General features: G+C 55.9%; 195 protein-coding genes, 4 tRNA genes and 5 pseudogenes (2 of these 204 cut by a window edge). 105 read left to right on the top strand and 99 right to left on the bottom strand.

Translation table 11 applies throughout. From position 1 onward, the window contains the following. On the top strand, positions 1 to 426 hold the 3' portion of the coding sequence (locus AC559G_RS09700; RefSeq protein ID WP_498912393.1) for a TfoX/Sxy family protein. 234 nt of this gene lie to the left of the window's left edge; only the last 426 of its 660 coding nucleotides appear in the window; the start codon falls outside the window, past its left edge; it ends in the stop codon at positions 424 to 426. On the opposite strand, the gene yccS is transcribed toward AC559G_RS09700, so the two are convergent. Then, positions 427 to 2562: a YccS family putative transporter gene (gene yccS, locus AC559G_RS09695; protein ID WP_498912392.1), complete on the bottom strand. Its 2136-nt coding sequence runs from the start codon at positions 2560 to 2562 to the stop codon at positions 427 to 429. It lies immediately after the preceding gene. 23 nt (positions 2563 to 2585) lie between these two features. After that, complete coding sequence (locus AC559G_RS09690; RefSeq protein ID WP_279026929.1) at positions 2586 to 3038, bottom strand: YccF domain-containing protein; 453 nt, start codon at positions 3036 to 3038, stop codon at positions 2586 to 2588. A 159-nt stretch (positions 3039 to 3197) separates the two neighbouring features. Between AC559G_RS09690 and helD the strand changes: the two genes are divergently transcribed. Beyond that, complete coding sequence (helD, locus tag AC559G_RS09685; RefSeq protein WP_498912391.1) at positions 3198 to 5252, top strand: DNA helicase IV; 2055 nt, start codon at positions 3198 to 3200, stop codon at positions 5250 to 5252. A 39-nt stretch (positions 5253 to 5291) separates the two neighbouring features. Here the strand turns inward: helD and AC559G_RS09680 are convergent, their stop codons facing one another. Continuing rightward, complete coding sequence (locus tag AC559G_RS09680; protein WP_438599139.1) at positions 5292 to 5750, bottom strand: methylglyoxal synthase; 459 nt, start codon at positions 5748 to 5750, stop codon at positions 5292 to 5294. 109 nt (positions 5751 to 5859) lie between these two features. Continuing rightward, complete coding sequence (locus AC559G_RS09675) at positions 5860 to 6531, bottom strand: DUF2057 domain-containing protein (RefSeq protein WP_498912390.1); 672 nt, start codon at positions 6529 to 6531, stop codon at positions 5860 to 5862. Between the two features lie 217 nt (positions 6532 to 6748). Here AC559G_RS09675 and AC559G_RS09670 point away from each other — a divergent pair, with 217 nt between their 5' ends. Continuing rightward, a complete protein-coding gene (locus AC559G_RS09670) occupies positions 6749 to 7165 on the top strand; it encodes a CoA-binding protein (RefSeq protein ID WP_498912389.1) in 417 nt (138 codons plus the stop codon). Positions 7166 to 7254: 89 nt separating this feature from the next. Here the strand turns inward: AC559G_RS09670 and hspQ are convergent, their stop codons facing one another. After that, positions 7255 to 7572, bottom strand: a complete 318-nt coding sequence (gene hspQ / locus AC559G_RS09665) for a heat shock protein HspQ (RefSeq protein ID WP_095848103.1) — start codon at positions 7570 to 7572, stop codon at positions 7255 to 7257. 60 nt (positions 7573 to 7632) lie between these two features. Further along, complete coding sequence (rlmI, locus tag AC559G_RS09660) at positions 7633 to 8823, bottom strand: 23S rRNA (cytosine(1962)-C(5))-methyltransferase RlmI (protein ID WP_438599136.1); 1191 nt, start codon at positions 8821 to 8823, stop codon at positions 7633 to 7635. A gap of 96 nt (positions 8824 to 8919) precedes the next feature. Here rlmI and yccX point away from each other — a divergent pair, with 96 nt between their 5' ends. Then, positions 8920 to 9198: an acylphosphatase gene (gene yccX / locus AC559G_RS09655; RefSeq protein ID WP_498912388.1), complete on the top strand. Its 279-nt coding sequence runs from the start codon at positions 8920 to 8922 to the stop codon at positions 9196 to 9198. Position 9199: 1 nt separating this feature from the next. On the opposite strand, the gene tusE is transcribed toward yccX, so the two are convergent. Together tusE and yccA are read right to left on the bottom strand one after the other, a co-directional pair. Then, a complete protein-coding gene (gene tusE / locus AC559G_RS09650) occupies positions 9200 to 9529 on the bottom strand; it encodes a sulfurtransferase TusE (RefSeq protein ID WP_279026924.1) in 330 nt (109 codons plus the stop codon). Between the two features lie 112 nt (positions 9530 to 9641). Beyond that, a complete protein-coding gene (gene yccA / locus AC559G_RS09645) occupies positions 9642 to 10301 on the bottom strand; it encodes a Bax inhibitor 1 family protein (protein ID WP_498912387.1) in 660 nt (219 codons plus the stop codon). Between the two features lie 276 nt (positions 10302 to 10577). On the opposite strand from yccA, the gene AC559G_RS09640 reads away from it, so the two are divergent. Next, a tRNA-Ser gene (locus AC559G_RS09640) sits at positions 10578 to 10665 on the top strand. Positions 10666 to 10735: 70 nt separating this feature from the next. Here the strand turns inward: AC559G_RS09640 and AC559G_RS09635 are convergent. After that, complete coding sequence (locus AC559G_RS09635) at positions 10736 to 11200, bottom strand: helix-turn-helix domain-containing protein (RefSeq protein WP_498912386.1); 465 nt, start codon at positions 11198 to 11200, stop codon at positions 10736 to 10738. 126 nt (positions 11201 to 11326) lie between these two features. Further along, the gene (locus AC559G_RS09630; protein ID WP_498912385.1) at positions 11327 to 11902 is read right to left on the bottom strand and encodes a helix-turn-helix domain-containing protein; all 576 of its coding nucleotides are present in this window, start codon (positions 11900 to 11902) and stop codon (positions 11327 to 11329) included. Positions 11903 to 11969: 67 nt separating this feature from the next. Between AC559G_RS09630 and AC559G_RS09625 the strand changes: the two genes are divergently transcribed. Beyond that, positions 11970 to 12887 carry a DMT family transporter gene (locus AC559G_RS09625; RefSeq protein ID WP_498912429.1) on the top strand — a complete coding sequence of 306 codons (918 nt, stop codon included), beginning with the start codon at positions 11970 to 11972 and terminating at the stop codon, positions 12885 to 12887. A gap of 32 nt (positions 12888 to 12919) precedes the next feature. Here AC559G_RS09625 and rutG read toward each other — a convergent pair whose 3' ends face one another. The 6 genes from rutG to rutA all read right to left on the bottom strand — a co-directional run bounded on the left by rutG (position 12920) and on the right by rutA (position 18279). Continuing rightward, complete coding sequence (rutG, locus tag AC559G_RS09620) at positions 12920 to 14239, bottom strand: permease family protein (protein WP_498912384.1); 1320 nt, start codon at positions 14237 to 14239, stop codon at positions 12920 to 12922. A gap of 393 nt (positions 14240 to 14632) precedes the next feature. Further along, a complete protein-coding gene (gene rutF, locus AC559G_RS09615; protein ID WP_279029597.1) occupies positions 14633 to 15160 on the bottom strand; it encodes an NADH-dependent FMN reductase RutF in 528 nt (175 codons plus the stop codon). A gap of 17 nt (positions 15161 to 15177) precedes the next feature. Beyond that, positions 15178 to 16005 (bottom strand): pyrimidine utilization protein D, encoded by an 828-nt coding sequence (rutD, locus tag AC559G_RS09610; protein WP_498912383.1) that lies wholly within the window; start codon positions 16003 to 16005, stop codon positions 15178 to 15180. A gap of 10 nt (positions 16006 to 16015) precedes the next feature. Then, a complete protein-coding gene (gene rutC / locus AC559G_RS09605) occupies positions 16016 to 16402 on the bottom strand; it encodes a pyrimidine utilization protein C (RefSeq protein ID WP_095848112.1) in 387 nt (128 codons plus the stop codon). Between the two features lie 39 nt (positions 16403 to 16441). Continuing rightward, the gene (gene rutB / locus AC559G_RS09600; RefSeq protein ID WP_498912382.1) at positions 16442 to 17188 is read right to left on the bottom strand and encodes a cysteine hydrolase family protein; all 747 of its coding nucleotides are present in this window, start codon (positions 17186 to 17188) and stop codon (positions 16442 to 16444) included. After that, complete coding sequence (gene rutA, locus AC559G_RS09595; RefSeq protein WP_498912381.1) at positions 17188 to 18279, bottom strand: pyrimidine utilization protein A; 1092 nt, start codon at positions 18277 to 18279, stop codon at positions 17188 to 17190. Before rutA ends, rutB begins: the two co-directional genes overlap by 1 nt. 332 nt (positions 18280 to 18611) lie before the next feature. Between rutA and rutR the strand changes: the two genes are divergently transcribed. Continuing rightward, a complete protein-coding gene (rutR, locus tag AC559G_RS09590) occupies positions 18612 to 19262 on the top strand; it encodes an HTH-type transcriptional regulator RutR (RefSeq protein WP_438596676.1) in 651 nt (216 codons plus the stop codon). A gap of 73 nt (positions 19263 to 19335) precedes the next feature. On the opposite strand, the gene cycA is transcribed toward rutR, so the two are convergent. Then, positions 19336 to 20736, bottom strand: coding sequence for a D-serine/D-alanine/glycine transporter (cycA, locus tag AC559G_RS09585; RefSeq protein ID WP_438596677.1), 1401 nt, complete (start codon positions 20734 to 20736; stop codon positions 19336 to 19338). Positions 20737 to 21083: 347 nt separating this feature from the next. Between cycA and AC559G_RS09580 the strand changes: the two genes are divergently transcribed. From AC559G_RS09580 to AC559G_RS09570, 3 genes are all read left to right on the top strand, one after another. Beyond that, positions 21084 to 21159 (top strand) — tRNA-Lys (locus tag AC559G_RS09580). 450 nt (positions 21160 to 21609) lie between these two features. After that, positions 21610 to 22038, top strand: coding sequence for an adenine nucleotide alpha hydrolase family protein (locus tag AC559G_RS09575; RefSeq protein ID WP_498912380.1), 429 nt, complete (start codon positions 21610 to 21612; stop codon positions 22036 to 22038). Positions 22039 to 22449: 411 nt separating this feature from the next. Further along, positions 22450 to 22890 carry a hypothetical protein gene (locus tag AC559G_RS09570; RefSeq protein WP_498912379.1) on the top strand — a complete coding sequence of 147 codons (441 nt, stop codon included), beginning with the start codon at positions 22450 to 22452 and terminating at the stop codon, positions 22888 to 22890. A gap of 412 nt (positions 22891 to 23302) precedes the next feature. On the opposite strand, the gene AC559G_RS09565 is transcribed toward AC559G_RS09570, so the two are convergent. Beyond that, positions 23303 to 23644: a GlpM family protein gene (locus AC559G_RS09565; protein ID WP_095848118.1), complete on the bottom strand. Its 342-nt coding sequence runs from the start codon at positions 23642 to 23644 to the stop codon at positions 23303 to 23305. A gap of 217 nt (positions 23645 to 23861) precedes the next feature. After that, complete coding sequence (locus AC559G_RS09560) at positions 23862 to 24086, bottom strand: DUF2594 family protein (protein ID WP_498912378.1); 225 nt, start codon at positions 24084 to 24086, stop codon at positions 23862 to 23864. Positions 24087 to 24768: 682 nt separating this feature from the next. Between AC559G_RS09560 and uvrY the strand changes: the two genes are divergently transcribed. The 4 genes from uvrY (at position 24769) to AC559G_RS09540 (ending at position 28075) form a co-directional block, all read left to right on the top strand. Further along, entirely contained in the window at positions 24769 to 25425 is a 657-nt protein-coding gene (uvrY, locus tag AC559G_RS09555; protein WP_498912377.1) for a response regulator transcription factor UvrY, read from the top strand. Next, a complete protein-coding gene (gene uvrC, locus AC559G_RS09550) occupies positions 25418 to 27250 on the top strand; it encodes an excinuclease ABC subunit UvrC (RefSeq protein ID WP_498912376.1) in 1833 nt (610 codons plus the stop codon). The genes uvrY and uvrC overlap by 8 nt, the downstream gene beginning before the upstream one ends. A gap of 57 nt (positions 27251 to 27307) precedes the next feature. Further along, complete coding sequence (gene pgsA, locus AC559G_RS09545) at positions 27308 to 27856, top strand: CDP-diacylglycerol--glycerol-3-phosphate 3-phosphatidyltransferase (RefSeq protein WP_438596685.1); 549 nt, start codon at positions 27308 to 27310, stop codon at positions 27854 to 27856. Positions 27857 to 27999: 143 nt separating this feature from the next. Then, positions 28000 to 28075 (top strand) — tRNA-Gly (locus AC559G_RS09540). Between the two features lie 307 nt (positions 28076 to 28382). Here the strand turns inward: AC559G_RS09540 and AC559G_RS09535 are convergent. Continuing rightward, on the bottom strand, positions 28383 to 29648 hold the full coding sequence (locus tag AC559G_RS09535; RefSeq protein ID WP_498912375.1) for an MFS transporter: 1266 nt from the start codon (positions 29646 to 29648) through the stop codon (positions 28383 to 28385). Between the two features lie 29 nt (positions 29649 to 29677). Between AC559G_RS09535 and AC559G_RS09530 the strand changes: the two genes are divergently transcribed. The 18 genes from AC559G_RS09530 (at position 29678) to AC559G_RS09445 (ending at position 47294) form a co-directional block, all read left to right on the top strand. Then, positions 29678 to 29920: a hypothetical protein gene (locus tag AC559G_RS09530; RefSeq protein WP_498912374.1), complete on the top strand. Its 243-nt coding sequence runs from the start codon at positions 29678 to 29680 to the stop codon at positions 29918 to 29920. Positions 29921 to 30532: 612 nt separating this feature from the next. Further along, on the top strand, positions 30533 to 31453 hold the full coding sequence (locus AC559G_RS09525) for a LysR family transcriptional regulator (protein ID WP_498912373.1): 921 nt from the start codon (positions 30533 to 30535) through the stop codon (positions 31451 to 31453). 134 nt (positions 31454 to 31587) lie between these two features. After that, on the top strand, positions 31588 to 32748 hold the full coding sequence (locus tag AC559G_RS09520) for an NAD-dependent formate dehydrogenase (RefSeq protein WP_498912372.1): 1161 nt from the start codon (positions 31588 to 31590) through the stop codon (positions 32746 to 32748). Between the two features lie 153 nt (positions 32749 to 32901). Then, complete coding sequence (locus AC559G_RS09515; protein WP_438599321.1) at positions 32902 to 33519, top strand: ATP-dependent Clp protease proteolytic subunit; 618 nt, start codon at positions 32902 to 32904, stop codon at positions 33517 to 33519. Between the two features lie 257 nt (positions 33520 to 33776). Continuing rightward, positions 33777 to 34895: a 1-propanol dehydrogenase PduQ gene (locus AC559G_RS09510; RefSeq protein ID WP_498912371.1), complete on the top strand. Its 1119-nt coding sequence runs from the start codon at positions 33777 to 33779 to the stop codon at positions 34893 to 34895. A 140-nt stretch (positions 34896 to 35035) separates the two neighbouring features. Next, a complete protein-coding gene (gene pduL / locus AC559G_RS09505) occupies positions 35036 to 35716 on the top strand; it encodes a phosphate propanoyltransferase (protein ID WP_498912370.1) in 681 nt (226 codons plus the stop codon). A 55-nt stretch (positions 35717 to 35771) separates the two neighbouring features. After that, the gene (locus tag AC559G_RS09500) at positions 35772 to 36524 is read left to right on the top strand and encodes a hypothetical protein (RefSeq protein WP_498912369.1); all 753 of its coding nucleotides are present in this window, start codon (positions 35772 to 35774) and stop codon (positions 36522 to 36524) included. A 13-nt stretch (positions 36525 to 36537) separates the two neighbouring features. Then, positions 36538 to 36810 (top strand): EutN/CcmL family microcompartment protein, encoded by a 273-nt coding sequence (locus AC559G_RS09495; RefSeq protein ID WP_438599324.1) that lies wholly within the window; start codon positions 36538 to 36540, stop codon positions 36808 to 36810. Between the two features lie 28 nt (positions 36811 to 36838). Continuing rightward, positions 36839 to 37342 carry a GlcG/HbpS family heme-binding protein gene (locus AC559G_RS09490; RefSeq protein WP_498912368.1) on the top strand — a complete coding sequence of 168 codons (504 nt, stop codon included), beginning with the start codon at positions 36839 to 36841 and terminating at the stop codon, positions 37340 to 37342. A gap of 79 nt (positions 37343 to 37421) precedes the next feature. Continuing rightward, positions 37422 to 38633 (top strand): propionate kinase, encoded by a 1212-nt coding sequence (tdcD, locus tag AC559G_RS09485; protein WP_498912367.1) that lies wholly within the window; start codon positions 37422 to 37424, stop codon positions 38631 to 38633. A gap of 365 nt (positions 38634 to 38998) precedes the next feature. After that, positions 38999 to 39280: a propanediol utilization system shell hexameric protein GrpH gene (gene grpH / locus AC559G_RS09480; protein WP_002438304.1), complete on the top strand. Its 282-nt coding sequence runs from the start codon at positions 38999 to 39001 to the stop codon at positions 39278 to 39280. A 21-nt stretch (positions 39281 to 39301) separates the two neighbouring features. Next, a complete protein-coding gene (gene pduB, locus AC559G_RS09475; protein ID WP_438599327.1) occupies positions 39302 to 40087 on the top strand; it encodes a propanediol utilization microcompartment protein PduB in 786 nt (261 codons plus the stop codon). 50 nt (positions 40088 to 40137) lie between these two features. Continuing rightward, complete coding sequence (locus AC559G_RS09470) at positions 40138 to 41640, top strand: aldehyde dehydrogenase family protein (protein ID WP_498912366.1); 1503 nt, start codon at positions 40138 to 40140, stop codon at positions 41638 to 41640. Positions 41641 to 41661: 21 nt separating this feature from the next. Beyond that, positions 41662 to 41961 carry a BMC domain-containing protein gene (locus AC559G_RS09465; RefSeq protein WP_438599329.1) on the top strand — a complete coding sequence of 100 codons (300 nt, stop codon included), beginning with the start codon at positions 41662 to 41664 and terminating at the stop codon, positions 41959 to 41961. Positions 41962 to 41971: 10 nt separating this feature from the next. Then, positions 41972 to 42571, top strand: a complete 600-nt coding sequence (locus AC559G_RS09460) for a DJ-1/PfpI family protein (RefSeq protein WP_498912428.1) — start codon at positions 41972 to 41974, stop codon at positions 42569 to 42571. Between the two features lie 26 nt (positions 42572 to 42597). Next, positions 42598 to 45147 carry a glycyl radical protein gene (gene grpM / locus AC559G_RS09455; protein WP_498912365.1) on the top strand — a complete coding sequence of 850 codons (2550 nt, stop codon included), beginning with the start codon at positions 42598 to 42600 and terminating at the stop codon, positions 45145 to 45147. Between the two features lie 229 nt (positions 45148 to 45376). Continuing rightward, positions 45377 to 46294, top strand: coding sequence for a glycyl-radical enzyme activating protein (locus AC559G_RS09450; protein ID WP_498912427.1), 918 nt, complete (start codon positions 45377 to 45379; stop codon positions 46292 to 46294). 94 nt (positions 46295 to 46388) lie between these two features. After that, a complete protein-coding gene (locus tag AC559G_RS09445) occupies positions 46389 to 47294 on the top strand; it encodes a DUF7973 family transport facilitator (protein WP_121553294.1) in 906 nt (301 codons plus the stop codon). Positions 47295 to 47417: 123 nt separating this feature from the next. Here the strand turns inward: AC559G_RS09445 and AC559G_RS09440 are convergent, their stop codons facing one another. The 4 genes from AC559G_RS09440 to AC559G_RS09425 form a co-directional block, all read right to left on the bottom strand. Next, the gene (locus AC559G_RS09440) at positions 47418 to 47930 is read right to left on the bottom strand and encodes a BMC domain-containing protein (RefSeq protein ID WP_498912364.1); all 513 of its coding nucleotides are present in this window, start codon (positions 47928 to 47930) and stop codon (positions 47418 to 47420) included. Positions 47931 to 48000: 70 nt separating this feature from the next. Next, positions 48001 to 49152, bottom strand: coding sequence for a methionine adenosyltransferase (gene metK, locus AC559G_RS09435; protein WP_498912363.1), 1152 nt, complete (start codon positions 49150 to 49152; stop codon positions 48001 to 48003). A 120-nt stretch (positions 49153 to 49272) separates the two neighbouring features. Then, positions 49273 to 50349 (bottom strand): response regulator transcription factor, encoded by a 1077-nt coding sequence (locus AC559G_RS09430; protein ID WP_498912362.1) that lies wholly within the window; start codon positions 50347 to 50349, stop codon positions 49273 to 49275. 17 nt (positions 50350 to 50366) lie between these two features. Further along, a complete protein-coding gene (locus tag AC559G_RS09425; RefSeq protein WP_498912361.1) occupies positions 50367 to 51596 on the bottom strand; it encodes a sensor histidine kinase in 1230 nt (409 codons plus the stop codon). A 702-nt stretch (positions 51597 to 52298) separates the two neighbouring features. Between AC559G_RS09425 and AC559G_RS09420 the strand changes: the two genes are divergently transcribed. The 5 genes from AC559G_RS09420 to yghX all read left to right on the top strand — a co-directional run bounded on the left by AC559G_RS09420 (position 52299) and on the right by yghX (position 61775). Then, on the top strand, positions 52299 to 54482 hold the full coding sequence (locus AC559G_RS09420; protein ID WP_498912360.1) for a TonB-dependent siderophore receptor: 2184 nt from the start codon (positions 52299 to 52301) through the stop codon (positions 54480 to 54482). A gap of 395 nt (positions 54483 to 54877) precedes the next feature. Beyond that, positions 54878 to 56641, top strand: coding sequence for a tannase/feruloyl esterase family alpha/beta hydrolase (locus tag AC559G_RS09415; protein WP_498912359.1), 1764 nt, complete (start codon positions 54878 to 54880; stop codon positions 56639 to 56641). A 451-nt stretch (positions 56642 to 57092) separates the two neighbouring features. Continuing rightward, positions 57093 to 58799 carry an alpha-L-rhamnosidase-related protein gene (locus AC559G_RS09410; RefSeq protein WP_498912358.1) on the top strand — a complete coding sequence of 569 codons (1707 nt, stop codon included), beginning with the start codon at positions 57093 to 57095 and terminating at the stop codon, positions 58797 to 58799. A 144-nt stretch (positions 58800 to 58943) separates the two neighbouring features. Next, a complete protein-coding gene (locus AC559G_RS09405; RefSeq protein ID WP_498912357.1) occupies positions 58944 to 60533 on the top strand; it encodes a carbohydrate porin in 1590 nt (529 codons plus the stop codon). Between the two features lie 354 nt (positions 60534 to 60887). Then, entirely contained in the window at positions 60888 to 61775 is an 888-nt protein-coding gene (gene yghX / locus AC559G_RS09400) for a YghX family hydrolase (protein WP_095848157.1), read from the top strand. Positions 61776 to 61828: 53 nt separating this feature from the next. On the opposite strand, the gene AC559G_RS09395 is transcribed toward yghX, so the two are convergent. Continuing rightward, positions 61829 to 62299, bottom strand: coding sequence for a VOC family protein (locus AC559G_RS09395; RefSeq protein ID WP_498912356.1), 471 nt, complete (start codon positions 62297 to 62299; stop codon positions 61829 to 61831). Positions 62300 to 62385: 86 nt separating this feature from the next. Beyond that, the gene (locus AC559G_RS09390; RefSeq protein ID WP_498912355.1) at positions 62386 to 63816 is read right to left on the bottom strand and encodes an MATE family efflux transporter; all 1431 of its coding nucleotides are present in this window, start codon (positions 63814 to 63816) and stop codon (positions 62386 to 62388) included. Between the two features lie 527 nt (positions 63817 to 64343). Between AC559G_RS09390 and sfnG the strand changes: the two genes are divergently transcribed. The 7 genes from sfnG to AC559G_RS09355 are packed head-to-tail and all read left to right on the top strand — an operon-like array spanning position 64344 to position 71749. After that, a complete protein-coding gene (sfnG, locus tag AC559G_RS09385) occupies positions 64344 to 65453 on the top strand; it encodes a dimethylsulfone monooxygenase SfnG (RefSeq protein ID WP_438598257.1) in 1110 nt (369 codons plus the stop codon). A gap of 28 nt (positions 65454 to 65481) precedes the next feature. Next, positions 65482 to 66369, top strand: a complete 888-nt coding sequence (locus tag AC559G_RS09380; RefSeq protein ID WP_498912354.1) for an ABC transporter ATP-binding protein — start codon at positions 65482 to 65484, stop codon at positions 66367 to 66369. Then, positions 66369 to 67262 carry a branched-chain amino acid ABC transporter permease gene (locus AC559G_RS09375; protein WP_095848163.1) on the top strand — a complete coding sequence of 298 codons (894 nt, stop codon included), beginning with the start codon at positions 66369 to 66371 and terminating at the stop codon, positions 67260 to 67262. The genes AC559G_RS09380 and AC559G_RS09375 overlap by 1 nt, the downstream gene beginning before the upstream one ends. 2 nt (positions 67263 to 67264) lie before the next feature. Further along, complete coding sequence (locus AC559G_RS09370; RefSeq protein ID WP_498912353.1) at positions 67265 to 68308, top strand: branched-chain amino acid ABC transporter permease; 1044 nt, start codon at positions 67265 to 67267, stop codon at positions 68306 to 68308. Then, positions 68301 to 69053, top strand: a complete 753-nt coding sequence (locus tag AC559G_RS09365; protein WP_498912352.1) for an ABC transporter ATP-binding protein — start codon at positions 68301 to 68303, stop codon at positions 69051 to 69053. Before AC559G_RS09370 ends, AC559G_RS09365 begins: the two co-directional genes overlap by 8 nt. A gap of 23 nt (positions 69054 to 69076) precedes the next feature. Continuing rightward, positions 69077 to 70351 carry an SfnB family sulfur acquisition oxidoreductase gene (locus AC559G_RS09360; RefSeq protein WP_498912351.1) on the top strand — a complete coding sequence of 425 codons (1275 nt, stop codon included), beginning with the start codon at positions 69077 to 69079 and terminating at the stop codon, positions 70349 to 70351. A gap of 51 nt (positions 70352 to 70402) precedes the next feature. After that, positions 70403 to 71749 (top strand): ABC transporter substrate-binding protein, encoded by a 1347-nt coding sequence (locus tag AC559G_RS09355; RefSeq protein ID WP_498912350.1) that lies wholly within the window; start codon positions 70403 to 70405, stop codon positions 71747 to 71749. A gap of 88 nt (positions 71750 to 71837) precedes the next feature. Here the strand turns inward: AC559G_RS09355 and AC559G_RS09350 are convergent, their stop codons facing one another. From AC559G_RS09350 to AC559G_RS09335, 4 genes are all read right to left on the bottom strand, one after another. Continuing rightward, the gene (locus AC559G_RS09350) at positions 71838 to 72617 is read right to left on the bottom strand and encodes an ABC transporter ATP-binding protein (protein WP_498912349.1); all 780 of its coding nucleotides are present in this window, start codon (positions 72615 to 72617) and stop codon (positions 71838 to 71840) included. After that, on the bottom strand, positions 72617 to 73387 hold the full coding sequence (locus AC559G_RS09345) for an ABC transporter permease (protein ID WP_438598007.1): 771 nt from the start codon (positions 73385 to 73387) through the stop codon (positions 72617 to 72619). The genes AC559G_RS09350 and AC559G_RS09345 overlap by 1 nt, the downstream gene beginning before the upstream one ends. Further along, positions 73384 to 74394, bottom strand: a complete 1011-nt coding sequence (locus AC559G_RS09340) for a taurine ABC transporter substrate-binding protein (protein ID WP_498912348.1) — start codon at positions 74392 to 74394, stop codon at positions 73384 to 73386. The genes AC559G_RS09345 and AC559G_RS09340 overlap by 4 nt, the downstream gene beginning before the upstream one ends. Before the next feature lie 733 nt (positions 74395 to 75127). Continuing rightward, on the bottom strand, positions 75128 to 76318 hold the full coding sequence (locus tag AC559G_RS09335; RefSeq protein WP_498912347.1) for an MFS transporter: 1191 nt from the start codon (positions 76316 to 76318) through the stop codon (positions 75128 to 75130). A 79-nt stretch (positions 76319 to 76397) separates the two neighbouring features. Here AC559G_RS09335 and AC559G_RS09330 point away from each other — a divergent pair, with 79 nt between their 5' ends. From AC559G_RS09330 to AC559G_RS09305, 6 genes are all read left to right on the top strand, one after another. After that, positions 76398 to 76787 carry an ArsR/SmtB family transcription factor gene (locus tag AC559G_RS09330; protein WP_498912346.1) on the top strand — a complete coding sequence of 130 codons (390 nt, stop codon included), beginning with the start codon at positions 76398 to 76400 and terminating at the stop codon, positions 76785 to 76787. A 166-nt stretch (positions 76788 to 76953) separates the two neighbouring features. Next, the gene (locus tag AC559G_RS09325) at positions 76954 to 77571 is read left to right on the top strand and encodes a TetR/AcrR family transcriptional regulator (protein ID WP_498912345.1); all 618 of its coding nucleotides are present in this window, start codon (positions 76954 to 76956) and stop codon (positions 77569 to 77571) included. Positions 77572 to 77865: 294 nt separating this feature from the next. Beyond that, positions 77866 to 79479, top strand: a complete 1614-nt coding sequence (locus tag AC559G_RS09320) for an alpha/beta hydrolase family protein (protein WP_498912344.1) — start codon at positions 77866 to 77868, stop codon at positions 79477 to 79479. Between the two features lie 77 nt (positions 79480 to 79556). Beyond that, entirely contained in the window at positions 79557 to 80636 is a 1080-nt protein-coding gene (locus AC559G_RS09315) for a porin family protein (protein ID WP_498912343.1), read from the top strand. 38 nt (positions 80637 to 80674) lie between these two features. Further along, on the top strand, positions 80675 to 81982 hold the full coding sequence (locus tag AC559G_RS09310) for a neutral/alkaline non-lysosomal ceramidase N-terminal domain-containing protein (protein ID WP_498912342.1): 1308 nt from the start codon (positions 80675 to 80677) through the stop codon (positions 81980 to 81982). 275 nt (positions 81983 to 82257) lie between these two features. After that, positions 82258 to 83853 carry a putative bifunctional diguanylate cyclase/phosphodiesterase gene (locus AC559G_RS09305; protein ID WP_498912341.1) on the top strand — a complete coding sequence of 532 codons (1596 nt, stop codon included), beginning with the start codon at positions 82258 to 82260 and terminating at the stop codon, positions 83851 to 83853. 8 nt (positions 83854 to 83861) lie between these two features. Here AC559G_RS09305 and AC559G_RS09300 read toward each other — a convergent pair whose 3' ends face one another. Then, positions 83862 to 85166 carry an NTP/NDP exchange transporter gene (locus tag AC559G_RS09300; RefSeq protein ID WP_498912340.1) on the bottom strand — a complete coding sequence of 435 codons (1305 nt, stop codon included), beginning with the start codon at positions 85164 to 85166 and terminating at the stop codon, positions 83862 to 83864. Positions 85167 to 85436: 270 nt separating this feature from the next. Here AC559G_RS09300 and AC559G_RS09295 point away from each other — a divergent pair, with 270 nt between their 5' ends. Beyond that, on the top strand, positions 85437 to 86408 hold the full coding sequence (locus AC559G_RS09295; RefSeq protein WP_498912339.1) for a type 2 periplasmic-binding domain-containing protein: 972 nt from the start codon (positions 85437 to 85439) through the stop codon (positions 86406 to 86408). Positions 86409 to 86410: 2 nt separating this feature from the next. On the opposite strand, the gene AC559G_RS09290 is transcribed toward AC559G_RS09295, so the two are convergent. Continuing rightward, complete coding sequence (locus tag AC559G_RS09290) at positions 86411 to 87565, bottom strand: MFS transporter (protein WP_498912338.1); 1155 nt, start codon at positions 87563 to 87565, stop codon at positions 86411 to 86413. Positions 87566 to 87743: 178 nt separating this feature from the next. Here AC559G_RS09290 and AC559G_RS09285 point away from each other — a divergent pair, with 178 nt between their 5' ends. Beyond that, positions 87744 to 88625 carry a LysR family transcriptional regulator gene (locus AC559G_RS09285; RefSeq protein ID WP_498912337.1) on the top strand — a complete coding sequence of 294 codons (882 nt, stop codon included), beginning with the start codon at positions 87744 to 87746 and terminating at the stop codon, positions 88623 to 88625. 5 nt (positions 88626 to 88630) lie between these two features. On the opposite strand, the gene AC559G_RS09280 is transcribed toward AC559G_RS09285, so the two are convergent. From AC559G_RS09280 to AC559G_RS09265, 4 genes are all read right to left on the bottom strand, one after another. Then, a complete protein-coding gene (locus AC559G_RS09280; RefSeq protein ID WP_121525956.1) occupies positions 88631 to 89512 on the bottom strand; it encodes a D-amino-acid transaminase in 882 nt (293 codons plus the stop codon). 39 nt (positions 89513 to 89551) lie between these two features. Further along, complete coding sequence (gene dgcA / locus AC559G_RS09275) at positions 89552 to 90532, bottom strand: dipeptide epimerase (protein WP_498912336.1); 981 nt, start codon at positions 90530 to 90532, stop codon at positions 89552 to 89554. Next, a complete protein-coding gene (gene dgcN, locus AC559G_RS09270) occupies positions 90529 to 91530 on the bottom strand; it encodes an N-acetyltransferase DgcN family protein (protein ID WP_498912335.1) in 1002 nt (333 codons plus the stop codon). Before dgcN ends, dgcA begins: the two co-directional genes overlap by 4 nt. Before the next feature lie 717 nt (positions 91531 to 92247). After that, positions 92248 to 93195 carry a LysR family transcriptional regulator gene (locus AC559G_RS09265; protein WP_498912334.1) on the bottom strand — a complete coding sequence of 316 codons (948 nt, stop codon included), beginning with the start codon at positions 93193 to 93195 and terminating at the stop codon, positions 92248 to 92250. 159 nt (positions 93196 to 93354) lie between these two features. Here AC559G_RS09265 and AC559G_RS09260 point away from each other — a divergent pair, with 159 nt between their 5' ends. The 3 genes and pseudogenes from AC559G_RS09260 to AC559G_RS09250 form a co-directional block, all read left to right on the top strand. Continuing rightward, positions 93355 to 94509 carry an MFS transporter gene (locus tag AC559G_RS09260; RefSeq protein ID WP_498912426.1) on the top strand — a complete coding sequence of 385 codons (1155 nt, stop codon included), beginning with the start codon at positions 93355 to 93357 and terminating at the stop codon, positions 94507 to 94509. Positions 94510 to 94613: 104 nt separating this feature from the next. Next, a tRNA-Asn gene (locus AC559G_RS09255) sits at positions 94614 to 94689 on the top strand. Between the two features lie 60 nt (positions 94690 to 94749). Next, positions 94750 to 95059, top strand: a pseudogene (locus AC559G_RS09250) (Arm DNA-binding domain-containing protein); the annotation flags it as partial. Positions 95060 to 95112: 53 nt separating this feature from the next. Here AC559G_RS09250 and proR read toward each other — a convergent pair. The 6 genes from proR to AC559G_RS09220 all read right to left on the bottom strand — a co-directional run bounded on the left by proR (position 95113) and on the right by AC559G_RS09220 (position 102285). Further along, on the bottom strand, positions 95113 to 95415 hold the full coding sequence (gene proR, locus AC559G_RS09245) for a helix-turn-helix domain-containing protein (RefSeq protein ID WP_498912333.1): 303 nt from the start codon (positions 95413 to 95415) through the stop codon (positions 95113 to 95115). 4 nt (positions 95416 to 95419) lie between these two features. Further along, positions 95420 to 95773, bottom strand: coding sequence for a type II toxin-antitoxin system RelE/ParE family toxin (locus AC559G_RS09240; RefSeq protein ID WP_498912332.1), 354 nt, complete (start codon positions 95771 to 95773; stop codon positions 95420 to 95422). Between the two features lie 445 nt (positions 95774 to 96218). Further along, positions 96219 to 97256, bottom strand: coding sequence for a transcriptional regulator FtrA (gene ftrA, locus AC559G_RS09235; protein ID WP_498912331.1), 1038 nt, complete (start codon positions 97254 to 97256; stop codon positions 96219 to 96221). 309 nt (positions 97257 to 97565) lie between these two features. Beyond that, positions 97566 to 98462, bottom strand: a complete 897-nt coding sequence (locus AC559G_RS09230; protein WP_498912330.1) for a DMT family transporter — start codon at positions 98460 to 98462, stop codon at positions 97566 to 97568. 413 nt (positions 98463 to 98875) lie between these two features. After that, a complete protein-coding gene (fhuE, locus tag AC559G_RS09225) occupies positions 98876 to 101086 on the bottom strand; it encodes a porin family protein (protein ID WP_498912425.1) in 2211 nt (736 codons plus the stop codon). Positions 101087 to 101190: 104 nt separating this feature from the next. Next, positions 101191 to 102285: a YncE family protein gene (locus tag AC559G_RS09220; RefSeq protein ID WP_498912329.1), complete on the bottom strand. Its 1095-nt coding sequence runs from the start codon at positions 102283 to 102285 to the stop codon at positions 101191 to 101193. Between the two features lie 442 nt (positions 102286 to 102727). Here AC559G_RS09220 and fhuE (AC559G_RS09215) point away from each other — a divergent pair, with 442 nt between their 5' ends. Then, on the top strand, positions 102728 to 104962 hold the full coding sequence (gene fhuE, locus AC559G_RS09215; RefSeq protein WP_498912328.1) for a ferric-rhodotorulic acid/ferric-coprogen receptor FhuE: 2235 nt from the start codon (positions 102728 to 102730) through the stop codon (positions 104960 to 104962). 186 nt (positions 104963 to 105148) lie between these two features. Here the strand turns inward: fhuE (AC559G_RS09215) and AC559G_RS09210 are convergent, their stop codons facing one another. Next, positions 105149 to 105961, bottom strand: a complete 813-nt coding sequence (locus AC559G_RS09210) for a helix-turn-helix domain-containing protein (protein ID WP_095848190.1) — start codon at positions 105959 to 105961, stop codon at positions 105149 to 105151. Positions 105962 to 106179: 218 nt separating this feature from the next. On the opposite strand from AC559G_RS09210, the gene AC559G_RS09205 reads away from it, so the two are divergent. From AC559G_RS09205 to AC559G_RS09190, 4 genes are all read left to right on the top strand, one after another. Continuing rightward, a complete protein-coding gene (locus AC559G_RS09205; protein ID WP_498912327.1) occupies positions 106180 to 107754 on the top strand; it encodes an alpha-L-rhamnosidase-related protein in 1575 nt (524 codons plus the stop codon). Positions 107755 to 107794: 40 nt separating this feature from the next. After that, positions 107795 to 109168 (top strand): MFS transporter, encoded by a 1374-nt coding sequence (locus tag AC559G_RS09200; protein WP_498912326.1) that lies wholly within the window; start codon positions 107795 to 107797, stop codon positions 109166 to 109168. 71 nt (positions 109169 to 109239) lie between these two features. Beyond that, positions 109240 to 110883, top strand: coding sequence for a carbohydrate porin (locus tag AC559G_RS09195; protein WP_498912325.1), 1644 nt, complete (start codon positions 109240 to 109242; stop codon positions 110881 to 110883). 315 nt (positions 110884 to 111198) lie between these two features. After that, a complete protein-coding gene (locus AC559G_RS09190) occupies positions 111199 to 111654 on the top strand; it encodes a hypothetical protein (RefSeq protein ID WP_498912324.1) in 456 nt (151 codons plus the stop codon). Between the two features lie 69 nt (positions 111655 to 111723). Here AC559G_RS09190 and AC559G_RS09185 read toward each other — a convergent pair whose 3' ends face one another. The 3 genes from AC559G_RS09185 to AC559G_RS09175 all read right to left on the bottom strand — a co-directional run bounded on the left by AC559G_RS09185 (position 111724) and on the right by AC559G_RS09175 (position 115720). Then, positions 111724 to 113064 carry an anaerobic C4-dicarboxylate transporter gene (locus tag AC559G_RS09185; RefSeq protein WP_498912323.1) on the bottom strand — a complete coding sequence of 447 codons (1341 nt, stop codon included), beginning with the start codon at positions 113062 to 113064 and terminating at the stop codon, positions 111724 to 111726. Positions 113065 to 113544: 480 nt separating this feature from the next. Further along, on the bottom strand, positions 113545 to 114894 hold the full coding sequence (locus AC559G_RS09180; protein ID WP_498912322.1) for a cation:proton antiporter: 1350 nt from the start codon (positions 114892 to 114894) through the stop codon (positions 113545 to 113547). Positions 114895 to 115033: 139 nt separating this feature from the next. Continuing rightward, the gene (locus AC559G_RS09175) at positions 115034 to 115720 is read right to left on the bottom strand and encodes an aspartyl/asparaginyl beta-hydroxylase domain-containing protein (protein ID WP_498912321.1); all 687 of its coding nucleotides are present in this window, start codon (positions 115718 to 115720) and stop codon (positions 115034 to 115036) included. 224 nt (positions 115721 to 115944) lie between these two features. On the opposite strand from AC559G_RS09175, the gene AC559G_RS09170 reads away from it, so the two are divergent. Further along, a complete protein-coding gene (locus tag AC559G_RS09170) occupies positions 115945 to 117135 on the top strand; it encodes a sugar efflux transporter (protein WP_498912320.1) in 1191 nt (396 codons plus the stop codon). 46 nt (positions 117136 to 117181) lie between these two features. Here the strand turns inward: AC559G_RS09170 and AC559G_RS09165 are convergent, their stop codons facing one another. The 8 genes from AC559G_RS09165 to AC559G_RS09130 form a co-directional block, all read right to left on the bottom strand. Beyond that, entirely contained in the window at positions 117182 to 118531 is a 1350-nt protein-coding gene (locus tag AC559G_RS09165; protein ID WP_498912319.1) for a TolC family protein, read from the bottom strand. 2 nt (positions 118532 to 118533) lie between these two features. After that, positions 118534 to 119931 carry an HlyD family type I secretion periplasmic adaptor subunit gene (locus AC559G_RS09160; RefSeq protein ID WP_498912318.1) on the bottom strand — a complete coding sequence of 466 codons (1398 nt, stop codon included), beginning with the start codon at positions 119929 to 119931 and terminating at the stop codon, positions 118534 to 118536. 85 nt (positions 119932 to 120016) lie between these two features. Continuing rightward, positions 120017 to 121822, bottom strand: coding sequence for a type I secretion system permease/ATPase (locus AC559G_RS09155; RefSeq protein WP_498912317.1), 1806 nt, complete (start codon positions 121820 to 121822; stop codon positions 120017 to 120019). 201 nt (positions 121823 to 122023) lie between these two features. After that, a complete protein-coding gene (locus tag AC559G_RS09150; RefSeq protein ID WP_498912316.1) occupies positions 122024 to 122587 on the bottom strand; it encodes a heme acquisition protein HasA in 564 nt (187 codons plus the stop codon). A gap of 117 nt (positions 122588 to 122704) precedes the next feature. Continuing rightward, positions 122705 to 125413: a TonB-dependent receptor gene (locus tag AC559G_RS09145; RefSeq protein WP_498912315.1), complete on the bottom strand. Its 2709-nt coding sequence runs from the start codon at positions 125411 to 125413 to the stop codon at positions 122705 to 122707. A gap of 303 nt (positions 125414 to 125716) precedes the next feature. After that, positions 125717 to 126667 carry a FecR family protein gene (locus AC559G_RS09140; RefSeq protein ID WP_498912314.1) on the bottom strand — a complete coding sequence of 317 codons (951 nt, stop codon included), beginning with the start codon at positions 126665 to 126667 and terminating at the stop codon, positions 125717 to 125719. A 79-nt stretch (positions 126668 to 126746) separates the two neighbouring features. Beyond that, complete coding sequence (locus AC559G_RS09135) at positions 126747 to 127250, bottom strand: RNA polymerase sigma factor (protein ID WP_121553253.1); 504 nt, start codon at positions 127248 to 127250, stop codon at positions 126747 to 126749. Between the two features lie 157 nt (positions 127251 to 127407). Next, a complete protein-coding gene (locus AC559G_RS09130; RefSeq protein WP_498912313.1) occupies positions 127408 to 128868 on the bottom strand; it encodes an AMP nucleosidase in 1461 nt (486 codons plus the stop codon). A gap of 281 nt (positions 128869 to 129149) precedes the next feature. Here AC559G_RS09130 and AC559G_RS09125 point away from each other — a divergent pair, with 281 nt between their 5' ends. The 3 genes from AC559G_RS09125 to AC559G_RS09115 all read left to right on the top strand — a co-directional run bounded on the left by AC559G_RS09125 (position 129150) and on the right by AC559G_RS09115 (position 133343). Then, complete coding sequence (locus AC559G_RS09125; RefSeq protein ID WP_498912312.1) at positions 129150 to 130049, top strand: glycyl-radical enzyme activating protein; 900 nt, start codon at positions 129150 to 129152, stop codon at positions 130047 to 130049. A gap of 4 nt (positions 130050 to 130053) precedes the next feature. Beyond that, positions 130054 to 132486 (top strand): formate C-acetyltransferase/glycerol dehydratase family glycyl radical enzyme, encoded by a 2433-nt coding sequence (locus AC559G_RS09120; protein WP_498912311.1) that lies wholly within the window; start codon positions 130054 to 130056, stop codon positions 132484 to 132486. 107 nt (positions 132487 to 132593) lie between these two features. Then, positions 132594 to 133343 carry a DeoR family transcriptional regulator gene (locus tag AC559G_RS09115; protein WP_498912310.1) on the top strand — a complete coding sequence of 250 codons (750 nt, stop codon included), beginning with the start codon at positions 132594 to 132596 and terminating at the stop codon, positions 133341 to 133343. A gap of 24 nt (positions 133344 to 133367) precedes the next feature. Here the strand turns inward: AC559G_RS09115 and AC559G_RS09110 are convergent, their stop codons facing one another. After that, positions 133368 to 134063 carry an alpha/beta fold hydrolase gene (locus AC559G_RS09110; protein WP_498912309.1) on the bottom strand — a complete coding sequence of 232 codons (696 nt, stop codon included), beginning with the start codon at positions 134061 to 134063 and terminating at the stop codon, positions 133368 to 133370. A gap of 276 nt (positions 134064 to 134339) precedes the next feature. On the opposite strand from AC559G_RS09110, the gene AC559G_RS09105 reads away from it, so the two are divergent. Beyond that, on the top strand, positions 134340 to 134831 hold the full coding sequence (locus tag AC559G_RS09105) for a GNAT family protein (protein WP_498912308.1): 492 nt from the start codon (positions 134340 to 134342) through the stop codon (positions 134829 to 134831). Positions 134832 to 134867: 36 nt separating this feature from the next. Here AC559G_RS09105 and AC559G_RS09100 read toward each other — a convergent pair whose 3' ends face one another. From AC559G_RS09100 to AC559G_RS09090, 3 genes are all read right to left on the bottom strand, one after another. Next, the gene (locus tag AC559G_RS09100; RefSeq protein ID WP_498912307.1) at positions 134868 to 136391 is read right to left on the bottom strand and encodes an EAL domain-containing protein; all 1524 of its coding nucleotides are present in this window, start codon (positions 136389 to 136391) and stop codon (positions 134868 to 134870) included. Positions 136392 to 137410: 1019 nt separating this feature from the next. Continuing rightward, positions 137411 to 137824 (bottom strand): hypothetical protein, encoded by a 414-nt coding sequence (locus AC559G_RS09095; protein WP_498912306.1) that lies wholly within the window; start codon positions 137822 to 137824, stop codon positions 137411 to 137413. A 178-nt stretch (positions 137825 to 138002) separates the two neighbouring features. After that, positions 138003 to 139271 (bottom strand): SfnB family sulfur acquisition oxidoreductase, encoded by a 1269-nt coding sequence (locus AC559G_RS09090; protein WP_498912305.1) that lies wholly within the window; start codon positions 139269 to 139271, stop codon positions 138003 to 138005. A gap of 677 nt (positions 139272 to 139948) precedes the next feature. Between AC559G_RS09090 and AC559G_RS09085 the strand changes: the two genes are divergently transcribed. The 11 genes and pseudogenes from AC559G_RS09085 to AC559G_RS09035 all read left to right on the top strand — a co-directional run bounded on the left by AC559G_RS09085 (position 139949) and on the right by AC559G_RS09035 (position 152581). Next, positions 139949 to 141322 carry an MATE family efflux transporter gene (locus AC559G_RS09085; RefSeq protein ID WP_498912304.1) on the top strand — a complete coding sequence of 458 codons (1374 nt, stop codon included), beginning with the start codon at positions 139949 to 139951 and terminating at the stop codon, positions 141320 to 141322. Positions 141323 to 141407: 85 nt separating this feature from the next. Beyond that, positions 141408 to 141837: pseudogene (locus tag AC559G_RS09080) on the top strand (LysE family translocator). Positions 141838 to 142366: 529 nt separating this feature from the next. Then, a complete protein-coding gene (gene gltP, locus AC559G_RS09075; RefSeq protein WP_498912303.1) occupies positions 142367 to 143686 on the top strand; it encodes a proton/glutamate symporter in 1320 nt (439 codons plus the stop codon). Positions 143687 to 143745: 59 nt separating this feature from the next. Then, positions 143746 to 145173 (top strand): aspartate ammonia-lyase, encoded by a 1428-nt coding sequence (gene aspA / locus AC559G_RS09070; RefSeq protein WP_498912302.1) that lies wholly within the window; start codon positions 143746 to 143748, stop codon positions 145171 to 145173. A gap of 329 nt (positions 145174 to 145502) precedes the next feature. Beyond that, the gene (locus tag AC559G_RS09065; RefSeq protein WP_498912301.1) at positions 145503 to 146507 is read left to right on the top strand and encodes an ABC transporter substrate-binding protein; all 1005 of its coding nucleotides are present in this window, start codon (positions 145503 to 145505) and stop codon (positions 146505 to 146507) included. A gap of 52 nt (positions 146508 to 146559) precedes the next feature. Beyond that, the gene (locus tag AC559G_RS09060; RefSeq protein WP_498912300.1) at positions 146560 to 147522 is read left to right on the top strand and encodes an ABC transporter permease; all 963 of its coding nucleotides are present in this window, start codon (positions 146560 to 146562) and stop codon (positions 147520 to 147522) included. Positions 147523 to 147546: 24 nt separating this feature from the next. Then, a complete protein-coding gene (locus AC559G_RS09055; protein WP_498912299.1) occupies positions 147547 to 148449 on the top strand; it encodes an ABC transporter ATP-binding protein in 903 nt (300 codons plus the stop codon). 16 nt (positions 148450 to 148465) lie between these two features. After that, a complete protein-coding gene (locus tag AC559G_RS09050; protein ID WP_498912298.1) occupies positions 148466 to 149224 on the top strand; it encodes a creatininase family protein in 759 nt (252 codons plus the stop codon). A gap of 52 nt (positions 149225 to 149276) precedes the next feature. Beyond that, positions 149277 to 150638 (top strand): glutamine synthetase, encoded by a 1362-nt coding sequence (glnT, locus tag AC559G_RS09045; protein WP_498912297.1) that lies wholly within the window; start codon positions 149277 to 149279, stop codon positions 150636 to 150638. A 20-nt stretch (positions 150639 to 150658) separates the two neighbouring features. Then, complete coding sequence (gene nikR, locus AC559G_RS09040; protein WP_498912296.1) at positions 150659 to 151129, top strand: CopG family ribbon-helix-helix protein; 471 nt, start codon at positions 150659 to 150661, stop codon at positions 151127 to 151129. Between the two features lie 162 nt (positions 151130 to 151291). Beyond that, positions 151292 to 152581, top strand: a complete 1290-nt coding sequence (locus AC559G_RS09035; RefSeq protein ID WP_498912295.1) for an acid phosphatase — start codon at positions 151292 to 151294, stop codon at positions 152579 to 152581. Between the two features lie 53 nt (positions 152582 to 152634). On the opposite strand, the gene AC559G_RS09030 is transcribed toward AC559G_RS09035, so the two are convergent. The 5 genes from AC559G_RS09030 to AC559G_RS09010 form a co-directional block, all read right to left on the bottom strand. After that, positions 152635 to 154047: a c-type cytochrome gene (locus tag AC559G_RS09030; RefSeq protein WP_498912294.1), complete on the bottom strand. Its 1413-nt coding sequence runs from the start codon at positions 154045 to 154047 to the stop codon at positions 152635 to 152637. Between the two features lie 3 nt (positions 154048 to 154050). Further along, the gene (locus tag AC559G_RS09025) at positions 154051 to 155643 is read right to left on the bottom strand and encodes a GMC family oxidoreductase (RefSeq protein WP_279026453.1); all 1593 of its coding nucleotides are present in this window, start codon (positions 155641 to 155643) and stop codon (positions 154051 to 154053) included. Positions 155644 to 155654: 11 nt separating this feature from the next. Beyond that, complete coding sequence (locus AC559G_RS09020) at positions 155655 to 156302, bottom strand: sugar dehydrogenase complex small subunit (protein ID WP_498912293.1); 648 nt, start codon at positions 156300 to 156302, stop codon at positions 155655 to 155657. Between the two features lie 326 nt (positions 156303 to 156628). Then, on the bottom strand, positions 156629 to 157102 hold the full coding sequence (locus AC559G_RS09015; RefSeq protein WP_095848225.1) for a GlcG/HbpS family heme-binding protein: 474 nt from the start codon (positions 157100 to 157102) through the stop codon (positions 156629 to 156631). Positions 157103 to 157430: 328 nt separating this feature from the next. After that, on the bottom strand, positions 157431 to 158345 hold the full coding sequence (locus AC559G_RS09010; RefSeq protein WP_498912292.1) for a LysR family transcriptional regulator: 915 nt from the start codon (positions 158343 to 158345) through the stop codon (positions 157431 to 157433). A 107-nt stretch (positions 158346 to 158452) separates the two neighbouring features. On the opposite strand from AC559G_RS09010, the gene AC559G_RS09005 reads away from it, so the two are divergent. From AC559G_RS09005 to AC559G_RS08975, 7 genes are all read left to right on the top strand, one after another. Next, positions 158453 to 159439: a hydroxyacid dehydrogenase gene (locus AC559G_RS09005; protein ID WP_498912291.1), complete on the top strand. Its 987-nt coding sequence runs from the start codon at positions 158453 to 158455 to the stop codon at positions 159437 to 159439. After that, entirely contained in the window at positions 159436 to 160128 is a 693-nt protein-coding gene (locus AC559G_RS09000; RefSeq protein WP_498912290.1) for an RraA family protein, read from the top strand. The genes AC559G_RS09005 and AC559G_RS09000 overlap by 4 nt, the downstream gene beginning before the upstream one ends. Before the next feature lie 68 nt (positions 160129 to 160196). Beyond that, positions 160197 to 161657 (top strand): MFS transporter, encoded by a 1461-nt coding sequence (locus AC559G_RS08995; RefSeq protein ID WP_498912289.1) that lies wholly within the window; start codon positions 160197 to 160199, stop codon positions 161655 to 161657. 40 nt (positions 161658 to 161697) lie between these two features. Continuing rightward, a complete protein-coding gene (locus AC559G_RS08990) occupies positions 161698 to 162834 on the top strand; it encodes an NHL repeat-containing protein (RefSeq protein ID WP_498912288.1) in 1137 nt (378 codons plus the stop codon). A gap of 188 nt (positions 162835 to 163022) precedes the next feature. Then, a complete protein-coding gene (locus tag AC559G_RS08985) occupies positions 163023 to 163622 on the top strand; it encodes a TetR/AcrR family transcriptional regulator (RefSeq protein WP_498912287.1) in 600 nt (199 codons plus the stop codon). A gap of 44 nt (positions 163623 to 163666) precedes the next feature. Next, positions 163667 to 164344, top strand: coding sequence for a type 1 glutamine amidotransferase domain-containing protein (locus AC559G_RS08980; protein ID WP_498912286.1), 678 nt, complete (start codon positions 163667 to 163669; stop codon positions 164342 to 164344). Positions 164345 to 164464: 120 nt separating this feature from the next. Continuing rightward, on the top strand, positions 164465 to 165886 hold the full coding sequence (locus AC559G_RS08975) for a coniferyl aldehyde dehydrogenase (protein ID WP_498912285.1): 1422 nt from the start codon (positions 164465 to 164467) through the stop codon (positions 165884 to 165886). 273 nt (positions 165887 to 166159) lie between these two features. Here the strand turns inward: AC559G_RS08975 and AC559G_RS08970 are convergent, their stop codons facing one another. Then, positions 166160 to 166549 carry a winged helix-turn-helix transcriptional regulator gene (locus AC559G_RS08970; protein WP_498912284.1) on the bottom strand — a complete coding sequence of 130 codons (390 nt, stop codon included), beginning with the start codon at positions 166547 to 166549 and terminating at the stop codon, positions 166160 to 166162. 160 nt (positions 166550 to 166709) lie between these two features. Between AC559G_RS08970 and AC559G_RS08965 the strand changes: the two genes are divergently transcribed. Next, positions 166710 to 167567 (top strand): SDR family oxidoreductase, encoded by an 858-nt coding sequence (locus AC559G_RS08965; protein ID WP_498912283.1) that lies wholly within the window; start codon positions 166710 to 166712, stop codon positions 167565 to 167567. A 32-nt stretch (positions 167568 to 167599) separates the two neighbouring features. On the opposite strand, the gene AC559G_RS08960 is transcribed toward AC559G_RS08965, so the two are convergent. Genes AC559G_RS08960 through AC559G_RS08940 form a run of 5 tightly spaced genes read right to left on the bottom strand, consistent with a single transcriptional unit; the run spans position 167600 to position 171878 of the window. Then, positions 167600 to 168358 (bottom strand): ABC transporter ATP-binding protein, encoded by a 759-nt coding sequence (locus AC559G_RS08960; RefSeq protein WP_498912282.1) that lies wholly within the window; start codon positions 168356 to 168358, stop codon positions 167600 to 167602. An 18-nt stretch (positions 168359 to 168376) separates the two neighbouring features. Then, on the bottom strand, positions 168377 to 169954 hold the full coding sequence (locus tag AC559G_RS08955; RefSeq protein ID WP_498912281.1) for an ABC transporter permease: 1578 nt from the start codon (positions 169952 to 169954) through the stop codon (positions 168377 to 168379). A 12-nt stretch (positions 169955 to 169966) separates the two neighbouring features. Next, the gene (locus AC559G_RS08950; protein WP_438599012.1) at positions 169967 to 170368 is read right to left on the bottom strand and encodes an ExbD/TolR family protein; all 402 of its coding nucleotides are present in this window, start codon (positions 170366 to 170368) and stop codon (positions 169967 to 169969) included. After that, on the bottom strand, positions 170369 to 171061 hold the full coding sequence (locus tag AC559G_RS08945) for a MotA/TolQ/ExbB proton channel family protein (protein ID WP_498912280.1): 693 nt from the start codon (positions 171059 to 171061) through the stop codon (positions 170369 to 170371). It abuts the gene before it with no gap. Between the two features lie 10 nt (positions 171062 to 171071). After that, on the bottom strand, positions 171072 to 171878 hold the full coding sequence (locus tag AC559G_RS08940) for an energy transducer TonB (protein ID WP_498912279.1): 807 nt from the start codon (positions 171876 to 171878) through the stop codon (positions 171072 to 171074). 584 nt (positions 171879 to 172462) lie between these two features. Between AC559G_RS08940 and AC559G_RS08935 the strand changes: the two genes are divergently transcribed. The 4 genes from AC559G_RS08935 (at position 172463) to AC559G_RS08920 (ending at position 179319) form a co-directional block, all read left to right on the top strand. Continuing rightward, entirely contained in the window at positions 172463 to 173464 is a 1002-nt protein-coding gene (locus AC559G_RS08935) for an ABC transporter substrate-binding protein (protein ID WP_498912278.1), read from the top strand. Between the two features lie 88 nt (positions 173465 to 173552). Further along, positions 173553 to 175832 (top strand): TonB-dependent receptor, encoded by a 2280-nt coding sequence (locus AC559G_RS08930; protein WP_498912277.1) that lies wholly within the window; start codon positions 173553 to 173555, stop codon positions 175830 to 175832. A gap of 4 nt (positions 175833 to 175836) precedes the next feature. Continuing rightward, the gene (locus AC559G_RS08925; protein WP_498912276.1) at positions 175837 to 178593 is read left to right on the top strand and encodes an exo-rhamnogalacturonan lyase family protein; all 2757 of its coding nucleotides are present in this window, start codon (positions 175837 to 175839) and stop codon (positions 178591 to 178593) included. A gap of 24 nt (positions 178594 to 178617) precedes the next feature. Then, positions 178618 to 179319 (top strand): DUF6250 domain-containing protein, encoded by a 702-nt coding sequence (locus AC559G_RS08920; RefSeq protein ID WP_498912275.1) that lies wholly within the window; start codon positions 178618 to 178620, stop codon positions 179317 to 179319. Here the strand turns inward: AC559G_RS08920 and AC559G_RS08915 are convergent. From AC559G_RS08915 to AC559G_RS08875, 9 genes are all read right to left on the bottom strand, one after another. Further along, positions 179306 to 180235: a LysR family transcriptional regulator gene (locus AC559G_RS08915; protein WP_498912424.1), complete on the bottom strand. Its 930-nt coding sequence runs from the start codon at positions 180233 to 180235 to the stop codon at positions 179306 to 179308. The genes AC559G_RS08920 and AC559G_RS08915 overlap by 14 nt on opposite strands. Before the next feature lie 874 nt (positions 180236 to 181109). Continuing rightward, entirely contained in the window at positions 181110 to 181907 is a 798-nt protein-coding gene (locus tag AC559G_RS08910) for a class II aldolase/adducin family protein (RefSeq protein ID WP_121555381.1), read from the bottom strand. A gap of 53 nt (positions 181908 to 181960) precedes the next feature. After that, positions 181961 to 182749, bottom strand: a complete 789-nt coding sequence (locus AC559G_RS08905) for an ABC transporter ATP-binding protein (protein WP_498912274.1) — start codon at positions 182747 to 182749, stop codon at positions 181961 to 181963. After that, positions 182743 to 183741: an ABC transporter permease gene (locus AC559G_RS08900; protein WP_498912273.1), complete on the bottom strand. Its 999-nt coding sequence runs from the start codon at positions 183739 to 183741 to the stop codon at positions 182743 to 182745. Before AC559G_RS08900 ends, AC559G_RS08905 begins: the two co-directional genes overlap by 7 nt. Beyond that, the gene (locus AC559G_RS08895; protein WP_498912272.1) at positions 183722 to 184771 is read right to left on the bottom strand and encodes an ABC transporter substrate-binding protein; all 1050 of its coding nucleotides are present in this window, start codon (positions 184769 to 184771) and stop codon (positions 183722 to 183724) included. The genes AC559G_RS08900 and AC559G_RS08895 overlap by 20 nt, the downstream gene beginning before the upstream one ends. Continuing rightward, positions 184768 to 185742 (bottom strand): ABC transporter substrate-binding protein, encoded by a 975-nt coding sequence (locus AC559G_RS08890; RefSeq protein ID WP_498912271.1) that lies wholly within the window; start codon positions 185740 to 185742, stop codon positions 184768 to 184770. The genes AC559G_RS08895 and AC559G_RS08890 overlap by 4 nt, the downstream gene beginning before the upstream one ends. Before the next feature lie 64 nt (positions 185743 to 185806). After that, on the bottom strand, positions 185807 to 186985 hold the full coding sequence (locus AC559G_RS08885; protein ID WP_498912270.1) for an acyl-CoA dehydrogenase family protein: 1179 nt from the start codon (positions 186983 to 186985) through the stop codon (positions 185807 to 185809). A 24-nt stretch (positions 186986 to 187009) separates the two neighbouring features. Beyond that, positions 187010 to 188092 carry an LLM class flavin-dependent oxidoreductase gene (locus AC559G_RS08880; protein ID WP_498912269.1) on the bottom strand — a complete coding sequence of 361 codons (1083 nt, stop codon included), beginning with the start codon at positions 188090 to 188092 and terminating at the stop codon, positions 187010 to 187012. 173 nt (positions 188093 to 188265) lie between these two features. Further along, positions 188266 to 189153, bottom strand: a complete 888-nt coding sequence (locus AC559G_RS08875) for a LysR family transcriptional regulator (RefSeq protein ID WP_498912268.1) — start codon at positions 189151 to 189153, stop codon at positions 188266 to 188268. A gap of 110 nt (positions 189154 to 189263) precedes the next feature. On the opposite strand from AC559G_RS08875, the gene AC559G_RS08870 reads away from it, so the two are divergent. From AC559G_RS08870 to AC559G_RS08855, 4 genes are all read left to right on the top strand, one after another. After that, positions 189264 to 189863 (top strand): cysteine dioxygenase family protein, encoded by a 600-nt coding sequence (locus AC559G_RS08870; protein ID WP_498912267.1) that lies wholly within the window; start codon positions 189264 to 189266, stop codon positions 189861 to 189863. A gap of 2 nt (positions 189864 to 189865) precedes the next feature. Next, complete coding sequence (locus tag AC559G_RS08865) at positions 189866 to 191446, top strand: rhodanese homology domain-containing protein (protein ID WP_498912266.1); 1581 nt, start codon at positions 189866 to 189868, stop codon at positions 191444 to 191446. Between the two features lie 45 nt (positions 191447 to 191491). Continuing rightward, positions 191492 to 192448, top strand: a complete 957-nt coding sequence (locus AC559G_RS08860; RefSeq protein ID WP_498912265.1) for an ABC transporter substrate-binding protein — start codon at positions 191492 to 191494, stop codon at positions 192446 to 192448. Between the two features lie 787 nt (positions 192449 to 193235). Next, positions 193236 to 194321 carry an AraC family transcriptional regulator gene (locus AC559G_RS08855; protein WP_498912264.1) on the top strand — a complete coding sequence of 362 codons (1086 nt, stop codon included), beginning with the start codon at positions 193236 to 193238 and terminating at the stop codon, positions 194319 to 194321. On the opposite strand, the gene AC559G_RS08850 is transcribed toward AC559G_RS08855, so the two are convergent. Next, entirely contained in the window at positions 194316 to 195215 is a 900-nt protein-coding gene (locus tag AC559G_RS08850) for an AEC family transporter (protein WP_498912263.1), read from the bottom strand. The two genes, AC559G_RS08855 and AC559G_RS08850, sit on opposite strands and share 6 nt — an antisense overlap. A 177-nt stretch (positions 195216 to 195392) precedes the next feature. Between AC559G_RS08850 and AC559G_RS08845 the strand changes: the two genes are divergently transcribed. The 7 genes from AC559G_RS08845 (at position 195393) to AC559G_RS08815 (ending at position 203434) form a co-directional block, all read left to right on the top strand. Beyond that, positions 195393 to 196313: a LysR family transcriptional regulator gene (locus AC559G_RS08845; RefSeq protein WP_498912262.1), complete on the top strand. Its 921-nt coding sequence runs from the start codon at positions 195393 to 195395 to the stop codon at positions 196311 to 196313. Between the two features lie 120 nt (positions 196314 to 196433). Then, positions 196434 to 197357 carry an N-carbamoyl-D-amino-acid hydrolase gene (locus AC559G_RS08840; RefSeq protein ID WP_498912261.1) on the top strand — a complete coding sequence of 308 codons (924 nt, stop codon included), beginning with the start codon at positions 196434 to 196436 and terminating at the stop codon, positions 197355 to 197357. 17 nt (positions 197358 to 197374) lie between these two features. Then, positions 197375 to 198229, top strand: a complete 855-nt coding sequence (locus AC559G_RS08835) for an aminotransferase class IV (RefSeq protein WP_498912260.1) — start codon at positions 197375 to 197377, stop codon at positions 198227 to 198229. A 99-nt stretch (positions 198230 to 198328) separates the two neighbouring features. Then, entirely contained in the window at positions 198329 to 199924 is a 1596-nt protein-coding gene (locus AC559G_RS08830; RefSeq protein WP_498912259.1) for an ABC transporter substrate-binding protein, read from the top strand. A 32-nt stretch (positions 199925 to 199956) separates the two neighbouring features. Continuing rightward, positions 199957 to 200898 carry an ABC transporter permease gene (locus AC559G_RS08825; protein WP_498912258.1) on the top strand — a complete coding sequence of 314 codons (942 nt, stop codon included), beginning with the start codon at positions 199957 to 199959 and terminating at the stop codon, positions 200896 to 200898. A gap of 11 nt (positions 200899 to 200909) precedes the next feature. Next, the gene (locus AC559G_RS08820; protein ID WP_498912257.1) at positions 200910 to 201785 is read left to right on the top strand and encodes an ABC transporter permease; all 876 of its coding nucleotides are present in this window, start codon (positions 200910 to 200912) and stop codon (positions 201783 to 201785) included. Continuing rightward, entirely contained in the window at positions 201782 to 203434 is a 1653-nt protein-coding gene (locus tag AC559G_RS08815) for an ABC transporter ATP-binding protein (RefSeq protein ID WP_498912256.1), read from the top strand. Before AC559G_RS08820 ends, AC559G_RS08815 begins: the two co-directional genes overlap by 4 nt. Positions 203435 to 203530: 96 nt before the next feature. Here AC559G_RS08815 and AC559G_RS08810 read toward each other — a convergent pair whose 3' ends face one another. From AC559G_RS08810 to AC559G_RS08800, 3 genes are all read right to left on the bottom strand, one after another. After that, complete coding sequence (locus AC559G_RS08810) at positions 203531 to 204223, bottom strand: cyclase family protein (RefSeq protein WP_498912255.1); 693 nt, start codon at positions 204221 to 204223, stop codon at positions 203531 to 203533. A 1-nt stretch (position 204224) separates the two neighbouring features. Continuing rightward, positions 204225 to 205589, bottom strand: a complete 1365-nt coding sequence (locus AC559G_RS08805) for an MFS transporter (RefSeq protein ID WP_498912254.1) — start codon at positions 205587 to 205589, stop codon at positions 204225 to 204227. A gap of 441 nt (positions 205590 to 206030) precedes the next feature. Beyond that, positions 206031 to 206648 (bottom strand): LysE family translocator, encoded by a 618-nt coding sequence (locus tag AC559G_RS08800; protein ID WP_498912253.1) that lies wholly within the window; start codon positions 206646 to 206648, stop codon positions 206031 to 206033. A 140-nt stretch (positions 206649 to 206788) separates the two neighbouring features. Between AC559G_RS08800 and AC559G_RS08795 the strand changes: the two genes are divergently transcribed. Beyond that, positions 206789 to 207667 carry a LysR substrate-binding domain-containing protein gene (locus tag AC559G_RS08795; protein WP_498912252.1) on the top strand — a complete coding sequence of 293 codons (879 nt, stop codon included), beginning with the start codon at positions 206789 to 206791 and terminating at the stop codon, positions 207665 to 207667. A 76-nt stretch (positions 207668 to 207743) separates the two neighbouring features. On the opposite strand, the gene AC559G_RS08790 is transcribed toward AC559G_RS08795, so the two are convergent. Genes AC559G_RS08790 through AC559G_RS08770 form a run of 5 tightly spaced genes read right to left on the bottom strand, consistent with a single transcriptional unit; the run spans position 207744 to position 215710 of the window. Then, positions 207744 to 209933, bottom strand: coding sequence for a porin family protein (locus tag AC559G_RS08790; protein WP_498912251.1), 2190 nt, complete (start codon positions 209931 to 209933; stop codon positions 207744 to 207746). A gap of 23 nt (positions 209934 to 209956) precedes the next feature. Continuing rightward, a complete protein-coding gene (locus AC559G_RS08785) occupies positions 209957 to 211282 on the bottom strand; it encodes a lysine N(6)-hydroxylase/L-ornithine N(5)-oxygenase family protein (RefSeq protein ID WP_498912250.1) in 1326 nt (441 codons plus the stop codon). Beyond that, positions 211279 to 213021: an IucA/IucC family protein gene (gene iucC, locus AC559G_RS08780; RefSeq protein WP_498912423.1), complete on the bottom strand. Its 1743-nt coding sequence runs from the start codon at positions 213019 to 213021 to the stop codon at positions 211279 to 211281. Before iucC ends, AC559G_RS08785 begins: the two co-directional genes overlap by 4 nt. Further along, positions 213021 to 213968 (bottom strand): GNAT family N-acetyltransferase, encoded by a 948-nt coding sequence (locus tag AC559G_RS08775; protein ID WP_498912249.1) that lies wholly within the window; start codon positions 213966 to 213968, stop codon positions 213021 to 213023. The genes iucC and AC559G_RS08775 overlap by 1 nt, the downstream gene beginning before the upstream one ends. Next, a complete protein-coding gene (locus tag AC559G_RS08770) occupies positions 213968 to 215710 on the bottom strand; it encodes an IucA/IucC family protein (RefSeq protein ID WP_498912248.1) in 1743 nt (580 codons plus the stop codon). The genes AC559G_RS08775 and AC559G_RS08770 overlap by 1 nt, the downstream gene beginning before the upstream one ends. Before the next feature lie 140 nt (positions 215711 to 215850). On the opposite strand from AC559G_RS08770, the gene AC559G_RS08765 reads away from it, so the two are divergent. Continuing rightward, on the top strand, positions 215851 to 217041 hold the full coding sequence (locus AC559G_RS08765; protein ID WP_498912247.1) for an MFS transporter: 1191 nt from the start codon (positions 215851 to 215853) through the stop codon (positions 217039 to 217041). A gap of 105 nt (positions 217042 to 217146) precedes the next feature. Here AC559G_RS08765 and ctlX read toward each other — a convergent pair whose 3' ends face one another. The 10 genes and pseudogenes from ctlX to AC559G_RS08715 form a co-directional block, all read right to left on the bottom strand. After that, a complete protein-coding gene (ctlX, locus tag AC559G_RS08760; RefSeq protein WP_498912246.1) occupies positions 217147 to 218073 on the bottom strand; it encodes an arginine deiminase-related protein in 927 nt (308 codons plus the stop codon). Positions 218074 to 218196: 123 nt separating this feature from the next. Continuing rightward, complete coding sequence (locus AC559G_RS08755) at positions 218197 to 219084, bottom strand: arginase family protein (protein ID WP_498912245.1); 888 nt, start codon at positions 219082 to 219084, stop codon at positions 218197 to 218199. 20 nt (positions 219085 to 219104) lie between these two features. Further along, complete coding sequence (locus AC559G_RS08750) at positions 219105 to 219797, bottom strand: ABC transporter permease (protein ID WP_498912244.1); 693 nt, start codon at positions 219795 to 219797, stop codon at positions 219105 to 219107. Beyond that, the gene (locus AC559G_RS08745) at positions 219794 to 220462 is read right to left on the bottom strand and encodes an ABC transporter permease (protein ID WP_498912243.1); all 669 of its coding nucleotides are present in this window, start codon (positions 220460 to 220462) and stop codon (positions 219794 to 219796) included. The genes AC559G_RS08750 and AC559G_RS08745 overlap by 4 nt, the downstream gene beginning before the upstream one ends. A 26-nt stretch (positions 220463 to 220488) precedes the next feature. Beyond that, a complete protein-coding gene (locus tag AC559G_RS08740) occupies positions 220489 to 221253 on the bottom strand; it encodes a transporter substrate-binding domain-containing protein (protein WP_498912242.1) in 765 nt (254 codons plus the stop codon). A gap of 82 nt (positions 221254 to 221335) precedes the next feature. After that, positions 221336 to 221456: pseudogene (locus AC559G_RS08735) on the bottom strand (histidine/lysine/arginine/ornithine ABC transporter ATP-binding protein); the annotation flags it as partial. Further along, positions 221443 to 222066 carry a helix-turn-helix domain-containing protein gene (locus AC559G_RS08730; protein ID WP_498912241.1) on the bottom strand — a complete coding sequence of 208 codons (624 nt, stop codon included), beginning with the start codon at positions 222064 to 222066 and terminating at the stop codon, positions 221443 to 221445. The gene AC559G_RS08730 and the pseudogene AC559G_RS08735, both read right to left, overlap by 14 nt. Before the next feature lie 412 nt (positions 222067 to 222478). Further along, the gene (locus AC559G_RS08725; RefSeq protein ID WP_498912240.1) at positions 222479 to 223555 is read right to left on the bottom strand and encodes a porin; all 1077 of its coding nucleotides are present in this window, start codon (positions 223553 to 223555) and stop codon (positions 222479 to 222481) included. 66 nt (positions 223556 to 223621) lie between these two features. Beyond that, positions 223622 to 225016: a M20 family metallopeptidase gene (locus AC559G_RS08720; protein ID WP_498912239.1), complete on the bottom strand. Its 1395-nt coding sequence runs from the start codon at positions 225014 to 225016 to the stop codon at positions 223622 to 223624. Between the two features lie 12 nt (positions 225017 to 225028). Beyond that, complete coding sequence (locus tag AC559G_RS08715; protein WP_498912422.1) at positions 225029 to 226279, bottom strand: MFS transporter; 1251 nt, start codon at positions 226277 to 226279, stop codon at positions 225029 to 225031. Between the two features lie 135 nt (positions 226280 to 226414). Between AC559G_RS08715 and AC559G_RS08710 the strand changes: the two genes are divergently transcribed. Continuing rightward, positions 226415 to 228436, top strand: a complete 2022-nt coding sequence (locus AC559G_RS08710) for a helix-turn-helix domain-containing protein (protein ID WP_498912238.1) — start codon at positions 226415 to 226417, stop codon at positions 228434 to 228436. A gap of 26 nt (positions 228437 to 228462) precedes the next feature. Here AC559G_RS08710 and AC559G_RS08705 read toward each other — a convergent pair. Then, positions 228463 to 228717, bottom strand: a pseudogene (locus tag AC559G_RS08705) (IS66 family transposase); the annotation flags it as partial. Positions 228718 to 228743: 26 nt separating this feature from the next. On the opposite strand from AC559G_RS08705, the pseudogene AC559G_RS08700 reads away from it, so the two are divergent. After that, positions 228744 to 228944: pseudogene (locus AC559G_RS08700) on the top strand (ATP-binding protein); the annotation flags it as partial. Here AC559G_RS08700 and AC559G_RS08695 read toward each other — a convergent pair. Next, positions 228898 to 229080: a hypothetical protein gene (locus AC559G_RS08695; protein WP_498912237.1), complete on the bottom strand. Its 183-nt coding sequence runs from the start codon at positions 229078 to 229080 to the stop codon at positions 228898 to 228900. The pseudogene AC559G_RS08700 and the gene AC559G_RS08695 sit on opposite strands and share 47 nt — an antisense overlap. Before the next feature lie 484 nt (positions 229081 to 229564). Here AC559G_RS08695 and AC559G_RS08690 point away from each other — a divergent pair, with 484 nt between their 5' ends. Together AC559G_RS08690 and AC559G_RS08685 are read left to right on the top strand one after the other, a co-directional pair. After that, positions 229565 to 230479 carry a Fe(II)-2OG oxygenase family protein gene (locus tag AC559G_RS08690; RefSeq protein WP_498912236.1) on the top strand — a complete coding sequence of 305 codons (915 nt, stop codon included), beginning with the start codon at positions 229565 to 229567 and terminating at the stop codon, positions 230477 to 230479. A 12-nt stretch (positions 230480 to 230491) separates the two neighbouring features. Beyond that, positions 230492 to 230686, top strand: partial view of a sulfite exporter TauE/SafE family protein gene (locus tag AC559G_RS08685; RefSeq protein ID WP_498912235.1) — the 5' portion only. The gene runs 618 nt beyond the window's last position; 195 of the gene's 813 nt are visible here — the first part of the coding sequence; its start codon is at positions 230492 to 230494; the stop codon falls past the right edge of the window.

The raw sequence follows: 230686 nt of genomic DNA, 5'->3' as shown, positions 1-230686 counted from the left end.
ATGCGTTACTACTGGGTGGACGATGCGCTTTGGCAACGGGAGCGGGAACTTCTGGCGTTTGCCAACCGGGCGATCGGGGCCGTTAGAAAAAATCTGCAGCCGCCAAATCACGCTTTGGGGCGGTTAAAGGATTTGCCGAATATTGATATTTCCATGGAGCGCGCTCTGTGGCGAGCTGGCATCCGCACCGTATATCAACTGCGTCTGATTGGGGCGCAAGAGGGTTATTTGTTGCTGCAACAGCAGCAACAAAATCTGGGGCTGAAAGCGCTGCTGTCACTGGCTGGCGCCATTGCCGGCTATCATCATGCCGCATTGCCCGCTTCGATCCGCCGCGACATGCTCAGTTGGTTTGACAACATTTCTGCAAGGCCGGCAGTGCTGCGTGCGGCGGCCGTCCGTGGCACCTTGCCGCGCCATGAATAATTATTGAGCTTTGCCTATCTGCGCATTCAACGCCGTTAATTCGGGCAACAGTTCAATCACTAAGCCTATTTGCTGCAATACCAACTGCTCCTTGCTTTCCGGCTCGGGCGACAATGCCTGGATGCGGTTGGAAAGCGCACTCAACGCCTGGGCGACACGTTGGTTATCCTGCGGCGCCTGGTGCAGAGCGTCATCGACATAACACACGGCATCGTTAAGCAGATCCAAAACGGCCGTGTTCTCCAGGCGTTCACGGTGCGCGCCCAGCGCTGAGATGTAGCTTAACAGCGTGTGGTTCAGGCACAGCAAGCGAAAGGCCGCCTCCTGCAGCGTTTTGTCCGCTTTGGGATCCGCAGCCATATTGGATATCACCGAAGCCAGTTCCGCGTCGCTATTATGGGCATCGCGGCGTGCGATACGGTAGGGCAGGCTATTGTCTTTCCCCTGGTGGTATTGCACCAGAATAGCATCCAGGTAGCGGCAGTCGGCGTTCAGCGTTTTGCTGACCACCATTGGCAGTTGGCGGAACTTCCAGTCCGGCCAGATAAAGCTGACGGCGGCCCAGGCAATGGCGCAGCCTAAAAGCGTGTCATAGACCCGCGGGGCGGCCACTTCATATCCCTCACCCAACAGATTGAAGCACAGCAGCACCAGCAGCGTAATAAACATGGTGGCGTGCGCGTACTGCACGGTGCGGAAAGCAAAAAACAGCACGCCGCTGATGACGATAAGGATCAACTGGCCCTCAAGGGAGGGCACAAAATACAGTATTGGCAAGCCAAGCAGAATACCGGCCAGGGTGCCGATAATACGCAGCGCCAGCCTGCGCCGGGTGGCATTGTAGTTGGGTTGGCAGACGAACAGGCTGGTCAGTAGGATCCAGTAGCCGTGGTGCATCCCGGTAAACTGAATAAAAGCGTAACCTGCGCACAATACCACCGACATCCGGATAGCATGGCGAAACAGCGCCGATTGGGGCGTCAGGTGGCGGCTGATGCGCAGGCGAATATTGCTCCAGCCGGTGATGCGGTCGTCTGAAAGGCTGTTTTCTTCCGTCTGGCCGTTCGCCAGCACCTGTTCGGATTCGATGTTGGCCAACTGCGCATCAATCGCGCGCAGGTTTTTCAACAGGTGGGACAGCGCCTTGGCCAGTTCGCGATTTTCCTGCGTGATGGTTATGCGCGCCAATGCTTCTTCAATACGGGTAAACGCCGGTTCAAAACGCACGTTATGCTGGTATTTCTGCCGCAGCAGTATCGACTGCGCCAACTGGCGGCAAGCCGCGGCCTGTAGGGTCAGCAGCCGCTGAAAGCGGAACAGAATGTCGCTATGGCGGAACTGCTGGCTAAGCGCCTGGTAAAGCACGTGGGAAGAACTGGCGCGCTCGTGGATATCCTGGGCGACAAAGTAATAATGCAGCGTCCGGCGGGTGCCGCGTTGGCCGCGGTCGCCCTTTAGCCGCGTCAGCAGAGAGGCTTTGGTCTGGTTGAGCGTGGCGACAAGGGAACTGTTGGCCATCGCCAGCTCCATCCACGGCAAATCTGCGTCGCGTTCGGCGTCGGGATCGAACAGGTTGGCTTTGGCCTCCAGGTAGTTGGCCAGTTGATCATAGCAGCGTGCCAGGTTTTCCTGCAGCGGCCGGATCGGGAACAGCAGGTGGCCTATCAGCGTCAGCAGGTTATACCAGACGGCGCCAATCACCAGCAGCAGCGGCTGCAGATACCAGGTGCCGTACATTGAGGTGCCCAGCATGGTGTAAACCGCGATCAACAGCGCGCCAAAGGCGATGGTCGCATAGCGCTGCCCAAGCGCCCCCAGCAGGATAAAACCGCAGGTTGAGATGGCTAACCCCAGCGCAAACAGCCAAGGGTAAGGAAACAACAGTTCAATAGACGCCGAGGCAACAAAGAAACAGAACAGGGTGATGGCCAGGTTCAACAGCCTGCCGGCCAGGCGATCGTCCAGATCGGTTAACGCGGCGGCAACCACACCGAGCGTCAACGGGATGGTCAGCGTCGGGATGCCCAACCACCATGGCACAGCCGCCGCCCCCGCCAGTGAAAGAAAAATTCGCAGGTTATAAAGCAAATTGCTGTTGTACGTGTAGCGGCGCATCACGGGTGCTAAAGCGAGCACAAAAAACCCCTGGCAGAGAAAAGTTAACGTTGTTGATACTGGCGGCGGGCATTTTCATTTCTTGCCTGCTGGGCCATTTCTACAGAGACTACGCGGCGCCCAACCGGCCAAAGCGCAATCGCGGCAATTTTGAAGTTGGCGATCCCGACCGGGATACCGATGATGGTCAGGCATTGGGCGATGCCTGCGGCAATATGCGAAAGGCACAGCCACCAGCCAAACAGAATCAGCCAGATGATATTTAACAGGGAACCGCCCGCGCTGAGCAGCGCGTTGCTTTTTTCAGGGTATAATTCGTTGACGTGAATGGCTTCATTTCCATAAGGCAGAAACGAAAGCTTGGTGATCTCCCAGCAAGAACGGGTGAGGGGCAGGGTGATGATCAGCACGATGCTGAAGAAAGTGGCAACCAGCCAGCCCAGGGTGGTAAAGAAACCACCTAATACAAAATTAAGAATGTTCAGTACAGTACGCATAATCGTCATTCTGCTCTAATGATAGCCAAACCGCAGGGCGGGTGCGTTGTGATGGTAACATCGAGCCTATTCTACCCTTTTTTTAGCGCTAGAGCGCCACTGCTTAACGCAGGTAAACTGGTAAATATCTAATTCTCAACTGAGTCATGGCGCGACGATATGGAACTTAAAGCGACATCGCTGGGCAAGCATCTTGCTCAGCACCCTTACAACCGTGTGCGGTTGCTGCATGCCGGCGTTGAGGTAAGTGGTGAAAAACACGAATACCTGATCCCGTTTAATCAGTTGATCAACATCCGCTGCAAAAGAGGGATTGTCTGGGGCGAGCTGGAGTTTGAACTCCCTGATGAAAAAGTGGTGCGTTTGCACGGCACCGAATGGCAGGAGACACAGCGCTTCTATCACTACCTGTTGCAATCCTGGCAACAGTGGAGCAGCGAGATGAGCGCCGTTTGCGCCAAGGTACTGCGGGAACAGGTGGCGCAAATTACGCGCATTGAGCAACAGGACCGCTGGTTTAACGGTGCGGAGCTTGACAAGCTGCAACAGCAAATCCGCCAGGCTTTCGGCGCGTTGCCCATGCCGGTCGCCAGGTTGGAAGCCTTTGATAACTGCCGGCAAGACTACCAAACATGCCTGCAGTGGCTACAGCATGGCCCGCAAAGCGTTGCCCACCGCAATCAGCAGTGGGTCGAACGCATGCTGGTGGAACATCAGGATTTCTTCCAGCACGTAGAGGCTTCGCCACTGAATGCCTCGCAGAGCCGTGCGGTGGTTAACGGTGAAGAGTCGGTGTTGGTGTTGGCCGGCGCCGGGAGCGGTAAAACCTCGGTACTGGTTGCGCGTGCCGGCTGGCTACTGCGCCGCCAGGAAGCGGCGCCGGAACAAATCCTGCTGCTGGCCTTCGGTCGCCAGGCGGCGCAGGAAATGAATGAACGCATCAAACAACGCTTGGGGGAAACGGCGATCCAGGCGAAAACCTTCCATGCGTTGGCGCTGCAGATTATTCAGCAGGGCAGCCGCAAAGCCCCGGCGATCAGCAAATTGGAAACCGACAGTAAGGCTCGCCGGGCGCTGTTGATCTCGCACTGGCAGCAGAACTGTGCCGAAAAAAAGGCCCAGGCCAAAGGGTGGCGGCAGTGGTTGGTCGATGAGCTTGAATGGGACGTGCCGGAAGGGGACTTCTGGCAAGATAAACGCCTGGCCGAACGGTTGGCTGGGCGCCTGGAGCGCTGGCTGGGGCTGATGCGGATGCACGGCGGCAGCCAGGCCGAGATGATCGAACAGGCGAATGAGGAAGTCCGCGATCTGTTCGCCAAGCGCATTCGCCTGATGGCGCCGCTGCTCAAAGCATGGAAAGGCGCGTTGAAGGAAGAAGGGACGGTGGACTTTTCCGGGCTGATACACCAGGCGGTGAACATCCTGGATAAGGGGCGTTTCATCAGCCCCTGGAAGCATATTCTGGTCGATGAGTTCCAGGATATTTCTCCACAGCGGGCGTTGTTGCTGGCGGCATTGCGTAAACAGAACAAACAGACTTGCCTGTTTGCCGTTGGCGATGACTGGCAGGCCATTTACCGTTTCAGCGGCGCGGAATTAGCGTTGACGACGGCCTTTTCCCACAACTTCGGCGAGGGGGCGCAGTGCGCGCTTGATACCACCTACCGTTTTAACGAGCGCATCGGTGAAGTGGCGAATCGTTTCGTACAACAGAACCCGCATCAGCTGAAAAAGCCGCTTAACAGCCTGAGCAAAGGCAATAAAAAGTCGGTGGTGATCCTGCCGCAGGAGCAGTTGGAAAACCTGCTGGATAAGCTGAGCGGCTATGCCAAACCGGACGAACGCATCCTGATTTTAGCGCGTTACCACCACCTCAAGCCGGACGTGCTGCAGAAGGCAGCGACGCGGTGGCCGAAGCTGAACATCGAGTTTATGACCATCCATGCCAGCAAGGGGCAACAGGCGGAGTATGTGATCATCACCGGGCTGCATGAGGGGCATGACGGTTTTCCTGCGGCGGCGCGGGAGTCGGTGCTGGAAGATGTCTTGTTGCCGCAGCCGGAAGATTTTCCGCATGCGGAAGAGCGGCGCCTGCTGTACGTGGCGCTGACCCGAGCAAAACATCAGGTGTGGTTATTGCAGAGTCGTGAGCGCCCGTCGGTTTTTGTTGAGCAATTGCATAACATTGGCGTGCCACTGCAGAAAAAACCGTAACCGGCCGGCCTGGTGGAGTACCAGGCCGCCGGGCGCCGGTTATTGCAGGCGGTTTTGCAGATAACGCTGGTAGTCGGGGATGGCGATTTCCACTTCGCGGGTAAACAGCGTAGAGGCGATCAGGAAATCCGCCGTGGAACGGTTGGTCGCCACCGGAATATTCCAAACCGTCGCCAGGCGTAGTAGCGCTTTCACATCAGGATCGTGCGGGACAGCGTTCAGCGGGTCCCAAAAGAAAATCAACATATCGATTTGCCCTTCCGCGATCAGCGCGCCAACCTGCTGATCGCCCCCCATCGGGCCACTCATCATACTCTTGACCGCCACCCCCGTGGCGCGCTGAACCAGGTTGCCGGTAGTGCCGGTGGCATACAGTTGGTGTTGCGCCAATGTCGCTTGGTTGTCTTCAACCCACTGAAGCAGTGCCTGTTTACAGTGATCGTGCGCCACCAGCGCAATGTGCTTGCGAACGGCGATGGTGCGGGTGGTCATTTCCATGTTGATGTCCTTTGCTGAGCGGAGATGAGCGACAGGTTACTGAAACTGTTTTTCTCTGCCTAGCATTTAGCACTGAAAATATGAAGAGAGCACGGATTCAGATAAGAAGTCAGGGCGTTTCGCGGTTTTCAGTATACTGATTGGCCCAACGCAGAAAGTGCTTTTGGGTATCCCGATCGGCCTGCTGAAACCAGTATTGCAACATTTGCTCTGAAACATAGGCTTCTTTCAATGTGATGGATTTCTGCCCCGGTGGCGTTACGCCTGGCGGGGGGATAGGCGTGCTGGCGCGCAGGTGGGCGAAAGCCGGCACCGAGGCGGTATGCTTCTGGCCATTGTATGCGATCATGGTTTTTTCCAGATCGGTACCCATGGTGGCCAGCTTATCGTTTTTGGTTGCCAATTTTTTGCCGCTGTCGTCGACGAGCTGATAGTTTAATGCGTGATTGAACTGCAGGCCGTCGCGCGTGCTGTCAATGCGCGGCAGTTCAAAGCTGACCATGCGGGTGTTGTGTGCATTAAACGTCACGATCAAGGGCTGTGAGGTGTAGGTGATCGGCCCGTGCGAGTTTGACGTGACCGTTTTGACCACTTTGAATAGGAGTTGGTGCTCCCCGCTGTCCAATTCCAGGCTATCGGCGCCTTTCAGCAGCGAGCCGGTCATTTGTCTGCCGTCAACCACCAGCAGATCGATATCCGGGGAAAGTTTTAGGGTCGTCGCTACGGCAGGCGCACTGAGCCATAGGCTAAGCAGCCCCGCAACCACCAGACCAAATTTCATTATCATCTCCTTGTGTAAGGGAACATGGCATAGTGTCGGGCACAAGGGATAGTGTGTCAAAGTATTTCATTTATATTACAATTTTCACACTTTTACATAACTATCGCCCTCGGGCATCGGATCGGCAGGGGGCAGCAAAGCCAACGCAGCTGTCGCTTGCGCGCTGAAGGGTTACACTTGGCTTATGGGGATTTCTTTATTCAATCAGGAGTCGATCATGCAAGATCATGAAATTTCAGCACTGTTGCAAGAAACCAACACCATTGCTCTGGTTGGCGCCAGCGATAACCCGGCGCGGCCAAGCTACGGGGTGATGGGCTATCTGTTGCAGCAAGGCTACCAGGTTATCCCTGTCAGCCCGAAGCTGGCGGGGCAAACGCTACTGGGGCAACCGGTTTATGCCACACTGGCGGCGATCCCTCAACCGGTGGATATGGTGGATGTGTTTCGCAATGCCGAGGCGGCCTATGGGGTGGCGCAGGAAGCTATCGCCATCGGTGCCAAAGCGCTGTGGTTACAAATTGGTGTTATCAATGAGGCGGCCGCGGTGCTGGCAAAAGAGGCCGGCCTTGCGGTAGTGATGGATCGCTGCCCGAAAATTGAAATTCCGCGCCTAGGGTTAGCGCGTGCGTAAAGGGCCGGCCCCCGTGACGGATAAATAATGAGGGCCCGGCGAGTGGCCGAGCCCTGGTGGTTTGTGTGCGATGAAGCGGTGCAACGCGCTCAGTTGCGCAGGCGCGGCGCTTGCAACTGGTGGCGGATCGACTCGGCCAGCTCATCCAATGAAGGTTGTTCCGGGTGGGCATCCGGGTATTCGCCCGAGAGCTGCGCCTCGGCCAGATAGGTGTGCACCGGCTGCCCCTCTTCATCCTCAATCACGACGTGGTACCAGGGGGCTAAACGCAATTGGTCGTTTACCGCGATCTCACCGGCTTTCGGCTGAGCCAGTGAGTATTCCGGGTCGACATCAATTATGACCCCTAGGCAGCCCAGCAGCTTGTGCCGAACCTGTTGCCCGATGCCAAATTTACTGGTAATCATGACGTCCTCCTGAAAAAGTGCTTTGCTCTATATATGTGGGCAAAAGCAGGCGATTTCAAGTTACATCACACGGCAGGCAAACCCTTTCAGATACAGGCCTTCCGGATAGGTGGCAATCACCGGGTGATCGGCCGCCTGGCGGAACTGTTCGATAAACTGCATATCACAACCGGCATCCAGCGCGGCGTCGGCCAGGATTTTCTGGAACAGCTCGGTCGGCATCAGGCCGGAACAAGAGAAGCTCAGCAAAATGCCCCCCGGGTTCAGCAATTGCATGGCCAGCATGTTGATGTCTTTGTAGCCGCGGCATGCGCTCGCCAACTGATTCTTGTTTTCGACAAATTTGGGGGGATCCATAATGATCAGATCGAATTTTTCCCCTTGGGCGCGGTAGTTGCGCAGCAGTTGGAACACATCGTCGCGCACAAACTGAGCACGCTGCAGATCCAGGCCGTTCAACTCGACGTTTTGTCTGGCGATATCCAGCGCTGCCTGTGAAGTGTCAACGCTGATCACCTGTTCGCAACCGCCCATCAGCGCAGAAACGGCGAAGGCGCCAGTATACGAGAAGCAGTTCAGCACGCGGCGCCCGGCGGAATAGTTACGCGCGGCCAGGCGGCTGTCCCGCTGATCGAGATAAAAGCCGGTTTTATGCCCTTGCTGAATATCCACCAGCAGTTTCATACCGTGTTCCGTAATCGGCAGCAGCGCTGGCGGCAGATCGCCCAGCACGGGGCCCTGTGCCAGCGGCAATCCCTCTTTTTTGCGCACGGCCACGTCGGAACGATCGTAAATAGCGCAATCGGGGTAGCAGTGCTGCAACGCGGCAACCAGCGCGCTGCGCTGATATTCGGCGCCGGCGGACAGCAGTTGCAGCACCAGGAAGTTCTGGAAACGATCGATGGTGATGCCCGGCATACCATCGGATTCGCCGGCGATCAGCCGGTAGCCGTCCAAGCCATCGCGTTTCGCCACCCAGTCACGCCAGCCTTGCGCTTGTTGCAGGCGGCGGATAAAAAAACCGGTGTCGATGGCTTCATCTTGCTTGAATGTCCAGACTCGGGCGCGGATTTGCGATTGCGGCGAATAGGCGCCACGCGCCAGCCATTTGCCCTGATGATCGCAAATATCAATGGTTTCGCCAGAAACGGCTTTTCCTTCAATACGTTGCACCGCACCTGAGAAGATCCACGGGTGACGGCGGAGTAGGGATTTTTCACGGCCTTTGGCGAGAAACAGACGTACGGTCATAATTAAGTATGCAGCCAACTAGGTAAAAAGAACGGCATACCTGTGGTAAAACATAGGCATGCCATAAAAAGTACGATTACAGCAAAGGAGCCAATTATGACACAAATTTGTATTGCCGCGTACGCCTATGGCGTTGTGCAAGGGGTGGGGTTCCGCTATAGCGTCCAGCAACAGGCTATGGAACTGGGGCTGACCGGCTATGCCCGTAATTTGGACGACGGTAGCGTAGAGATGGTGGTGTGTGGCGACGCGGAGCAGGTGGACCAACTGACGATCTGGTTGAAAAACGGTGGGCCGCGCAACGCCAAAATCGAACGTCTGTTAGTAGAGCCGCGCGGCATAACGGCGTATTCAGGGTTTAGCATTCGCTATTAGGCTAAATGCATTTGACCGGTTTGGGCAGGCCGGCGATTTTCGTCGCCTGTTTGGCCGGGCCTTTCGGGAACAGACGATAAAGGTAACGGCTATTGCCTTTTTCCTCACCGTATTTTTGCGCCATCGCCTTCACCAACATCCGGATCGCCGGCGAAGTGTTAAACTGCTGGTAGAAATCGCGCACGAATCTGACGACTTCCCAATGGGCTTCCGTCAGCACGATGTCTTCCTGGGCGGCCAATATCGGCGCCAGCTCCTCGTGCCAGTCGGCGCTGTTCTTCAGGTAGCCTTGCGCATCGGTAGCGATAATCCGGCCTTCAAACTCCAACATACTGCCTCGTTTACGGGTAATTCATCACGCCCGGCAGTCTAGCAAATTTTGCCGCCGCCAAAAACAAAGCCCCGCTCGGGTGAGCGGGGCTTTATGCCGTACAAGCCGGTTATCAGTTGCTGCGGGCAAAGCCCAAGATGCTCAACAGGCTGATAAACATGTTGTACAGCGAAACATACAGGCTAACGGTAGCGCGAATGTAATTGGTTTCGCCGCCGTGAATAATGTTGCTGGTTTCCCACAGGATGGCGCCGGCGGAGAACAGGATAAACAGCGCGCTGATCGCCAGGTGCAGCGCCGGGATTTGCAGGAACAGGTTGGCAATCACAGCAACCAACAGCACAACAAAGCCAGCCATCAGCATCCCAGACAGGAAAGACATATCTTTGCGCGTCGTCAGCACGTAGGCAGAGCAGCAGACGAACACCAGCGCGGTACCGCCCAGCGCCAGCATGATCAGATCGCCTGCGCCGCTGCCGATAAATGAACTGAGGATTGGCCCCAGCGTATAACCCATAAAGCCGGTCAGGGCGAAAGCCGCCAGAATGCCCGCTGGGCTGTTAGCCAGTTTGTGGGTCAGGAACATCAGGCCATAAAAGCCCACCAGCATCAGCAGCAACCCTGGCGCAGGCAGGCCAAGCACGGTGCTGGCGGTGGCGGTCAATGCGGAAAAGGCCAGCGTCAGCGAAAGCAGGAAATAGGTATTACGCAAGACTTTATGCGTACTAAGCAGCGAGCCACGCGAGGAGGATGAGACGATAGTACGGTCCATAATGATCTCTCTTATCAGGTCATCACAAAATTAATCACGATGATAGGCAGTGCAAGCATTTGATTAAAGTTTGTTTACCAATCTTTACCGTTAGTTATCATTGCGTCAACCCAACGGAAAAGTACCTTGATGTTCGTCTGTTCGGGGTTCCCGGCTGGTAGCCGCGATCATCATGGCAAAATGGCGTTATTGCGCCGGGTGTGCTGGTTTTTCGTGCGGTTGAACGAGGGCAGTCTTTACAAGTGGATCCGCTATGTTTATAGTGCGCTTCGTTACGGAGGGGTGGCCGAGTGGCTGAAGGCAACGGTCTTGAAAACCGTCGACGGGAAACCGTTCCAGAGTTCGAATCTCTGCTCCTCCGCCATATTTTAGCCCCAGGCTTATCGCAAGCCTGGGGCTTTTTGCATCTGCCGGTTAACGCCGGGGCGCTTGCGTCATAGCTGTTTGAGCTTTTGCGCCAGGCGCTGCGTTTGCCAGCGTTGCAACGTATCGCGCAGCACCAGCGTGCGGGCGGCGCGCATGACTAACCCCAGACCGATGGCGCCGATCGCCCACAGCGACCACCAGTATTGCGGCTGGGTAACGCCGTTAATGGCCAGCAGGATCAGGCTCAAGACCACAAAACGCACCAGCTTGCGCAATAGCAGGCCTTCGTCTTCTACCCGGCGCCGGGCTGCCAATTCCGCTGTGCTGCAGGCCGTTTGTTCTGGCGCCTGGCGGGTAAGATCGCACACCTGCATCCCGAGTGCTGCCGCAATGGCGCCGAGGGTTTCCAGGCTGGCCTGGTGGTCATTTTCAATGCGCTGGATAGTTCGGGTGCTGAGCCCTGCGATAGTGGCCAACTGTTCCTGCGACCACCCTTTGGCTAAGCGCAATTCCCTTATGTTGTAGTGTTGCATGGCATACTCCTGACTGAATAACGGCGGCGAACCGTTGCCGTATGTGCTGGTTGAAAATAACCATGAGTGTAACCACGGGTGATTAATCGGCCACGACAGCAAGGCGACACCCAGGCGACAGGCCGCTCAGAACGTGACGTTGCGGATAAACCGCAGCAATTGGCCGCTGTTGTTGCAGTAGGCATATTGCTGATTGCTGTTGAATACGTGGGTTTCGCCACTGCGTAGCGTCAGAGTGCGGTTTTCCAACTGCAGCGTCAATGTGCCTTCCAGGACGTAGAGGATTTCATGCCATCCTTCGGCATCGGGAACGGAATCATAGCGCTCGCCCGGCATCAAGGACCATTCCCACAACTCCACCCGGTGATGTGCCGGTACGCTGGCACTGAGCTGTGCCTGGCTTTGCGCCGCTTGACCTTGCCAAGCCAACTCACCGACCAAAAAATCGCCGCGTGCTTCCGGCGCCTGGATTAAGTGGCTGAAAGAAACGCCCAGCGCTTCCGCCAGTTTATCCAGCACCGCCAGGCTAACGTTGCGATCCCCGGCTTCGATACCGGCCAGCATGCGGCGGCTAACGCCGGAAAGCTCTGCCAACGCCACCTGGCTTAACCCCGCCTGGCGGCGATAGCTGCGCAAATTACTGCTTAGATATTGTAGAACCTTGGGCGGTTCGTGATTACCATTGTGCATTATATTGCTCATTTGCAGGCTATGCCCCATACTGGCAAGGTTTGTGCATTATATTGCACTCTGTATGAAGGGCAATACTGTGGCGGTGGTAAAAAAATCCTCTATTCCAAACCTGTTTCTGACTATCCGGCCTCAAGAAGCGATACTGATCTTCATTACGATGATCTGGGGCGGGACTTTTCTGGTGGTTCAGCATGCCATGCTGGTGAGCGGCCCCTTCTTTTTTGTCGGTTTGCGCTTTGGCGCCGCGGCGCTGGCGTTGCTTTTGTTCTCGTTAAAGGCGCTGCGTGGGCTGACGTGGTATGAACTTCGAGCCGGTGTGTTTATCGGCATTGCCATCATGTGCGGCTACGGCCTGCAAACCGTGGGTTTGCAAACCATAAGTAGCAGCCAGTCGGCCTTTATGACGGCGATGTACGTGCCTATTGTTCCGCTGTTGCAGTGGCTGGTGCTCGGCCGCTTCCCCGGCATTATGGCATGGCTGGGGATCTTGCTGGCGTTTACCGGGCTAATCTTGTTGGCCGGGCCGGATGGATCTTCCATTACCCTGAGCTTTGGCGAAATAGCCACTTTAGTCAGCGCGCTGGCCGTGGCGGCGGAAATTATTCTAATTGGCGCTTTTGCCGGCAAGGTTAACATCCGGCGGGTCACCATTGTGCAATTGGCCACCGCATCGTTGCTGTCATTTCTAATGATGGTCCCTACCGGCGAACGCCTGCCAGCGTATTCCAACTATCTGCTGTATAGCTCGGTGGGCCTGGGCATCGCCACTGCGCTTATTCAGTTGACCATGAACTGGGCGCAGCGCAGCGTTTCGCCAACCCGCGCCACGGTGATTTATGCCGGCGAACCGGTATGGGCGGGGATCGTTGGCCGCATTGCCGGTGAACGCCTGCCGGGCGTGGCGCTGCTGGGCGGCGCGCTGATTGTGCTGGGGGTGATCGTCAGCGAACTGCGCCTGCGCCGCAAGGCCAAAAAGGCGATTGCGGCAGAGTAGGGCGGCGGCAAGCGCACGCCCTGGCCCCTCTTTTAACGTGTTGAGCTATCGGCCAACGGCAATATTTTACGGTTGCGCAACAGCGCATTGAGCAGAATGGCGCCGAAGGTCGCGGTGCCGATCCCACCCATGGTGAACCCGCCGATGCTCAGCGCAAAGTCGCCAGCGCCCAGCACCAGCGTGACCGCCACCATAATCAGGTTGCCGTTATCGCTTAAATCCACCTTGTTTTGCACCCAGATGCGGGCGCCCGCAACGGCGATCAGCCCGAAGACCACCACGGAGGCACCGCCCAGCACTGGGCCGGGGATGGTGTGGATCAATGCGCCGAATTTGGGCGAGAAGCCGAGCACGATAGCCACCGCCGCGGCGGCGACGAAAACCAGCGTGGAATAGATTTTTGTGACCGCCATCACGCCGATATTTTCCGCATAGGTGGTGACGCCGGTGCCGCCGACCGAGCCCGACAGCATGGTCGCCAGCCCGTCGCCCACGAAGGCCCGGCCGATGTAGGGATCCAGGTTTTGCCCCGTCATACCGGCGACGGCTTTAACATGGCCAAGGTTCTCCGCCACTAAGATCACGGCGACGGGAGCCAGCAACAGCATGGCATGGGCGTCGAACGCCGGTGCGGTAAAGGTTGGCAGGCCAAACCAGGCCGCCTGGCTCAGCGCACTGTAATCAATGGGCTTGCCGAGCCCCAGGCCGTTAGTGACGACGACATACAGCAGGTAGGCGACGATCAGCCCAACCAGAATCAGCAGCCGCTGCATCAACCCGCGGGTAAACACCGCCACTGAACCAATGCACAAGATGGTGGCGACCGCCATCCAACTGTCAAAGCTCGACGCGGAGACGCTGCGCACGGCGATTGGCGCCAGGTTAAGGCCAATCGCCATCACCACGGCGCCAGTGACGACCGGTGGCATCAGGTGCTCAATCCAGCGTGTTCCAACGCTCAAGACGATAAAGCCAATCACGGTATAAAGCAGGCCGCAGGCGATAATACCCCCCAACGCCAGCGCGATATTGGGGTTGGCGCCCTGGCCACTGTAGCCGGTAAGGGCGATCACCAGCCCGACAAACGCCGCGCTGGAGCCCAAATAGCTGGGCACCCGGCCACCGACGATCAGGAAGAACAGCAGGGTGCCGATGCCCGACATCAGGATGGCCAAGTTGGCATCGAAGCCCATCAGCAATGGCATCAGTACCGTAGCGCCAAACATCGCGACGGCATGCTGCAGCCCCATCACCAGCGTGGGGCCGAGCGGCAGCCGTTCGTCAGGTGCGACCACCGTGCCATCGAGATTACCTTGCTTGATACGCCATGTGGGGAACCAGGTATTCGCCATTGTCATCTCCAGTGTGTGTGGTTTGCATGAAATGCGGTTTGACTGCCCCTCACCCCAACCCTCTCCCGCGGGGGAGAGGGGGAGTATCGTGCCAGCATGAAACTCCGCCTGTTACCCTTATCGCCGCACTGCTCCCTCTCCCGCGGGTAGATTGCTGGGGTTAGGGGCGGTATGAAACTCCGCCTGTTACCCTTATCACCGCACTACTCCCTCTCCCATGGGGAGAGGGTTGGGGTGAGGGACGGAATGATACTCCGCCTGTTACCCTTATCATCGCACTGCTCCCTCGCCCATAGGGAGAGGGCTGGGGTAAGGGGCGGCATGAAACTCCGCCTGTTACCCTTATCGCTACACTGCTCCCTCTCCCATTGGGAGAGGGTTGGGGTGAGGGCATTAAACGGGTGCTTTCAGCGCGTGATAACGGCGATCGAAATAGGCCAGCCCATGCCCTTCGTCATTGCGCACCACATCGACGACTTGGCAAAACAGCACGTCGTGGGTACCTACGCTAACCGTTTGGGTTATTTGGCAATCGAAGGAGACTAACGCGCCAAGCAGGATCGGCGAGCCGGTCGCCAGGGTTGCCCAACGCGCGGCTGAAAAACGCATCTCCATCGGCGTTTTGCCGCCAAACAGGTTGGACAGCGACTGATGCTCCGCCGCCAGCGTATTGACACACAGCCGTTGGTTTTGCTGGAACACGGAATATACCGAGGCCGAACGATTCAGGCACACCAGCAGCGTTGGCGGCGTATCCGTCACGCTACAAACGGCCGATGCGGTAAACCCGGCGCGTCCGGCCGGGCCGTCGGTGGTAATGATATTGACCGCTGAGCCAAGGCGCGCCATGGCATCGCGGAAATCCTGTTTTTCCACACAGGGCGGCAGCGCCGCCGTGGTGAAAAGGGCCGTTGACTGCATCGTGCTTCTCCTGTTGCTTACCGTACTTGTTCGGGCCGCTGCGCGGGTTGCTGTGGCAAGGGCTGCATGTGTGTCTTCAGCAGCCAGCCCAGCAGAATCTGGTTAAAGTTTTCGCTGTCGGTTATGCTCATGGCGTGGCCGCCATAGGGCATTTGCACCAACTCGCCCTGGGGCAACTCTTCCGCCAACTGGTGTGAGCAGTGGTAGGGCACCAGGAGATCGTCGCGGGAACACAGCGCCAGGGTTGGCGTGGTGATACTGGCCAGGTGCGGGCGGAAATCCACGGCCATCAGCGCGTGCAGGCGGCGCAGCAGGGTTTCCGTTCCCTGGAAATGCGCGGTCTGATGCGCTTGTTCTGCGGCTAACTGCTGCTCATGAGCGGAAAGCCAATCGGCCGGGAATAGGAAAAGCGGTTGGGCGCGCACGTAGGCGGCTACGCCGCTGTTAAGCAACAGATCCTGCCGGACGTTAAAGCAGCGCCGTGTTTGGCTGTCCAGCACCGGCCAGCCGTTTACCACCACCAGTTTTTCCACCCGCTGTGGGTAAGTGAGCGCCAGTTGCAGGCCAATCATGCCGCCTAACGCGTGGCCGACGAAAAAATAACTTTCGATGCCGATCGCATGCAGCAACTGCGCCACTTCCTCCGCCATGTCGGCGATGCTATAACCTTCCGTCACCGTGCCCTGGCTGCGCCCGGTGCCTTGATGATCGTAAATGATCACCCGGAAATGCTCGCCGAGCGCGGCGAGCTGCGGCTGCCAGAAGCTGCCACTGCCGCCCAGGCCGGCGGAAAGCACCACTGTTTGCGCCAGCGGGGTATCTTTCCCCAGGATCTCAAAATACATCGTCTCTCCTTTAACGGCCGATATGGGCGATGCTGGCGATTTCGATCAGCGCGTCCGGTTTTACCAGCCCGCACTGGATGCAGTAACGCGCCGGTTTGTCGCCGGGGAAGAATTCGGCGTAAACTTGGTTGATCGCCGCATAGTTTTGCCAGTCGGTAAGAAAGATCGAATTGAAGGTGACGTCGTCCATCGTGCCCCCGGCGGCTTCCACCACGCTTTTAATAGTTTCCAGCACGTGCCGGGTTTGTGCCGCGGCATCGCCCACATGCACCACGTTATTGTCTTTATCGAAAGCCAACGTGCCAGAGACATACAGCACGCCGTCGGCCAGGGTGCCGGGTACGAAAGGCGCCAGTGGTTTGCCGGTGCCTGCTGGGGTGATGATGGTTTTTGGCATAGTGATTTCCTTAATAAAAAGTTGATTAACGGGCAGCCGTCAGGCCGTACGGCTGAGCGGTGCTGCAACGGTCTGGCAAAAACTGTCTACGTCTGATACCCAACCAAAGAATGTCTCGATGTTGTAGAGCGCCGCCTGCTGGGCGAATGCCGGGCCGGCCTGGTGGGTAGCGTCTTCCAGTACCACACCGAAATACTCAAGGAAAAAGCCGTCTCGCAGCGTGGATTCCACGCAGACGTTGGTGGCGATGCCGGTGAACACCAGGTGGTGAATGCCGTAGGAGCGCAGCAGGCTGTCGAGCTGGGTATTGAAGAAGCCGCTGTAGCGCGGTTTAGGGATGACGATGTCGCCGGGCAGCGGCTGCAGTTCATCCACCAGATCGTAATCCCAGTCGCCCTTGGCCAGCAGCTTACCCATCAGTTCAGGGCGCTTGCGCATGGTTTTTAGGGCGTTGGATTTGTGCCAATTGGGCGATCCCTGGCCGCCGGCCTCCACATAATGTTTATCCCAGCCGTTTTGGAAAAAGATCACTTTGATGCCGGCGGCGCGGGCGGCGGCAATGGCACGTTTGATATTGGCGATCACCGGTGCGGTGGTCGAGACATCAAACCCGGCCAAATCGAGATAGCCGCCCTGCGAGGCGTAGGCATTTTGCATGTCAACGACGATCAGCGCGGTTTCCTGCGGCGCGAAGGCAATCGCCTCTGGGCGCGCTGGCAGGGTAACGGTTTTCCCGGTTTCCGGCGCCTGGCGGCGCACTACGGTATGATTTTCGACAACTTTCATCAGGCGACCTCACGGTTGGGGGAAACGACATCGGCACGGCTTTTCATTAGCGGTTGGATACGTTCGCCAAAGTCCTCGACCCCTTTGATAAAATCGTCGAAGGTCAACAGCACGCCTTCGGTACCGGGAACGGTGGCAATTTCATCCATCATGCGCGCAACGTTGGCGTAAGAGCCCACCAGCGTGCCCATATTGATATTCACGGCGGAGGTGGGATCGGCCATTTGGCGGACGTTGGTGTCGGCGCCGGAGGTGGTGTCTTTGCCGCTTTGCTCGGTCAGCCAGGCCAGCGCTTCGGTATCGGCGCCGGCCTTGTAGCTTTCCCATTTGGCGCGCGCCGCCTCGTCTGTTTCATCGGCGATAATCATAAACAGCACATAGCAGGCTACGTTGCGGCCTTCGGTATCCGCGGCCTTTTTCAGGCGTGCGGCGGTCGGCGCAAAGGCGGCTGGGGTGTTGATGCCTTTGCCAAAACAGAAGTTGTAGTCGGCGTATTTGGCCGAGAACGCCATGCCGGCATCGCTTTGCCCGGCGCAGATCACTTTGATGCCGGATTGAGGCTGCGGGCTGACGCGGCAATCGTTCATCTGAAAGAACTCGCCCTTGAAATCTGACTTGCCGGTGCCCCACAGATCGCGCAGCACGTGGACATATTCGGCCAGATAGTCGTAGCGGCGGCCGAAGTAGTCATCGCCGGGCCACATGCCCATTTGCTCGTATTCGGGCTTTTGCCAGCCGGTCACCACATTCAGGCCAAAGCGCCCGTTTGAAATGGAATCGATGGTGGATGCCATTCGTGCCACGATGGCCGGCGGCATGGTTAGCGTCGCCGCGGTGGCATAAATTTTAATGCGCGACGTTACGGCGGCCAGCCCGGCCATCAAGGTGAATGATTCCAGGTTATGGTCCCAGAATTCGGTTTTACCGCCGAAGCCGCGCAGTTTGATCATGGAGAGCGCGAAGTCGAAGTTGTAGTGCTCCGCCTTCTGAACAATGGTTTTATTCAGTTCAAACGTGGGTTTGTACTGTGGCGCGTTACTGGAAATCAGCCAGCCATTGTTGCCGATCGGGATGAATACACCAATTTTCATTTGAACACCTCGGGTCTGCAAATGGGACGATTCAGGCGCTGCTTGAGTGCTTCCTGCGGGTTCCGAATTGCGCGGCGCTGATTTCGCTGTTGCAAAGGCGATGCCAGTTTTAGAAAAGCGAGTGGAATCAAATGGCTGTTAATTTGATCTAAGTCAATAATTGAGTGAATGGTCTAAAACAGACCATTTGGTAAAAATCATCTGCACAAAAAATAGGCGTGATTGCCCATAAACGGTGCATCTGAATACCTGGCGGGGGAGGGTAAAAGCGTGGGTTTCGCCGATCGGCTTTGTTATGCTGATAAAAATCACGGTTGCGCCAAGGAGATGCTGTGAAGCAACAATCGGTAAAGCCGGCGACGCGCCGTTCGCGCGCGGTAGCCGCCAAACGCAGTACCATAATGGATGCCGCACTGGAGTTTTTTTCCCTGTACGGTATTCATGGCACCAGTCTTGATCAGGTGGCGGAGCGGGCGGACGTCTCCAAAACCAACCTGCTGTACTATTTCCCGTCAAAAGAAGATCTGTACGTTGCCGTGCTCACAGGCATCCTTGATGTGTGGTTGGCGCCGTTGAAAGCGCTGCGCCCCGATCAAGAGCCGCTGCAGGCGATCCGTGAATATATCCGGCTGAAGCTGGAGGTTTCACGCCACCATCCGCAGGCATCGCGCTTGTTCTGCCTGGAAATGATCCAGGGGGCGCCGTTGCTTAAGGAACAGTTGAAGGGGGGATTGAAAACCCTGGTGGATGAGAAATCCGCCATGATTGAGCGTTGGGTTGCGCAGGGGCATCTGGCGCCGGTGGAGCCGCATCATCTGATTTTCATGCTGTGGGCCACCACGCAGCATTACGCGGATTTCTGGGTGCAGGTCGAGGCGGTGACCGGGAAGAGCTTGCAGGACGATGATTTTTTCCAGCAGACGGTTGAGAATGTGCAGCAGGTGATCATCAACGGCATCGTGCCGCGCCAGCAGGGGAAGTAACAGCCGCTCCCGCAGTGGATGAGATAAGAAAAAACCCGGGCAGCTGCCGGGTTTTTTTATGAAGCGCTGGGGATTAGGCCGCTTTTTTGTTGCGGACCAGCAGATAACCCACGCCCAGTATGACAAACCACAGCGGGGTAACCATCAGCGCCTGACGGGTATCATTCTGCAGCGACAGCAGGCACAACACGAATGCAAAGAACGCGAGACAAACCCAGCACATCAGTTTACCCGCCGGCATTTTATAGCGCGATTTCTGGTGCAGTAGTGGCCGTTTTTTACGATAAACCAGGTAAGAGCACAGGATAATGCTCCAAACGAACATAAACAGAATGGCCGATACTGTGGTGACCAGCGTAAACACCGTCACGACATTGGGGATCAGGTAAATCAGCACCACGCCGCCCAGCAGACAGATGCAGGAGAAGGTCAGACCGTTGGCCGGTACGGCGCGTTTAGACAGATTGGCGAAAGATTTTGGCGCATCGCCTTCCTGTGCCAGGCCGTACAGCATGCGGCTGGTGGAGAACACGCCGCTGTTGGCGGAAGAGGCCGCAGAGGTCAGTACCACGAAATTGATCACGCTGGCGGCGGCAGGCAGGCCGATTAAGACGAACAATTCGACAAACGGGCTCTTATCGGCAACGACGGAACTCCATGGCGTCACTGACATGATGATAATCAGCGAGAACACATAGAACATAATGATGCGTAGCGGGATCGAGTTAATCGCGCGTGGCAGTACGTTCTCGGGATCCTTGGTTTCAGCCGCCGTGGTACCGACTAACTCGATACCGACGAACGCAAACACTGCAATCTGGAAGCCGGCGAAGAAGCCGCTTATCCCTTTCGGGAACATGCCGCCATTATCCCACAGGTGTGAGAACGACGCGGTAGTGCCGGTAGGCGATTGAAAATGCATGGCGATCATCACCAGGCCAGCGACGATCAGGGCGATGATGGCCACGATTTTGATCATGGCAAACCAGAACTCCATCTCACCGAACATTTTCACCGTCGCCAGGTTAAGGCCAAGCAGCAACAGCACGCACAGCAGCGAAGCGAGCCATTGCGAAAGCTCCGGGAACCAGAACTGGGCATAGGCCGTGATAGCCACGACGTCGGCAATGCCGGTGACAACCCAGCAGAACCAGTAGGTCCAGCCGGTGAAGAAGCCGGCCCAGGGGCCGAGCAGGTCGGCGGCAAAATCGCTGAAGGATTTGTATTGCAGGTTGGAGAGTAAAATCTCGCCCATCGCCCGCATCACAAAGAACAGCATGAAGCCGATGATCATATATACGAAAATGATGGATGGCCCGGCAAGGCTGATGGTCTTGCCCGATCCCATAAACAACCCAGTCCCGATAGCGCCGCCGATAGCGATCAGTTGAATATGCCGGTTAGATAGGTTCCTTCGGAGATTATCTTCTGATGCGGTGGCTGCATCGGTGGTTATTTTAGATTGATCTACCATCTGATGATGTCCTGTATTACCTGTCATGAGTGAAATAATAAGCTCTAAAATGGCTCTTTTAGTACATTTAATCCGGTTATTCCGGCTTTAGTAAGGTAGTGCAATAACGCCATTCTTGTGTAACATTAATTTAACGATATGATTTTCGTCACATTGATTAATGATTACACGGTTGTGGCCAATTGGAGGTCTTGGGGCCGGAAGATTACTCCTCGCCATAGCAAATGAACAGCCTTTGTGATCAGTATCTCGTTGATTAAATTAGCGGTTAAAAAACTCGCATGAGAAAAACTAATGAATAAAAGTATTTGACACCGGCCGTCCAGAAGCGAATAATCCACGCCAACGGGTCGTTAGCTCAGTTGGTAGAGCAGTTGACTCTTAATCAATTGGTCATAGGTTCGAGCCCTATACGACCCACCATTTTGAAACAAGCACTTAGGTGCTGTTCCTCGTGTGGCCCCGTTCTTGGCACGCCGCAGGTGGGTAAATCGGCAGCGGTTCTGCCGGTTTTGCCGACAGGCTTAATCAATAGGTTAAGCAAAAAAGAGGCATCTTTGATGCCTCTTTTTTTATGCCCAGCGGGTGGGGCGGGCGGCGGGTTTTGCCATGGCTGCGGTTGCGTTTGCCCTAGTATGTCTCAAGTCATTAATGTGGCTGATTGCTGAATTTTCGGTCTTTACTGCGCCAGTGTGACGCCTGGTTGCCAACGGGATAACCCCATCTGGCGCTCAATTTCTCCCCCGGTTTTCTGCGGCGTTTTAATTGCACTGCAGTTTAATCCCGATCACAAAAAGTGGCACAAAGCGGTTCACGCCGCCAGCCTGCGGCAGTAATCTATACCCATCGCTGTTGTGATAGAAGGGATTGATTATGTACAAGACCATTTTAGTGCCGGTTGATATTGAAGAGGACTTTTTGACCGAGCATACTCTAAAGCATGTGGAGTATCTGGCTAAGCTGTCGAATGCAAAGGTGCATTTCTGTCACGTGCTGCCGGATGCCTCGGCGTTTGTTACCGCGTATTCTTTTGGCATCAAGGAGTTTGAAAACCAAGCGGAGGTGAGAGCCGCGGACAAATTGAAAAAGATCATGTCGGAAATTGATCTGCCGTTGGAGCGTTTGTCTTATACCATCAGCTTTGGCTCACCACGCGATGAGGTGATTGAGTTGGCAGAAGAAATCGAGGCCGATCTGATCGTGATTGGCTCACGCCGGCCAAATGTAAAAACCTATCTGCTGGGCTCTAATGCTGCGGCCATAGTGCGCCATGCCAAAACTTCGGTAATGGTCATCCGTTAATCCCCTGGCCCGCAAAGCGGCGCGGGCCTATTACTTTTTTCGCCGAGCTTTCCGTTCTGCCCCCACGGCTTTCCCCAACCGGCATAGACCGTTTACAAAGCTCGTCAGACAGTTTTCAACCATATTATTAACCCTTTCATTTGTGAAGTGTCGGTTAAGAATTTTCGCATAAAAATAATATAATAGCTTAATAAACATTGGGAATTTATATGCGTCTATTTTTCTCACAATAAATAAACGGTCTGAAGTGCGGGTTTAATTAAATTCGATCTCACTATCATTATGTTGCCGCTCACTCTTGATGTAGTAAGCAATAATCGTTATTGCCATGCTTTCTGTAGGGAAAATATACAGTTTGTCTTTTTTCACAACAGTAGATGAGGCGCCTACGCAATCTAGGCGAGCGTGAGAATGCTGCTTAACGATAATAAAATTGTTGATAATAGATTGCAATTATCTTGTAATTTTTCTAAATTACAAGTTCGGATAATTCTCATGTTAATTTCTGTTTTTTGCATGGAGCTTGGATTGAAAAGAAAACTTGGTGTTGCAGACAATGATTGTAATGCAACATTATCGTTGCACCCGAATCATAATGAAATAAAGAGTCTCTCTGAGGTAGGCGGGGCCCTAGGGTACGGCCGCACCCGGTTTTACCAGTGGTGTAGAGGGCGTGGCCTGCTGACGCGGATGAATACCCCAACGCAGGAAATGACCTGTGCCGGCTATATGATAGTGACGCAGTCGGAATCCGGTTACCCCCGCGTTTATGTAACAAAAATGGGGTTGGATTATGTTGGCGGTATGTTCCGTGATGATTTGGAAAAAGGGATGGTGAAATTGAATAAATAGTGAAAATCATTATTGTATGTAATACCTAACGTTGGTTTTCTCCTACCCTTTAGGGTGATCGTCGTCATTTCTTCTTGCTATTTACGATAGAGATATCAGTTGGTATGCCAACGGGTGTTTTCCGTGCCTGAGTTTTGGCCGGGATGAACCGTTAAAAAACCATTGATCTTATCTGGCTATTCCTCAGGGCCACGTGTAATGACAAAATCGTAAACGGCGAGTGGACAATAACATGCCGCTGAAATAAGGCATGTTATCGGTGCTGTCGCAGGACCGCTATTAATGATAAACAATCGTGATTATCTCATCATGCTAATGATCGACGATACAAATTCAACTTGATCTATGGCGAGAATATCTTATGTGGTGCGTGTGTCGGTTGTGCTAAGCCGCCCGGCCAGGGCGGATGTGATTAACGCCCCTGCCATAGGCCCCAGGCGGTTATCAGCAACCAGGCAGCCACGACCCAACATCCCACTGCGGCACCCAGTGCCAGTGGCAAACGCATACTGGTAATGAAAAAGTACAACGAGATTAAGTAGACCAGATAAGGCAGCACTGCCCAGATGCCGAACACGATGGTGGTTCGCAGTGCTTCAACAGAGCGTTCGCTGCCAACAATGTAGTGCGCAATCAATGCAAACGTGGGGAAGAGTGGCACCAGGCCGGCAATGTAGTAATTGCGGGTTTTGGACAGCAGCCCAATCAGAACGACAACCAGCGCGCCAATCAGCGCTTTGATAACAATACCCATAATGACTCGCAGCTAAATAAAAAATACACTGCCTGAAACGTCGTGAGAGATCAATCTATTAGAAGATAGCTAAAATAATTCGAATTACAGGACAATAGTGCAGCAGTATTTTGAACAGCGCTGGCGCAGGCCCCTTTGAGCCGAGTAACCAACCCAACTGGAAGTATGAGCGAAGGGAATTAAAACAGGCCTGCGCGTTGGCAGGCCGGGAAGGGGGCTACTGGCGGTAGGCGTGTTTGATTTGCAGCACGCTGTTTTTGAAGACTTCCGCTTGGGCAGGATCTTCAAGCTGCGTGATGAAGCGCTCCAGGTTGACAATAACTTTCCCCGCATCGGCCTGGCCAATCGACTTCAGGATTAAAGTCAGCGTGGCTTTCAGGCAGGCTACTTCGGCTGCCAGGGCTTCTGGATCGGCTGATGTTGTGAAATCAACGTTACTCATACTTTCTCCTGATTTTTCCTTCAACTGTGGGGCACTGATGTTCGGCTATGCCATGTGCCACCGTGCCCGGTTTGGCGTGAAGTATAGCATAGCAGGTTGGTGGGAACAGGGGCGCCGCGCCGCCGGCAACATGCCGCCGCAAGTAATTACCTATAATTAGGTGGTCGTTGCTTTTTTGAAAAATGATTGTTGCCGGAAATTTTGCGGTTATTACGCAAGGGAACTAATGGTTTATGATGAAAATTATTCTTTTGCCGGATATTAAATATTATTTAGCCCGCCGGTGATTTCATGCGCCATTGCCGAGCAGGGAAATAATAGTGCGGCGGCGAACGCAACGTTCCCGAGGGTTACCTGAGAAAATCATTTGCTTACCAAATTTCTTGTATGGTGTTAATATCAAAAAGTTATACTCGCTATGATTGTCAAGCGTAGTTTTAAACGGTGAGTGGATGCGCTACGGGTATCGATAAGCGCATTGTGTTAATTGATATGGCGATTTTTTGCCCGTCGCATACCGTTAGCTAACTTGATAGGGCCAAAAAATTAAAAATTAGGCCTGTTTCGCAAAAGTTTACTGAGAGTACGTATTCATCTGTATTCATTCCTTGATAAAAAACAAGTAATATTGGTTAATAAGCAGAGGTTGATTGCGTTACTCCCTTTTTTTTGGAGAATTTCCTTGATTAGCGTTCTTCTTGTTGATGACCACGAACTGGTGCGCGCAGGGATACGACGCATTCTTGACGATATCAAAGGCATAAAGGTTGTCGGCGAAGCTCAATGCGGCGAAGACGCCGTAAAATGGTGCCGGGCAAATACCGCAGATATCATCCTGATGGATATGAATATGCCTGGCATCGGTGGGCTGGAAGCCACCCGCAAAATTGTGCGTTATTCGCCTGATACCAAGGTCATTATGTTGACTATTCACACTGAGAATCCTTTGCCGGCCAAGGTGATGCAGGCAGGTGCTGCTGGTTACCTAAGCAAAGGCGCTGCGCCACAGGAAGTGGTCAATGCCATTCGTATGGTGCATACGGGGCAGCGTTATATTGCCTCCGACATCGCTCAACAGATGGCGTTAAGCCAGCTTGAGCCGCAAACGGAAACCCCGTTCAACTGCCTGTCTGACCGTGAATTGCAGATCATGCTGATGATCACCAAAGGGAAAAAGGTGAACGAGATTTCGGAACAGTTGAACCTCAGCCCGAAGACGGTCAACAGCTATCGCTATCGTATGTTTAGCAAGCTGAACATCAGTGGCGATGTCGAACTGACCCATTTGGCGATCCGTCACGGCTTGTTCAACGCGGAGACGTTGTTAAGCAGTGACTGAACGTTTTGATGCCAAAGCATTCCTAAAAACCGTCACCAGCCAGCCTGGCGTCTATCGCATGTATGACGCCAGCGCTGAGGTTATCTACGTCGGTAAAGCCAAAGACCTGAAAAAACGTCTTTCCAGCTACTTCCGCGCCCAGGTTGGCAGCCGGAAAACCGAGACGCTGGTCAAAAACATTGCGCAGATAGACGTTACGGTTACGCACAGCGAAACAGAAGCGCTGTTGCTGGAACATAACTACATCAAGCTGTACCAGCCACGCTACAACGTGCTGTTGCGCGATGATAAATCGTATCCCCTGATCTTCCTGAGTGCTGATACGCATCCGCGGTTGGCTATCCATCGTGGTGCTAAACACGAAAAGGGCGAATATTTCGGGCCGTTTCCCAATTCCTATGCCGTGCGCGAGACGCTGGCGCTGTTGCAAAAGCTGTTCCCGGTGCGCCAATGTGAAAACAGCGTTTACCGCAACCGCTCCCGTCCCTGCCTGCAGTACCAGATTGGCCGTTGCCTGGGCCCCTGTGTCGCCGGGCTGGTCAGCGAAGAGGATTACCGCCAGCAGGTGGAATATGTGCGCCTGTTCCTTTCCGGCAAAGATCAACAGGTGTTGCACCAGTTGATCGCACGGATGGAAGCGGCCAGCAAAGCGCTCCACTTTGAGGAGGCGGCGCGTATTCGCGATCAAATTCAGGCGGTGCGCAGCGTGACCGAGCGGCAGTTTGTTTCTGGTTCCGGGGACGATCTGGACGTGATTGGCGTGGCATTCGAAGCAGGGATGGCGTGCCTGCACGTGCTGTTTATCCGCCAGGGCAAAGTGCTGGGCAGCCGTAGCTATTTCCCGAAGGTGCCGGGTGATACCGATCTGGGCGAAGTGGTGCAGACCTTTGTCGGCCAGTTTTACCTGCAAGGCAGCCAGATGCGCACATTGCCGGCGGAGATCCTGCTGGATTTCAGTTTGGCGGAAAAAGATCTGTTGGCGCATTCGCTTTCTGATATTGCGGGCCGCAAGATCCAGATCCAGAGCAAGCCGCGTGGCGATCGCGCCCGCTACCTGAAGCTGGCGCGTACCAATGCGGCAACGGCGCTGACGACCAAACTTTCCCAACAATCAACGATCCATCAACGCTTGGCGGAATTGGCCAGGGTGTTGAAGCTGCCGGAAATCAACCGTATGGAGTGTTTCGATATCAGCCATACCATGGGGGAGCAAACGGTGGCTTCCTGCGTCGTGTTCGACGGCAATGGCCCATTGCGTTCGGAATACCGCCGTTACAATATCAGCGATATTACGCCGGGCGATGACTACGCGGCGATGGCGCAAGTGTTGAAACGGCGCTACGGCAAGGCGTTGGAAGAGAAGAAAATCCCCGACGTCATTTTTATCGACGGCGGCAAAGGCCAACTGGGGATGGCGAAAGACGTGTTCGCTGCGCTCAATGTGCCCTGGGATAAAACCAAACCGCTGCTGATTGGCATTGCCAAGGGCAGCGATCGTCGTGCGGGGTTGGAAACGCTGTTTTTCGAACCGGAAGGCGAGGGGTTTTCTTTACCGCCGGACTCTCTGGCGCTGCATGTGATTCAGCATATTCGCGATGATTCGCATAATCATGCAATCACCGGGCACCGCCAGCGCCGGGCAAAGGTCAGGAACACCAGCGCGCTGGAACAGATCGAAGGCGTTGGGCCAAAACGGCGGCAGGTACTGTTGAAGTATATGGGCGGACTTCAACCTTTATTGAATGCCAGCATTGAGGAAATTGCAAAAGTGCCGGGTATTTCACATGCATTGGCAGAAAAGATACACAATGCATTGAAACACTGAGGGTAATGTAGCAACATACTCTTAATTTCCACTCCAGCCAGATAGTTACCGTAGCATATGCAATTAAATATACCGACTTGGCTTACCCTGTTTCGCGTAGTGCTGATCCCGTTTTTTGTTCTGGCTTTTTACCTGCCGTTCAAATGGGCTTCCATGGTGTGCGCGATTATTTTTGTGTTTGCTGCCGTAACCGATTGGTTTGATGGGTTTCTCGCGCGCCGTTGGAAACAAACAACCCGCTTTGGCGCCTTTCTTGATCCGGTTGCCGATAAGGTGATGGTGGCTATCGCGCTGGTGCTGGTGGCGGAACACTACCACACCTGGTGGATCACGCTGCCGGCCGCCACAATGATCGCCCGTGAAATTATCATTTCTTCGCTGCGTGAATGGATGGCGGAAATTGGCAAGCGCAGCAGCGTTGCGGTTTCATGGATCGGCAAGGTGAAAACCACCGCCCAGATGATGTCGCTGGTCGGCTTGCTCTGGCGGCCGGATCGCACCGTGGAATATGTGGCGTTTATCCTGCTGTATATCGCCGCCGTGCTGACGTTCTGGTCAATGTTCCAATACCTGAATGCGGCACGCAAAGATCTGCTGGAACCCTGATCAAAACGCTGTAAAAATCGGCAAACGGCTGCGGCGGCGCAATAATTCTATTGACTCAATGCATCAGGTAAGTAGAATGCACCGCATCAGGCAGCTGCGGTGGTTTGCAAAAAGTTAGCAACGAATCAAAGCGTTATGATAATGCGGGAATAGCTCAGTTGGTAGAGCGCAACCTTGCCAAGGTTGAGGTCGCGAGTTCGAGCCTCGTTTCCCGCTCCAATTTATGGTTTGTAGATTTTCTGCAGACTGCAAAAAAGGACCTTCGGGTCCTTTTTTCGTTTCATCGAACTCCACAGCGATCCCCCCAACATCCGAAACTTTTCCACTTACCTGTTAAGAAGGCAGAGGCAAGCCTAGCCGGTTAGATATTGGGGTACCAGCCAGACAGGCGACGGGAAGGCGACGCGGAGAGGCTACCACCACGGGCAATGCGAATGCATTTTCATGGCTTCGCTTAGTGTCCGGCTAAGGCGTAGATATTCACCGACGAGTCGGGCTGCTCACTCGGCGAAAAAACAATCCCTCGTTATTGCTCTGCGTGCCTTGTTGCGTTTCTGATGGGAAAAAGTAAAGGCAATATGCACAGAACCAGCAGCGCTACCAAAACTAAAGTTTGCTTTACGCCGATAAGGTCGCCTGCCATGCCATAAATCAGCGGCATCAGGGCGCCGCATCCCAATGATGCCGTATAGAAAATGGCAAACGATCGGGTTTGCTGTTGAGGTTTAGAGAGCTCGGCGACGGTGCCATAAAGGACGGAGGATGTCCCGTTTAATGCTATGCCTAACGGAATCAATAGGAGATATATGGCCTGTAAGGGGGCGAAAGCCATCCCTAATATGATGACGGAAGTGATGATCTCGCTGGCGGCTACCGTTTTTAGAATGCCGAGCCTGGTGGCCAGTATGCCGCAAACCAGTTTGCCGAATGCACCGCCAATGAATATAACCGTCAATGAAAAGCCAATTTGAGTGGCTGACGCACCTTTGATGGCCATTAAAAACGGGAGAAAAGTCAGCGTGCCGGTACGGGTTGCGTTATCGATGCTGCCAATCACGCACAGCGAGGTGAAAGCGCGTTTTCGAAGTGAATCAGGAAGTATCGACGCAAGCGTATTATGCAGTCCCTGATGCGTCTCTTCGTTGATCATCTTAGCATTCGATTGCTGCATGTTTGCGGGCTTCCTGCGATCACCGGGTAGTAAAATATACAAACTAATGGTGATGAGGAGGCCGAGTATGGCAATTAATTGCAGTGCGGTTCCCCAAGAGATAATGAGTAGACTAGCAGAGAGAATGCTCGGGATGATCCCTTTGCCAACATCACCAAAGAAGTTGTATGTGCTTAGCGCAATGCGGGCGCGTTTAGTGGAATAGTATTGTGTAATAAAGCTAGATGACAGTGGATGCTGCACACTGGCTCCCAGACCTCCGATTACGATCAGTATCATCAGCTGTAAATGCGTTTCTGAAACACCGTACAGAAGCAAAGCGACCGTTAACAGTAACGAGCCGCCAATTAAGATTTTTCGCTCGCCATATTTTCTGCCTAATTCCCCTGCAGGAATTTGAAAAGCCGACATTGCGCCGGAGAACAGCATCTTAAGTAACCCGATTTGAGCCAGGGATAGTCCGAACTGCTGCTGCCAGAGGGCAAAAAGAACATAGTGCATGTCGGTGGCACCGTCATGGAAAAGGTGTGCCAGACCGGTTGCTCCCAGGATCTTACGGCTCTCCGGTTTTTCGGGTGTTACCGAATTCGATTTATGAATGGAACTGGCGTTCGGGCTCATTAGTCTGCCCCCACGGCGTTAGCTTGTTCATGATGAGCGTGCCGATGCGATCTTGGACAGCGAAGGTGGGCACATCCAAGCGTTTCTTTGGCGTTTTTCTGGCGGCTATGGAACATGGTGCAGATGCCCTGTTTTTTATTAAAAAGACCTTTGAGGGATGTGCGGTGTGGGGTGGCCGTTACCCCATTCAGAACAAGGAATGGGCTCATTGGGTAATCCTCATGGCGTGGGGTGTTGTGAAAGATGCAATTTATAGATTGTCATTAAATTGAAATATTACAAATGCATTACTATTCGTTTTTTATACTAATTTTACATAAATAATATTGATTAATGAATATGGATGTAATTTGATTGTTATTATTTTTATCGGTAACCATTTATTTTTAATAATTTGAAATTAATGCTTGTTGGGCGGCGATGATTTTTTAGTGTTGCGGGTTTGCCTTTTTATATGATTAATATATCTTAAGTAAATTAGATGTCAGATCCATGCTGAGAGCGACTTCTTGACGTTGCTTGCGGCAAGGTTTACGGCTAAGCCGAGCGATGTCGCGCCAGGTAGCAATACCCGCAGCGGGTGCAATGATGCCGGCGGTGTTAGATAAATTCTCTAGAGGCAAATGGCCACAGGCATGAGCGAGGCCTTCGCACGGTGGTATAGGAAACCGGCCACCCCGGTTCTGAACCATCGGCTGTCACGTTTAACCAAGCCGCCCACAAAACCTGCACGAATTATTGCTATCGCTATGGTTTTGTTGTTTTTCTAGCTGCGGAGCTGCACCGTCATCCCCGCGGTTTTTTCCTTCTGCCGCCGTTCTCTTCGCGGCTGCCTTCATTCATCGGCTTTTAATGGAATTTCCTTATTTTAAAAGGGGCTAACTGTGTTCCTGCGACAACTTCACTACCTGCTTGCATTGGCGGAACATCAACATTTTGCGCAGGCCGCAGAGAGTTGTTGGGTTTCGCAACCGTCTTTATCCGTGGCTATCCGCCAGTTGGAGCGTGAGTTGGGTATTACTATCATTAAGCGCGATCGCCGTTTTCAAGGCTTTACGCCGGAGGGTGAGCGGGTGCTGGCCTGGGCCAGGCAGACCTTGTCCTCGTTGGATGGGCTAAAACAAGAAGCGGCTCTGGCGCAGGCCGTCGCCGGGGGGCATCTGGTCATTGGGGTGGTGCCCTCAGCCATGCACGCGGTTTCCATGCTGATCAGGGAATATCGGCGCGCCATTCCGCGGTTGAGCCTTAAAGTTTTTTCCCTCAGTACCCGGGAAATTCTTAACCGGCTGAAAAAGCAGGATTTGCATTTGGGCATAGCATATGCCGAACGGCACCCGGAAGCGATCTATGAAACCCTACCGTTGTATGCCGAGCGCTTCGTGCTGTTGTCTAATGGTGAAGTGGCACCGCCGGCCGGAGCTGCTTTCAACTGGGCCGAAGTCGGGGTGTTGCCGTTGTGCCTGTTTAATCACGAAATGCAAAACCGCCGGGTTATCGAACAGGCTTTTCAGCAGGCCGGGGTGGTTCCCCAGGTCGTGGTCGAAACCAACGCGCTTAGCGTGCTGTATGAAATGGTGAGCAGCGGCCAGGCCTGCAGTATTGCGCCGATCAGCGCGATCCCCGACTACTTGATTACTAATGGCATCGTTGCTCACCCGATAGCATCTCCGCCGTTGCCGCAGATGAGCCTGCTGCGCCTGCGTAAGGAAAGCCAGCCGGCGGTATTGGACCGGGTTTGGGGGATGACCAGCCAACTCGATTTGCCGTGCAAAATCGATCAGGCGATTGCCGGCATGCGCAGATAGGTACGGGCTATCTGCTGATATTTTCAAACAATTGGACGGGGTAATAGCCAACGCCCAGACTGGGCTGCGTTACAAGGCATATGGCTGGGAACTACAGCTATGTAACCATCCTAAAAGGCTAAATGGAGATAACGATGTCCAAGATTTTGTGCGTATTGTATCCCGATCCTGTTACCGGCTTTCCGCCGGTTTATGCCCGCGACAGCATCCCGGATATCCGTTGCTATCCGAATGGACAGACGGCGCCGACGCCGGCCGGTGAATTGGGCTTTACTCCCGGCGAGCTGGTCGGCAGCGTATCTGGGGAACTGGGATTACGTCGCTATCTGGAAAGTCAGGGCCATGAGCTGATTGTGACCAGTGACAAAGAAGGCGCGGATTCGGTATTTGAACGCCATTTGCCGGATGCCGATGTGGTGATCTCCCAGCCGTTTTGGCCGGCTTACTTGACCGCTGAACGCATTGCCAAAGCGAAGAAGCTCAAACTGGCGCTAACCGCCGGCATCGGTTCCGACCATGTTGATCTCAAAGCCGCCGCCGAACGCGGTATCACAGTGGCCGAGGTGACGTTCTCCAACTCCATCAGCGTGGCGGAACATGTGGTGATGACGGTATTGGCTCTGGTGCGCAACTATCTGCCGGCGCATCAAATCGCCAGCAACGGCGGTTGGAACATTGCGGACTGCGTGGCGCGCAGCTATGACGTGGAAGGGATGCATTTCGGCACGCTGGGAGCCGGGCGCATCGGGCTGGCGGTGCTGCGCCGTTTAAAACCCTTCGATATGCCACTGCATTATTACGATCCCCACCGTTTGTCGGCGGAGTGTGAGAACGAACTGGGTTTAATCTACCACGATACGCCAGAGTCGCTGGTCGGCGTCTGCGATGTGGTCAACCTGCAGACGCCGCTGTACCCGGCAACTCAGGGGTTCGTCAATGCGGCCTTCCTGGCGAAGTTCAAACGTGGCGCCTACCTGATCAATACCGCTCGCGGCGCGCTGTGTGAGCGCGATGCGATCGTCCATGCACTGGAAAACGGGCAGTTGGCGGGCTATGGCGGCGACGTGTGGTTTCCCCAACCGGCGCCGATCGACCATCCATGGCGGCGCATGCCGCACCAGGGCATGACGCCGCACATTTCCGGCACGTCACTGTCGGGGCAGGCGCGCTATGCCGCCGGGACGCTGGAAATCCTGCAGAACTTCCTGGAAGGCAAGCCGATTCGCCAAGAATATCTGATTGTCGATGGCGGCAATTTGGCGGGCGCCGGTGCCAACGCCTATCAATTGGCCTAACGGCAGCGCTGAACGGCGGCCAGCGGCCGCCGTTATTATTTGCGCGGCTCGTAAAGCCAGCAATTCCCTTGGGCTTTCCGTCATGTCTATGTTTATCAGGCGAATAAAGCGTATACTTGTCCCGTCGTTTACTCTAATGGAAAGGAGACCCCCATGATATTCGCTACTCAGAAAGATGATGATGAAAGCAAAGACACCGAACAAAACGAACAAAACGCGCCCTCCGCGCTGATTCAGCAAAAAATGCTGGATTCACGTTCCATCATTATTTCCGGTGAAATCAATCAGGCATTGACCGAGCGGGTGGTATCCAAGCTCCTGCTGTTGCAGGGGATCAGCAATGCGCCAATCAAAATCTACATTAACAGCCAGGGGGGGCACGTTGAGGCCGCCGATACCATCCACGACATGATCAAGTTCATCAAGCCGGAAGTGCATATTATCGGCACCGGCTGGGTCGCCAGCGCCGGGATCACCATTTTTCTGGCGGTGCCCAAAGAGCGCCGCTACTCACTGCCTAACACGCGCTTTATGATCCATCAGCCGCTTGGTGGCGTGCGCGGCCAGGCCAGCGATATTGAAATCGAAGCGAAAGAGATCGTGCGCATGCTGGACAGGGTGAACAGATTAATTGCCGATGCCACCGGGCAACCGGTAGAGAAGGTAAAAAAAGATACCGATCGCAACTATTGGATGAACCCGCAGGAAGCGATTGATTACGGCATCGTCGGGCGCATGGTCACCCGCTATGACGAATTAAATCTGGCCTAGGCTGTATTCCGGCAACGTGGGGCGCAAGCCCTGCGTTGTTCAAATGCATTATCCCGCGCTTTTCACCGCCTTGCCCGGTAATCGGCATTGCGCTGCTGTTCAGGATTATTTTGCCGCCCTTAAAGGGAGCTACGCAAAATAATCCTCTACCTGCACAAGCATGCAAATCCCCAATAAACTCACGCCATGTTAGCTTAACCCATACATTTTGACCTTCTGTTTACCGTGCCGGTAACCGAATAAAGGTAGTTAAAATAATGGGCAGCTATTTTTTCTCCAGTCCGCGGATTTATTTTGGCGAAGACGCTATTTCTTCATTAAGTGGTTTGAAGAATAAACGCGTTGGTATTGTTACCGATGATTTTATGGCGAAATCCGGCAAGACAGACTATTTGATGAGCTTCATGCCCGGCGCCGAGGTCACTATTTTCAGCGCAGTTAAGCCCGATCCCGACATTGATATTCTCAAGGCCGGTGCGGCGTTATTCGAACCCTTCAAACCGGATACCATCGTGGCCTTGGGCGGCGGCTCATCGCTGGATGCCGCCAAGGGGATTAAGGTGACGCTGGAAGAGTGCTATCGCGGTCAGCCGATTGAATTAATCGCCATCCCAACCACCAGCGGTTCGGGATCGGAAGTGACGGCCTACGCGGTCATTTCCGATCTGCAAAATGGCCGGAAACATCCCTTGATCGCCGAACAACTGGTGCCGGACTGCGCGATTCTCGATCCGCACCTGGTGCTGACGGTGCCGCGCCAGGTGGCGGTGGATACCGGTATGGATGTGTTGACGCACGCGATTGAAGCGCTGGTTTCCCGCGGGGCGAACGATTTTAGCGATGCGCTGGCGGAAAAAGCCATTGCGCTGACCTGGGCGTATTTGCCCAAGGTATTTAACGACGAAACCGATATTCAGGCGCGCACGCATATGCACAATGCCTCCTGCATGGCGGGGATGGCATTCAATTGCGCCGGTTTAGGCCTGGTGCACGGCATGGCGCATGCGATCGGCGGTATGTTGCATATCCCCCATGGGAAAATTAATGCCATGTTATTGCCGCTGCTGATTGAATTTAATAGCGAAGCGGAAACGGAAATAACCATCGAACGCTATGCCCGCTGCGCCCAACTTATTGGAATAACGGATACTCCGCCGCGCCAACGCATTACATCATTGGCGGAAAGCATCCGTGGATTAAATCAGCAGTTTGGCATTCCCACGACGTTACGCGAGCTGGGCACGGATCTCGCGCTGTTCGCGCGTTTACGCCAGGCGTTGATTGATGCCGCACTGGCGGATGGCTGCACGGCATCCAACCCGCGCATACCGTCGGCGCAAGATATTGATAGGTTGCTCACCCGGATTGCCGGGTAGCCAGGCAAGGGCGGTCTGTTTGCCCTCAAAGGGTAAAAAAGGCCGGTTGAAAGATAAAACACCATCGCGTTGCTGAATAGCCAGAAAAGGCAGCGGGCGACAGTGCCACTATCCCATTTATTCATCAGGTCGATAATTTTATGCAAGATAGCCAACAGCAAGCCGAATGGATCACCCGGCAGATATTGGAAGAGCTGGCAACCGGGGAACGCCCGGCGCAGGTGCCGCATATGGGCGGTGTCCCGGTATTGGACATTCCGATCGGCATTTCAAACCGCCACGTTCACTTGTGCCGGCAGGATATGGATGTGTTATTCGGCTACGGCTCCTCGCTGACGCGGTTAAAAGCGGTGAAACAACCCGGCCAGTTTGCCGCCGAACAGACGGTGACACTGCGGGGCCCCAAGGGGGACATCGCCAATGTGCGGGTGCTGGGCCCGCTTCGCAGCGCAACACAGATTGAAATCTCGGTCGCCGACGGTTTCGCCCTGGGGGTGAAGGCGCCGGTCAGAATGTCTGGCGATATTGACGGCTCGCCGGGGATCGAAATCATCGGCCCATTGGGGCGCGTCATCAAACCCAACGGCATGATTGTCGCCTGGCGCCATATTCATATTTCACCACAGGAAGCGGAAAAATACGGCTTGCGCGATGGGATGGAGATCGCTGTGCAGGCCGAAGGGCAACGTGGCGGCATCTTGCGCCATGTTGTGGTGCGCGTCAGCGCCGATGCGGTGCTGGAACTGCATATCGATGTGGAAGAAGCCAACGGCTTCGGGCTGCGTAATGGCGATCGGGTGCGCCAGGTTCGGATCGCCTAAGCCGCCGTTGCCGCGAGGTATGGCCCGATATATATGTATTAATACGAGAGGGATTATGGACAGCCAGGCATTATCCCAACTGCTGGATACCATCATCGCTGAACTGGTGGCGCAAAAAAGGCCTGCCGCGCCGGCCGGGGATAAAGACGTGCGGGTGTTGATCACCGGTGACGATATGTCTGCCTTGCCCGCCACCCTGGATTGCCTGGCTGCGCTGGCGAGCCGTGGGTATCCGCTGCGGGTGTATTTTTCCCACAGTGCCGGCCGTTCGCCGTTGAAAACCCAGTATATACAGGCGATCGCGCGTCAGTGCCCCGGCGCGGTCTGCCATGCGCTGCCGCCAGGCGATATGCAGGATACCCCTTATGGCAGCCTTTTTTTGCCGGCCTTGTCTGACAACAGCATGAGCAAAATTGCGTTGGGTATCTGCGATAACATCGCCGGCGAATGGGTGTTCGATGCGCTACGCCGGCAAAAACAGGTGATTGTCACATTGAATAACGAATGTTTGGCCACGCCCGGGGGGGCCGGCATGGCCGCACCGTGGCTGGCCAGATTGGCATCCTATGCGCAGGTGCTGGCGAGCTATGGCATCGTTATTTCAGGGCGCAAACCCGCCGGCCCACGCCCTACCGCCGGGCAGCCCGGTGCGCACCGGCCACTGCGGGGGAAAAAAACGCTGATTACCCTGCGTGATATTCGGCTGCATCCCACCGGGGAACCGCTTGCCGCCGACAGTAATACGCTGATTACCCCTGCCGCACTGGATGAAATCAGGCGGCGGAATATCCCCGTTACGCAACGCTGATAAAGGAGAGAACATGTACCTGGCAAAAGTGACCGGTGCGCTGGTTTCTACCACCAAGCATGCCTCACTCAACGGTTCGAAACTGCTCATCGTCGCCCGCCTTGATGAACATTTTTTGCCCACCGGCAATGTGCAGGTGGCGGTGGATATTGTTGGCGCAGGTAACGGCGAAATCGTCATCGTCTCCACCGGCAGCTCGGCGCGCTTTAGCAACGGGCGGGAGCATTCGGTGATTGATGCAGCCGTGGTCGGCATTGTGGATTCCCTTGAGTTGAATGGGAAATAACGCAGCTTATCGTCATGAGGAAACGCTTATGTCAGCGCCAGATCCTGCCCGGTATTCACCGATTGAACGCTGGGTTGATGCCGCCATTGCCCGGCAAATGCCGGAACCGGGGGCTGCGTTCAGCCTGCAGGATGCGGCGCATCTAGCCCTGTTCGCCCAACAAGAGGCCGATGCCTGCGGTGTGCCCATCGTGTTTAGCCTGGTGGATAGCAGCGGGCGCCAGCGCTATTTCTTCAGCATGGATCACGCGCTGTTGGTCAGCCACACCCTGGCCTTTCAAAAAGCCTATAGCGCGGTCGCGTTGAAAATGCCGACCCATGAGCTTGCCGCATTGGTGCAGCCCGGCGCCGTGCTCTATGGCTTGCCGCATCTGGCCGATATTTGCTGCATTGGCGGTGGGCTTCCTTTGTGGGCGCAAGGGCGCCTAATCGGCGGCATCGGCATCAGCGGCGGCACGGTTGAACAGGATTTGACGATTGCCCGTAACGTACTGCGGCACTTTAGCACCGCCTATTTTTCACTTATCGCTTAGGCCGCGCATCGCCATCGCGCTCATCGGCTGCAGGCCGGCTAAATTCGTGGGTTTCTTTTCATTTTTCTTAGGGGGCAGTATGTCCTTAACGTCGTTGGTGTTGGTGATTAACTGCGGTTCTTCCTCCATTAAGTTTTCGCTGATCCCGCTGGGGGAAGACGTGCCGGTTTTATCCGGCATTGCGGAAAGGCTGGGGCTGGATAATGCCGTGATGACATTTAAGGATCGCGCCGGGAATAAAACGGCCGTGGTATTGGCGGCGGCCAATCACCGTGCGGCACTAAAAGCGTTATTTGATAAATTAGCGCAGCAACGTCTACTACCGGCTATCCACGCCATTGGTCACCGTGTCGCCCACGGCGGCAACGGTTTTAAACATTCGGTGTTGCTGAATGCCGGAGTGATTGAGAAGATCAGGGCGCTTTCGGTATTGGCGCCGCTGCATAACCCCGCCAACCTGCTGGGGATCGAGGCCGCTATCGCACTGTTCCCGGCGTTGCCGCAGGTGGCGGTTTTCGACACTGCGTTCCATCAGACATTGCCGCCGGAAGCCTATACCTATGCCATCCCATTGGAATATCAACAGCGCTATCAGGTACGGCGCTACGGTTTTCACGGCACCTCGCATCGCTATATCGCCGGCGTTGCCGCCGCCACCTTTAATTTGGATCCGAACGATCATGGCATTCTCATTGCCCACTTGGGGAATGGCTCGTCGGTGTGCGCGGTAAAAGATGGTAAAAGCGTGGATACCTCAATGGGGATGACGCCGCTGGAAGGGCTAGTGATGGGAACCCGCAGCGGCGATCTGGACTTTGGCGCTGCCGCCTACATTGCCAAGTGCACCCGGCAATCGATGGAATCGTTGTACCACATGGTCAATACGCAGTCTGGCCTGTATGGGATTTCCGGCATTTCCAGCGACTGCCGTACGCTGCAGGAAGCACGCAGCCAGGGCAACCCACGTGCCGCGTTGGCGATTGATGTGATGGTGCATCGCCTGGCCAGGCACATCGGTGCGCACCTTACCTCGCTCAAGCAGCTCAACGCGTTGGTGTTCACCGGCGGCATTGGCGAAAATTCGGCGTTGATTCGCGCGCTGACCGTCAGAAAGCTAGCCGTGCTGGGGTTGCGGCTTGATGCGGAAAAAAATGAACAAACCTGCGGCGGGCGCAGCGGGGTGATTTCTCCTCCGGGCACACCGATTGTCGCGGTCATTCCTACCAATGAAGAAAAAATGATTGCCCATGATGCAGCGGCGCTGTCCCAGACCGTTTTGTTAAAAGCCTGAATATATATCGCTATACTCGTCATAGTTAAAGTTGCAGGTGTGTTGGCTTTTCTGCCGCTCGAATTATTTAGAGTATAAAATTTAATAAGAAATGCGAGGGAGATAACAAAAATAACCGCTAAATTCACCGTGTTGAACAATTTATTTAGGTGTCTAATAACGCGTTATTATTGCCGGCCACGTTTTTAACTACAGGTGGATTTTGTTGTCCGGTTTACGGGCGATATAACAAGAAAGTCCCGCTGGCGGGCAAAACATTTCCGTTAAATAGCCATAACATTAACTTGTATGAATATATTACGCACATCGGCGATGCGTTATTGCTTTGTGCACCTTTACTCTCTATCGGAATTATCGAGGTCGTTATGCAACAAGAAGCATTAGGAATGGTTGAAACAAAAGGTTTGGTCTCCGCAATTGAAGCCGCTGACACCATGGTGAAATCCGCCAATGTGACCTTGGTTGGCTATGAAAAAATCGGTTCCGGCCTGGTAACGGTAATGGTGCGCGGTGATGTGGGCGCGGTGAAGGCGGCCACTGACGCGGGTTCTGCGGCGGCGGGGAAAGTGGGCGAACTGGTCTCCGTACACGTTATTCCGCGCCCGCATATCGAAGTGGAAAAAATTCTGCCAAAAGCCGTCGGTTAATGACTACAGAGGATACTGACCATGAGAGATAATCTTGTTGAGCAGATTATATCTGAAGTGATGACAAAACAGACCGACGCGCCTACCAAAGGTTCGACCGCAGCTTCGTTCATGGGCTGCGGCCTGACTGAATTTGTCGGTACCGCAATCGGCCATACCATTGGTTTGGTCATTGCGAACGTCGATCATCAACTGCATGAAATTATGAATATCGACAAGAAATATCGCTCTATCGGTATTCTTGGTGCTCGCACCGGCGCCGGGCCGCATATTTTTGCCGCCGATGAAGCGATTAAAGCGACCAACAGTGAAATCTTGGTCATCGAACTGGCCCGCGATACGGAAGGGGGCGGTGGGCATGGTTGTTTGATTATCTTCGGGGCGGAAGATGTTTCCGACGTTCGGCGCGCCATTGAAGTTGCGCTGTCCGAAATTGAACGCACGATGGGCGACGTTTACGGTTCGCCCGCCGGTCACCTTGAGTTTCAATACACCGCCCGCGCCAGCTACGCGTTGAATAAAGCCTTTGGCGCGCCGGTCGGTAAGTCTTTCGGCATGACCTGCGCCTCCCCGGCGGCGATTGGCGTGGTGATTGCGGATACGGCGGCAAAATCCGCGGTGATAGAGCCGATTGGCTACGCCAGCCCAGCTAAAGGCACCAGTTTCAGCAACGAAGTGATTTTTACCTTTGCCGGGGATTCCGGCGCCGTTCGCCAAGCGGTGATTGCGGCCCGCGACGTTGGGATGCAGCTCCTGGGCACGTTAGATCCGGCAGAAATCAAATCCACCACAACGCCCTATATCTGAAACCCTCGGATGGCGAAGCGTGCGTGCAGTGTGGGTAAGGAATCGAAAAGATGAATGATATTGAAATAGCTCAAGCGGTATCGAATGTGCTGAGCAAATACACGAAAGCGGCGCCCGTCGCTGCCGTGGCGCCAACCGCGGCACCGGCGAGCTCCCAGCCGGCGGCGTTGGCCGGCCTGGATGATATCGTGGCCCAGGCGCTGGCGCAGCAGGTGCGGCCGGCGCCTGCTGCGGGCAACGGGGTGTTCGCCAGCATGGATCAGGCTATTGCCGCAGCGGTTGCCGCGCAGGTCCAGTATCGTTACTGCTCAATGCAGGATCGCACTGTGTTTATCAACGGCATTCGCAGCGTTTTTCTTCAGGATGAGGTGCTGCAAACCATCTCTCGCATGGCGGTGGAAGAAACCGGCATGGGGAATTACCAGGATAAGCTGATCAAAAACCGCATGGCTGCGTTGAAGACGCCCGGGCTGGAGGATTTGGCCACCAGCGCCTGCAGCGGGGACAGCGGGTTAACCCTGGTGGAATATTCCGCCTATGGCGTGATTGGGTCGATCACCCCGACGACCAACCCGACGGAAACCATCATCAATAACAGTATCGGTATGCTGGCGGCGGGAAATACCGTGATATTCAGCCCCCATCCGCGTTCAAGAAAAGTGTCTTTATATGCGGTGGAACTGATCAACGACAAACTGGCGCAACTGGGCGCGCCGGCCAATTTGGTCGTCACGGTGGCGCAGCCTTCGATTGACAACACCAATGCGCTGATTAGCGATCCACGCATCAATATGCTGGTGGCGACCGGCGGCCCGGCGATCGTAAAAACGGTGATGTCGTCGGGCAAAAAAGCTATCGGCGCCGGCGCCGGCAATCCACCGGTGGTGGTGGATGAAACGGCCGATATTGAAAAAGCCGCCCGGGACATCATCAAGGGCTGCAGCTTTGATAACAACCTGCCGTGCGTAGCGGAAAAAGAAGTGATTGTCGTAAACCAGGTCGCCGATTACCTGATCCATTGCATGAAAAAGAGCGGCGGTTATTTGTTGTGCGATAAAGCGCTGATTCAGCAACTGCAACGCCTGGTGATGAATGAAAAGGGCAATGGGCCGAATACCGCGTTTGTCGGGAAAGATGCCGGCTATCTACTCCAGCAGATCGGCATCGCCGCGCCGCCGGAGGTTAAGGTGATTGTCATCGAAACCGAGAAAACGCATCCCTTCGTGGTGCATGAACTCATGATGCCGGTGCTACCGGTGGTGCGCGTGGAGAACGTGGATGAGGCGATCGAACTGGCGGTGCAGGTTGAGCACGGCAATCGCCATACCGCCATTATGCACTCTACCAACGTCGACAAACTGACCAAAATGGCGCGGCAGATCCAAACCACCATTTTCGTCAAGAATGGCCCTTCGTATGCGGGGCTGGGGGTAGGGGGCGAAGGGCATACCACGTTTACCATTGCTGGCCCCACCGGCGAAGGGCTAACGTCGGCGCGCAATTTTGCCAGAAAACGGCACTGCATCATGGTTGAAGCGCTGAATATTCGCTAACGCTCGGCGGGGGCATGCCAGATGAAAAAACGCATCATTAATGCGCCGGCGCCGGAAGTGTTGGCCATGTTAAAACGCCGGATGCCGGGGGAATTTCGTTCGCGGCTTGATTTGATTCGAATTGATGCGATTGGCCTGATTATGTTGCCGGTGCCTGACCTGTATTTCTATGCCGATATGGCCAGTAAAAGCGCGCACGTTGTGGTGTCGGAGATCTTCGGCAGTTGCCCGCAGCATGTGACCACCCTGGCTATTTTCGGCGAAGTCGCCGCCGTCAATGAAGCCATGCGAACCATTGAGGATGATGATAACCACTTCTGAGAATCTCATGATGAAAAGAATCTTATTGCTCGCAGGTGACTTTTCTGAGGACTACGAAGTCATGGTGCCGTGGCAGGCATTAAGCATATTGGGTTTCAGAGTGGATGTGGTGTGCCCGGGGAAAAGAGTCGGGGAGTTTATTAAAACCGCCGTGCATGATTTTGAAGGCGACCAGACTTACAGCGAAAAACCCGGCCACTTATTCCGGCTAACGGCCTCTTTTGATGAAATAAAATTACAAGATTACTGTGGGGTTTATATTTCGGGCGGGCGCTCGTCGGAATATCTTCGGCTGAATAAATCCGTCTTGAATATCGTCCACTATGCAATGAACTTCTCATTACCTTTAGCCGTAATATGCCACGGGCCGCAAATATTAGCCGCTGCCGGCGTGCTGCAAGGAAAAACCTTAACGGGATTTTTCACAGTAAAGCCTGAAATAGAGTTGGCGGGTGGCATCTGGATGAATGCGGCTGATGATGAAGCGGTTATTGACGGTAATTTAATTACCGCAACCACCTGGATGGGGCACCCGGCAATACTGCGCCAGTTTATTACTATGCTTGGCGTGAACATTATCCATAAGCACCCTGCACTGCCGCAAGGTTAACAAAATTAATTTTCGGGAGTTATTGTATGTTAGAGAAAGGTTTTACTCATCCGACCGATCGTGTTGTAAAGCTCAAGAATATGATCCTGCATGCTAAACCGTATGTTGAATCAGAGCGCGCAGTGCTGGCGACGGAGGCTTATAAGGCATCTGAAGCACTACCGGCAATTATGCGCCGGGCGAAAGTGGTCGAAAAGATCTTCAGCGAATTGCCGGTGACTATTCGGCCAGACGAACTTATCGTCGGCGCGGTTACCATTAACCCACGCTCAACAGAAATCTGCCCGGAGTTCTCCTTCGAGTGGGTGGCGAAAGAGTTTGGCACCATGGGCTCGCGCGTGGCCGATCCGTTCATTATTCCGGAGAAAACGGCGCAGGAACTGCAGGAGGCATTTAACTACTGGCCGGGTAAAACCACCAGTTCGTTGGCCGCATCGTATATGTCTGAAGGCACCAAAGAGAGTATGGCCAACGGTGTGTTTACCGTAGGCAACTACTTCTATGGCGGTGTCGGCCACGTCAGCGTGGATTACGGTAAGGTGCTGAAAATCGGCTTCCGCGGCATTATCAATGCCGCCACCAAAGCGCTGGAGCAGCTTGATAAAAGTTCCCCCGGCTATATCAAAAAAGAGCAGTTCTATCACGCCGTTATCATCAGCTATAACGCCGCCATCAAATTTGCACAGCGTTATGCCCAACAGGCGGCGCAGTTGGCCCAGCAAGAAAGTAACCCGGCGCGCAAACGCGAGCTGGAGCAAATCGCGCAAAACTGCAGCCGCGTGCCGGAGTTTGGCGCTACCACCTTCTGGGAAGCCTGCCAGGCATTCTGGTTTGTGCAGTGCATGCTGCAAATTGAATCCAGCGGCCATTCCATCTCGCCCGGGCGCTTCGACCAATATATGTATCCTTATCTGGCAGCGGATAAATCCATCTCGAAAGAGTTCGCACAGGAACTGGTGGACTGCTGCTGGATCAAACTCAACGACATTAACAAAACGCGTGATGAAATTTCGGCCCAGGCGTTTGCCGGCTATGCCGTATTCCAGAACCTGTGCGTTGGCGGGCAGACGGAAGATGGCCTCGATGCCACCAACGATCTGAGCTACATGTGCATGGAGGCGACGGCGCACGTGCGCCTGCCGCAGCCTTCATTCTCTATTCGCGTCTGGCAGGGCACGCCGGATGAATTCCTGTATCGCGCCTGCGAACTGGTGCGTTTGGGGCTGGGCGTGCCGGCGATGTATAACGACGAAGTGATTATTCCGGCGCTGCAAAACCGCGGCGTATCGCTGCATGACGCCCGTGATTACTGCATTATCGGCTGCGTGGAGCCGCAGGCGCCGCATCGCACTGAGGGCTGGCATGACGCCGCGTTCTTTAATGTGGCTAAGGTGCTGGAGATTACGCTGAACAACGGCAAGGCGGGGAATAAACAGATCGGCCCGGCCACCGGCGATATGACGCAGTACACCAGTATGGATGATTTCTATACGGCCTTCCGTCAACAAATGGCGCATTTCGTGCACCAACTGGTCGAAGCCTGTAACAGCGTCGACATTGCCCACGGCGAACGTTGCCCGCTGCCGTTTCTCTCGGCCCTGGTGGATGATTGTATCGGCCGCGGTAAATCGTTGCAGGAAGGGGGCGCGATTTATAACTTCACCGGCCCGCAGGCGTTTGGCGTCGCTGACACGGGCGATTCGGTGTATGCGATACAAAAACAGGTGTTTGAAGACCGCAAAGTGACGCTTGATGAGCTGAAAAGTGCGCTGGATACCAATTATGGCTATCCGATCGGTGGCGCGCCGCATGCGGCGGCAGGCAAAGCCGCGCTGGGCGAACAGGATATTTATGCGGTAGTGAAACGCATCATCGATCAGCACGGCGCGTTGGATCCTGCCGCGATTAAAAAAGAGGTCTACCGCCAGCTTTCTGTTGATGATGCACCTTCATCAACGGCGGGTAACGGCACGCGTTACGCAGAGATTCGTCGCATCATGGAAGACACGCCGTGCTTCGGTAACGATATTGACGATGTCGATTTTGTTGCCCGCCAATGTGCGCTGATTTACTGCCAGGAAGTGGAGAAATACACCAACCCACGCGGGGGGCAGTTCCAGGCGGGGATTTATCCGGTATCCGCCAACGTGCTGTTCGGTAAAGATGTGGGGGCGCTGCCTGATGGCCGCCTGGCCAAAGCGCCGCTGGCGGATGGGGTTTCACCACGCCAGGGTAAGGATATTCTGGGGCCATCGGCTGCGGCAAACTCGGTAGCCAAGCTCGATCATTTTATCGCTTCGAACGGGACGCTGTATAACCAAAAATTCCTGCCTTCATCACTGGCCGGGGAGAGTGGTTTACGTAACTTTAGCGGCCTGGTACGCAGCTATTTTGATAAAAAGGGCATGCATGTGCAGTTCAACGTTATCGACCGTAATGCCCTGATCGAAGCGCAGAAAAACCCAGAGCAGCATCAGGATCTGGTGGTGCGTGTTGCGGGCTATAGCGCGCAGTTCGTGGTGCTGGCGAAAGAAGTACAGGACGACATTATCAGCCGCACTGAACATCACTTCTGATGCGTAGCCAGTAAAACGGCGCGTGTGCTGATGGATTCGCTAACCGGCCCAGGACGGGCCGAATACAACACGCTCTGCGGCTTGCCACCGTTAATCGCGGCGCTGTTACCCATATTAACTTCGTGCGTTCGCCGTCTTGGCTATTTTATTGGCGGCGAATCGGCATCTAAATATCTTGCGGGTAATTGGCGTGTATTCATTACCCGCAGTGTTTATTAAGAGCAATGTTATGAATAAAGTTCAGTACGATACTGAAGGCGTTTTATTTAATATTCAACGTTATTCTTTACACGATGGCCCGGGGATACGCACGATTCCTTTTCTAAAAGGCTGCCCGCTGGCCTGTAAATGGTGTAGTAATCCTGAATCGCAACGGCCGCAGCCTGAATTAATCTACAAGAAAAACGACTGTATCCACTGTGGCAAATGCATTGAGGTTTGCCCGCAGCAGGCGCTTTCGGTCAATAATCTTTTCTTTGTTGATCGTGAACGCTGTATTCAGTGCGGCAAATGCACCCAGGTTTGCCCGACGCATGCGCTGGAAATGAAAGGTAAACGCATGACGGTGGCAGAGGTGATGCGCGAACTGCAGAAAGAAGAGAATCTTTATCGCCGTTCCGGCGGCGGGGTGACGCTTTCCGGTGGTGAACCGCTGGCGCAGCCTGAATTTGCGCGTGAACTGCTGAAGGCCTGCAAAGAGAAGGGCTGGCATACCGCTATCGAAACCACTGGGTTCACTACCCGGGAGGTGATTGAAGATGTTTTCCCATATGTCGATCTTGCGCTGACGGATGTCAAGGCGATCAATCCCGCGGTGCACAAAGGCAATACCGGTGTGGATAATAGCCGGATTCTGGAAAACCTCATCCGCATTTCGTTGATCACCAAAGTGATTGTACGCATTCCGGTGGTGCCTGGGGTAAATGATAATCTCGAAGAAATTCACAGCATCGCTGAATTTGCGCGGTTAATGCAAAATGTCGACACCATCCATTTATTGCCGTATCACGTGTTTGGTGAAAATAAATATAGCCTGCTGGGGCGGGAATATCCCATGGGGGATGCACAGAAGACCGATGACAAAAAAATGGCGCTATTAAAAAAAGAAGTTGAGTCTTTAGGGTTTAAATGCCAGATCGGCGGCTGAGTCTATATCATAATAATATGCATTTCGGCCAGCGGTAACCCTATTTTCTTTCGTAGACATCTTATTTCTTCCAATAATTAAAGAGGTAAGCTATATGAATAGCTTCGATATATTAGTCGCATTTGGCGGCGGGGTTTTCGGCGCCGCCGTGGGGGCGCTGGCCGCGTTTGAATTTGTTGGGATATTGGTCATTGTGATGGCTATTGTTCAGATTATTACCGGCGCACCTTCGGACTTCATTCTATTTCCGTTCGGTTTTTTTGGCCCGCATACCGGCGGGTTTGCAGCCGGCGTTGCAGCGACGGCCTATGCGGCAAAGAAAGGGATGCTCAGTTCCGGGCGTGATATTACCGCGGGGCTAAGCGGTTTAGGCGCATACGACGTATTACTGATTGGCGGGATATTTGGCGTACTGGGTTATGCGGTTGCCTGGGGATTAAATCAGATCCCCGCCTTTGCGCCGGGCTACGCCTGGACGGATACCGTTGCATTAACCGTGGTGATCTCCGGTATGGTTGTTCGCCTGGCCTTTGGTAAAACGGGGCTGTTGGGCAAACCGGAGCTGGGGATCCGCCATTGCTACCCGCCGCAGGACAAATGCTGGATGCCGTACCACAGCCGTATTCCGCAGTTGTCGGTGCTCGGCGTGGGCATAGGGCTGATGGCGGGGTATCTCGGCCACAAGTTCGGCGGGGATGGGGCGCTGCTGGCGTTCGGCCTCTCGGCATTTTCGCTGATTTTTTTGCACTTTAATACGCAGGTGCCGGTATCACATCATATTGCGTTGCCTGCCGCCTTGGCCGCGATGTTCTCGCAAAGCCTGATTTGGGCCGCGATAGTCGGGCTGCTGTGCGCCCTGTTGGGGGAGTTCGTCTCGCGCGTATTTCTGGTGCATGGCGATACCCATATCGATCCGCCCGCGATGACCATTGCGATCATGACCACTCTGGTTAACCTGTTGGCGATGCTTGGGTTCTTCACGCTGTTGCCTTTGCTGTAACGGTATCGCCGGCCTCTCGCCTGTTTTGCTCCGCGCTTTTTCTGATAATCAAGAGCAAGAAAAACCCCGCCAGCCTGTGGTTGGCGGGGTGAAACGGTTAAATGTACCGGTTCTTGCCCTGGGTTATTTGTTACCGCCTTTTTTTGCCGCCGAGCGCGAGTTTTTCTTCGTACCATCCGGTTCTGGCTCGGTGGCTGGTGGTTCCACTGCCGGCGGCGCCTCTGGCGCAGTGGATTGCGGGGCTGGTTCCTCGCTGTCCAGGCAGGAGATTGCTGTGTCAGGCTCAACGTTGACCACGGGGATCTTATCGTTTGCGGGGGTTGCCGGTGCCTCTTGCGCAAGGGCCGGGCCGATCGTTTCGGCCGAGTGAACCAGGCCGGCAATATGTTGCGCCGTACGGGCAATGACTCTGTGCCCATAAACCTGGCCAATCTTGCCGGCGGCCACGATCGCCGCCGCCACGGCCGCGTTGATTGCGCCAACTTCACCTTCCAGTTTGACCGTCACCAGACCGCCGCCTTTGGTGAGTTCATAACCCACCAGGCTGACATTAGCGGATTTTACGGCAGCGTCGGCCGCTGCTATTGCCGCGGCCAGGCCGACGGTTTCAATCAAACCTAAACTTTGCCCGGTCATAACCTTCTCCTGTTGATGTATTCATGATGTGGCATCTTTGGCTGCCGCCAGCCTGGCGGCGTATAACCCGTTATCGTTGGGCATATTCACGTAATATTTCTGCTTTATCCGTCTTTTCCCAAGGAAAAATTTCCCGGCCAAAATGCCCGTAGCAAGCCGTTTGGCGATAGCGGGGCGCCAACAGATCCAGCATCTGAATTATGCCGAAAACGCTAAGATCAAAATGCCGATAGACCAACTGCTGCAATTTCTCTGCGGGCAGCTTACCGCTGCCGAAAGTCTCTACGCTCAGCGCCACCGGGTGCGGCATGCCAATTGCCCAGGCAAGCTGGATTTCACAGTGCGAAGCCAGCCCGGCGGCGACGATATTTTTTGCCACATAGCGGGCGGCGTAGGCGGCTGAACGATCAACCTTGGAAGGGTCTTTCCCTGAGAATGCGCCGCCGCCGTGGCGGGCGGCACCGCCGTATGTGTCTACGATAATTTTTCGCCCGGTCAGGCCGCAGTCTGCAACCGGGCCACCGATGATAAATTGCCCGGCGGGGTTAACCAGCAGGCGGGTGGCCGGGGTGAGCCAACGTGAGGGAATAACGGGCTTGATAATCTCTTCGACGACCGCCTCGCGCAGCGCTGCCAGCGAAATATCAGCGCAGTGCTGTGTGGAAACCACGATAGTATCGGCGTATTGCACGTGACGCTGCTGATAACGCAACGTCACCTGGCTTTTGGCATCGGGCAACAGAAACGGCAGGCGCCGGGATTTGCGCAGCAACGCCTGGCGTTCCATCAGGCGGTGAGCGTATATCAACGGCGCCGGCATATATTCCGCTGTTTCATTACAGGCGTAACCAAAGGTAATGCCCTGGTCGCCGGCGCCCAAGCGCTGCAGGGATTCGCCACGGGTGCCTTGCGCGATATCGCCAGATTGTTTGCCCAGGATATTCAACACACCGCAGGTGAGTGCATCAAAGCCCATGCCGCAACCTACGTAGCCAATCTCTCTGATCGTGTTGCGGACGATCTGTTCAATATCTACAGTGGCGTGGGTGGATATTTCACCGGCGACAATGGCGACGCCGGTTTTGAGCAGGCATTCACAGGCGACTTTGGCCCAGGGATCCTGCAACAGGATGGCGTCCAGTATCGCATCCGCAATCTGGTCGGCCATTTTGTCCGGGTGCCCTTCGGCAACCGATTCTGAGGTAAACAGAGAGTCATTCACGCCAACGCCGCTTGTTATAATGGTTTGATCCAATTATATAAATAAGCGTAAAGCGTTAGCGTGAACTATCTTGCCTGCATGGTGGACTTTTTTGTTTTCCCTCCTGGCATTGGTACAAAATTAACAGGCATGGCAAAGTTGCCCGTCCGCTGCGTGCGGCGCCGGTAAGCACGCCTTGCGGTAGTCTGAAGGCGCCATATCGATTTCTTTTTTAAATATCCGGCAGAAATAGTTGGCGTCCTGATAGGATAACTCTAATGCAATGGTGTTCACCTTAAGATCGCTAAAGCGCAATAGCGATTTGGCGATCGCCATTTTTCGGTTAGCGATATAGTTGGAAAACCCCGTGCCGGTCGCTTTTTTAAAAGCGCGGCTCAGATAGCATGAGCTGACGAACGCGTGGGTTGCGATATCGTCCAACGTGATGTTTTTCAATATATTCTTCTCAATATGAAATTTCGCCCGTTCGACAAAATCCATATTGGCGCTGAGGTGTTTAAAGCTGTAATCGAAGATCTCTTCGCTGATATTCAGCATCGCCAGCATAATGCGGTAATAATTGTGGCTGGCGAGCCCATGTAAGGCCACCTCATGGAGCACGTTATCCACTTTTTTGCCCAGCATGCTGATTTTTTCATCTTTTCCTGCAAGGTATTGATTAAGCACCTCAAGAAAATCGCTGAAGGCTTTATTCTGTTCGCTCTGCGTGGCGCCCTGCTTGCCATTGAGCGTCTCGAACAAATAATCATGCCACTGCCGGTAATTGCAGGCGTCAATGAGCGCGGCGGTTTTTTGCTTCATCTCACGGGAAATCGCGTTATCGTCATCGCTATGGTTAAGCGTTTTTTTGATGGTGGCGGTCAACGTACTTTGTTTAACCGGCTTGAGCAGATAGTCATCGACATTCAGATTCAACATGCTGCGTACAATATCAAAGTCATCATTGGCCGTTGTGACAATGACTTTGGTTTCGTTATTGTTTTTCCTTAGGTATTGGATCACCTGGCTGCCGTTGGGCAACGGGATATTGATGTCTACAAACATCATATCAATTCGGTTTAGCTGATCGATAAGCTGAATCGCTTTTTTACCGGTTGCAGCTTCGTGGATCACCGAATTTTCGACACAGCGCGAGATGATTCTGCGTAACGCTTCTGACTCAATATGTTCGTCTTCGACAATCACTATATTATACATAATCTATCCCCGGCATCTTAGGCCTGTAGCATTGGGAATCGTAATTTTATCGTGGTGCCCATTTGTGGTTTATGTGGACTTATTATTTCCAAACCATAGCTTTCACCGAACAATAGTTGGAGCCGGTTTTTTATATTATTAATACCGATCCCACCTTTCCGGCGGGTTTCATCGCCGGATAAAATATTATCAATGTCTTGTGCGGCAATACCATCGCCATTATCACTGACTTCGATAATTACATCATGGCCATCATCAGTAGCTCGGATAACTAATTGGCTACTTATTTCACGTGGTTCAACTACGTAATTGAAGAAGTTTTCAACCAGCGGTTGCAATATCAGGAAGGGGCAAACGACATCCAGATATTTTTCCGGTATATCGCAAAAATAATTGAACCGGTCATGCATTCTGACTTTTTGAATCGACATGTAGCTAGTGACATAATTTATTTCATTCCTGAGCGTTATTAACCCATGGTTATTTTTACGCAGTAAATAACGCATCATATCGGAGAAATCATGCACCATTGTTTCGGTGCGCTGCGCGTTTTCCAGAAAGGCCAGGCGGCCAATAGTATTTAGTACGTTAAATAAGAAATGTGGGCTGATCTGATAGGATAAGGCTTTAAATTCTGCTTCATGCAGTGAGCGTTCTATTTCAACCCGTTTCCGCAGCTCATCGGTTAATTCAAGATCCTTTTTATGAAGCTCCCGCTGAATATTATTGGCATGGGCCTGTTCAACCAGATAGGACGAAACATGCAGCAGGGTATAGGCTGTCGACTCAAAACGTTCATAGGGCATACGTTTCGTATTTTGATGCAAATTAACCAGTCTGGGGATTTCTTGCCAAATCGCTGTGTTATCGAGAATATAAGGTATCGTTTGTTCAATTTCTTGTTCGACCTTAACCTGTCCGGATATAAATGCGCCAAGATAATGATCGTTAATCATAATCGGCACGGCAAACTCGACAAAACCGCAATAACAGCGATAAACCACCGGCTTGCCCGCCAGCATTGCCGAGCGGCCACCTGCATCGTCACTTTCATAGCAATGGCTTGCCAGAGCAGGGGTCATGCGGGAGCGGGCGCAAAAATCAGAAAAGCCACTGGGTTTAGTGACCGGGACGCCGTTTTCATCGACAACGACAAGTGCAATCATCATCGATTTACTGAAATTATCCTGAAGTGTCTGCAGCCTTTTTACATCAAGGAATTCGTGCAGCTTATATTTATTATTCATATGATCCACCTGCAGGACAAATAAATAAAATTACCCATAAAATGTATACGATTTTTCCAGAGAAAATATTGAAACGGGTCACAGCAGCGAAATATAAAATCGGTAACGGGAGCTAGCGGTTATTTAATGTTTCTCGCATGTTATCAAAAAGTAAATTTAAGGATTGCCGCTGTCGGCGTAATTGGCAAGTGAAACTGCCCTAATGAGGCCGGCGCGAAAAGACGCTTTTTTATACACCGGGCCGTAATCAAAATTTGGCGCATACAAAGGGGGCTGGCCAGGGAATCAGCGATGTGGGCCGTACGCCCGGAGAAGAGAGAACACGTGTAAATTCGGCCTGTGTACCAAGCGTCCAGCGTGCGCCACTGTGGGCCATTTCTCGCCATTTTACCCTTGGGCGCAGCACCTCTCACGTTTGCCGGCTCCTATGCAGATTGTGAAGCCTTCGCAAAGAAAACCCATAAGTAAAAATTTGTTACCTATTACTCGGTATTTTGGCGCGTTATTAAGCGATTGGTGAAAAATTACGTTTGCAAAACTGAATTGTTCATTAATGAAATAAATCAAATATTCATCAATTTACACAATATGGAACATTGTGAGGAAAATATGGAGATTTATTTACATTGTTTACAATAATAATAGTAATCATTATCATGCGCATTTGCTTGCATATCTACACACAATATGGAGATTTGGTCTGTGAATGTAAAAATAGATTACAAAAAAACACCGCTCGCCTTGCTGCTGGCCGGTTTGCTCAGCGCCAATGCCTATGCTGCTGATGAAGATCAAACCGATACGGCTGATACTCTGGTTGTGCATGCCACCGCAGAACAAGAACTCAAACAGCAGCCGGGTGTTTCGATCATTACCGCTGAAGACATCCAAAAAGAACCTCCAGTAAACGATCTCTCCGATATTATTCGTAAAATGCCAGGCGTTAACCTGACTGGGAACAGCTCCAGCGGCAGCCGTGGCAACAACCGCCAAATCGACATTCGTGGTATGGGCCCGGAAAACACGCTGATCCTGATCGATGGCAAACCGGTGATGTCACGCAACTCCGTGCGTTACAGTTGGCGCGGCGAGCGTGATACGCGCGGCGACACCAACTGGGTACCGGCGGAAATGGTTGAGCGCATTGAAGTGCTGCGCGGGCCAGCGGCTGCCCGCTATGGCTCCGGTGCGGCGGGTGGGGTGGTCAACATCATCACCAAGCGCCCAACCAAAGACTGGCATGGCTCGCTTTCCCTGTATACCAACCAGCCGGAAGACAATAAAGAAGGGGCGACCAAAAGAGCCAACTTCAGTCTGAGCGGCCCACTGATTGACGATGTGCTGACCATGCGTCTGTACGGCAATATCAACAAAACCGACGCCGATGCCTATGACATCAATACGCTGCAGAACGGTTCCTACGCGGCCGGGCGTGAAGGGGTGCGTAACAGGGACATAAACACGCTGTTTTCGTGGAAAATCAACCCGCAGCAGATTATGGACTTCGAGTACGCCTACAGCCGCCAGGGCAATATCTATGCCGGCGATACCCAGTACAGTAACGGTAACCTTAGTTCACTGGTGCCAGCGCTGTATGGCGCGGAAACTAACCGTATGTATCGTCAGTCCTATGGCGTCACCCATAACGGCATCTGGGATTGGGGCCAGTCCCGCCTGGGCTTCTACTATGAAAAAACCAATAACACCCGCCTGAAGGAAGGTTCGACCGGGCGTGTTGAAGGGATGATCAACAGCGATGAATACGCGACCAGCCGCCTGGAGAACTACAAAGCCAACGGTGAAGTGAATATTCCGCTCAATTTACTGGTGGAGCAAACGGTAACGCTGGGTGCGGAATGGAACCGTGAACAACTGGACGATCCGGCCTCAATGACCGCGACCAGCGTGCCTAACGCGACGGTTGGCGGTGTTTCGGGCAACCCGGCTTATCGCAGTAGCAAAAACAGCGCGGAATTAAGCGCGGTTTATTTTGAGGATAATATCGAAGCCGTGCCGGGCACTATTATCATCCCTGGGTTGCGTTTCGACTACCACACCAAATTCGGCGGCAACTGGAGCCCAAGCCTGAACCTCTCCCAGGAACTGGGCGAATACTTCAAGGTGAAAGCGGGGATCGCCCGGGTGTTCAAAGCGCCTAACCTGTATCAATCCAGTATGGGATATTTGCTCCGTACTAATGGTAACGGTTGCCCTGTGAGTGTCTCAAGCGGCTCCTGTTATCTGATGGGTAATGACGATCTGGATCCGGAAGTCAGCATTAACAAAGAGATCGGTCTGGAGTTTACCGCGAACGGTTACAATGCCGGCATCACCTACTTCCGCAACGATTACAAAAATAAAATTGTGGCCGGTACGGAAATTTATGGCACAGCTTCTGACGGCGGCAACATCCTGCGTTGGGAAAACGGTGGTAAGGCGCTGGTGGAAGGGCTGGAAGCTAACCTGGTGGTGCCGGTGGTGCGCGATACGCTTAACTGGCGCACCAATGCCACCTACATGATCACGTCCAAGAATAAAGAGACGGGTAACCCGCTGTCGATTATTCCGAAATACACCATCAACACCATGCTGGATTGGCAGGTGACCGACAAACTGTCCACCAACGTTAACTGGACCATGTACGGCCGCCAAAAACCGCGGCAGTACGCAGACATCCGCACGGAAGTGGGGTCATTGTCAACCAACGAAGTCGGCGCTTATTCCCTCGTCGGCGTGGGGGTTAACTACGACGTGATGAAAAACCTGCGGGTAAGTGCAGGCATCAGCAACCTGCTGGATAAAAATATTTACCGTGAGAATGAAGGGGCTTTGACTTATAACGAGCCGGGCCGTGCTTATCATGCCGGGCTGACCATGTCATTCTAATCGGCATCGCCATGGCCGGGTTATCCTTGGTAGCGCAGGTACCGGCCAAGGCAATATGCTAAAAAAATATTTTTGATTTAGGGCTGAATGGGGCGCCTCTCATTCGGCCCTTTTTTCATAATCGACATGCGTGGAAGAACGATTTGCCACGCAGTTTTTTCTCTTCATCGCCAATAGATTTTTCCTGTGGCCTGCGCAGTTGAACACCCGCCACTGCCCGATCACGCGCCAACAATAATACGCGCCGGTATTACGGAAAATAATAACGCTTTCTTATCAGAAACCTGACGGATGATTGGTTTATATTAGGCTTCTCTCTGACTTTGTCGGCACGGCGCTGGGCGCGCGTTATGCGAACGCCGTGGCTATCAACAACAAGAAATGAGGTTTCATTCATGCTTACACCTAAAGTTCGTTCAGGCGGATCTGGCTCATCGTGGCTGGCATGCCTGGCTGCCGCACTGTTGCCGTGGGGCGCCTTATCGACTGTTATGGCGCAAACGCCGCCGGCCCCACAGTATGCCGCGCTTGAGATCGTTAAACCCGTTACGGCCTGCGCCAACCTGGCTACGTTCGATCTGACGGCTATCGGCGGCGCCGGCAGCCGTGTGACTTCAGCGAAAGAACAACGCTCCAGCCAGGGGGCGGCGGTTTGCGCCGTCGAGGGCGTGCTGGCGCCGTCAATTACGTTCTCGGTGGAACTGCCGACGGAAAGTTGGGCGCAGCGCTACCTGCAGATTGGCTGCGGCGGGCTGTGCGGCCGGGTAGCAAAAAACGTGGGGGCGGCGGATGGCTGCGTGCCGTTGAACGCCGGCGGCTTTGTTATTGCCGCCACGGATATGGGGCACCAGGATCAGGATGGCTCATTCGGGCGCGATCCACAAAAGCGAGCGGACTTTGCCCACCGTGCGCAACATCTAACGGCGGTAACCTCCAAAGCGCTGATTCAGGCATTTTACGGGCAGAAGGCCGCCTATGCTTACTTTAATGGTTGCTCGGACGGCGGCCGTGAGGCGTTGATTGAAGCACAACGTTATCCTGATGATTTTAATGGCATTATCGCCGGCGCCAGCGCGCTGAACTTCCAGGCGCAGAATGCGGTGTTCCATGCCTGGCAGGCACGCGCCAATACCGGGGCGGATGGCAAGCCGATTTTGCTGGCATCACGTTTACCGATCCTGCATCAAGCGGTGCTCGCGGCCTGTGACAAACTCGACGGCCTGGCTGATGGGCTGATCCAGAACCCGCTGGCCTGCCACTTTGATCCGGCCACCGTGCAGTGCCCGGCGGGCGCTAAAGACACGTCGGCTTGCCTGACGGCGGCGGAAGTGGGGGTGGTGCGTAAATTCTACGATGGCCCGCGCGATCCGGCGACAGGCACGCGCCTGACGGCCGGCGGCCCGCAATTCGGCTCTGAATTGGCCTGGGCCGGCGTTTACGTGCCAAGCTCCCACGATCAGAAAATCTTCAGCGAGATGGTTTCGCTGCAGGTGCTGCGCAATATGGCGTTTGAAACCAATCCGCCGGCCAGTTTTGGCCTGGCCGACATGAAGTTCGATCTGGCCACTTTCGATAAACTGCGCCCGCGCCACGCACTGTTTGATGCCACCAACCCGGATTTAAGCGCCTTTTCCGCTGCGGGCGGCAAGCTGATCCTCTGGCACGGCTGGGCCGATCAGCACATATCGCCGATTAACACCATTGCCTATTACACGGCGGTGGAAAAACAGATGGGCAAAACCCAGGCCGATGCCTTTACGCGTCTTTACCTGTTCCCGGGCATGTATCACTGCGGCAACGGGGAAGGGCCGTATCAGGTGGATCTGCTCACCCCGATGATGAGCTGGGTTGAAAAGGGCGCCGCGCCGGAAGTGGTCGTCGCCAGCCAGCCTGAACAAGCCGCCGCCAGCGACTTTGGCGCCCCGGTGGGCGATAAGCTGGGCAAAGCCGGTAAGCAAGCGCACCAACCTGCAGCGCCCCTGGCGGTGAAGATCCTGCGTACTCGCCCGGTTTACCCGTGGCCGTATACCGTAAGCTACGCAGGCAAAGGGGATGTGAACCAGGCTGCCAGTTTTGTACGCGGCCCGGCAATTGCCTTTGACATGCCGGCTTGGGCTGGTGCGGACTTCTTCACACCTTATACGCCGCTGCAGCGTTAAGGAGCTTACCGTGCCCGCACCTATACCCACCCACGCGCTCCGTCAACGGGGTTCACTGGCAGTCTGGGGCGGTATCAGGAGAGAAATCAGGCGGTGGCGTGCCAGCGCCTGATGGGGAGGTAGGGGGAATTGACGCGTATTTAACGCTGCGTCACCGATTAGGCTTAAAGTTTGCAGTTAGTCACAAAAGCAAACAGGTGTTTCAGCGGGCTGTTGCTTCATTGGCCAAATAACAACATACTCAAATTATTGCCAATGCCAGCTATTTTGGGGCGGTGGTATTCAGGATTGTTACTTTATGGGCGGCGAGTTTTCATCACCGCGCCATGAGGCAAAACCTAAATCTCTTTATCTGTGGTGTTTTACACCGCATTAAAGGGGTTTAGGTTTTTTTTTGCCTAAATTTTAGTGTTTGAACGATTGTTGAACGCCAATCAGGACAGGAATGACGATGAACCGAAGAGAGTTATTAATCAAAGCCGCCGTGGTCGCTGGTTGTGTAAAAGCACTACCGGCTGCGCAGGCTGCTAGCGCGGTTAGCGCAACGTCTGGAACGCCGGCAAACAATAAGCCGGCCCCGCTTACCCGGCAGCAGCATTGGCTTGAGATGGCTGAAATATTAAAACCGTCGTTGAAAGAAACGCCTTATCCCGCTATCGATGTGGTTGTGCCGCGTGAAGACAAAACCAATTTGCTGGGCGTGGTAATGGATAACCAATACGGCATTGCCGAACTTCCGGGAAAAAGCTTTAAGAGCGGCGAAAGTTTCATTATCGACTTCGGCGAGCACTATACCGGCTATCTGACCTTCACGCTGGGTTGGAAAGGGGTGTCGTGCGACGCGCCGGTGCGCCTGCGCCTGATCTTCGGTGAGGTCAGCACCGATGTCGCCCAGCCGTTGTATCCCTATAAAGGCTGGATCAGCGCTTCCTGGCTGCCGGACGAGGTGCTTAACGTGGACTTTTTGCCGCAGCAGGTGAGGATTGTGCGCCGCCACGCCTTTCGCTACGTCAAGATCGAGGTGATCTCTACGTCTTCAAATTTCAGCGCGACGTTCAGCAATCTTCAGGTGCAGGCAGTGTCTTCCGCCGGCGCCGATCGGCTGCGGCCCGCGAATTACCCCAGCCCAATGCTGCGCGATATCGATCGGGTCAGCATCCGAACCCTGCATGAATGCATGCAAACCTGTTTTGAAGATGGGCCAAAGCGGGATCGGCGTTTATGGGTGGGGGACTTGCGCCTGCAGGCCTTGGTCAACTATGCCAGTTTCAATAATACCGGGTTAGTTCGCCGCTGCCTGTATCTGTTTGCCGGCTTGCAACGTGAAGACGGCTACATTACCGCCTGCGTTTATGAAAAACCTCAACCCCGCATTGGCGAAGTGGTGCTGATTGACTATGCGGCCCTGTTCGGCAGCATCGTGCTTGACTATTTGCATGCGACCAAAGATACGCAAACCGCCGCGGAGCTGTGGCCGGTGGCGAAGCAACAGCTGGAACTGGCTCTGAAGAACGTTAACGCCCAGGGGCTGTTTGTGGCGCCGGAGAAAGATTATGTCTTTATTGACTGGAACCCGGGGCAGGATCAGAACGAAGCGTTGAAAGGGTTGGATAAGCAGGCTGCGATGCAAGGTCTGCTGATTTATAGCTGCCAGCAGGGGCTGGTGTTAGCGCGTGAAGTTGGCCGTCAGCAAGAAGCGGTGGATATCGAAAACAAAGTCGCGTTGATGAAACAGGCCGCTGTGCGTCAATTTTTCGATCAATCGCAGGGCGTATTCGTCAGTGGTGAAAAGCGCCAGATTTCCTGGGCATCCCAGGCCTGGATGGCGCTGGCCAATGTCTTGCCGCGTGAACAAATGGCGCAGGCGTTGCAGCGCGTCATGGCGATGCCCCAGGCCGTTCGCCCGATGACGCCGTATTTGTATCACCATATGGTGGATGCCCTGATACGTTGCGGGCTGAAGTTGCAGGCGCAATCTCTGGTAGAGACATATTGGGGGGCGATGGTGCGCACCGGCACAAATACGTTTTGGGAAGCGTTTGATCCCCAGAACCCGCTGTCTTCGCCCTATGGTAGTAAGCAAATCGATAGCTACTGTCATGCCTGGAGCTGCACCCCCAGTTACTTTATCCGTAATGGGTTTGCGCAAAGGGAATAATCGCGAAGGCGGCTTGCACCGATAAAACGGCGCCGTGCGAAAACAATATCGATAAACAGCACTGTTTAAGACAACGATAATCGGCCGGGGATAATCGGCGGGCATCCCCGTGCCTATTTATAATAATGACATGGGAATATGATGATGGCTAAGACTAACGCTTTGTCGGCAGGAGTTGTTCTGTCAACAATACTCTCTATTGGTTTTCCTCATAATGCAGTTGCCGTAAAATTAACCGTCGAGGAGCGGTTGGCATTATTGGAACAAGAGCTTATTGAAACCAAAAAAGAGTTAAAAGAATATAAGGCTGCAGCCGCAAAAGATCGTCAGGATAAATTATCCGGCAAAGAGCAGGTGTATATTCCGGTGGCGGAAAAAACGCGGGTGGCTGCCAAAGATAAACAAACTGGGGGGGATAAACCGGCGGCGGCTGCAACCGCCACTGCCGGCGTGGGCCAGCCGGCGCTCTCGTTGGACGATATCAGCAAGTACGTGAAAAATGATATCGGCTTTACTTACTCTGGCTATTTCCGTGCTGGCTGGGCCACGGCGTCGCACGGTGTTCCCAAGTCTTATGCCATTGGCTCGCTTGGCCGTTTCGGCAATGAGCACAGTGGCTGGTTTGATTTGATCCTTAATCAGCGAGTTTATGAACAGGACGGCAAATCTGTCCATGCAGTTGTTTGGCTGGATGGCAACGTAGGGCAGTCGTACAGTAATGGGATGTTTGATTCCAGCAGTGATAACCTGCTGCAGTTTTCTGATATGTACGTAACGACCACCGGTTTTATTCCCTTCCTGCCGGAGGCGTCTTTTTGGGTGGGTAAACACTATCTGCGCAGTTATGAAATCCAGATGTTGGACTGGAAAGCCCATAAAGCGGATTCTGCTGGGGCTGTTGGGTTAGAAAATATCGATGTGGCGGGGGGAAAACTGGACGTGGCCTTGTTGCGCCAGGATCTTGATCTTTACTCAAAGGATTATTCAACAACTACCCAGGTTAACACCAATGCACTGGACATTCGCTACCGCGAGATCCCGCTGTGGGATAACGCCACGCTGGAAATTGACGGTAAATATAATACGGCGAATAAAAGCAATAACCAAAAATCAAGCAACTATTTCGCGTTGAAAGACGCATGGTTGGCGACGGGGATTATCAGGCAAAAATTCACCAAAGGCGGGTTTAATGAACTTGCCGTACAGTTTGCCAATAACTCTATTGCCAGCGGGTTTATGCGTATTTCCGATGCTAACCCTGATTACGGCGACGGTAAATATTACTACGGTGAGCATACCGGCGGCACCGCCTTGCGCATTATCTCACAGGGTGAGGCATACCTGCGTCCGGACGTTATTGTAGCGAACGCGCTGGTTTATGGCCGCGGGAACGATCTCTACAGCTACGAGACCGGCCCTCACTCTGATTTTGAAACATTCCGCGCCGTGTTGCGCCCGGCCTATATCTGGGATCAGTACAACCAGAGCGGGGTGGAGTTAGCCTATTTTAATCAAAAAAATACGGCTAACGATGTCAACTACCGGGAATCAGGGTACAAAACCACGCTGTTCCATACCTTTAAAGTCAATACCAGTATGTTGACCTCTCGCCCGGAAATTCGCTTCTATGCCAGCTATTTGAAATCGCTGCAAAACGGCATTTCTCAATTTAGCTTCGCAGATGATAAAGACGACCAACTCAGCGTGGGCGTTCAGGCAGAAGTATGGTGGTAAATAACGGTTGTCATCTCATGGCGCCGTTAAGCTGTTGGCGGAAACGGCGTCATAAAGCTGAATATTCATTTTTGCCGGCATCTCTACACACAATATGGAGATTTGGCGTGTGAATGTATAAACGATGACAAAAAACGCCGCCCGCTATGGTTTCAGCACGCCAGTTTTGTCCGCGGCCCGGCGATTGCCTTTGACATGCCGGCTTGGGCTGGTGCAGACTTCTTTACGCCTTATACGCCGCTGCAGCGTTAAGGATCTTACCGTGCCCGCAGCGCCGGGCGCGGCCAACGCCATAGGTTGTTTTCGTGGCTCATGGGTAATACCACGTGCATGTCATAATGTAAGGAGGAATGGATGAGTCGTCTCACCGCGAAAGATTTCCCCCCTGAACTGCTTGAGCTTTACGATTACTATGCACACGGCAAGATTTCTCGCCGTGAATTCCTTGACCGCGCCGCCAAGTATACCGTCGGCGGTTTGACTGCCGCCGCGCTGTTGTCTTCGCTAAGCCCCAACTATGCGTTGGCGCAGCAGATTGAATTCACCGATCCGGATATCCTGCCGCAATACATTACCTATCCATCGCCTAACGGCCATGGGGAGGTGCGCGGCTATCTGGTGCGCCCGGCCAAAACCGAAGGGCCGCTAGCGGGCGTGGTGGTGGCGCATGAGAACCGTGGGTTGAACCCCTACATCGAAGATGTGGCGCGCCGGGTCGCGAAGGCTGGCTTTGTCGCATTGGCGCCGGATGGGCTGAGTTCGGTCGGCGGTTATCCGGGCAATGATGATAAAGGGCGTGAGCTGCAAAGCCAGGTTGATCCCACCAAGCTGATGAATGACTTTTTTGCCGCCGTTGAGTTTCTGATGGCCGATAAGTCGATCACCGGCAAGGTGGGCATTACCGGCTTTTGCTATGGTGGCGGCGTCGCCAATGCGGCGGCCGTCGCCTACCCGGAATTGGGGGCTGCGGTGCCGTTCTATGGCCGCCAGCCGCGCGCGGAAGACGTGCCGCGCATCCAGGCCCCGCTGTTGATCCACTACGCGGAGCTGGATACCCGGATCAACGAAGGCTGGCCAGCTTACGAGGCGGCGCTTAAAGCGGCCGGTAAAAACTACGAGGCGTATATCTACCCTGGCGTGAATCACGGCTTCCACAACGATTCCACGCCGCGTTACGACAAGGCGGCGGCAGAGTTGGCCTGGGGGCGGACCATCGACTGGTTCCGCCGCTACCTGGTGTAGTTGGCCACGCTCTTTCCCTATCAGCACGCCGGTGCATCGGCACCGGCAGTGCTTTACTGCGTTCTTGCGGCGCGGCGCTTTTGTTTTTCCAGGAAGAACATCACTTCGAGTTTCAGGCCATCCGGATCAAGAAAGTACACCGCGTAATAGCCCTCGCCATAGCTTGGATAGGCGGCGGGCGCGTCGACGATGGTGACGTTTTCTTTCAGCAACACGCCATAGAGCGCATCGACATCTTCATACCTGGCCACTTCAAACGCATAGTGATGGAACCCCACGTCGCCAGTGCGGTGGCGGTGCTTGCGGCCCTGTTCGTCGGCTTCGGTGATCCAGAACATGGTCTCGCCGTTCGTCCAACCGACTACGCGGTCAAATTCCCACTCGATGCTGAACCCCATAAAACCGAGCACGCGGTTGTAGAACTGCTTCGATCGCGCCAAATCGCTCACGCGGATGGCGAGGTGGTCAATACCGATGACTTTTACCATTTGGGTTACCTCCTGGGTAGGCTGAACCAAAGGCATGTTAGCGCCGGGCGGCAGGCGAAAGCGCTGGTTGCGTCACACTACCGTGCTTGAAACAGCCCGGTATGGGCAGCGCGCCTGGCGCCTTACGATGTCTTTTTGGTCTTCGGGTATTTCCAGAGCCAACGGCCGCTGGCCATTCGCCAGTAGAAAAGCAGGCCGCGCAGGATCCAGTCGAAGAACATCCCCAACCAAATGCCCACTACGCCGAAATTAAGCACGATCCCCAGGAAATACCCCACTAAAATGCGCCCGCCCCACATGCCCAGCATGGAAACCCACATGGTGAAGCGTGCATCGCGCGCGCCTTTCAGCCCCGCCGGCAACACCCACGAGGCGGCCCAGAACGGCATAAAGGCCGCATTCAGCCAGATTAAGGTTTTGACCACGTCGATAACGTCTTCTTCATTGGTATAGAAACGGGCCATCATGCCGGCGAACGGGGCCGAGAGCATCGCCAGCGCGCAAAGCCCCAGCGTGGATAACCAGAAAATATGCCGCAGTTGGCGTTCCGACTGGGCGATTTGCCCCTTGCCCAGCCGTGTGCCGACGATGATGGTTGAGGCGGAGCCCAGAGCATTGCCCGGCAGGTTGATTAACGAGGCGATCGAAAAGGCAATGAAGTTGCCGGCGATCACGTTGGTCCCCATCCCCGCGACGAAAACCTGCGTAAGCAATTTGCCGCCGTTGAACAGCACCGATTCGATACTGGCCGGAATACCGATGCCCAGCACTTCACGCAGGATATTGGTGTTCATCGGCAGGAAGTAGCTTTTCAGCGGGATTTTCAACGCCGGGTTGAAGCCGGTCATCAGTACAAAGATTACGGCGGCGGCACCGATATAGCGGGAAATGGTCAAGCCAAGGCCGGCGCCAATGAAACCCAGCCCTTCCCAGGAGAAACAGCCGTAGATCAGCAGGCTGCTGATCACTAGGTTCAGAATATTCATGCCGCCGTTGAGCAGCATCGGGATTTTGGTATTCCCCGCGCCGCGCAGCGCGCCTGAACCAATCAGCGCGATAGCCGCCGCCGGATAACTCCAACTGGTCATTTGCAGATAGGAAAGCGCCAACGCTTTGACTTCCGGCGCAGCGTTGCCGGCAATCATGTTGATGATTTGCTGCCCCGAAAACTCGATAACCAGCGCCAACAGAACCGCAAACACCGTCATGATCGCTAAAGACTGTCGCGCGGCGGCGCGGGCGCGCTCGTGATCCAGCTTGCCGAGGCTGAATGCCACCACCACCGTGGTGCCCAGATCGACCGCGGCGAAGAACGAAATCACCACCATATTGAAGCTGTCCGCCAGGCCCACGCCCGCCATCGCTTCCTTGCCCAGCCAACTCACCAGGAAGGTGCTGAGCACGCCCATTAACAGCACGCACAGATTCTCAAAGAAAATAGGTACGGCAAGGGGCGTTATTTCACGCCAGAACAGCACACGATAGGAACGCCGTTTGGGATACCAAGGCGTGCGCTCAATCGCTTTGCGCAAAGAGAGGATGACGTTTTGCAAGAGAGTCCAGATGCCAGGAAAAGTGGAACAGCGTTTTGAATCATGATGGTAAAAGATTCGGCATTATGCAAAGTCTTTTTTGCTACCGTTTTGCACAAAATTTTTCATGCGTTTCACCCGGCGAAAGCGCGTTAAAAACCGGGGGAAAACGCAGGGGATCAGCCACACCGTATCTCTGCGGCGCGCTGCGCGGGTTCCGCCAGATGCCGGCCGCCGCCGAGCGGCTGCTGCAAATGTAACATGGATGCAACATGGCTGGTTGGAAATGCAACAGCAACCAGGCGCTATGCTCCTTTCACTCAATTGATTTTCATCATTTATTTCCCCTCTTGAAGTTGGCACACATTCTGCTAACACCGTTATAACCAATGATTATCTTTTTATTTTCATAAAGCAGAAAACGTTATATAGAAAAACGATAATTCGCGGCGAAAGCGTTTTTCACCCTACGTCATATCAAGCCACTTCGCCTGCAACCTGATGTATGGCGGATATAAAAATTCATCAATAAAAGACGGGAGTGCCCTATGTCCATTTCAGAGCCAGGTAATCATCCGCTGCAGTTTGCCTATTGGGTGCCGAACGTGTCGGGCGGGTTAGTGATCAGCAATATTCCGCAGCGCACCAGTTGGGATATCGGCTACAACCGTAAACTGGCGCAAATCGCCGAACGCGCCGGTTTTGACTATGCGCTCACGCAGATCCGTTTTACCGCCGGCTATGGCGCCGACAACCAGCATGAATCGGTGTCTTTTTCCCAGGCGCTGCTGGCATCGACGGAAAAGCTGAAAGTGATCGCCGCCTTGCTTCCCGGCCCCTGGAACCCCACCCTGGCGGCAAAGCAAATCGCCACTATCAGCCACCTGTACGGCCCACGCATCGCGGTCAATATCGTCAGCGGCTGGTTCCGTGGGGAGTTTAAAGCCATCGGCGAGCCTTGGCTCGACCACGAAGAGCGTTACCTGCGTTCGGAGGAGTTCATTCGCTGCCTGCAAGGCATTTGGCGCGAAGCCAACTTTACCTTCGCCGGCGATTTCTATCGCTTTCGTGATTATTCCCTCAAGCCCAAGCCGCTGGCACCGTTGCCGGAAATTTTCCAGGGCGGCAGCTCGCGTGCCGCGCGGGATATGGCCGCGCGCGTTTCCGACTGGTATTTCACCAACGGCAACACGCCTGAAGGCATCAAAGCACAGGTGGATGACATCCAGCGCAAGGCGGCACAAAACCAGCATCAGGTGAAGATCGGGGTTAATGGCTTTGTCATCGCGCGTGAAAGCGAAAAAGAGGCGCAGGCGGTGCTGCGGGAAATTATCGATAACGCCAATCCAGAGGCGGTGAAAGGGTTCCAGCACGAAGTGAAAAACGCCGGCAGCGCATCGCCGGAGGGCGAGGGCAACTGGGCCAAATCCAGCTTTGAGGATCTGGTGCAATACAACGACGGCTTTAAAACCAACCTGATTGGCACGCCGCAGCAGATCGCGGAACGCATCATTGCGCTCAAACAGGCGGGCGTCAATCTGCTGCTGCTGGCTTTCCTGCATTTCCAGGAGGAAGTCGAGTTCTTCGGCAGGGAAGTGATCCCTCTGGTGCGCGAGCTGGAAAAGCAATCACGGCCCGCCATTGCCCCGGTTAACTGACAATAGCCCCACCGGCCTGGAGATCATTATGACGTTATCAGAAACATCGCCTTCCTCGCTGGCGGCATTCCAGCGGGCATTGGCGGCGGAGCGCGATGCAGAACCGATCGACGCCGAACATCGCGGCGCGTCTTTGGCGCTTTCCGGTATTTCCCTCTCTTTTGGCGGCGTCAGCGCGTTAACCGATGTTTCGCTGCAGGCCGGCCCATCGCAACTGCTGGCGATCATCGGCCCGAACGGCGCCGGCAAAAGCTCGCTGCTGAACGTGATTTCCGGGCTGTATCGGCCGGATAAAGGGGAGATTGTGCTCGATGGCCGGCGCTACCGCGCCATGAGCGCACAAAAGCTGGCCAGCGCCGGCGTCGCGCGCACGTTCCAGAACCTGGCGTTGTTCCATGGCTTGTCGGTGCGGGATAACGTGCTGCAAGGCCTGGCGCACCGGCGGCAAACGGCGCTGTTCAGTGAAGTGTTCGGTTTGCCGCGCGCACGGCACGAGACGGCCAGCCACCAGCAACAGGCCAATGCGGTGATCGATTTTTTTGGCCTGCAACAGGTTGCCGATAACCCGATAGGCAGCTTGTCCTACGGCCTGCAAAAGCGCGCTGAACTGGCGCGCGCGCTGGTGACGCGGCCGCGCCTGCTGCTGTTGGATGAGCCGATGGCGGGCATGACGCTGGCCGACAAACAGCGGCTTAGCGGGCTGATCCGTGACATTCGCGCGCATTTCGGCACCACGATCCTGCTGATTGAGCATGATATCGGCGTGGTGATGAACCTGTCGGACCGTATCGTGGTGCTGGAGTATGGGCGCAATATCGCGGCGGGTACGCCAGAGGTTATCCGGCAGGATCCGACGGTGATCGCCGCTTACCTGGGTACCGCCTCTGGGCCAGCGCCTTCTGAGGAGGCGGTGTGATGAATATCGACTGGCTGTTTTTAATCGAAGTGCTGGTCGGCGGGCTGTTATCCGGCGTGATGTATTCGCTGGTGGCGTTGGGTTTTGTGCTGGTTTACAAAAGCTCGGGCGTATTCAACTTCGCCCAGGGATCGATGCTGTTGTTTGCCGCGTTAACCTTCGTTTGCCTGGTTGAGCGCGGCTGGTCGGTCTGGGCGGTGCTGCCGATCACACTGGTGATCATCTCGCTGCTGGGCATGCTGATCGAATTCTCGGTGCTGCGGCCGCTGGTGAATCAGCCGCCGATTATTTTGTTCGTCGCCACGCTCGGCGTCTCCTACATCATCGAAGGTGCGGCGCAACTGCTGTGGGGCACCCAGGTGCATGCGTTGGATCTCGGCATCGACGACACCCCGTTTGAGGTGGGCGGGGTGCTGATCAGCCTGTTTGATCTGTTTGCCGCCGGCGTGGCCGGGCTGCTGGTGCTGTTGCTGAGCCTGTTCTTCCGCTATACACACACCGGGCTGGCGTTTCGCGCGGTCGCCGACGACACCTTCGCCGGGCTGGCAGTGGGCCTGAACATTGGCCGCCTGTGGGCGGTGGTCTGGGCGGCGGCGGGCGTGGTGGCGCTGGTGGCCGGCCTGCTGTGGGGGGCGCGGCTCGGGGTGCAGTTTTCGCTTTCTCTGGTGGTGCTCAAAGCGTTGCCGGTGCTGGTGCTTGGCGGCTTCGATTCGATCGCCGGGGTGATTGTCGCCGGCCTGCTGGTCGGCGCGATTGAGAAGCTCGGCTCGGTCTATCTCGGCCCATTATTGGGCGGTGGCATTGATAGCTGGATTGCCTATGCCGTTGCGCTGCTGTTCCTGTTGATCCGCCCGGCAGGGCTGTTCGGCTCCCACCGTTTGTCGAGGTTGTGAACATGTCGATATTGCCCCTCACTCTCCGCCGTTATCCACTGCGGAGCCTGCCCCTTGGGCTGGTTGCCCTGCTGGGCGTGGCGTTTGTTCTGTTGCCGTGGATTGGCGATGAATATCTTTTTGATGCGGTACTGACGCCGTTTCTGGCGCTGTCGCTGGCGGCATTGGGGCTGAATGTGCTGGCAGGCTATACCGGGCAGATATCGCTTGGCAGCGCCGCTTTTATGGCGGTGGGCGCCTATGCCGCGCTGAATCTGATCAGCCGGCTGCCTGTTCTGCCGTTGCCGATCGTACTGCTGCTGGCCGGCGCCATCAGTGCGCTGCTGGGGCTGATTTTCGGCTTGCCCAGCCTGCGGCTCAGCAGCTTTTATCTGGCGATTTCCACCTTGGCGACCCAGTTTTTCGTGCAGTGGGCGCTGAATAACTTCGGTTGGTTTTCCCTTAACAGCGCTTCTGGCGTGGTGTCGGTGGCGCCGTTGCACCTGGGGGCGTGGGCCATCGACAGTTCGGTGCGGCGTTATTTGTTCACCCTGGCGGTGGTCAGTTTGCTGACCTGGCTGGTAGTGCGGTTGGCGAATTCGTCCGCCGGCCGGAATTTTATTTCCGTGCGCGATAATCCGCTGGCGGCGCGGGTGATTGGCGTGCCGATTCTGCGCACCAAGATGATCGCCTTTGGCTTGTCCTCTTTCATCATCGGGATCGCCGGTGTGCTGTGGTCGTTTACCTATCTGCGCAACATTGAGCCGGCGGGTTTTAATCTGGAGCGGTCGTTCCAGTTGCTGTTCATCATCATTATCGGCGGGTTGGGCACCGTGCGCGGGGCGTTTCTCGGCGCGGCGCTGCTGACGCTGTTTCCGCTGCTGCTTGCGCGCGGCAGCGAATGGCTGTTCGGGCAACGGGTCGATTCCGGCGTGCTGGACCTGGTGCAGAACATCATTATCGGCGTGCTGCTGATCGGCTTTCTGATCGCCGAGCCCAAAGGGTTGGCGGCATTAACGCAGCGCCTGGCCGCCCACTTCACATCTGGGAGAAAACGCCATGTCTGACGGCACCCCTTTGCTCAGCGTCACTCACCTTAGCGCCCGTTATCAGCGGCACATTATTGCGCTGGAAGATGTTTCCCTCAGCGTGGGAGAAGGAGAGATTGTCGCCCTGCTCGGGCGCAACGGCGCCGGAAAGTCGACGGCGCTGCAGGCGATTTCGCACCTGTTGCCGGCGCGCCGTGGCGAAGTGAGCGCCGGCCGGGTGCTGTGGGCCGGCCAGGATATCACCGCCGAAGCGCCGCACAAGCTGGTGCGGCGCGGGATTGTGCCGGTGCTTGAAGGGCGGCACTGCTTTGTTTCCTTAACGCTGGAAGAGAACCTGATCACCGGCGCGCTGGCGCGTTCGGCGTCCCGCGGGCAGATACGCCAGGGGCTGGAGGAGGTTTATCAGATTTTCCCGCGTCTGAAAGATAAACGCCATCTGCCGGCCGGCCTGGCTTCCGGCGGCGAACAGCAGATGGCGGCGATTGGCCGGGCGCTGATGGCCAAGCCCAGGCTGTTATTGCTTGATGAACCTTCTATGGGCCTGGCGCCCAGGATCGTCGAGGAGATTTTTACCGTTTTAAGCCAGCTTAATCAGCGGCAAAAGCTGTCGATTCTGGTGGCGGAGCAGAATTCCACCGTCGCATTACGCCATGCCCACCGGGCTTACGTATTGGACAGTGGCAGCGTGGCGCTTTCCGGCAATGCGCAGGAACTGAGCCAGCAGGAAGATGTGCAGAGAATTTATCTCGGCTTTGCGGCATGACCTTTCTTACAGGAGAGTACAACATGAGCACTATTCAAACTCAAGACGCCGTTTCCGTTTCTCAAACACCGGCGGACAGCGCCTCGCGCGGCGTTCCGGGCTATCCCAAGCCGGCGGCGCCGGCCCATATCATCAAAAGCGATGAAGAAGCGATTCGCGTTGCGCAGGCGCTGGCCACGCAGTTTGCCGTGAACGCCGCTGAACGCGATCGACAGCGGATTTTGCCGATCGACGAGCTGGACGCCTTTTCACAAAGCGGGCTATGGTCGCTGAACGTACCCAAGCGCTTCGGCGGCCCGGAGGTATCCTATGCCACATTGGCGCGCGTCGTGCAGATCATCGCAGCGGCCGATCCATCCATCTCGCAGATTTCACAAAACCATTTAGGTGTAGTGGCGGCGATCCGCACCGTCAGCGACGAGCAGCAGCAAAAAACGCTGTTTGCCCAGGTGCTCAGCGGTGTGCGCTTTGGCAATGCGTTCTCCGAGTTCGGCAGTAAACGGGCGGCGGATTTTGAAACCCGCTTTGTGGATAACGGTGATCACGTATTGGTCAGCGGCAAAAAGTTCTATTCCAGCGGCGCGCTGCTGGCGCATTTGGTGCCGATTGTGGCGCTCGATGACCAGGGCCGGGCGTGGTATGCGATTGCCGAGCGCGATGCCCCAGGGCTGGTGGTGATCGACGATTGGTCTGCTTTTGGCCAGCGCACCACGGCCAGCGGCACCGTGTTGCTGAACAATGTGCGGGTCGAGAAAACCCATCTGGTGCCCGGCTATAAAGGCTATGAAACCCCCAGCGCCGATGGGGCGATCTTCCAGATTATTCAGGTTGCCGTGGATACCGGCATCGCCGAAGCGGCGATTAACGACACCATCGCCTTTGTGCGCGAAAAATCGCGAGCCTGGGTGGACAGCGGGCAAGAGCACGCCAGCCAGGATCCCTACACCATCCAACGCATTGGCGATTTAACGCTGCGGCTGCATGCCGCCGAAGCGCTGCAGGAAAAGGCCGGCCTGCAGATAGACCGTGCGGTGGCCGAACCCACTGCAGAAAACGTGGCGAAGGCGCAGATCGCCGTTGCCGAAGCCAAAGTGTTGAGCACGGAAATCGCGATTGAAGCCACCAACCGCCTGTTTGAGCTGGCGGGCACCCGCTCCACGCTGGCCGAGCACAACCTGGATCGCCATTGGCGCAACGCCCGCACCCATACCCTGCACGATCCGGTGCGCTGGAAGTATGCCATTTTGGGCAACTATGCCTTGAATGGCGTGAACCCACCGCTGCACGCCTGGAGCTGATGCCGCCGGCCAGATAACCAAAATAATAATGCTATATAACAGGGTATAAACATGGTCAAAATTAACATGACATCATCACCTGCAATTACATCGCTTGCCCGTTTTATCGTTGGATTGATGTTGCTGGCGGCGCAATTATCGCTAAGCGCCAGGGCGGATGAGCAGTACTTCCCATTGCAAAGCTACCGGGTTGGGCCGTATGCCGCGGCGGGCAGCGGCTTCTTCGGCGGTTTTATCGATTATCTGACGCTGATTAACCTGCGCGACGGCGGGGTGAATGGCGTGAAGCTCACCTGGGACGAATGCGAAACGCAATACGAAGTCGAACGTGGCGTGGAGTGTTACAAACGGCAGAAAAGCCGCCCCAACGTTGCGGCATGGAACCCGCTTTCCGTGGGCATTGCCTATGCCATGATTGACGACGTAACGCGTGATAAAACGCCGCTTATCACCATCGATCACGGCAGAACCGATTCCACCGACGGCCGGGTTTTCCCCTATGTCTTCCCGTTGCTGCTAAACCCGTACAGCGAAACTTCCGGTATCATCAAGTTTATCGGCAGCCGCGTGGGTGGGCTTGAGAAACTGCAGGGCAAAAAGATCATCGTGCTGTACCACGGTTCGCCATACGGTAAGGAAACCATCCCGATTTTTGAACTGCTGGCGAAAAAGTACGGCTTTGACCTGCAACAGATTGAAGTGCCGCACCCAGGTAATGAGCAGCAATCCCAGTGGCTGACTATCCGCCGGGCCAAGCCGGATTTTGTGGTGCTGCGCGGCTTTGGCGTGATGAACCCGGTGGCGTTGAAAACCGCCCAGAAAGTGGGCTACCCAGCCGATCATATTATCGGCAACGTGTGGTCCAACTCGGAAGAAGACGTGATCCCGGCCGGCAGCGCGGCCAAAGGCTACATTGCTTTGACCACGCAGGCTTCCGGTTCGGTGTATCCGGTGGTGAAAGAGATTGTGGATAAAGTTTACGGCGCCAATCAGGGCAACCTGCAGGACCGGAAGCGTATCGGCAGCGTGTATCATAACCTTGGCATCGTTAACGGCATTCTGAACGTTGAGGCCATTCGTATTGCGCAAGCCAAGTTCGGCCACCGAACCCTGACCGGCGATGAGATCCGCTGGGGGTTTGAGCACCTGCGCCTGGATCCGGCGCGGGTGGAGGAACTGGGTGCCAAGGGGCTGTTCCATTCGATCAACGTCACCTGTGAAGATCATGAAGGGCAGGGGCGGGTGACTTTCCAGCAATGGGACGGCAACCATTGGTCGGTGATAAGCAATTGGATTGCGCCGGACTGGGCGCTGCTACGGCCGATTATTGAAAAATCGGCCAGCGACTATGCCAAAGCCAACCAGATCACGCCGCGCCAGTGTAAGGATGACAGCTAGCGCTGCATAATCCCTCGCGCCAAGAGGAATAAAAAACGCCGGTCAGTGCGCTGCCGGCGTTTTTTTATGCGTCTGGCCTGCGCCGTATTTAGCCGAGATGCCGTTTGGCCTCCTGGCGCACACGGTGTAGCACGTGACGTTTGACTTCCCGGTATTGCGGCTGTTCAGCCAGCGTTTCGATATCGCGATCCTGGCCAAACGGCAGCACAATCTCATCGACGATCTTGCCCGGGCGGGCGGACATAATCAGGATCCTGTCCGCCAGAAACAGCGCTTCTTCAACATCGTGCGTGACGAACAACAGAGTGGTGCGGGTGCTTCGCCAGGCGTCGCGCAGCAGTTCCTGCATCATGATGCGGGTCTGCGCGTCCAGAGCGCCGAACGGTTCATCCAGCAGCAGCACTTCCGGCCCCGGCAGCCAGGCGCGTGCCAGCGCCACCCGCTGCTTCATGCCGCCGGAAAGCTGCCACGGCGCATGGTGCTCAAAGCCCTGCAGCCCGACGCGTTGCAGCCAGTCCATTGCGCGGGCGTTAACCTCCGCCTTATTGTATTTGTGCAGGCGCGGGCCAAAAGTGACGTTGTCCAGCACGGACAACCACGGGAACAGGTTCGGCTGCTGGAATATCATGCCGCGTGACGGCTCGGGTTTCTTGATGGCTTTCCCTGCGCACAGTATGCGGCCGCTATCCGGTTGGTTAAAACCGGCCACCAGATTCAAAATAGTGGATTTGCCGCAGCCGGAAGGGCCGAGCAGCACCACAAATTCCCCTTTCTCGATGGCCAGCGAGATATCTTCCAGCACGGTAAAAGGGCGGGGCTTTGCCGCAAACTGCAGCGACACGTTTTCCAGTAAAATATGTTCGGCCATTACTCTTTCCCCGTCCAGGGCACCAGCAGCCGTTGCAGCCCCAGAATGAATAAATCCAATAAATAGCCAATGCCGCCCAGCAGTAAAATCCCCAGCATGACAATATCGGTGCGCAGATAAGAGCTGGCGTTGATCACCATCCAGCCCAGGCCCGAACTGGCCGCCACCATCTCTGCGGCAATTAATGAGGTCCAGCCGATGCCAATCGACAGCCGGACGGTGGTAAATAATTCCGGCAGGGCGTCCGGCAGCACCACACGTAAAAATATCTGGTGGCGGGAAGCCCCCAGCGTTTGCGCCACCCGGATGCGGGATGCGCTTATCCGTTCGGCCGCCGCGCTGGCCCCCACCACCACGCTTAAAAACGTGGCGATGAAGATTAAAAAGAACTTGGACGCTTCACCGATGCCCAGCCACACTATCGCCAAAGGGATTAAGGCAATCTTGGGCAACGGACGCAAAAATTGCACAAACGGCCCCAGCACGGCGGTAAGGGCGGCAGAGCGGCCCATCATCAGCCCGAGCGGGATACCGATGACAATTGCGACGGCAAAGGCGCTGAGCGCCCGCGCCAGGCTGACGGCGATGTGCTGCCAAAGCGGCACTTGCCGGTAGCCGTCCGCCAGCAGTTCGCCGGTTGTCAGGCCGATATCGGTCAACGAGGGCAGTAATAGCGGATCAACCCATTGCCGGCTGGCGGCGATTTGCCACAGTGCCAGGAACAGCGCCACCGACAGAATACTGATGGCGACATGATGACCGAGCTTCATTTTGCCGCTGCCGCCGCATCGCGAATGTAGCGGGAATTGATCGCGCTATCCCAGTTATCCGGGATATCACGCTGGCGAATCTCACCGATATCCGCCAGGAAGTGCGCGGTTTTACTTAGCGCCTGGCCGATGCCGCTTTGCGTGGTCTGGGTGCCGTTGCCCAGCCAGGCCGCCGTTCCCTGTTCCGCCAGCGATGGGTACTCCAGGCCACCCAGGGTATTGGCTGCGGTAGCGACCGGTGCGCCGACCTCTTTGGCCACCAACGCCGCCGCGTGTTCCGGATCTTTACGGAACTCATCGACCTTCTGCTGGTGGACGCGCAGGAAGGCACTGACGGTTTGCGGGTATTTTTCAGCAAAACGCTTGCTGACCACATAGTTGTTGTAAATCAGGTAACCGTCTTTTTGCAGATCTTTGGTGGCGAACACCTGATGGCCGCCGGAGGATTCCAGCTCCTGTGCGAATGGCGCCCATACGTAGCCGGCATCGATATCCCCGCGTTTCCAGGCGGCCACCATATCGGCCGGGCGCAGCGGCAGCAGGGTGATTTTACGCCGATCGAGCTTATTGACGCTGATTGCGGCTTCCAGCGCATATTGGGCGGTGGAGTTTGGTGGATAGGCGACCCGTTTCCCTTCAATATCTTTAATATTGTTAATACCTTGTTTGCCGATCAGCCGCTCATAGGTAGCGATCACCCCGGAAACGCCGACAATTTCTACCGGCAGTTTACGCACTACCCCGGCGGTGGCCGGGCTGGAGCCAAAATTGGCGATATCAATGGCATCGCTGGCAAAATAGCTCAGCGCGTCTGCCCCAGAGGCGAACTGCACCCATTTCACTTTGCTGTTGAGCGCTTTATCCAGCGAGCCGTCGGCCTTCGCCAACATCAATACCTGTGAACCGCCGCTGTAGGCCACCCGCACTTCCGCCGGCGGCGTTTCTGCCTGGCTTGCCGTCGCCCACAGGCTGCCGGCGATCAATAACATGGAAAGATTTTTTTTCATTGCCGTTTCCTTTAACGCATGAGAAATACAGTCCCGCTTCGGGCTTATAGTTAAAATATTGGGTTTATTAGCGATGTTTAAATACGGTGAAAATGGCAGGTGGGGCTCCTGATGAAAGCACATTGAATACCAATACGCGCCAGCATAATAAAACCACCGTGGTTTTTGTCCGCGCTGGTTAATAAGTCCGATGCTAAAATGAATTAATTTTTTGTAACTTACTGAATGTATTATACCCTTCGGCCACAAGCCGCTAACCAAAAATATCGGCAATGCATTGTTGTAAAAGAGATAAAGAAAGGCGTGGCGTTGTGCTTTACAGCAAAAAAAACACTTTAGCCATCGGCGCTATACCCAAAATAATTCGAGTTGCAGGACAAAAACGCAAAAGCGTTTTTGAACAGCGCTAGCGCTGGCCCCGAAGGGGTGAGGCCGAATGGCCGAATCATGCGGCAACACAGCGACAAATTCGTCAGGAACGAATTTGCCTGGCCTCTGGCCAGCCTCCGGTGAGAGACAAGGATGTCTCTCATCAGTCCCTAGGAGCTTACTCCAGTAAGTGACTGGGGTGAGCAAGGAAGCCAACACACCTGCAACTTGAAGTATGAAGGGTATAAAGTGTTTAAGGGTGTTGATGATACTTTTTTATATAGCCGCTTGGTCAACACGGCCGTTATTTTATGCCCCCGAAGGGGACCTGGTGTGGCGTCATTAATCGGTAGCACGCGGTGATTTATGGCGTTTGGCGCCAGGCCCAAAGCCCGCCAATCAGGGCAATCGATGCCAGCACCACGGCGAAGAGGGTTGCGCCCTGGGCCAGCCCCACGGCGTCAATCAGGTAGCCGGTCGCCACCGGCAACAGGCCCGCCGGAATATAGCCGCCAATATTCAGCACGGCGTTTGACTGCGCGCGGTGGCTATCCGGCACGTGCAAGCCAATCAGCGTCAGCCCGCCCAACTGCCCCAGCCCCTGTGCCGCACCGGCAAATAAGGCGGCGGCCACGAATGCCGCAGCGGATGCGCCATAGATGCACAGCAGCAGGCCCAGCATTGCCAGCACCGTCGCCAGCGCGCTGGCCAGAAAGATTCGGGCAACCGGCCAACGCCGCACGGCGAACTGGACGCCAACCGCGGCGAAAAACATCGCGCAGGCCATGCCGCCGGCGAGGAGCGGGCTACGTTCGTGCAGCAAACGCGCCAGCAGCGAGGGGCCGAGCGACAGAACGAAGGATGTGGCGGTGATGCCGGGCCCGAACGTGGCGATGCCGCACAGCACCTGGCGCCGGTTCGGCGCCGGCACGTGCGGTAAGCGCAGGCGCAACGGCGGCCTTGCCTGTGTATTACGTGCAGGCAGGCACAAGGCGATAGTCAATGCGCTGAGCAGTATGGCGGCTTCAAGGGTGAAGATCGGCACCACGGGCTGCGCCAGCGCCTGGCTTAACCCACCGGCCAGCAGCGGACCCAAGCCCGCCCCCAGCACCATGGCGATAGACGCCAGCAGCGCCGCCCGGCGCCGGTGTTCATGGCCGCCGGCATCGACAACCGCGGCCATGCCGGCCGAAACGATCACACCGACGGCGATGCCGGTCAACAAGCGGCCTGCGGCGAGCATACCGATCGAACTCGCGCCGGCAAACAGCCCGCAGGCGGCCAGGGCGGCGAACAGGCCTGGCAGGAGCACCGGCTTACGGCCATAATGGTCTGACAGTTGCCCTGCCAGTAACAGTGTGCCCAGCAGGCCGGCGATATAAAGTGCGAATATCACGGTCAGCATGCCGGAGGAAAAGCCCAACTGCTCTTGCCAATGCACATACAATGGGGTGGGGGTGTTGGAGAGCATAAACACCCCGGTCACCATCCAGGCCGCTGACCACATGCGGGCGATAGAGGGGGCGGCATTGCTGGCCATGGAAGGATCTGACATAAACCGACTCCTTGTACGAGTTTTGTCGAACCACTATACAGTACGATAAAACTCGTACAAGAGCTATGATGATATGACGATGAAAAAACGAGCTGATGATAACGCACCTGCCGGCCAGGCAGAGATAGCGCAAGACCTTCCCCCACCGCTTCCGGAACCGGCGGCCGATGAGATGCGCCTGGAGGCCATTCTGGCGGCGCTGGCCGATCCGCTGCGGCTGACCATCGTGTATAAACTGATGCGGGATTCCGACGCGTACGACCACCCCTGCGGCTGGTTTGGCTTCGATCGGCCCAAGTCGACGTTGACGCACCATTTCAAAGCGCTACGTGCGGCCGGGGTGATCCGCCAACGGCAATATGGCCTGGAGCGGCGCAGCCGGCTGCGCCGTGAAGATCTGGATGCGCGCTTCCCCGGCTTGCTGGCGCTGGTGGCCAATTGGCAGCCGGCCGATATAAATCATGACTGATATCGGTTATTCTGTTGGATATACCCCAACGCATTCGCATTGCAGGGCAAAAATGCAAATGCGTTTTTGCACAGCGCTGGCGCTGCCCGCAGGGGCTGAGTAGCCCCTGCAATTTGCAGTATGTAGGGGAGAAATGTTGTGGCCTGATGGATAAGATAAATACGCGATGAAAAAAACACCAGAAATGGAAAGCACGAAAAAAGCGGCAATTGTACAAGGGGCATTCGAGCTATTTCTCAGCCACGGCTTCACCGCGACCACGACGAACATGATTGCCAGCAAGTGTATGATATCAAAACGGGATTTGTATAAGTATTTCCCTGATAAAAATGAACTGTATATTGCGGCGATCGCCAGTAATACGCATAAGGTATTATCTATCGCCGCAGGCGAAAATGCCGAAACAACGCTGGAAGGGCTGCTCGGTATATTTCATCTGAACACGGAAGATGAAGAAGAACCGCAACGGCATCAATTTCTGACGATGTTATTAAAAGACGCGATCGAGCACCCCGAACTTTATCAATTAATGTATGATTCCGGCGTGGTCAGGCACCGTGAGGAATTAATTGAGTGGCTAAGCCAACAACAGGAACAGGGTAAACTCGGCATCAAAGATCCAGCGAAAATAACTTTTCTGGCTTCGATGATCATGGATATTGTTTTTGGCGCTCTCGTGCCGAAAAGACCTGGCTTTGATGATTTGCCGTCACGAAAAACGCATATTATTGCTGCGTTACAGGTGGTGCTGTATGGGATAGAGCGCTATGCCGATAACCCATAAAAGCGCCTTTTTTTGCCGGTTCCTGTTACTGGTTCCGTGATGAGTGATGTCGATTTTCCCGCCTCTTTATCCCCACTTGCATTTTCCATTAAAGGAAAATGCAAACATATTCTTATATTTCAATAAGTTATTTTCTCTTTGATTTTTCGTTCTCGCTGATCACTTGCGCGTAGATTGTGATCGCCATCGGTTTCTGCATAAAAACAGATTGTAAAAAAAAGTAAAAGTGGTACTCATTGGTACCGATTTTTATGACGGGGGATCATCGGGGTGCCCCGCGAGGATGGTGTAAAAATGCAGATAAACAATATGCTAAGGGGAATATCCCCCCATGCGCTTTGCCGCCGCAAGGCGCTCTTATTTTTTGCCGCCTGTTTACAGATAGTTTCATGGCAATCGCTGGCGGCAACGCAAGCCGGCGCCGATGCGTGCGCCGCGTTAAGTCAAAAAGCGTTGTCGGGGCTGGAGGTCGTTTCTGCGGAAGTGGTGAAAAAAGGCGAATTCACCGTTCCGGCCGGGCCGGGGCCAATGGTGCTATTGCAAACCCTCACCGGTATTAACGCCGGTGGTCAAACAACATTAGCGCCCAACCCCGCGTTTTGCCGGGTAAAGGCCATTCAACGCCCGTCTGCCGATTCCGAAATACGCCTTGAGGTTTGGTTACCCATGGATAACTGGAACGGCAAGTTTATGGGAACCGGTAACTTTAGCTGGGGCGGCTACTTTATGTATCCGGTGATGCTAAGCGGCCTGGAGAAAGGGTACGCCACGGCCAGCACCGACACCGGGCATGATGAGGGCAACCCGCTGCAAAAAGGCGGTAAATTCATTACCGGCCACCCGGAAAAGCTGACCGACTACGCCTGGCGGGCCCACCATTTGATGGCGGTGGATGCCAAAACAATTATTCGGGCTTTCTTTGGCCTAGGGCCGGAGCGTTCTTATTGGATCGGCTGTTCACTCGGTGGGCTGGAAGGGTTGATTGAAGCGAAAAACTTCCCGGAAGACTATGACGGCATGGTGATTGGCGCACCGCCGAACCCTTTGCTGAACTTTAATGCGGCGCAGCTCTGGCCGATGTGGCTGGTTAATCAACACCCGGAAATGGATATACCACGTGAAAAGCTGGCGCTGCTGCATAACGCCGTTATTAAGCAGTGCGCGTCACCCGTTGGGCAGGCGCAAGGGTTTATCGAAGAACCGGATAAATGCCAGTTCGAACCGAAACAGCTGTTGTGTAAAAACGGGGATAGCGCCGATTGCCTGACGGCGGCCCAGGTTACGCTGATGGAAAATATCTACCGCGGCCCGGTTGATCCGCAAACCGGTGAGGTGATTTTCCAGGGGCCGGCGAAGGGCAGTGAGCTTGAAATCGACGACTATCTGCGCAAGCCGCACCAGACGGCGTTGGATCTGTTCCGCTATGCGGTTTATCAAAACCCGGACTGGGATTGGAAAAAGTTTGACTGGCGGAAAGACGTTGCGCATTCGCAAGCGGTGCTCAATGGTCGTTTGCAGGTGGATGCTAACCTGCGCCCGTTCTTCCAACGCGGCGGTAAAATGCTGATGTTTATCGGCTGGAATGATTTCCACAACCCTCTCGATCTGATTAATTATTATAACGACGTCGTTGCCAACGCAGGAAAAGCCAATAATGATTTTCTGCGGTTGTTTGTTATTCCCGGCATGGCGCACTGCCATAGCGGTGACGGCTGTGACACTTTTAATAAAATCGATGCGCTGGATGACTGGTTCGAGAAAAATAAAGCGCCGGATGTGATTAAGGCGCTGAGAGTGAAAAATAATCAAGTCGTGCGTAGCCGGCCGATTTGTGCTTACCCGCAAACCGCAAAATATAGTGGAACAGGAGATATTAATATCGCAGAAAATTTTGTCTGCTCTAAATAATTACTTATAAGAATAACTTCTCCGGGGTGGAATAACCGCCCCATACCTTCCCCTGTCTTTGATTTTGGTGTGATAGCATGAAAAAATATAATATGTGTTTTTACGCGCTGTGCCTGATGTCATGGAATGCGTGTTCCGCTGTTATTTATGATAAAGATGATAACCGGCTTGATTTATTCGGCGTGATGATTGGCGAATACAGCGATATTACCAGTGGCGCACGCGAAGGGCGGGGCGATTCAAGTTTCGCCCAGCTCGGCTTTAACGGCCAAACCCAGATTAATGATTATCTCAGCGGCTTTGGCTTTTTGAACTACCGCTTTTATGTCTCGGCGCCGGAAGATGAACAAACCACAGAGGTGCGCGAGGCTTATGCCGGCCTGCAATTGGGCCGCAATAACTTTATCAGCTACGGCCGCGCCTTTGGCGTGATGTACAACGTCGAAGCCTATGCGGACGTGGCGCCTTCGGTGACCGGGAAAACCTGGGCGAAAGACGACAACTACATGGTCAGCCGGACGAACAGCGTATTAACCTACCGTAATAACGATTTCCTGGGCCTTGATGGCAAATTACAGCTTACCGGCCAATTCCAGGCGGCTAACCAGGCATCAACGCTGGCCCGCTCCAACGGAAATGGCGCCGGGCTGTCGCTCTCTTACGACGTTGAGCCGTGGAGCATTATCGCCGGTTTCAGCCACTCGGAACGTACCGCGGAACAAAAGTTGGATCACCAGGGCGACAGCGCCGAAGCGTGGGCAATCGGCATGAAATGGGAACTGGGCAATTTTTATTTCGGCACCGTTTATGCAGAAACCCGCAATATGACCATGCAGGCTAACGATAACGTGGCGAATAAAACCCGAAACTTTGAGATTATCGGCCAGTACCAATTTCCTTTTGGGTTAAAACCTTCACTTTCCTGGGTTTATACTCAAGGGGTTGATTTGCCAGCCAGCGGCAGTTTTAAAGGCGGCAAGGCGCAAATGGCCAATTATATCGAAATGGGGGCGAGCTACGCGCTCAATTCCCATGCCGGCGTGTATGTAGACTTTCTTTATAACCTGCTGGAGAAAAATGACTACACCGACAACGTCGGTGGGTTGTTTGCGGGAACCGGGAATAAAATCGTTACCGGTGTCTATTATGGTTTTTAATCAACCACCTGTTTATTTAGCATGAACCAGGAGAAAACATGATGAAGTTACGTTTGATGAGTATGATTATTTCATCCTCATTACTTTTTGCCGCAGGGATGGGCACCGTTCAAGCCGCGGAAAGCGGCGCGCTTAAGGTGGGGGCGGTAAAAACGGATATCACGCCCAAAGATTTGCGCGATATGAACCCGATGGGTGGCGATTTTACCCGCGTACAAGATCCCATTTATATGCGCACCCTGTTGCTTGATAACGGCAAGGTTCGCGCGACGCTGATCGTGGTGGACGCGATTGAAGTGGGGGACATGACCGAAGTGCGCAAGCGCATCGCGCAAGCGACCGGCATCGGCGCCGATCACATTTTCATTACTGCAACTCACAACCACAGCGCCCCGCGCGTGGGCAACGTTTCGCCCGGTGCGCTGGCGCATGACGGCACGCCGGCATCGAACCAATGGAGCGAATGGCTTTACCAACAGATGATCGCCTCTTTACAGCAGGCGCAGCGTATCGAGCAACCGGCCCGTTTCGGCGTCGCGCAAGGCCAACTGGACATTAATATCAACCGTGATGCCTACAGCGCAAAAGGCTGGGATATTGGCTACAATCCAGACGGGCCTTCTGATAAGGCGATGTGGGTGATGAAGTTCGAGAATCTGCAGGGGCAGCCGATTGCGCTGATTTCCAACTATGCGGTGCACTCGGTGGTCAGCCTGGGCATTAATCAACTCAGCGGCGATTTGGCCGGCGCCGCGGCGAATTATGCGGAAGAGAAGCTGGGCGGGGATGCGGTCGTGCTCTGGACGCTCAGTTCGGTTGGCGATCAAAACCCGCGTATCTTTAACGCCGGGCAGAAAGCCGATCACGGCAAGGATGCTGAATTTGCCTGGAGGGCGGTGAGCGCCCAGGGCACGATGGCCGGTGCTGAAATGGTGCGTTTGGCCAACAGCGTGACGCACACCAGCACGCAGGTGAAAATCAATGCCCAGGAGCGTATTCTCTCTTGCCCAATGCGCAGCGGTATCAAGGACATGGGCAGCATCAACCAGCAGAAAGTCGATAAGGTGAATATTCATCTTGGTGTGATCACCCTGAACCAGACGGCGTTGGCCGGCGTGTCGGGGGAGGTGATGACCAACACCGCCCGCCATTTGGCGCGCGCCACGCCATTGAAAAACACCTTATTGATGTCGATTGTTAACGACCGGGTTGGCTATCTGCCGGATGATGCTGCGTTCGATCTGCCCATTTTTGAAGTGGTGAACGGCAGCCCGGTGGAGCGCGGTTGTGCCGAGGACGGGATCGTCAATAATCTTTCTGCGATGATTGAGGATAACCTGCGCTAAGTGGCGCAAACCGGCCGGGCCGGCGCCCAATGGCTGCGGGCAGCGGCGCCTGGCCGGCATTGATGGTAGTATTATTGCTCGTCGTCACGCTATGCGAATGCAGTGTTTCGTGTAGCATCAGACCATCGGCATGTATGCGCGGTATCAATAGGGTATAAATGCCGAAATCCAGGTAAGGGTGCATGTGCAGGCCAGGCCGCCCGCGCAGCATGGGCACTATACATGCGGCAGGCGATACCACCGCGCCGCTGAATTAACCGTTAGGGAAAGCTGTTATGCCGGGCCAGATAGAGCAATACACCTCCCTGAGTCACCTATGGCGTTTTATCGTGAGAAACCGTATCAGCCTGACCGAATTGGGCATCATCGCCTCTCTGGTCGCTTTGTTAAGCTATGTGGCGTTTGCTTATGATCTCTTCATTAACGAAGGCCGGGTCAGCGTCGCCAAAGAGATGATCGAACTGGACGAAGCGTTGTTGATCGGCGTGGTGCTGCTAGTGGGTTTTTTGGTGTTTGCCGTCCGCCGCTACCATGAACAGAAGCGTGAAATGCTGTGGCGCCAAAATGCCGAACGGCGCGCGCGTGAGTTGGCATACCAGGATCCGCTCACCGGCTTGCCCAACCGCCGCCAGTTTGAGGAGGCGCTGGATATCGCGGTCGCTTCTCCCCCGCGTGCAGGGGCGGTGCATGCCGTGCTGATGCTGGATCTTAACGGTTTCAAACAGGTCAATGATGTTTATGGGCACGACGCCGGCGATGCGGTGTTGATGATTGTCGCACAGCGTCTTTGCCAATCGCTGCGCGAAGATGAAACCATCGCCCGGCTGGGCGGCGATGAATTTGTGGTGCTTGCCCGGCACCTGCTCGGGCCGGAGGCGGCGTCCAGCATCGCCATGCGGCTGTTGGATAGCCTGGCAACCCCCATCATGGTCAACGGTGTGGCGCACAATTTGAGCGCCGGCGTGGGCATCGCGCTGTTGCCGTTGGATGCAGCCACCGCCGAAGAGGCCATGCGTAAGGCCGATGTGGCGTTGTATCGTGCCAAGGCGGAGCGGCGCGCGGCGTACCGTTTCTTCGAAGAGGAGATGGATCAAATCATCCGTGAACGTGAACAGTTGGAAAAAGATCTGAAGCTGGCGCTCGATCACGATCAAATCCAGCCCAGCTTCCGCCCATCGCGCGATCTGCGCACCGGTGCGGTGGTTGGCTTTGAGGTGGAGCCGCAGTGGATCTGCCAACAGGGTGAGCCGTTGCCGCCCGAACGTTTCCTGCCGATCGCGGCGGAAACCGGTTTGATTCACACGCTCGCCATGCAGGTGTGGCAACGCGCCTGTACCCAGGCGCTGCAATGGCCGGCGCAGGTGGCGTTGGCGATCAGCGTGCTGCCCGGCCAAATGCAAAACTCCCGCCTGGCGGCGGAGATCCTGCAGATGCTGGATGACACGGGCCTGGCGCCGCAGCGGCTGCAGGTGAACATCGCCGAAAACATGGTGGTGCAGGATCTGGCCGCCACCAAAGCGCTGGTGGCGCCGTTACAGGCGCACAGCGTGGCTATCGTGCTGAACCACTTCGGCACCGGCTATTCCAACCTTTATCATTTGAGCGAATTCCACTTCGACCAGGTCAAGATTGACCGCCGGCTGGTTGAACGGATGGATCAGGAATCCAGCGCGAAGCTGGTGCGGGCGCTTGTCGGCCTGGGGCAGGGGCTGGGGTTGAAGGTCAGTGCCGACGGCATCGCCCATGACGACAGCGATTCCTTGCTGGATGCCGGGGTGCAGGAAGGCCAATCCGGCGACGTTTCCGTCAGCGGCCAGGCCACGCTGTCGCTCGTTCAACCGGCCGGCGCTGAAAATCCGCCCCACGCCTGATGGCGCGCTTAGCGCATGCCGGTGTTTTCACCCGGGCCGGCGTGCACCGGTGTTTTTTCCTGCCGGCGGTGCAGGCGCAATACCCAAACGGCGGAAAGCCACCAGGCGAACGCCATGGCGGCGCCGGCGACCCCACCCATTTGCGGGCTGAGCAGCAGATCGGAGGCCGCTTTCAACCAGCCGCTGACGGCATCGGCTCCACGATAAATCACGCTATCGATAAAGTTCTTGGCCTTGTATTTATCCGTGGTTTCCACCGCGGTAAACAGCATCTCTCGGCCGGGCTTGATCAGCGCATATTCACCCACCCGGCGCAGCACCATCACGACCACCAATACCCCCAGCAACGCGGAAAAACTGAGCATGATAAACCCGCCGATCATGAATATCGGCACGATGAGCAGCAGCGCCCGGATGCCGAACGTGGCGGCAATCCGGCCGGTGACGAAAAGCTGCAGTATCAGGGTGAGGAATTGAACCAGGGTATCAACGCCCGAAAAGAAACGTGTTTGCGCAGCGCGATCGGTGAAGTGTTCAGCAACGAAACGCGCTTGCTCAAAGTAAAGGAAGGTATTCACACTGGCCAGCAGCGTGACGAACAGCGCAATGCCGAACAGCAACTGCGTGCTGAAAGCATGGACAGCGCCGTCAAACGGGTTGCCGCCCAGCGCAGTATTGCCGTTGGGCGGCAATGCACCGGCGCTGGCCGCGAACGGTTTTTGCAGGTATTCGGCGCAGAACAGAGTGAGCAGCAACAGCACGGTAGCAACCAGCAGCAGCCCGGCATTACCGATGACGGTCACAAACAGCACGCCGATCAGCGGGCCGGCAAGGCCGCCAAGGCTGGCGCCGGCGGCCATCACGGCGAAAAGCCGTTTAGCCTGCTCCGGTGTGAACACATCAACCAGAATGCTCCAGGCCAGTGAAATCGCAATCAGGTTAAAGACCGACAGCCAGACAAAAAAGATCCGCGCCAGCCAAAGGGTTTCACCGTGCAGATAAATGGCACCGGCGAAAGCCACGGTGTTGGCGGCAAAGAAACTGTAAAGCCAGCGGGCGATATGTTTGCGTTTTGCCCGCGAAGCCAGCCATCCGAACAGCGGGCTGACGGCCAGGGTAGCGAAAAAGGTGGCGGTGAACAGCCACTGCAAATTCTCAACGCCGCCGACGATGCCCATCGTTTCCCTGATCGGCCGCATGGCGAAATAGCTGGCAAATAAGCTGAACTGCAGCATGAAACCCGCGGCGACCGCCCGGATTTCCCCTGGCTGAATGTTTAACCCGTGGTGCAATAATGCATGAAGATTCGCCATAGGTACTCCCCAGCGGCATGGCCGGCAACGGTTCATGGATCGGGCCCAAATGATTCACGGCCGTTAGCGTGTTGACAGGCTGAGTATAATCACTCCGGCCGGTGCCGCAGCGGTTATTGCCGTTTTTTGCCCCTGGGGTAGGCTGCCGCCAGGGCCGAGCCTGCGCCGGGCAAATCAGGAAAAGGTCTTTCTATAGCCAATCTTGTGCTTTGACTTATCAGGGGAAGTTCCGGAATTTATGGTTTTCCTTTGCTGTTGGGCGGTGCTGCTATGTCTTTTCACAACCTTATTCCACGCCGGGTGTTCTATAGCGCCATGGTACTTATCGCGTTGTTGCTGCAATTTCCGGCCGCGGCACAAACCGAATTGCGGATCGGTTATCAAAAATCCTCGACCCTGATGACGCTGCTGAAGTTGCAGGGCACGCTGGAAAAGGAACTAGGCCCGCAGGGGGTGAAAATCAGCTGGTTCGAGTTTTCCAGCGGCCTGCCATTACTGGAATCGCTGAATGTCGGCAACGTGGATATCTCTGCGGACGTGGCCGATACCGTGCCGGTGTTCGCCCAGGCGGCCGGGGCGGATTTAACCTATTTTGCCCGTGAAGAGGCCTCGCCGGACGCGCAGGCGATTTTGGTGCCGCAAACGTCCAGCTTAACCACGCTGGCGCAGTTGAAAGGCAAACGCATCGCGGTAACCAAAGCGGCGGGTAGCCACTATTTCCTGATCGCCGCGCTGGCCAAGGCGCATTTGAGCTTTAAAGACATTACGCCGGCCTATCTGGCGCCGGCGGACGGCCGCGCCGCGTTTGAAACCGGCCAGGTGGATGCCTGGGTGACCTGGGAGCCGTTCGTCGCCAGCGCCGAACGCCAGCAGCACGCCCGCGTGCTGAGCCAAGGGCAGGGTATCGCCAGTTATCAGCGCTATTACCTGGCTTCCAGCGCCTATGCGCGCAACCACCCTGAAATTCTGGCGTTGATTTACCGCGAGTTGGCGAAAACCGGCGTCTGGATCAAAGCCCACCCCAGCGAAGCCGCCGCGCTGCTGGGGCCGCTGTGGGGCAATCTGGACAGTGCAACCGTCGAACAGGCCAATGCCCGCCGCACTTACCAGGTGCGGCCGGTGACGCGTGAAGGTTTGCATGAGCAACAGCAAATCGCCGATGCGTTTTTTAACGCCGGGCTGTTGCCCAAGCAGATCGATGCGCAGGCGGTGACGATCTGGGCCCCCGCGGCGGGTAAATAACATCAGCGGCGGTTGGTGCGCAGTATTGGCAGCACGCTGAACAGCGCACAAACGGCAAAGCCCAGCCCGATGAGCAAAGGCGCTCGATATCCATAGCCGTGATCGATCGCCAGCCCGCCGAACCATGAACCCAGAACAACGCCCAGGCAAATCACCGAGGTGTGTACGGTGTTGATAAGCGACGTGTTCGGCGCCGCGTTAAAGACACGGGCCGACATCGCGGGCGTTAGCGTCAGGCCGGTTAGCCCCAAAAGCATCATGGCGCAAAGCACCAGGGCTTTGTGCTGGTGCAATCCATACAGTGCAAGCAACGCAGCAATCAGCAGCATAATGCCGGCGGCGATCACGTTTATCGGGGCGTTATCGGCCAACCGGCCGACAACAATGTTGCCAATCACGGTACAAGCGCCATAGGCAAACAGGATTGCCGGTACCACAATCGGATCAAAGCCGACTACCTTCTCGAAATACGGCACGAAATAGCTGAATGCGGCGAAGGTTCCGGCGATGACAAAGAAGCTGGTGCCATAGGCGGCCCAGATCGCTTTATGGCGGAGAGAAGCCAATTCAGCCCGTAGGCTATTCGCGGCGCCGGATTGCCCCTGGGGGATGAAGCCGGCGATAGCCAGGCCGGCGAGCGCGGTTAATATCAGGATGAATATGAACGGCATACGCCAGCCGTAGAACCTGTCGAGCAGCGTGGATATCGGTAGCCCGGCGACGGTGGCGATCATCATGCCGCCCAGCACAATCGAGGCCGCCATGCCAAAGCGTGAGGGCGGTACCAGCCTGGCGGCGGCCAACAGTGCAAAGCCGAAGAATGCGGCGGAGGCCAGCCCGGCGACGAATCGCCCGGCGGCAAGTAAACTGTAGCTTTGCGCCAGGGTAGCTACCGCCGTGGCGGCAATAAACAGCGCTGTGATGACCAACAGCGCCGCCTTGTTTGTCAGCCTGACCAGGCAGGCTGCCAGCAGCGGGCCGCCAACCACCATGCCGAGCGAGTAAACGGTGATCAGATAGCCAATGGCCGGTATCGAAACGCCAAGGTCAATCGACATCGAGGTCATTAACCCCGCAATCATATATTCCGACGTGGTCATCGCAAACAAGGTGAACCCCATAATATAGATGGGGAATGGGATCGCAGGTGTTTTCATGAGTGGCTCCAGATACGCTAATTTATTGGCCGGTCTGGGCGAGTATATCGGCGCCTATCTAAATGAAAACCTGAGTATTTTTCTAATTGTTATGATAAAAATCATAATTAACCGCAGTAGTGTTGTATGGTAAAGACGAAAGTCATTATGGTTTGCTGCCGTAACCCCGCGAGGTGCTATGGATTTAAATGCGTTAAAGCTTTTTGTCAGAGTGGCGGATGTGCTGAGTTTTACCCAGGCGGCGCAGGCGTTGGGGCTGACGCAGTCTGGCGTATCGCGGGCGGTTGCCCGCCTGGAAGACGAGCTACGGGTAAAGTTGATTAACCGCAATACTCACGCCGTGAGCCTGACGCCCGATGGCCTGTATCTCTATGACATGGCCCGGCGCCTGATTGGCGAGCTTGACGATGTGGGCCAGCGGCTGAACGGCAGAGCGCTATCCCCGGAAGGGGAACTGCGCATCACCACGCCATCGGCGTATGGCCGGTTGGTGACGCTGCCCTTGCTGAAAACCATCCTTGACCGTTATCCCGCCTTGAAGATTGATGCGGTGATGACCGATCGGCTGGTTGATGTGGTTGAAGAGGGCTTTGATGCGGCGATCAGAATCGGCCACTTAACGGATTCGCGGCTGATCGGCCGCACCATCAGGCACCTGAAGTTTACCACTGTCGCTTCGCCTGCCTACCTGCGTAAGCACGGCGCTCCTGCCGTGCCGGATGATCTGTTACAACACAATTGCCTGGTGGTGAAGGGGGCGGGAACCGGCAGGCGAACCAAATGGCGCTACCGGTTGGGTGAGCGGGTGCAGCATCTGGACGTTAGCGGCAACTTGACCGTCGATACTGCCGATGCGTTGCTGGAAGCGGCGCTCTGCGGGATCGGCATCGTGCAAATCATGGATTTCGCCGTTGCCCGTTATATTGAAAGCGGCCATTTGGTGGACGTTTTGCCCGATTTTGCGGTTGCGGATATCCCGTTGACGCTGCTTTACGCCAAATCCCGCCACCGCTCGCCCAAGATTGCCGCATTGCTGGCCGCGTTCGGTTTGGCCGGCTAAGCCTGTTAGCCGGCGTGTGCCGGGCGATCGCTAACTTGTTGTTTCACCCGCTCGATGTATATTTCCCGCAGCCGGCGCGTGACGGGGCCGGGTTTGCCGTCGCCGATGGTTTTGCCATCCAGCGTGACCACCGGCAGCACGAAAGTGGTGGCTGAACTGATGAAAATCTCGCTGGCGTGATAGGCTTCTTCCGGGGTGAACAGCCGTTGTTCCAGCGTGATGTCATCGCTGGCCGCCAACGCCAACAGCGCGTGGCGAGTAATGCCGTGCAGAATGTCGTTGCTTAACGGGCGCGTGACCACGGTGCGATCGTGCAGAACGATGTAGCAGTTACAGGAACTGCCTTCGGTAATGAAGCCGTTTTCCACCAGAAAGGCATCATCGGCATGCTGCGCGTGGGCGTACTCTTTGGCCAGGCAGGGAGCAAGCAGGTTGACGGTTTTAATATCCCGGCGGTGCCAGCGGATATCGGGGCAGGTAACGACATGCAGGCCGCTTTGCGCTTTGGGGTTATCCAGCACGGCGCGGGCCTGGGTAAACAGCACCAGCGTGGGCTGCACCCCGGCGGGGGGGAAGCTGAAATCGCGATCGCCGGCGCTGCCGCGGCTGATCTGCAAATAAATCGCCCCTTCTTGCAAGCCGTTCTTTTCGATCATGGCCTGATGGATTGCCTGCAGCTCGGCAAGCGTGACCGGCAGCGCCAGCGACAGTTCGCGGCAAGAGCGCTGTAAACGCGCCATGTGGCCGTCAAACTCCACCAGTTTGCCATTAACGACGGCGGTGACTTCGTACACGGCATCGGCAAACAGGAAACCGCGGTCAAAGACTGAAATTTTGGCTTCGTTTTCTGGCACATAGTGCCCATCGACATAAACAAGACGTTGCATCACGAACTCCTTAATTATCGCGTTGTTGCGGCTCGCCGGTTAACCCCACAATGCCGCTTGCGGCGCGTGCAGGGTGCTGCCGTCATAGTGCAGGCCGTGGGCGCGATCGCGTTGTAGCAGCAACGGGCCGTCAAGATCGACAACCTGCGCGCCCTGGGCCACGATTATCGCCGGCGCAATCGAGAGCGAGGTGCTGACCATACAGCCCACCATGATCTGCAACCCCTGCGCCTGGGCTTGGGCACGCAGCCGCAGCGCCTCGGTCAGCCCGCCGGTTTTATCCAGCTTGATGTTGATCATGTCATAGCAACCGGCGATCGCCGCCAGCGAATGGCTATCATGGCAGGATTCATCGGCGCAGATCGGGATCGGGTGCGGCAGTTCGGCCAAAACGCCGTCTTTGCCAGCGGGAAGCGGCTGCTCGATCATCGTCACGCCCAATGCCGCCAGCGCCGGCACCAGTTTCAGGTAGAGCGCGGCATCCCATCCTTCATTGGCATCAACAATCAGGCGGGCGGCAGGCGCGCCCTGGCGCACCGCAGCCACCCTGGCTAAATCGTCGTGGTCCGCCAGTTTCAGCTTCAGCAACGGGCGGTGGGCGTTTTGCCGCGCCGCCTGCTGCATGCGCGCCGGGGTATCCAGCGACAGCGTATAGGCCGTTTGCACTACCCCCGGCGCCGGCAGGTTCAGGCGCTGCCAGATCCGTTGGTTATGCTGTTTGCATTCCAAATCCCAAAAGGCGCAGTCGAGGGCATTGCGCGCTGCGCCGGGCGGCAACCGGGTTTGCAACGCTTCGCGATCGAGGCCGTGGCGCAGATCGTCACGCAGCGCTGCGATCTGTGCCATCACGCTGTCAACGGATTCACCATAGCGGGCATAGGGCACGCACTCGCCATAGCCGGCTGCGCCGTTGGCGCGCAGGGCGACCACCACCACATCCGCCTGGGTTTTGCTGCCGCGCGAAATGGTAAAAGTGCCCTGCAGTGGCCAGCCTTCTTGCAGCAGTTCGATGTCGATCATAGGCCCGCCAATTGGTCAACAATGCGCCCAACACCCTGGCGGAATGGATCCACCACAGGCAAACCAAATTTTTTCTCCAGATCGCGGGTTAGCTGCAGCGCATCTTGTTCACTGAGCGCCGCGGTATTGACCGAGATGCCGACGAAACGCGCCTTGGGGTTGGTCAACTGCGCAACGGATAAATTCAAGGCCATGCAGGCCGCCAGATCCGGAATCGGGTAGTCAACGCCGCGCATGGTTTTACGGGTAGGTTCATGGCACAGCACCAGCGCATCGGGCTGTGCGCCGTGGATGATACCGGTCGTTACGCCGGCAAATGAAGGGTGAAACAGCGATCCTTGCCCTTCAATCACGTCCCAGTGGTCGGCATTGTTGGCCGGGGCGATAGTTTCAACCGCACCGGCGATGAAATCGGCGACCACTGCATCAATGCTCACCCCCGCACCGCTGATAAGAATGCCCGTTTGGCCGGTAGCGCGAAAGGTGGCGTTGCCGCCACGGGATAGTATTTCTTTTTCGATCGCCAGGGCGGTGTACATTTTGCCGCAGGAACAGTCGGTGCCGACGGGCAGCAGGCGTTTGCCCGGGCGTTTGCGGCCGTTGGCCACCGGGAAGGTTTGTGAAGGGTGGCGCACGTCGAACAGCGAGCGGCCAAGCCTGGCGGCAAGTTCACGCAACTGCGGCACATCCGCCAGGCGGTTATGCAGCCCGGCGGCCAGATCCATGCCGCTTTCCAGTGCTTCTTGCAAGATGGCGATCCACGCATCAGAGATGATCCCGCCACGGTTGGCTACGCCAATCACTAGCGTTTGCGCACCCGCCTTACGGGCGGCGCTAATGTCCATATCGGGTAACTGGCAGTCAGCATGGCAGCCTGCCATGCGGTACTGGCCAACGCAATATTCCGGGTGCCACTGTTTGATCCCGATAGCCACTTTAGCGGCTAACTGATCGTGTGCGTCGCCAAGGAATAATAAATAGGGCTTTTTAATATCCATTATTCATCCTCACAAGCAAAAAAGCGTGAACGTTAATAACATGGTGGGATAAAAATTACGGCTAAAAACCAATCTTCATAATTGATAATATCCGTAGTCATATAATTGTCAATAATAATGCGTATCTGGTTATAATATCTGGTTTTTTGTTTTTTATTGGATTTTAATGCATTTATATGTGTGGTTTTTGAAATTAAATTCTGCATTGTGGTGTTGTTTTAAAATGATGTGATTTTCTTATGAATAAATAATAAATTACCGCCCAATTGTTTTTATTTATCTACTTGATATTAATTGGTTAATTTTATTTATTGGGGTGCGTGGCGCTAAATTGGTGAGGTGTGTTATTTCGGGGCGCCAAATTGGTGCAGTGGCGGGTTGTTTTTAATTTGTTAATTTAAAATTAGAAACAATGTAATTTAATAGGATTGGAACTGATATTTTAATGGATATTAAAAGAATGGGTAATGGCATGAAACGCTATTCTATACCCTAAATAATTCGAGTTGCAGGAAGGCGGCAAGGGAAGGCATCCCGATGAGCTTACACAGGTAAGTGATTCGGGTGACTGAGCGCAGCCAACACACCTGCAACTTGAAGTATGACGGGTATATATAAATAAAGCCTGTTCGGGGCTATTGCCAGACAGCAGGTGTGATCAGGCCATTGTCTTTTCCGCCGGCCTTGCATTGGTGGCCCTGCATGTTTTTCCATGTGTCAATCTTGCCGTGCCGCAGGTGATGCGTTGGTTCTGGCTTTTGCGGCTACGCCAGCTTCCGATTGCGGAAACACCCGGCTACAGAGGAAATCAACCAGCGCCCGCAGCTTGGGGGAAGGGTGCTTGCTGGCCGGCCAGAGCACATAGAAGGTGCCGAAACGCTGGGCATGTTCGGGCAGCACGCGGCGCAGCCCGCCTTCGGCCAATGGCGTTCTGACGGCAAAGTCCGGCAGGCAGGCGATGCCACGGCCCTGCATCGCGAAACACATGCGGGTTTCGATGTTGTTACAGATCATGGACGTCGGCAGTTGCAACTCGGGTTCGCCGGGCGCGCGGTGCAGCGGCCAGGTTTCGAGCTTGCCGCTGTTGGGGAAGCGGTAGTGCAGGCAGGTGTGTTCGAGCAGATCGTCGGGCACTTGCGGCGTGCCGCGTTGCGCCAGGTAGGCGGGGGAAGCGACCAGCATCAGCTCGAAGGTGCCCAGCCTGCGCGCGGATAGCCGCGAGTCGGCGGGTTCCCCCGAACGCACGACGGCATCAAAGCCTTCTTCAACCACATCCACCAGCCGGTCGGTAAAGTCCAAATCCAGGACGATCTCGGGGTATGCGGCCATAAATTCGCCCAGCACCGGCAGCACCAGCGAACTGACCAGCGGCAGGCTGATACGCAGATTGCCACGCGGCGCGGCGGTAGCCTGCGAAAGTTCCAACTCCGCGGCTTCAACTTCTGCGAGGATACGGCGGCAGCGTTCAAGGAACATGGCGCCCTCGGCGGTCAGCGTGACGCTGCGCGTGCTGCGGTGGAACAGGCGCGCACCGAACTTCTCTTCCAGACGCGCCACGCTTTTACCCACCGCCGAAGCCGAAACGCCTAACAAGCGGCCGGCCGCGACAAAGCTGCGGGTTTCCGCCACCTGCACGAACACCGCAAAGCCGTTTAAGTTTTCCATCTCCCCCCTCATTGCGGACAGATGTTTCCGCATAACAAGGAACTGTAGCCTACTTTTTCTTTAATCGGCGGGTAATTATCGTTGCGGAACCATTATTAACCACAAGGTATTCCCGTGACCGATTCCAAATTGCCCCTGGCACCGTTGTTAGCACTGGCGATGGCGGCGTTTATCACCATCCTCACCGAAGCGTTGCCGGCCGGCCTGTTGCCGCAGATGGCGCACAGTATGGCGGTTTCCGAAGCCTGGATCGGCCAGACCGTCACTGTTTATGCGCTGGGTTCGCTGCTGGCCGCCATCCCCTTGACGGCGGCGACCCAAGGGATCCGGCGCCGGCCGCTGCTACTGGCGGCCATTCTCGGATTTTTCGCCGCGAATACCGTCACGGCGTTTTCCACCAGTTATCCCCTGACGATGGCGGCACGCTTGCTGGCCGGCGTTTCGGCGGGGTTGCTCTGGGCGTTGTTGGCCGGGTATGCCGCGCGTATGGTGCCTGCGCACCAGAAAGGGCGAGCTATTGCGATCGCCATGGTGGGAACACCGCTGGCGCTGTCGTTGGGTGTGCCGGCGGGAACGTTGTTGGGCGCGGTGGTAGGGTGGCGCGCCTGCTTCGCTATTATGAGCCTGCTGGCACTGCTGCTGATGGTCTGGGTGCGCCTTCAGGTGCCGGATTTCGCCGGGCAGGCGCAGAACCAACGCCGCCCGCTGGGGCACACGTTTATGCTGCCCGGCATTCGCCCCGTGTTGTTCGCCGTGCTGGCTTTTGTGCTGGCGCATAACATTCTTTATACCTATATCGCGCCGTTCCTGGCGATTGCCGGCCTGGCCCAACGCACGGATCTGGTGCTGCTGGTGTTCGGCATCGCGTCACTGGCCGGTATCTGGTTCACCGGCGTGCTGATTGACCGTTACCTGCGGCCCCTGACGCTCGCCAGCACGTTGCTGTTTGCCTTTGCCGCGCTGGCGCTCGGCGTCGCCGGCGATAAGCCCGCCATTGTCTATGCAGCGGTCGCCCTTTGGGGGCTGGCCTTCGGTGGGGCAGCGACGCTGTTTCAGACGGCGTTGGCGAAAACGGCCGGTGACGCGGCGGACGTCGCGCAATCAATGCTGGTGACGGCCTGGAATGTGGCTATTGCCGGTGGCGGCATCGTCGGCGGCATTTTACTTGAACGGTTCGGCACAGGCGCATTTTCTCCCGCCTTGCTTATCTTGCTGGCCGCAGCGCTGGCGGTGGTAGGGGCGGCGAAACGGCACGGTTTCCCGGTGGTGGTGAAAGGGGAGCAACAACTTTCGAAAAATCAGCAAAATGGATAAAAACAGGCCAATGTGTTCATTCGCGCAGCAAACGCACTTTTTTTGCTATTTAGCGCTTTGACAAACCGCGAGGCCCCCGTTATTATTCGCCCCGTTCACACGATTCCTCTGTAGTTCAGTCGGTAGAACGGCGGACTGTTAATCCGTATGTCACTGGTTCGAGTCCAGTCAGAGGAGCCATATTAAAGAAACCAGATATCTACGGATGTCTGGTTTTTTGCTTTTTATCCATTATTTTGCGTGACAAACCTTTCCGGTGCGCAAATCCGCAGTTTCAAACCAACATCCAAACCCTGTAAAGTCGCCGATTCGCATGGCCTGTATCTTTGGTCAATCCCCGCGGTTCACGTTTGTGGTATCTCAAATATCGTATCGGTGGCAAAGAGCCTCGCCTTGGTTTAGGCGCTTATCCCGATGTTTCGCTGGGCTATGCCCGGCAACAGCGTGCTGCTGAAAAAGCGGCTCGTTCACCAGAAAAGAGTTTCATGACGGTGGCACTGAGCTGGCATAAAGTAACAAAACATGGTCGGAGAACCATGCCGTCCGCCTGCGCGGGTTATCCCCGGATCGTTCTGATCCCCCTCCGGAATAGAGTGCCGATATTTATAGAGTAAATCCGTAGTGAGAACCGTCAGGCAGTTCCACGTCAAGGCGCAGTTTACCGCCCGCCGCCTCAACGTATCGTTTAAGCGTGGACAGTTTCAGGTCGCGCCCCGGTTTTTCCATACCGGCAACGGTCGGCTGCCTGATGCCCAGAGCCTGTGCCATTTCCACCTGTGTTTTTTGCACTACCTCACGCAGTTCGGCAAGGTGGATGTTGAGCAGGATGTCCGCCGCCATCGCCTGCGCGTTGGCCACGACTTCCGGTTTTTCATCCGCAAGAAGTTGTTCGAGCGTTCTGCCCATCGCGTTACTCCTTATCATCTAATGTCTTCAAATAATTCGTGAATTCCCGGTCAGCAACCGGGATCATCTGGTCATAAAAACGTTTTTCATTGCCGATCTTGTTACCGCCGCAAAGCAGAATGCCATTGCGGTAAGGATCGAAAGCGAAAAACACCCGTATCGGATCGCCCCGGCTCTGAACGCGTAGTTCCTTCATGTTGCTGTAACGAGAGCCTTTAATCGTATCGGCATAGGGTCTGGGCAAACCCGGCCCTTTTTGCCGCAGAACGATAAGCGCCGCCAGCACGCTGGCACGATCGGTCTCATTGAGCGAGGCAAACCAGTGATCAAACGTATCCGTTGTTTTAATCGTCCACACGGGATCTCCTTATTAATATAGCTTGCAGACTATATAGGTGCAAAGCGATAATAAAGAGTCTGAAGTTACCCCTGGCGAAATGCATTCCTCTTTACCGGGAAACTAAAGGTGTATTCCGGTCATTCATTACATGCTGTGCAAATTCGTCGTCGCTTTTCGGCACAGGCCGCATAAAAAGCAGGAAGGTGAAGCTGAGTAGAGAATGACCTTAACCACAATGCGGTCCGGCATTTTCAAAGGTTGATGCCGGTAAAAGGCGACCGTCCTGATACATCAGGCGCTTATTTCAGGTCATGAAGCATTTTGTGCTGGAGGGATATTAAGCTCATTTCGGTAAATTACGCATCTGCCTGATAATTCGGTGTCTAGCGGCGCCATCCCTGACCTGTTGATGCTTCTCATGCCACTGCGAGCAGCGGCATGAGAAGGTGGGAACCGGCGTGGATCATTCTGGACTAAGCCATGTATCGAAAGCGCCCCGGCGGGAAGGGACTTGGAAGGATGAGGCCCCTTGGTAAACTTGTCGGTAGCTCCTCGGGCTTGTTTTGAGCATCTTCCTGAAATGATGACGCATTGTCGGCAGACTACCGAAGCCGCTCAGTAACGCTATCTCCTCGAGCCCGTGCACAGTCGTGCATTCTAGTAGTTCGCAGGCCACCCGCAGCCGCTCGCGCATCAACCAGGTGCTGGGGGGAAGCCCCGTTAATGCCTCAAACCTGCGTTGAAATGTACGCAGGCTCATTCCCGCAAGTTTGGCCAGGTCCTTGACAGGATGACTGTCGCCCAGATTTTGCCTCATGTGCTCCACAACGGTGCCAATACGTGTCGCTTCATAGGCTCTGGGGACCGGCTGGGGAATGAACTGTGACTGTCCTCCCTCGCGGTGCGGGGGCATAATCAGACCACGTGCAACAATGTTAGCCTTCTCTAAGCCAAAATCCTGCCGGACGATGTGAATGCACAAATCCATGCCGGCAGCGCTGCCCGCCGCCGTGAGGATTGTTCCACGGTCCACGTACAGCACGTCCGGATCGAAGTCGACCCGTGGAAAACGCGACGCAATACGGTCTATAAAGCGCCAATGCGTGGTCGCTTTGCCGCTGTCCAGCAGGCCCGCCTCGGCCAGCACGACAACGCCAGAACAAAGCGACGCGACGCGGGCACCATGTCGGTGCGCCTGGCGGACCGCTTCAACTACGCACTGCTCGATAGGGGAATCGATATCCGGCCAGCCCGGGATGACGATTAAGTCGGCCTCTTTCAGCGCCTCCAGCCCCTGCTCAATGTAGACGGGGAGGCCCCCGCTGGACCTGATTCTTCCCGGCCGTACGGCTGCGCAACCGAATCGGTACCAATCATCCCAACTTTCGGGGCGAGGTAGCCCGAAAACCTCGTAGGCAATTCCGAATTCGAAAGCGAGCAACTCATCCGAGATCAAACAGACAACGTTAGGGCCCGAGCCCTTTCTGCTTACTGCATCCATACTGGCGTTTTCCCCTGCAAACGACGACCACTATCTGATCGTAGATGAGTGATTTACGATTGCAAGAGGTAACGATGGCCGCCACCCTGCGAAGAAGCGGCGACCAGGATGCTCAGGCCTTTTCCAGTCGGTCGGTGCAAACTGCGGAAAAATCCAGGCGCCCCCATTGATCGACAGGCTTCCACTCCTCTTCGAATTCCCGGTTGCCGACGCTGCGCACCATCCCCGGCAGGGAGGGGTCATACCACCGATTGTCAAGCGGGTCCGAAACCAATTGATAGCTTCTTATCTATGACCTTCGATTCATGGCTAGGCGGAAGTAACAGCTTTATGCCGGAGTGCTGCTAAACCGGGCAGGGCCATGCCCAGGGCCATCGAGATCAAGCCGATGACCTGAACTGCATTTAATGATTCGTTGAGCAGTAGGCAGCCAGCCACTGTTGTGATAATGGGTACGCTTGGCATCACCAGGGAGGCCCGCTGAGGCCCGGTTTTGTGCACGATGTAGGTGTAAAGGAATATGGCGAGCGCTCCAGCAAGAATACCTTGGGCGAAGGCTTGGAAGAGCAGTTCCGTCATCGTGGAGGCTGAGAAGCCGGTTGGCATCACCGCATGGGCGATGAAGGCTGGAAAGCAGGAAACCAGCGAGATAACGGCGGTTCCAAGAATCGGGCTAACCTGCCAACGCTTAATAAGCACGCCGTACAGCGAAAACATCAGACCTTGGAGGACGAAGAGTGCTGTCCCCACAGGGGAAAGACCTTTGGACAAGAACGTGTTGTAGATAAATAGAAGGATCCCTAAGGTAATAAAGCCGGTGCTGAAGAGCGATGCGCGATCTGGTTGGGCCTTTAGCAGGAACATCGGCAGCAGGAACGAAAACAGGACGATCGACCCGGGACCAACGGCGGCCACATAACCGGCAGAGGTCAGCGATATCCCCGTGTTGATAACCATCAGGTAGGGGAAACCGGCGAGGATGGAAAGGGTGATAATCTTGCCCAGGCCGAGCTGGGAGACTTGCGTACGTGCTTCCGCCGTGCAGATATAGGGCAAAAAAAGGGCTCCCGCTGTGTAGAAGCGCAGGATCGTCAGGCCAGACGGAGTTATGTTCCCCTGAAGGCTGGCTCGCGCCGTTAGAAACTGCAGCACATAGACCAAGACGAGGAGTGTACTGGCTCCCGCTACTTTATATTTATTTGACATATAAATTCCAATAATCCGGATACTTTGCCGTATCGGTGGGCATCATAGGTTTTCTTGGATTATCAAGCGGTTTGAAAATGACTGGAAGTGGCATCAATGCCATTGATCGTAAAGGTTACGCCAATTTTCTGAGGTAAGGATTTTACACAAAATCTTAAACAGCCCCTTTAGCTTGCTTATCTTCCCGTTACTGGCAACGGCGCCATATTTAGAAAGCCCGCTTAAGTTTTCTTAAGCGGGCTTTTGTCTATCTTGCCTGGTGCGAATTATTCTCTCGCTCTGGCGTTGGGCGCTCCGTGGCACAGAAACAGCCTGAACCTGAACGTTTTTTCATCTCACACAGGCCAGGCCGTTATCCTCTGCCGTAGCCTGTACAGCGTCTGAAAACGCCATTCAGTACGCGCTTAACCGCCTCAGAAGCTGTAATTCGCCGTGACGGAAACGTTACGGGGTTCACCGTATACCGTGTTTCTGCCGACATCGATGTTATACGTCTTGTTGAACAGGTTGTTCAGATTCGCCTGAATTGAAAGCTGTTTAGTGACGCGATAGCGGCCAAAAAGATCAACCAGGGCATAGCTGCCTTGCTCTGCATAGAGCGTGGATGCACCGTCCGGCCCGGCAACGTTATCCCAGGTATGCGTCTGCCAGTTAACACCGCCGCCAACGGTCAGATCCTGCAGCATCGGCAGGCGATAGCTGGTAAACAATTTTAACGAGGTTCGCGGCTGGGTTGGATTTAACGCTGCACCTTCGCCGTCTTTAGCAACGTAGCGTGTCGCGCCAAAAGTCATCTGCAGATTGTCTGTTACTGCCCCGTTGATTTCGAACTCAATCCCCTTACTGACCGTGCCATTTTGCTCATAATAGGCGTAATCAGTGCTGCCCGGCACCAGCGAGTAATCTGTTGCGCCAAGATGGTCCTGCTCAATGCGGAATACGGCTAATGACGCCGTAATGCGGCTGTCCATCCAGTCACCTTTTATCCCGGTTTCATAGCTTTTGCCGGTGACGGGGGCCAGATAAGCACCTTGCGCATTGCGATAGGTCTGTGGTTTAAAAATTGACGTATAGCTGGCGTACGCAGAATAGGTGTCGTTGATGTCATAGACCAGGCCCGCGTACGGCGTGATATTGTTCTTCTCCATATTCTGCGTCAGCGTAGCGGCGTTGTACTTTGTATAACGGGCGCCAAGAATAAGATGCAGAGGATCGGCCAGCGAGATGCGTGTCGCTAAATAGGCAGATTTCTGATGGATGGTATTATCCTGCGCCAGCGTTTGGTCGGCCCAGCCAGGCTGCGGATAATTACCCCAGTTGTTGAAATCACCGATGTCTGCCGAGGTAAAGCTGGTTGATGTGCCGATATAACGATCGTTCTGGCGGATATAGGTTACGCCGGCCATCAGCTCATGTTGGCGACCAAAAAGCGTGTAAGGGCCGCTGACATAAGCGTCTACCGCATTTTCTTTACGTTTCGCCGTGTTGTAGCCCGTGCCGCCTAACAAATCGTATCCCGCATAAGGGCCGATACCGATACCTGTGGTCTTGTCAAAATAGCCGTCGATATAGAGCAGCTTACTGTCCATCGTCGCTTCAGAGTGCGTGCCGCTTAGGTTGAACGCCCAGCCGTTACTAAACGTTTGCTTCAGATTGGCAAAGACTTTTTTAGCGTCGCTGTTGTTGTAGGCCCAGTCAGGCGAAAGGTTGGTGCTGCGATCATAGTGGGTTTTGCTGCCGTCAAGATAGAACGTGGGCAAACCTCCCCAGGTTGCTCCTGCGATGTGCGTTTCTTGATAATCGTAACCGATGGAAAGGGTTGTTGAGTCTGTCAGATCGGCGTCGACGACACCATAAAGAAATTTCTTCTGGCTGTGATAATTGTTCAGCCAACTGTCACCATCCTGATAACCCGCCACAAGCCGCCCACGTACATTACCGGACTCGGTCAGGGGCGCGGAAAGATCGGCAACATAACGTTGATTATCCCAGCTACCGTAACTCGCGGAGAGATTGCCCTCGAACGTTTTGCTGTCGGCATGTTTACGTACCATATTAATAGAAGCCGCAGGGCTGCCTGCCCCGGTCATCAGGCCTGTCGCACCACGAACGACTTCAATCCGGTCATAAATCGCCGTATCAGACAGCGTGTCGCCGATATTCCAGGCGGAATCAATCAGGACCGGTACGCCGTCAATCTGATAATTATCAATCATAAATCCGCGCGAATAAAAATTGCTGCGGTTTGCGCCGGAATTAAATTCACTAATGCCGGTGGTATTTCTTAATACGTCATTCAGTGTCTCCAGCTTTTGATCCTGCATGCGCTGCTTGCTGATCACGCTGACCGACTGGGGAATATCGCGCGCGGTCAACGCCATTTTAGTCGCGGCGCGGGTCACCGGCACGTTATAGTCCGTATCCTGCGTGCTCTCTGCATTACCCGAAGACGCCGTGACTTCCAGCGTTTCCTCGCTGCTGGCTGTGTCAGCGGCCGAGACATAAGGCATATGCAGCGCAGAGGCGATAACCACCGTCAGAAGCGAAAGTTTCGGCAAAAGAGGATTGGCGCAGGCGTTATCGACAGCGCGATTGAGCCCGTTGTGGCATGAAAAACGGAACATGATCACTCTCAAAAAATATTATTATTTAGCGAGCTGACTGAAAAGCGTTCACATAAGCAAACCTGCTTCACGCAGGGAAGGCCCGCAGGCCTTCCCTGGCGGATTTATTTCAGCGCAATGCGCGCCACGCTATCCGGGCCTTTCGTCGAACTGTCTTCGTTAAACGCCTGTTTCAGCGAAACATACAGCGTTTCGCCGTCGGCTGAGACCAGCAGGCTGTTCGGGCTGGTGTCGAACGCCCAGCTATTTTTCACCGCGTAGCTGGTGGCATCCAGTTGCAGCACTTTTTTCGATTCCCGCTGGCTGAGGTAGATCTCATTGCGTTTGGCATTGAACTTAATGCCCAATGCATCGCCGTCGATACGTTTGATAACTTTGCCGGTGTGGATATCAAACACCAGTGTCGTTTTGCCTTTGGAGTCATCGGTCACGAACAGGCGGCCGGTGGCCGGATCTTCCGCCATATTCAGGAACAGATACGCTTTGCCATCATCCGGCTTCCAGCGCTGCTCAATTTTATGGCTGCGCGGATTGATCACCAGAACCTCGCCCCCGCCGTTGGCGGCGTAAATGCGCCCGGTCTGCGGTGAATAAATCATGCCCGTCACCCATTTCCCGGCATTTTTGATGGTGGTTTTTACGGTAAAGGTTTTGGTATCGATAACGGTAATAAAGCCAGGATCGGCCACACGGCCGACATACAACTCGTTACCGTGCAGCAGCATCTCACGTGCGCCGATCGCATCGCCGTCTTTATCTTTACCGCCGCCCAACGCCAGGCGTTGCACTACTTTGCCGCTCTTCGCATCCACTTTGGATACGCTACCGTCCAGCGAATTGGTGGTATAGAAACTGTTGCCTTCGTCATTAATCGCCATACCGAAGTTTTTCAGATCGGTGTGGGTTTCGCCTTTGGTCGCAAGGGTCACCGGATCGAGGCGATAAAGCATGCCGCCGTTCACGTCCTTAAAACTCTGCGCACTGGCGACATACAGTGCGTTAGCCGCCGGCGAATACGCCAGTTCATATAGCCCGTCGCCTAATACACGCTGCGTCACTGCCTGATCAACCGGTTTTGCCGCGGCGGCCGCCACCGGCGTTTCCGCTTTTTTGGCCGGTGCCTGGCAAGCTGTCAGACTTAACGCGGTAATAACCGCTGCTGCAACCACACCTATACGCGAACTCAAAAACGATTTCATTCAGAACTCCATTAATGGACGAACGCTTTCCGTCAGGCTTATAGCCCGCGAAAAGGTGAGTGAAAAGTGAGAATAATACGCATTAACGAAAACTAAGCAAATCGACGCCGAGCAAAGCGGTATCCACCGCAGCAGAAAAATCACAATTCTTTGCCCAGTTCACGCTTAATTGCGGGCTGAAAAAATGAAAACGCCAGTAATTACCGGGTTAATATTCAACATAACTTATTGACTATTATGTTCTTTACATAAACTTACATATTTAAATGAAACCTCTTTAGGATTATTCTCGCAAATGATTATCATTATCCTTACAAAATCATGCGCTTCTTTATTTTATGCGCCCCGGAACGGCAGATTTTCTCCTGCTATTTCGGTGCCGTAATGCCATCACAACAGAAGCGATACAAAGCCGCTCACGCTTAATTTCACGGGAAATATTATGCCTTTGAATTGCAGGGGAACTCGCGCTGCAACATGCGCTTATGGTATTGGTAAAACATTCACGGTGTCGTTGTTGGCAATGCTGGTACATACCTTCCTCAGCCCGATGCTGGCGCAGGCCAATGAAACCGCCACCCAGACGGCGGCCAGCAATAATCAACAGGAGCAGGATATGGTGGTGGATGCCACCGCCGCCGCCAGCGGCGTGGCGACAGGCAAGAAACAGGACTATCAGGTAACAACCACGCGTGCCGGCACCAAACTGCTGCTGACGCCCCGTGACGTGCCGCAGTCAGTCAGCGTAATAACCCAGCAGCGCATGCAGGATCAGCAACTGCAAACCGTTACCGATGTGTTGAATAACACCACTGGTATCACCAGCAACCTGATCGACAGCGAACGTTCCGAATATTATTCCCGCGGCTTCAAAATCACTAACTTTACCTTTGACGGCATTCCTACGTCGGTCGGCGATGCGTGGAACTATGGGGATGCCGCTTCAGACACGGCGATTTATGATCGTATAGAAGTGGTGCGTGGCGCCACCGGCCTGATGACCGGCGCAGGTAGCCCATCAGCGTCAGTGAATATGGTGCGCAAACATGCGGACAGCAAAGAATTCACCGGCACCGTCAGCGCCAGCTATGGCAGTTGGAATAATCAGCGTTACGTTGCTGATGTTTCTGGGCCGTTGAATGAAGACGGCACGGTACGCGGCCGTGTGGTGAGCGGGTATCAGGATCAGGACAGTTGGCTGGATCGCTACCATAAAACCAAAAAATTCCTCTACGGCGTGGTGGATGCGGATATCACCGCACGCACAACTTTATCGCTGGGTTACGACTATGAAGACGCCGACACCGGCAACCCCACCTGGGGCGGGCTGCCGGTGTTTTACAGCAATGGCTCACTGACGCACTATAACCGTAGCCTGAACTCCGCCGCCGACTGGGCCAATTTCCATACCAACGCGCGCAAGGTGTATGCCGATCTGGTGCATAATTTTGATAACGGCTGGAGCCTCCACGTCAACGGCACCCACGCGGAAAATACCTTTAGCGACAAGTTACTGTATGTCGCTTACTCGGCTTATCCGGATGAAAGCACCGGGGAAGGCGCTACTGGCTGGGGCAGTATGGATCGCGGCAAGCGTGAACTTACCTCGGTCGATGGCTATGCCAGCGGCCCGTTCCAGTTGCTGGGGCGCCACCATCAGTTGATGGCCGGGATCAGCTACAATCGCCAGCATAACGCCACCTACAGCCAGGACGGCATTACCGATCTCGACAATTACAATATCGCCGCCAGCGATATTGGCGCGTTTAACAACAGTTGGAATGGCGATATTGCCGAGCCGCAATGGCAGGGGTGGTATTTGAATGCGGATGATGTGATTCGCCAGAAATCCGCTTATACCGCCGCACGTTTCTCGTTGGCCGATCCGCTGTCGCTGATTGTCGGCGCGCGTTACACCCAATGGAGCACAGACGGTAGCAGTGGCGATATGGAAAAAAACAATATCACGCCGTATGCGGGCCTGGTGTACGACATTAACGATATCTGGTCGGCCTATGCCAGCTATACCTCGATCTTCCAGCCGCAAACCTATCGCGATGCTTCCGGCCACTATCTGTCGCCGGTTACTGGTAAAAGTTATGAAACCGGCCTGAAAGCCGCCTGGTTTGATGGCCGCCTGACCGCCACCGTTGCGGTGTTCCGTATCGAGCAGAACAACGTCGGCACCGAAGAGAATGGGGTGTATGTTAATAACAGCAGCGAGCAGGCTTATTACGCAACCAAGGGCGCGCGGAGTAAAGGGGCGGAATTTGAACTGAATGGCGCACTTACCGACAATCTGCAGTTGACGTTTGGCGCGACGCGTTACGTCGCGCGTGATAAAGACGGCCGCTATAATCCGGACCAGCCGCAAACCGACTTCAAACTGTTTACCCGTTATCAGGTCCCCAGCTTGCCGGATCTGGTTATTGGCGGCGGCATCAACTGGCAGAACCGCGTGTTTGAGGATATTAGCGCCCCGGATGGCAGCACCCAGCGCGTTTATCAGGGCAGCTACCCACTGGCTAACCTGTTCGCGCGTTACCAGGCCACCAAACAGGTGGCGGTACAGGCAAACGTCAATAATCTGTTCGATCGCACCTACTACACCTACATGAATAACTATGTTTACGGCGAGCCGCGTAATTTCTCGGTTAGCTTGTCATATCAATTCTGATCTACACCCACCGCGCCCTGGATGAACAGGGCGCGGTCGCTTGATGATATATTGGCGCAGTGCAGTGGATTTTTTCTTATTAGCCTATGATAGGAAAATACTCAGGTAAATGCTAAGAATAAACTTGGAAATTTAAAATATCTATTGTTCAATAGTTATAAGCCCCGATTTGTAATTATGTAGCATTTATTTTATTTTCCGTTCCTGACTTGGGGTTATCCCGAAAACCTTTTTGTAGCATGCAGTGAAATGATTGCTATTTGAAAATCCACAGATAAAAGCGATATCGGTAATGGATGTTTCAGTATTTTTAATTTTCATTCGGGCAGAAACTAGCCGTAGTCTTTTTAGATAATTTTCCGGCGTCATACCTGTCGTTTCTTTGATGCGACGAAATAGCGTACGTTGCGTCAACAAAAACTCATCCGCTACGTCGATCCAGTTAATTTCAGAGAAGCAATGCTCTTGCAAATAATTGAGCACCCGATGCAGCTTATATTGGGTATGGCTACGATCCCCGATTTCCTGCTGATTGACCAGGTTCATTATCAGCTGAAAAAACAACCCTTCTTGTTGTAACGTCTGGATGTCTGGTGCATTTTCAAACATCTGACCAATCAAGCTGCGGCAATGATTTTTCACTTCCGGCATCAACCAGCCGTAATGGCTATTTTCGCTAGCTGAAAAGCGGGATAGTAACTCCTCGGTGTTCGTCAGGTAATGGAATTGTGTTTGTGGATTTATTAACACATTAATCAGCTTGAGCGTGCCCAGCTCATCGTAGAAGTGGTAATCGTTGTCTCTCACGAAAAAAACATCGCCTTCTTGAATAAACACCGGTTTCCCGTTGATCACGTGGAGGCCGTGCCCACTGTCGACGATCACGAGTTCGTTGAAATCATGGCAATGCTCGCGGTTATTATCTTCCGGATCACTGGAATAGATCGACAGCTTTTCATCAACGGATGGGAAATAGGCTTCAACTCTGAGCTTATCCATAGGGCAACGTATCTCATATCGTTCTTAACTCCGGGCAGAAAACCAACATAAATTATTGCCTGCAGGGCAGCCAATAGTTTTTCAGGATTTGTGATCATTACCGTAACTATCCCACTATGGCTGCCATTACAACAGTAATACTGGCAATTTCGGAATGGCTGGCAGATATCGCCGAGAGCACACTTGATTCCACAACATTATTGAACAGGAGTAAGTGAATGTCTCAAGGGATTCAGAAAAATAACGACCTTATATTTAACCGCAACCCACACTTTCTTACTACCGCAGCAGGACTGCTGCCGACTTTGCAGCAGTCCTGCTGCCTGCCGGTTTGTTTGATTCATGTCGCAGAGGACAGTTCGCAGGTTTTGGGATGGCGAACTGAAATGAGCGGCGCGATATCCAGTCTGGCGCAGCGGGAACTGGCTCCCGGCGATGAGATCATTATCGATTTCGGGACGCATTGTGTCGGTTATTTGAGCTTGCGTTGCGAAGCGGCAGGGAGCCCACCGGACGCCCCGGCGCATCTGCAATTAATATTTGGTGAAACGCCGGCCGAAGTCGCCGAACCATTCAGTGGCTATGATGGCTGGCTGAGCAGCAGTTGGTTACAGCAGGAAGATGTGTACCTTGACGTTTTGCCGGTACAGCTTCGGTTACCACGTCGCTATTGCTGCCGGTACGTAAAAATTCACGTTGTGTCGACTTCCGCGAAGTTCAATCTCCGGCTCAGTGATATCCGTCTTACTACAGTGACGTCGGCAGATAGCACTTCGCTCTCCGAGGTCCATCACCCAGATGCTCTGCTGGGGAACATCGATCAGGTCAGCGTGCTGACGTTACGTAATTGCATGCAGGAAGTGTTTGAGGATGGGCCTAAACGTGACCGTCGGTTGTGGCTGGGGGATTTGCGTTTGCAGGCGCTGGTCAATTACCAGACTTTTGGTCAGAACGATCTGGTGAAACGCTGCCTGTATTTGTTTGCCGGGGTGACACGTGAGGATGGCATGGTTTCCTCCAACCTGTTTATAAAACCCGAGGTGATTGCCGACGATACTTTTTTGCTTGATTACGCACTATTTTTTGTTGCAACACTTGCTGATTACATTGCCGTAACGGGCGATTTGGCAACGTTGGATGATCTGTGGCCAACGGCCTGGCGTCAGATTGAACTTGCTCTCAAACTCGTCAAAGAAAATGGCATTCTTCGCGACAGTGACAATTGGTGGTCGTTTATTGACTGGCATGCGTCCTTGAATAAGCAAGCTGCTACACAGGGGGTGCTGATTTATTGCCTTAAAAAAGCAGACCAATTGGCAGAACGGACGGATCGTGGCAAAACCGCCTTGCTGGATCTGAATATAAGACGACTGGAAACAGCGGCAATGCGTGAATTGTGGGACGAAGATAAAGGCTTTTTCATTAGTGGCTCAGATGGGCAAATATCCTGTGCATCCCAGGTTTGGCTGGTGCTGGCGGGGGTCGGTGATGAAGCGTTTCGTTCACGGCTGGTTGCTAATCTGTTGGCCACACAACCCGAAATCGGGATGAACACGCCTTACATGATGCACCATTTTATCGACGCATTGATAAGTGTCGGTGAAACCGAGCGCGCAGTGCACGAAATTAAAAAATACTGGGGGGGCATGGTTCAGGCCGGAGCTGATACGTTCTGGGAGTTGTACGACCCCAATCGTCCCGATTTTTCTCCCTATGGCAGCAAATTAATTAACAGTTATTGCCATGCCTGGAGCTGTACTCCCGCTTATTTCATTCGTAAATACGGGTTGTAACGCATTTAAAAAATAACCACCACCCTCAAGAGAATAAACCATGCAAAAAACGACATTTTCCCTGTGGCGGCAACGCCTGGGATATGGGATCGCCGATTTGTCCTGTAACTTGGTCTGGCAGATGATCTCGCTCTACCTCATGTTCTTTTATACCGATATTATGGGGCTACCCGCCTATTATACCGGACTGATGTTTTTAGTAACCCGGTTGGTCGATGGCGTTGCCGATGTTCTGATGGGGCTCGTTATTGACAATACCAATACCCGCTGGGGGCGTTGCCGCCCCTATCTGTTGATCGGCGCGGTGCCGTTTGGTTTGTTGTGCATCATGTCGTTTTATGTCCCTGATTTCGGCCTGACGGGCAAACTCTGGTATGCATTTCTAACCTATTTGTGCCTGTCGTTTCTTTATACGTTGGTGAATATCCCTTTCTGCGCAATGCTGCCTTTTCTCACCAATGATTCGAAAGAACGCACAACACTTTCAGCAGTGCGCATTGTTATGGGGTCGCTTGGCTCTACCGTTGTGGCCGTGGCGACCTTGCCGCTGGTACATTCACTCGGCAATGGCAATCAACAATCCGGATTCTTTTATACCGCAGTGATTTTCGGCGGGATTGCCGTCTTTTTCCTGTTGCTGAGCTTTGCTAACGTGAAAGAAAGCATTAACGTTCAAAATGAAAAAATGACCCTTCACCGGGCGTGGACCAGCTTGCGTCACAACCGTCCTTGGTTCGTTTTTGCCGTTAATATTTTTCTGATGTGGGGAGCGTTTTTTTTCCAGACTGGCGCACTGGTGTATTTTTTTAATTATTATGTTGGTAACCCGAATATTACGGCAATTGCTGCAGGTATCTCAACTTTTGTCCCCTTACTAGGGACGTTAACCGTTCCATTTATGGCGGAGAAAATGAAAAAGCGCTACGTCTACTTATTCGCTTGTGCCATTAATTTAGCGGGTATGTTAGTAATGATATTCTCCGGGAGTGCCATTTTGGGGCTGCTTGTCGGTGTGACTATATTATCTATAGGTGCAGGGCAACGCACGGCCATCTATTTTTCAATGCAGGCCGATCCTGTCGATTATGGCGAATGGAAAACCGGTATCAATACGGCAGGTATCCTGACCTCAATCAACGGTTTTCTGGGTAAGGTTGCTATGGCCGGCGCTGGCGCAATCAGTGGCATACTGCTCTCTGCGGGCGGTTACGCGGCAAATCAGGTGCAAAACACCCAGGCACTAGTGGTTATCAAAGCTTGCTACCTGTATATCCCCGCGGCCCTTATTCTTTGCTCAATGTTCTGGATTGGCCGTTATTATCGCCTTGATGATAATTATGAAAAAATAAAAAATGAGCTTGATGAAAGGAAATGTAATGCCATTGGTAGTGCCACGCGTGATATTAATAATTAAACAGTGAATGATATTTTACGAAAAACCGTCAAGCACAGTAATATTTCCTGACCACGACAAAGGGACTCTCTATGCGTTTTACGACAAATTACGCAGGAATGTTATGTCTTTTTATTGGCATGATGTTACCGGCAATTAGCTTCGCCGACGAAAGAACTTTAACCGTAGAACAACGCCTGTCTTTACTGGAAAAACGTTTGAATCAGGCTGAAAACGATGCCAGACAGGCTCAGTTACGCGCCACACAGGCTGAGCAGCAAACACTGGATGCTAATACTCGTGCAAAGGTGGCTGAAAACAGGATACGGCAGCTAGAATACCGCACGTCGGCCGTCGAAGTACAGACGGCCACTACGGGGGAAAAAATTGCAGAAACCTCATTGGCTTCGAGTAAAAATACCACGACAGCCGATGGATTTGAGTTCTCTGGCTATGCTCGCTCCGGTATGTTATTCAATAGTAATGGGCACGGTGCGCGGGGTGGGCCGGGAATTTCTCCTGCCAGCTCAATCGGCGGTGATGCGCACGTTGGTCGTCTGGGTAATGAAAAAGATAACTACGTTGAGCTCAGTTTTATCAAACACCTTCAGTTTGATGACGGATCAAAAGCGCGGTTTAAAACCATGATGGCCGATGGGGCGAATAATCCAAATCCATGGGTTGAGGATAACGACAGCCATCATCTGAATATTCGACAGATTTACGTGGAAATGATGGACTTGCCGAGTTTCGGTGGGCCGGTGAAAAACGCCACCTTGTGGGCAGGCAAACGGTTCGACAGAGATAATTTCGATATCCATTTCACCGACAGCGACATCATGTTCCTCGGGGGTACGGGGGGCGGGATCAATGACGTACAGTGGACCCCGCATTTCAAAAACGACTTTTCGCTCTATGCTCGTAACTTTGGCGATCTCGGTAGTGATCGGTACCACGATAATGATGTGCAAAACGTGATGCTGACCGTAAATAATTTCTATGACAACTGGCAACTGATGCTTACCGGTATGACGGCTCAGGGTAATGATGGACTGAAAGACAATGCGTCGACCACGGGAAGTTACGCATTGCGCAGTGACAACACAGCTCAGCATGGCTATTACGCGATGCTGGCTTATCACGACAAACAGCGATTTTACGGTTTATTGCCGGGCAGCTCAGAAAGTGCGTTGCAGTTCGGGCGTGGGCTTGGCGCAGAAGCACGGCAGCCGGGAAGTGATGGTGACCTGACCCGTGATGCAACCTCGATGAGGTTCGCAACGTACGGTATTCTGCCGGTCACGAAAAACTGGGAAATCGCCCCGTCAATGATTGCACAACACAGTGAAAATCGTTATCGCAGTGGTGACCGTTACGACTGGGCTTCCTTTAACCTGCGTGCCTCACAGGCAATCACTCAAAACTTTGCGTTGCTCTACGAAACCTCGTGGCAATACATGGATCTAAATCCGAATGGCAGGACGTACAATAATGACGGCGTTGTAGAGACCTATCAGGCAGTAAAAGGGGATTTTTACAAATTAACTTTTTCCCCTACGTTTAAAGTGGGCGATGTGTTTGATATTAAAGCTCGGCCGGAAATTCGTTTCTTTGTCACGTACATGAACTGGGATAAAGAATTGGATCGTTATGCTGTTAATGATGATTTCGGTAGTGCAGGATTTACCTCCGGCGGCAACTGGAGCTTTGGTGTGCAAACTGAAATTTGGTTCTGATGATCACGCCCCGGAATGTAAAGATACATTCCGGGGGGGGGGGGCTTATAATCCGTATGGATTAATATCTTTCGTGGATGTAAATGTTCATGAATGAGTTGCCCTTTAGTTTACGTTAATGTAATGGTGTTCATTTTTTATCAGCCAAACGTTTTTTTGCAAAAAAATATTTTAATATTTTTCTTACCAAAATCGCAGGATATAACCTTGTTCTGGGTGGAGTGTTTATATACAACTTATGGTGCCGTAGCTTTAGCCTTGACCACAACAAAGACTGATGTTATATCTTGTAGCCCGTATTTAAAGGTTCCGCGAATGAATATCATCCTGAACATTATAATTATCCTGTTTTTATTCGCTATCATCATGGTTTTCTCATCCAAGTTATCTTCTTATAAATCCTCGGCCAAAAATAATATGAATTTTAAACTGGGCGAAATAAAACGTATCTCTGAAAGGTCTTTTTTTCGAAGGCTGCTGGGGATTAAAACGGATAACTATTTTTATGATTTAGCGTATATTTATAAAATTAAAGGGAGCGAAGTTTACAAGGTGCCGCTATCAGATATCGTTAAAATCAGCCCGACAGAGGTGAAGATTAATAACCGGCGCGTCTGGGCTGTGCGATATTCTCGCTATGGTGGGGCAAAAGAGTTCCGTTTCAGGCATAACATCACTTTTTTTAATAATGACTTTTTAGGCTTTTTGGCGGCGGTGAAGGCCGCCAACCCGGATGTAGAGATTATCGAACCGACGATTTTGCGTCTTTAACCTCATCCTCGCGGCGCCCTTGTGCATCCTGAACAACCTGCACAAGGGCGCCAGCGCGTGGGCTAACAATCAGTAGTAGCCGTACATGGCGGCAAACACCCAGCCAAAGATACAGGAGGTTGTCACGCCTATCAGACCGGGAAGAATAAAGCTGTGGTTAATTACAAAGCGCCCGATATGCGTTGTCCCGGAGCGGTCGAACTGGATGGCGGCCAGATCGCTTGGGTAGGTGGGCAGAATATAATAGCCGTAACAGGCCGGCGCAGAGGCCACGATATAGGCCGGGTCAACGCCGATCGCCAATGCCACCGGCACAATGGCCGCCAATGCGGCTGCCTGCGAGTTAACAAATTTGGACACCAGCAGCAGGATCAGCGCATACGCCCAAGGATACTCTTTCACCAGCGTCCCGAGGGTGGCTTTAATTTGTTCAAGGTGGGCGCCGAACATGGTTTCCGCCATCCAGGCGATGCCGTATACCGCCACAATCGCAATCATCCCGGAGCGGAAAACCTCGTTTTTGGAGATGGAAGCCGGGTTGGTTTTGGTGGTGATGATGATCAGCGCCCCGGAAACCAGCATAAACATCTGGATCACCAGGACCATAGACAGCGGTTTACCGTTAAACACCGGTCGCAGTTCTGTTACCGCCCCCAGCAGTGCAACGGCGGCGATAGTCGCGAGAAAAATCCACATTGCGACCCAGTTGCTGCGCGGCAGTTTTTTGTCCAGCAGCGTGGCGGTATCGCCGTAAACATATTCCCGGTTTTCCGGCATGGAAATGAATTTTTGAAACTCCGGATCTTTGTCTAAATCTTTGCCGCGGAACCAACTGAAAATCCCAATCGCCAGAATCCCGAGCAGGGTGGAGGGGATGGTGATCGCCAGCAGATCGAGAAATTCCAGGTGCTTACCGTGAAAAGTAAAGTTAGCCAGCATCGCCACCAGCGATACCACCGCAACGGAAACCGGGCTGGCAATGATGCCCATTTGGGCGCCGATCGAACTGGCCGCCATGGGCCGTTCGGGGCGGATATTATTTTTGATCGCCACATCGTAGATAATCGGCAAAATGGTGTACACCACGTGACCGGTGCCGCAGAGAATGGTCAGGATACAGGTGACGAAAGGCGCGATGATCGAGACATATTTAGGATTGCGCCGCAGCAGTTTTTCCGCCATTTGCAGCATCACGTCAAGGCCGCCCGAAGCTTGCAGCGTCGCCGACGCCGCCACAACGGAAATGATGACCAGCATCACATCGATAGGCGGTTTCCCCGGTTCGAGTTTAAAGACGAAAACCAGTATGACCAGCCCGATGCCGCCCAATAACCCCAGCGCGATACCACCTTTTCTTGCGCCGTAAAATAGGCAGATCAGGACAATGACCAGTTGAATGATAAAGTCCATAGTAACCCCATAGCTCACAGAGACACTTACGTTAATTAAAAATTTGACTTACTTCTTTAGGGGTTACTATAGGTTCCTCATTAACCATGGTTTTTTGATCTAACTCTATTAATTAAAAAAATTTTATAATTTATGTAAAATAAGAGATGTAGATCCCAATAACAAATAGATATTAATACGGTTTTATTGAGAGGAACCTTTGCTAACCTGGTGATCTGCATGATGATTATTGCTTTTATCTTCTTTTTTTATCTCTGTTTTTAATTTGGCTTATTTCTGCTATTTCCATGTGCTATTATGTATTTTTTGTTATTGCAATGTTCCTGTTTTGTTTTAAATAAGGCCTGTTTTATAAAAAACAGCCGCGTGAATTTACTGGGATAATATTCCGCCGCGGCTAACATCCTCCCCGCAGGGGGTAGCCCCGCGGGGTTAAGCTGGAATCCCAGCTTATTTCAAAGGTGTTTGGGCTGCTGTGGTTCAGTGCTTATCGCGCTCTCTGGCGGTAATTTTGGCCTGCCGCCAGCTGAGCAGCGGTGTGACCGACATGCCATGCACCACCACGCTGGCGACGATCAGCGTAAAGGCCATATCGGCCATGCGCGTCACCTCATCGCCGGCCAGCCCATGGGTATAAGCAAAGGCGATATAGTTAATGCTGCCGATGCCGCGAATGCCCAACCACCCCAGTATCAGGCGCTGTTCAACGGGGGCTTTCATTCCGGCCGTGGCGATCCAGACGGAGAGCGGCCGGATAACCACAAACAGCAACGCCGCCATCACCAGCCCCATGGGCGCCCAGTGTTGAGCCAGCGTAATGCCAAGCCCGATAATAATCATCGCGGCAAACAGCCTTTCCACCGTATCACCGAACGACAAGGCATCACCCACCACTAAACCGGCGGAACTGGTAGGATTGGTTTCACCCGGTTCGTGGCGGATATGCGGGTTGACCAGTTCTTCGGCGGGCGGCCGGTTGTTGCTGTCGGAAAACTGATCGGCAGGTTGCAGATTGACCACGCGGATCTCGGCCCGCCGCAGCCCAACGCCGGCGGCAAAGGCCGCCAGAAAGCCTGAAGCATCCAGCGCCTGTGCCGCTGCGTAGCTGAGGGCGATCAGCGCCAGCGCCAGGAAATCGTTCGGCGCCACGTCCTGATGGGTGTGGCGCAGATGCGTGGCGTACTGGCCAACCAGGCGGCCCATGGCGAAACCAATGCCCACCCCGGCGGTAATGGCCCACAACACGTCCACCAGCGCCCAGTGGCCGAACGCCGCCAGCGACAGACCACCCGGCGTGGTTACCATCATTACCGCCAGTATCAGCAGCGGCAGGGCGCTGCCGTCGTTCATGCCCGCCTCGCTGGAAAGCGAGACGCGCAGGTTATCGCTGTCGCGGGCATCGTTAACCGAAATCAAACTGGCCAGCACGGGGTCGGTCGGCGCGACGATGGCGCCAAACGCCAGTGACAGCGGCCAAGAGAGTTCAGCCAGATAGTGCGCCGCCAGCGCCACGCCTGCGACCGTCAACAGCATGCCGGGAAAGGCAAGCCGCAGGCCGATGTACCAGCCCTGGCTTTTCAGCGGCAGCCGGAGCTTGAGGCCGGTAATAAACAGCGAAGCGGCGATGGCGATTTCGGTGATATTTTTCGCCAGCTCCGCGTGGGCCGTAATATCCACTTGCAGCAGGTTTAACACCCAGGGGCCGCATACGATGCCCGCGGTAAGGTAGAGTGCGAAAACGGTGATCGGGCCACGTTTGATCCAACCCGATGCCAGCGACATCAACAGTAATAAACCGCCAGTTGCGGCAGTCCAGCCAAGAAATTCCATTCTTACTCCTCTGTGGTTTGTCTGGTGTTGTAAGTATGGCGTTAAATAACGAAGAGAAAAGGCTATCCGTTTGAAATGAATGATTTTTAAACAGGATTGGCCGTTGTGATTATAAAGTAGGCCGCTTGGGCGGTCGGTTTCACCAGTTGCGTTGGAACACGCGGACGTTCAGCCTCACCATGGCGATAATGGCGCTGGACAGTAGCCGCAGCCCGGTGGGCAGATCGCGCCGGCGTACGTCGAGCAGCAAAACGGTGCGCACCTGGTCGCTGTCGTTCCAGACTTCATGCTCAAATGTATCGTCCCACAGTAAAAACTCGCCTTCGTTAAGGCGATATTCCTGGCCGGCGATTTTAAGCACCGCGGCGGGGGTGCTGTCGGCGTGTTTGGGCATCGAGAGCACCAGATAACCGCGCAGTATCCCCCTGAACGGGCCACGATGCGGCGGTACCAGTTTCCCTGGGGCCAGGAAAGATAAAGAGGCGGAAAGCACGTCCGGCGAACGGGCAATCAGCGCAGCCAACTGCGGGCAACGCGCCAGGTTGCGGCGGATTGGCTGGCCGTATGCTTGCATCACGAACATTCGCCAGTCACGGGCATCGTTGGCGGAAATAGAGGCTTGCTCTTGCATAATCTCGTGGAAACGCGGGATGTGCTGCAGGTTGTGCGCCACATTCAGCGCTTCTTCACGTATCTGCCGCCAGTTTTCCGTGAAGTGCTGCGCGGCGGGGAATAATTCTGCGCTATTAAGCACCGGCGGGCTGCTGATGCGGCGGTCGTAAAGATGGCGTAACCCGGCGACGGCCCGATCGTACATTGTTGACATGGTGGCCCCAAAATGTGAGTTGAATATCTTATATCTCCACCAAGTCTAGCCGGTGATTGAAATCAGGGAAGTTTTCCGGCCAGGCGACGTTTATCGCTAATGTTTCTTGATAGGATGCTGTTGATAAAAACACGTAATAAAAATGTGATGAATGTCGCATTTGTAATCATGCTTGGCTAAAATACCGCATTGACTGCACCCACCCGTTCTGGACCTTATTAAAAATGGAAGAAGAATCCCGCGTTTCGCGCTCGACCGCCTGGATGCGCGTTCTTGTGCTTGCCGTATCCGCATTTATTTTCAATACCACGGAATTTATCCCGGTAGGCTTATTGAGTGATATCGCCCGCAGCTTCGATATGCAAACGGAGCAGGTGGGTTTAATGATCACCATTTACGCCTGGATTGTGGCCGCGTTCTCTTTGGTTTGCATGCTGCTGACCAGCAAGATTGAACGGCGCAAGCTGCTGATCGGGGTATTCATTCTGTTTATCGCCAGCCATGTGCTGACCGCAGTAGCGTGGAATTTCACCACGTTGATCGTGAGCCGCGCCGGCGTGGCGTTGGCGCACTCGGTGTTCTGGTCGATCACCGCCTCGCTGGCGATCCGTGTGGCCCCGCCGGGCAAAAAAGCGCATGCACTCAGCATGTTGGCGGGCGGTACGGCGCTGGCCATGGTGCTTGGCCTGCCGCTGGGGCGTATCGTCGGGCAACTGCTGGGTTGGCGCATGACGTTCATCGGTATCGCGGTGGCGGCTACCGTCGCGTTGCTGATGCTGTGGCGCCTGCTGCCAGTGCTCAAGAGCGAACACTCCGGCTCTCTGGCCAGCGTCCCGATGCTGTTCAAGCGCCCGGAGCTGGTCGGCCTGTATATGATGACCGTGGTGGTGATTACCGCGCACTTCACCGCGTATAGCTATATTGAGCCGTTTATTCAGGATGTGGCGCACCTGTCTGATAACTTCACCACCCTGATGCTGTTGCTGTTCGGCGCATTCGGCATCATCGGCAGCGTGTTGTTCAGCCGCTTTAGCGAGCGTTTTCCATCCGGTTTTTTCATCGGCGCTATTGCGTTGCTGGCGATAAGCCTGCTGTTGCTGTTGCCGGCTTCCTACAGTGAATCCACCATGACCATGCTGTGCGCCGTCTGGGGGGTTGCCATTATGTCGATCGGCTTGTCGATGCAGGCCAAGGTGCTGAACCAGGCGCCGGATGCCACCGACGTGGCGACCTCTATCTATTCCGGCTTGTACAATCTGGGCATCGGCGGCGGGGCGCTGTTGGGGAACCAGGTGAGCCTGCACCTGGGGATGTCGAACGTCGGCTTTGTGGGCGCGCCGCTGGCGCTGATTGCGCTGGGCTGGTGCCTGTTGCACTTTTACCGCAGTGAACGGTTGCAGCACAACCAAGTCTAATCACTCCGCCCGCTGTCACCTTGGTGAAGCGGGCTTCTTCATATGGCTAGCCGAAATAGGCCGCCAACTGCCGCAGCGTTTGCTCATCTAGTGTGCCGGCGTAGTAGCGTAACTGTAGCCAGGCGCTCAGCCAGGCGTAACGAGCCTCGGCCAGATCGCGCCGGGTGCTGTAAAGCTGCTGTTCGGCATTTAAAACATCCAGATTGACCCGTTCGCCGCCGCTCACGCTTTTCCTCGTCGCCAACACCAGCGCTTGTGCGGCACGTTCCGCCAACTGATACGCTTTGATTTTGGCTTGGCTGCTGGTCACCAGATTAAACTGGCGGCGCAATTCCAATTGCACTGTCAGTATTTGTTCGTCTTTTTCTTTCGCCGCCTGCTGATAGCGTTCGCCGGCCTGCCGCGTGGCGGCCGATACGCCGCCGCCAGCAAACAGCGGCACGCTGACTTGCACGCCGATTGAGCGGGTGTCGTATTTTTGGTTATAACTGCTTTCACTGTCCGAGCTGCTTTTGCGCGCGTTGGCGACCAGCGTGACGCGCGGCAGGTGGCCGGCCCGGCTGCGTTCAATTTCATAACGTGATACCGCCAGCGACTGGCTGAGCGCCAGCAGTTGCGCATTGTGGTGCAGTGCCAGATTTTGCCAGTGGCCGAAGTTGGCCGGCTGCAACGGGCGCGGGGTGAACCGAGCGTTAAGCGGCGCGAGCTGCACGGCGGCGATCGGCGCACCAAGCAGTTTCGCCAGTTCTTGTTCACTCAGGTTGAGGTTATCCTGTGCTTCGATCAACTGCGCGTCGGCCAGGTTCAGCCTGGCTTCGGTTTCCAGTATATCGGTGCGCGTGCCTTCCCCCTGTTCGAATAGCCGCTGGTTGAGCCGATATTGCTCCCGGTAGGCTCGCCGTTGCGCCTCAACCAGCGCGATTTCTTCCTGGCTGAACAGCACGTTGCTGTAGGCCTGAAACAACCGCACCAGCAGTTGTTGGCCGGCGTCGCGCAACTGTTCATTGCCCATCTGCGCTGCAGCGCCGCCCTGCTGATAGCGCGACCAGGCTTCGTAATCCAGCAGCGGTTGCTGGAATGAAAGCGTCGAGGCATGGCTGTTATAGTGGCGATCGCTGCGCAGCTCGCCGCTGGTGACGGTGGAATCGTTGCGCGAATGGCTATAGTCGTAATTGATTTTCGGCAATAGCGCGGCGCGGCCGATGTTTTTCTCTTCTGTTTCGGCGTTGCGCGCATGGATGGCCGCCTGGAAAACGGGATCGTGGCTTAGCGCCTGCCGCCAGGCTTCGACCAATCCCAACGCCTGGCCTGGCGCGCTGTAGCCCAGCGTAACGCACCATAACAGCAGACGAACGCGCTGGGTAAATGAACGTCCGGGGCGAACGGCAACGCGCATAGTTAATCCTCCGATAAAGCGATATGCAGGCGATCGAACAGCGGTTTAAACAGATAATTCAGCAGTGAACGCTCACCGGTTCGGACAAAAGCCTCGACCGGCATGCCAGGGCGGATATGCAGGCCGGATAGCTGACGCTTGCCCTGTTCGTCGACGTTGATGCGCAGCGGGTAGTAGGGGAGGTTGGTTTGGGGATCGATGAGCTGGTCGGCGCCCACCAGTGCGACGCGCCCGGTTACGCGTGGCGTGGTGCTTTGATTAAACGCGGAAAACATCAGTTCAACCGGCAAGTCGGGCGCGATCCGGTCTACCAACTCAATAGGGAGTTGCGCCTCGACCTGCAACGATTGCCCCTGCGGCACGATCTCCATCAACGTTTGCCCATTGCTGACCACGCCGCCTTCGGTGTGCAATGTCAGGCCGACCACGTTGCCGCTGGCCGGCGCGGTGATGCGCGTGTTTTGCAGCTCATATTCTGCGGCCGCAAGACGCTGAGCGAGATCCTGAATGCTGAGCTGGGCCTCGCCCAACTGGGTGCGCACTTCTTTTTGGTACTCCTCCTGCCGCTGCAGCATTTTCTGTTCCAGCTCGGCGATCTGCTGCCCAATCTGCGCCAGCGTGCCGTTCTGTTGGGCAAGATCGCCGTGCAGTTGGGCCGCTTGCCGTTCCGTCTCCAACAGCCGGTTACGCGGGATGTAGCCTTCTGCGGCCAGTGGGCGCAGGTTGCGGAGCTGTTCGCCAAGCAGCCGGGACTGCAGGGTGTAGCTTGCTAACAGCGCGCGCGTCCCTTGCTGCTGGGCGCGGTTACCGTCGATGGCGGCCCGCATGGCGGCGATTTCCTGACGCAACGCCGCGCGGCGGCTGAGAAACAGCTGCTGTTGCCCCAGTTGGATCTGCTGCACGGTTAAGGCAGGGTGTTCATCGCCGGGTAGTGTGGTGAACAGCGCCGCATCGGGCGTGGGCAGTTGCGGCAATGCATCCCGTTCGGCCTGCAGACGCGCCGCGCGCAGTTGGGCTTCCAATAATTGAATGCGCAGATTGTCGCGCTGGGTTTTGGCCGGCGTGGTGTCCAGTTCGGCCAGCACCTGCCCCCGCTGCACGCTGTCCCCTTCGCGGACATATAAATGCGCGACGCGCCCGGCGGCGGCGGGCTGTACCACTTTACGGTTGTCCGTGACGATCACCTTGCCGGAAACCGCGACGCCTTTATCCAGCGGCGCCAGGCCGGCCCACAGCAGCATACCGCCGAACCCCAGCAGCACCAGTATCAGGCCGTATTTGAGATAGCGCCCGGAGTCGGTGTGTAGCGGCAACACGGCGGGCGCTGACGCGGGGCGGGCCGCGGAGGATGTCGGCGGGTGGTTAACATGGGGCGGTGCTGACTCAGGGTGTAGAGACATGCGGTTCCTCGTGCAATAAAGGGATTCCGTGGTGCCACGCGCCGTGAAGGTAGCGTGGCCGAGAAATGCCCACAAATAGTGAAAATTAACGTTCGGGCGCAGCCTGGCGTGGCCCTTTGGCGTTATAGACCATGCTCAGGCCAGGAGAGAACGCCCCGGCGGCGGGCGGCGGCTTGCGTTTCGTCATCTGCTGTTGCAGTTTTTCCGCCGGGCCGAAGAAACTGACTTGTCCGTCACGCAGCGACAGCAGCTTATTGGCACAGCTAAGCAGGGCAGGTTTGTGGGTTATCAGGATCTGGGTGGCGCCCTGTTCCTTTAGCTGTGCGATCGCCGCCAGCAGCGCTTTTTCGCCTTCCTCATCCAGGCTGGCGTTGGGTTCGTCCAGCACCGTCAGCTTCGGTTGGCCGTAGACGGCCCGCGCCAGCGCCACCCGCTGCTTTTGCCCGCCGGACAGGCCGCTGCCGTTTTCGCCCAACGGTGTGTCGTAACCCTGGGGCAGACGGAGGATCAGATCGTGCACGCCGGCCAGGCGGGCGGCGGCGACCACCTGTGCGGCATCCGGCTGGCTGAAGCGGGCGATGTTTTCGGCGATAGTGCCGGCGAACAATTGCACGTCCTGCGGCAGATAGCCGATGAAACGGCCGAGATCGCCTTTGTCCCATTGGTGCATGTCGGCGCCGTCGAGCCGCACCTTGCCACTGAGCGCCGGTTGCGCGGCCACCAACAGGCGCGCCAGCGTCGATTTGCCGGAACCTGATGGGCCGATAACGCCCAGTACGTCCCCTGGCTCAAGGGCGAAGGCGATATTGCGCAGCACTGGCGTGCGGGCATGGGGCGGGGCGGCGTTGATTTGCTCAACCTGCAAGCGCCCCAGTGGTTCAGGCAGTTGCATACCGGGCGCGCGTTCGGGATAGGCGGCCAGCAGCACGCTGATTCGCTGCCAGGCCAGCCGTGCCTGCGACCATTGTTTCCACACCCCGATGAGTTGATCTATAGGGCTTAGCACCCGGCCGACCAAAATCGAACCGGCGATCATCATGCCGGGTGTGATTTCGCCCGCCACCGCCAGCAGGGCGCCAAGGCCCAGCATCAACGATTGCAGCGCCAGCCGCAGCGATTTGGTCAGTGCCGTTACGGTGGCGCTCTTTTCACTGGCCAAATTTTGTTGCTGCAGGAAGTACACGTGCTGGTCTAGCCAACGGGCGCGCAGGGCGGGCAACATACCCATCGCTTCGATGGCGTCGGCGTGGCGCAGATTGGCGTTGGCCTGTTGAGTGGCCTGAATGGCGATACGCCCGGCCTGTTCCAGCGGCTCCCGCGTCAGGCGCTGGTTGAGCCAGGCCAACAGGATCAGCACCGCAGCGCCGGCCAGCGCCATCACGCCCAGCCACGGATGCAGCAGGAAGATCACCAGCAGATAAACCGGGAACCACGGGGCGTCGAAAAAGGCGAACAGCGCGTTGCCGGTGGCGAACTGGCGCAGCGCGGTCAGATCGTTCAGCGCCTGCCCGGCGCGCGCCGGCTGCCCTTGCAACTGGCTGGCGAACGCGGCGTTGTACACCCGCTGGTTCAGCCGCATATCCATTTGGGTGCCCAGGCGGATCACCACCGCGCTGCGTACCCATTCCAGCAGCCCCATCAGCGCGAACAGGCCGAGCGCCATTGCCGTCAGCATGCCCAGCGTCATCGTGTTGCCGGAAGACAGCACGCGATCGTAAACCTGTAGCATGTAGATGGCTGGCGTCAGCATCAGCAGGTTGATCACCGCGCTGAACAGGCCTACGCCCCAGAACGCCTGGCGGTAAGCCGCCAGCGCGCCGAGAATTTCGTGGCGCGGCGAGGGGGAGGGCGGAGGAGAAAAACGTGTTTCCTTGCCGCTTGCAATACGCATAGGTCATCCATCTTGCAGGTTGCCGCTGGCGCACTGCGCCATGCCGCAACCGGTTGTCTGTTAAGCGCATCCGTTACACCTTGCGTTATTGCGGGTAATAACGGCAGCGATTACACTGAAACGCCGCCGCGGCCCGGTAACGTTGCGGACGCGGCGGCGTAGTGCCGGGCGGCTAAAAGCGGGTACTTTTAGCCGCTTTTCTTAGGCAGCCAGCAGGAGATCTGCGCTGTCGGCCACGCCCACCACGTCAACTGTGGTGCTATCGGCCGTCAAGGCGGCGGCGGTTGCAGCATAGGTTTCGAGCGTGGCGTTGGTATCAATACCCGCGGTTTCTAGCGAATCAAGAAGGTAGCTGACATCGCCGCGCATCAAACCGTAAATGACGTCATGCACATCGGTAACAATATCAGCCAGGCCATTGAAGGTGACTTCAAGCGATTGCAGAGAGTAACCCGTGCTGTTGCTCAACTGCAGATCTTCCCCGAAATCAAGGGAGTCAACGGTACCGGTCAGTGTATGGGTGGAAAATTCGTAGACCAGATCGCCTTCGGCAATAAATGCTGTCGTATTATTGACGGTGCTGGTGAGTGAGTATTGCGTACCGCCATATGTCGCGTTGGTTTCTCCCCAGAAACCGCCCGAGTTATTATCATCCACATTACCGGATGTGTGGTTGGAATCACCAAATAGCGTTGCCCATTCATCCAGGTATTCGGCAATCGTGTAGCTGGCAAAATCAGTGTCGTACTGAATGCTGAAACTCATGATTAATTCCTCTCACTAATTTAACAATGTGAAATGTAAAGCCTGTTGGCCCTACATCGAGTGGGCGGAGACAGTCTGAGTCGCGCCGCCCATTTCTTCGCTGTTCAGCAAAGAAAATCAGAAACGATATTCCACCCCGCCCTGAATTGTCCTTCCCCGGCCTAAGGTATAAGAGAGCGAATCGCCATAACTCACGATATACGCGCGGTTAGCAACGTTTTCTATGGAACCACGTAGGGTGAGCGTATCGGTGACTTTATAGTTGGCATACAGATCGATCAGGGTGTATTTCGGCCAGTCAGCAACGTAGAAAGCGCTGACGGCGCCGCTGGAACTCACTTCAGAGTGATCCTGATAGCCGCGGTTATATCTGAGCACCATGCCGAAATCGAGTTGGCGATCAAATGCGCGCCCCCCTAAGGTCAAAGAGCCGCGATCGCTTGGCAAATAGTTCAGATTACTGAATGGCGTGCTTTTTAATGTCGAATAGCGGCATGCCACGGTGTTATTTTCATACTCAACGGGATACCAATTATAGGCCTCACCGCCAAATTTTATTTTGTCACCCAGATAGGCGACTTTGGCGCAGAAATCGTTAAAGCCGATAATACGGGTATAGGTAAAGTCGACATAGAATGTTCCGGCGTCATAGTTAAGTTGATATTCCAGACCGCGGAAACGGGTTTTCACCAGGTTGTTTACGTAAGCGGCAGAGCCGGAGCTCACTAGCTCACCATAACCTGGCAACATGCGGTTAGTTGCCAGAGATGAATAATTATCGACGCGCGTGTCGAAGTAATTGACTTTGGCAACCAGACGATCCTCAGCGAGGAAGAGATCGGGATTTTGAATATTGAAACCCACTTCCCATGAGCGCGAACGTTCCGCCTCCAGATAAGGATTAGGATATTGCGTTGCTGAGCTGTGCGCGCTGCCTGAGGTCAGTGTCTCTGTGATGGCGGGTGGCCGCCAGGACTTTCCGTAATTGGCGAATAATTCCAGCCACTCAACGCCGGGTTTAATACCCAAGCCAAAGGTGGGCGATAATTTGCCTTCTTCCCGATCGACATCCCAGCTTTTAACATCCTGATAGGTACACGATGACATGCGTCTTTCATTGCACGGGTTTTTAATATTCCAGATATTCATACTGGTATTTCCGCGCAATCGATAGCGATCGTAGCGTATACCGCTTTCTAATCTCAGCCAGTTGTCATATTCATAAGTCAAATTAGTGAACAGGCTCGCCATCGTTCGGTTACCGGCGGGCGTCACGCCGACCATTGTCTCTTTGTTGGAATCACTGTTCGCTTTATCGTAGAAAATATCCAGGCCATAGTTGGCCTGTAAGCTATGTATGGCAGGAAGATGAAAATGCGAGGTGTTCTCCGCCTGAAATCCGTATGTTCTTAACTGAGTCCGGGCCTGGTAGCTGTTATCAGTTGATGTACTGGTGCTGTAGGTATCCGTATCGTCGTTAGTATCTACGTAATAGAATTTGGCTTTAAAATCGAGCCAGTCCTGGTTGTCAGGATGCAGGCTGTAATCTAACGCGGCGCTGCGCGACATCGCTTCGCTAAAGCCTGAACTGGTCCATCCCAGCGTGTAGGGGCTGCGGGTGTTGCCGGGTTCGGCATAAATAGCTGTGATCATGCTGGCACTTGGTGTAGAGGTTTGAGTCTGCAGGTAGCTGAGTTGAATCCGTTGATTAGCCGGCAGATTCCAGCCTATTTTGGCCAGGCGCGAGCGCATAGTGTAATTTGAGTCGAGAACTTTAGTGTGTTTAAGGGCGTTCTGTAGGCTGGATGTCGTGGTGCCAGTATTATAAACATCGCTGGTTGAGGTACGAATATCCCCGATATCGCCTTTGTTGCCTGGCCAGTAGTCGCCTAAATGGCGCTCGCTGGCGCCTACCAGAATATCGCCGGTTTCGCTGCCCAGCGCCAGAATGCCGCTGCCGATAAATTGCGTGTCGTTGTCACCGGTACTGGCATGCAGCCTGCCGCCGATCTCTTTGGTCGGCGGGAAGATAAAATCGCTGGCGCTAACGGTGTTGAAGGTGGCGATGCCGCCGAAGGCGCCGGCGCCGCCCATGCCGCTGGTGGCGCCTTTTTCGATGGTGACGCCGGAGAGCAATTCAGAGTCGATGTACATCTGGCCGTTGCGCTGGCCGTGGCCGCTTTTCTGAAAGTTCTGCCGCATGCCGTCGATGTTCATGTTGACGCGGCCATAGTCCTGAATGCCGCGAATATTGACCGACAGCGCCGGATCCTGCTGGCTAACGCTGGAGTAGACGCCGGCGGATTGTTCCAGCATATCGGCGGCATGGCGTGCCGGGCGGTTGTCCATTTGTTCGCGGGAGATCACGCTGATGGCGCGCGGTTGATCGTAGATCCAGTCGCCTTCATGTTCGATACGCGCGGCTTTGATGATGAGCGTTTGCTCCGCGGCACCCTTATTGGCCCGTTTGGATAAGGTAATTTGGCCGGTGGCGCTAATCTGGTAGTCCAGCGGGTTGTTACCGATCAACCGCCGCAGCGCCTGATTGATGGGGTAACGCCCTTGTAACGGCGTGGCCTGCATGCCGTCCAGCAGGCCGGATGTCGGCAACAGGATTTGCAGGCCGGCCTGCTCGGCGAAGCGCAACAGCGCACTGTTGAGCGGCTGTACGGGAATGGTGAACTCGGCCTGTTGCTCGCCGTGCGCTGTGGCCGCTGTGGGTTGTTCGGCCCTGGCATAAGAAAACGGGACAAGTGTGCTGAACGCCATCCCGATAGCCAGCGCAAGCCGGCTGATTGTTAGTGTAATTTGCTGTGAAGTCTGCATTTTATGCGCGCTCTTGGTAAAAAGGCTCGTGAACCGATTGCGGGTAAAAAATCACCCGCTAAGGTTTAAACTCTCAAAACGAGAATGATAATAAAAATCATTCCATAGTTACCAAGACGAAGATAATGACAAAAACCGTAAAAGAATTTTACTGGTCGGATGAGATTGTGGGCGGAGCAATGAATGCCGCTGGCTGCGTTCGGCAACCGGAAGGATAAAGCGGCGGCGGAGTGCTTGCGCCACGCCCTGCAAACGGGGATAAGCGCCACCTGCGGGCACCCGCGCACTATTGCGGGATACAGCCTAATACAGCACGATAAGCCCCGGCAGCGTCAGTTGCCTGGCGCCCAGTTCGTGGCTAATGGCGGCCAGAGCGTTATCCAGATCGCCAAGGGAAAACACACCGCTGATTTGGCGCTGCTGCAAGCGTGCGCCGCGGACGATCACTTTGCCGCGATGATAACGGTTGATCCGCGCGATAACCTCCGCCAGCGGTTGTTGATGAAATATCAACAGCCCGCGCCGCCAGTCGCCGGCGTCGTGGCTATTCCAACTGGCGATCCGTTTCAACCCCTGATGCGCGTCGTATGTGGCGGCCTGCTGTTCCTGTAGAACCAGTGATTGCGCCCCGGCCGCCACTTGCACGCTGTGTTGCGCCACCCCGACGGTGGTGGCGTTATCGTCGTACTGCACCATAAACTGCGTGCCGAGCGCCTGGGTTACGCCGTTATCGGCCGCCACCCGAAAGGGGCGCGGTTCGCTTGGCGAGAGCGGCACCACGGTGAACCAGGCGTTGCCGCGCAGCAGCCTGACGCGGCGTTCAGCGCCGCTATACTCAAGGGCGACGGCTGTGTCGCTGTCCATATCAACTTGGCTGCCGTCTGGTAGGCGAAGGTGGCGGGTTTGCCCGCTGGCGGTGTGATAATCGGCGTGGATGTCCACCCAGGCGCCCGGCCCCCACAGCACGCCGGCGCAGAGCGCCAACAGCGCACAGGCAGCGATGCTCCAGCGCACCGGGGCGCGGCGCGGCCGAGGGGCGACGGCGGCCCGCAGCTGGTTTTGCTGCTCGCCGTTGAGCGCGCCTAACGCTTGCCACAGTGCCTGAGCTTGCTTCAGCGCGGGGTGATGGCGCGGATCCTGTGCCAACCAATGTTGCAACGCCTGTTGCTGCGCAGCGTCTGGGCTGGCTTCGGTCAATTTTAGCGCCCATGCGGCGGCCTGTTGCCTGATCTCTGTGGGGTAATCGTTCATCATGTATAGGCTTGGTGAAATAAGGGTCTCTTATTATGTTGACGTCTGGGAACGGAAAAACCGTAAAATTTATGCAATTAATTTAAATGACGCGCAGCATCGCCGCCAGCGCACTGGCGAGATGTTTCTCTACCGTACTGACGGAAATGTTCAATTGCCGGGCAACCTGTTGCTGTGTGAGGTGCTCCAGCCGGTGCAGCAAAAATATCTGCTGCGTGCGTTCGGGCAACTGCGCAAGCACCTGCGCCAGCAGCGCCAACTGCTGCTGGTTAATGGCCATCTGCTCCATCTGCGGCCGGCGATCGGGCAGGGCGTCCAGCGCCGCTTCTCCGTCGTTGGCCGGCGGCTGCATTTGCCAACGCGCTTGATAGCGTTGGTGATCCAGCACCAGGTTATTGGCGGTTTTAAACAAATAGGCCTTTTTATCGCTGATATCCTCGTTTTGTTCCAGCCGTTGCGCCAGGCGCAAAAAGCATTCCTGTAGCAGATCGGCGGCCAGATGAGGATCGCGAACTTTACGCGTCAAATATCGTTGTAGTGCCTGCGAATAATGACTGAAAAGGTGTTTTAGATCCGTCTCCGACATCTTTACGCCCTGCCAGACCGGGGTCTGACGCTAGAGGTTGGTTTAAATGATAATTATTATCATAAAAGGCCGAGCCGATAAATGGGCGGGCACAGCTATCGTTTGTTGTCGGTAGTGCGGGGCGTTGGCGCACGGCCGGCAGCCGTGCGCCTTGCGCTTAACGGAATGGGGGTTCGTTGAAGGTGCGCAGCTTGCGTGAGTGCAGGCGCTCGCCTTCGGCGCGCAGCAGATCGATCGCGCAGATACCGATCTGCAAGTGCTCGGAAATCGCGCCTTCATAGAAGCGGTTGGCCTGGCCGGGGAGCTTTATTTCACCGTGCAACGGCTTGTCGGAAACGCACAGCAGCGTGCCGTAGGGCACCCGGAAGCGGTAGCCCTGGGCGGCAATGGTGGCGCTTTCCATGTCCACCGCCACGGCGCGGCTCAGGTTAAAACGCAGCGCTGAAGCGGAGTAGCGCAGTTCCCAGTTGCGATCGTCGGTGGTGACCACCGTGCCGGTGCGCAGCCGCTGTTTGACCTCTTCGCCCGGCATGCCGCTGATGGCTTTGGTGGCGTCGTACAGCGCACGCTGCACCTCGGCGATGCTCGGGATTGGGATATCCGGCGGCAGAACCGAATCCAGCACGTGATCGTCACGCAGATAGGCGTGCGCCAGCACATAATCGCCAATCGTTTGGCTTTCGCGCAGGCCGCCGCAGTGGCCGATCATCAGCCAGGCGCTGGGGCGCAGCACCGCCAGGTGATCGCAGATGGTTTTGGCATTGGACGGGCCAACGCCGATGTTGATCAGCGTGATCCCCTGGCCGTTGGCGGCGATCAGGTGATAAGCCGGCATCTGGTGGTTTTTCCACGCCAGATCGGATACCGCCTGTTCGGGGGCGGCGGTGTCCGCCGTGATCAGATTGCCGCCGGCGCAGGACAGCGCCTGGTAAGGGCTGGCGGGATCGGCGATCTGGCTGCAGGCCCAGCGCACAAACTCATCCACATAGCGCGTGTAGTTGGTAAACAGCACGAACGGCTGGAAATGTTCGGCCGGCGTGCCGGTGTAGTGGCGCAGCCTGGCCAGTGAAAAGTCACTGCGTAGCGCATCGAAATGCGAAAGCGGGAACGGACCGGTGGGGTGCAACAGGCCATCGGCGGTTTCATCGCCAATCTGCGCCAGTTCGGTGGTGGGGAAATGCTGCGCCAGCCCGGCGCTCATTGAACGATCCAGGCTCAGGTTGGAACCGTCGATAACGTAGGGGAACGGGATCTCCAACTGTGAAGGCACCACCTCAATCGTGGCGGCGTATTCGTCTTGCAGCATGGCCAACTGTTCCGCCAGATAATGGCGGAACAGCTCTGGCCGGGTAATGGTGGTGTTATAACTGCCAGGGTGGGTGAAACGGCCATAGGCGCGGGTTTTCTTTTGGCTGGGGGAGGTGCCGTCCCAGCTCACCTTCAGCTCTGGATAAACGAACAATCCTGCGCGCCGTGCCTGTTCATCGGGCAATGTGCCGTGGCTAATAAATTCCCCAATGGCCGCACGGAGCGCTTTAACTGAAGCGTTGTACATCGCCTCCAGTTTATCAAGCGCCTGCGCCACCGTGAGGTGACTGCCGGATAGGCTGTTGTTCATGTTTTCTCCTGTTTATCCTTTTTGTCCTGAATCAGTGCCAGGCTAACGTAGGCGATATTTCGCACAATCTGTTGTGGGGACTCGCTTAGATAGTATGTCATGGCTCCGGGCTAAGGAAAGGCATGAATAGCACACCGTTGCCGCGCTGCAGGCGCTGCTAAAAATGTGAGGCAGCGCTGATTTCTCTGCGTGCGCTGAAGAAAGGGCGTGGCTTGTTGATAAAAATCAAAATAGCTTTCTTTCGAAATGTTATCACCTTCATATGAAATAAGGGGGCGATAATGATTTTCAACATCCAGCGTTATTCCACACATGACGGCCCCGGCATCCGAACCGTCGTGTTTTTGAAAGGATGCTCGCTGGGTTGCCGCTGGTGCCAGAACCCGGAAAGCCGTTCGGGCAAGCAAGAAGTGCTGTTCGATGCGCGTTTGTGCATGGCGGAGTGCGATCTGTGCCAGCGTGCGGCACCCGGCGCCATTGAGCGGCTGCCGGCGGGCATGATTATCCACCGTGAGCGCCTGGAAGCGCCGCATTTCGCGCAACTACAAAGCTGTTGCCCAACCCAGGCGCTGAGCGTGTGCGGCGAAACGGCAAACGTCGACAGTATTATGGCAACCGTGCTGCGTGATAAACCCTTCTACCAGCGCAGCGGCGGCGGCATCACGCTCTCCGGCGGCGAGCCGTTTATGCAGCCGGAGTTGGCGCGGGCGCTGCTTCAGCGCAGCCGCCAGCAGGGCATCCATACCGCCGTGGAAACCTGCCTGCACGTGCCCTGGGCCTACGTTTCGCCTTCATTACCCTATATCGATCTGTTCCTCGCTGATTTGAAACACGTCGACGGCAAAATCTTCAAACAATGGACCGGCGGCTCGGCCAAACGCGTGATGGAAAATTTACGCCGTGTCGCCGCCAGCGGCAAACCGCTGGTGATCCGCGTGCCGCTTATCCCCGGCTTTAACGCCGATGCTGCCTCGGTGCGGGCGATAACCGATTTTGCGACCGGGGAGTTGGGCGCCCGCGACATTCATTTTCTGCCTTACCACACCCTGGGGAAAAACAAATACCAACTGCTTAACCAGCCATACCTGGCGGCGGATAAGCCGCTTGACGATCCTGAACTGCTTGCCTTTGCTGAACGCTATGCAAGCACGCAGGGGTTAGCCGTGACACTGAGAGGATAGCGCTATGGTCACCCTGAACCTGGAAACCCTGAGTGAGCGTATCAAGGCTCATAAAAATGCACTGATTCATATTGTCAAACCGCCGGTTTGCACCGAGCGGGCGCAACACTACACGGCCGCCTATCAGGCCAATATGGATAAGCCGGTGCCGGTGCGCCGCGCACTGGCGCTGGCCAGCCATTTATCCCAGCGCACTATCTGGATCAAACATGACGAATTGATCGTCGGAAACCAGGCCAGCGAAGTACGCGCCGCACCGATTTTCCCCGAATACACCGTGGGCTGGATTGAGCAAGAAATTGACGAACTGGCCGACCGGCCCGGCGCCGGTTTCTCCGTCAGCGAAGACAACAAACGCGTACTGCATCAGATCTGCCCGTGGTGGCGCGGCCAGACGGTGCAGGATCGCTGCTATGGCATGTTTACCGACGAGCAAAAGGCTCTACTGGCTACCGGTATCATCAAGGCCGAAGGGAACATGACTTCCGGCGACGCCCACCTGGCAGTGAACTACCCGCTGTTGCTGGAAAAAGGGCTGGACGGCCTGCGTGAAAAAGTGGCCGAGCGCCGTTCGCGCATCAACCTGACGGTGCTGGACGATTTGCATGCGGAACAGTTCCTGAAGGCGATAGATATCACCTTTGCCGCGCTGAGCGAACATATCGAACGCTATGCCGCACTGGCGCGGGCCCAGGCGCAAAGCGAGCCGCGGCCCGGTCGTCGCGATGAGCTGTTGCTGATTGCCGAGAACTGCGAACTGATCGCCCACCAGCCGCCGCGCACCTTCTACCAGGCGTTGCAGTTGTGTTACTTCGTGCAACTGGCGCTGCAAATTGAATCCAACGGCCACTCGGTGTCGTTTGGCCGTATGGATCAGTATCTCTACCCGTACTACCGCCGTGACGTTGAGCTGACGCAGACGCTGGCGCGTGAAAGCGCCATTGAAATGCTGCAAAGCTGCTGGTTGAAGTTGCTGGAAGTGAACAAAATCCGCTCCGGCTCGCACTCGAAAGCATCGGCCGGCAGCCCGCTGTACCAGAACGTAACCATCGGCGGGCAAAATCTGGTCAACGGCCGCGCGCAGGATGCGGTTAATCCGTTGTCCTATGCCATTCTGGAGTCGTGCGGGCGTTTGCGCTCCACCCAGCCGAACCTGAGCGTGCGCTATCACGCCGGCATCAGCGACGATTTCCTCGATGCCTGCGTGCAGGTGATCCGCTGCGGCTTTGGCATGCCGGCCTTCAATAATGACGAGATCGTTATCCCGGCGTTTATCGGCCTGGGAGTGGAACCGGAGGACGCCTACCAGTATGCCGCCATCGGCTGTATCGAGACGGCGGTTGGCGGTAAGTGGGGCTACCGTTGCACCGGGATGAGCTTTATCAACTTTGCCCGGGTGATGCTGGCCGCCCTTGAAGGTGGGAAAGACGCCACCAGCGGCAAGGTGTTCCTGCCGCAGAACTGTGCGCTGTCACAGGGTAACTTTGCTGATTTCGATCAGGTGCTGCAGATGTGGGACCGGCAAATCCGCTACTACACGCGCAAATCGATTGAAATCGAATACGTGGTGGATACGGCGCTGGAAGAGAACGCACACGATATCCTGTGTTCGGCACTGGTGGATGACTGCATCGAACGCGGCAAGAGCATCAAGCAGGGGGGCGCCAAATATGATTGGGTTTCCGGCCTGCAGGTGGGCATCGCCAACCTGGGCAACAGTTTGGCGGCGGTGAAGAAACTGGTATTTGAACAGGGCATTATTGGCCAGCAACAGTTGGCGCAGGCGTTGGCTTGCGATTTCGATGGCCTGACCAATGAACAGTTGCGCCAGCGCCTGATGAACAACGCGCCGAAGTACGGCAACGATGAGGACAGCGTCGATCAACTGCTGGTTCGCGCTTACCAGACTTACATCGATGAGCTGAAAAAATACCATAATCCCCGCTATGGGCGCGGGCCGATTGGCGGCGGTTATTACGCCGGCACCTCGTCGATCTCCGCCAACGTGCCGTTCGGCGCCGCGACCATGGCCACGCCGGACGGGCGCAAGGCCCACGCGCCATTGGCCGAAGGGGCCAGCCCGGCTTCAGGCACCGATCATCTGGGCCCGACGGCGGTGATCAATTCCATTGGCAAGTTGCCAACCGGATCGATCCTGGGCGGCGTCCTGCTCAACCAGAAGCTTAACCCCGCCACGCTGGAATACACCGGCGATCGGCAGAAGCTGATGGCGCTGCTGCGCACCTTCTTTGAAGATCATAAGGGCTGGCATATCCAATACAATATCGTTTCACGGGCCACGCTGATTGAAGCGAAGAAACACCCGGACCAATACCGCGATTTGGTGGTGCGCGTGGCCGGCTATTCGGCGTTCTTTACCGCGCTCTCGCCGGATACCCAGGACGATATTATCGCTCGTACAGAACACACGTTGTAAGGGCGCCGCCCCAACGGTTGCAGCGCCGGGTACCGCCGGCGCTGCCTCGTTTTCTTGCGCGGTTCTGATATAGTGTGCACCATTCGAATAATGGGTTATCAGCGCCTATGAACGCACGTCAGCAAAATATTCTGCAGGTGGTTAATCAACGTAAAAGCGTCAGCGTTAATGAGCTGGCGCAGCTTTCCGGTGTCTCGGCCGTCACCATCCGCCAGGATCTCAATGCGCTGGAGCGCAACCATTATCTTAAACGAGAGCATGGTTTTGCCGTCGCGGTGGAAAGCGATGACGTAGACACGCGCATGCAGAATAACTTTCAACTGAAGAAATCGTTGGCGGAATATGCCGCCTCGCTGGTGGAGGACGGCGAATCGGTGTTCATTGAAGGCGGCAGCGCCAATGCGCTGTTGGCGCGCTACCTGGCCGATGTGCGCGATATCACCATCGTGACCGCCAGCCACTATATCGCCCGGCTGTTGAAGGATACGGCCTGCGATGTGATTGCCTTGGGCGGCCACTATCAAAAACACAGCGAATCGGTGGTCGGGCCGCTAACCCGCAGCGGCATCCAGCAGGTGCACTTTCATAAGGCGTTTATCGGCATTGACGGCTTTCATGCCGACACCGGTTTTACCGGGCGCGATATGATGCGCTGCGATGTGGTCAGCGCGGTGTTGGATAAGGGCATCGAAACCATCGTGCTGACGGATTCCAGCAAGTTTGGCCTGATCCAGCCATACCCCCTTAGCGCTGGGCGCCCGATCGGCCGGGTGATCACCGACGGCGGCCTGGCCGCCGGCTACCAGCGCCAATTGGCGGAGCTTGGTATCCGCTGCGATCTGGTCAGCGCCGAATAGCCGCCGGCGTTTTCAGGCGTGCGGCTATGTTCTTTGAAGCCAGTTCACGATCGCCTGGTTGACGAAGGCCGGTTGCTCAAGCGTGGAAACGTGGCCGCAGACGGGCACGGTAATCAGCGTTGCGCCGGGAATGGCGCCGGCGATTTCTTGCGCGGCCTCCGGTGGCGTCAGCCGGTCAGAATCCCCCACCAGCACTAAACTCGGGCATGCAATCTGCGGTAACAACGGGCGCGAATCCACGCGGCTCATAATCGCGCGCTGTTGGCGAATAAAGCCCGCTGGCCCCACATCCTGTGCCATCTCGCGCATGGCGGTGCGTAACACTTGATCTTCCAGCCGCGAAGGGTGTACGCAAAAACGGTACGCATCCTCAATAAGGGTTAAAAACGCGCCCTCGCCGGCGGCCTGAATTTGCTGTTCGCGGGACTGCCTGGCTTCTGGCGTGTCCGGGCGGGCGGAGGTATCCAGCAGGATCAGGCGTTGCACGCGTTCCGGCGCCTGGCGAAGGATCTCAAAGGCCACGTAACCGCCCATCGACAGCCCCAGCAGAATAAAGCGCGCCGGGGCGGCGGCCAGTATGCGCCTGGCGATGGCGGGGAGAGAGTCATCCTGCGATGAGTTGGCGATCATCACCGGCGCGTGCTGCCAAAGCACATGGGTTTGCTGCTGGTAAAGCCTTGGCGAGCCTAGCAGGCCGGGAATAAAAACGAAGGGCAACATAGGGATAGGTTCTCCTTTACGCACTCGAGGTTTCGGCCGCCGGGGGGCGGTGGACGTTGTACGTCAGCCCATATATACCCCAAATAATTCGCGTTAGAGGACAAAAACGCAAACGGGTTTGTTGAACAGCGATAGCGCTGGCCCGAAGGGGCAAGGCCCAGGGATGTACCGAGTAACCAAGCCAACACACCTGCAACTTGCAGTATGAAGGGTAGACCTTTTATAAAAGAACTGATTAGATTTATTTTAATGTGTCATTCAGGGGTTAACAAAAATATGGAGATAATTATCCGGGGCGGTGAGCCGGAAGATGCTCAAAGTTACCAACGGATTTACAGTCACCCAACGCTGTATGCCAATACGCTGCAACTGCCGTACCCATCGGTAGCGCAGTGGCGCAATAAGCTGGCGCAAAACGAAAGCATTGGTCGGGTCAGCTTTGTGGCGGAAGTAGAAGGTCGGGTGGTGGGGGATATCACGCTATTTACCAACAACAACCCCAGAATACGGCACGTGGTCGGGCTGGGTATCGGCGTCGATCCGGCGTTCGCCGGCCGTGGGGTGGGTTCCAAACTGTTGGCAACCGGCATTGATTATGCCTTCAATTGGCTTGCCGCCGTGCGCATGGAGCTTGAAGTGTTTACCGATAACGAAAGCGCCATCGGCCTGTACCGGAAATTTGGTTTTGCGGCCGAGGGCGTGCAGCGCCAAGCTGCCTTCAGGAACGGGCAGTATTGCGATGTGATGCTGATGGCCAAACTCAAATAACGCCGGGCGCCAGGTTTTTCATCGGCGCCTGGGGCCTTAAAAGTATTTTTCCTGCAGCGCCTTCGCACTCATGGGGTAACCGAAATGCCACCCCTGCACGGCCGCATTGGGGCTGTGCTGGCGGATGTATTCCGCCTGTTCTGGCGTTTCAACCCCTTCGACGGTAACGCTGGTGTTGAAGTCGGCGGTCAGATTAAACAGCAAATCGACGATTTTGGCATTGACCGAACCGGTACCGATGGCGCTGGTGAACATTTTGTCTATCTTCAGGGTATCGAAGGGCAGGCTGGAAAGGTACGACAGGTTACAATAGCCGGTGCCGAAATCGTCCAGCGCGATGCGGTATCCTTCTTGCCGCAGCGCGTTTAGCTTGTCCGCCAGTTCGGCATGCGTCGCCGTTGATCGCTCGGTCACTTCCAGCATAATTTGCCGCCGGCATAGGCCATATTTCTCCACCTGGGTATTCAGATAGTTGCGGAAATCGTCGTCCAGCACGTCCGAAATATCAAGATTGATACTGACGTAAAACGCCGGGTGCTTTTGCAAAACAGCCTGCAGTTCGGCCAGCGCCCGGTCGGTGACCTGGTGGGTAATTTCATTGATGATCCCCTGTTGCTCCGCGATCGGGATAAAAACGTCCGGCGAGATGGGTTCTTTGCCTTTGTTGTTCCACCTGACCAGCGACTCCACGCCGATGATCTGCATTCTTTTCATACATACGATGGGTTGATACTCAAGGTAGAGCTCGTGTTTTTTCACCGCGTGCAGCAGTTGGCGGCACAGCAAACTGCTGCGCTCCATCAACAGGAAAAACAACATGGATACGCCGCCGCCGATGGCGGCGCCGGCTAACACGATAGCCACAATGATGCCCGGTTTCAGAGCCAGGATCCCGGAATCATTGAGGCGAGCGTAGACACAGACATCATGGGTGCTACTGCACCGGTGCTGCTGCCGGTATTGGTTATACCAGGCACTGGGCCGGGTTAATACATCGGGGTGTATCGCTCCAAATGATTGATAGACATGGCCGTTATCAGGCGATGTCAACAGCGCGCTGTAACCGCGCATCGGTAATGTGAAGCGTTGAAATGCGCTGGGGGAGGTAAATACGGCGATATCATAACGGCTGGCGATGTCGGTTTGTATTCTGGCGTCAAACAACCCGGTTACGCCGCTCCATAAGCGCATACCGTCTGCCTGGTGCATATCCGCTTTCGGCAGGGGAATTGGGGGATCGATTATGCCGCGTACTGCGGTGCAGACTAATGCATTATTTTTGAGGCGGCCGATATCGTGCAGATAATGCGCGTTAAAAACCTGGTAACGCAGTTGGAAAATATCTTCGGGCGAACAGGGGCTGAACGTATAGGTGTGTACATCTTCAATGCTGGTCATCGATTCGGTAACCACTTCATCCGCCCGGGCGATAATGCTATCGGCATAGTCATTGACTTTGCTCTGATCCAGCATCGCGATTGATATTTGGCAGACAAGCAGCATACAAAATGCGCCTACCAGAATACTGGCAATGGTCATCATCCATGCTTTGTAGTTCATTGCTTTCATTTTTATCCTCAAGGCTAAGCACATTGCAGATGCGAAGCGAGCCGTGATCGGGCCGAAAGCCGGGGTGGATGGTGTTGGTTGCTGCCGTATTAGCCTGCCGCCTTTCTCTGATCATTCGTCACCCGTCGCCTCGCCATACACGATGAGCGAAAGTGTTGCCTGGTAATTATTCGAAGCGTTTGTTTTCGTTTTTTAGAATTTTCAGCACGCTGATAAACAGTATAGAAACTGATGGGCGTATTGTGCGAGAGGGCCCAGTGTTGTGGGTTTAAAAATGAGCATTTCCATTTTTATATGGGCGTTTTTTGTTCAATAATCCGTTTTTTGCCCCCGTGCTTTGATGAATAAATTATACTTTTCATACGGATTAATATATTTAATCTAATGATTTTATTGTTGATTGTTGTCAATGAGAGTGGCTTTTCATCAGGTGTTGGTTTTATTTTTTGTGTTTCCAGCGGGGGAAGGGCATAGGCAACTGGGGGTTATAGATAACGCCGGTGTTATGGTGAAAGAGATCCTTTCTCTCTACATTGACGAAACCGTACTCTGCCGCCACCAGCGTAAAGGGAATTGCCTTAATCGTACTGTGTTTCTTTGCGGCCATTGCGCACGGCAATTGTCAGGGCCGAAGGCCCGGCCCCGACACCCCGGCCTGCGCTTAACATGGCCTGCCCGCTGCGCGGGTACCCTCGCCGCGTCCCCGTCGCCGGGCGGGTCGGCTACGACAAACCTCCCTGTTTGTCTCGCCTCAATCGTCCGTCCTTGGACGATTGCCCCTGGCAACGGTGCCTTGCTCGGCAGCCCAAGATGCGCGCTAAACGTCAACCCCCCAATCTATCGTAACCGGGCAATCTAACCTTCGGCTTTGACATAAGTTAACCCCAAAAACAACGCATTTGGTGGGTGGGGCACCGGGGTTGAAGCCATTGAAGGCGCCGAACGGCGAAACGTAGCATAGGCGAAACCGCCAGGACGGCGGTTTCAGGCGAGTTATTCCAAAACAGCGCCTAATAAACAACGTGAAACTTATCTTCGCACTGTTTAATCGTCGCCATAAATGTCCCCAATGGCGCATTTTCTTTGGCGATCACAACCCCCGAGCTGCGTGAATTTTTCATTTTGCTGTTTTGTTGCTCACCATGATCCGTCGTGGTTATTTCAACCTGCACGTTTTCATCCGTTTTGGCCGCGCCGGCGGGATAAACATAATAGAGCTGCTGCGGATCGTTGATGCCGTAAGTAGACTGCCTTTGAAGACTATAGCCCTGTTTACTGAAAGCGCGTTCCAGGCAAATTCTTAAATCTATAGAAGATTTCCCAGATTGCAGCGACGTCAATTGGCTTTTGCCATTAAACGGACTGATTGCCATGCAGCCACAGAGCAGAAAGGGAATAATGGGTACCAGGGTTTTATAAAACATGGTGGGTCACTCCTTGAAAGTTCCACGGGATAGTAACCCTTGCGATGTTTTTTGTAAAAACGTTGTGGAGGCTGTGCAGCCGTAGATAACGCATAGTAAACCTGGCTATGTTGGCTGAGCCGGCCAGGCCGGAATAATGCGGTGTTATTCCGGCGGCGGGTTTACAAGGCGTAGAGCGTTAATTCCATGCGTGGCGCGGTGGGTTGATGTTGTTCAGGTAGTAGTTGCCGACGTGGAAGTATTTCCAACGCACCGGATCGTGCAGCGTGTGGGTGCGGGCATTGCGCCAGTGGCGGTCAAGGTTATATTCGGCAAGCGTAGCGCGCGTGCCGGCCAGCTCAAACAGCTTATTCCCGGCCAAAACGGCGATCTCGGTGGTGAGCACCTTGGCTTCGGCAGTGCCGACAGCGGCCTCGGCCACTGTTTCTTCATTCGGTGTGGCCAGCGCAGTATCGATCAACTGACCAGCGCGCCATAGCAACGCTTCGGCCGCGTGCAGGCGAATTTTAAGATCGCCGATGGCGGCAATGGTAAACACATCGTCGGCGGCTCGCGTTTGGCCACTGTCGATCCAGGGGCGAGATTTTTCACGCACAAAACTCAGGGTGTCGGCGATGGTGCCGCGGGCGATACCCGCGTCAACCGCCGCCTGGATGATTTGCGAAATCGGCCCGGCGGCGGTTGGGCGATCGAATGCTTGCCATACCGGGATGACGCGGTCGCGCGGCGCGCGGACGTTATCAAGGATAACCGTGCCCGAAGCGGTGGTGCGCTGCCCAAAGCTGGACCAGTTGTTTATCACCTTCAACCCTGGCGCATCGCGTTCGAGGATAACCAAATGTGGTTTGCCTTCGGCATCCACTGCCACGACATGAACGATGTGCGCCAGCAGCGCGCCGGTGGCGTAAAACTTCTCACCGTTGACCACCACCTCATCGCCTTCCTGGCGCAGGGTCGTTTTGAAATCGGCCACGGTAGCCGAGCCTTTTTCAGAAAAGGCATTGCCCCAACGCAGCCCCTGCAATACGCCGGCCAACAGCGTTTTTTTCTGGCTCTCGCTGCCGTCGGCAATTAAGTGGGCTACCCCGGCCAGATGGTTTTGCGGTATCTGCCCCAGAGCGGAATCCGCAGCGGAAACGGTGGCGATAACCCGAGCCAAAGTGGCATAAGACACTTGCGCACCGCCATAAGCTTTCGGCACGTTGATGCCCCAAAGGCCGCTTTGCGAGAAGGCTTCCAATTCGGCTATCGGCAACAGCCCCTCGCGATCGCGGCGTGCGGCGCCGCTGGCGAATTGCGCCGCCAGGCGTTCCGCGACGGCTATCGCTTCGGCATCGCTGGTAATAACGTGGGCAGGCGTGGTTGGGCGCGGTAAGGGCGAAAACGGCTCGGTGGAATTGACATGGACTTCAGGCGTGGCGGGTTTGATCTCTTCGATGATAGTCATGGGTTCTTCCTTACACGGCGATGGCTAAAATGCAGGGCGGATTAATGGCTATCGTAGCAACAGAGTCTTGCGGCCTATATATTAATTATAGATATGATTATTTATTTTCCTGGCGGGTAATGTGAAGCCCAGCGAGAGGGCGCCTGACCGTTGTCGTTAGGAAATAGCATGTATCTATATATTTCCAAAATAAAATTATTATTTTCACAATGATTTTCTACGCTGAATTTATACCATTAGAGGCGTAGCATTGATTTATGTCATTTTTCTTAATGTCGCAGGGGGTATCTTTAAAATGTGCCTGATGCGTAGTGGTGATTTAAATCGCATTAGCCATCGGCCCGGTTTTTCTATTTGTGGATGCGTTTTTTTGACTGTGCGTGTTTTTACTTTAAAGCACCGTGAAATTTATTCCCTTATTCAGTCTGCCTTCCCCGTATACCTCGTCATACGTCAATTGCCGCCGTGCTGAACCTGAAGTATGAAGTATGAAGAATGTAGCTATCACTCGTGAGGCTCCCGCTAGCGCGCAAATATTGTTGCGCAAAAGCGTCCCTTTCGCGTTCTGAGCGTGATATAGCCCCGGTGAAAATAATAATAATACGGATTCGCTTTGCGCGATATTTTTGCCTCAACGAGTCTATCACCAGCATGACAGAGATTAATGGGTATGGAGTATGAAACCAGCAACAGATAATACAGTGCGGCTTTCCGCACTGGCCAATGACCGGATATTACCGCTCATCATCAGGCTGGCGTTGCCGACCATTATCGGCGTGAGCGTCAGCGCCTTATATCAAATTCTAAATGCGTTTTTTATTGGCTGCCTGGGAACACAAGCCATTGCGGCAATGGCGTTGACCTTTCCCTTTGCGATCGCCGTTTCCTGTATTGGGCTGTGTTTCGGCACCGGCGTGGCCTCTTTTATTTCCCGTTATCTGGGGGCAGGGGACAATCAACGGGCAGGCCAATATGCGCTCTCTTCGCTAGCGCTGGGCGCTGTCTGCGCCATCGTGTTATGCGTGTTCATTGAATACTTTTCGCTACAGATTTTTTCCTATATGGGGGCGGCGAATGAAACCCTGGCGTTATCACAGCGCTATTTGCGTTGGCTGTTGGTGGGCTATGTGCTGGTGGTGATCAATATGACCAGCGGTTTTATCGCGCGGGCCGAAGGGAATACCCGTTTTAGTATGTACACGCAGCTTGCGGCCTTTATTTGCAATGGGCTGTTGGATCCGGTGTTCATCTTTTACTATCGTTTTGGGATCGAAGGCGCCGGTATCGCCACGCTGATCGGCCAGTGTGTTTCTGTGGCCATGTATATGGCGTATTGGTCCTCCGGGCGCAGCCTTATTAATCTGAAGGCTGGGTTAACCTCGGCCAGGGAGCTATGCGGTATCGTCAGGGTGGGGTTCCCCAGCGCATTGAACGCGTTGCTGCAGGTGCTTTCTATCGCTTTTCTTAACCGTGTCGCCATGCACTATGGCGAAACGGTGGTGGCCGGCGTCGGTATTGCCTCCCGGCTGTTGATGGTGGCTGCACTGCCGTTAAACGGTTTGTGCATGGGGGCGCAGGCGATTGTCGGCTATAACCTCGGGGCCGGCAAGGTGCAGCGTGTCCACAGCGTGATCAAGACGTTATCGCTGTTTTCATGCGGCGCGGCGCTGCTATATACCCTTATTTGCTTTTTCTTTTCCCGGCCGATGGCGGCGTTTTTCTCTGCCGATCCACAGGTTATCGGCGTTGCCGCACTGGCCATCATCATTTTCCACCTGTCGATGCCGTTTATTGCTCTGCAACAGGTGTGTCTGATGTACTTTCAGTCGCTGGGCGTTGCCAAAACGGCGCTGTACATCTCACTGCTGCGCTACGTTGTGCTGACGGTGCCGTTGCTGTTGGTGCTGCCCTGGTATTGCGGCGTATTCGGTATCTATTACGCGGTGCCGCTGGCGGATGCCATCACCGGCTGCCTGTGCATTGCCATCCTGTGGCTACAGCTCATGCGGCTGAAGGCGCAGTTTGCCCCGTCTGAACGTTGTGCGGGCTAACAAAAGCGTTTTTACGCTAGGCAAACGTCGGCCAGGGATTTAGTGGTAGCGCGCCCAGCCGTTGGGTGCGCTCCTGGAGAAAAACATGCCTGAACTGTCTGCGTTGTTCGCGTTTGGCCTGGTGGCGTTGGGGATGGTGCTCACCTCTGGCCCCAATATGGTGTATCTGATTTCACGGTCGATCTGCCAGGGCCGCACGGCCGGGCTGATTTCGCTGGCGGCGTAGCGCTGGGCTTTGTTTTCTATATGCTTTGCGCGGCGTTCGGCATCACGGCGCTGGTGATGGCCGTTCCCTATGCCTACAATACGTTGCGCATTGGCGGCGCGCTGTACCTGCTTTATCTGGCCTGCAGATTGCCATTAGCGTGAGCGTTAACGCGCTGATCGCCGTGAGCGCAGGGGCTATCGCAGGATTTCTCGCCGGCCGGCCGCTGTGGATAGTGCTGCAGCGCTGGCTGATGGGCACGGTATTGGCGGCCCTTGCCGTGCGGATGCTCGCCGACGCTCGGCGTTAGCCTGCCGCCGCTATGCCAGTGCGGCGCTGAACCATTATGGCGTCGACGGCGGAAAAAGTTTCACCCATTTTGCACTGTTCGGGTGCATTTGATGCCTTGTGGTGCTCTGCACGGGCCGTAGCGCGTTCGGGCCGTTATTAATATTTGTTTGATTGTATTAATAAAATTAACGTTGCTAATGAATGGCATAGTTCATGCTTAAACTCTCTTGCTAAACAGGTTACCGATGTTTGATGAGAGAGCTATGAGAAATTCGCAGTATTACTTTACGGCCCCCGCTGCTGTAACGCCGCCAACCCCCTCGCGGGGCCGTTCCCGCCTCACACCGCGCACAACCTGCCGGAACGTACGCCAGGATATTCACTTCGCCGAACGACAGCCCTGATCCATAAGGAAATTCACACCACACTCACGCCGCCCGATGGGCATTAATAACCACTGAAACGATTCAATTGTTGGATCACCAAAAATGCATCGCCGTGCTGGCTGCACCAGCGTGGCGTTTAAAGATATTGATGGGATTGTACTTATGAAGAAAAACAGCAAAAGCCTTGCCTGGCGAATTCTGATCGCGCTGTGCCTCGGCATTCTTGTGGGCGCCATTATCCATAGCCATGCGGATTATAAAAGCTGGATGGTGGGTAACATTCTTAACCCCGCGGGCGGTATTTTCATTTCGCTGATCAAAATGATCGTCGTGCCGATCGTCATTTCGACCCTGGTGGTGGGGATTGCTGGCGTAGGCGATGCCAAAAAGCTTGGGCGCATCGGCGTGAAAACCATCCTGTATTTCGAACTGGTGACCACGGTAGCCATCCTGGTGGGCCTGGTCTTTGCTAACCTGTTTCACCCCGGCAGCGGGATTGATATGGCGACGCTGCACGCGGTGGATATTTCCAGCTATGAAAAGACCACGGAACAGGTGCAAAGCGGCAGCCACAGCCTGGTGAGCACCATTCTCTCGCTGATCCCCTCGAACGTGTTCGCCGCTATCGCCAAAGGGGATATGTTGCCGATTATCTTCTTTTCCGTGCTGTTTGGGCTGGGGCTTTCCTCACTGCCGGCCGAAACCAAAAAGCCGTTGCTCGACGTGTTCAAAGCCGTTTCGGAAACCATGTTCAAAGTCACCCATATGATCATGCTGTATGCGCCGATTGGGGTGTTTGCGCTGATAGCCACCACCGTCGCCAACTTTGGCTTTGCCTCGCTGCTGCCGCTGGTGAAATTGGTGCTGGTGGTGTATGGCGCGATCTTGTTCTTTGCCCTGGTGGTGATGGGCTTTATCGCCAGGCTCTGCAAACTGCGCATCCTCACACTGATACGCATCCTGAAAGATGAGCTGATTCTGGCGTTTTCCACCGCCAGTTCGGAAACCGTCCTGCCGCGCATCATTGAAAAAATGGAGCAGTACGGGGCGCCGAAAGCCATCACTAGCTTTGTTGTGCCCACCGGCTACTCCTTTAACCTGGACGGCTCGACGCTGTATCAGAGCATCGCCGCCATTTTTATCGCCCAGCTGTACGGCATCGATTTGTCCATTGGCCAGCAACTGGTGCTGGTTCTGACCTTAATGGTGACTTCGAAGGGGATTGCCGGCGTGCCGGGCGTCTCGTTCGTGGTGCTGCTGGCCACCCTGGGCAGCGTTGGGATCCCGCTGGAAGGGCTGGCGTTTATCGCCGGTATCGACCGCATCCTGGATATGGCCCGTACCGCGCTCAACGTGGTGGGCAACGCTTTGGCGGTGCTGGTCATCGCCAAATGGGAGCGCCAGTTCGACAGGCAGCGCGCGCGCATCTATGAGACGCACTATTTTGCCAACCGCAGCGTACCGCAGTTTGAAAATAAATAATTTCCCCGTCCGCACTCGCCGGTGCGGACCATTTTTTACTCAACAAGGTATTGTTCATCATGTCTGACGCTATCCGTATTGAAGAAGATCTGCTCGGCACCCGTGAAGTTCCCGCAGAGGCCTATTACGGCATTCATACCCTGCGTGCGATTGAAAACTTTTATATCAGCAACGGTAAAATCAGCGATGTTCCCGAATTTGTACGCGGCATGGTGATGGTGAAAAAAGCCGCCGCCCTGGCGAACAAAGAGTTGCAAGCCATCCCGTGCAGCATTGCCGATATCATCATCCGCGCCTGCGATGAAGTGCTGGATAACGGCAAGTGTATGGATCAGTTCCCGGTGGATGTGTTCCAGGGCGGGGCGGGCACTTCGCTCAATATGAACACCAATGAAGTGCTGGCGAATATCGGCCTGGAGCTGATGGGGCACCAGAAGGGGGAGTACCAATACCTGAACCCCAATGATCATATCAACCACAGCCAATCCACCAACGATGCGTACCCCACCGGTTTTCGCATTGCCGTCTACGCCTCGATCCTTAAGCTGATGGATGCCATTGACGAACTGCGTGAAGGTTTTGCACGCAAGGCGCAGGAATTCGCCACCATTCTGAAGATGGGGCGCACCCAGTTGCAGGATGCGGTGCCGATGACGCTGGGCCAGGAGTTCAAGGCTTTTGCCGTGCTGCTGAATGAAGAGGTGCGCAACCTGCAGCGCACCGCAGAACTGCTGCTGGAAGTGAACCTGGGGGCGACGGCGATCGGCACGGCGCTGAACACCCCGGAAGGCTACCAGCACCTGGCGGTGCAAAAGCTGGCGGAAGTCAGCAACCTGCCGGTGGTGCCGGCGGAAGACCTGATCGAGGCCACATCGGACTGCGGGGCCTACGTGATGGTGCACAGCGCGCTCAAGCGGCTGGCGGTGAAGCTGTCGAAAATCTGTAACGATCTGCGGCTGCTGTCTTCCGGCCCGCGCGCCGGGCTGAACGAAATCAACCTGCCGCAGCTGCAGGCGGGCTCGTCGATCATGCCGGCCAAGGTCAACCCGGTGGTGCCGGAAGTGGTGAACCAGGTGTGCTTTAAGGTGATCGGCAACGACAGTTGCGTGACCATGGCGGCCGAAGCCGGCCAGCTGCAGTTGAACGTGATGGAGCCGGTGATCGGCCAGGCGATGTTCGAATCCATTCATATCCTCACCAACGCCTGCTACAACCTGCTGGAAAAATGCGTCAACGGCATCACCGCCAACAAAGCGGTGTGCGAGCACTACGTGTTCAACTCCATCGGCATCGTCACCTATCTGAACCCGTTTATCGGCCACCACAACGGCGACATCGTGGGCAAGATCTGCGCCGAAACCGGCAAGAGCGTGCGCGAAGTGGTGCTAGAGCGCGGGCTGCTGACCGAAGCGGAGCTGGATGACATCTTCTCGGTCGATAACCTGATGCATCCGGCCTACAAAGCCAAGCGCTATACCGAAGAGTAACCCTCCCGGGCAGGCTGGGGCGCCGGCCTGCCGATTTCACTGTTTTGTGTGTTGCCTGCCACGGCGTTTCCTCCGCTTGATCCTCTTATTACCTGCATCGCGATAGCCCGATGGCGCATTGCTGCGTTGCAGTGCGTTTTTGCACCGCATTGGTGATTTTTTGCCCGCCAGTTAATCATGCCGTATGCTGCCCGTTTTTTTACTTTAACCTGTTAAAACAAGTGGTTATTTATATTTCACCGCATAAATGGTGTTGGCATGCCGATTGCTTCGTTGTATTTGCATTATTACTTTTTTCAATTTTAGTAATACTCACCAGGAGAACGGCCATGAACTTTGGAACTGCAAGAACGAAAGTGAAACGCTGTATCGCGAAGTTGATTGTTCCGGTTGCTGCTTTGCTATGGGCCGGCTCGGTTTATGCCGCCCAGCCGTTAAAGATTGGCTATAGCGATTGGCCCGGTTGGGTCGCCTGGCAGGTTGCTATTGATAAAGGATGGTTCAAACAGGCCGGCGTTGAGGTGGATTTCGAATGGTTTGACTACTCCGCCTCCATGGATGCATTTGCCGCAGGCAAGATCGATGCGGTGACCATGACCAACGGTGACGCGCTGGTGACCGGCGCCGGCGGTGGGAAAAGCGTGATGATTATGCTGACCGATTATTCGAACGGCAATGACATGATTATTGCCAAACCAGGCATCAAAAGCCTCAGTGAGTTGAAAGGCCAGAAAGTGTCGGTCGAGAAAGGGCTGGTAGAGCATCTATTGCTGCTTAACGGGCTGAAAAAAGCCGGTATGCAGGAATCTGACGTGGAACTGGTGAATGCCAAAACCAACGAAATGCCCCAGGTGCTTGCTTCCGGAGATATCGCCGCGATCGGCGCCTGGCAACCGATATCCGGCCAGGCGATGAAAGCGCTGCCCGGCGCGCGGCCAATCTACACATCGGCCGATGAGCCAGGCTTGATTTATGACGTCCTTGCCGTCAATCCCGCCAGTTTGTCCACCCGCAAAGCAGATTGGCAGAAGGTGGTCAAGGTATGGGACAAGGTCGTGGCCTATATCGATAACCCTGAAACCCAGCCGGATGCGGTGAAAATCATGGCAGCCAGGGTGGGGTTGGCGCCTGCGGCGTATTTGCCGTTGCTGAAGGGGACCAAACTGCTGCCGTTAAGCGAAGGGCGCAAAATTTTCGTTAAAGGAGAGGGGTTCTCTTCTTTATACGGTTCAACCGCCATCGCCGACCAATTCAACGTCGCCAATGGCCTGTATCCGAAGCCCCAGGATATCGACAGCTATATCGATCCCACCCTGACCAATGCGGCCCGTTAAGCCTCACCGTGACGGGGGATTGTGATTAACAGTTTTCTTGTGCGAGGCCGGAATGAATCAGGCGAAATGGTTTTCTGTACGGACAGAGCTGGCGCCGGGAAGGCGCACCCTGCTGGGGATTTGCTCGTTTCTGCTGCCGCTGCTGATGTGGGCGGCGATTAGCTACGTTCCGGGCCTATGGCACCCTAAAATGGCGATCACCGAACCGGGCGATGTGGATTATTTCCAGGTGGGCATGTTGGTTGATAAGGCGGTGTTCAACGCCGAAGCCGCCGACATGCAGGCCGCACATAAAGCGCCGCCGCAGGGGACGCCGGCTAATCCCATTTATCTTCCCGGCCCGCTGGAGGTTGCTGGCGCATTCTATCACGGCCTGATGACACCGCCCCCGCAACCGGATGCCCCCTGGCTTTATCAAAGCCTGTGGCACAGTATTCAGATTATTTTTTGGGGCTTCCTGATCTCTTCGCTGATCGGCGTGCCGCTTGGCATTCTCTGCGGAACATACAGCGCGATTTCCCGCCTCAGTGAGCCGTTTATTGAGTTCTTTCGTTACTTGCCCGCACCGGCCTTTGGCTCGTTGGCGGTGGCGGTGCTCGGTATTTATGACGCGCCGAAGATTGCCATTATCGTGATTGGCACGTTGTTCCAGCAAATACTGATTATCGCCAATACCACGCGCAAGCTGGACTTCACGCTGTTGGAGGCGGCAATGACCCTCGGCACGCGCCCATTCAAAATGCTTACCAAGGTGGTGATCCCCGGCGTTTTGCCCGATCTCTACCGCGATCAGCGCATCCTGCTCGGCTGGGCCTGGACTTACCTGATCGTCGCCGAATTGATTGGCACCAGCTCCGGCATTACCTGGTATATCACTCAGCAAGCGCGCTATCAGCATTTTGAGAATGTCTATGCGGCGATTATGACCATCGGCATTATCGGCCTGGTGTGCGATCAATTGCTGGCATGGCTTGGGCGCCGGCTTTTTCCCTGGGTTCGTTCGCAAACATCCTGACCGGGATACTTGAAGGAGAGCAACATGCAAAGCCCTATCGAACTGCCCAGCTATCTGGCGCAATCACCGGCCGTCCGCGAGCGCTTCGCGCGGATCCGTGAGCGGGAGGTGATCCTGGAAGTGAAGAACCTGGGGAAAGTGTACCCGGCACGCGCCAAGCCGGTGGAAGCACTGCGCAACATCAATTTTCAGATCCATCGCCGGGAGTTTGTCTGTGTTATCGGGCCTTCCGGCTGCGGCAAATCCACCCTGATCCGCATGCTGGCCGGGCTGGAAACCTATACCCACGGCCAGGCGCTGTTGGACGGCAAACCGGTTTCCGGCCCGGGGCGCGACCGTGGCATGGTGTTCCAAAGTTATACATTGTTCCCCTGGCTATCGGTGAAAAAGAACGTGATGTTTGGTTTGGAAATGAACGGCAGCGGGCGGGTGAAGGCCGAGCAGGAAGCGCTTATGTGGCTGGTTCTGGTTGGCCTGGCCCGGTTTAGCGAATCCTATCCACACCAGCTTTCCGGCGGCATGAAACAGCGTGTGGCGATTGCCCGGGCGCTGGCCAACCGCCCGCGAATTTTACTGATGGACGAGCCGTTTGGCGCGCTGGATGCCCAGACCCGGGCCAGAATGCAGGCGTATCTGCATGATATCTGGAAAAATATTGATATCACCATCCTGTTCATCACCCACGATCTGGATGAGGCGGTGTTCCTGGCGGACCGGATTCTGGTGCTTAAACCGCACCCGGGGGAGGTACAGGAATTTATCGAAGTACCGGTTCCCCATCCCCGCGCGTTGTCGCAACTGGGTTCCCCCGAGTTTCTGGCGACCCGTGCCCGCCTTGAAGCGCTGATCCATCCGCCAGAGCAAGAACAGATCACCATGCATCCGCAATTGCTCAATCGTACCGACGTCATCAACCACCAAGACTGAAGAAAAGGAAAACACTATGTTCTGGTCCCAACTCACCTGGTCTGAATTGCCGGAACGTCTGGCCGCCGTTAATCACGCCGCCATATTGCCGGTGGGCGCGACGGAGCAGCACGGCCCGCATTTGGGGTGCGGCGTTGATGCCGTATTGGCGGAACGCTTGTGCAGCGCGGTTGCCCGCGCCACCGGGGTGCCGATGTTGCCGACGCTGCCCTATGGGTGTTCCATCGGCCATAGCCGGCAATGGCCGGGCACGTTGGCGGTGCAGCCGATAACCATGATTGAACTGGTTAAGCAGATTGGCGATTGGGCGTATGCCAGTGGGGTGCGGCGCTTGTTTATCGTCAACGCCCATGTCACCAACGCGGCGCCGTTGCGCTGCGCATTGGAGATGCTGCGTGCCGAGTATGACGATCTGATGGTCGCGGTGGTGAACTCCGCCACCATCAGTGAGCGGGTGCGGGCGTTTCACTTTGCCGATGCGGATGATTGGCATGCCAACGATGCGGAAACCTCAATAATGCTGGCGGAGACGCCGGACATGGCGCGCCCGGGCCTGTTGGCCGCGGCGGACGATCCCGATCGCACCGTCGATCATGTCTTTGCGCACCCGGTCAACCACACCAGCGTCAATGGCGTCACCGGAACCCCAAGCCAGGCCAGTGCAGACAAAGGCAAGCGTTGGTTCCAGTGGATGGTCGAGGATCTCAGCCAACTGATTGCCCGCGGGCAGGCTGAAACGCCGCCGTTGGATAAGCCGTATCACTGTGCCGGATAAACCCGTTTTGCGTTTCCACCCACCTAGCGCCTACTTCTATAAGGACGGTATTATGTATTCCAGCGAAGAAATCACCCGTATCCAAAATGAACTGCTCGCCAAAGGCGTGCAGTATTGTATCGGCGCCTTTGTGGATATCCACGGCGTTCCCAAAGGCAAAGTAGTGCCGATTGGCCATTTGCCGCAGATGGTCAATGGCTCGGAACGTTACACCGGCTATGCGCTGGACGGGTTAGGCCAGGCGCCTAACGATGACGAGCTGACTTCCATCCCGGATCTAAGCCGGGTCATCCAGTTGCCCTGGCAGCCCAAAATTGCCTGGATGCCCGCCGATAACGCTTTTCAGGGGAAACCCTATCCGCTCAATACCCGGGTTGCGTTGAAAAATCAGCTGGCGGAAGCTGATAAAATGGGCTTTGGCATGAACCTGGGGATTGAATGTGAAATTTTCCTGCTAAAAAAGCTGGCGGATGGCTCGCTGGCCGTTCCTCACGCCGGGGATAAACTGACCAAGCCTTGCTACGATGTGCAGGGATTTGTCGATAATTTTTCGTGGCTGGACAACATGGCCCAACAGATTAACGCGCTGGGCTGGGATCTTTATTCCCTGGATCATGAAGATGCCAATGGCCAGTTTGAGTTCGATTTCAAATATGCGGATGCGTTGACCACCTGTGATCGCCTGGTCTTTTTCCGTTTTATGGCCAAACATTTTGCGCAGGCAGAAGGGCTGATCGCCACCATGATGCCGAAACCCTTTGCCGATAAGACCGGCAACGGCGCGCATTTCAATATGTCGCTTTATGATAGGGAAAGCGGGGCCAACCTGTTCCAGTGCGATGTCAAAGACGATCCGCGCGGCCTGGGGTTAACGCCGCTGGGCTACCAGTTCATCGGGGGGATCCTCAAGCATGGCCGTGCGCTTTGCGCCGTGTTGGCGCCGACCGTCAACAGCTACAAGCGCCTGGTACGGCGCGGGGCGATGAGCAATTTTACCTGGGCGCCGGTGTTTAATTCTTACGGTGCCAACAACCGTACCAACTCGGTGCGGGTGCCGTTCGGCGGCGGGCGCTGCGAATCACGCAACGCGGATGGGGCGGTCAATCCTTATCTGGCCGCTGCGCTGGTGCTGGCGGCGGGGTTGGAAGGCATCCGGGAAGGCATCGATCCCGGCGAGCCTAACGAAGATAACCTGTATGCGATCGGCGAAGAGGAGCGCCAGGCGCGGGGCATTCAGTTTTTGCCGCAGACGCTGCAGGATGCCGTCGCCGCCTTCGCCGCCGATCCGCTGGTTGAAAAAACGCTGGGCACAGCGCTGCGCGATGAATTTATTCGCTATAAAACTAATGAGTGGGAGGCGTATCATCTTTCCATCAGTAAATGGGAAATTGACCGTTATAGCGATATTTTTTAAGCCATTACCTTGGAGAGCCTATGAGTCGCCCAGACGAAAAGTCCACCTTATCGGTGAGTCGCATCAGCATTTCGATGGATCCTGACGTTCTCCAGGAACTGGATCAGATGGTCGAGAATCGTGGATATGAAAGCCGCTCCCAGGCGATCAGCGACATGATCAATCAGCAGTTGGTGGAACATAAGCGGCAACTGGGCAATGAGGTGATGGTGGGAACCATCACCCTGTTTTACGATCGTAATACCCGTGGTTTGCAAAGAAAACTGTCGGATATTCAATACAACAATATCGCCGAAGTGATCAGCTCGCTGCATGTGCACCTGACGGAAAATAAAATGATGGAGGTCATTCTGGTTCAGGGGCCGGCGAAAAAGCTGCAAGCCATTACCGACCAGTTCGCCATCCTGAAAGGGGTCATTATGGCGAAATTGCAACCGATGGCGGCCGTTACCGCGGTGATACCGCCGGTGCATAGCCGCAGCACCAGTTAACGTAGCGGGGGGAGCGCTTGGCGGGCGTATAGAGCACCGCTGGCGAAAAAGTGTGAGCTGATATTTCTTGACATAAAACTGTCACTTAAGGGTTCTATTTTCATGGCAGACCAATACAGCATTGCGTTGCTGATTAAAATAAGTGCCATTAAGGAACCCATCATGCGTATTTCCCCCCTCGTCGTGGCGATAACCTGCTCGTTATTGTCACCTCAGTTCGTTGCCGCTAAAACGGTGGATGCTGCGCCCGATCTTAGCCGGGTGACCGCCATTGTCGAAACGACCACCCCTGATAGCCGGCAGCCGGCGTTTATTACGTTGGATAACCAGGTGCGGGAAAGCCTGCTGCAGGCGTTGAAAGGCGATGCGCCGGTGCTGCAGCGCGATATGCTGGAGAAAGCGAAACAGAGCAAACTGCAGGCGGATACCGCCTGGTTGAAAGCCAGCGGCTATGATTTCGCCACCGAGAAAAACCAGCAGGCCGGCATTGCCATCCTGGAATCGTTCAACACCTTATCGGCAGACATTAAGGCCAAAAGCCTGGCGACGGTCACCCAGATCAACCTGGAAGCCCCGGCAGGGGAAAGGGCGCAGGCGCTGGTGGATGCTGAAGGTATCAACCACCTGTATTTCCTGGCCGAAGCCCTCGGCCCGCGTCTGGGCGCCGCCTTCATCGAAGCCTATAACAAAGGCGAACTGAACAAGGCCGCGGCGCTGATTAAAGCCAGCGAAGTCAGCACCAGCGCGGCTAAAAAACACTTCAATTACCCACGCCCGTTCCAGGTGCCGGGCAACACCATTCATCTGGTGCCGGATTCGGTGGTGATAAAAGACAATAAACCCTACAGCGCAGACGGCGGCGCTTTCCCCAGCGGCCATACCAATACCGGTTATACCGATGCGCTGCTGATGGCGGAAATGATCCCAGAGCGTTTTGTGCCGCTGGTCGATCGCGGTGCGCGCTATGGCTTTTCGCGCGTGGTGTTAGGGGTACACTACCCGTTGGACGTTATGGGTTCGCGGATGATCACCGAGCGCAACGTCGCCAACTACCTGAACGATCCTAAATACCGGGTGCTGTTTGACGAGGCCAAAACCCAACTGCGCGCGGCCTTGGCGAAAGCCTGCGGCATGAGCCTGAAGGAGTGCGCCCGCCCGCAAGGGGAGAGCGATCCTTACACCGCTCCGGCGATGACGCATTTTTACCGCTATACCATGACCTATGGCTTGCCGAAAGCCGTGCCTAACGCCGCCGGCACGGTAACGGTGCCGGCCGGGGCCGAAGTATTGCTGGAAGCGCCGCTGCCTGGCCTGAGCAGTGCAGAACGCCGCCGCCTGATGGCGCGCACGGCGCTGGCGGATGGTTATGCGCTGTCCGGCGGTGAGGGCGAGCAGAATTTCTGGCAGCGCCTGAACCTGCATGATGCGGTACTGAGTGCCCACCACGGTTAACATCACGCCGATAAAACATGCCAGCCAGGTTTCTGGCTGGCATGCGCCGCTCGCTAAGCGCGTTTTTTCTTACGCCGCCGGATGCTGAACCCGGACACCCCCAACGCCACCACGGCAACCCCCGCCCAGATTATCGCCCCAGCATAGCGCAACAACGCGTTGGGCTGGCCGCTCTGCAACGTTTCCTCCACCGTGCGTTGGCTAACGTGATGCATCGGCGAACCAAACGCTGTCGAGACATAGTCCACGACCTTGGTCAGTTCGGCGGTGGTGAACTGGTTGGCGAAGGCCGGCATAAAGGCATGCCCGGCTGGCGTTACGCGATTAACCCCCTCCGCGACGGTCATGATCAGGTTAGCCGGATCGGCCGAACCGACGGCGGATGAGCCGACCAGCGACGGATAGAAGTGCTGCGCGTCTTGCGTGCCGCGCCCGTCGTTGCCATGGCAGGCCGCGCAGGCGCCGTTATATATCTGTGCGCCGCTCATGTTAGCGGTGTCGATATAGCTACGAATATCGGCGGACATGCCGGTTTCAATCTGCCCCAGCGGCGCGGGCGCCGAGTGGGTGCCGCCCGAACGCGGCGTAGTTTCGCCGTTGTTGATTGGCGGCACGCCGCGCAGGTAGCGAGCGATGCTGAGCAGATCGCTGTCGTCCAGTTTGGAAAAAGAGGCGGAAACCGCTGTGCCCATCTCACCGGCCGCGATCGCTTTGCCGTGCAGGGCGCCGGTTTTCAGGTAGGTGACAATCTCATCCTGGCGCCAATTGCCGATACCAGCCGCCGGATCCGGGGTTATATTGGGCGCTGTCCAGCCATTCACCTTGCCGCCGGCCAGCAGTTTATCGCCGGATTCCGCCATCATCAGGTTGCGCGGCGTGTGGCAGGTGGAACAGTGCGCCAGGGTTTTGACCAGATATTCGCCGCGTTCACTGCTGCCCGGCGCGGCATCGGCGCCGGGCACCACCCCCTGATTCAGGAACAGCGCATTCCAAAAGAACATCGCCGGGCGCAGCGAGAAAGGAAAGCCGAGTTTGGTTTCCGGCGCGGGTTTATCCACCGGTTTCACGCCGAGCATCAGATAGGAATAGAGCGCCCTCAGATCGTCATCGCTCATCCCGGCAAAGGCGGTGTAGGGCATCGCCGGGTAAAGGTAATGATTCGGGGCGACTCCTTTGCGCATCACGCGGGTGAAGTCTTCCAGTGAATATTGCCCGATGCCGTATTTCAACGACGGGGTGATGTTCGAACCATAAATTGTGCCTAACGGCGATTGCAGTGCATAACCGCCGGAAAAGCCGTCGCCCTGCGCGGGGTTTTGATGGCAGGCGGCACAGTCCCCGGCGGTGGCCAGATAAGCGCCGCGCTGAACCAGTGCCGGATCTGCATCCGTGGTGGTGGCGTGGGCGGCGGCGCAGAGGCTTAACACCAGCGTGCCGGTAACGGTGCGCATTATGGGAAGTCTCATCGTTCACATCTCCCTGATAATGGTGTCGGCCATGCGCAACGCCAGCGCGATCCCGGTCAGCGTTGGGTTGACGGTGGCGGAAGTCGGCATCACGCCGGTAGTGGCAAGGAACAGGTTGGGGTGATCGTGGGTGCGGCAATCCGCGTCGACCACGGAATCCGCCGGATTGCTCCCCATGATGACGGTGCCCATGATGTGAAACTGGTTGCGCCAGCCGGTGGGCGCTTCAATGATGTCACCGCCGAAGGCCTGCAGGAAATTGGCGAAGTCTTTATAAGCCTGCGGGCGCATCCCGCGCACATAGCTGTCCAGATGGTAATTCACCTTGAGCATCGGCAGGCCGATGGCATCGCGGCGTGCATAGTTGGGTTGTACCCGGTTGTTGGGATCGGGCAGGGTTTCGCTCATAGTGCTGATGTTCATGATGCGCGAAGCGCGATCGCGGATGGCTTCGTCCAACGCCGGCCCCATGATGCCGGCTTTCAGCAGTGGCGGGGTTACGTCAACGTTCGGCACCAGGTTGCGCAGGCTGTAGCGGATGGCGGAATGCTGGGCGCGCGAAGCTTCGTCGCGGCGGTTGGCGATGGTGCCATGCTGCACCGAGCCGCGCCCGGTCCAGAGCGGTTCATCGGCCAGAAAGGTCATGCTCAGGCCGGTGTGGTCCATCAAATTACGGCCAACCTGATCGGAACTGTTGGCAACGTCGGACATCAACAGCAGTTTCGGCGTTTCCAGGCCATGCGCCGCCAGGATGAAGTAGCGGGCGGTCAGGCGGGTATCGCTGCCGTCTGGCTTGCGATAGTGCACGGCGACAATACGGTTATTCGGCCCTTTTTCCAACCGGTAGGCGACGGATTCGGTGCGCAGATCGACGCCGAGCGCCACGGCCTTATCCACGTGCATATCGCCTGAATACATGGCGCCGATCGGGCAAACCGGCTCACAGTTATTGTTGCCGGCGCAGGCCGGGCGGCCGTCGTAAGGGCGCGAAACGCGGGCGTGCGGCTCGTGGATCACCTGGTAGCCCAGCGGGCCGAGCTTGGCCTGCATGCGCTGCACCATGTAGGGTTTGGCTTCCGGCGGCAGCGGATACTCGGCTGAGCGCGGTGGGTAGGCACCACGCCCCTGGCCGCTTTGGTCTTCCTCGCCGGTGCCCACCACGCCGATTTCCCGTTCGGCTTTCAGGTACCAGGGCTCCAGATCGGCATAGGCGATGGGCCAGTCGCGGCCGACGCCATACACGCTTTTCAGTTTGAAGTCATTGGGCAGCAGCCGCCAGCAGGCCGAGGCCCAGTGGCGGGTGCTGCCGCCGGCGACTTTAAGGAAGCTGGTGACATATTGGAAATCGTCGTCGCCGGCGGCATCAACATAGCCTTCGGTATAGGAGTTGGGCGCCCAGGGCAGGTTGGGATAGGGGGCGCACCAGTTGCGTTTGCTCGCGCTGTTGCGGTAGTTTTCCACCACTTTCCAGCGTGAAATATAAGGCCCGGCTTCCAGCATAATCACTGATTTGCCGGCCTTGGCCAGTTGATAGGCGGCGTTGGCGCCCAGCGCGCCGGAGCCGATGATGATCACATCCGCATCAAAATCACTCATTGCCTGCTTCCTTACGCGTTTTTCTTGATCAATGCAGTGGCTTCTGCGAGGTTCTTCGCCCGGCCATCGACCAGCGCCAGCCAGACTTCATCGGGTTCGGGGATCGTGGGGGCCGCCTGGGGCGAGTTTTCCCCCCATTGCCGGATATTTGCCGGCATCGCCGGCACGTTCACCCCGTGCGGCGGCTCGGCCCAATAGTCGCCGCCGGCGCGGGCATAGCTTGGGCGGATGGTGTTGTCGGCGGTGGGTTCGTACATCAGCGCGGAAAGGAAAGTGACGAATTTGGCGTCATCCACGGCTTTGGTGGTGGAGGGGGTGCCGGTATAGCCCAGGTACCAGGGGCTGATGATCGCCAGCGCAGTGGCGACGTTTTCATCTGACAATGCGTTGATGACGGCCTCGCGGTTGGCCGTGCCGTCGGCGTTTAACGCCGTCGCCAGCGTGGTTAAGCGTTCGGGGAAGGTAGGGTCTTGCGCGGTAAGCAACTGTTTAATCCGCTCGGCAATGATTGGATCCAGGCCCTGCCGGCCGGTCAGGCGTTCGCTGACGGCCAAAATATCGCTTGCCGGTGCGTTCAACGTATTATTAGCCGCATGTAAGGGTAGCGACAGAATAACGGGGGTGGATGCCATTAGTTTTAGGAATTTTCGCCTGTCCACGTTTGTCTCCAGTGATGGGTTATTTTTAAAATTGAAAATCCACGCGTCATTTTTTATTTCCCGGTGTTCCTTGCGGCAGTGTGTTCTGCTGCGTTTTTACCCGCAGCTTGATTGAACAGGGAAAATAATATCGCCGCTGAGCCGTTGGCATTATTGGGGGCGTTTTTTTGTGCGCCGGCCTGCCGAAATAATTAAATGTTAACCGGGTTCGCGTGCGTGGTGGCCACGAAAACCCGCGCTAAATAAAGCAATAGGCCGCGCGGTATAAAAAACCGCCGGCTGGGTAAAACAACAGCGAGATAATTAATGCCTCTGTTAGGCAATGTTTACAGACCCAACGCAGCCGCTTCCGAAATAGCCACTTCATCCGGGTTGGCCGCGCCGCTCACGCCTACCGCACCCACCGCTGCGCCGTCCAGTTTAACCGGCGTGCCGCCGCCCAAGGGAACCATGCCGGGCAAGGTGGCGATGGCGGGCTCATTACCATTAGCGCGTTGCATATATTTTATGGTCGGGGTGCGATACAGCGCGGCCGCCCGGGCCTTCAGGATGGCGGAATCGACGCAGCCCAGCGGGGCGTTATCCATGCGCACAAAGGAGAGCAAGGTGCCGGATTGATCGACCACCGCGATGCAAACCGCGTCATGCAACGCCGCCGCTTTTTGCTCGCCGGCGCTGATAAGTTTCGCCGCATCGCTTTGCGCCAGAATCGTCTGGGTGGCCGCTTGGGATAAGAAAGGGGTAAAGAGACACAGCGCGCCCAATAAAGCGAAGCGGCCGGCACGGAAACCTGACGTCATGCTTTTCTTCCTGTTGTCATGCCCAACACCTTTGTGCAGCGGCAAAACTAACGCGCCTGCCGCTGAGAGTATGAAGGGGATATCGGTAATAAATTTCACGCTTTTAATAGCATTAACTTTTGGTAAAAACAAACGCCCCTCATCTGATTTGTTATCTGGAATAAGTAATAAATTACGACAAAATATGTATTTTGTTTTTATGGCGTAGCCCGTGGGTGAGTTATTTCCCTACGGGGATAATTCAGTGATTAAACTTATTCTTTGCGGTTATGGGTTGTATGGCTGTTATTTATCATTCCTCGTTATTACTGGCGATTATTTGTTCGCGCTACATGAGCACCTCATTTTTATTAAATGGCCAGCACTTTTCCGCGATCCGGACAATATTGCGCGCGGTTGGCGAAAGCTCGGTCCAGGAATGGAACAGCAAACCGAAGGTGCGCGGCATGGTCAGCTCCGGCAGAGGGATCTCTACCAGCGGAATGGCGGATTGCTTTTCCTGCAGAATGCGGCGCGAGACGAAACTCAGCAAGCGGGTTTGACTAATCAACCGGGGCAGCACGGCCAGCGAATTGGCCTCGATCTGTACGCGCGGCGGCGGGCAACCCAGGCTTTTCAAACGCTGCTCCAGCCATTGCCGGGTGGCAACCGTACGCGAAGGCAACAACCAACCGTACTGCGCCAGCGTTTGCAACTTGGGGCGCTGGCCCGCCAGCGGGTGATCGTGGCCTGCCACCACCACCACCGGCTCTTGTTGCAGCGGGCGCATGGTGAATTCATCCCCCTGTTCGTTTTCCGGCAAAAAACCAATGACTAAATCCAACTGATTTTCCCGCAGCATTCCCTGCAGGAGATCGTTCATCCCCACCTTGAGTTCCAACTGAACCGTGGGTGCCTGCGCCAGCAACTGGTTGGTCAGGCGCGGCAGCATAAATTCCGCCGCGGTGGCCGCGGCGCCGATGCGAACATAACCGGCGGTGCCCTCGGCCAGCGCGGCGATCTCGCGCTGCGTCGTCTTATTAAGCTGGACTATTTTTTGAGCCCGCTCACAAAGTAGCAAACCCGCCTCCGTCAGTTTGATGCCGCGGCCGGCCTTATAAAGCAGCCGCGCTGCGTAAATTTTCTCCAGCCGCTGGATGCATTTTGACAAGGCAGGCTGCGTGATCCCCAGGCTCAGCGCGGCTTTTCCCATATGGCCCGTTTCATAAATCGCCAGCAGATAGTGCAGGTCTTTGAGTTCCATCGATTCCTCTCGGGAATGAATTGATAAGTATCGGACAATATTTTTTATTAATTCGCAGTGCCAATATGAACAGAAAATTAACAACACAGCAACAAGTGGAGTAACAAATGACGTTCAGATTTCTGATGACGGCCACCACGCTCGGGGCCGAAGGCAAACGGCTCTTGGCGGCGGCCGGCTGTGACGTGCACTACCTGCAACACAACGACGATCCGCAAGAAGTGGAACGGTTGATGGCGACCCATGCCTACGACGCGGTGATTTCCCGCACGGTAACGCTATCGGCGGCGGCGATTGCCGCTTGCCCATCGCTGCGGGTGATTTGCAAACACGGCGTAGGTGTAACGAACATTGATGTGCCCGCCGCCAGCGCGCGCGGCATCCCGGTGCTGACGACGCCGGCCACCAATGCCCAGTCGGTGGCCGAACTGACCGTTGGTCTGTTACTGAGCGCCGCCCGCCGCATCGCCTTTTTTCAGCATGAAATACGTTCCGGCCGCTGGACGCGTACCGGCGACGGTAAAGAGCTGTTGGGCAGCACCCTGGGGCTGATCGGGTTCGGTGAAATCGGCCGCCGGGTGGCGAAAATGGCGCAGGCCATCGGGATGACGGTGGTGTATTTCGATCCGGCGGTCAGTGCCGATGGTTCCGCGCAGGATATCGCCCGCATGCCGACGCTGGAGACGCTGCTGCAACGTGCAGATGTGTTGAGTCTGCACTGCCCGGTCACGCCGCATACGCGCAATTTACTCAATGCCGAAACGCTGGCGCTGTTGCCCGACGGAGCGATAGTCCTCAATACCTCACGCGGCGAACTGATTGATGAAGCGGCGCTGGTGGCGGCGCTTCGCAGCGGCCGGGTTGCCGCCGCGGGCCTGGATACCTTTGCCGTGGAGCCGTTGCCGGCCGGCCATCCCTTTATGCAGTTGGACAACATCGTGATGACGCCGCATGTCGGCGGCGCCACGCCGGCGGCGCTGGATGCGGTAGCCCGTTCCGCCGCACAGCAATGCCTGGATTACCTTCAGCACCACCGTATTAATGCGCGGGCGTGCGTCAACCCCGAAGTGCTCAAACAGGAGAACAACCAATGACCATACGCAATAATTGGCCGGCCGGTTATTTTATCGGCCAGCGTGAACAACTGCCTTCCGCCGCTATTATCGCCGCCTACCGTCGGTTGCCGGTGCCGAATATCGGCGACTGTATGGGGCGCAGCGTCGCGGCGCGCGGCCTGCACCCCTACCACGGCGACCGCGAACTGGTGATGTGCGGCCCGGCGATCACGGTTAAAGTACGGCCGGGGGATAATTTGATGATCCATAAAGCAATTGAGATGGCCCAGCCGGGTGATGTGATTGTGGTGGACGGCGCCGGCGATTTGACCCAGGCGCTGATTGGCGGCCTGATGCGCACTTCGGCCGTCGCCAAAGGCATCGCCGGTTTTGTGATTGACGGCGCCATCCGCGATCTCAATGAGTGGGCAGAAGGCGGCGTGGCGGTATTCGCCCGTGGCAATACGCTGCGTGGGCCAAGCAAAGACGGCCCGGGTGAAGTCAACGTGCCGGTATCCTGCGCCGGGTTACTGGTGGCCCCGGGGGATTTAGTGGTGGGCGACGCCGATGGCGTGGTGGCGATTCCATTGGCGGAGGTTGAAGCCTTGCTGCCGCAGGTTGAGGCGCATGCCCGGCGCGAGGAAAAAATCCGTGCCAACAATGCCGCCGGCACCACCGATCCCGAGCGTTTTAACACGTTGCTGCGCGCCAAAGGATGCCCGGTTTAAACCCGGCATAAGGAAACAGCTTCTGGCGTGAATTCAATAATTATAATGTGAATTGGAAGGTACCCTACATGACGAAGCATTCCGCACTGACGTTCCTGCCGCCGCCGATGGCCTGGCATAACAATATGGCCGCAGAGGAACTGCAACACTTCGGCGCGCAACTTTCCGCCCGGCTCGATCGTTTGCCCGCCGCGCGGCCGGTATGGCTGGTTATCGCCGCGCTGGCCCTGGGCGGTTGGTTTGAGGTTTTTGATGTTTTCCTCACCGCCTATATCGGCCCGGGCATGGTGAAAGAGGGCATTTTCACCCACGGCGGCCAGCATTTTTTTGATCTCGGCAGCCTGGGGGCCTTTGTCGCCGCGATGTTCTTTGGCGTTTTCATCGGCACCTTTCTGGTGGCTTCGGTTGCCGACCGGTTTGGCCGGCGCCGGATCTTCGTGGTGGCGCTGATGCTCTATGCGCTGGCCGGCGCCATCATGGCTTTCCAACACGATCCCGGCTGGATTGTCTTCTGGCGTATTATTACCGGCATCGGCGTTGGCGCGGAGCTGGTGACGATCGATGCCTATGTGTCTGAATTTATTCCCGCCCGCCTGCGTGGGCGCTCCTATGCCTTTGTGCAGGCGATTCAATACACCTCGATCCCGACCATCGCCTTTCTCTCCTGGCAACTGGTGCCTCTGGCGCCGATGGGGATCACCGGCTGGCGCTGGGTGGTGCTGTTTGGCTCGCTGGGGGCGATCGTCGTGTGGATTATCCGCATCGGCCTGCCGGAAAGCCCACGCTGGCTGGTGCAGCAGGGGCGCTATCAGGAAGCCGAAGATATCGTGCGGCGCCTGGAGGCGCGCGTGATCCTCAGCACCGGCAAACCGTTGCCGCCGGTTGAGCAAACCACCGCCGCTGTGCCGGCTGTGGCGGGGCAGGCGGTGGCCAACGAGATGTGGCGCCCGCCATATCGGCGGCGCACCATCATGCTGCTGGTGTTTAACTTTTTTCAATCCATCGGCTATTACGGTTTTGCCAGTTGGATCCCCACGCTGCTGGCGGCCAAAGGAGTCACCTTCACCCACAGCCTGTTCTATTCCTTCCTGATCGCTTTCGCTAGCCCGCTGGGCCCGCTGTTGGCGATGCTGTTTGCCGACCGTATTGAGCGCAAATGGCTGGTTTCCGGTGCGGCGTTGGCGATGGCGTGCATCGGCACGCTGTTTTCCTGGCAGTCACAGCCGGTGATGCTGGTGGCGATGGGGCTGCTGCTCTCTTTGGCCAGCACCTGTATGACCTTTTCCTACCGCACCTATCAGGCGGAGCTATTCCCCACCCGGATCCGTGCCAAAGCCATCGGCCTGGTGTATTCCGTCAGCCGTATCAGCGCCATGTTCTCCGGCTTCACCATTGCTTATGTCTTGCACACCTTTGGCGTCAGCGCGGTGTTTGCCGTGATCTCCGCCGCGATGGCGATTGTGGTGTTCACCATTGGCACTTTTGGGCCAAAAACGCTGGGGCGCCGCCTGGAAGATATTTCAGGCTAAGGGTGCGGCGGATTATTCTATTTTGCAAAAAGGAGTGGATATGCAAGTAATCGCAAAAATTCAGCTGCTGGCGTTAGCCGGCCTGCTGGCGGCGCAGGCGATGGCGCAGGATACCCTGCCGCCGGTATTGCCGACGCAACCCGATCAGCGTTTGCAGCAGGTAGCCACCTCGCCCCATGTATGGAACGGGGTGGCGGTCAGCCAGGGCGGGCGTATTTTCGCTTCGCTCACGCAGTCTGAAGGGCCGGGATGGCAGTTGGTGGAGGTGGGGCAGAACGGCAAGTTGCAGCCTTATCCCGATGCCGCCTGGAACCAATGGCAACCCGGCAAGGCGCCGCAAAAACAGTTCCTGCATGTTAACGCGTTGCGTATCGGGCCAGACGGCAATTTATGGGCGATCGACGCCGGCAACAAGGGGATCGGCACCGGCGACAAGGCGGTGCCGGGGGCTGGCAAGCTGGTGAAAATCAGCCTGAGCAGCAATCAGGTGCTCGACGTCTACCCGATTGCGCCGCCGGTTCTCAAGACCAACAGCTATCTCGACGATCTGCGCTTTAACGGCAAATACGTCTATATCACCGATCCGGGTGCGGAAGGGCTGGTGGTGCTCAACCTGGAAACGCGCCAGGCGCGCCGGGTGCTGGAACGGCATCCTTTATCCATCGATCATGCGCCGATTTATGCCGACGGTAAAAAACTGTACCTGCGTGATGGCCGGGAGAAACGCGTCGGCCTGGATCAGTTGGAAGTCTCGCCAGACGGCAAATGGCTATACTACCAAGCGATCCCCGGGCCGCTGGCGCGCATCGCTACCCGTTATCTGGATGATGAAACGCTGCCTGCGAAAGAGGTGAACAAACACGCTGAAAAATGGCTGGATACCTGGAGCACCGGCGGCACGGCGATCGATGCGCAAGGCAATCTTTATGCATCGGACATTAACACCCGCAGCATTAAGCGGATCACGCCGGCGGGGCAGGTGAGCACGGTGATTCAGGATCCTCGGCTGATCTGGATTGATGCGATGTGGATTAGCCACGGCGCGTTGTGGATGCCGTCGGCCCAAATCAACCGGACGCCGGCCACCACCGGCGGCAAACCTTCCACCGTGCAGTATCCGGTGAAGCTGTATAAGCTCGCTTTGCCGATTGCGCCATCCCCCCGCGACCACGCCTGACGAAAGACCCGGGGCCAAAAGAGGCATTTTGTGCGCTTTGGCTCCCGGAATGGCCGGCCATGCCAGCGGGAACCCCGGGCGTGGCCGACAAAACTGTTGCCGCTCGCCCCTGATGACTACACTTAGCTTAACCTTCTATTTACACACCAAACTAGACGACCGGTCTATTTTTGGCTATAGTGACCGCCATGAACTCAATAACCAAAACCAACAAGGGCGAACAAACCCGCCTGCATATCCTCGCTGCCGGGCAAACGCTGGTGCTGCAGAAAGGGTTTGTCGGCGTGGGGTTGAAAGAGATCCTGGCTGCCTGCGGCGTACCGAAAGGCTCTTTCTACCACTACTTCCCATCGAAAGAAGCGTTTGGCTGCGCTTTGCTTCAGCAGTACGTCGATGCCTACGTGCAACGCCTTGACGTGCTGCTGGCCGGGGCTGAAGGCGGGCGCCAGCGCCTGATGCGCTACTGGCAGGCCTGGATTGACGATCCGCTGCTGGGGGGCTGGGCGGAAAGCTGCCTGGTGGTCAAACTGGCGGCGGAAGTGGCGGATTTGTCCGAAGACATGCGGCTGATTCTGTGTGACGGCGTGGCGTTATTGACGGCGCGCATCGCTGAAATGGTCGCCGCTGGCCGCCGTGACGGCTCGTTGCCTGCCGGCGATGCGCCGCAGGTTGTCGCTCAGGCGTTGTATCAACTTTGGCTGGGGGCGGCGCTGCTGGCGAAGCTCACCCGCGATAAGGCGCCGTTGCGCCAGGCATTAATGACCACTGAACGGCTGCTTGCCCCCTAGGGCGTTGGCCGTATTCGATCTCCACCGTATTACAGGAACCCGATATGAAAATTCTGATTGTACTGACATCGCACGATACGCTTGGCAACACCGGCAAGAAAACCGGTTTCTGGCTGGAGGAGTTTGCCGCGCCTTACTATGTGTTTAAAGACGCCGGCGCGCAGCTGACGTTGGTTTCCCCAGCCGGCGGCCAGCCGCCGCTGGATCCGAAGAGCGATGAACCGGATGCCCAAACTGCGGCAACCGAGCGTTTCCGTAACGATCCTGAAGCCCAGGCGGCGTTGGCTCATACCGGCAAGCTAGCCGAGGTGAACGCGGCTGATTTCGATGCCGTATTCTATCCGGGCGGCCACGGGCCGCTGTGGGATTTGGCCGAAGATCCCGCTTCCATCGCGCTGATCGAAGCCTTTGATCGTGCCAACAAACCGTTCGGCCTGGTCTGCCATGCGCCGGGCGCGCTGCGCAACGTGCAGGCGGCCGATGGGCAACCGCTGGTCAAAGGCCGCAAGGTGACCGGTTTCTCAAACAGTGAAGAAGAGGCCGTGCAACTGACCGACGTCGTGCCGTTCCTGATTGAGGACGAATTCAAACGCCTGGGCGGCCATTATGAAAAAGGGCCGGACTGGCAGCCGCACATTGTGATTGACGGCCAATTGGTCACCGGTCAAAACCCCGCCAGCTCTGAAGCCGTTGCTGAAGCCCTGCTGAAAAAACTGGCTTAAGCCCTGGGCGCTATCGGCGTGAATGATCTGCAACATTTTGTTGGGCGCGCGCACTGGCGCGTGCCTTATCGGCGCCGATAGCCTATGGCATTAAGCTGAAATACTGACTCAGGAGTCACCATGAATAATTCCGTTACGGCCCAAACGCTGGCCGCTACCGTCACCGCCATGAAACAGGCGCACATACAGGTGGGGCCGGCCAGCGCCGAGCTGCGCCACGATCGTCTGGCGCGCGCGGCACAGCTGTTGACCCAACATCATCAGGCGCTGGCGGCGGCGATCAGCGCCGATTACGGCCACCGCAGCACCTACCAGAGCCTGATGGCCGACGTAGCCTCTTCTGTGGCGGCACTGCGCTATGCGCAGGAAAACCTGGCGCAGTGGATGCAGCCGGAACTGCAGGAATCGCCGCAGCCGGGTATGCAGGCGCGCATACAGTACCAGCCGCTTGGCGTGGTGGGCGTTATCAGCCCGTGGAACTTTCCGCTGAATCTGGCATTCAGCCCATTGGCCGGGATCTTGGCCGCCGGTAACCGCGCGTTGCTCAAACCTTCCGAACTGACCCCTCGCACTGCGGAGCTGCTGGCGGAACTGATCGGCCGCTATTTTGATCCGCTGGAGCTGAGTACCGTGCTGGGCGATGCCGATGTCGGCGCCGCGTTCAGCGCCCAGGCCTTTGACCATCTGGTGTTCACCGGCAGCACCGGGGTGGGGCGCCATGTGATGCGCGCCGCCGCCGAAAACCTGGTGCCGGTCACGCTGGAGTTGGGCGGCAAGTCGCCGGTGTTGATTGATACCGATGCCGACGTGAAAACGGCCGCCGAGCGCGTGTTGACGGTGAAAACCTTTAACGTCGGCCAGATCTGTATCTCGCCGGATTACGTGCTGCTGCCGGCGGCGGCGCGCGATACCTTTGTCGAGCACGCTCGGGCGTTTATCGGCCGGGCATTCCCGACCATCCAAAACAACCCGGACTATACCGCCATCATTAACGATCGCCACTTCCAGCGCCTGCAGGAACTGCTGGCGGATGCCCGCGCCAAAGGCGCGACGCTGGTTGAACTGCAGCCGCAGGGCGAACCCAATGCTGATCCGGCAAGCCGCAAGCAGGCGCCGACATTGGTACTGGATGCCACTGATGAGATGCGGGTGATGCAGGAAGAGATTTTCGGGCCGATTCTGCCGATTAAAACCTATCGCGATGCCCATGAAGCGCTGGATTACATCAATGCGCATCCGCGCCCGCTGGCCGCCTACTACTTTGGTGATGATGCCGCGCGCCAGCAAGCGTTCGCCGAACATACCACCTCCGGGGCGCTGGTGATTAACGACGTGATGACCCACGCCACGGTTGAAACCCTGCCGTTCGGCGGCGTTGGCCCATCCGGCATTGGCGCTTATCACGGTATTCACGGCTTCCGCCGTTTCAGCCACGCCAAAGCGGTGGTGGTGCAAAGCCCGGGCGGGGAATCCAACCTGCGTATGCGCGCGCCTTATGCCGCAGGGCTGGCCCAGATTGAAGCGCTGTTGGCCGGTAAGTAACCCCTAGGTACACCCTATTCCCCGCGCCGGGGGAATAGGGTGAATCGGCCCGCCGCATATGCTAATAGGGCGTGTTGCCCTGCAACGCGCGCGAGCCGGCGGCTGGCCTGTACGGATTATTTAAACACGTACGCTACCCCGAAGCGGAAACGAAACTGCCGCTCACTGGATTTTACCGAACTAACAGTTCCATGTTTTTCCCATTTAATGGTTGTCGTAAAAATTACCTGGCCCATCCCTGGGCGATGTTTTGGCGGTGGGGCGGGCGCTATTTTAGCCGGCCATGGGTTTACGGCCGGCGCTGAGCAGCTTCGGCAGATTAAACTCAATCCAGTCCGTCAGTTGAATCACCTGCGTATACACTTCCCGCCCTAACGGCGTTAAAGAATATTCGGTATGTGGGGGCACCACCGGCAGGCTTTCACGGTGCACAAACCCGTCCTTCTCAAACGTCTGTAGCGTTTGCGCCAGCATTTTCTCACTGATGCCGCTGATTCTGCGGCGCAGTTCGCTAAAGCGCAGCGTCTCATCATCCAGCGCAATCAGTACCAAAATCCCCCAGCGGCTGACGATATGCTGCAGTATCACGCGGGATGGGCAGTCGGCATCCAGCAGCTTGCCGTACCGCACCACCGGCAGGCCCGCACTGTTCTCTTTACGCATTGTTTTCCCCATGCCAAATAAAATTAACACTAACAAAAAGGTAAGTACTTACCAAGAGATAGTATGTCTTTTATAGTGGTTGCCGTACAGAGAAAGCCGGGAATGGCTCCGGCAGTGCAGGGCAATCCTGCTTATTACATCACACTGAATAGAGGTTGTTATGATTGCAGTTACAGGTGCTACCGGCCAACTGGGCCGCCTCGTGATCGAGGCATTGTTGAAAACCGTTCCGGCTAACCAGATTGTCGCCGCCGTACGCAGCCCGGAGAAAGCGCAGGATCTGGCTAAACAGGGCCTGGTGGTGCGGCAGGCGGATTACAGCCAGCCGGCTACGTTGCAAGCGGCGTTCCAGGGAGTGAGTAAGCTGCTGCTGATCTCATCAAGCGAAGTTGGGCAACGCGCCGCGCAGCACCAGGCGGTGATCGATGCCGCCAAGGCCGCCGGGGTGGAACTGATCGCCTACACCAGCCTGCTGCATGCAGAGACTTCGCCGCTGCTGCTGGGTGAAGAACACCGCCAGACAGAGGCGGCATTACAGCAGTCCGGCCTGCCGTTCGTGCTGCTGCGTAATGGCTGGTACAGCGAAAACTATGCCGCCAGCATTGCGCCGGCGCTGGCTCATGGCGCCTTTATCGGCGCGGCAAAAAACGGGCGTATTGCTTCTGCTGCCCGCGCAGATTATGCACTTGCCGCCGCCAAGGTTCTGCAACTGGATGGGCAGGCAGGCAAGGTGTACGAGCTAGCCGGTGACGACAGCTACACCCTGGCCGAGTTCGCCGCAGAGATTGCACGCCAGTCCGGCAAGGCGGTTAACTATGTGGACATGTCGCAGGCAGAGTTTGCCGCCGCGTTAAAAGGCGCAGGGTTGCCGGCCGGCCTGGCCGACGTACTGGCCGATTCTGACGTGGGCGCAGCACAAGGCGCGCTCTATGACGACAGCCATACGCTGAGCCGGTTAATCGGCCGCCCAACCACGCGCTATCAACAGGTTATCGCCGCCGCACTGGCCGCGCTGTAACCGCCCATTGGGGGCTAACGGCCCCCGTGATATCAGGCAACATGGGTCCCGGGCTGTTCCAGCAGCTCACAAAGCAACTGGCGCTGTTGCTGCAGCGCCTGGCCGGTACGCGCCCGCGGCCACGGCAGTTCGACCGGCAGAATATGGCGGATGCGCCCCGGCCGCGGGGACATCACCACGATGCGATCCGCCAGAAACAGCGCTTCTTCCACATCGTGGGTCACCAGTAAAATGCTTAGAGAGGTTTGCCGGCGAATGGCCGCCAGGCTGTCCTGCAACTGCTGGCGGGTGAGCGCGTCCAGCGCGCCGAACGGCTCATCCAGCAGCAGGATGGTGGGCTGCGCCGCCAGCCCGCGGGCGATGGCCACACGCTGCGCCATCCCTCCCGATAGCTGGTGCGGCCAGGCCTGCGCGAACCCCTCCAATCCCATCATCGCCAGGTAATGCGCCACCTGGCGGGCAGTTTCCTGCGGCGGCAAATGCTGCTGCTCCATGCCGAGCGCGATGTTATCCGCCACCGTCAGCCACGGGAACAGCCGCGCTTCCTGAAACACCAGGCTCACCCGCGGCGGAATGCCGTGCAGCGGGCGGCCGTTAACCCTGATTTGCCCATGTTCGGCTTGTTCAAGCCCGGCGGCCAGCCGCAGCAGGGTGGATTTGCCACAGCCGCTGGCGCCGATAATTGCTACCAGTTCACCCGCGGCGAGCGCCAGGTTGATCTCCTGCAGGGCAGGGAGCGCCTGGCCGTTGACGGTAAAAAACTTACTGATATGGCTAAATTGCAGCGACATAGCGGCTCCGTAGGGTTATCAATGAAAACGCCAGGCGGTGAGGCGGCGTTCCGCCAGCGCAATGGCCTTGGCGGAAAGCGCCGCCACCAGCGCTATCAGCGCCACGCCGGCGAGAATGCGATCGGCGGCCAGCAATTGTTGGGCGCGCATCATCATGCTGCCCAGCCCATCGCCGGACGAGATAAAATATTCCGCACCGATGGTGCCGACCCAGGCGTGCATCAGCCCCAGCCGCAGCCCGGAAAACAGCGCCGGCAGCATGCCGGGCAGCACCAGCTTGCGCAGGCGCTGGCCTGGCGTCAGTTGCAGAATGCGGCTCACCTCCTGCAGCATTGGCGGCAACTGGGCAATACCCTGATGGGTGGCCAGCAGCACCGGGAAGAACGTCGCCAGCGCGATGAATACGATTTTGGCCATTTCTCCCAGGCCGAACCAGGCGGTCAGCAGCGGCAGCCAGGCGAACACCGCCACGCTGCGCAGGGCGGAAAGCAGCGGGCTGAACAGCCGATCGGCCATCGGCCAACTGCCGAGCAACCCACCGGCCAACATGCCGGCCGCGCTGCCCAGCGCAAAGCCCTGTAGCATACGGAAAAGGCTGGCGGCCAGATCGCCCGCCAGCGTGCCGTTGAACAGGCCGTCGAACAGCGTGCGCGCCACGGCCGCCGGGGCCGGCAGGAAGGCGCTGGCCAACAGGCCGTGGACGGCGGCAAACTGCCAGAGCGCCGCCAGCAGCAACGGCACCACCCAACCAGTCAGAGAAAAGCCCGCCGGGCTGCGCAGGTTATCCGGGCTGATCACCTGTGCCGGCCAGTGCACCCAGCGCCGGGTCAGCCACAGCAGGCCTTTTTCACCGAGGAAGCCAAACGCGCCGATCACGAAAATACAGACAAACACTAGATCCAGCATAAACAGCTGCCGGCTCTGCACCAGCAGATAACCCAGCCCTTCGCTTGAAGCCAGCAGTTCCACGGCGATCAGCGCCACCCAGCCTTGCGAAAAGGCCAGCCGTACCCCGGTCATCAGGTAGGGCAGCATCGCCGGCAGGATCAGGCGGCGCACAAACGCCAGCGGCGGCAGGCGCAGGCTGCGCGCCGCTTCATACAGTTTTTGCGGCGTTTGCTGGATGCCGATGCAGGTATACAGCGCCACCGGCACCGCCACCGATTTGATTAAAATGGTCAGCTTGAGCGCTTCGCCAATCCCCAGCGCCAGCATCAGCAGCGGGATCCACGCCAGGGTAGGGATCTGCACCAGTACGGTAAAAATCGGCATTAACAGGCGGTTGGCGAACGGGCTTAGGCCAAACAGGGCGCCAAGCACCAGCCCGGTGAAAATGCCGCCGGCCAGCCCCAGCGCCAGGCGCCACAGGCTGATGGGCAGCTCATGAATCAGTTCTTCCGGGATAAAGGCCTGCGCGCTGTCGAACACCACCGCCGGCGACGGCAAAATTTGCGCCGACATCCAGCCGTGGCTGCTGGCCAGCCACCAGCCGCCCAACAGCAGCAACGGCACCAGCAGAGCGTAGTAGCCCGCTGCCGCAGCAGAGAAGGGAAGCGGGGGCGCGGCGTTGGCCGGCAAAGCATTTTTACGCATCATGGCTGAACAGGCTTATTTTTGTGTTAACAGCGACAGGCGGGTAATGCCCGCCTTTTCCAGATCGGCCAGCAGCCCGGCGACGATGCCGTAGTTGGCGCTCTGTTCGGCCTGCACCTGCACAATCAGGTTGCTATTGGCGGCTTTCTCCTGCGCCAGGCGTTGTACCAGTTGTTCGCGCTCTATCGCCTCTTTATTGATAAAAAACTGCTGTTCGCCGTTGATGCTGACCACCAGCGGATCCCGCTGTTCAGCCGGCGCCACCGCCGCGGTTTTGGGCAGTTGGATCGGGATGGCGTTGGTCAGCATCGGCGCGGTCACGATAAACACCACCAGCAATACCAGCATGACATCCACTAACGGCGTGATGTTCATTTCACTCATCACGTCTTCGTTGTTTTGCGAGGAAAACGCCATTTACACCGCCTCCCGCATGTTTTTGACTTCGAAAGGCGTGGGGCTGCCGCTCACCTGGAAGTTCTGGGCCTGCATCACGCTGTATATGTCGTGGGCAAAATCGTCCATATCGGCCACTGCCAGCTTCAGGCGGCGCAGGAAATAGTTGTAGATCAGCACCGCCGGCACGGCGACCGCAATGCCGATGCCGGTGGCGATCAGCGCATTGCCGATCGGCCCGGCCACCGTATCCAGGCTGGCGGAGCCGGTCTGGCCGATATTTTGCAAGGCGGCCATAATGCCCCATACGGTGCCGAACAGGCCGATAAACGGCGAGGTGCTGCCGATGCTGGCGAGGATCGCCAGGCCGCTTTCCAGCGAACGGCGCTCACGTTGGATCTGCTGTTGCAGCGCGCGCTCCACCCGGTCTGGCAATTGGGCGGCGAGCGTTTTGCGCCCCTGCAGGTGCGCCGGCGCATCCAGCGCGGCCAGCGCCAACTGGGCCAGCGCGCCGGTGCGTTGGCTCTCGTTCAGCGCCTGATGCAGATCCTCCTGCTGCCAGAACAGCTGTTTAAAGCGCTTATCGCGGCGCTGCTGGCGCAGGTATTGCGCCAGCTTGAGCAGGCCGATGAACCAGGTTAATACCGAGAAAAACAGCAGCAGCAGGATAACGGCGCCCTCAGGGGAAGCCAGTTCAATGTGTCCGAGCGTCATAACCTATACCTCATGAGTCAAGCGAGAAATCAATGGGAACAATTACCGAGCCGCTGACGGCCTGGCTGCCGCGGCGGGCCGGTACGAAAGACCAGCGCCGCACAGTTTCTTGCGCCGCCTTATCCAGCGCGGCGTAGCCACTGGATTTTTGCAGACGGATGGACAGTACTTTGCCGTTGGCGCCAACCTGCACATTCAGTAATACGGTGCCTTCCTGCCCCCGGGTGATGGCGGCTTCCGGGTATTCCGGTGCCGGGTTATGCAAATAATCGGCATTGGCCAGCGGCGGTGTGACCGGCTGTGTTTGCTGGCTGGCGGCGTTATTTGCCACGGCTGGTTGGGCCGGCGCCGGCGTGGCCGGCGTTTTATTTACCGGTTTGGCGGGTTTTACCGGGCGTTTTTTCTCCGGTGGTTTTTGCACTTTCTTTTCCGGTACGTTGGCCGGCGGCCGTGGCTTTTCCACCGGTGCCGGCGGTTGCAGCGCGTTTTCATCCACCGGCAGCGTTTTTTCTACCGGCGCCGGGGGCGCGGGTGGTTCTTCGGCCACCGGCGGCGCCTCTTGCGGCGCGGCGGCGAGTTCAATGCTGATCGGCAACTGGCGCGGCGGTGTAACCAGCGGTGGGATCGCCGTGCGCTGCAACAGCAGCAGCGCCGCCGCATGCAGCGCCACGACCAGCAGCAGGGCCAGCCAACGTTCAGGCCGCGAAGCGCCGGCCAGCCCGGTGCCCGGCACAAACCGGCGACCGTGTGGCGCAGCGGCCGCCGGCGTTGGTTGCCAGGCCGGTTCGGGTTCACCGGCATAGATTACTTGGGTCATTAAACTGTTCTCCAGGCGACAATATACCCTTCATACTTCAAGCTGCAGGTGTGTTGGCTTTATTACTCGGCCCATCCTTGGGCCTCGCCCCGATGGGGCCGCTGCCGGCAGCGTTCAAATCTGCTCCCGGCAGATTTGTCGCTCACCCCAGTCACTTACTCAAGTAAGCTCCTGGGGACTCGCTGCGTCGCCGCCTTCCTGCAACTCGAATTATTTTGGGTACAGAGGATGAATTCGATTTTTCGTCCTTAGCGCTTAATGTCAAATTCGCTATATGCATATCGATATACATTTCATTTCTTTTATTTTCATCATTGCCGGTATCGGATAGGAAAATGCACGTTGACAGTGATTATCATCAACTTAATCGTAATTTCATTTTTAACTCTAATGCATACTGAGCATAGTTTTTTTTCATGTGCTGCATAGTGGCGTTATATTGCCGTTGCGACTGGTTTAGCGAATAAATAAAAATACAAATGCGTTTTATGTATTAGCCAGTTTGTTTTCGGCCGTTTAAATGTTGCCGGAGCGATGATGGTGGATTACGGGCATAAACGCAAAATAAAAAATGGGTGTAAAAAATGAAAGTGGCAAAAAGGTGGATGTTTTTTGGCCTGTTGGCGGCCAGCGTATTTTGGCCCGGGGCGGCAAGCGCGACGAATGAAATCCGCATTGCGGTTTCGGACATCGGCGCCGGCGAGCAACCGGCCGGCGGCGGGTTGATTGACGTGATTTACCGGCAGAAGTTGTTGGAGCAGGAGTTTGGCCGGGATGGCATCAACGTGCGTTGGCTGTTTATTAAAGGCGCCGGGCCGGTGATTAACGAAGGCTTTGCCAACCACCAGATCGATGTGGCCTACCTGGGGGATCTGGCCAGTATTATCGGCCGTTCGCGCGGGTTGGATACCCAGGTTATCGGCGCCGCGGCGCGCGGCATCAATCATTATTTGGCGGTGCCGCGGGGCGCGGATATTCATCAACTGGCCGATCTAAAAGGCAAGCGCGTTGGCCTGTTCCGCGGCACCGCCGCTGAGCTGTCCTTCCTGGCCGCGCTGCATTCACAGGGCATGAAAGCCAGAGATGTCAAAATCATCAATCTTGATTTTGCCGCCGCCAGCGCGGCATTGGCGGCCAGGCAGATCGACGCGACCTGGGGTGGCAACAATACCCTGGCGCTGCGGGATAAGGGAGTGGCGGATATTCCGGTATCGACCCAGGCGCTTAATGGCGCCGGGCAGCTCAGCGGGCTGATCGTTATTGACGGTGAATTCGCCCGTCGTAATGGGGATATTCTGCGGCGGATTATTAACGTGCAACGCCAGGCGGCGGCCTGGGCCAGCGATGAAAAAAATAAAACCGGGTTTATTCAGTTGCTGGCAAAACAATCCGGTTACCCGGAAGCTATTTTGCGTGAGGAATGGGATGGATTGCCGCCGTTATCACAGCGGTTATCACCAGAGCTGGATAGTGCTTTTAAAGCACAGTTACAGCAATCAATAAATACCGCGCTGGAAGCGCGCTTAATTCGCCAACCGGTAAATATCGCTGATTGGTTAAACGGCAGTTTTCTGCAGGTGCAGTAATTAATCATGAGACAGCCAAAATAATTCACGTTGCAGCCAACGTACCTGCTATTTGCGGTATGAAGGGGATACACTCGGGGAAAATATAATGACTATTAAAGACCGTTATTTTTGGCGCTATCCGCTGGCCATGAGCTGCCTGTTGGCGGTGCCGGTGGGGGCGCAAGCGGCCCAGACAGCCGCAGAAGAACAAACGACGGCGGCCACGGCAGCCGGCCAAGCGGTGCAGCTCAAGCGCGTTAAGGTCAGCGCCGCCCGCCCGCTGGTTCGCCAGCAAACCACGCTGTCTTCGCAGGTAGACGGCAAAACGCTGGAGCAGGAGCGGCTGTATCGCTTTGAGGATCTGCCACAGGCGGTGACCGGGATGGATATTGCCGCCGCCGATACGCTGGATACGCGCGTCACCATTCGCGGCATAGGCGACGGCGGCGGCAGCGAAATCAACATCGGTATGCCGAGCAGCGTCGGGTTGTTCCTGGACGGCGTGCGCCTGTCGCGCCCGGGCATGTTGGCCAACGATCTGTTGGATATTGATAGCGTAAACGTGTTGAAAGGGCCGCAGGGCACCCTGTACGGCTTTAACACCACCGGCGGCGCGATAGATATCCGCAGCCGCAAACCCACCTTTACCCCGGAATATTCCCTGGAGCAATCCGTCGGCCAGCACGGCTATGTACAGTCGAAGCTGATGGCCTCCGGTGCTTTGAGCGACACCCTGGCCGGGCGCATCAACCTGTCGCACACCGAAAGCGGCGGCTATGTCACCAACGTCGAAAACGGCCACAAGCTGGGCGGCAGCAATAACAGCGGTGTGCGTGGGCAGCTGCTTTGGCAACCGCAGGATAACGTTAACCTGCGCTTTATCGGCGATTACAGCAAAGCGACCAGCTACCCGGTGATGTCGTTGGTCGGCACCCACGCGGTGAATGGCACCGACGGCTTCTTAACCCGGGCTCAGGCGTTGGGCGTGAAGGTGGTGGAAGGGCGGAAAGTGGCGCTGGACGACGAATCGAAAAACCGCGTCACCCAGGGCGGCGCAGCGCTGGAGGCCAATGTGAAGCTGGAGAACGGCTTTGCGCTGCATTCGCTGTCATCCTGGCGCTATTTCCGTTTCCTGCCGCAAACCGCCGATGCGTTAAATATCCCGCTGTATGCCAACAGCGGCGCCGATGTGCGCGATCGTATCTGGGAGCAGCGTTTCTGGGTCGATTCGCCGAAAGGCGGCCTGCTGGATTACACCCTGGGCGCCGATTATTGGGGCGAAAATATGGACACTTTCGCGCACGATTACTATGACGGCGGCAGCCAGGTGACGAGCTGGTACGGCAACACCAGCAACACCGGGAAGTTCGTCCAGCGTTTTGGCGAACTGAACGATAAGGCGTTTTCAGTCTATGCCAACGGCACCTGGCACCTGGGCGACAGCCTGGATCTGATCACCGGCGTGCGCCAAACCTATGAGAAAAAGACCGGCTCCTTTAAGCGCATCAATAAAAACGATTTTGACTCCGGCGATCTGGCGCAAACCAACCACCTGCCGGCGGCGACCATCAGCGCCAACTGGTACGCCACGCCGAACGTCACGCCTTACCTCACCGTGGCTTATGCCGAAAAAGCCGGTGGGCTGAATATCTCTTCCGGCGCAGCGGCCAAGGCGGGCCTGGGCTCGTTATACATCGAACCGGAAAAAACGCGGGCGGTTGAGCTGGGGGTGAAAACCCACTGGTTCCAGCGCAAGCTGGAATGGAATACGGCGTTGTTCTGGAGCGAAGTGCGTGATTTCCAGACCACCGCCTATGACGAAGAAACGCTCAGCAGCTACCTGATCAACGCCGGGAAGTTTCGCTCGCGCGGTATCGAATCGCAGCTCTCGGTCTACCCGGTTGAAGGGTTGAGCCTGAGCCTTAACGGCACCCTGCTGGATGCTTCGTACCTGAACTTCACCAATGCCAAATGCCCGGCGGAAATCTCGCTGCAGGCCGGTGCTCCGGCCACCTGCGATCTGACCGGCCAACGGGTGTTTAACTCGCCGCGCCTGAGCTACAACGCCCGGATCCGTTATGAATGGAACACCTTTAATAATCTGCAGGCGTTCGTTTCCGGCCAATGGTCGTGGCGCAGTTGGGCGTACGGCACCGTGGACAACTCAGCCTACACCCGTATTCCCGCCTATGGCGTGCTGAACCTGGCGACCGGCCTGAGCGGCAAACAGGGCGATCACGGCTGGCATGTCTCGCTGTGGATGAAAAACGCGTTGGATAAAACCTACTACCGCGTCATGAAATCCGGGGATTACGGCTCGGCCTACGGTTCGCTGGGCGATCCACGCATGGTAGGCCTGACGGTAGGCTATGACTTTAAAGGATAGTGTAATGCGTAATCTTCCTTACTCACGGCGGCACTTTTTGCGCGACAGCACCTTGCTGACCCTGGCGCTGCCGCTGTGGAAATCGGCTACTGCGGCGGCGCCCGGCCGCGCCGGGGCGTCGGCAACGCCCCACGCGGTGCAGTTACGCTGGCTGGACGGGCAGCCGCCGCGGGCGCTGAGCGGTGTCACCTGGGGCGCGCCCTGGCCGCAAGGGGCGGTGCCGGCGGGGAGCGGCTTTTTACTGCAGGACGGGCAGCAGGCATACCCGTTGCAGAGCTGGCCGCTGGCCTGGTGGCCGGATGGTTCGGTGAAATGGTCCGGCCATGCGCTGGGTGCCGCCACGCCGCGCGCCGGGGCGCTCACTCTGCTTCCCACCACCGCCGAGGCCGCACCGCAGCGGAATTTGGCGACGGCAACCGAACAAGGCTGGCTGGTCGATACCGGGCAGATGCGCTTTAGCGTCTCCCGCAGCGGGCGGTACCTGATTGACGAGGTGTGGCAAAACGATCGCCTGGCGCTCACCCGCGGGCGGCTGGTGCTGCGTATCCAGTCCGGCGATGAGGCGGAAGGCACGCACAGCGTGGCGGCATTTCAGGGGCAGGCGGCATCCGTCACCCTGGAGCAGAACGGGCCGCAGCGGGCGATCATCACTATTCGCGGCAGCCATCGGCAGGATGAAAATAGCCGGATCCCGTTTATCGTGCGCCTGTATTGCTATGCCGGCTCGTCCTCTTTCCGGGTGGTGCATACGCTGATCTATGATAACGATCGGCCGCAGCAATCCGTGAAGGGCATCGGGCTGGCCTTTGATGTGCCGCTACAGGGCGAACTGCACGATCGTCATGTGCGCTTCGCCTCTGACGAGGGGGGCGTTTTCACCGAAGCGGTGCGCGGCCTGACCGGGCTGCGGCGCGATCCCGGTGCCCAGGTTACGCAGGCGCAGCTGAGCGGCAAGGCCACGCCCCCGCTGGCGGACTTTGCGTCCCGGGTGGCGGCCGGCCTTGGCTACATCCCGGCGTTCGGCAGCTACCGGCTAACGCAACACCATCCCGACGGCTACCAGATCCATAAGCGCACAGAGGCGGGGCTAGGCTGGCTGCTGTCGGCTACCGGTAGCCGGGCCGCCGGCGTGGGCTATCTTGGTTCACCGCAGGGCGGGGTAGCCTTCGGCATCCGCAACTTTTGGCAAAGCTATCCGGCCTGCCTGGAAATCGCCGGGGCGCATCAGCAGCAGGCGACGGTCACGCTCTGGCTGTGGTCGCCGTGGGCGGAACCGATGGATATGCGCGCCTGGCACGGTGAAATGGGGCTGACAACCTTTAAAGCCCAGCGGGAAGCGTTGGACATCACCTATGAAGATTACGAACCCGGCTTTGATACGCCGCACGGGGTGGCGCGCACCAGCGAGCTGTTTATCGACGTGCTGCCGTCAACGCCGGATAACGCCGCTTTCGTGGATATCGCCCGGCGTATCCAGCAGCCGCCGCTGCTGGTGGCGAACGCCGAAGATCTCAGGCGTGCACGGGTGTTTGGCCCGGTGTGGGCGCCGGCCAGCGCCGTGAGCCCGCGCCATCAGGAGATCGCCGCGCAGTTGGCGTGGTATTTCGATTTTTACCGCCAGGAAGTAGAGCAGCGCAAATGGTATGGCTTCTGGGATTTCGGCGATGTTATGCACACCTACGACAGCGATCGCCACGTCTGGCGTTATGACGTGGGGGGCTATGCCTGGGATAACTCCGAGCTGAGTACCGATCTGTGGCTGTGGTACTACTTCCTGCACAGCGGCCGCCCGGAGGCCTTCCGCATGGCGGAGGCGATGACGCGCCACACCGGCGAGGTGGACGTTTATCACCTGGGGCGTTTCAAACCGCTTGGCTCCCGGCACAACGTCCGCCACTGGGGCGACAGCGCCAAACAGCTGCGCATTTCCACCGTGGCGAACCGCCGTTTCCTCTACTACCTCACTGCCGATGAGCGCATCGGCGAACTGATGGATGAGCAAATCGAAGGGGTGCGCACTTTGCGCGATGTGATGCCGGGGCGAAAGATCGGCCAGCAGACGCCGGACGATCCTAAGCGCATTAGCCTCTATTTCGGCACCGACTGGAGTGCGGTGGCCGCCGCCTGGCTGACGGCTTGGGAGCGGCACGGCGATCCACAGATGCGTGATCGCTTGCTGAACAGTATGCGTTCGATCGCCACCCAGCCGCACGGCTTCTTTACCGGCCTGGCGGAGATGGATCCTGATACCGGCGTATTCGCCCCCGCCGGGCCGGAACAGCTGTTTATTTCCCACCTGAGCGCGGTGTTTGGCCTGGCGGAAATTTGCAGCGAGCTGCTACAGCTGCTGCCGGACGAGGGCTTTACGCGCGCCTGGCTGGATTATTGCCGGTTATATAACGATCTGCCGGCGTTGAGCGCGTTCGTCGGCAAACCGGTGAAAAAGCTCAACCTGGTGCAGGGCCACGCTCGCCTGACCGCCTACGCCGCCTGGCATCAACAAGATGAGGCGTTGGCGGCGCGCGCCTGGCGGGAGTTTTTCAGCGGGGAAGGGGGGATTGTGCAACCCAATACCACCACCCGGCTGATCCGCCCGCCGGCGGTGCTGGCGCCGTTGCAAGAAGCCGGGATTGACTCCTCCATCGATAAACGCTCGGGCAGTACCGGCGACACCAACCTTGCCACCAATGCGGTGGCGCAGTGGGGGCTAACGGCATTGGCGCTGCTGGCGCTGTTGGATGCCCCGGCGCCTTCCCACTAACATATCCGCGAACAGGAAAAAACCATGACGGAATTAAACACCGCTGTGCAGCAGCCAGATCCGGGCGAGCCACAGGAGATTGACTGTTGCCCTTCTTCATCACCCAAGGTTGAACACCAATACCTTTTGCGTTGGGCGCCCGCACCGGCGGCGACGCCCTGGCATTGGCGGGTGGAGCAGGAGGATCCGCAGCGAACGTTGGTGCAGGCCGAACCGGGCCAACTGACGTTGGAGAGCGCCGCCGGCCTGACCGTGTGGCTGGATCAACCCCTTTCCGGCGCCTACCGCATTCGTTTTGTGCGTGAAGTGCAGTTGGCCGGGCGGCCCTACGATCGGCTTTCCGATCTGAACCAGTTTTGGGCGGCGCGCGATCCGGCAAACTCTAATCTGTTCACCCGCAGCGGCGTGTTGAATGAATACGACGATCTTGATCTTTACTATGTGGGGATGGGCGGCAACTGGAACAGCACCACCCGCTTTCGCTACTACAACGGCCGCGGGCAGCGCCAATTGCTCGGTGAGTTTACCGACGCCCAACACCTGCTGCAGCCCAACCGGCAATATGAGATTGTGATCGAGGTGGGCAGCGGCGGCACCCGTTTTCTGGTGGATGGCGAACCCTATTTCCAGGCGCGTTATGCCGCACCGCCCGCTGCGGGTTATTTCGGCTTCCGCACCGTGTGGTCGCGCCAGGTGATTACGGATTTCGCCATCATGCCGTTGTAGCCGCGGCCGGGTTGCCGTGCAGATCTTTATCGACCTGCACGAAGGTCGCCATCAGCGTTTGCGTCAGCCAGGGGAGCCGGGCGCCCGCCAGGGAGATGATGCCGTAATGGGTATAGAACTCATCGGTGTTGTCATCCAGCCCGGCGATTTTCAGCATGTGCAGGCCATGCCGCGCCGGGGTTTTGAAATGGTTGGTGGTGCCGATGGCATCCGAGTGGCGGATCACGTCCAACAGGCTGTAGCCATTTTCGCACTCGATGCTGGTGCGGATGTCCTGGCGGCCGCTCAGCTGCACCAGCGCCCGGTGCAGGTTCGGCGGGCGGATGGTGGCGGCCAGCGGGTAGCTGAACAGTTGTTCGACGGTGATTTCGTCAAAGGCCGCCAGCGGGTGCTGCTGCCGGCAGCAAAACCCCCAGCGGTGGCGGGTGAGCGGCTGCACCGTATAGCGGGCATCAAACTCAAAGTTGCGGGTATCGGCGACGATAAAATCGAATTTTTCCGCCAACAGCCCCTTGCCCAACGCCTGCCAGTTGTCCACCCGGAACACCAGGCGGATCTTCGGCGAGTGGCGCGAAAAAGCGCCGATCACCTGGGGCATCAGCCATGCGGCGGGCGCCGGGCCGCAGCCAAACTGCACTTCGCCGGCCTCTTTTTCATTGAAGGCGGCGATGTCGTTGAGCAGATCTTGGCTCTGGTGGGTTAAGCGCCGGGCGTGCTCCAACACCACCAGGCCTTTACGGGTGGGTTCCAGATCGTTATGGCGGTCGATCAGCCGGGTGCCCACGTTCTGCTCCAGTGCCTGAATGCTGCGGCTGAAGGCCGACTGTGAGATCTGCATCGCCTGCGCGGCGGCGGTGAAGTTGCGGTGTTCAATCAGGGCGATAAAGTGGCGCAGTTGGCGTAGATCGATATTCATCATCGGATGTTATGCACAAATGTGGGAGTTAGCGCCCAGACTAGCGGGCTTTCTACTAATAAAAAAATAATAGATAACTTTTTTATATTCCTTTTAGTTATACCTAAAATAATTTGGGTGATAGGGGAAAGGGGGCGAGGGGATTGAGGTTGTTTCATTTACGCAGTGGTGAGAGTGTATTGTTTTATCAACGTTCTTTGCTCTGACCGAGAAGGTTTCGGTCGCCACAATATCGTGGCTTTTTGTTGCACCGCAGCCCGCGCCCGAGTTAGGGGCCGTGGGCGCGGCCCCTAACGATCCGCGCCTGCGCCATATCAGGCGGCCGTTGCGCGGCTACCCTCACTGTGTCACTGCGCATCACGGCCGGCTACGACAGGCGTCCCTGCCTGTCTCGCCTGAAACCGCCGTCCTGGCGGTTTCGCCTATGCTACGTTCCGCCGTTCGGCGCCTTCAATGGCTTCCACACCCATGCTCCAATCACCGAATCAATCGTCTTTGAGATTAATGAATTAACCCATAAACTTATGTCAAAACCGGTGGTTAGGTTGCCCGGTGGCGATAGATTGGGGTGTTGACGTTTAGCGCGCATCTTGGTCTGCCGAACAAGGCACCGTTGCCAGGGGCAATCGGCCACGGACGGCCGACCCGCCCGGTGACGGGGACGCGGCGAGGGCACCCGCGCAGCGGGCAGGCCATGTTAAGCGCAGGCCGGGGTGTCAGGGCCGAGCCTTCGGCCCTGACAATTGTCAGTCACTATTGCCGCAAAGGAACTTGATACGATTAAGGCAATTCCCTTTACACCGAGGGTGGCAAAGTGTGGTTTTATCAACGTCCTGCATGGTTCTCGGCCGCGTCATTTCGCACCACGGTAACGTTATTGGTGATAACTGGCTAACCCACTGGCTTCCAACTGGCGGATGGCCGCCGCCCAGTGTTTTTGCGTGATCTCATCCGTGCCGCTGCGAAAACGCGCAGACTGCGCCTTGACCTTTTCGATCGCGGCCGGCGGCGCGTAGTGCAAATTGTCTCGCCCGCCGGCGAGCGCCGCCACCTGAATGTTGCAGGCGCGCTCCAAACCGTGCAGCTCCCGGAACGCGTGCTCAATGCTCACGCCGCCGGCCAGCAAACCGTGGTTGCGCAAAATCATCACGTTGCTGTGGCCCAGATCGTTAACCAACCGGTCCTGCTCATCCAGATCGAGCGCGACGCCTTCATATTCGTGATAGGTAATCCGTGAATAATAAGCCAGCGCATGTTGCGACAGCGGTAACAGCCCGTCTTTTTGCGCCGATACCGCCGCGCCGTCTTTGGTGTGGGTGTGCAGCACGGCTTTCAAATCGGGGCGGGCACGGTGTATGGCGCTGTGGATCACAAAGCCGGCCTGGTTAATGCCCAGCCCAGTGGGATCGGCAATGATATTGCCGTCCAAATCGATTTTCACCAGGTTGGAGGCGGTGATTTCACTGAACAACAGGCCGTAGGCGTTAATCAGAAAGTGCTCTTCCGCGCCCGGCACGCGCACCGAGAAATGGGTATAAATATGATCGGTCCAGTGATACAGCGCCGCCAACTGATAGGCGGCGGCCAGCTTAACGCGCACCTGCCACTCTTCCTGGCTGACGCCGTTTTTTACCTCGCCGGTATTGGCGGTAGGGATAGACACCAAAGACATAACAACTCCCGTTAACGGTGATTTGATAAGTGTTGGCCGCGACTGGCGCTCGATTACCAATCGATCTCTTGGCCCAGAATTTTCAATATGTCCTGCCGGCGCTGAATCAGCAGCGGATCGCCCCGGTGGCGCGGATAGGCCAGCGGCACCGCAAACTGCGCCAAAATCCGGCTCGGGCGCGGCGAAAGCACGATCACCCGATCGCACAGCAGCAATGCCTCTTCGACGTCGTGCGTCACCAGCAGGCTGGTATAGCCCTGGCTCTGCCAGAGGTTAATCAATTCGCGCTGCATGCTGATGCGGGTCAGCGAGTCCAGTTTGCCCAGAGGCTCATCCAGCAACAGCAGGCGCGGCTCATTGAGCAGGGCGCGTGCCAGCGCGGCGCGTTGGGCCATCCCACCGGAAAGCTGTTTAGGGTAGGCGTTGGCGAACTCGTTCAGGCCAATGCGGCTGATCAGGCCGTCGGCCTTTTGCTCCTGGCCGCTCAGCCCCTGCGCCTGCGGCCCGAGCAGCACGTTCTGCCGCACCGTGCGCCACGGGTAAAGGGTGGGATCCTGGAAAACCAGAATGCGCTCGGGGCTGGGGGCGCCGAGCGGCTGGCCGTCTGCGAGCAGGTGGCCGGTTTGCAGCGGCTCCAGCCCGGCAAGCAGGCGCAGCAGGGTGGACTTGCCACAGCCGGAAGGGCCCAGCAGCGCGACGCTTTCGCCGGCGGCAATGCTCAGGCTGATGTTGTCCAGCACGGCGATTTCCCGTTTCCCCAGGGTGAAGCTGTGGCTGACGTTCTGCACGTCTATCGTTGTGCCCGTGGCGTTTATCCGCGCCTGGGCGGCTTGCGCTACCATTTCATCACTCCTTTTTGCCAACTGAGCAGGCGATCGCGCACGAAAAACAGCAGGCTGATCAGCCCCGAGCACAAAAAGGCCATCACGATCAGCGCCGCATACATATTCGGGTAAGCGGCCCAGCCCTGCGCCCACTGCAAATAAAAGCCGATGCCGGCCTTTACCCCGACCATCTCTGCCACGATCAGCACCGAGAAAGAAGCGCCCAGCCCCATAAACAAACCAACGAAGACGTTCGGCAGGGCGGCGGGGATCGCCACGTGGAAAATCAAAAAGCGCTGGCTGGCGCCCAGCGTGCGCGCCACGTCGTAATAGGCCTTGTCGATGTTAGCGACGCCCGACCAGGTGAGGACGGTCACCGGGAACCAGGTCGCCAGGGCGATCAAAAACACGCTGGCGCCGAAGCTGCTGGGGAAGATAAACAGGCACAGCGGCAGCAACGCGGTTGAAGGCACTGGCCCCAGAATGCGCAGTATCGGGTGCACCCAATAGCCGATGCGCTGCGACCAGCCGATCGACACGCCGCTGATAAAGCCGACCAGGGTGCCGATCACCACCCCCAGCAGCAATAACGATAATGAGTGGTACAGGCTGTTTAGCAGGCGTGGCCAGTCGGTGAGATACACCTCAATCAGCGCCTGCGGCGGGGCGAAAAACGGCAGCGGCAGCGCGCCGGTTTTCACCGTGAGCAGTTCCCACAGGCTGAAAAACAGCGGCAGGGCGATCAGCCATTGCCCGGCGCGCTGCAGGCGTTGCCCACGGCCTTCCCACTGGCGGTAGCTGAGCGCTAGCGCCAACAGCGCCACGCCCAGCGCCAGTTGCAGCCCGGCCCAGGCCTGGCTGTATGGCCATTGGCGGTTGACGTTGGGCCAGTAGGTGGTGATAAGCCCGGCGGCCAGCCAGGCCGTGGCCGCCAGCAGGCCGGTGAGCCAGATCCGCTGGCCGGCGCTTTTTTCCCGTTTCACGGTTCGATCAAGCAAATACGTTGGCATAGATGCTCTCCGCAAATTGGTGGGCGTCGGTACTGGGCTTAATCACCTGGACCAACTGCAAATCGCTGACGTACTGCGTCAGCTCTTTAACGAAGGCTTCGCCCACCGCGTGGTGGCCGTGCGCCTGGCCGTGCAGAATGCCGGCCACTTCCTTGACGTTGGTGTTCAGCGCGTGGGCCATAAAGGCATCGGCAACGCTTTCCGGGTGCTCCGCCGCGTAGCTGTGGGCATCCAGCAGCGCCTGGGTCAACGCCGCTGCCGCGGCTTTGTGTTCGCGGGCCAGCGAGCCGCTGACACCGACCACGCAGCAGCTGAGGTTGGCGTATTCACCGGTCATATTGCTGGCCAGCAGTTGGTATTTGCCGGTGTCCAATAAGCGGTAGCTGAACGGTTCGCTGCCGCTGATGGCGGCAATTTCCTGTTTATCCAGCGCCACGCTCAATAAATCGGCGGGATAGACCTTCCATTGCACATCGGCGATCGGGTCCACGCCGTGGCGTTTGAGCAGGATGGCAAAAAAATTCTTGTCGGGGCCGGCCATGTCGGTCACGCCGATGGTTTGCCCTTTTAGCTTTTCCAGGCTGGTAAAGGGGGCGTTTTTGGCGGTCAGCAAATTCAGGCAGCCGCCGTGGGTGCCGGCGGTGAGCTTGACGTCAAAACCCTGTTCCAGCGCTTTCAGCCAGCGCAGGGCCATACCGATGCCCGCATCGGCCTTGCCGGTGGCGATCGCTTCCAGCAGCAGATCGGTCGAGTTGCCGAAGTTGACGAACTCAACGTCCAAATTGTATTTGCTGAAGAAGTGCTGCTGCTCCGCCACCGTGACGGGGGCAATACACACCGCGCTCTGGTTGATGGCGAGCTTCAACTTATAAGGTGCCGGCAGGCGCAGCGCGTTGCCGTCTTCCTGATGCATGGCCGCCATATCATGGGCGAACAGCTTCGGCGAGATGCCGACCAACACCGGGGCCGCCAGCAGGCTGCCGCCCAGGCTGAGGAATCTGCGGCGTGAATACTGAGCAATGTGTTTCATGGCTGACCTTCCTGTTGTGTTTGCGCCAGCGGCGGTATGCTAAAGCCGTTATCAAAGGTATGAGTAACGTCAAGCGGTTGCCGGATCAGCCCGTTAGCCTGATAAAAATCGGCGGTGGCCTGCTGTTGGCGCACGGTTTGATCGTCAATCCGTTGCCAGCGCAGTTGGCGGCTGGCGAACTGCTCGCGTGCGATATCGGGCGGGAATTTAATGATTTGCCCCAGCGTTTTGCCGTAGCTGTCGAGATTGGCATAGGCCCAGCGCTCCGCCTTTGCCAGGCGGTTGAGATAATCCTGCAGAGCCTGGCGTTTGGCGCTATCGCTGAGCGTGGCATCGGTGGCCGCCAGGAAGGTATTTCCTGGCAGCAGGCCGGTGCCGCTGACCAGCACATGCCCTTGCCCGGTTTTAACCAGTTGAGTGGTGTAAGGCTCCCAGGTGGCCCAGGCGTCGACCGAGCCGCTGAGCAGCGCCACCTTGGCGTCCACCGGCCCTAAAAAGACCCACTGTACGTCGGCGGCGCTCAGGCCGGCCTGTTGCAGCGCCTTCAGCGCCACAAAGTGGCCGATGGAACCTTTGCCAGTGGCGATGCGTTTGCCTTTCAGATCCTGGCCGCTTTTCAGCGGCGAGCTCTCGCCCACCAGTACCGCGGTGCCCGCGGGGTTGCTTTTATCCACCGCGACCGCTTTAACCGGCGCACCCTGCGCAAGGGCAAACAGTAACGGCGCATCGCCGATAATGCCGACGTCGACCGCGCCGGCGTTCAGTGCTTCGGCAAGCGGGGCGGCGGCGGGGAACTCGGCCCATTTGATATCGTAAGGCAGATTGGCGAGTTCGTTGGCCGCTTCCATTTGTGAACGCATACCGCCTTTTTGATCGGCGATATGCAAGGTAATACGCGCGTCGGCGGCCAGCGCCTGGCCGGCCAGGCCAATAAGCAGTAAAGCACCCAGAGTCTGTTTAATACGCAACATGTTCATCATTTCCTTTGGTCTAAAGCGGTGTTGCCAAAGCCCGTGCTCTGCGTCAGCGGGCGGTTTATGCGGGTGTGCCGCCGCATAATGCCGCTTTGCCGGCGTTAATCCACGCGCTGTCGTTTTGCGGCGTATGCACCCGGCCGCACAGCACGTTGCGGTAGTGGCGTTCCAGCGGGTTGTGGCGCGTCAGGCCGTGGTTGCCGGTCAGCGCCAGCGCTTTTTCCACCGCATTTACCGCGTTTTCGGTGATGGTGACTTTCGCCAGGTTGGCCTGTTCGGTGGTGAATGCCTGCGCCGCCGCCTGGCGCAGCAGGCTTTGGTTGACCAGCAGCAGGCTATCGATTTGCCCGATGTTTTCCTGCACGCGCGGCAGGCTGGCTAGCGGGGCGCCCAGACTGGCCGGCACGCGCTGTTGCAGCCAGGCGATCAGCCAGCGGCGCGCCGCCTGCGCAATGCCGTCATAGATGGCAGGCAGCAGGGCGGTGTGGGCATTGGCGGCGGCCTGGATCTGTGCCGTATCCGGCGCCGGCGGCCGATCGGCCGGATAAATCCCCACCGCATGGTTCAACGGCACCGCCACGTTGTGCAGTAGCACCTCATGGCTGCCGGTGGCGCGCATCCCCAGGTGATCCCAACTGTGTTTAATCGTGATGCCCGGGCTATTGCGCGGCACCAACCAGGTGCCCACTTGCGGGTTGGCGTCATCGCTGCGCGCCCAGATCGCCAGCCAGCTTAGGCCCTCAATCCCGGTGGTATAGAGTTTGTGGCCGTTGAGCAGCCAGCCTGCCGGCGTGCGCGCCGCCACGGTGTGGGGCAGGCCGCCACGCGCCGGGGAGCCTACCTCTGGCTCCACCCGCAGGCTGTTGATCAGCGCCCCGTGTTGCACCGCGCTTTGGCTGACGGCGCAGCGCAATGCCTCCGGCCACTCGGGGTTGGCGGCCAGGCGCAGGTGGTGCAGGTACTGCATGCAAACGATCAGCGCCGTGGACGGTTCGCCCTGTGCAATGGCGCTGATAACCTGCTGTAGAGTGGCAAGGCTGGCTTCGCCGCCGCCGTAACGCTGCCCGCAGGCCAGTCCCAACAGGCCATGCGCCTGCAGCCAGGCCAGATTGGCATGTGGGAACTCGCCGCTGCGATCCAGCGCCGCGGCCTGTTGTGCCAGTTGCGCGGTAATCAGCGCCAGCGGCGGCTGAATGTGCTGTTGGCGTGCCAGCGGGCGGGTAGACCAGACAGAGCTCATGCGGGGTGCCTCTTCCGTTGGCCTTTAGGCGCTTCGCCTGGCGGCGCGCTGAGCGATTTTGGCACGGGCGATCGGCAGCAGTTCTTTGCCGTATTCCTGGGCGTCGTTGAGCGGATCGAAACCGCGGATCAGGAAGTTGCGCACCCCCAGATCGTAGTAATCGAGCAGGGCGTCGGCCACTTGTTCCGGGGTGCCCACCAGCGCAGTGGAGTTGTGCCCGCCGCCGAAGAGCCTGGCGATGCCGGTCCACAGGCGTTTATCCACCACTTCGCCCTGCGCCACGGTTTTCAGCAGGCGCTGAGCGCCCACGCTGTTAGGCTTGTTCTTATAGCCAACGCCGGTTTTCTCGGCATGCTCGGTGGCGACATGCAGGATCTCTTTGGCCTTTTCCCAGGCCTGCGTTTCGGTGGCGGCGATAATCGGCCGGAATGACACGCTGAAATCGATTTGGCGCTGGTGTTTGGCCGCTTCGGCCCGCACGCGCTGGATGGTTTCCTGGGTTTGCGCCAGCGATTCGCCCCACAGGGCAAATACGTCGGCGTGCTTACCGGCCACGGCGATCGCTGCGTCTGACGAGCCGCCGAAAAAGATCGGGATATGGGGTTTTTGCAGCGGTTTTATCGCCGAAAAGGCCTGCTCGACCTGGTAGAAATCGTTATGGGCATCGAACGGCCGTTCCTGGGTCCAGACCTTGCGCACAATGTCTAAAAACGCGTCGGTGCGGGCATAGCGCTGATCGTGATCGAGGTAGTCGCCGTCGCGGCGTTGCTCTGCGTCGTTGCCGCCGCTAATGATATGCACCGCCAGGCGGCCGCCCAGCAGGTGTTCCAGGGTGGCGAATTTGCGCGCCGCCAGGGTCGGCGCGACGAAGCCCGGCCGGTGCGCCAGTAAAAAGTTGATTTTCTGCGTGGAAAGCCCGGCCAATGCCGTGACCAGAAAACCGTCGGGTTGATCGGACCAATGGCCGACCAGCAGCCGGTCGAAACCGGCGGCCTCGTGGGTTTGCGCAAAGCGCACAATGTAGTCGCGGTCAAATATCGGGCCTGCCGGGGGAATGATTTCCGAAGACAGACGGTGGCCAATCATGCCTAAAAATTGGACGCTCATTAGAACTCCTTGCCAGGACGCGTTATAGGGTTTGGCTGCCGGCCAAATGTTTGGCGATAAGCAGCGTGGTTTTTATACCCTATACGCGATGTTCTAATGATTTAAATGCATTTTTATCATATCTTAATATGCATAAAGTTAATTATGATAATAATTTTTTATTTTTCATGCAATTAACTACGAAGCTCTTGTGCAATCTTCTCGGCAAAAAAGGTGGTGGGCCGTTGCAGGTTACCCAGCCCCGGGCTGCTGACCTGCCACAGTTGCACTTTCGGCTGGAAGTCGGCCAGCTCAACAATGGCGATTTCGCCCTGGTGCAGGCTGTGGGTTAACGCGGCTCTGGGCACCAGCCCAAGCCCCAACCCTTGTGCCACCAGGCTAATTTGCAATTGGGCGCCGGCGGTTTCCACGTTGATTTTCAACCTCAGCCCCTGCGCCTGCAGATCGCGGTTTAAGCCGGCGCGCAGGCCGCAACCGTCGGGGTTCAATACCCAGCCGAGGTGGGCGCAGCCGCTGAGGCGGGTGGCGTTGAGGTTAAGGCTTTTGCCGGCGATCACCACCACCTCCAGCGGGCACAGCGCCTTTGCCACCAGGCTGTCATCGAAGCTTTGCTGCGCCGGCCCCATGGCGAGCAGGCTATCCAGCTCAACGTTTTCCAGGCGTTTGATCAACTGCCCGCCCCAGCCACAGACCACCTGCGGGCGCAACTGCGGGTAATGTTCGCCTAGCGCCACCAGCGCCGGCCGCAAGGCGATTTCACTCAGGCTTTGCGGGATGCCCAGGCGCAGCAGTCCGCTTGGTTCCGCATCCTGATTAAGCAGGCTTTCCAGCCGTTTGGTTTCGCGTTTGATCGTCAGGCACTGTTCATAGACGCGGTGGCCGATGGCCGTCAGTTTAAGTGGTTTGGTTTGGCGATCCAGCAGCGTGGCGCCCAGGCTTTGTTCAAAGCTTTGCAGGCGGCGGGTCATAGCGGATTGGCTGATGCCAAGGTATTCAGCGGCCTGGTTAAGCGAAGCGAATTGCACCACCGCCAGCAGTGCGTCAATGTCGTCTGTACGCATAGAAACTCTCTTTATGTGTATTTTGCATTTTAGTTTATTACAAAAATGCATTTAAATAATAAAAAGTTCTTTGTTAGCGTGATAGGCACAGCTTCAGACAGGAAAGCCTTATGACAACGCCATTACGCTTAGACCGTTTACGCGGGTTCATCGAACAATTGGCCCAACTGCATCAACAACCGCTGGGCGATGCGGCACGGCTGGAACAGGCGGCACAGTTGCTGGCCGAACTGGTCAAACAGGATGACTGGCTGGCCGAAGAATACGCCCGCTCACACCCTAAACATTATCAGCAGTACCTGCTGCACGTTGATTCCGCCCAGCGCTTTTCCATCGTCAGCTTCGTTTGGGGGCCGGGGCAGGTCACGCCGATCCATGACCACCGCGTATGGGGGCTGATTGGCATGCTGCGCGGCGCTGAAATCAACCAGCGTTATGTGCTAGACAGCCAGGGCGTGCCCCAGCCCGAAGGCGGCGCCGAGCGGTTAACCGCCGGGCAGGTGGCGAAACTGTCCGAACAGGACGGCGATATTCACCAGGTCAGCAATGCGTTTAACGATCGCGTGTCGATCAGCATTCATGTGTATGGCGGCAATATCGGCGCCGTTAAGCGTGCGGTGTATGGCGAAAGTGGCGCGGTGAAGCCTTTTATCTCCGGTTACTCCAACACTCAATTGCCTAATATCTGGGATCTTTCTAAGGAAGTATAAGTATGCCTGCCTTTGTTTACCGTGATTTTTCCACCCTGCGCGCTGCGTTGTTGGCCCGCCAGGAGTTGGCGCTGATCGATGTGCGTGAAGAAGCCGAATTTGCTGAAAGCCACCCGCTGTTTGCCGTGAATATCCCGCTGAGCAAGCTGGAGCTGGAAGCCTACCGGCGTATTCCGCGCCGCAGCACCCCCATTACCGTCTATGACAACGGCGACGGACGGGCCGAACAGGCGGCAAGGCGGCTACAGCAGTTCGGCTATGGTGATGTTGCCCTGCTGGCCGGCGGCCTGGCAGGCTGGCAAGCCGGTGGCGGCGAGCTTTTCCAGGACGTGAACACGCCAAGCAAGGCCTTTGGCGAACTGGTGGAAAGCCGCAAACACACGCCATCGCTGACTGCGCAGCAGGTTAAGGCCCTGATCGATCAGCATGCCGATGTGGTGATCGTCGATGCGCGCCGTTTTGATGAATACCAAACCATGAGTATCCCCACCAGCACCAGCGTGCCGGGGGCGGAGCTGGTGCTGCGGATCAAGGCGCTGGCGCCGGATCCCAATACGCAGGTGATTGTTAACTGCGCTGGGCGCACGCGCAGCATTATCGGTACCCAGTCGTTAATCAACGCCGGCATCAGCAACCCGGTGGCGGCGCTGCGCAACGGTACGATCGGCTGGGGGCTGGCGGGGTTTGCGTTGGAAAGCCAGCAGCAGCGCCGCTATCCGGACGGCGCGGAGAATCTGGCGCAGGCGCAGCAACAGGCGCGGCGGGTGGCGGACGCGGCTGGTGTCCAGCGCATTGACCGCGAGACACTTGGGCTGTGGCGGCAGGATGCGGCGCGCACCACCTATCTGTTCGATGTGCGCAGCCCCGAGGAGTATCGCGCTGGGCATCTGCCAGGCAGTTACAGCGCGCCCGGCGGGCAACTGGTGCAGGAAACGGATCACTATGCCAGCGCGCGCGGCGCCCGCGTGGTGCTGGTGGATGATGATGGCGTGCGCGCCAACATGAGCGCCTCCTGGCTGGCGCAGATGGGCTGGGAGGCGGTAGTAGTGGACGGGCTGACCGCCGCCGACCTTATCGAGCAGGGCGAGCCAGCGGCGCAGCTACCGCCGCCGCCACCGGCGGATGAAATTACCCCGGCGCAGTTGGCCGCCCTGTTAGAGCAGGAAGGTACGGTGCTGCTGGATTTCACCACCAGCGCCAATTACGTTGCGCGCCATATTCCCGGTGCGCATTGGGTTATCCGCTCGCAACTGCCGTTGGCGTTGGAAAACCTGCCGCCGGCCAAACGCTATGTTCTGACCTGCGGCAGCAGCTTGCTGGCGCGCTACGCCGTGCCGGAAGTGGCCGCGCTGACCGGCAAGCCGGTGCAACTGCTTGCCGGCGGCACCCTGGCGTGGATCGCCGAAAACCGCCCGTTAGCAAAGGGCGAAGGGCAGTTGGCCGTGCCGCGCATCGATCGTTATCGCCGCCCGTACGAAGGCACGGACAATCCGCGTGAAGCGATGCAAGCCTATCTTGACTGGGAGTTCGGGCTGGTGGAACAGCTGGCGCGTGATGCAACCCATGGCTTTACCGTGCTCTGAATCACCAGACGATACGCATAATTATCACCGGCAAAGAGGAAAAGTATGGCGCAGTTTTCTGTTTTACTTACGGCCGTGGGGCTGAGCGCCACGTTATTAACGGCATCGCTGGCACAGGGGGCGATCGGCGACGCCAAACTGGTGTTGGGGGATCAGGCACGTGGATTACGCAGCTTGGTCGAGGCCGCCGGCGTGATGAAAGATGCGCCTTATCAGTATCAGTGGGCCAATTTCCAGGGGGCGGCGCCGTTGTTTGAAGCGCAGCGCGCTGATGCCGTGGATACCTCCTATGCCGGGGATTTGCCGGTATTGATGGCGGCGGCGGGCGGGGTGGATTTTAAGCTGATTCAGACCAACGTCGGCTATGGCCAGTCTAACGGGATTATTGTGCCGAAGGATTCACCGTTGCACAGCGTTCAGCAGTTGAAAGGGCAGACGGTGGTGGTTTCCTCGGCGCGTGGCAGCATCTCGCAAAACTTGCTGTACGCGGCGTTGCAGGAAGCCGGCTTGCAGCGGGAAGATGTGCAGATTCAGTTCGTGATGCCCACCGATGCCAGCGCGGCATTCAGCACCGGCAAAGTGGCGGCCTGGGCGGTTTTTGATCCTTATTTGGGCGTTGCGGAGCAAAGCGGTGCGCGCCTGCTGCGCGATGGCCAGGGGTTAACCCCATCGCTTGGTTTCTTAACCGCCACAACGCGCTCGTTGGCCGATCCGGACAAACGTGCGGCCATTAAAGACTTCGCCGAGCGCGTTGCCAAGGCGCGGCAGTGGGCGATCGACCATCCGGCGGAATACGCCAAGGTTTACGCCCAACTGACGCGTTTGCCGCTGGAAACCGCCCGGCACATTGCGGATCGCACGTCAAAGGGCGCGCACAGCGTTAATCAGCAGGACATTAATGTGCTGCAACCGGTGGCCGATCTGTTTTATCAGTTAAAGATTTTGCCGAATCACGTGGATGTTAGTCAGTTGATCGACAAGGAATTTACGCCGGTGAAGTAAATAGCGTACCGGTCGCGGGCTGGGGTGGAACAGGAAACGCCCGTGTTGTAGCGGCCGGAATAATCACTTTATCACCCTTATTATGCCGGCTGAAATGTATTGAATAGCGAGATCTTCTTTTTTTTCTTCTCGGGTTTATTAATAACATGCTTTTACGGACTTGGATATGAGAATAAAAACTGCATATAGAAATAGCTAACAGAAGAATTGCTATTGTCATCATGAACATATTATTGCCTATAATATTGGTATGTGTTTTTTAAATAAAATAAACCCAAGGTAATTCGAACCGCTGCTCAAAAACGCGTTTGCATTTTTGGACAGCGTTAGCGCTGGCCTCGTCGGGGGAGGCCGTATGGTCGAATCACGCGGCAATGCAGCGGCGCGGCCCAAAGATGGGCTGATTAATAAAACCAATACACCTGAAATGTAAAATCTGTTGGGTATAAAATACCTAAAATCCTCTGCGCCTAAAGCCAGGTTATTTTTAATGATCTATGATTACTTGGTTTTAGCCTGCCGTGCTATGGTAACGAATGTTTATAATATGTTAATAGGTCGGTGGGCATATTTTCCTCTGTTTGGCGCAGCCTGCACCATTACTCGGCCCATCAATAGTAAGCAGAACGAATGGCCGGAAAAATGTCTGCTGGCCTCATTGCTTGTCTGTCATCGTCAGAATAAGAAAATTCTCATTTCCCTCTTTTCCCCGCAGAACTTTTGTGTAAATTTCTTATTTTGGCCGCGGCCTTGGTCTTTTATCAGAACGTATCCGTAAAGAGATATTATGAGCCAACCTTTCATTAAGCCTAATAACACACGTTTTTTGCCGTGCTCTGGCCGGCTGTACCAGTTGCAGACTATTGATGCGCAGGGCATCGAACCGGAACAGCGGTTCGAGATCCTGACTGGCAAGCTCAAGCCCTGTGGAATCGATGTTGCTAACAATCGGCGGCCGGAAGCTATCATCGCTTTGCACCATACCATTTCGGGCGTTCATGGGGATTTCTGTTCCACGTTGGGTTCTGTGAACCACACCCAGTTTGATCCACATCAGGCTTATGCCGGCAGCTTGTTTATTTCATTATTCCTGCAAGGCAGCGTAAAGCTAACGGGGAGAAAAGTAACAGAAAATAAAGATATTTTCGCAGGTTCGCTGGCTTTGGCGCTATACGAAAGAAACAGGCCGATTATCTACGATAGCAATAACGTTAAGCAGCTCTACCTTATTCTGCCGTATACGCAAGCGCGCGCGGCGTTTGGCGGTGGCCTTGACGAACTGATATTGCCGCTTGATGCCCATCCGTTGGCGCCATTTATTCGCTCCCAGATGCTGTTGCTGGACGCACATGCAGCACGCCTGGCCACCAAGGCCATCGCCAGCATTCTGGATGGGCTGCACAGTATGGCAATATTAATGCTGGCGGATATTGGTAAGCAACGTGGAAATTACACCGATAAGACCAAGACTTTTATTTATATTGCGGCGAAAAGTTATATTGAGCAGCATTACGCGCGTATGGATTTAACGCCGGATATTATCGCACAGGCGTTACATTGCTCACGTTCCAGTTTGGACCGGGCTTGTCTGGAACAACGTACGTCGGTAATGACATTGCTGCATGAGGTGCGCCTGAATGCGGTCAGACACAAACTGGAAAACAGCGCTGAGGAGCGCATTGAGACAATTGCTTATCAGTGCGGTTTCAGCAACCCCAGCGTATTAAGCAAGCTGTATAAATTACGCTTTGGCTTATCACCAAAAGCCTGGCGCGAAGAATATATAACGCCCATTCCGGCGCGCGCCAATAGCGAACGCTATGCATTGCTGCATTCGCGCTCGGGTTTGATTCAGCATCGCGGCGGGTCATAGCAGGGTGTTGATCCACATCCATAGCGGCAGCGTCGCCATCGACAGTAGCGTCGTCAGGCAAATGGCCGAACTGGTTATCTGGCTGTCTTGCTGCGATCGCGAGAACCCCAGCACGTTGACGCCGGAAGGGTTGGCGGCCATCAGCACCAATACCCCACGCGGCAGGCCACTAATGCCCAGCAGCATACATACCAGCAGGACCAGCAGCGGCATGGCGGCCAGCTTGGCGGCGGTGATGCCGACCACATAGGCGTTGGGGCGCAGCCGATAGCCGGAGAGGTTGGCGCCGAGGACGATCAGCGCGCAGGGCAACGCCGCCTGCGCCAGCCAGGTCGCCAGTTTCATACTCCAGCCTGGCAACACCAGGCCGGACAAATTAACCACCGTACCCAACAGCAGCCCGACGATCATCGGGTTGGCGAGGCTGGCGATCAGTACCGCCGGTTTAAAAGGCTCGCTGCCGGCAAGGCAGCTATACAGGCTTTGAAAGCTAAACAGCAGCAGGCTATGGACGGCCAGTACGGTAAACAGCAACACCAGCCCGGCGTTGCCATACAGCCCGGCCACCATGGCCAGGCCGATCAGGGCATTGTTGGAAAAAGAAGCCGTCAGGCCGAACGGAGTAGGGTGGCCCAGGCTGCGATGGGTGAACAGATTGACCACGGTGAAAATAAACAGCGCGGGCACGAAGTAGGCCGCCAGGATCCTGGTGTCCAGGCCGTCGTGCAGCGGCGCGTTAACCATCCCGGTGAACAGAACCATCGGCATAAACAGCTTAAAGGCCAGGCCAGCCAACGCTTTGTTGGCATGGGTATCCAGCGCCCCGCGGCGAGCAAGAATATATCCCAGCATGATCAGCAGAAAGACGGGCAGAATGGTTTGCGACACGCTCACAGTAACAGGCTCCGATAAAACACTGGCGAACGCTATTATTACCGGAGCCGCTCGCCGCTGTCAGCGCAATTTTCTCTGTGTTATCCCCCCTGGCATACTAATTGCTAACACCCTATAACCTGGTGTTAAGCGTATCTGGTGGTGCGCCCGCCGTTTATTCCTGGGAGGTGAAATCGAATGCAGTTGCTTAATCTGCGTCAGATTGAGGTATTTCGCGCGGTCATGATAACCGGTTCGATCAACGGCGCCGCGCAACTACTGTATGTATCGCAGCCCGCGGTCAGCCGCATGCTGTCCCACACCGAGGCACGTATCGGCTTCCAGTTGTTTGAACGGGTTAAGGGGCGGCTATATCCTTCGCCGGAGGCGCGCTGCCTGTTTAATGACGTTGAGTCGGTGTATCGCGATATCCAGCGGGTCAATACCACGCTGCACAATCTGGTGCAGCAGCGCCACGGCGTGCTGCGCATCGCCAGTAGCCCCAGTCTGGGGCATCAATTGGTGCCGGACGCCATCGGTGCTTTCCGGCAGTGCAACGAAGAGATCCTCGTCAGCCTGGAGTGCCTGCGGCATATGCTGCTGCGCGAACGGTTACTTGAGCAGCAGGCAGACCTCGGTATTTCGCTGTTCCCGATTGATCACCCCAATTTGCGCGTCGTTCCGTTGAGCTATATCCGGGTGAGGGTGGTGTGCCCGGCGGGCCATCCGATTACGCAAGTCTCGGCCGACGAATTGCCTGCCGCGCTGGCGGAGATGCCGTTTATCGGTTATTCCGCCGATACCCCGTTCCACCACTTTATGAAACAGGTTTTCGAACGGGTGGGTTTGCCTTACCGGGCGAGCATTGATGTCGATTCCCCGCACCACGCCTGTGCGCTGGTGAAAAACGGCACCGGCTTTTCGGTGGTTGATGAGATCTCCTTCCGGGCATCGGGTGCCGAGCGTATGGCGGTCCTGCCGATACTTAATGAAGAGCGCCTGACTATCAGCCTGGTGCACCGGCGCAATGAACCGCTGGCGCAATTTGCGCAGGTGTTTGTCGAGCATCTGCGCAACGTGTTGGCCGAGAGCGGTTTTAACCTGTTCAACATGGATTAACTTCATGTTAAGCCAGCGCGACATATTGGTATACGACATGCGGCGCTGAACTTCCCACAATGGCCCTATGCAATGCAAAAGGGTTGCCGACACCGGGTCGGCCTTGTGGAGGAAGCGTGCATGCGCGAAATCGTAATTGGCGGTGCTCAGTTGGGCGCGATCCAGAAAAGCGACTCAAGAGAGTGTGTGGTCCAGCGGATGCTGGCGTTGCTGGAACAGGCGCGGCGGCAAGGGTGCGAGCTGGTGGTGTTCCCCGAGCTGGCCCTGACGACGTTTTTTCCTCGCTGGTATATGGACGATCAGCGTGAAGTCGACAGTTGGTTTGAGCGCGAAATGCCGAATGACGTCACGCAGCCACTATTCGATTTTTCCCGTGAGCACGGCATCGCCATCACCTTTGGTTACGCTGAGCTGACCCCCGATGGTCACCATTACAACACCTCAATCGTTACCGATCGCCAGGGCAATATCGTCGGCAAATACCGCAAGGTGCACCTGCCGGGGCATGTCGAGTTCGATCCCCATCGTGATTTTCAGCATTTGGAAAAGCGCTATTTCGAACCGGGTGATATTGGTTTCCCAACCTGGGAAAACCTGGGGGCGGTAATGGGCATGTGCATCTGTAACGATCGCCGCTGGCCAGAAACCTATCGGGTCATGGGTTTGCAGGGGGTGGAGTTGATCACGCTGGGCTACAACACCCCTTCGGTCAACTCATTGCAACGCGGCGAAGGCGAAACGCAACGGCTGTTCCATTCCGAGCTCTGCATGCAGGCCGGCGCTTACCAGAATGCCACCTGGGTGGTCGGGGTTGCAAAGGCCGGCGTAGAGGATGGTTTTCCGCTAATGGGGGGCAGCGTGATTGTCGATCCTAACGGGTTTGTGGTGGCCAGAGCGAATGGGCAGGGCGATGAGCTGATTACCCACCGTTGCGATATGGATATGTGCCAGTTTGGCAAAAGCACCATCTTCGACTTTGCCCGCCACCGGCGCATCGAACACTACGGCATTATCACCCGCCAGACCGGCGTTGAACGCCCGTAACCCGGAGATATCGCGTTATGCGTACCTTATACCTGAATGGTGAATTCATTGCTGAAAACGAAGCGAAGATTTCGGTTTTTGACCGTGGCTTCACCTTTGCCGACGCCATCTATGAGGTAACGGCCGTACTGCAAGGCAAACTGCTGGATATTGAGTTGCATCTGGCCCGCCTGCGGCGCTCGCTGTATGAAATGGCGTTGACGTTGACGATGGATAACGATGCGTTATTGGCTGTCCATCAGGCGTTGATCGCCCGTAACCAACTGCAGGAGGGGCTGATCTACCTGCAGGTGAGCCGTGGCGTTGAAGACCGCAACTTTGCTTTTCCGCCGGCCGGTACGCCGCCGACGCTAGTGCTCTACACCCAGGCCAAAAATATCCTCGCCAGCCCGCTGGCCGAGCAGGGGATGAACATTATCAGCCTGCCGGACTTACGCTGGGGGCGTTGCGACATTAAAACAACGCAGCTGCTGTACGCCTGCCTGGCTAAAGAGCAGGCCAGGCAATGCGGCGCTGATGATGCCTGGTTGGTGAAAGACGGGTTGATCACCGAAGGCACGTCCAACAATGCGTTTATTGTCAGCCGTGATGGCGCAGTGATCACGCGTGAACTGTCGCATGTTCTGCTGCCCGGCATCACCCGGGGCGCCCTGATTGCGCTGCTTAATCAACAGGGTTTGCGTCTTGAAACGCGGGCCTACACGTTGGATGAAGCAAAAGGCGCCGCAGAAGCCTTTATTACTTCCTCCACCTCATTTATCTACCCGGTGGTGAGTATCGACGGCCAGCCTGTCGGCGACGGTAAGCCTGGCCCAGTGACCCGGCGTTTACGCCAGCTTTATATCGATCGTGCGTTGGCGCTAACCAGCTGACGGCGGCAGGCCGCGGTTTCTGGTGCCCAGCGTTGTCACATTACATTGCACACACCGCAACGCCCAACTGCCGGGGTTGCTATTTACTGGAGTGTTAACGTGAAACTATATCCGTCCCGTTGTTTGATCGCTTGTCTGTTGTCTCTCGGCGTGAGCACCGCGTTCATCGCCCCATCCGCGTTGGCGGCGGAGAAAACCTTGCATGCGGTGATGTCATCTTCATTGCGCGTGCTGGATCCGATCGCCACCACGGCGCAAATCACCCGTAACCACGGCTACATGATTTACGACACCCTGATTGGTATGGACGAGAAGCTGGAGCCGAGGGCGCAAATGGCGGACTGGACCCTTTCGCCGGATGGCCTGACCTACACCTTCACCTTGCGTGACGGGCTGCTATGGCACGACGGCAAACCGGTGACCGCCACCGATTGCGTAGCCTCCCTCAAACGCTGGGCGCGCTACGATGTCGGCGGTCAATTGATGATGAAGTATACCGACAGCATTACCGCCACTGACGACAAAACCATCACGCTGAAGCTGGCGAAACCGTTCGGTTACGTGCTGCAACTGCTGGCGAAGCCTTCGTCGGTGGCGGCGTTTATGATGCCGGAACGCGTTGCGAATACCCCCGATGGCAAAATGATCACCGACTACACAGGCTCCGGTCCGTTCAAGTTTGTCGCCGGGGAATTCGATCCCGGCAATCGCGTGGTTTATGAAAAATTCCAGCAATACGTGCCGCGCAAAGAGCCGGCCAGCGGCACTGCGGGCGGCAAAGTGGTGAAGGTTGATCGTGTTGAATGGATCAACATGCCGGACCGGATGACGGCCATCAACGCATTATCCTCTGGCGACATCGACTTTATCGAACAGTTGCCCATCGATCTTTTGCCGATGGTGCAGGCCGATCCAAACCTTAAGTCCGGCACCTTGAGCAAGCTGGGGGCGATGACCGGCGGCCGGATGAATTTTCTCTACCCGCCGTTTAATAATCCGGATATCCGCCGCGCCGCTTTGTTGGCGATGAACCAGAAGGATGTGCTCGACGCATTGGTCGGCAACCCGCAGTACTTCAAGCTGTGCGCATCGGTATTCGGCTGCGGCACCGCGCTGGAAAGCCAGGCTGGCGGTGAAACGCTGCTGAACGGCGGCGATGTTGAAGCGGCGAAGGCGCTGCTGAAGAAGGCCGGTTATGATGGCACGCCGGTGGTGATCATGCAGCCGACCGACGTACCGAGCCAGGCGTCGCAACCGGTGGTGGCGGCGCAGGCACTGCGCAAGGCGGGTTTCAAGGTCGATTTGCAGCCGATGGACTGGCAGACCCTGGTGTCGCGGCGCGCCAACCCGAACCCACCGTCACAGGGCGGTTGGAGCCTGTTCTTCACCTACTGGAATGCCGAAACGATCTGGAACCCGGTGGTCAATCCGATGCTCGATGGCGGCGGGCGACAGGGGGCGTGGTTTGGCTGGCCGACCGATCCGCAGATGAATCAGCTTAAGATCGATTTTGCGACCGCGACCGATCCGGCCAGGCAGAAAGACATCGCCATCGAGATCCAAAAGCGCGCGATGGCGCAGGTCAGCTACATTCCGCTGGGCCAGTTCTATGATGTGGCCGCGTGGAGCAGCCATATCAGCCATTTGATGACCGGCCCGTCCACGGTGTTCTGGAACGTTGAGAAAAGCGACTAGTTACCGGGCAAATACACCTTTCGGAGGTTCCTGTGGTTGGTTACTTTATTCGCCGCGTGCTGGCGGCCATTCCGGTGATGCTGGTGGTGGCGCTGTTTGTTTTCCTGTTGCTGCGGCTGTCGCCGGGCGATCCGGCGGCGATTATTGCCGGTGATATGGCGACCCCACAGCAACTGGCCGCGATTCGTGAAAGTCTGGGATTGAACCAGCCGTTGTATCAACAGTTTTTCGTCTGGATCGCGCAACTGTTGCGGGGCGATTTCGGCACTTCCCTGATGGCCCAGACGCCGGTTATCACCATGATTGGTCAGCGTCTGGAGCCGACGCTGAGCCTGGCGCTGGTCGCGATTACTTTCACCATCCTGATTTCGGTGCCGTTGGGGGTACTGGCGGCGTGGAAGCATGGCACCTGGATCGACAATCTGGTGATGTCGTCATCTGTGCTGGGGTTCTCGATACCGGTGTTTGTGATTGGTTATCTGTTGAGCACGTTGTTTGCCATCGAACTGAAATGGTTGCCGGTACAAGGATTTCGCAGCATCTCCCAGGGGGCCTGGCCGTTCACGCAACGCATTATCTTGCCGGCATTGACGCTGTCTTCGGTCTATATCGCGCTGGTGGCGCGTATGACCCGTGCCAGCGTGCTGGAGGTGTTGGGGGAAGACTACATTCGTACCGCCCGCGCCAAAGGGTTGCCGGAGATCCATGTGCTGTTCCGCCATGCGCTGCGTAATTCTATGATTCCGATTCTGACGGTGATCGGTACCGGTTTTGCACTGATGATCTCCGGCGTGGTGGTGACCGAAAGCGTATTTAATATCCCGGGGCTGGGGCGGCTGATCGTTGATGCGGTGCTGGCGCGCGACTACCCGGTTATCCAGGGCATGATCCTGCTGACCAGCGGCGTCTATGTCATCATCAATCTGCTGATCGATCTGTCGTACGCGCTGAGCGATCCGCGTATTCGTTATTAGGGGGGCATGGCATGAGCAAACCTGTTTCAGCGATTTTGCCGGCACCCCGCTGCCGGCTGATCAAACTGCCGTGTATACCGCTGATGCCGGCCATTGCGCTGGTGATGCTGGCGCTGATCGTCGGGATGGCGATATTTGCGCCCTGGATCGCCAATCACGATCCGCAGGCGCTGGCGCCGGCGTTTCGCCTCCGGCCGCCCGGCGAGGCATTTTGGCTGGGCACCGACGCCTATGGGCGCGATCTGTTTTCGCGCATTGTTTACGGCGCGCGTATCTCATTGATTGTCGGGCTGGGCGTTACGGCCATGAGCGTGCTGATAGGCCTGCCATTGGGGCTGTTGGCGGGCTATTTTCGCGGCGTGGACGCCGTGTTGATGCGGGTGATGGATGGCCTGATGGCGATCCCGGGCATCCTGTTGGCCATTGCCATCGTCTCGTTGAGCAGCGCCGGTATCTGGACGGTGATGGTAGCGATCATGATCCCGGAAATCCCCCAGGTTGTTCGCCTGGTGCGCTCGCGGGTACTGTCGGCGCGTGAAGAGCCCTACGTTGAAGCCGCGATACTCAGCGGGACGTCGACCTTCAAGGTGCTTACACGGCATCTGATGCCCAACACGCTGGCGCCATTGATTGTGCAAAGTACCTATATCTGCGCCTCTGCGATCCTGACGGAAGCGATTCTGTCGTTCCTTGGCGCGGGGATTGGCACTGAAATCCCGACCTGGGGCAACATTATTTCCGAAGGCCGCGTCTACTTCCAGCTTAAGCCTTCGCTGGTGCTGTGGCCGGGGCTGGTTCTCTCATTGTGTATTTTGTCGATTAACCTGCTGGGGGATAGGGTGAGCGATGCGCTTGATCCGCGGCTGAATAAAAGGGGGAGAGCATGAGTGGACAGCATGACGTTATCCTGCATGTCGATGGCCTGTCGGTGAACACCGCGCAAGGCGTGCCGATTTTGCAGGACATCTCCTTCAGTATCCGCGCCGGGGAAACACTTTGCCTGGTCGGTGAAAGCGGTTCAGGCAAATCGGTCACCTCGCTGGCGACGCTTGGCTTGCTGCCGAAAGGCGCGCTCGGGGTAGTTGGCGGGCGTATTCTGCTGGATGGCGAAGACGTGTTGCAGGTCACCAATGGGCGGCTGAAGGCGCTGCGCGGCAGCCATATGGCGATGATTTTCCAAGAGCCGATGACCGCGCTTAATCCGGTGCTGACCGTGGGGCGGCAGATAGATGAAGTGCTGCAAACGCACACCGATCTCGGCGCTGCGCAACGTCATGCGCGTGTGCTGGACGCCCTCGCGCAGGTGCATTTGCCGGATATCGCCCGTGTTTATGACGCCTATCCGCACCAGCTTAGCGGCGGCCAGCGGCAGCGCATTATGATCGCCATGGCGCTGGTGCTCGAACCCCGGCTGCTGATCGCGGATGAACCGACGACCGCGCTTGATGTCACCACCCAGCAGCAAATCCTCAAACTGATCCGCGAACTCCAGCAAAAACACGGTACGGCAGTGTTATTTATCACCCACGATATGGGTGTGGTGGTGGACATCGCCGACCGCGTCTGCGTGATGCGCAAGGGCAATATCGTCGAAGCCGGCGCCTTGCGGCAAGTGCTGTCGCAGCCGTGCGAGGACTATACCAAAGCCCTGTTGGCAGCGGTGCCGAGCCTGGCGCCAAGACCGGTGCGCCCGGCGATCAGCGCGCAGGTGGTGCTTGATGTTGTTGAACTGGGGAAAGTTTATCCGTCTAAAGGCGGCGCTCTGTGCTGGTTCGGCAAGCGGCACAAGGGCACCCGTGCGTTGCATGATGTGACCTTCAGCCTTAAACGTGGCCGCACGCTGGGGATTGTCGGCGAAAGCGGTTCTGGTAAATCGACGATGGCGCGTTGTGTGATGCGCCTGCTGACGCCTGACGAGGGCGCGGTACGTATTACCGGCAATGATATCTCCGAACTGTCGCCCGCCGGGCTTAAACCGCACCGCAAACGTATCCAGATGATCTTCCAGGATCCGAACCGTTCCCTCAATCCGCGCATCAGCATTGGCAAAAGTTTAGTGGAAGGCCCGATGAACCACGGCGCCTCCTTTGCCCAGGCCTGGGCGAAGGGGCAAAAATTGCTGGAGTTGGTTGGGCTGCCGGCCGACGCCATTGACCGTTATCCACACCAGTTTTCCGGCGGGCAACGGCAGCGTATCGCCATTGCCCGGGCGCTGGCGATGGAGCCTGATGTGATCGTCGCCGATGAAGCCGTGTCGGCACTCGACGTCTCGGTACAAGCACAAGTGCTGCAACTGCTTAATGATATTCAGCAGCGGCTGGCCGTCGCCATTTTATTTATCACCCATGATCTTCGGGTAGCGGCGCAGTTGTGCGACGACGTGCTGGTGATGCGGTATGGTGAGGTGATCGAGTATGGAGCGGCAGCCGACGTGCTGGTATCACCACAGCATCCCTATACGCAACAGCTGATGGACGCGGTGCCCGGAAAAAGCTGGGACTTCGCCGCAGGCAGGAGATCTGACTGCGGCATTTGATTGACGGCCCGGCAATATCACGGCCGGTGTGTGGCCGGGTAAGGGGAAACAGCTGAATGGCTAGCCCGCGTACAAGCGGCGTATGTCTGGATAGCCTTATACCAATGCGATCGCCCTTACCGGGGAGGCCGAGCCCCCTTTGATTCTTAACGGCAGCGCGATAAAGATGAAGGTTGCGGGTACGCTATCCAAATTGGCCAGGTTTTCCATAATCAATTTGCCCGCACCCAAAATGATCTGATGCGCCGGGTAACTGGAGTTAGACCAGGCATCGAGCGACATGGCATCGGAACCTATGACGTTCACGCCTTTCGCTAAAAGGTATTCTGCACCGGCCGCAGATAAGCCCGACCATCCGGATAAAAAGGGTTTATGATCCGGCCGTAGCCGCCATTTTTTGTCGTGGCCGGTAAGGAACAAAACAATATCATCGGCTTGGATATCACCATTGCTTTTTTCCCACGCTTGGATCATGGCGACGGTAATTTCGCTATCGTCGGGATAATCCGAAACGTCTATTTTTACGCCCCGGCCAATTAGCGACCTGACATTAATCTGTTCGATGGTTTTACCCGTTGGAATAAAATGCGATGGGGAATCCACATGGGTACCGCAGTGATCGCCCATTTGCAGCAAATTATTATAATTACCGTCCCCGGCGGCATAGGTTTCCGAATCAGCCAGCAAAAATTTCGGATGCGTCGGCCATACGGGCATTGCCGCTTCATAGCTATGGTTTAATTCTATCAGTTCACCGTGGCGTAATGCGTTAAGCAGCTCAATATTCATTTTAAATACCCTTATGTTCAATGGTTTCTTTAATGAAATAAAGCGGCAGGCAAGACAGCGCCAGAACACCGACAATAATCATGTAATGCACATTAAAACCATAATCATGGATAATCCACCCGGTGATTGGCGCCACCAGGATACCGGCGATGCCGACAGCCAGGCCAATCATTAACCCCATACTGGATGCCGCCGCTTTCGGCGCTGAATCAATCAACAGCGCATAGGCGACCGGATAGGGGGAATTTCTGAATAACCCCCAGAAAATCAAGATGGCCCAGCCAAAAGCGGCGGAATGGATATACGTACACAAGGCGGTGGCGATCATCCACCCGAAAATGATCACGCCGAGCGAGCGCTTGCGGCCTTTGACGTCGGAATAGCCGCCCCAGAGGATTTGGCCAATCCAACCGGTGATGCCGGAGGCGCCGGAAATGATGGCCGCGGTTCCGAGAGGCAGCCCCACATCACGGGTTAATTGCAGCGTCAGGAAGTTCGCAATACCCATTTCCGCCCAGGTGAAGCCGAAGATCAGCAGTATCGCCAACAGGCAGTTGCGGTTTTTCAGGCATGATAAGGATTTGCCCAACGTGGTGCTAAAACTGTCCCGTTTGGCCCCCTCGTCTACCGGTTCTACCGGCACGGTGAGGTTGTTTTCTTCAATCCATGTCATTACGCGTTGGTGGTTTTTCTTGGTGCAAATGAAAAACTGCAGCACAACGATCGAAAGGCCGATCAGCGGAATAAACAGAAACGCCTGGCGCCAGGTGCCGAATGCCAGGATGCCGGCAATCAACACCGGGCCGATAAACTGCCCTAACGGGAAACCGGTGTGATGCACGCCGATGGCGAAGCCGCGATTTTCTTTTTGCCACCATTCCCCCAGCATGGCCACATTGATAGGTTCGGAGCCGCCGGTTCCCATGCCCATGGTCACGCGCAACGCTTGAAACGCGCCCAAGGTTTTGCAAAACGCGGTGGCGACCCCCGATATCACTTCAACTAACACTGCGGCGGTCCAGCTATAGCAGCGTTTATAACCCGTGCCGATAACATCAGAAAATATGCCGAAAATCACTGCGCCGCTTAATGTGCCGAAAAAACTTAATGAGTTAAGCCAGCCCACTTGTATTTCCGTCAGATTAAAGTCTTTCATAATGGCAGGCAGCAGCGTGGGTAAAATAATCCTGTCAATTGAGTTCATTAAAATAGCGAATGTCGTTATTACCAACATCCACCAGGATAATGGGTGCGCTTTGGGGAAAAAACGGCGTTTTTCGGCGGGCCGTTTGGATGTGCTTGCGGGGGACAGGTAATCATGTGTATTTTTTTCATGATTGGCCAATGGCGTTTCTTCGCTGCCCATTTTTTAACACCTCGTTGCGTAAGGTAAAATGTGATAATGCTTTATCCTGTGGATGACAAAACAGGAAATAAAAAACACTCACTTAATAAATAAAAGGTGAGTGTGCCATACACCTGAATTTGAAGAGACAGGCTATTTAAATAAAAGTGATTTCATCCATGATGGAATTACGACATTAATCCATGGCCAGCATGGATTAATATGTGTGATGTGAATACGTCCGTGATCTTAATTGATGACCTAAAGATAGGCGTGCAGATACTACCATACAAGAATGGAATGAATGATTTTAGACCTGAATCACAATTATCTTATCGGGGCCCGCACCCATAGCGGGGCTCCGGGCCTATGACGAAACGGTGGTTTATGGTGTGCGCGGGGGCTTTTGTCGCCCTGAATGGCGGCATAAACGCGGCCCAATTCTTAATGGCCAATTTTTTCTCAAGCGCTAACGTTGGTAAACACCAGAGATGCGCCGAGCAGCAGCAGGGCAACCCCGATGATCTTGTCAACGGTGAGCTGATGATTCAGCAGGCGCCGGCGCATTGTGGGGGCGGCGAAGAAGAGTGCGACGATGCTAAACCAGATCCAGTGCGAAACCGACATGAACAGGCCGTAGGCAACATTGTGGCTCAGTGGGCTTCCGGCGTGAACCACCTGCGTATAGGTGGCAACGACGAACAGCATTGTCTTTGGGTTGAGCGCATTGGTGAGGAACCCCATGCGAAGGGCCGCCCATGATGACGGCGCAACCCCGGATGCATCTTCCAGCTTCAGCACCGTTTTGTTGCTCAGGGATTTGTACCCGAGGTAGATCAGATAAGAAGCGCCAAGCACTTTCATCGCCAGGAACAGCAGGGGCGAATTGACGATAACTACAGCGATGCCCAGCACCGTGTACATCACATGAACCTGCACGCCGCAGGCAATGCCGAATGCCGAAATCAAGCCGGTGCGCGAACCGAAGGCATAGCTGTTGCGGCTGACCATCGCGAAATCGGGACCGGGACTGATAACCGCTAAAATAGTGATAGTGGCTATCGCAATCAGTTCATTCATGGTTTTTAGCTCCGTTCAGGTATGGTTTTAGCGATGATTTTGCACAGGTCGCTTGTGCTGTGTGGGGCCATTATTGAGTGCTTGTGCTGGTGGAAAAAGCGATTTATCTTGAGGGAAATCTGTCAGATTTCATCGAGTATATGAAACTTCCCTCCCTGGCTTCATTCCGCTTTTTTGAAGCGGCAGCGCAAACCGGCAGCTTCGTGAAGGCGGCCGAGCAACTTCATGTGACGCACGGCGCCGTTAGCCGGCAGGTGCGGCTGCTGGAGGAGGCGCTAGGTGTTGAGCTGTTCGAACGGCGAAACCGGGCGATCTTCCTTAATGCCGCCGGGCGCTCGCTGCATGCTACCACCCTCGCGGTGTTCGAACAGCTTGAAGGCGCTGTGTACCGTTTGCAGCAGGCGGCGCGCGAACAGGTGCTGGTGCTGTCTTGCGAACCGACCATCGCCATGAAATGGCTGATTCCCCGTTTACCTGCGTTTCACCAGGCAAACCCCGACATCAATCTGCATTTGGTCGCCGCCGGTGGGCCGATCGATTTCGCCCGGGCTGGGGTCGATCTGGCGTTACGGCGTGACGATTTCCGTTGGGATCAGGGGGTTCACGCCGCGAAAATCTGCGATGAATGGATGGGGCCGGTGAGCCGGGAAAACCCAGGCCGCCAGGCGCAACTGGACGGTGTGCGCCTGCTGCACGCCGGGACGCGCCCGCAAGCGTGGTCAGCCTGGCAGCGGCTGGCGGGCGTATCCATCAAAGGGAGCGTCCGGGTGGATTATGAACATTTTTACCTCTGCGTTCAGGCGGCGGTTGCCGGATTGGGAATGGCGATGGTGTCTTTCCTGATGGTACAGGATGAGCTGGAGAGCGCGCAGTTGCATGCGCCATACGGTTTCACGCGCGATGGCTCCAGCTATTGGTTGCTGTCGCCCCGGCCGCTGGAGCAGGATGACAAGTGCGCACGCTTCAAGCAATGGCTGATGGCAGAGGCGGCAATGAGCCTCTCTGCCATTGAGGAATGAACCGGCAAAGCCAGGCGGCGCCCCGCAAGAATGCGTGAGCGCCGCTGGCATCGGGCGGCAAGCGCGGCGCCCGCCGTTAGAACAACACCGAGTAGTTCAGCCCAAAGGTGCGGCCGCGGCCTTTATAGCTATAAAGCTCTGATGCGCCGTAGGTCGGGCTGTAAAGCCCCGGCGCACGCTGGCCCCAAACCGTGGTGTAATCTTTGTCCAGCAGGTTTTCTATGCTGAAGCTAAGTTTGCCCACCGGCAGGTTATAGCTGCCGAGAACGTCTACGGTGTTGTAGCCGTCAATTTTCTTGCCGTCGCTATCTGAAACGTCAAAGGTTTGGGTGCTCTGCACGCGCAGGCCCCAGTCGCCGGGGGCCCAGTTCACCCACGCACTGACCTTCGACGGGCTGGCGCTGTCGACGGTTAACTTCTGCCACTTCCCATTTACGCGGGTTTCGGATTTGATGACATTAAAGTTCGCCCCGGTGCTCCATTCGCTGTCTGTGAAGAAGTAATCCACCTGGCCTTCCAACCCATAGATACGACGTTTGTCGTCTTCAAGATTGATGGTCATATCGGTTTTATTGATATTGATGGTTTTGTCAGAAAGCGAGTAGTAAGCCGCCGCCTGGGTGCGCAGGTTGTCACCGGTAAAGCGCCAGCCCAGTTCAAAGGCGTTGACCTTGATGCCGTCCAGCTTGGAGTCGTTGACGTTAACGCTGTTATTCAGGCGATAGTGCCCATCCACCAGTTGATACGTTCCGGAGCCGTAGTATTTGGCTAAATCCGGGATCTCAAAGCCCTGTGAGAAGTTGAACCACACCTGCTGGCGTTCGGTCAAGCGCCCCAGAATGCCGGCGTTGAACAAGACGTTGTTATAGTCGGTTTTGCCTCCCGGCACCGCATCGGCAGACAGCGCTCGCCCGGTGGCAATGGCCTGCTGTTGAGCGTAACCGACAAAATCATCCACTTTGTTTTCGGTGTACTGGTAGCGCACGCCGCCGCTTAGGGTAATGGCATCAATGTCGTAGCTGGCTTGCAGGAAAGGAGCAAGGTTAGTGATGCTGTAGCCGGGGTAGCGCCCAACGTTATAAGCGTTGTCCAGCGTCATGCCGCCGCTCTGCGCCGCCGTATTCAGATCAAAGAACTGCTGGTTGGCGTTAAAGGTTTCGTGGTCGGCGTCCAGGCCCCAGGTCAGCGTCAGATCGTCCAGGGGTTTGCTGTTAATGGTCAGTTTGCCGCCGTAGAAATCGGTTTTTTGCTGTGATGCGCCGATGCTGGTTACCACGCCGCCACCCAGCGTCGGGAACGGATAGAAGGTCAGGCTTTCGTCACGGTAATAAACCTGCGCCACCAAATCCTGGCCGAAGAAATCGCTGTTGGCGTACTGCAAATTAATCAGGTGGCGCTCGGTGCCGGGAATACGGTCGGAATTCAGGTTGCCGGCGTTATACGCATTGCCATCGCCGGTTACGGCAGAGAAGTTCTCCCCAAGGAACAGGCCATGTTTACCGTCCGACTCGCTTTTGTAGTATTGCGCCGTCAACTGTAATTGCTGATGTTCGTCGATATTGATGGTGCCCGTGCCCATCAAATCAAGCCGATCAGAGTACTGCAGGCCCGTCTGGGTATTATCGATGATCACCTCGTTGCCTTTGCCGTCATACCAACCTCCATAGCGCTGGTAGGAAAGCGCAAGCCGGCCAGAGGCTTTATCATCGCCGCCGCTCACCGCCGCGGCGATATTCTCATCGTGGTCGTTGTGGCTGTTGAAGCCGCTTTTGGCGCCGGTCTGGAATTCAACCTGCGTCCCGGCCTGGCCCTTTTTGGTGACAATGTTAATCAGGCCGCCGGTACTGCCGCCGCCGTACAGTGACGTTGCGCCAGAGATAACTTCAATATGCGCAATATTGAAGGGATCGATAGCGTCCAACTGGCGGCTGTCGCTGCGCGAAGAGTTAAGGCGCACCCCGTCGACCATGACCATCATCGAACGCCCGCGCATATTCATGCCGTAGTTGGTGCGCCCCTGGCTACTGACATCCATGCCCGGTATGAGCTGTGCCAGCACCTCTTTTAACTCTTTGCCGCCCTGAACCTGCTGTTCAATTTCAGCCTGTTCAATCACCCAGGTGGTTTGTGCCATTTCCGCGACGCTCCGGTTGGCACGGCTGGCAGAGACAACCATCTGCTCTTGTTCAGGATCTTCCGCCCAGGCGGGGGCAGAGAGTATGGCGAGTAGGCACGGATTTAAAACCCAGCGATATTGATGTTTCATTATTGTGGCGCTCCGATGGTGTGTCAGTACTCAGTCGTTTTTACTAAGGGTTGAAAGGCCTGGCCGGCGCTCGTGCTTGATTTACTGCGCCAATGTATAACGCCAGGCGTGGTGGTTAGCTCAAACGGCTCTTCTGGGTGCGCGCGGTTGAGAATGCGAGCAGATCGCCAGGCCATGAGGCTAAGCTGGGGTTCTGCAATGCCGAGGCTATGCATACCGGCATTGACGGCAAACAGGTGGTTCCCCCGTGGGCCACCCCAGTTGAGGGTAAAATCGGTGTTTATCTGGAACTGGTCTTCACGGTTCAACTGCAGGCGGTGCGCCAGCGGCTGGAGGAACGCGGGAGCCGCAGCACGGTAACCGGTGGCAAAAATGACCACGTCGGTTTTCAACTGTTCTTCGCCGTGGTCCAGGTGATGCTGTATCGCCAGGCTCAGGTTTTCGCCTTCCGACGTGACGCGAGTGACGGAACGTGATGGCATCAAGCGCGCCCAGGGCCTTTCGCGCAGCACCTCAAAGCGGTGGTACATGGCGCGATAAATGGCGAGCAGAGATTCCGCAGTGATCCCATCAGAGGTCATTTTCTGTTCGGCCAACATGCGGTGGCGGGCTTTCTCATCAAGTGTTGAGAAACTTTCCAGGTATTCTGGCGTGAAGTATTCGTTGGCGAACGCGGCTTCATCCAGCGCATTGTAGTTGTTGCGGCGCGATACCCAATTCAGTGCCGCAGGTTGCCCCCACGCGCCGCGGAAAATGTTTAAAAACAGATCCGCGCCGCTTTGGCCCCCGCCCACAATAGTCACCTGCTTACCGGCCAGCGCAGGCTTGCGTTGCATCATCTCGCTGGCGTGGAAGCAGCGGTCGCTTTGCTCGCTCACGCAATCGGGCAGATTGATTTGTTTACCAATGCCCAGGCAAACGTGGCGCGCCCGGTAGTGGCCGCGCTGGGTAACGACGTCAAATAACCCGGCCCGATCGTCAAAACTGACCTGCTGCACCCGTTGGCTAAAGGCGATGTTGCCCAGGCGCTCCGCCGCCCAGCACAGGTAATCGGCAAACTCTTCGCGCGTTACGGTGCGCTGTTCAGTGGTCAGGAAGCGGTAGAATTTTTTCCGTTGCACCAAATAGTTAATGAAACTGTGGCGATTAGTGGGTTCCACGGCGCTGACCAGATCTTTGAGAAAACAGGTCTGCATGTGGCAATCCGGTAACATCATGCCTGGGTGCCAGGAAAAGTGCGGTTTGCTTTCAAGGAACAGCGAACTGAATCCGTCGAGCCCCTCGGCGAGCGCCGCGACGCTGAGGTTAAACGGGCCAAGACCAATGCCGATGAAATCATGGGTTTTCATTGTGCGGACTCCTTGGTGACCAGATAGAGCGGGTTATCAAGATCGGTTAAGTAATTCGGTAGCATGCGGCTGCCACCGTCGTGTTCGGAGAAAGTGAGTTTCACCGGGTTAAGCACTACGCGAATGATCTGTGGCTTAAACAAGTCAAACAGCGCAAAGCGTTCCGCCAGTTGCGGGTGGCGGGCCATATAGCGGCGTAAAACGGCCGCCAGTAACTGATAGAAACGGGGTTCGCTGACGCCGCACTGTTCCGTCAAGCGTGAGATAAAACGCAGCACGGTAACAAAATGGCCGGTTTGCAGATCGTGGATCAGGTAGTCGGCGCTCAGGCGCGCAGTAACCTGCTTGACTTGCTGCGGCAATGAGGCGGCCTCGGGGAAGTCCTGATCCACCAGGCGCATATCGCCCTGGAAATCCTTCAACAAAATACGGTGCGGGATATGGTCCTTCATCACCAGGGTGACGTTCTGCCCATGGGCAATCAGCGCTACGCCATAGCGGCACATCAGGTGATAGAAGGGGAGCACGACCGCTTCGAACAGCTTCGTCAGCCAGGCTTCGGCGCTCAGCCCGGATTGCGTAATCCAGGCATCAATCAGCGGGCGCCCTGCATAATCTGTTTCCATCAGCGCGGCCATCAGCACGGCTTGTTCACCCGCCTGCAGATAGCGGCAGGGGTTTTCGCGCCAGATAACGCCGAACATCTCTTGGTAACGGTAGGGCGCTTTCGGCAACGCGGCGTAGCCGGCGTGCGCCAGGTAACCCGCCGCGGGCTCGCCGAGGATCTGCGCGCCCAGCGCACTGAGCGTACGATCCTGGGCAAACTGCTGTTGTAGCCAGCGAGAGGCCAACGGGCCGGCGGCAATATACTTGCCGGGAATGCCGCGATAGCAGGAAGTGTTGTAAATCGTGAGCGGTAGCTTGATATCGAAATGCGTGCGGCGGCTGGCGTTAGTCAGGGTGCGTAGCGATTGCTGCGCCAGGTAGTCATCGCCGAATTCACCGAGCGCCACCATCTCACCGCGCGCCAGTTGGGGCAGGAAATGGATGGCGATTTTCTGCTGCCACTGCCAGGGGTGCAGCGGTACCGGCAGCCAACCATTGTCGAGGCCCAATTCCTGCCAGCGCTGGTTGAAACGCGTGCGTTCGGCTCCGTTCATGGCGCTTGCCAGCAGCGTATCCAGCTCGCAGCTTTCCTCACTGCGCCATACCATCAGCTCACGGCGCACCGCTACCCAGTGCAGGCGAAAATGGCCGCAATATTCCGGTGCATATTGCCGTAATGCATCCAGCCCCCAGCCGCGGCGGCCTTTATTAAAGATAAACTTCGGGTGGCCGCTAAGCAGGCACTGCAGCCGATCGGCATCCAACCCGATCAGCGCATCGGCGTTTAATGATTTTCGCGCCTCCCGCAGTTGTAAATCGCCGCGCAGCGTCGCGTAGAGATCCTCCAGATGCTCGGCGGTTTGGGCATCGCTCATGTTCAGCACCGCGGCCAACTGGCGCAGCGCGCTTTCGGCCTCGATGGGGGCGCCGCTCTGGGGGCGTAAGCTGTGCGGGGCAATATGCAGCCACCCCCAGATGCCGCGCTTGGCATGGAACCGCCAGGTTTCATCGCCCAGAGGAATGGACCATTGGCCCGGAGCGATTTCATGCGCGTGCAGCGCGCGTTCATATTCCAGCTCTGCGAGGATCTTCGCCACCATCTCACGGTTGACCTGCTGCCACGATTCCTGCATCACAGCCCCACCTCGCTGAAGAAGCGGTGGCGCCGGCACATCACCAGCCGCGAACGTTTGTGCGGGAAGTCGAACTCCTTCACTGTTTCATAACCGGCGACCGGCAAATGGCGGAACAGGCGTTGGTTGTCGAAGCGTGGTTCGGCCACAAGGCGAGTGGTCCGTGGCTCATCAAGCCACAGATAGTGGCTTAACCCACGTAGCCAACTGCGGATATAGGGTGCGCCGCGCCACTGTTCTTCGCCCACCAGCATATGCAGGCCGCGATCAAACGGTTGCCAGCGATAGTGGCGGCCAATGCGATCTTCCGGCGCCCAGTAGATCTCGAAATAGCCAAAGGGCTCATCGTCAAAGTTGCCGATAAGCGGGTAGCAATAGGCGCTATCCAACTGGCGGTGCAGGTATTTTTCCTGTTCCACCTGCGGTGCGGCCATTTCCCAGAACGCGTTCACGCGCGGCGTATTCATCCAGCGTGTAAACCGCTGCGCGTCCTGGGTGAGATCCGCCAGGCGGAAGCTGAGGATGCGCTTAACCTGCGGATCGTAGCGACGATAAACTTCTCCCTGCGGGCGGGCCGGGCGCTGCGGGAAATAGAGCCGGCGCGTTTCGTCATATTGCATCTGGCCGCTGGCGTGCGGGCGTTCGCCGCGCAGCCAAAGCGGCAACTGCCAGAAGGCTTGCCGTGCCAGATAGTCGCTTTGCACAAGGTTAAACAGCTGCTGGGCCTGTGGCTCATCGCGCCAGTCGGCCCAGGGGAGTGTGATGCCGGCAAGCTGCGGCGCAGCGACAAAAAGCTGATCCAAGGCGTCAACCAGCCAGCGATCGGGCAGCGGCGACAGGCGCTGGAGTACGGCGCTGGCGTCCAACCCCAGCGCCAGTGGGAGTGAGGCGCCGATTTGCGTGCAGCGGAAACCGTAACCGTCATGGACAATACTCGCGTGTGGCATCACGCTTTCTCCTTGTAGAACGGGTTGCTGAAATCGAAGTAGATCACCGCCGGGTCTGCGATGGTGTTTTCGTTGTGATCGTGCAGATAGCAGAAGAAGTTGCCTTTGCAATTCCAGTGCGGGCTGTTGAGCACATAATCCAGGCAGTGGGTTTGCTGCGTTTGGCTGCGCAGCGCAACCAGCGCTTCACGCACCTGGGCTATCAGCTTCTCTTCGCTGTCGAACCCGGCTGCGCCGAGCGCCGCCGTTACCGCGAGGGTGGAGTTCACCAGCAGGTAATAGGGGAAGTAGCGCAGCAGTTGCTCTTCGCTGAAGCGGTTTTCCGCCTCTGGCTCACCGATTTCGGCCAGCCATTGCTCCGCGTTTGCGGTAAAACCGCTGCCCTGGCAGTCGCGGTAGAGCAGGCCAATGGGAAGGTCTTGCTGCATTTCCACCAGAATGTTTTGCTGGTGGGCCAGCAACACCAAGCCGTAATCGGCCTCTGCACTGAATAGCGGCAGGAGGATGCGATCGCAGTAGGCCGCCAGCCAGCAGGCGGCGGCCTGGGCCAGCGGCAGATTGAGGCGCTGGCCGAGCCGGCGCACGCAGGCTGCTAACAGGCTGTCGCCGCCATCCGGCGCGGCCTGGGTCAGGCTGACCAGCACATTGGTTTGCGTTTCCGGCTGGGGGAATAACAGGTTCTCACGCAGCGCCATCAGGCTCTCTTCCTGGATCTGGCCGTCAGCATCGCGCAGGCCAATCCAACCGTCTTCCTGCATCACGCGCATGGTGGGGTAGCGGGCCTGCAACTGTTGCCAGCGCGGGGTCTGCGCCAACCGGGCCAAGCGAGCCCCTCGTTTCACTTCTTTGACCGACAGCGTGCGCACGGAGTTGGTTAGCCGCACGCTCAGCGAAAATTTGATCATGTCGCTGTTGCTCTCGTTGTAGAGCGAACGGGAAGAACTGGTGGGCAACCAATGCGCGCCGGCTTCGCCTAAATCGTGCAGCGAACCGTTGTTCAACAGCGTCCGGCAACCGTTTTGCGCCAAGAGATGGTCTGCCTGCCAGGGATGCATGGGGATAAGCCAGCGGGCGTCAGTGAAATGGCCGAGCAGTTGCGGCGCGCTTTGTGCGGCGAAACGCAGCAGGCGGGCGCGCAGCGGCATCGAAAGGCTTTCGCCGGCCACGAAGGCGCTGTCCACGGCGAACCAGCGCAGCGGGAAACGGGAGCAAAAATCCGGCAGATAGCGTTTTGCTTCAGTTTCGTTAAAGGGTTCATGCGATTTTGGCGCCGGATGGAATGCATGGCCAACCAGTAACGCCTGTTCAGCTTCGGCAAACGTCAGCGGCGTGTCGCGCAGCGTTGCCCAGCGGTGGCGTTGGTCGATGGCTTGCCAGGTGTGCGCGTGGCTTTGCAGCACCCGTGACTGGAAGCGGGCAATCACGTCGTCCAGCAAGGCCCCCCTGACGGCGGGCTTGGCGAGGATCAGCGATACCAACCGCGTAAAATCAATAGGTTCGCTGTGGCTATCATCCGCGCTGATTAGCCGCGCCGGGAAATGGTACTGATGGTGCTGCGTTGGCGAGAAATAGCGAACGGCAATGCGGATGGCCTGCGTGGACGAAAGGGGAATATGAATTTGCGCAGGTTGGTCTGGCTCATTATGCGAGAGGTGCTGCCAGTCTTGGGTTTCGCGCAGCAATGCGTTTAAAAAACACTGGGCTGCAACGTCGGTATCAATGGCTTGAGGCAGAGAAAACATAAGGGAAATTCCATCCAAACATTGATAATGGTTATCATTATGGTAATGGAATTGTTTACATTGGCAACTATTTTTGTAATATTTACTTTCACTAAGCTTACGTTATCATTACATTTATTGGTGTTATCTTAACGAAATATATGCATTCATCTCCTGATGCGTTGACGCATGAAACCCCGCCAAAAGCCAACTGGCCGTTGGCTTTGTGTGCCGGGCTGCTGGGCATTGGGCAAAATGGTTTACTGGTGGTATTGCCGCAGTTGGTGGCGATGACCGGCCTGTCGCTTTCGGTTTGGGCGGGGCTGCTGATGTTTGGCTCCATGCTATTTTTACCCGCATCGCCGTGGTGGGGAAAACAGACGGAAATCCGTGGCTGCAAGCCGGTGGTGCTGGCAGCGCTCGGCGGTTATCTGGCCAGTTTTGCGCTGATGGCGCTGACGGTGGGTGCGATGGCAACCGGCGGCATCAGCGCTTTCTGGGGGCTGGTGGGGCTGATTGCTTCCCGTGCATTGTACGGCCTGACGGTATCCGGTATGGTGCCGGCGGCGCAGACGTGGGCCATGCAACGGGCGGGGATAGCCCACCGTATGGCGGCACTGGCGACCATCAGTTCGGGGCTAAGCTGTGGGCGCCTGCTGGGGCCGCCGTTGGCCGCCATGGCATTGGGCCTGCATCCGCAGGTGCCGCTGTGGCTCATGGCCGCGGCGCCTTTGTTGGCGCTGCTGTTGATTGTTCGCCAGCCCCAGGATCCTCCGTTACTTCCTGCTGCGCATCAGTCCTCCCGGCTACAGCGCGCCATGCTGCCGTATCTGCTGCTGGCGTTGCTGTTGGCGACGGCCATCAGCCTCATGCAGCTTGGGCTGGCGCCACACCTGCAGTTGTTCGCCGGCGAAGCCGCCCAGATCAGCCACCATGTGGCGCTGTTACTGAGTCTGGCGGCGGCAAGCACGTTGCTGGCACAGTTTCTGGTGGTGCGCCCGCAGCACTTCAGTGCCGTTACGCTGCTTGGGATGGCGGCGCTGTTGATGGTTGTCGGATTGGGCATGATGCTAACGGTGGATCTGGGCTGGATGTATGGCGGTATCGTGGTGGTTTCATTCGGCGCGGCGATGGCAACGCCGGGTTATCAACTGCTGCTGGACGCGCGCCTGTCGACGGGCAAAGGGGCCGGGTTTATTGCGACCAGCCATACGCTCGGCTATGGCTTGAGCGCGATGCTGGTGCCGTTGGTATCACAGCTGTACGGCGAGCGCTATCTGATCGCGACGGCGCTGCTAATGGCTTTGGTTTTTCTGCTGTTTAGTGGCTGGCTGGGGTGGAAAAACCGATAAATCGTCGTTGGACGAACCGGCGTTACGGCGTTACGGCGTAACGATTCTCATTGAAAACCGGGAATTCACGCCGTGAAATTGGTGATGATTAACAGGTTGCCGCACTCAGCCGGCAAGTTTGGGCGCGAAAATTTCGGCCAGCATACAGCGGGCGCCGCCGCCGCCGTGCTGTTCGATCACCGCAATCGGTGCCTGCACAATGCGTGCGTAAGCACTTAGCATCTTCTGTTGTACGGGCGTGAACGCTCGCCAGGCCTGCTCTGACATGGCAATGACCGGATGCCCATCGTGGCTGCATAGCTCAAGGATGTTGCCGCAAAACGCGTGCATCTGGGCCATTGTTATTGCGATGACGGTTTTGCCGCTGGCGTTCAGGCTATTGAGTATTTGCTCACGCGCTGTTGCTTCTACCATCGCTTCCAGGCAGACCACGGCGTAACGAATGCCGATGCTCATCATCACATTGGTATGGTAGATGGCCCGCCCTTGCGCATCTTCTGCGGTAAAATCAATCACCTGATACCCCGATTTTTGTTGCCATTCCCGCAGTACGCGGCCAGAACTGCGGGAAGAGCGGCAGACATAGGCGATGCGTTGCTGATGATCGCAAACCAGGGCGCCGGTGCCCTCCAGGTATTCTCCCTGTTGCTCCCAGCCGCTGAGATCGACTGCCGGTTGCAGCATGAAATGCCGCATCAGCGCGGCAACAATCGCCGGATCGCGTTCACGGCGGCGGTTTGGCGCTTCCATCGGAAACAACGTCAGGCTGCCATCGTTTTGCAGCGTGACCCAGTTGTTCGGGAACAGTGAATCCGGCGTGTTATTGCCGTGCCGCTCGTCAAACACCAACACAGCAATACCGGCGGCACGCAGCGCGCTGACATAGCGATCAAAAGCCAGCGTGGCCTGCTGTTGCAGTCTCTCCGGGGGCAGACTGGCATCGGCATGCTGAAAAGCATTGCTGCTGGCGGTTTCGTGATTGAGGCAAAAACCGCCCGGACGCACCATAAATACGTTGTTTGTGGTTTGCATGTTCGTTCTCATTATTCAGTACCGCCTAGCCTCATATCAACCGCGCCGGTGATGCGTTGTCCGTTCATTGTTCTCCTCGCGTGAGGCGTAAATGCTGGCGTGAATATTCACGCCAGTTGATCGTCACTTATTTTTTTTGCTGCCATACACCGCGAAGGTGAAGGCCAGATAAGCTGCCAGCGTTGAGGTCATATCGCCAACGTCTTTGGTTGGGTTCACCTCGGTAATTGCCATCGCGGCGCAGTGCGGTGCCAGCATACTCACCATCTGTAACGCCTGATCCGAGGTAATGCCGCCCGGTTCATGCGCGCCCGCACCCGGCGCATAGGCCGGATCGACGGAATCAATATCGAAAGAGAGGAAGATATGGTCGGCATTTTTCACTCGTTCCAACGCGCGTTTTACCGTCTCTTCCGGCCCGATCTTCAACACTTCACGGGCGCTGAGGTGGATCAGATCGTTATCGTGCTTAAATTTGCCAGAGGCCGGGAAGTTGAAATGGCGTTCGCATAACTGAATACAATCGGTGGGAGCGATACGCGCCAGTTCCAGTGAGCGGCGCATACCGCTGGACTGGCTATGACGGCCCTGCATTTCGCTTTCGTCCATCAAATCCAGATGGGCATCGAAATGGATGATACCGATGCGGCCCGGCAGCGCATCATGGACGCCGTGAGCAACCGGGAACAGCAGGCTGTCGTCGCCGCCGATCATGATTGGCACGCGGCCGGCGGCGATCGAAGCCATCACCGCCTCACGGGTCGCCGCGAAGGTTTTCAGCGTGTCGCTGGGCACCACGTCAACATCGCCGCGATCCGCCAGCAATTGCTTACCGACGGCCATTTCACTGTCCGTTTCCAGACAATACACTTTTCCCTGCTGAATACGCATGTTGATCCAGCGTGCGCATTCGCGCACTTTGGCCGGTGCATAACGCGATCCTGGCCACCCTAATGTCGCTTCACCATCAAAAGGGATACCCCACAAATCAAATTGCCGTGTATTTTCCATATGTTCCTCAAAGCAGCAGATTAACTACGTTTGCCGTTCAGATAGCCTGCGTAGTGTTTTTCGAAATAGCGAAATATCATGACCAGTATCAGCGTCAGCACCAGATAGATGGCGCCGGCGGTGACATAGGGCTCGAACTGAATGTAATAATTCAGGCTGATGTTCCGGGCGACGCCGGTCACTTCCATTAAGGTCACGGTGCTGGCCAGCGATGTGGCATGCAGCATCATGATGGTTTCATTGCTGTACAGTGAAAGTGAACGGCTCAACATCGCCGGAAATAATATTCTCCGTGCCAGCGTGGGAAAACTCATGCCATAGGCCCGGGCGGCTTCAATTTCGCCGGCGGGCAGATGGCGTAAGCCACCTGCGAATATTTCCGTGGTATAGGCCGCGGTATTGAGAATAAAAGCCAGCAACCCACAAACCAGCGGGCTGGAAAGCCAGGGCCAGAGAAAACTGGCGCGTAATAAATCAAACTGCGCCAGGCCGTAATAGATCAGAAAGAGCTGAATCAATAACGGCGTACCGCGAAACGCGGTGGTGTAGAGCAAAATCAGCCAGCGGAAGGGCCGGGGCGCACGGTCACGCGCCAGCGCCAGCAACACCGAGATGACGAAGGCGACAGCCAGCGACACCACCGTCATCAGCAGCGTTAAACCGGTGCCGTGGAGGTACATTGTGAAGTTGTCGGCGATAATGTCCCAGTTCATGCGTTAGACCCCCGTACCGCCAGCGTGTAGCGCTGGCCGAGGCGATGTAACAGCGCCACCGAAAGCAGCGTGATCGCCAGATAGAAGCCGGCGGCCAGCAGATAAAAGGTGAAAGGCCGCCCGGTGGACTCCGCCGCCCCTTTGGCGCTGAACATAATGTCCTGCAGCCCCAGCAAGGAAGCCAGTGCCGTCGCCTTGACCAGTACCAGCCAGTTATTGGTAAAGCCGGGTAACGCCAGACGAATTAACTGCGGCAGAATGATACGCAGAAAAGTCGCGCTGCGGGTAAAGCCGAATGCTTGCGCCGCTTCAATTTCACCGTGGGGAATATTCATCAACGCATAGCGGAAGGTTTCCGTCATATACGCACCAAAAATAAACCCCAGGGTGATTAAACAGGCAATAAAGGGGCTGAATTCTACGGAATAATCCACCCCAAGCTCACCCAGGCCACTATTTAACAGCGCCGGCACGCTGTAAAACACCAGCAGCATCAGCACAAGATCCGGGATACCACGCGCCAGCAGGGTATAAGGCGCAATTATTGCCTGAACCCAACGGATACCGGACTGTTTGCCTAATGCGCCCAGCAATCCCAGAATGACGGATAATAATAGTGAGGCGAGCGCCAACTGCAGTGAAACCCATCCCGCATTCAGGACCATTAAATAGTAATTACCCGACATAATAGTTACTCAGCTGAAAAATACTTCTTATTAAGCGCATCCAGCTCGCCATCGGTGCGGACTTTTGCCAGCCCCTGATTAATCTTTTCTACCAGTGCCGTGTTCTTCTTATTAATGGCGATAGCGACCCCTTCACCAAATTCCGGCGCATCTTTACCGGTCAGGCGCGGGCCAACCAATTGATAATTTTTGCCGTCGTCTTTCTTCAGGAAGCTATAAATAATCTGTGCTTCGTAGCTCATAAAGACATCGGCACGCCCGGCGGTTAAATCGAGGTAGGGGGCACTGCCACCGTCATAACGTTTAACAGTGCTGTTTGGATAATGCTTGGTCACGTAAGTGTCCATCGGCGTACCGGTTTGAACCGCAATGACTTTTCCTTTTAACGCTTCCGGGCTGGTGTCGGTGAGGGTGCCTTTCTTCGCGACAAAACGGAATACCGGGCGATCGTAAATGTCGCTGAAGGCCATCGCGCGACGGCGCGCGTCGGTGACGGTTAACTGGGAAATCAGCGCGTCGTATTTGTTGCTCATCAGGCCGGGGATCATGCCATCCCAGGGGGCGCTGATCACGTCGCAATCCAGCGTTGCGGCCTTGCAGATGGCGTACATCAGGTCAATGTCATATCCCACCAGCTTGCCGTTAGCGTCGATCGATTCAAACGGCGAGAAGGTGGCATCGGTGGCGATGGTAATTTTACCCGGTGCGGCATACAGCGATCCGGCCAGGCCGGCAGCGGCGAGGGTCAGGATCAATTTTGCTATTTTCATCATTATTCCTCTGGTGTGGTGTAAAACGTCAAAGTGCGTAACACGCTGAATTACTTCAGACGATCTGATAAAAACCGTTGCAGCCGCCGGCGCCGATAACGCTGATCACATCATCGGCATTGGCCTGCAAAGCGATGCTTTTCAGCACCTCATTCATGTTTGCCATAGCACTGGTGCGCATCGTCCACGTTAAGTTCCAACATGGCGCGCTCCTGGATTACCTGACGGCGGCGGCACGATGACCCAAATGGCGGTGCAGACTTCATCGTCGGAAATGTTGTGCCAGGAATGGGGTAGCGAGGGCTTAAAGGTGAGGGTATCGCCCTTCGCCAGCAGGTAACGCTGTTCCTCCACTACGATCTCAAGCTCGCCACTCAATACATGCACCATATCGGCGGCGGCATTGAGGGTGTAAGGCTCCACGCCGGAGCCGCCCTGTGGATCGATCTCGGAGTAAAGCACCATCATTTCGTCGTTAATGCCGCCGCTGATCAGATATTCACGCATCTTCTCGCCGCCGAGGCTGATGGGGGTGCCTTGCCCGGCGAGCACGACGTTGGTAGACGGCGGATCGAACAGTTTGGCTGGGGTAATACCGACCACTTCGCACACCTTCAGTAAGGTGGCGATGGATGCCTGCGTGACGTTGCGCTCAAGGCGGCTGATAAAGGATTTACTGACGCCGACCTGCTCGGCCACTTCTTCAATGCGCATTCCGCGGGCTTTACGCACCGCACGCAGGCGTATCCCTACGTTGAAGTCTGCGGTATTCTGTGCTGCCTGTCCGTGATGATCCGATTCGTCGTGTGACATAGTCTTAGCCCGAGTTGCGTATTAGGTAACTTTTTAACGTTAAGCAACCGGCGTGCCAGGAAGGGAGATGAACCGTAAACACACATTGTTTTATTGTTAACCATTTGAATTTTTTCTTAAATTAAATCAATTCCTCTCTTTGTCTCATCATTGCACGCCGATTCATGCTGCCTGAAAAAGTTGCATATCAGGTAACTTGATCATTTTATGTGCGTTGATTGCACTAAAAGAAGGCAGTGCCGTTAGCGAAAAAGGATGCGGCGTTATAAAAAGTGCATCAGGGCAGATATTCAATGTGTTGATGGTAGAAAAATATCCGCGTTGTGGGCGAGGTTAAGATTACCGCCTCGCAGGAATGCGAGGCGGCTATAGCCCATAGCGTGAAGCGGCTAATCGGGTGAAGAGCAGCGGCTCAGAACTGATAGGTCATGCCAATACCAAAGGTATCATCAGTTGAAATCCCGAATGGCGTATTATCTGCCAGGCGATTGATTTTATAGTCCGCATAGGTAAAAAAGTTTTTGTTAAAGAAATAAGAGAGATTGACATCAAGGTATTTCATTAAATAAACATTACCATAGCCCTCTATATCTTTCCCTTTCGACTGGAACCAACCGATACCTGGGATAATGCCATTTTCGAAGGTGTAGCGTAGATAGGTTTCAAAGTTTTCCGTTTTATTCGCGTAGCCATAGTTCTTGATTGGCGTGATGTTATAGCCTTGAGAATATTTTACGGCGGCATAAAGCCCTTCCAGGCTATATTTAAATCCCGTTGCCCACATTTCAGCCCGCTCGCCATTACCATAGGCCAACGCTTCCTGTGCCTGGGTGCGTTTAGAATTGCTATAGGCGGCCAGCAGCGTGCCGCCCCAGTCAAAGTCATAACTCATGGACATGCCGGCGCCATCACCGTTCGCCGTATAGACAGAGCGGCTACTGTTATTCGTGTCGACGCTGTTTTTGCCCTGGTATTGCAAGGCAAACTTAACGTTATCCGTTAACCCAAACAGGTTGTTATTGCGGTAGGTTAACAGACCGCCCGCACGCCCGGTCATAAAACCATCGGTGTAGCTGTCGGTCAAAATGTCAAAAATCGGCGCGTAATCGGTGATACTGGCAACATCATAAATGATGCCGCCATTACGGCCATAATCCAGTGAACCCCAGTTACGATATTTTAACCCGGCAAAGCCGAAACGGGTTTTATTTCCCTCTGTACCTTCGGCTTCAGAGTGGTTTGCCTGAATATTATATTCCCATTGACCAAAACCGGTTAAGTTATCATTAATTTGCGTTAGGCCCCGGAAACCCAGGCGCACATAGCTGTTATCACCATTAACCGTATTATCATCGCTGAAATAATGTCTGGCACGCACACTGCCATAGAGATCCAACTTATTGCCATCCTGGTTATAAATTTCTGCAGCATGAGAAATACCAGAAGTACAAATAAGCGCTACAAGAATAGCTATTTTATTCGCTTTCATAATTTTCCTGTTCACAAGGTTTTTTATTATTGAGTGGGAGAACTCCCACTCGGGAATAATTATTTATTAACGGTTTAATGGGCGCGGTAGCGCGGATTCCGGTAATAACGAGCAGTACTGTTCGCCATCCAGTTGCTGTACATGTTCTTCTTTGGCGGCAGCAATCAACGATGGCGTCGTTAACGCCCGTACTGCGGAAGCCGCCATTACTTTGCCCGCCAACAGCATGCCTTTATGGGCGTATGACGTTTTGCCTTGGGTGACCATCTGCCAGGAGTGCGGGGGGGTTCCCCATGCGCAGGTGGCGATATACACCTGGCCGACCGGCACCAGCCAACTGACATCGCCCACATCGGTGGAACCATTGAGAAAATCCGGTTCTTGACGAAACGCAGTGAGATCTTCCGCGAGCGTTTTGCCGCTCTTTGCAACCCGGGCTTTTTCTTCATCCGAAAACGTTTCCTGGATCGAATGGGCAAAGGCTTTCTCTTCCGCCGTAAAGGCCAAGGGGCCGATTTTTATCAGCTCCTCATTCATCATCCCTGCAAGGGTGACATTCGGAATCAGATCGGCGGAGGCCGCGTCGAATTCAATGCTTACCGTCGTGCCGCTCATCAGTGCGGCGCCGCGGGCAATATCGTGTACGCGTTCGGTGATCTCGCGCACCTGCTGCATTTTGGGCGAGCGCACTTTATAGAGCACTTCGGCATCGCTCTGCACTACGTTCGGCGCGTTGCCGCCGGCATTGGTAATGGCGTAATGCAGGCGCGCTTCAGGAATAATGTGTTCACGCAGGAAGTTGGCGCCCACGTTCATTAACTCAACGCCGTCCAGGGCGCTGCGGCCAAGATGCGGGCTGAAAGCGGCGTGCGTACTTTTGCCTTTAAACTGATATTTCACCTGATTGGTCGCCAGCATCCGCGCGTTGTAGGCCAGATTTTCGTCCCACGGGTGCCAGGTAAACGCCACATCCACGCCGTTAAACAGGCCCGCACGCGCCATAAACGCCTTGCCGCCGCCGCCTTCTTCCGCTGGGCAACCAAAGTATTTAATCGTACCGGCCAGTTTTAATGCGTCTATACAGGCTTTGGTCGCCAGAGCGGCAGCAAGAGAGCCTGAACCAAGCAGATTATGGCCGCAGCCGTGGCCGCTCCCCGCTTTAACTACCGGTGACGGGCAACTGAGATTCGCTTCCTGGCTCAGGGCCGGCAGCGCATCATATTCCCCCAAAATCGCGACAACGGGTTGGCCTGTGCCATAGGTGGCGACAAACGCCGTTTCGATGCCGCCGGCGTTACGCGTTACCTGAAAACCGGCGTCTTCCAACGTTTGCGCCATCAAAGAGGCTGACTGTTTTTCCTCGTAGCGAACTTCAGCAAATTCCCAAATCCGATCGCTGACGGCGATAATACGCTCGCGTTCTTCATTGAGGGTTTTATTAATTATTTCTAAATAACTCATTTCTTACTCTCTTTACGGTACGGGGGTTGGGCTGGATTCTGCTTCCACAGGGCCATGGGCATGACGCATGGATAGCGATATCAAACAGGTGATAACGGCGCAGATCACAATCATTAAAAAGGCGATGGAATAATTTTGATTAGACAATTTAAGGATGTAGCCAATCAGCAGCGGGGAAAGGAACGAGCCGATTTGTGCGATGGAATTAATCAGCCCGGTCGCGGTTCCGACCGATTCTTTCGGGAATTGCTTAATGATGATGACAAAAACACTGATACTGATGGCATTCAGGAAGATATTCGATAGCGACAGCCAGGCAAAAGCCAGAGGAATGGTTGAAGCATGGAACATCAACCAGATAAACAGCGCAGAGACGGCCGCACCGATGGCGATCAGGTATTTTTCCCGCTGCATGAAAAACCGATCCAGCAACCATCCGCAGGTCAGGAATGAGATGAAGCCCAATGCCGGGGGCAGCATAGACCAGGTTCCCATGGAAACCATGCTCATCCCTTTGACTTTCACCCAATAGGACGGCAACCACGACTGCAGCCCCCAGAAAACGATATTGGTGAAGAAATAACAGGCTGCGATCTGCCAGGTCAACGGCCTGGCAATGATTTCCTTCAGGCGTTTTTTCTCGGATTTTTTACTGGCCAGTGCCGATGGCTGGCGGGTTGGCGCTGCCTGCTTATCCGCTGGGCGGGCTTTCAGTACCATCCACAGCAACCATGCCAACACCACGCCCACTGCGCCAAGGACAAAGAACATGATGCGCCAGTTAAAAAACGCGATCAGTGACGAAACCACCACCGAGCCCACGGCAAAACCCACGGAGGCACCCGACTGCAGAAAAGATTTCGCCCTGGCCATTTTGGACTTTTCGAATTCCTGCGCGATCACCACCGAGCTGCCGGAAGGAAATACCGCTTCCCCCATCCCAACAAAAAAGCGGGCGATCACCAGGCTGAAAATGCCACCGGCCATGCTGGTAAATGCCGTCGCAATGGACCACAGCGTTACCGCCCCGGTCAAAATGGTTTTACTTCCCATCCGGTCAACCAGATAGCCGCCTATCAGTTGAGTCAGCGAATAAGCCAGAAAAAAACCGCTGATGATCATACCGGTATGTTCCGGAGACAATCCAAACTCGCTGCTGATCGGTATAATGGCAATATTTATTGCTGTTTTATCAATGAAGCCAACAACCCAACATAAAAACAAAATGAAGATAATGAGCTTATTTTTATTGCTTGTTATCATGGTACCCATAAGAGGTTTCCTTAAAGGGATGAATCAAACTCGGTCTTGCTACACTTGCAAAAAAAATGATAAATATCTATGTAGGTTTATACATTACAACGATTATATATATGTAGGTTTACACAGGGGCAGGGTATGTCAGAGTATATTGGTGCATTGGAATCTTTATTAAATAAACACTATCCACTATTAAAGATAACAATAGAGGTATCACCTAAAAGATTTGATGATCTTATCCAGCATGACGGCGAAAGGTATGATGAAAGGAATGAAAATTTCATATTAACCCATCATGTAAATAGGAGTGAGATTATTATTGAGATAATCTGTCTCTACAGCGATTCATTGACTATCACCATAGAGGATTCGGGAGTTTTGCGTGAAAAGAAATGTATTGATAGTCTGCTCAATCATATAAAAATATATTTCTATAATGAAATATTACAGCAGCAAAAATTGATGTTTCAACGAATCAGTGACAATACCTGGCATCTGGCTTCAGGGTTGTCGCATGAGATAATCACGCAACATGTCGTTGATGGCGCCCTTAAAACCATTCCATTCAGTGATGCGGTTATTTTCCGTATCTATGACGAACGGAAGTCGCTGCTGATTCCCAAAGCGCTGTCTGGTTTTAATAACAACTATTATGATTACTCGGTTTCTACCCGTGAATCGGTTTCCGGGCGGGTGTTTGAAAGCAGGGAGTCGGTGATACTGAATTCGCGTGAGGCTATTTTAGCGTCGTTCACTCATGAATCAGCAATACGCGCATCGGTAATGGAAAATAACCCTATTGCAAATTCATTAATTTGCGTACCCGTGCAGGATAAACATATCTGCTATGGCACTTTGACCTTGCTTTCATTTAGCCATCATTCGATCTTTAACTCCCTTGCCGTATCATTGCTCGAAACCTTTGCTTCACAGGTGGCACTGGCGTGGAAAAATGCCAAAATTCATGATGAAAAGATCTCAACCCTGAATGAGATTGACACCTTAAGAAAACAGTTGGAAAGGCAGAATGAAGTTCTGAAAAGCAATGTTGAGTTCTATAATGAAATGATAAAATTATCGATAAAAAACAATGAAATAGTATCATTTGTCGATGCCGTTATGCAGAAAATAAATCTTTCCGCAGCCTATTTGGATATATTGGGCAACAGCTATCAATCCACAATGAAACTGCCTTTCACATGGGATGAGATAAGTTCCCATGACAACAGAAATGGCTATTGTGAAGATATTTTTACTGTAGAGCAATATGCCATTTACCCGCTGCGGCACGATCAGGTTTGTGTGGGTTATTTTATTCTTAATCAGGAAAGCATTATGGACTACACGCAAATGATGCTTTCCCGTCTTGGCGATTTTATCGTAATGGAAATTATGCGTAAGGCCAGCGGCCTTAGGCTGGAGCATAAAAAGAAAGCGCTCCTTATTGATGAACTATCTTCTCATGGCATCAATAGCGATATAGAAAAGAAACTGGCTGCTCATGGTTTTTTAGTGCAAAATTTTATCATGTGTCTGCGCATTGAAGTGGCATTTTCTGATGAAGAGGAAATGCTTGCTTTTATCACGTTAAATAAGATAAAAGTCCTGCTGGCACGGCGAAATTTCTTTAGCTTTTATGATAACGATTCGATGGTGATCTATATTTCAGATCTTCATTCGCTAAAAATAAAAGAACTGTGCGAAAAAATTGAAAAGAGTTTGCCGTTGGGGGCGATCAGAAAAGCCGGCGCAAGCCGAATACTGCGTCGTGATGAATTCAGGCTGGCTTTTCAACAGGCCAGTACTGCACTGAAGGTTCTGACAATCCGTAAACAGGCCGGGTTATTGCGCTTTCATGACTCCGGTATTGAGCGGATGTTTATTCATCACGCTAAGGAAGAAATCCAACAGTTTATCTTTGATGTACTGTCACCCATATTGGATAACAGCGAAAAGAGTGAGTCGCTGCTAATGACGTTGAACAGTTATATTAATCATCGCTGTTCGGTACACCATGCGGCCAAGGAATTAAATATTCATGTAAACACGCTCTATCAACGAATCAGGAAGATTGAGCAGTTGACGCATTATCAGCTTTCCAGTGCAGACGACTTTCTTATGGTTGGTCTGGCTTGTCATATGAATAGATTATATTTATGAGTCAACGTTAGAAAAAATGCCTTCCCGCGCGACAGCTGTTTCGGTAGCGGCCGGCAGTGACGGGACTGACGCAGCTGGCGGGGCACCGCCGGGTCATCCTCCCGGCCGCTGTGGCGGTCATTCTCCTGCTCGCGCTGTTTCAGTAGCGCCTGCGCCTGCTCCACCTGACGGCGCAGTTTTTCGGAGCGGGTGCCGTACAGCATCCGGTTCAGCTTCTCCACCTGCGCCCGCAGGCGCTCGATTTCACGTTCGTCATGTTCGGTTTTCTCTTCCGCGTCGGCCCAGCGGATTTTGACGGTATCGCTCCGCCGACTGGGGAGAGATGTTCGGCGATAACGTGCTGGCAACGGCAATTCTGGATCGGTTGCTACACCACTCAACCACACTGAACATCAAAGGAGAAAGCTACCGGTTAAAGGAAAAACGCAAAGCGGGAGTGCTGGCAAAAAACGCCACGCCAATCAGTGATGATGAAATGGCGAAAAATGGCCAACAATCTTGGCGTTGACACCCGGTTTTAAGATGTTTTTTAACTTGCGGTTTAGCGCGGTGGATGCGTATGGCTCCATGTATTGCATATCTGCTACCAGTTTTGTAGCAGAGTCTGCGGAAAGGATGCTAACCCCGCTCAGTACATCACTCAATTTTAGCTCCGCTGGTATTGGAAGAGATAACATCAGCCATGCAGACTCTCCCCTAAATTATTGGTTGAGTTACGTACAAAGGTTGTCCAACCCATATCTATCTTATTAACTGAATTTAGAATCGGTCTGGTTTCTGCTATCTAAAGATTACATTTAATATTCAATAATCGAATATGAATTATATTGACATGTTGCGTTTGTTGCTCTGTGTGGTGATTAGTTCTTAAAGTTAAGCGATTTTTATGTTTGTGTGACTATATGTTTTATGTCAGAGCCGGATATTATATTTTGCTGTGGTTTTAAAGCTCCCCCATTGATATTACTGCGACCTGTAGGTATAAATAAAAACGTGCATTTCCTTACAGAAGTGAGGGAAATGTATTAATTCCATCCTCCTTCATAAAATTGAAATGCTATGCTCACAAAAACAAGTCACTTGTGAAAGTAAAAATATATATGGAAGATTTAAGGCAAGGGTTGTTACATGAAGAATGAACGAATACTCACTAAAGCGGATAAACACCGTGATGCACTCCCTATCCCCACAGATGAGTTCAGAAAAAAATTAGAAGAAGAATGTTATGTTATATGGAAATTGCCACAATTTAATACAATAGAGCTTACACAAACTCCTGTCCTCCCTACCTATGCGGACTATGTTGAATCAAAAAACTCAGATTTGCATGGTGCATATCTCTCTGCGCATTTTGAAGCTGGTCTATGGCCAGTAGTTTATCAGGGGGAAAATGATGGGCATTTAATTCGTCACGTTTGTCCCATGCTGCACTCAGAAAATAAAGTCAGTTCTCAGGGAGCAAGGTACGATTTTAACCCTCATGTGGATAATCCAGATCTTCGTATTTGTGGTGAAATCCCGTCCGAGGTTCTCGGTGGTTGCCCGGATACATTAACTTTGTTGTGTTTAAGGAAAGAGCCTGGAGTCAATACTAGCCTGCTTAAGCTTGACCATATTATATCCATGCTATCCGATAATATAATTAACACACTAACAAAATCTCTGTTCAGAGTAAGAAGACCAGCAAGTTTCGTAAATGCCTCATCTGTTGAAGGCGTTCCAGTTATTGTAAGAAAAGATAGCATCTGGTACTCCCGCTTTGACTGGCACAACGTAACTGGTATGACACCTGAAGCGGAGGCCGCGCTAGAAAGAATGAGGTTTGTTACACTTGAGCGTGAACTTTGGTTTGATGTACCATTGGAACCAGGTTACGCAGTTACATTTCTTAATCAAAGAACCATGCATACACGCAATGCTTTTGAACCACGATTTGATGGCACTGACCGTTGGCTGCTTCGTGTTTTTGCAATGAAGGAACGTCCACCTGAAACACAACTTCTCGATCCCCATAACTGTCTCCATCACTTACGTACATTGTAACGGTATTCAAGCATGTTTCATTTAATTAATGATTCAATTTTTATTGAAGGAAGTATCATTTCCCAGTACCTTGTTGTTGGCATATTGTTGTTAGTGATTGCCTCCTTTATCGCAGGGTACATAGATGCTATCGCTGGAGGTGCTGGATTAATCCTGATACCTGCATTTATTCTAACTGGATTACCGCCACAATTGGCACTGGGTCAG

It is taken from the genome of Gibbsiella greigii, from assembly GCF_039540155.1.
Taxonomy (GTDB): Bacteria; Pseudomonadota; Gammaproteobacteria; order Enterobacterales; family Enterobacteriaceae; genus Gibbsiella; species Gibbsiella quercinecans.
Note: the sequence above shows the minus strand (reverse complement) of the source record. Positions and strands in the feature narration are given on the sequence as shown.

What these genes read in the sequence shown, in the direction of transcription:
- AC559G_RS08890 (WP_498912271.1), bottom strand. Translation starts at nt 185,742, where the DNA reads ATGTTGCGTATTAAACAGACTCTGGGTGCTTTACTGCTTATTGGCCTG.
- AC559G_RS09460 (WP_498912428.1), top strand. Translation starts at nt 41,972, where the DNA reads ATGAAAAGAATCTTATTGCTCGCAGGTGACTTTTCTGAGGACTACGAA.
- AC559G_RS09490 (WP_498912368.1), top strand. Translation starts at nt 36,839, where the DNA reads ATGTCAGCGCCAGATCCTGCCCGGTATTCACCGATTGAACGCTGGGTT.
- AC559G_RS09350 (WP_498912349.1), bottom strand. Translation starts at nt 72,617, where the DNA reads ATGGCCGAACATATTTTACTGGAAAACGTGTCGCTGCAGTTTGCGGCA.
- AC559G_RS08755 (WP_498912245.1), bottom strand. Translation starts at nt 219,084, where the DNA reads ATGGAAAATACACGGCAATTTGATTTGTGGGGTATCCCTTTTGATGGT.
- proR (WP_498912333.1), bottom strand. Translation starts at nt 95,415, where the DNA reads ATGGGCAGAACGCTCGAACAACTTCTTGCGGATGAAAAACCGGAAGTC.
- helD (WP_498912391.1), top strand. Translation starts at nt 3,198, where the DNA reads ATGGAACTTAAAGCGACATCGCTGGGCAAGCATCTTGCTCAGCACCCT.
- AC559G_RS09345 (WP_438598007.1), bottom strand. Translation starts at nt 73,387, where the DNA reads ATGAAGCTCGGTCATCATGTCGCCATCAGTATTCTGTCGGTGGCGCTG.
- AC559G_RS09415 (WP_498912359.1), top strand. Translation starts at nt 54,878, where the DNA reads ATGCTTACACCTAAAGTTCGTTCAGGCGGATCTGGCTCATCGTGGCTG.
- AC559G_RS09170 (WP_498912320.1), top strand. Translation starts at nt 115,945, where the DNA reads ATGGAAGAAGAATCCCGCGTTTCGCGCTCGACCGCCTGGATGCGCGTT.
- yccA (WP_498912387.1), bottom strand. Translation starts at nt 10,301, where the DNA reads ATGGACCGTACTATCGTCTCATCCTCCTCGCGTGGCTCGCTGCTTAGT.
- AC559G_RS08955 (WP_498912281.1), bottom strand. Translation starts at nt 169,954, where the DNA reads ATGATGCGTAAAAATGCTTTGCCGGCCAACGCCGCGCCCCCGCTTCCC.
- AC559G_RS09510 (WP_498912371.1), top strand. Translation starts at nt 33,777, where the DNA reads ATGGGCAGCTATTTTTTCTCCAGTCCGCGGATTTATTTTGGCGAAGAC.
- yccX (WP_498912388.1), top strand. Translation starts at nt 8,920, where the DNA reads ATGACACAAATTTGTATTGCCGCGTACGCCTATGGCGTTGTGCAAGGG.
- AC559G_RS08845 (WP_498912262.1), top strand. Translation starts at nt 195,393, where the DNA reads ATGCAGTTGCTTAATCTGCGTCAGATTGAGGTATTTCGCGCGGTCATG.
- AC559G_RS08715 (WP_498912422.1), bottom strand. Translation starts at nt 226,279, where the DNA reads ATGATAACAAGCAATAAAAATAAGCTCATTATCTTCATTTTGTTTTTA.
- AC559G_RS09065 (WP_498912301.1), top strand. Translation starts at nt 145,503, where the DNA reads ATGAACTTTGGAACTGCAAGAACGAAAGTGAAACGCTGTATCGCGAAG.
- AC559G_RS09520 (WP_498912372.1), top strand. Translation starts at nt 31,588, where the DNA reads ATGTCCAAGATTTTGTGCGTATTGTATCCCGATCCTGTTACCGGCTTT.
- rutA (WP_498912381.1), bottom strand. Translation starts at nt 18,279, where the DNA reads ATGAAAATTGGTGTATTCATCCCGATCGGCAACAATGGCTGGCTGATT.
- dgcN (WP_498912335.1), bottom strand. Translation starts at nt 91,530, where the DNA reads ATGGATATTAAAAAGCCCTATTTATTATTCCTTGGCGACGCACACGAT.
- AC559G_RS08745 (WP_498912243.1), bottom strand. Translation starts at nt 220,462, where the DNA reads ATGGTCCTGAATGCGGGATGGGTTTCACTGCAGTTGGCGCTCGCCTCA.
- sfnG (WP_438598257.1), top strand. Translation starts at nt 64,344, where the DNA reads ATGTCCATTTCAGAGCCAGGTAATCATCCGCTGCAGTTTGCCTATTGG.
- AC559G_RS09370 (WP_498912353.1), top strand. Translation starts at nt 67,265, where the DNA reads ATGTCGATATTGCCCCTCACTCTCCGCCGTTATCCACTGCGGAGCCTG.
- AC559G_RS08900 (WP_498912273.1), bottom strand. Translation starts at nt 183,741, where the DNA reads ATGCCAACGTATTTGCTTGATCGAACCGTGAAACGGGAAAAAAGCGCC.
- pgsA (WP_438596685.1), top strand. Translation starts at nt 27,308, where the DNA reads ATGCAATTAAATATACCGACTTGGCTTACCCTGTTTCGCGTAGTGCTG.
- AC559G_RS08765 (WP_498912247.1), top strand. Translation starts at nt 215,851, where the DNA reads ATGCATTCATCTCCTGATGCGTTGACGCATGAAACCCCGCCAAAAGCC.
- AC559G_RS08775 (WP_498912249.1), bottom strand. Translation starts at nt 213,968, where the DNA reads ATGCCACACGCGAGTATTGTCCATGACGGTTACGGTTTCCGCTGCACG.
- AC559G_RS09305 (WP_498912341.1), top strand. Translation starts at nt 82,258, where the DNA reads ATGCCGGGCCAGATAGAGCAATACACCTCCCTGAGTCACCTATGGCGT.
- AC559G_RS09110 (WP_498912309.1), bottom strand. Translation starts at nt 134,063, where the DNA reads ATGTTGCCCTTCGTTTTTATTCCCGGCCTGCTAGGCTCGCCAAGGCTT.
- AC559G_RS09185 (WP_498912323.1), bottom strand. Translation starts at nt 113,064, where the DNA reads ATGGACTTTATCATTCAACTGGTCATTGTCCTGATCTGCCTATTTTAC.
- AC559G_RS08885 (WP_498912270.1), bottom strand. Translation starts at nt 186,985, where the DNA reads ATGAGCTCTGTCTGGTCTACCCGCCCGCTGGCACGCCAACAGCACATT.
- rutF (WP_279029597.1), bottom strand. Translation starts at nt 15,160, where the DNA reads ATGCAGTCAACGGCCCTTTTCACCACGGCGGCGCTGCCGCCCTGTGTG.
- AC559G_RS09470 (WP_498912366.1), top strand. Translation starts at nt 40,138, where the DNA reads ATGAATGATATTGAAATAGCTCAAGCGGTATCGAATGTGCTGAGCAAA.
- AC559G_RS09290 (WP_498912338.1), bottom strand. Translation starts at nt 87,565, where the DNA reads ATGAAAACACCTGCGATCCCATTCCCCATCTATATTATGGGGTTCACC.
- AC559G_RS08960 (WP_498912282.1), bottom strand. Translation starts at nt 168,358, where the DNA reads ATGTCGCTGCAATTTAGCCATATCAGTAAGTTTTTTACCGTCAACGGC.
- AC559G_RS08785 (WP_498912250.1), bottom strand. Translation starts at nt 211,282, where the DNA reads ATGAAAACCCATGATTTCATCGGCATTGGTCTTGGCCCGTTTAACCTC.
- AC559G_RS08965 (WP_498912283.1), top strand. Translation starts at nt 166,710, where the DNA reads ATGATTGCAGTTACAGGTGCTACCGGCCAACTGGGCCGCCTCGTGATC.
- AC559G_RS09165 (WP_498912319.1), bottom strand. Translation starts at nt 118,531, where the DNA reads ATGCGCGTTGCCGTTCGCCCCGGACGTTCATTTACCCAGCGCGTTCGT.
- AC559G_RS08815 (WP_498912256.1), top strand. Translation starts at nt 201,782, where the DNA reads ATGAGTGGACAGCATGACGTTATCCTGCATGTCGATGGCCTGTCGGTG.
- AC559G_RS08930 (WP_498912277.1), top strand. Translation starts at nt 173,553, where the DNA reads ATGACTATTAAAGACCGTTATTTTTGGCGCTATCCGCTGGCCATGAGC.
- AC559G_RS08860 (WP_498912265.1), top strand. Translation starts at nt 191,492, where the DNA reads ATGGCGCAGTTTTCTGTTTTACTTACGGCCGTGGGGCTGAGCGCCACG.
- AC559G_RS09560 (WP_498912378.1), bottom strand. Translation starts at nt 24,086, where the DNA reads ATGAGTAACGTTGATTTCACAACATCAGCCGATCCAGAAGCCCTGGCA.
- AC559G_RS09060 (WP_498912300.1), top strand. Translation starts at nt 146,560, where the DNA reads ATGAATCAGGCGAAATGGTTTTCTGTACGGACAGAGCTGGCGCCGGGA.
- AC559G_RS08870 (WP_498912267.1), top strand. Translation starts at nt 189,264, where the DNA reads ATGACAACGCCATTACGCTTAGACCGTTTACGCGGGTTCATCGAACAA.
- AC559G_RS09220 (WP_498912329.1), bottom strand. Translation starts at nt 102,285, where the DNA reads ATGAAATCGTTTTTGAGTTCGCGTATAGGTGTGGTTGCAGCAGCGGTT.
- AC559G_RS08835 (WP_498912260.1), top strand. Translation starts at nt 197,375, where the DNA reads ATGCGTACCTTATACCTGAATGGTGAATTCATTGCTGAAAACGAAGCG.
- AC559G_RS08865 (WP_498912266.1), top strand. Translation starts at nt 189,866, where the DNA reads ATGCCTGCCTTTGTTTACCGTGATTTTTCCACCCTGCGCGCTGCGTTG.
- AC559G_RS09030 (WP_498912294.1), bottom strand. Translation starts at nt 154,047, where the DNA reads ATGAGACTTCCCATAATGCGCACCGTTACCGGCACGCTGGTGTTAAGC.
- rutD (WP_498912383.1), bottom strand. Translation starts at nt 16,005, where the DNA reads ATGTATTTTGAGATCCTGGGGAAAGATACCCCGCTGGCGCAAACAGTG.
- AC559G_RS09465 (WP_438599329.1), top strand. Translation starts at nt 41,662, where the DNA reads ATGAAAAAACGCATCATTAATGCGCCGGCGCCGGAAGTGTTGGCCATG.
- AC559G_RS09280 (WP_121525956.1), bottom strand. Translation starts at nt 89,512, where the DNA reads ATGCAACGTCTTGTTTATGTCGATGGGCACTATGTGCCAGAAAACGAA.
- AC559G_RS09130 (WP_498912313.1), bottom strand. Translation starts at nt 128,868, where the DNA reads ATGAACAACAGCCTATCCGGCAGTCACCTCACGGTGGCGCAGGCGCTT.
- AC559G_RS09430 (WP_498912362.1), bottom strand. Translation starts at nt 50,349, where the DNA reads ATGTATAATATAGTGATTGTCGAAGACGAACATATTGAGTCAGAAGCG.
- AC559G_RS09445 (WP_121553294.1), top strand. Translation starts at nt 46,389, where the DNA reads ATGAATAGCTTCGATATATTAGTCGCATTTGGCGGCGGGGTTTTCGGC.
- AC559G_RS09210 (WP_095848190.1), bottom strand. Translation starts at nt 105,961, where the DNA reads ATGGATAAGCTCAGAGTTGAAGCCTATTTCCCATCCGTTGATGAAAAG.
- ftrA (WP_498912331.1), bottom strand. Translation starts at nt 97,256, where the DNA reads ATGGATGCAGTAAGCAGAAAGGGCTCGGGCCCTAACGTTGTCTGTTTG.
- AC559G_RS09050 (WP_498912298.1), top strand. Translation starts at nt 148,466, where the DNA reads ATGTTCTGGTCCCAACTCACCTGGTCTGAATTGCCGGAACGTCTGGCC.
- AC559G_RS09125 (WP_498912312.1), top strand. Translation starts at nt 129,150, where the DNA reads ATGATTTTCAACATCCAGCGTTATTCCACACATGACGGCCCCGGCATC.
- AC559G_RS08725 (WP_498912240.1), bottom strand. Translation starts at nt 223,555, where the DNA reads ATGAAAGCGAATAAAATAGCTATTCTTGTAGCGCTTATTTGTACTTCT.
- AC559G_RS09320 (WP_498912344.1), top strand. Translation starts at nt 77,866, where the DNA reads ATGCAGATAAACAATATGCTAAGGGGAATATCCCCCCATGCGCTTTGC.
- AC559G_RS09015 (WP_095848225.1), bottom strand. Translation starts at nt 157,102, where the DNA reads ATGACGTCAGGTTTCCGTGCCGGCCGCTTCGCTTTATTGGGCGCGCTG.
- AC559G_RS09570 (WP_498912379.1), top strand. Translation starts at nt 22,450, where the DNA reads ATGCTGCTTAACGATAATAAAATTGTTGATAATAGATTGCAATTATCT.
- yghX (WP_095848157.1), top strand. Translation starts at nt 60,888, where the DNA reads ATGAGTCGTCTCACCGCGAAAGATTTCCCCCCTGAACTGCTTGAGCTT.
- AC559G_RS08710 (WP_498912238.1), top strand. Translation starts at nt 226,415, where the DNA reads ATGTCAGAGTATATTGGTGCATTGGAATCTTTATTAAATAAACACTAT.
- AC559G_RS09010 (WP_498912292.1), bottom strand. Translation starts at nt 158,345, where the DNA reads ATGGAACTCAAAGACCTGCACTATCTGCTGGCGATTTATGAAACGGGC.
- AC559G_RS09380 (WP_498912354.1), top strand. Translation starts at nt 65,482, where the DNA reads ATGACGTTATCAGAAACATCGCCTTCCTCGCTGGCGGCATTCCAGCGG.
- pduB (WP_438599327.1), top strand. Translation starts at nt 39,302, where the DNA reads ATGAGAGATAATCTTGTTGAGCAGATTATATCTGAAGTGATGACAAAA.
- AC559G_RS09340 (WP_498912348.1), bottom strand. Translation starts at nt 74,394, where the DNA reads ATGAAAAAAAATCTTTCCATGTTATTGATCGCCGGCAGCCTGTGGGCG.
- AC559G_RS09335 (WP_498912347.1), bottom strand. Translation starts at nt 76,318, where the DNA reads ATGTCAGATCCTTCCATGGCCAGCAATGCCGCCCCCTCTATCGCCCGC.
- AC559G_RS08750 (WP_498912244.1), bottom strand. Translation starts at nt 219,797, where the DNA reads ATGAACTGGGACATTATCGCCGACAACTTCACAATGTACCTCCACGGC.
- AC559G_RS09085 (WP_498912304.1), top strand. Translation starts at nt 139,949, where the DNA reads ATGAAACCAGCAACAGATAATACAGTGCGGCTTTCCGCACTGGCCAAT.
- AC559G_RS08840 (WP_498912261.1), top strand. Translation starts at nt 196,434, where the DNA reads ATGCGCGAAATCGTAATTGGCGGTGCTCAGTTGGGCGCGATCCAGAAA.
- AC559G_RS09440 (WP_498912364.1), bottom strand. Translation starts at nt 47,930, where the DNA reads ATGACCGGGCAAAGTTTAGGTTTGATTGAAACCGTCGGCCTGGCCGCG.
- fhuE (WP_498912328.1), top strand. Translation starts at nt 102,728, where the DNA reads ATGCCTTTGAATTGCAGGGGAACTCGCGCTGCAACATGCGCTTATGGT.
- AC559G_RS09565 (WP_095848118.1), bottom strand. Translation starts at nt 23,644, where the DNA reads ATGGGTATTGTTATCAAAGCGCTGATTGGCGCGCTGGTTGTCGTTCTG.
- AC559G_RS09100 (WP_498912307.1), bottom strand. Translation starts at nt 136,391, where the DNA reads ATGAACTACAAAGCATGGATGATGACCATTGCCAGTATTCTGGTAGGC.
- fhuE (WP_498912425.1), bottom strand. Translation starts at nt 101,086, where the DNA reads ATGTTCCGTTTTTCATGCCACAACGGGCTCAATCGCGCTGTCGATAAC.
- AC559G_RS08915 (WP_498912424.1), bottom strand. Translation starts at nt 180,235, where the DNA reads ATGAATATCGATCTACGCCAACTGCGCCACTTTATCGCCCTGATTGAA.
- AC559G_RS09140 (WP_498912314.1), bottom strand. Translation starts at nt 126,667, where the DNA reads ATGATGAACGATTACCCCACAGAGATCAGGCAACAGGCCGCCGCATGG.
- gltP (WP_498912303.1), top strand. Translation starts at nt 142,367, where the DNA reads ATGAAGAAAAACAGCAAAAGCCTTGCCTGGCGAATTCTGATCGCGCTG.
- AC559G_RS08875 (WP_498912268.1), bottom strand. Translation starts at nt 189,153, where the DNA reads ATGCGTACAGACGACATTGACGCACTGCTGGCGGTGGTGCAATTCGCT.
- AC559G_RS09365 (WP_498912352.1), top strand. Translation starts at nt 68,301, where the DNA reads ATGTCTGACGGCACCCCTTTGCTCAGCGTCACTCACCTTAGCGCCCGT.
- dgcA (WP_498912336.1), bottom strand. Translation starts at nt 90,532, where the DNA reads ATGATCGACATCGAACTGCTGCAAGAAGGCTGGCCACTGCAGGGCACT.
- AC559G_RS09630 (WP_498912385.1), bottom strand. Translation starts at nt 11,902, where the DNA reads ATGAGCAATATAATGCACAATGGTAATCACGAACCGCCCAAGGTTCTA.
- AC559G_RS09515 (WP_438599321.1), top strand. Translation starts at nt 32,902, where the DNA reads ATGATATTCGCTACTCAGAAAGATGATGATGAAAGCAAAGACACCGAA.
- hspQ (WP_095848103.1), bottom strand. Translation starts at nt 7,572, where the DNA reads ATGATTACCAGTAAATTTGGCATCGGGCAACAGGTTCGGCACAAGCTG.
- AC559G_RS09260 (WP_498912426.1), top strand. Translation starts at nt 93,355, where the DNA reads ATGGCGGCGTTTATCACCATCCTCACCGAAGCGTTGCCGGCCGGCCTG.
- AC559G_RS09315 (WP_498912343.1), top strand. Translation starts at nt 79,557, where the DNA reads ATGAAAAAATATAATATGTGTTTTTACGCGCTGTGCCTGATGTCATGG.
- AC559G_RS08990 (WP_498912288.1), top strand. Translation starts at nt 161,698, where the DNA reads ATGCAAGTAATCGCAAAAATTCAGCTGCTGGCGTTAGCCGGCCTGCTG.
- AC559G_RS09405 (WP_498912357.1), top strand. Translation starts at nt 58,944, where the DNA reads ATGGCTAAGACTAACGCTTTGTCGGCAGGAGTTGTTCTGTCAACAATA.
- AC559G_RS09195 (WP_498912325.1), top strand. Translation starts at nt 109,240, where the DNA reads ATGCGTTTTACGACAAATTACGCAGGAATGTTATGTCTTTTTATTGGC.
- AC559G_RS08770 (WP_498912248.1), bottom strand. Translation starts at nt 215,710, where the DNA reads ATGTTTTCTCTGCCTCAAGCCATTGATACCGACGTTGCAGCCCAGTGT.
- AC559G_RS09285 (WP_498912337.1), top strand. Translation starts at nt 87,744, where the DNA reads ATGGATTTAAATGCGTTAAAGCTTTTTGTCAGAGTGGCGGATGTGCTG.
- AC559G_RS09105 (WP_498912308.1), top strand. Translation starts at nt 134,340, where the DNA reads ATGGAGATAATTATCCGGGGCGGTGAGCCGGAAGATGCTCAAAGTTAC.
- AC559G_RS09670 (WP_498912389.1), top strand. Translation starts at nt 6,749, where the DNA reads ATGCAAGATCATGAAATTTCAGCACTGTTGCAAGAAACCAACACCATT.
- AC559G_RS08810 (WP_498912255.1), bottom strand. Translation starts at nt 204,223, where the DNA reads ATGAATATTGAGCTGCTTAACGCATTACGCCACGGTGAACTGATAGAA.
- AC559G_RS08925 (WP_498912276.1), top strand. Translation starts at nt 175,837, where the DNA reads ATGCGTAATCTTCCTTACTCACGGCGGCACTTTTTGCGCGACAGCACC.
- glnT (WP_498912297.1), top strand. Translation starts at nt 149,277, where the DNA reads ATGTATTCCAGCGAAGAAATCACCCGTATCCAAAATGAACTGCTCGCC.
- AC559G_RS09530 (WP_498912374.1), top strand. Translation starts at nt 29,678, where the DNA reads ATGATGAGCGTGCCGATGCGATCTTGGACAGCGAAGGTGGGCACATCC.
- AC559G_RS09115 (WP_498912310.1), top strand. Translation starts at nt 132,594, where the DNA reads ATGAACGCACGTCAGCAAAATATTCTGCAGGTGGTTAATCAACGTAAA.
- AC559G_RS08690 (WP_498912236.1), top strand. Translation starts at nt 229,565, where the DNA reads ATGAAGAATGAACGAATACTCACTAAAGCGGATAAACACCGTGATGCA.
- AC559G_RS09005 (WP_498912291.1), top strand. Translation starts at nt 158,453, where the DNA reads ATGACGTTCAGATTTCTGATGACGGCCACCACGCTCGGGGCCGAAGGC.
- AC559G_RS08855 (WP_498912264.1), top strand. Translation starts at nt 193,236, where the DNA reads ATGAGCCAACCTTTCATTAAGCCTAATAACACACGTTTTTTGCCGTGC.
- AC559G_RS09160 (WP_498912318.1), bottom strand. Translation starts at nt 119,931, where the DNA reads ATGTCTCTACACCCTGAGTCAGCACCGCCCCATGTTAACCACCCGCCG.
- AC559G_RS09635 (WP_498912386.1), bottom strand. Translation starts at nt 11,200, where the DNA reads ATGCAACACTACAACATAAGGGAATTGCGCTTAGCCAAAGGGTGGTCG.
- AC559G_RS08975 (WP_498912285.1), top strand. Translation starts at nt 164,465, where the DNA reads ATGAATAATTCCGTTACGGCCCAAACGCTGGCCGCTACCGTCACCGCC.
- AC559G_RS09265 (WP_498912334.1), bottom strand. Translation starts at nt 93,195, where the DNA reads ATGGAAAACTTAAACGGCTTTGCGGTGTTCGTGCAGGTGGCGGAAACC.
- AC559G_RS09680 (WP_438599139.1), bottom strand. Translation starts at nt 5,750, where the DNA reads ATGGAAATGACCACCCGCACCATCGCCGTTCGCAAGCACATTGCGCTG.
- AC559G_RS09025 (WP_279026453.1), bottom strand. Translation starts at nt 155,643, where the DNA reads ATGAGTGATTTTGATGCGGATGTGATCATCATCGGCTCCGGCGCGCTG.
- AC559G_RS09295 (WP_498912339.1), top strand. Translation starts at nt 85,437, where the DNA reads ATGTCTTTTCACAACCTTATTCCACGCCGGGTGTTCTATAGCGCCATG.
- ctlX (WP_498912246.1), bottom strand. Translation starts at nt 218,073, where the DNA reads ATGCAAACCACAAACAACGTATTTATGGTGCGTCCGGGCGGTTTTTGC.
- iucC (WP_498912423.1), bottom strand. Translation starts at nt 213,021, where the DNA reads ATGCAGGAATCGTGGCAGCAGGTCAACCGTGAGATGGTGGCGAAGATC.
- AC559G_RS09135 (WP_121553253.1), bottom strand. Translation starts at nt 127,250, where the DNA reads ATGTCGGAGACGGATCTAAAACACCTTTTCAGTCATTATTCGCAGGCA.
- AC559G_RS09200 (WP_498912326.1), top strand. Translation starts at nt 107,795, where the DNA reads ATGCAAAAAACGACATTTTCCCTGTGGCGGCAACGCCTGGGATATGGG.
- AC559G_RS08720 (WP_498912239.1), bottom strand. Translation starts at nt 225,016, where the DNA reads ATGAGTTATTTAGAAATAATTAATAAAACCCTCAATGAAGAACGCGAG.
- AC559G_RS09090 (WP_498912305.1), bottom strand. Translation starts at nt 139,271, where the DNA reads ATGACTATCATCGAAGAGATCAAACCCGCCACGCCTGAAGTCCATGTC.
- AC559G_RS09360 (WP_498912351.1), top strand. Translation starts at nt 69,077, where the DNA reads ATGAGCACTATTCAAACTCAAGACGCCGTTTCCGTTTCTCAAACACCG.
- AC559G_RS09150 (WP_498912316.1), bottom strand. Translation starts at nt 122,587, where the DNA reads ATGAGTTTCAGCATTCAGTACGACACTGATTTTGCCAGCTACACGATT.
- AC559G_RS09120 (WP_498912311.1), top strand. Translation starts at nt 130,054, where the DNA reads ATGGTCACCCTGAACCTGGAAACCCTGAGTGAGCGTATCAAGGCTCAT.
- AC559G_RS09000 (WP_498912290.1), top strand. Translation starts at nt 159,436, where the DNA reads ATGACCATACGCAATAATTGGCCGGCCGGTTATTTTATCGGCCAGCGT.
- AC559G_RS09205 (WP_498912327.1), top strand. Translation starts at nt 106,180, where the DNA reads ATGTCTCAAGGGATTCAGAAAAATAACGACCTTATATTTAACCGCAAC.
- AC559G_RS08980 (WP_498912286.1), top strand. Translation starts at nt 163,667, where the DNA reads ATGAAAATTCTGATTGTACTGACATCGCACGATACGCTTGGCAACACC.
- tusE (WP_279026924.1), bottom strand. Translation starts at nt 9,529, where the DNA reads ATGTTGGAGTTTGAAGGCCGGATTATCGCTACCGATGCGCAAGGCTAC.
- AC559G_RS09330 (WP_498912346.1), top strand. Translation starts at nt 76,398, where the DNA reads ATGAAAAAACGAGCTGATGATAACGCACCTGCCGGCCAGGCAGAGATA.
- AC559G_RS08940 (WP_498912279.1), bottom strand. Translation starts at nt 171,878, where the DNA reads ATGACCCAAGTAATCTATGCCGGTGAACCCGAACCGGCCTGGCAACCA.
- AC559G_RS08995 (WP_498912289.1), top strand. Translation starts at nt 160,197, where the DNA reads ATGACGAAGCATTCCGCACTGACGTTCCTGCCGCCGCCGATGGCCTGG.
- AC559G_RS08800 (WP_498912253.1), bottom strand. Translation starts at nt 206,648, where the DNA reads ATGAATGAACTGATTGCGATAGCCACTATCACTATTTTAGCGGTTATC.
- AC559G_RS09410 (WP_498912358.1), top strand. Translation starts at nt 57,093, where the DNA reads ATGAACCGAAGAGAGTTATTAATCAAAGCCGCCGTGGTCGCTGGTTGT.
- AC559G_RS08740 (WP_498912242.1), bottom strand. Translation starts at nt 221,253, where the DNA reads ATGAAAATAGCAAAATTGATCCTGACCCTCGCCGCTGCCGGCCTGGCC.
- AC559G_RS08730 (WP_498912241.1), bottom strand. Translation starts at nt 222,066, where the DNA reads ATGTCACACGACGAATCGGATCATCACGGACAGGCAGCACAGAATACC.
- AC559G_RS08895 (WP_498912272.1), bottom strand. Translation starts at nt 184,771, where the DNA reads ATGAAACACATTGCTCAGTATTCACGCCGCAGATTCCTCAGCCTGGGC.
- AC559G_RS09500 (WP_498912369.1), top strand. Translation starts at nt 35,772, where the DNA reads ATGGACAGCCAGGCATTATCCCAACTGCTGGATACCATCATCGCTGAA.
- AC559G_RS09495 (WP_438599324.1), top strand. Translation starts at nt 36,538, where the DNA reads ATGTACCTGGCAAAAGTGACCGGTGCGCTGGTTTCTACCACCAAGCAT.
- AC559G_RS08905 (WP_498912274.1), bottom strand. Translation starts at nt 182,749, where the DNA reads ATGGTAGCGCAAGCCGCCCAGGCGCGGATAAACGCCACGGGCACAACG.
- grpM (WP_498912365.1), top strand. Translation starts at nt 42,598, where the DNA reads ATGTTAGAGAAAGGTTTTACTCATCCGACCGATCGTGTTGTAAAGCTC.
- AC559G_RS08935 (WP_498912278.1), top strand. Translation starts at nt 172,463, where the DNA reads ATGAAAGTGGCAAAAAGGTGGATGTTTTTTGGCCTGTTGGCGGCCAGC.
- AC559G_RS09175 (WP_498912321.1), bottom strand. Translation starts at nt 115,720, where the DNA reads ATGTCAACAATGTACGATCGGGCCGTCGCCGGGTTACGCCATCTTTAC.
- AC559G_RS09055 (WP_498912299.1), top strand. Translation starts at nt 147,547, where the DNA reads ATGCAAAGCCCTATCGAACTGCCCAGCTATCTGGCGCAATCACCGGCC.
- AC559G_RS09095 (WP_498912306.1), bottom strand. Translation starts at nt 137,824, where the DNA reads ATGTTTTATAAAACCCTGGTACCCATTATTCCCTTTCTGCTCTGTGGC.
- AC559G_RS08820 (WP_498912257.1), top strand. Translation starts at nt 200,910, where the DNA reads ATGAGCAAACCTGTTTCAGCGATTTTGCCGGCACCCCGCTGCCGGCTG.
- AC559G_RS08910 (WP_121555381.1), bottom strand. Translation starts at nt 181,907, where the DNA reads ATGTCTTTGGTGTCTATCCCTACCGCCAATACCGGCGAGGTAAAAAAC.
- AC559G_RS08880 (WP_498912269.1), bottom strand. Translation starts at nt 188,092, where the DNA reads ATGAGCGTCCAATTTTTAGGCATGATTGGCCACCGTCTGTCTTCGGAA.
- AC559G_RS09375 (WP_095848163.1), top strand. Translation starts at nt 66,369, where the DNA reads ATGAATATCGACTGGCTGTTTTTAATCGAAGTGCTGGTCGGCGGGCTG.
- nikR (WP_498912296.1), top strand. Translation starts at nt 150,659, where the DNA reads ATGAGTCGCCCAGACGAAAAGTCCACCTTATCGGTGAGTCGCATCAGC.
- AC559G_RS09355 (WP_498912350.1), top strand. Translation starts at nt 70,403, where the DNA reads ATGGTCAAAATTAACATGACATCATCACCTGCAATTACATCGCTTGCC.
- aspA (WP_498912302.1), top strand. Translation starts at nt 143,746, where the DNA reads ATGTCTGACGCTATCCGTATTGAAGAAGATCTGCTCGGCACCCGTGAA.
- AC559G_RS08805 (WP_498912254.1), bottom strand. Translation starts at nt 205,589, where the DNA reads ATGGGCAGCGAAGAAACGCCATTGGCCAATCATGAAAAAAATACACAT.
- AC559G_RS09690 (WP_279026929.1), bottom strand. Translation starts at nt 3,038, where the DNA reads ATGCGTACTGTACTGAACATTCTTAATTTTGTATTAGGTGGTTTCTTT.
- rutG (WP_498912384.1), bottom strand. Translation starts at nt 14,239, where the DNA reads ATGGCGAATACCTGGTTCCCCACATGGCGTATCAAGCAAGGTAATCTC.
- AC559G_RS09325 (WP_498912345.1), top strand. Translation starts at nt 76,954, where the DNA reads ATGAAAAAAACACCAGAAATGGAAAGCACGAAAAAAGCGGCAATTGTA.
- AC559G_RS08790 (WP_498912251.1), bottom strand. Translation starts at nt 209,933, where the DNA reads ATGAAACATCAATATCGCTGGGTTTTAAATCCGTGCCTACTCGCCATA.
- AC559G_RS09035 (WP_498912295.1), top strand. Translation starts at nt 151,292, where the DNA reads ATGCGTATTTCCCCCCTCGTCGTGGCGATAACCTGCTCGTTATTGTCA.
- AC559G_RS08945 (WP_498912280.1), bottom strand. Translation starts at nt 171,061, where the DNA reads ATGACGCTCGGACACATTGAACTGGCTTCCCCTGAGGGCGCCGTTATC.
- AC559G_RS09310 (WP_498912342.1), top strand. Translation starts at nt 80,675, where the DNA reads ATGATGAAGTTACGTTTGATGAGTATGATTATTTCATCCTCATTACTT.
- AC559G_RS09230 (WP_498912330.1), bottom strand. Translation starts at nt 98,462, where the DNA reads ATGTCAAATAAATATAAAGTAGCGGGAGCCAGTACACTCCTCGTCTTG.
- AC559G_RS08950 (WP_438599012.1), bottom strand. Translation starts at nt 170,368, where the DNA reads ATGGCGTTTTCCTCGCAAAACAACGAAGACGTGATGAGTGAAATGAAC.
- AC559G_RS09450 (WP_498912427.1), top strand. Translation starts at nt 45,377, where the DNA reads ATGAATAAAGTTCAGTACGATACTGAAGGCGTTTTATTTAATATTCAA.
- AC559G_RS08920 (WP_498912275.1), top strand. Translation starts at nt 178,618, where the DNA reads ATGACGGAATTAAACACCGCTGTGCAGCAGCCAGATCCGGGCGAGCCA.
- AC559G_RS09155 (WP_498912317.1), bottom strand. Translation starts at nt 121,822, where the DNA reads ATGCGTATTGCAAGCGGCAAGGAAACACGTTTTTCTCCTCCGCCCTCC.
- AC559G_RS09575 (WP_498912380.1), top strand. Translation starts at nt 21,610, where the DNA reads ATGTACAAGACCATTTTAGTGCCGGTTGATATTGAAGAGGACTTTTTG.
- AC559G_RS09180 (WP_498912322.1), bottom strand. Translation starts at nt 114,894, where the DNA reads ATGGAATTTCTTGGCTGGACTGCCGCAACTGGCGGTTTATTACTGTTG.
- tdcD (WP_498912367.1), top strand. Translation starts at nt 37,422, where the DNA reads ATGTCCTTAACGTCGTTGGTGTTGGTGATTAACTGCGGTTCTTCCTCC.
- AC559G_RS08795 (WP_498912252.1), top strand. Translation starts at nt 206,789, where the DNA reads ATGAAACTTCCCTCCCTGGCTTCATTCCGCTTTTTTGAAGCGGCAGCG.
- AC559G_RS09145 (WP_498912315.1), bottom strand. Translation starts at nt 125,413, where the DNA reads ATGCAGACTTCACAGCAAATTACACTAACAATCAGCCGGCTTGCGCTG.
- AC559G_RS09675 (WP_498912390.1), bottom strand. Translation starts at nt 6,531, where the DNA reads ATGAAATTTGGTCTGGTGGTTGCGGGGCTGCTTAGCCTATGGCTCAGT.
- pduL (WP_498912370.1), top strand. Translation starts at nt 35,036, where the DNA reads ATGCAAGATAGCCAACAGCAAGCCGAATGGATCACCCGGCAGATATTG.
- AC559G_RS09535 (WP_498912375.1), bottom strand. Translation starts at nt 29,648, where the DNA reads ATGAGCCCGAACGCCAGTTCCATTCATAAATCGAATTCGGTAACACCC.
- grpH (WP_002438304.1), top strand. Translation starts at nt 38,999, where the DNA reads ATGCAACAAGAAGCATTAGGAATGGTTGAAACAAAAGGTTTGGTCTCC.
- AC559G_RS09425 (WP_498912361.1), bottom strand. Translation starts at nt 51,596, where the DNA reads ATGAATAATAAATATAAGCTGCACGAATTCCTTGATGTAAAAAGGCTG.
- AC559G_RS09395 (WP_498912356.1), bottom strand. Translation starts at nt 62,299, where the DNA reads ATGCCTTTGGTTCAGCCTACCCAGGAGGTAACCCAAATGGTAAAAGTC.
- rlmI (WP_438599136.1), bottom strand. Translation starts at nt 8,823, where the DNA reads ATGACCGTACGTCTGTTTCTCGCCAAAGGCCGTGAAAAATCCCTACTC.
- AC559G_RS08970 (WP_498912284.1), bottom strand. Translation starts at nt 166,549, where the DNA reads ATGCGTAAAGAGAACAGTGCGGGCCTGCCGGTGGTGCGGTACGGCAAG.
- rutC (WP_095848112.1), bottom strand. Translation starts at nt 16,402, where the DNA reads ATGCCAAAAACCATCATCACCCCAGCAGGCACCGGCAAACCACTGGCG.
- AC559G_RS09300 (WP_498912340.1), bottom strand. Translation starts at nt 85,166, where the DNA reads ATGGCGAATCTTCATGCATTATTGCACCACGGGTTAAACATTCAGCCA.
- AC559G_RS09190 (WP_498912324.1), top strand. Translation starts at nt 111,199, where the DNA reads ATGAATATCATCCTGAACATTATAATTATCCTGTTTTTATTCGCTATC.
- AC559G_RS08985 (WP_498912287.1), top strand. Translation starts at nt 163,023, where the DNA reads ATGAACTCAATAACCAAAACCAACAAGGGCGAACAAACCCGCCTGCAT.
- cycA (WP_438596677.1), bottom strand. Translation starts at nt 20,736, where the DNA reads ATGGTAGATCAATCTAAAATAACCACCGATGCAGCCACCGCATCAGAA.
- rutB (WP_498912382.1), bottom strand. Translation starts at nt 17,188, where the DNA reads ATGAAAGTTGTCGAAAATCATACCGTAGTGCGCCGCCAGGCGCCGGAA.